At 42.8% G+C, this 230686-nt stretch carries 204 protein-coding genes and 1 pseudogene (1 of these 205 cut by a window edge); 91 read left to right on the top strand and 114 right to left on the bottom strand.

Going from position 1 to position 230686, the window contains the following annotated elements; genetic code table 11:
* Positions 1–218 precede the first annotated feature (218 nt).
* The gene (gene chrA / locus N473_RS03260) at positions 219–1364 is read right to left on the bottom strand and encodes a chromate efflux transporter (protein ID WP_063366911.1); all 1146 of its coding nucleotides are present in this window, start codon (positions 1362–1364) and stop codon (positions 219–221) included.
* Between the two features lie 111 nt (positions 1365–1475).
* On the opposite strand from chrA, the gene N473_RS03265 reads away from it, so the two are divergent.
* A complete protein-coding gene (locus tag N473_RS03265) occupies positions 1476–2396 on the top strand; it encodes a LysR family transcriptional regulator (RefSeq protein ID WP_063366703.1) in 921 nt (306 codons plus the stop codon).
* Between the two features lie 32 nt (positions 2397–2428).
* On the opposite strand, the gene N473_RS03270 is transcribed toward N473_RS03265, so the two are convergent.
* Both N473_RS03270 and N473_RS03275 read right to left on the bottom strand, forming a co-directional pair.
* Positions 2429–3247, bottom strand: a complete 819-nt coding sequence (locus N473_RS03270; RefSeq protein WP_231099512.1) for a spondin domain-containing protein — start codon at positions 3245–3247, stop codon at positions 2429–2431.
* A gap of 65 nt (positions 3248–3312) precedes the next feature.
* The gene (locus N473_RS03275) at positions 3313–4245 is read right to left on the bottom strand and encodes a LysR family transcriptional regulator (RefSeq protein ID WP_063366704.1); all 933 of its coding nucleotides are present in this window, start codon (positions 4243–4245) and stop codon (positions 3313–3315) included.
* A gap of 112 nt (positions 4246–4357) precedes the next feature.
* Between N473_RS03275 and N473_RS03280 the strand changes: the two genes are divergently transcribed.
* The 3 genes from N473_RS03280 to nth all read left to right on the top strand — a co-directional run bounded on the left by N473_RS03280 (position 4358) and on the right by nth (position 6287).
* Positions 4358–4570, top strand: coding sequence for a hypothetical protein (locus N473_RS03280; RefSeq protein WP_063366705.1), 213 nt, complete (start codon positions 4358–4360; stop codon positions 4568–4570).
* A 3-nt stretch (positions 4571–4573) separates the two neighbouring features.
* Entirely contained in the window at positions 4574–5503 is a 930-nt protein-coding gene (locus N473_RS03285; protein ID WP_039611996.1) for a sodium-dependent bicarbonate transport family permease, read from the top strand.
* 115 nt (positions 5504–5618) lie between these two features.
* Positions 5619–6287, top strand: coding sequence for an endonuclease III (gene nth / locus N473_RS03290; protein WP_063366706.1), 669 nt, complete (start codon positions 5619–5621; stop codon positions 6285–6287).
* A gap of 74 nt (positions 6288–6361) precedes the next feature.
* Here the strand turns inward: nth and N473_RS03295 are convergent, their stop codons facing one another.
* Entirely contained in the window at positions 6362–7054 is a 693-nt protein-coding gene (locus tag N473_RS03295; protein ID WP_063366707.1) for a tellurite resistance TerB family protein, read from the bottom strand.
* 90 nt (positions 7055–7144) lie between these two features.
* On the bottom strand, positions 7145–7375 hold the full coding sequence (locus N473_RS03300; RefSeq protein ID WP_063366708.1) for a helix-turn-helix domain-containing protein: 231 nt from the start codon (positions 7373–7375) through the stop codon (positions 7145–7147).
* A 257-nt stretch (positions 7376–7632) separates the two neighbouring features.
* On the opposite strand from N473_RS03300, the gene N473_RS03305 reads away from it, so the two are divergent.
* Positions 7633–8202, top strand: a complete 570-nt coding sequence (locus tag N473_RS03305) for a hypothetical protein (RefSeq protein ID WP_063366709.1) — start codon at positions 7633–7635, stop codon at positions 8200–8202.
* A 59-nt stretch (positions 8203–8261) separates the two neighbouring features.
* On the opposite strand, the gene N473_RS03310 is transcribed toward N473_RS03305, so the two are convergent.
* The gene (locus tag N473_RS03310) at positions 8262–8663 is read right to left on the bottom strand and encodes an ExbD/TolR family protein (protein WP_063366710.1); all 402 of its coding nucleotides are present in this window, start codon (positions 8661–8663) and stop codon (positions 8262–8264) included.
* Between the two features lie 96 nt (positions 8664–8759).
* Positions 8760–9200, bottom strand: a complete 441-nt coding sequence (locus N473_RS03315; RefSeq protein ID WP_063366913.1) for a hypothetical protein — start codon at positions 9198–9200, stop codon at positions 8760–8762.
* A gap of 170 nt (positions 9201–9370) precedes the next feature.
* On the opposite strand from N473_RS03315, the gene N473_RS03320 reads away from it, so the two are divergent.
* On the top strand, positions 9371–10735 hold the full coding sequence (locus tag N473_RS03320) for a serine hydrolase domain-containing protein (RefSeq protein ID WP_063366711.1): 1365 nt from the start codon (positions 9371–9373) through the stop codon (positions 10733–10735).
* 75 nt (positions 10736–10810) lie between these two features.
* On the opposite strand, the gene N473_RS03325 is transcribed toward N473_RS03320, so the two are convergent.
* From N473_RS03325 to N473_RS03335, 3 genes are all read right to left on the bottom strand, one after another.
* Complete coding sequence (locus tag N473_RS03325; RefSeq protein WP_063366712.1) at positions 10811–12994, bottom strand: DUF6359 domain-containing protein; 2184 nt, start codon at positions 12992–12994, stop codon at positions 10811–10813.
* Positions 12995–13105: 111 nt separating this feature from the next.
* Entirely contained in the window at positions 13106–15139 is a 2034-nt protein-coding gene (locus N473_RS03330; protein ID WP_063366713.1) for a bifunctional 2',3'-cyclic-nucleotide 2'-phosphodiesterase/3'-nucleotidase, read from the bottom strand.
* Positions 15140–15541: 402 nt separating this feature from the next.
* The gene (locus tag N473_RS03335) at positions 15542–16237 is read right to left on the bottom strand and encodes a LipL32 family surface lipoprotein (RefSeq protein ID WP_063366714.1); all 696 of its coding nucleotides are present in this window, start codon (positions 16235–16237) and stop codon (positions 15542–15544) included.
* Between the two features lie 244 nt (positions 16238–16481).
* On the opposite strand from N473_RS03335, the gene N473_RS03340 reads away from it, so the two are divergent.
* The 4 genes from N473_RS03340 to N473_RS03355 all read left to right on the top strand — a co-directional run bounded on the left by N473_RS03340 (position 16482) and on the right by N473_RS03355 (position 19557).
* Positions 16482–17603: a saccharopine dehydrogenase family protein gene (locus N473_RS03340; protein WP_081220926.1), complete on the top strand. Its 1122-nt coding sequence runs from the start codon at positions 16482–16484 to the stop codon at positions 17601–17603.
* Positions 17603–18076: a DUF2269 family protein gene (locus tag N473_RS03345; protein WP_063366716.1), complete on the top strand. Its 474-nt coding sequence runs from the start codon at positions 17603–17605 to the stop codon at positions 18074–18076. Before N473_RS03340 ends, N473_RS03345 begins: the two co-directional genes overlap by 1 nt.
* Before the next feature lie 8 nt (positions 18077–18084).
* Complete coding sequence (locus N473_RS03350) at positions 18085–18462, top strand: DoxX-like family protein (RefSeq protein WP_063366914.1); 378 nt, start codon at positions 18085–18087, stop codon at positions 18460–18462.
* 93 nt (positions 18463–18555) lie between these two features.
* Positions 18556–19557 carry a tetratricopeptide repeat protein gene (locus N473_RS03355; RefSeq protein WP_231099513.1) on the top strand — a complete coding sequence of 334 codons (1002 nt, stop codon included), beginning with the start codon at positions 18556–18558 and terminating at the stop codon, positions 19555–19557.
* A gap of 87 nt (positions 19558–19644) precedes the next feature.
* Here N473_RS03355 and N473_RS03360 read toward each other — a convergent pair whose 3' ends face one another.
* Complete coding sequence (locus tag N473_RS03360) at positions 19645–19851, bottom strand: hypothetical protein (RefSeq protein WP_155735522.1); 207 nt, start codon at positions 19849–19851, stop codon at positions 19645–19647.
* Between the two features lie 323 nt (positions 19852–20174).
* Between N473_RS03360 and N473_RS03365 the strand changes: the two genes are divergently transcribed.
* Positions 20175–22232: a S9 family peptidase gene (locus tag N473_RS03365; protein ID WP_063366719.1), complete on the top strand. Its 2058-nt coding sequence runs from the start codon at positions 20175–20177 to the stop codon at positions 22230–22232.
* 33 nt (positions 22233–22265) lie between these two features.
* On the opposite strand, the gene N473_RS03370 is transcribed toward N473_RS03365, so the two are convergent.
* The 5 genes from N473_RS03370 to N473_RS03390 form a co-directional block, all read right to left on the bottom strand.
* A complete protein-coding gene (locus tag N473_RS03370) occupies positions 22266–23051 on the bottom strand; it encodes an ABC transporter permease (RefSeq protein ID WP_063366720.1) in 786 nt (261 codons plus the stop codon).
* A 129-nt stretch (positions 23052–23180) separates the two neighbouring features.
* The gene (locus N473_RS03375; RefSeq protein WP_063366721.1) at positions 23181–23813 is read right to left on the bottom strand and encodes a protocatechuate 3,4-dioxygenase; all 633 of its coding nucleotides are present in this window, start codon (positions 23811–23813) and stop codon (positions 23181–23183) included.
* A 211-nt stretch (positions 23814–24024) separates the two neighbouring features.
* Complete coding sequence (locus tag N473_RS03380; RefSeq protein WP_063366722.1) at positions 24025–24732, bottom strand: hypothetical protein; 708 nt, start codon at positions 24730–24732, stop codon at positions 24025–24027.
* An 82-nt stretch (positions 24733–24814) separates the two neighbouring features.
* Positions 24815–25585, bottom strand: a complete 771-nt coding sequence (locus N473_RS03385; protein ID WP_063366723.1) for a lipoate--protein ligase family protein — start codon at positions 25583–25585, stop codon at positions 24815–24817.
* A gap of 63 nt (positions 25586–25648) precedes the next feature.
* Positions 25649–26560 carry a LysR family transcriptional regulator gene (locus tag N473_RS03390; RefSeq protein WP_063366724.1) on the bottom strand — a complete coding sequence of 304 codons (912 nt, stop codon included), beginning with the start codon at positions 26558–26560 and terminating at the stop codon, positions 25649–25651.
* Between the two features lie 232 nt (positions 26561–26792).
* Here N473_RS03390 and N473_RS03395 point away from each other — a divergent pair, with 232 nt between their 5' ends.
* Positions 26793–27332, top strand: coding sequence for an acyloxyacyl hydrolase (locus N473_RS03395; protein ID WP_063366725.1), 540 nt, complete (start codon positions 26793–26795; stop codon positions 27330–27332).
* 58 nt (positions 27333–27390) lie between these two features.
* On the opposite strand, the gene N473_RS03400 is transcribed toward N473_RS03395, so the two are convergent.
* Positions 27391–28347, bottom strand: a complete 957-nt coding sequence (locus N473_RS03400) for an alpha/beta fold hydrolase (protein ID WP_063366726.1) — start codon at positions 28345–28347, stop codon at positions 27391–27393.
* A gap of 187 nt (positions 28348–28534) precedes the next feature.
* On the opposite strand from N473_RS03400, the gene N473_RS03405 reads away from it, so the two are divergent.
* Together N473_RS03405 and N473_RS03410 are read left to right on the top strand one after the other, a co-directional pair.
* Positions 28535–28717 (top strand): alternative ribosome-rescue factor A, encoded by a 183-nt coding sequence (locus tag N473_RS03405; RefSeq protein WP_063366727.1) that lies wholly within the window; start codon positions 28535–28537, stop codon positions 28715–28717.
* Between the two features lie 70 nt (positions 28718–28787).
* Positions 28788–29219 (top strand): hypothetical protein, encoded by a 432-nt coding sequence (locus N473_RS03410; RefSeq protein WP_063366728.1) that lies wholly within the window; start codon positions 28788–28790, stop codon positions 29217–29219.
* On the opposite strand, the gene N473_RS03415 is transcribed toward N473_RS03410, so the two are convergent.
* Entirely contained in the window at positions 29216–30163 is a 948-nt protein-coding gene (locus N473_RS03415; RefSeq protein WP_063366729.1) for a bile acid:sodium symporter family protein, read from the bottom strand. The two genes, N473_RS03410 and N473_RS03415, sit on opposite strands and share 4 nt — an antisense overlap.
* A gap of 195 nt (positions 30164–30358) precedes the next feature.
* Here N473_RS03415 and N473_RS03420 point away from each other — a divergent pair, with 195 nt between their 5' ends.
* Positions 30359–31765: an alanine/glycine:cation symporter family protein gene (locus N473_RS03420; protein WP_063366730.1), complete on the top strand. Its 1407-nt coding sequence runs from the start codon at positions 30359–30361 to the stop codon at positions 31763–31765.
* A 55-nt stretch (positions 31766–31820) separates the two neighbouring features.
* Here the strand turns inward: N473_RS03420 and N473_RS03425 are convergent, their stop codons facing one another.
* A complete protein-coding gene (locus N473_RS03425) occupies positions 31821–32867 on the bottom strand; it encodes a PLP-dependent cysteine synthase family protein (RefSeq protein ID WP_063366731.1) in 1047 nt (348 codons plus the stop codon).
* Between the two features lie 240 nt (positions 32868–33107).
* Here N473_RS03425 and N473_RS03430 point away from each other — a divergent pair, with 240 nt between their 5' ends.
* Complete coding sequence (locus tag N473_RS03430; RefSeq protein ID WP_081220929.1) at positions 33108–34922, top strand: ABC transporter transmembrane domain-containing protein; 1815 nt, start codon at positions 33108–33110, stop codon at positions 34920–34922.
* Here N473_RS03430 and N473_RS03435 read toward each other — a convergent pair.
* Together N473_RS03435 and N473_RS03440 are read right to left on the bottom strand one after the other, a co-directional pair.
* Positions 34919–35683: a hypothetical protein gene (locus tag N473_RS03435; protein ID WP_063366733.1), complete on the bottom strand. Its 765-nt coding sequence runs from the start codon at positions 35681–35683 to the stop codon at positions 34919–34921. The two genes, N473_RS03430 and N473_RS03435, sit on opposite strands and share 4 nt — an antisense overlap.
* Before the next feature lie 243 nt (positions 35684–35926).
* Complete coding sequence (locus N473_RS03440) at positions 35927–36682, bottom strand: hypothetical protein (protein WP_063366734.1); 756 nt, start codon at positions 36680–36682, stop codon at positions 35927–35929.
* Between the two features lie 193 nt (positions 36683–36875).
* On the opposite strand from N473_RS03440, the gene N473_RS03445 reads away from it, so the two are divergent.
* Positions 36876–37340, top strand: a complete 465-nt coding sequence (locus tag N473_RS03445) for a CreA family protein (RefSeq protein ID WP_063366735.1) — start codon at positions 36876–36878, stop codon at positions 37338–37340.
* A 41-nt stretch (positions 37341–37381) separates the two neighbouring features.
* On the opposite strand, the gene N473_RS03450 is transcribed toward N473_RS03445, so the two are convergent.
* The gene (locus N473_RS03450) at positions 37382–37759 is read right to left on the bottom strand and encodes a YybH family protein (RefSeq protein WP_063366736.1); all 378 of its coding nucleotides are present in this window, start codon (positions 37757–37759) and stop codon (positions 37382–37384) included.
* Between the two features lie 101 nt (positions 37760–37860).
* Between N473_RS03450 and N473_RS03455 the strand changes: the two genes are divergently transcribed.
* Entirely contained in the window at positions 37861–38730 is an 870-nt protein-coding gene (locus N473_RS03455; RefSeq protein WP_063366915.1) for a LysR family transcriptional regulator, read from the top strand.
* A 7-nt stretch (positions 38731–38737) separates the two neighbouring features.
* Here N473_RS03455 and N473_RS03460 read toward each other — a convergent pair whose 3' ends face one another.
* On the bottom strand, positions 38738–40852 hold the full coding sequence (locus N473_RS03460) for an alpha-amylase family glycosyl hydrolase (protein WP_063366737.1): 2115 nt from the start codon (positions 40850–40852) through the stop codon (positions 38738–38740).
* 218 nt (positions 40853–41070) lie between these two features.
* Here N473_RS03460 and N473_RS03465 point away from each other — a divergent pair, with 218 nt between their 5' ends.
* Positions 41071–41769, top strand: coding sequence for a CocE/NonD family hydrolase (locus N473_RS03465; RefSeq protein WP_063366738.1), 699 nt, complete (start codon positions 41071–41073; stop codon positions 41767–41769).
* Between the two features lie 3 nt (positions 41770–41772).
* Positions 41773–42792 carry a CocE/NonD family hydrolase gene (locus N473_RS03470; protein ID WP_063366739.1) on the top strand — a complete coding sequence of 340 codons (1020 nt, stop codon included), beginning with the start codon at positions 41773–41775 and terminating at the stop codon, positions 42790–42792.
* Between the two features lie 4 nt (positions 42793–42796).
* On the opposite strand, the gene N473_RS03475 is transcribed toward N473_RS03470, so the two are convergent.
* Entirely contained in the window at positions 42797–44317 is a 1521-nt protein-coding gene (locus tag N473_RS03475; RefSeq protein WP_063366740.1) for a response regulator, read from the bottom strand.
* Positions 44318–44560: 243 nt separating this feature from the next.
* On the opposite strand from N473_RS03475, the gene N473_RS03480 reads away from it, so the two are divergent.
* Positions 44561–50095, top strand: coding sequence for a response regulator (locus N473_RS03480; RefSeq protein ID WP_063366741.1), 5535 nt, complete (start codon positions 44561–44563; stop codon positions 50093–50095).
* Positions 50096–50830: 735 nt separating this feature from the next.
* On the opposite strand, the gene N473_RS03485 is transcribed toward N473_RS03480, so the two are convergent.
* The gene (locus N473_RS03485; protein WP_063366742.1) at positions 50831–52072 is read right to left on the bottom strand and encodes a right-handed parallel beta-helix repeat-containing protein; all 1242 of its coding nucleotides are present in this window, start codon (positions 52070–52072) and stop codon (positions 50831–50833) included.
* Between the two features lie 177 nt (positions 52073–52249).
* On the opposite strand from N473_RS03485, the gene N473_RS03490 reads away from it, so the two are divergent.
* On the top strand, positions 52250–53356 hold the full coding sequence (locus N473_RS03490; RefSeq protein WP_063366743.1) for a LamG-like jellyroll fold domain-containing protein: 1107 nt from the start codon (positions 52250–52252) through the stop codon (positions 53354–53356).
* A 61-nt stretch (positions 53357–53417) separates the two neighbouring features.
* On the opposite strand, the gene N473_RS03495 is transcribed toward N473_RS03490, so the two are convergent.
* Complete coding sequence (locus tag N473_RS03495; protein WP_063366744.1) at positions 53418–53987, bottom strand: hypothetical protein; 570 nt, start codon at positions 53985–53987, stop codon at positions 53418–53420.
* A 135-nt stretch (positions 53988–54122) separates the two neighbouring features.
* Positions 54123–56162 carry a S9 family peptidase gene (locus N473_RS03500; RefSeq protein ID WP_063366745.1) on the bottom strand — a complete coding sequence of 680 codons (2040 nt, stop codon included), beginning with the start codon at positions 56160–56162 and terminating at the stop codon, positions 54123–54125.
* Positions 56163–56552: 390 nt separating this feature from the next.
* Between N473_RS03500 and N473_RS26085 the strand changes: the two genes are divergently transcribed.
* Positions 56553–56699 (top strand): hypothetical protein, encoded by a 147-nt coding sequence (locus N473_RS26085; protein WP_155735523.1) that lies wholly within the window; start codon positions 56553–56555, stop codon positions 56697–56699.
* 90 nt (positions 56700–56789) lie between these two features.
* On the opposite strand, the gene N473_RS03505 is transcribed toward N473_RS26085, so the two are convergent.
* A complete protein-coding gene (locus tag N473_RS03505; protein WP_063366746.1) occupies positions 56790–57212 on the bottom strand; it encodes a GNAT family N-acetyltransferase in 423 nt (140 codons plus the stop codon).
* Positions 57213–57223: 11 nt separating this feature from the next.
* Positions 57224–57844, bottom strand: a complete 621-nt coding sequence (locus N473_RS03510; protein ID WP_231099514.1) for a LysE family translocator — start codon at positions 57842–57844, stop codon at positions 57224–57226.
* 95 nt (positions 57845–57939) lie between these two features.
* Here N473_RS03510 and N473_RS03515 point away from each other — a divergent pair, with 95 nt between their 5' ends.
* The gene (locus N473_RS03515) at positions 57940–59325 is read left to right on the top strand and encodes a PLP-dependent aminotransferase family protein (protein ID WP_063366747.1); all 1386 of its coding nucleotides are present in this window, start codon (positions 57940–57942) and stop codon (positions 59323–59325) included.
* Positions 59326–59364: 39 nt separating this feature from the next.
* On the opposite strand, the gene N473_RS03520 is transcribed toward N473_RS03515, so the two are convergent.
* The 6 genes from N473_RS03520 to N473_RS03545 form a co-directional block, all read right to left on the bottom strand.
* A complete protein-coding gene (locus N473_RS03520; protein ID WP_039611960.1) occupies positions 59365–59721 on the bottom strand; it encodes a RidA family protein in 357 nt (118 codons plus the stop codon).
* Between the two features lie 253 nt (positions 59722–59974).
* On the bottom strand, positions 59975–60604 hold the full coding sequence (locus N473_RS03525; RefSeq protein WP_063366748.1) for a hypothetical protein: 630 nt from the start codon (positions 60602–60604) through the stop codon (positions 59975–59977).
* 160 nt (positions 60605–60764) lie between these two features.
* Entirely contained in the window at positions 60765–62945 is a 2181-nt protein-coding gene (pbpC, locus tag N473_RS03530) for a penicillin-binding protein 1C (RefSeq protein ID WP_231099515.1), read from the bottom strand.
* 45 nt (positions 62946–62990) lie between these two features.
* Positions 62991–67520 carry an alpha-2-macroglobulin family protein gene (locus tag N473_RS03535; protein ID WP_063366749.1) on the bottom strand — a complete coding sequence of 1510 codons (4530 nt, stop codon included), beginning with the start codon at positions 67518–67520 and terminating at the stop codon, positions 62991–62993.
* Between the two features lie 234 nt (positions 67521–67754).
* Entirely contained in the window at positions 67755–68630 is an 876-nt protein-coding gene (locus N473_RS03540; protein ID WP_063366750.1) for an AraC family transcriptional regulator, read from the bottom strand.
* Positions 68631–68776: 146 nt separating this feature from the next.
* Complete coding sequence (locus N473_RS03545; protein WP_063366751.1) at positions 68777–69829, bottom strand: alpha/beta hydrolase; 1053 nt, start codon at positions 69827–69829, stop codon at positions 68777–68779.
* 103 nt (positions 69830–69932) lie between these two features.
* Between N473_RS03545 and N473_RS03550 the strand changes: the two genes are divergently transcribed.
* The gene (locus N473_RS03550; RefSeq protein ID WP_063366752.1) at positions 69933–70817 is read left to right on the top strand and encodes a LysR family transcriptional regulator; all 885 of its coding nucleotides are present in this window, start codon (positions 69933–69935) and stop codon (positions 70815–70817) included.
* Here N473_RS03550 and yacG read toward each other — a convergent pair.
* The 7 genes from yacG to nadC form a co-directional block, all read right to left on the bottom strand.
* Positions 70810–71049 carry a DNA gyrase inhibitor YacG gene (yacG, locus tag N473_RS03555; RefSeq protein WP_039611955.1) on the bottom strand — a complete coding sequence of 80 codons (240 nt, stop codon included), beginning with the start codon at positions 71047–71049 and terminating at the stop codon, positions 70810–70812. The genes N473_RS03550 and yacG overlap by 8 nt on opposite strands.
* A gap of 76 nt (positions 71050–71125) precedes the next feature.
* Positions 71126–72802 carry a type IV-A pilus assembly ATPase PilB gene (gene pilB, locus N473_RS03560; RefSeq protein WP_039611954.1) on the bottom strand — a complete coding sequence of 559 codons (1677 nt, stop codon included), beginning with the start codon at positions 72800–72802 and terminating at the stop codon, positions 71126–71128.
* Positions 72803–72925: 123 nt separating this feature from the next.
* Positions 72926–73531, bottom strand: coding sequence for a dephospho-CoA kinase (coaE, locus tag N473_RS03565; RefSeq protein ID WP_063366753.1), 606 nt, complete (start codon positions 73529–73531; stop codon positions 72926–72928).
* 1 nt (position 73532) lies between these two features.
* Entirely contained in the window at positions 73533–74423 is an 891-nt protein-coding gene (locus N473_RS03570; RefSeq protein ID WP_063366754.1) for a prepilin peptidase, read from the bottom strand.
* 36 nt (positions 74424–74459) lie between these two features.
* The gene (locus tag N473_RS03575; protein WP_063366755.1) at positions 74460–75695 is read right to left on the bottom strand and encodes a type II secretion system F family protein; all 1236 of its coding nucleotides are present in this window, start codon (positions 75693–75695) and stop codon (positions 74460–74462) included.
* A gap of 58 nt (positions 75696–75753) precedes the next feature.
* Positions 75754–76221: a pilin gene (locus N473_RS03580; protein WP_063366756.1), complete on the bottom strand. Its 468-nt coding sequence runs from the start codon at positions 76219–76221 to the stop codon at positions 75754–75756.
* A gap of 252 nt (positions 76222–76473) precedes the next feature.
* A complete protein-coding gene (gene nadC, locus N473_RS03585; protein ID WP_039611949.1) occupies positions 76474–77313 on the bottom strand; it encodes a carboxylating nicotinate-nucleotide diphosphorylase in 840 nt (279 codons plus the stop codon).
* Between the two features lie 167 nt (positions 77314–77480).
* Here nadC and ampD point away from each other — a divergent pair, with 167 nt between their 5' ends.
* Entirely contained in the window at positions 77481–78044 is a 564-nt protein-coding gene (gene ampD / locus N473_RS03590) for a 1,6-anhydro-N-acetylmuramyl-L-alanine amidase AmpD (RefSeq protein ID WP_063366757.1), read from the top strand.
* Between the two features lie 5 nt (positions 78045–78049).
* The gene (gene ampE, locus N473_RS03595) at positions 78050–78934 is read left to right on the top strand and encodes a beta-lactamase regulator AmpE (protein WP_063366758.1); all 885 of its coding nucleotides are present in this window, start codon (positions 78050–78052) and stop codon (positions 78932–78934) included.
* A gap of 18 nt (positions 78935–78952) precedes the next feature.
* Here ampE and N473_RS03600 read toward each other — a convergent pair whose 3' ends face one another.
* Complete coding sequence (locus N473_RS03600; protein ID WP_063366759.1) at positions 78953–81451, bottom strand: PilZ domain-containing protein; 2499 nt, start codon at positions 81449–81451, stop codon at positions 78953–78955.
* Between the two features lie 139 nt (positions 81452–81590).
* Between N473_RS03600 and radA the strand changes: the two genes are divergently transcribed.
* Positions 81591–82961 carry a DNA repair protein RadA gene (radA, locus tag N473_RS03605; RefSeq protein ID WP_039611945.1) on the top strand — a complete coding sequence of 457 codons (1371 nt, stop codon included), beginning with the start codon at positions 81591–81593 and terminating at the stop codon, positions 82959–82961.
* A 9-nt stretch (positions 82962–82970) separates the two neighbouring features.
* Positions 82971–83894 carry a hypothetical protein gene (locus tag N473_RS03610; protein ID WP_063366760.1) on the top strand — a complete coding sequence of 308 codons (924 nt, stop codon included), beginning with the start codon at positions 82971–82973 and terminating at the stop codon, positions 83892–83894.
* Positions 83895–83942: 48 nt separating this feature from the next.
* On the opposite strand, the gene N473_RS03615 is transcribed toward N473_RS03610, so the two are convergent.
* Positions 83943–85280: a peptidoglycan DD-metalloendopeptidase family protein gene (locus N473_RS03615; RefSeq protein WP_063366761.1), complete on the bottom strand. Its 1338-nt coding sequence runs from the start codon at positions 85278–85280 to the stop codon at positions 83943–83945.
* 151 nt (positions 85281–85431) lie between these two features.
* On the opposite strand from N473_RS03615, the gene tyrS reads away from it, so the two are divergent.
* Entirely contained in the window at positions 85432–86631 is a 1200-nt protein-coding gene (gene tyrS, locus N473_RS03620) for a tyrosine--tRNA ligase (RefSeq protein WP_063366918.1), read from the top strand.
* Positions 86632–86669: 38 nt separating this feature from the next.
* Here the strand turns inward: tyrS and N473_RS03625 are convergent, their stop codons facing one another.
* The 4 genes from N473_RS03625 to folE2 all read right to left on the bottom strand — a co-directional run bounded on the left by N473_RS03625 (position 86670) and on the right by folE2 (position 90047).
* A complete protein-coding gene (locus N473_RS03625) occupies positions 86670–87614 on the bottom strand; it encodes a cobalamin biosynthesis protein CobD/CbiB (protein ID WP_063366762.1) in 945 nt (314 codons plus the stop codon).
* Positions 87615–88322, bottom strand: a complete 708-nt coding sequence (mtnN, locus tag N473_RS03630) for a 5'-methylthioadenosine/S-adenosylhomocysteine nucleosidase (RefSeq protein WP_063366763.1) — start codon at positions 88320–88322, stop codon at positions 87615–87617. It abuts the gene before it with no gap.
* Between the two features lie 120 nt (positions 88323–88442).
* Positions 88443–89021: a DUF2726 domain-containing protein gene (locus N473_RS03635; protein ID WP_039611940.1), complete on the bottom strand. Its 579-nt coding sequence runs from the start codon at positions 89019–89021 to the stop codon at positions 88443–88445.
* Between the two features lie 105 nt (positions 89022–89126).
* On the bottom strand, positions 89127–90047 hold the full coding sequence (gene folE2 / locus N473_RS03640) for a GTP cyclohydrolase FolE2 (RefSeq protein ID WP_063366764.1): 921 nt from the start codon (positions 90045–90047) through the stop codon (positions 89127–89129).
* 262 nt (positions 90048–90309) lie between these two features.
* On the opposite strand from folE2, the gene arcB reads away from it, so the two are divergent.
* On the top strand, positions 90310–92637 hold the full coding sequence (arcB, locus tag N473_RS03645) for an aerobic respiration two-component sensor histidine kinase ArcB (protein WP_063366765.1): 2328 nt from the start codon (positions 90310–90312) through the stop codon (positions 92635–92637).
* Positions 92638–92641: 4 nt separating this feature from the next.
* On the opposite strand, the gene arcA is transcribed toward arcB, so the two are convergent.
* The 5 genes from arcA to trmB (N473_RS03670) all read right to left on the bottom strand — a co-directional run bounded on the left by arcA (position 92642) and on the right by trmB (N473_RS03670) (position 97599).
* On the bottom strand, positions 92642–93367 hold the full coding sequence (arcA, locus tag N473_RS03650) for a two-component system response regulator ArcA (protein ID WP_063366766.1): 726 nt from the start codon (positions 93365–93367) through the stop codon (positions 92642–92644).
* Positions 93368–93474: 107 nt separating this feature from the next.
* Positions 93475–94002, bottom strand: a complete 528-nt coding sequence (locus N473_RS03655; RefSeq protein ID WP_039611936.1) for a YfiR family protein — start codon at positions 94000–94002, stop codon at positions 93475–93477.
* Positions 94002–95621: a sensor histidine kinase gene (locus N473_RS03660; protein WP_063366767.1), complete on the bottom strand. Its 1620-nt coding sequence runs from the start codon at positions 95619–95621 to the stop codon at positions 94002–94004. The genes N473_RS03655 and N473_RS03660 overlap by 1 nt, the downstream gene beginning before the upstream one ends.
* A 146-nt stretch (positions 95622–95767) precedes the next feature.
* Positions 95768–96805, bottom strand: a complete 1038-nt coding sequence (locus N473_RS03665; protein WP_063366768.1) for a methyltransferase — start codon at positions 96803–96805, stop codon at positions 95768–95770.
* A 68-nt stretch (positions 96806–96873) separates the two neighbouring features.
* A complete protein-coding gene (gene trmB / locus N473_RS03670) occupies positions 96874–97599 on the bottom strand; it encodes a tRNA (guanosine(46)-N7)-methyltransferase TrmB (RefSeq protein WP_063366919.1) in 726 nt (241 codons plus the stop codon).
* 125 nt (positions 97600–97724) lie between these two features.
* Between trmB (N473_RS03670) and mutY the strand changes: the two genes are divergently transcribed.
* Together mutY and N473_RS03680 are read left to right on the top strand one after the other, a co-directional pair.
* The gene (mutY, locus tag N473_RS03675) at positions 97725–98783 is read left to right on the top strand and encodes an A/G-specific adenine glycosylase (protein ID WP_063366769.1); all 1059 of its coding nucleotides are present in this window, start codon (positions 97725–97727) and stop codon (positions 98781–98783) included.
* 37 nt (positions 98784–98820) lie between these two features.
* The gene (locus N473_RS03680; RefSeq protein WP_039611933.1) at positions 98821–99093 is read left to right on the top strand and encodes an oxidative damage protection protein; all 273 of its coding nucleotides are present in this window, start codon (positions 98821–98823) and stop codon (positions 99091–99093) included.
* A gap of 30 nt (positions 99094–99123) precedes the next feature.
* On the opposite strand, the gene ispB is transcribed toward N473_RS03680, so the two are convergent.
* Positions 99124–100098 (bottom strand): octaprenyl diphosphate synthase, encoded by a 975-nt coding sequence (gene ispB, locus N473_RS03685; protein ID WP_063366770.1) that lies wholly within the window; start codon positions 100096–100098, stop codon positions 99124–99126.
* 379 nt (positions 100099–100477) lie between these two features.
* Between ispB and rplU the strand changes: the two genes are divergently transcribed.
* The 7 genes from rplU to galU all read left to right on the top strand — a co-directional run bounded on the left by rplU (position 100478) and on the right by galU (position 105021).
* On the top strand, positions 100478–100789 hold the full coding sequence (gene rplU, locus N473_RS03690; protein ID WP_023399739.1) for a 50S ribosomal protein L21: 312 nt from the start codon (positions 100478–100480) through the stop codon (positions 100787–100789).
* Positions 100790–100808: 19 nt separating this feature from the next.
* Positions 100809–101066 (top strand): 50S ribosomal protein L27, encoded by a 258-nt coding sequence (rpmA, locus tag N473_RS03695; RefSeq protein WP_063366771.1) that lies wholly within the window; start codon positions 100809–100811, stop codon positions 101064–101066.
* Between the two features lie 129 nt (positions 101067–101195).
* Positions 101196–102341: an Obg family GTPase CgtA gene (gene cgtA, locus N473_RS03700; RefSeq protein WP_039611931.1), complete on the top strand. Its 1146-nt coding sequence runs from the start codon at positions 101196–101198 to the stop codon at positions 102339–102341.
* Positions 102342–102392: 51 nt separating this feature from the next.
* A complete protein-coding gene (folA, locus tag N473_RS03705) occupies positions 102393–102884 on the top strand; it encodes a type 3 dihydrofolate reductase (protein WP_063366772.1) in 492 nt (163 codons plus the stop codon).
* 78 nt (positions 102885–102962) lie between these two features.
* Positions 102963–103337, top strand: a complete 375-nt coding sequence (locus N473_RS03710; RefSeq protein WP_039611930.1) for a DUF3718 domain-containing protein — start codon at positions 102963–102965, stop codon at positions 103335–103337.
* Positions 103338–103648: 311 nt separating this feature from the next.
* Positions 103649–104005: a ribosome hibernation-promoting factor, HPF/YfiA family gene (gene hpf / locus N473_RS03715; protein WP_063366773.1), complete on the top strand. Its 357-nt coding sequence runs from the start codon at positions 103649–103651 to the stop codon at positions 104003–104005.
* Between the two features lie 140 nt (positions 104006–104145).
* Entirely contained in the window at positions 104146–105021 is an 876-nt protein-coding gene (gene galU / locus N473_RS03720) for a UTP--glucose-1-phosphate uridylyltransferase GalU (RefSeq protein WP_063366774.1), read from the top strand.
* Positions 105022–105076: 55 nt separating this feature from the next.
* Here the strand turns inward: galU and N473_RS03725 are convergent, their stop codons facing one another.
* Together N473_RS03725 and N473_RS03730 are read right to left on the bottom strand one after the other, a co-directional pair.
* Positions 105077–105754 (bottom strand): hypothetical protein, encoded by a 678-nt coding sequence (locus tag N473_RS03725; RefSeq protein ID WP_196766363.1) that lies wholly within the window; start codon positions 105752–105754, stop codon positions 105077–105079.
* Between the two features lie 127 nt (positions 105755–105881).
* Positions 105882–106148: a ribbon-helix-helix domain-containing protein gene (locus tag N473_RS03730; protein WP_039611926.1), complete on the bottom strand. Its 267-nt coding sequence runs from the start codon at positions 106146–106148 to the stop codon at positions 105882–105884.
* A gap of 22 nt (positions 106149–106170) precedes the next feature.
* Between N473_RS03730 and N473_RS03735 the strand changes: the two genes are divergently transcribed.
* Positions 106171–106557, top strand: coding sequence for a VOC family protein (locus N473_RS03735; protein ID WP_231099521.1), 387 nt, complete (start codon positions 106171–106173; stop codon positions 106555–106557).
* Here the strand turns inward: N473_RS03735 and recG are convergent.
* The 3 genes from recG to asnC all read right to left on the bottom strand — a co-directional run bounded on the left by recG (position 106554) and on the right by asnC (position 109895).
* Positions 106554–108638: an ATP-dependent DNA helicase RecG gene (gene recG / locus N473_RS03740; RefSeq protein WP_063366776.1), complete on the bottom strand. Its 2085-nt coding sequence runs from the start codon at positions 108636–108638 to the stop codon at positions 106554–106556. The two genes, N473_RS03735 and recG, sit on opposite strands and share 4 nt — an antisense overlap.
* 8 nt (positions 108639–108646) lie before the next feature.
* Positions 108647–109342, bottom strand: a complete 696-nt coding sequence (trmH, locus tag N473_RS03745) for a tRNA (guanosine(18)-2'-O)-methyltransferase TrmH (protein ID WP_039611924.1) — start codon at positions 109340–109342, stop codon at positions 108647–108649.
* Between the two features lie 94 nt (positions 109343–109436).
* The gene (asnC, locus tag N473_RS03750) at positions 109437–109895 is read right to left on the bottom strand and encodes a transcriptional regulator AsnC (RefSeq protein WP_039611923.1); all 459 of its coding nucleotides are present in this window, start codon (positions 109893–109895) and stop codon (positions 109437–109439) included.
* 178 nt (positions 109896–110073) lie between these two features.
* Between asnC and asnA the strand changes: the two genes are divergently transcribed.
* Complete coding sequence (asnA, locus tag N473_RS03755) at positions 110074–111069, top strand: aspartate--ammonia ligase (RefSeq protein ID WP_063366777.1); 996 nt, start codon at positions 110074–110076, stop codon at positions 111067–111069.
* 29 nt (positions 111070–111098) lie between these two features.
* On the opposite strand, the gene N473_RS03760 is transcribed toward asnA, so the two are convergent.
* The 8 genes from N473_RS03760 to N473_RS26460 all read right to left on the bottom strand — a co-directional run bounded on the left by N473_RS03760 (position 111099) and on the right by N473_RS26460 (position 120293).
* Complete coding sequence (locus tag N473_RS03760; RefSeq protein WP_063366778.1) at positions 111099–112709, bottom strand: DUF342 domain-containing protein; 1611 nt, start codon at positions 112707–112709, stop codon at positions 111099–111101.
* A gap of 362 nt (positions 112710–113071) precedes the next feature.
* Positions 113072–113464: a RidA family protein gene (locus tag N473_RS03765; protein ID WP_063366779.1), complete on the bottom strand. Its 393-nt coding sequence runs from the start codon at positions 113462–113464 to the stop codon at positions 113072–113074.
* Positions 113465–113475: 11 nt separating this feature from the next.
* Entirely contained in the window at positions 113476–115578 is a 2103-nt protein-coding gene (gene spoT, locus N473_RS03770) for a bifunctional GTP diphosphokinase/guanosine-3',5'-bis pyrophosphate 3'-pyrophosphohydrolase (protein WP_063366780.1), read from the bottom strand.
* A 183-nt stretch (positions 115579–115761) separates the two neighbouring features.
* Positions 115762–116037: a DNA-directed RNA polymerase subunit omega gene (gene rpoZ, locus N473_RS03775; protein ID WP_039611918.1), complete on the bottom strand. Its 276-nt coding sequence runs from the start codon at positions 116035–116037 to the stop codon at positions 115762–115764.
* A 120-nt stretch (positions 116038–116157) separates the two neighbouring features.
* Positions 116158–116781, bottom strand: a complete 624-nt coding sequence (gene gmk / locus N473_RS03780; RefSeq protein WP_063366781.1) for a guanylate kinase — start codon at positions 116779–116781, stop codon at positions 116158–116160.
* Between the two features lie 96 nt (positions 116782–116877).
* Positions 116878–118890: a methyl-accepting chemotaxis protein gene (locus N473_RS03785; protein WP_046356841.1), complete on the bottom strand. Its 2013-nt coding sequence runs from the start codon at positions 118888–118890 to the stop codon at positions 116878–116880.
* A 588-nt stretch (positions 118891–119478) separates the two neighbouring features.
* A complete protein-coding gene (locus tag N473_RS03790) occupies positions 119479–120129 on the bottom strand; it encodes a hypothetical protein (RefSeq protein ID WP_063366782.1) in 651 nt (216 codons plus the stop codon).
* Entirely contained in the window at positions 120081–120293 is a 213-nt protein-coding gene (locus N473_RS26460) for a hypothetical protein (RefSeq protein WP_196766364.1), read from the bottom strand. The genes N473_RS03790 and N473_RS26460 overlap by 49 nt, the downstream gene beginning before the upstream one ends.
* Positions 120294–121257: 964 nt before the next feature.
* Here N473_RS26460 and N473_RS03800 point away from each other — a divergent pair.
* The 5 genes from N473_RS03800 to N473_RS03815 all read left to right on the top strand — a co-directional run bounded on the left by N473_RS03800 (position 121258) and on the right by N473_RS03815 (position 124013).
* Entirely contained in the window at positions 121258–121629 is a 372-nt protein-coding gene (locus tag N473_RS03800) for a hypothetical protein (protein WP_063366784.1), read from the top strand.
* A gap of 199 nt (positions 121630–121828) precedes the next feature.
* Complete coding sequence (locus N473_RS26830; RefSeq protein ID WP_269202331.1) at positions 121829–121957, top strand: hypothetical protein; 129 nt, start codon at positions 121829–121831, stop codon at positions 121955–121957.
* Positions 121958–122372: 415 nt separating this feature from the next.
* Positions 122373–122624 carry a hypothetical protein gene (locus N473_RS03805; protein WP_063366785.1) on the top strand — a complete coding sequence of 84 codons (252 nt, stop codon included), beginning with the start codon at positions 122373–122375 and terminating at the stop codon, positions 122622–122624.
* 73 nt (positions 122625–122697) lie between these two features.
* Positions 122698–123006 carry a DUF2958 domain-containing protein gene (locus N473_RS03810; protein ID WP_063366786.1) on the top strand — a complete coding sequence of 103 codons (309 nt, stop codon included), beginning with the start codon at positions 122698–122700 and terminating at the stop codon, positions 123004–123006.
* 539 nt (positions 123007–123545) lie between these two features.
* A complete protein-coding gene (locus N473_RS03815; protein ID WP_063366787.1) occupies positions 123546–124013 on the top strand; it encodes a hypothetical protein in 468 nt (155 codons plus the stop codon).
* Here N473_RS03815 and N473_RS03820 read toward each other — a convergent pair whose 3' ends face one another.
* The 5 genes from N473_RS03820 to N473_RS03840 all read right to left on the bottom strand — a co-directional run bounded on the left by N473_RS03820 (position 124014) and on the right by N473_RS03840 (position 126512).
* Positions 124014–124571: a DUF4879 domain-containing protein gene (locus tag N473_RS03820; protein ID WP_063366788.1), complete on the bottom strand. Its 558-nt coding sequence runs from the start codon at positions 124569–124571 to the stop codon at positions 124014–124016. It lies immediately after the preceding gene.
* A gap of 153 nt (positions 124572–124724) precedes the next feature.
* Positions 124725–125033, bottom strand: a complete 309-nt coding sequence (locus N473_RS26960) for a type II toxin-antitoxin system RelE/ParE family toxin (protein ID WP_063366789.1) — start codon at positions 125031–125033, stop codon at positions 124725–124727.
* Positions 125027–125257, bottom strand: a complete 231-nt coding sequence (locus N473_RS03830; RefSeq protein ID WP_063366790.1) for a hypothetical protein — start codon at positions 125255–125257, stop codon at positions 125027–125029. The genes N473_RS26960 and N473_RS03830 overlap by 7 nt, the downstream gene beginning before the upstream one ends.
* Before the next feature lie 277 nt (positions 125258–125534).
* Positions 125535–126017 carry a hypothetical protein gene (locus tag N473_RS03835; protein ID WP_063366791.1) on the bottom strand — a complete coding sequence of 161 codons (483 nt, stop codon included), beginning with the start codon at positions 126015–126017 and terminating at the stop codon, positions 125535–125537.
* Positions 126018–126020: 3 nt separating this feature from the next.
* A complete protein-coding gene (locus N473_RS03840; RefSeq protein ID WP_063366792.1) occupies positions 126021–126512 on the bottom strand; it encodes a hypothetical protein in 492 nt (163 codons plus the stop codon).
* A 333-nt stretch (positions 126513–126845) separates the two neighbouring features.
* On the opposite strand from N473_RS03840, the gene N473_RS03845 reads away from it, so the two are divergent.
* Positions 126846–127310, top strand: coding sequence for a hypothetical protein (locus N473_RS03845; protein ID WP_063366793.1), 465 nt, complete (start codon positions 126846–126848; stop codon positions 127308–127310).
* 78 nt (positions 127311–127388) lie between these two features.
* Here the strand turns inward: N473_RS03845 and N473_RS03850 are convergent, their stop codons facing one another.
* From N473_RS03850 to N473_RS03865, 5 genes and pseudogenes are all read right to left on the bottom strand, one after another.
* Positions 127389–127817 (bottom strand): hypothetical protein, encoded by a 429-nt coding sequence (locus N473_RS03850; protein ID WP_063366794.1) that lies wholly within the window; start codon positions 127815–127817, stop codon positions 127389–127391.
* A 2-nt stretch (positions 127818–127819) separates the two neighbouring features.
* Positions 127820–128671, bottom strand: coding sequence for a toll/interleukin-1 receptor domain-containing protein (locus N473_RS03855; RefSeq protein WP_063366795.1), 852 nt, complete (start codon positions 128669–128671; stop codon positions 127820–127822).
* Between the two features lie 166 nt (positions 128672–128837).
* Positions 128838–129404, bottom strand: a pseudogene (locus N473_RS26930) (site-specific integrase); the annotation flags it as partial.
* Between the two features lie 27 nt (positions 129405–129431).
* On the bottom strand, positions 129432–130028 hold the full coding sequence (locus tag N473_RS26935; RefSeq protein WP_331247941.1) for a tyrosine-type recombinase/integrase: 597 nt from the start codon (positions 130026–130028) through the stop codon (positions 129432–129434).
* Positions 130029–130224: 196 nt separating this feature from the next.
* Complete coding sequence (locus N473_RS03865; protein WP_039611914.1) at positions 130225–131085, bottom strand: YicC/YloC family endoribonuclease; 861 nt, start codon at positions 131083–131085, stop codon at positions 130225–130227.
* A gap of 153 nt (positions 131086–131238) precedes the next feature.
* Here N473_RS03865 and rph point away from each other — a divergent pair, with 153 nt between their 5' ends.
* From rph to trmB (N473_RS03900), 7 genes are all read left to right on the top strand, one after another.
* A complete protein-coding gene (rph, locus tag N473_RS03870; RefSeq protein WP_023399777.1) occupies positions 131239–131952 on the top strand; it encodes a ribonuclease PH in 714 nt (237 codons plus the stop codon).
* A 14-nt stretch (positions 131953–131966) separates the two neighbouring features.
* Positions 131967–132611 (top strand): orotate phosphoribosyltransferase, encoded by a 645-nt coding sequence (gene pyrE / locus N473_RS03875; RefSeq protein ID WP_046354198.1) that lies wholly within the window; start codon positions 131967–131969, stop codon positions 132609–132611.
* A gap of 146 nt (positions 132612–132757) precedes the next feature.
* On the top strand, positions 132758–134107 hold the full coding sequence (gene mpl / locus N473_RS03880; RefSeq protein WP_063366796.1) for a UDP-N-acetylmuramate:L-alanyl-gamma-D-glutamyl-meso-diaminopimelate ligase: 1350 nt from the start codon (positions 132758–132760) through the stop codon (positions 134105–134107).
* Positions 134108–134111: 4 nt separating this feature from the next.
* Positions 134112–134729: a flavin prenyltransferase UbiX gene (locus N473_RS03885; protein ID WP_063366797.1), complete on the top strand. Its 618-nt coding sequence runs from the start codon at positions 134112–134114 to the stop codon at positions 134727–134729.
* A 42-nt stretch (positions 134730–134771) separates the two neighbouring features.
* Complete coding sequence (locus tag N473_RS03890) at positions 134772–135692, top strand: ABC transporter ATP-binding protein (RefSeq protein WP_063366798.1); 921 nt, start codon at positions 134772–134774, stop codon at positions 135690–135692.
* 2 nt (positions 135693–135694) lie between these two features.
* Positions 135695–136462 carry an ABC transporter permease gene (locus N473_RS03895; RefSeq protein ID WP_063366921.1) on the top strand — a complete coding sequence of 256 codons (768 nt, stop codon included), beginning with the start codon at positions 135695–135697 and terminating at the stop codon, positions 136460–136462.
* A gap of 941 nt (positions 136463–137403) precedes the next feature.
* The gene (gene trmB, locus N473_RS03900) at positions 137404–138078 is read left to right on the top strand and encodes a tRNA (guanine(46)-N(7))-methyltransferase TrmB (protein ID WP_063366922.1); all 675 of its coding nucleotides are present in this window, start codon (positions 137404–137406) and stop codon (positions 138076–138078) included.
* Here the strand turns inward: trmB (N473_RS03900) and N473_RS03905 are convergent.
* The gene (locus tag N473_RS03905; protein WP_063366799.1) at positions 138075–139976 is read right to left on the bottom strand and encodes a GGDEF domain-containing protein; all 1902 of its coding nucleotides are present in this window, start codon (positions 139974–139976) and stop codon (positions 138075–138077) included. The two genes, trmB (N473_RS03900) and N473_RS03905, sit on opposite strands and share 4 nt — an antisense overlap.
* A 297-nt stretch (positions 139977–140273) precedes the next feature.
* Here N473_RS03905 and panP point away from each other — a divergent pair, with 297 nt between their 5' ends.
* Entirely contained in the window at positions 140274–141905 is a 1632-nt protein-coding gene (gene panP / locus N473_RS03910; protein ID WP_063366800.1) for a pyridoxal-dependent aspartate 1-decarboxylase PanP, read from the top strand.
* Between the two features lie 355 nt (positions 141906–142260).
* Positions 142261–143346 carry a sensor domain-containing diguanylate cyclase gene (locus N473_RS03915; RefSeq protein ID WP_231099516.1) on the top strand — a complete coding sequence of 362 codons (1086 nt, stop codon included), beginning with the start codon at positions 142261–142263 and terminating at the stop codon, positions 143344–143346.
* On the opposite strand, the gene N473_RS03920 is transcribed toward N473_RS03915, so the two are convergent.
* Complete coding sequence (locus tag N473_RS03920) at positions 143343–146771, bottom strand: PAS domain-containing hybrid sensor histidine kinase/response regulator (RefSeq protein ID WP_063366801.1); 3429 nt, start codon at positions 146769–146771, stop codon at positions 143343–143345. The genes N473_RS03915 and N473_RS03920 overlap by 4 nt on opposite strands.
* Positions 146772–147171: 400 nt before the next feature.
* Here N473_RS03920 and N473_RS03925 point away from each other — a divergent pair, with 400 nt between their 5' ends.
* The 10 genes from N473_RS03925 (at position 147172) to N473_RS03970 (ending at position 159046) form a co-directional block, all read left to right on the top strand.
* Positions 147172–147435 carry a DUF4212 domain-containing protein gene (locus N473_RS03925; protein ID WP_039611905.1) on the top strand — a complete coding sequence of 88 codons (264 nt, stop codon included), beginning with the start codon at positions 147172–147174 and terminating at the stop codon, positions 147433–147435.
* An 11-nt stretch (positions 147436–147446) separates the two neighbouring features.
* Positions 147447–149171 carry a sodium:solute symporter family protein gene (locus N473_RS03930; protein WP_063366802.1) on the top strand — a complete coding sequence of 575 codons (1725 nt, stop codon included), beginning with the start codon at positions 147447–147449 and terminating at the stop codon, positions 149169–149171.
* Positions 149172–149233: 62 nt separating this feature from the next.
* On the top strand, positions 149234–151081 hold the full coding sequence (locus tag N473_RS03935) for a DUF294 nucleotidyltransferase-like domain-containing protein (RefSeq protein ID WP_063366803.1): 1848 nt from the start codon (positions 149234–149236) through the stop codon (positions 151079–151081).
* A 4-nt stretch (positions 151082–151085) separates the two neighbouring features.
* Positions 151086–151703: a 3'-5' exonuclease gene (locus N473_RS03940; RefSeq protein WP_063366804.1), complete on the top strand. Its 618-nt coding sequence runs from the start codon at positions 151086–151088 to the stop codon at positions 151701–151703.
* A gap of 162 nt (positions 151704–151865) precedes the next feature.
* On the top strand, positions 151866–152879 hold the full coding sequence (epd, locus tag N473_RS03945; protein WP_063366805.1) for an erythrose-4-phosphate dehydrogenase: 1014 nt from the start codon (positions 151866–151868) through the stop codon (positions 152877–152879).
* A 30-nt stretch (positions 152880–152909) separates the two neighbouring features.
* Positions 152910–154088, top strand: coding sequence for a phosphoglycerate kinase (locus N473_RS03950; protein WP_063366806.1), 1179 nt, complete (start codon positions 152910–152912; stop codon positions 154086–154088).
* A 150-nt stretch (positions 154089–154238) separates the two neighbouring features.
* A complete protein-coding gene (gene fba, locus N473_RS03955) occupies positions 154239–155303 on the top strand; it encodes a class II fructose-bisphosphate aldolase (protein WP_063366807.1) in 1065 nt (354 codons plus the stop codon).
* 616 nt (positions 155304–155919) lie between these two features.
* Positions 155920–156609 (top strand): phosphate regulon transcriptional regulator PhoB, encoded by a 690-nt coding sequence (gene phoB / locus N473_RS03960; RefSeq protein WP_023399796.1) that lies wholly within the window; start codon positions 155920–155922, stop codon positions 156607–156609.
* Positions 156610–156670: 61 nt separating this feature from the next.
* The gene (phoR, locus tag N473_RS03965; protein WP_063366808.1) at positions 156671–157999 is read left to right on the top strand and encodes a phosphate regulon sensor histidine kinase PhoR; all 1329 of its coding nucleotides are present in this window, start codon (positions 156671–156673) and stop codon (positions 157997–157999) included.
* Positions 158000–158077: 78 nt separating this feature from the next.
* On the top strand, positions 158078–159046 hold the full coding sequence (locus N473_RS03970) for a PstS family phosphate ABC transporter substrate-binding protein (protein ID WP_039611897.1): 969 nt from the start codon (positions 158078–158080) through the stop codon (positions 159044–159046).
* Positions 159047–159127: 81 nt separating this feature from the next.
* On the opposite strand, the gene N473_RS03975 is transcribed toward N473_RS03970, so the two are convergent.
* The 8 genes from N473_RS03975 to sfsA form a co-directional block, all read right to left on the bottom strand.
* Positions 159128–159364, bottom strand: coding sequence for a hypothetical protein (locus tag N473_RS03975; RefSeq protein WP_039611896.1), 237 nt, complete (start codon positions 159362–159364; stop codon positions 159128–159130).
* A 186-nt stretch (positions 159365–159550) separates the two neighbouring features.
* Positions 159551–160399 carry a pantoate--beta-alanine ligase gene (gene panC / locus N473_RS03980; protein ID WP_063366809.1) on the bottom strand — a complete coding sequence of 283 codons (849 nt, stop codon included), beginning with the start codon at positions 160397–160399 and terminating at the stop codon, positions 159551–159553.
* Entirely contained in the window at positions 160399–161193 is a 795-nt protein-coding gene (gene panB, locus N473_RS03985) for a 3-methyl-2-oxobutanoate hydroxymethyltransferase (RefSeq protein WP_063366810.1), read from the bottom strand. Before panB ends, panC begins: the two co-directional genes overlap by 1 nt.
* Positions 161194–161700, bottom strand: coding sequence for a 2-amino-4-hydroxy-6-hydroxymethyldihydropteridine diphosphokinase (gene folK, locus N473_RS03990; RefSeq protein ID WP_063366811.1), 507 nt, complete (start codon positions 161698–161700; stop codon positions 161194–161196). It abuts the gene before it with no gap.
* Positions 161697–163058: a polynucleotide adenylyltransferase PcnB gene (pcnB, locus tag N473_RS03995; RefSeq protein ID WP_052262817.1), complete on the bottom strand. Its 1362-nt coding sequence runs from the start codon at positions 163056–163058 to the stop codon at positions 161697–161699. Before pcnB ends, folK begins: the two co-directional genes overlap by 4 nt.
* Before the next feature lie 342 nt (positions 163059–163400).
* Positions 163401–164366, bottom strand: a complete 966-nt coding sequence (gene gluQRS / locus N473_RS04000; RefSeq protein WP_063366812.1) for a tRNA glutamyl-Q(34) synthetase GluQRS — start codon at positions 164364–164366, stop codon at positions 163401–163403.
* Positions 164367–164411: 45 nt separating this feature from the next.
* A complete protein-coding gene (dksA, locus tag N473_RS04005; protein WP_039611892.1) occupies positions 164412–164855 on the bottom strand; it encodes an RNA polymerase-binding protein DksA in 444 nt (147 codons plus the stop codon).
* Between the two features lie 164 nt (positions 164856–165019).
* Complete coding sequence (sfsA, locus tag N473_RS04010) at positions 165020–165727, bottom strand: DNA/RNA nuclease SfsA (protein ID WP_063366813.1); 708 nt, start codon at positions 165725–165727, stop codon at positions 165020–165022.
* Between the two features lie 82 nt (positions 165728–165809).
* Between sfsA and pepB the strand changes: the two genes are divergently transcribed.
* Positions 165810–167105 carry an aminopeptidase PepB gene (gene pepB, locus N473_RS04015; protein ID WP_063366814.1) on the top strand — a complete coding sequence of 432 codons (1296 nt, stop codon included), beginning with the start codon at positions 165810–165812 and terminating at the stop codon, positions 167103–167105.
* A 50-nt stretch (positions 167106–167155) separates the two neighbouring features.
* On the opposite strand, the gene N473_RS04020 is transcribed toward pepB, so the two are convergent.
* From N473_RS04020 to gpmM, 5 genes are all read right to left on the bottom strand, one after another.
* Entirely contained in the window at positions 167156–167575 is a 420-nt protein-coding gene (locus N473_RS04020; protein WP_063366815.1) for an HPP family protein, read from the bottom strand.
* 97 nt (positions 167576–167672) lie between these two features.
* Positions 167673–168398: a divergent polysaccharide deacetylase family protein gene (locus N473_RS04025; protein ID WP_063366924.1), complete on the bottom strand. Its 726-nt coding sequence runs from the start codon at positions 168396–168398 to the stop codon at positions 167673–167675.
* A gap of 146 nt (positions 168399–168544) precedes the next feature.
* The gene (locus N473_RS04030) at positions 168545–169768 is read right to left on the bottom strand and encodes a S41 family peptidase (RefSeq protein ID WP_063366816.1); all 1224 of its coding nucleotides are present in this window, start codon (positions 169766–169768) and stop codon (positions 168545–168547) included.
* Positions 169769–169806: 38 nt separating this feature from the next.
* Positions 169807–170952 (bottom strand): murein hydrolase activator EnvC family protein, encoded by a 1146-nt coding sequence (locus N473_RS04035; protein ID WP_063366817.1) that lies wholly within the window; start codon positions 170950–170952, stop codon positions 169807–169809.
* A 2-nt stretch (positions 170953–170954) separates the two neighbouring features.
* Positions 170955–172499, bottom strand: coding sequence for a 2,3-bisphosphoglycerate-independent phosphoglycerate mutase (gene gpmM, locus N473_RS04040; protein ID WP_063366818.1), 1545 nt, complete (start codon positions 172497–172499; stop codon positions 170955–170957).
* Positions 172500–172789: 290 nt separating this feature from the next.
* Between gpmM and N473_RS04045 the strand changes: the two genes are divergently transcribed.
* The 4 genes from N473_RS04045 (at position 172790) to gpsA (ending at position 175060) form a co-directional block, all read left to right on the top strand.
* On the top strand, positions 172790–173221 hold the full coding sequence (locus N473_RS04045; RefSeq protein ID WP_063366819.1) for a rhodanese-like domain-containing protein: 432 nt from the start codon (positions 172790–172792) through the stop codon (positions 173219–173221).
* 12 nt (positions 173222–173233) lie between these two features.
* Complete coding sequence (gene grxC / locus N473_RS04050) at positions 173234–173491, top strand: glutaredoxin 3 (RefSeq protein ID WP_039611886.1); 258 nt, start codon at positions 173234–173236, stop codon at positions 173489–173491.
* 75 nt (positions 173492–173566) lie between these two features.
* A complete protein-coding gene (gene secB, locus N473_RS04055) occupies positions 173567–174049 on the top strand; it encodes a protein-export chaperone SecB (protein WP_039611885.1) in 483 nt (160 codons plus the stop codon).
* 3 nt (positions 174050–174052) lie between these two features.
* Positions 174053–175060, top strand: coding sequence for an NAD(P)H-dependent glycerol-3-phosphate dehydrogenase (gpsA, locus tag N473_RS04060; RefSeq protein WP_063366820.1), 1008 nt, complete (start codon positions 174053–174055; stop codon positions 175058–175060).
* A 54-nt stretch (positions 175061–175114) separates the two neighbouring features.
* On the opposite strand, the gene N473_RS04065 is transcribed toward gpsA, so the two are convergent.
* Entirely contained in the window at positions 175115–176278 is a 1164-nt protein-coding gene (locus N473_RS04065) for a DcaP family trimeric outer membrane transporter (protein WP_063366821.1), read from the bottom strand.
* A gap of 368 nt (positions 176279–176646) precedes the next feature.
* Between N473_RS04065 and acs the strand changes: the two genes are divergently transcribed.
* Both acs and N473_RS04075 read left to right on the top strand, forming a co-directional pair.
* A complete protein-coding gene (gene acs, locus N473_RS04070) occupies positions 176647–178587 on the top strand; it encodes an acetate--CoA ligase (protein WP_063366822.1) in 1941 nt (646 codons plus the stop codon).
* Between the two features lie 92 nt (positions 178588–178679).
* The gene (locus N473_RS04075; protein WP_063366823.1) at positions 178680–179333 is read left to right on the top strand and encodes a response regulator transcription factor; all 654 of its coding nucleotides are present in this window, start codon (positions 178680–178682) and stop codon (positions 179331–179333) included.
* A 36-nt stretch (positions 179334–179369) separates the two neighbouring features.
* On the opposite strand, the gene purU is transcribed toward N473_RS04075, so the two are convergent.
* Entirely contained in the window at positions 179370–180200 is an 831-nt protein-coding gene (gene purU / locus N473_RS04080; protein WP_063366824.1) for a formyltetrahydrofolate deformylase, read from the bottom strand.
* A 288-nt stretch (positions 180201–180488) separates the two neighbouring features.
* Between purU and N473_RS04085 the strand changes: the two genes are divergently transcribed.
* Entirely contained in the window at positions 180489–188222 is a 7734-nt protein-coding gene (locus N473_RS04085; RefSeq protein WP_063366825.1) for an InlB B-repeat-containing protein, read from the top strand.
* A 2-nt stretch (positions 188223–188224) separates the two neighbouring features.
* Positions 188225–188773: a DUF1566 domain-containing protein gene (locus tag N473_RS04090; RefSeq protein ID WP_063366826.1), complete on the top strand. Its 549-nt coding sequence runs from the start codon at positions 188225–188227 to the stop codon at positions 188771–188773.
* A 91-nt stretch (positions 188774–188864) separates the two neighbouring features.
* On the opposite strand, the gene N473_RS04095 is transcribed toward N473_RS04090, so the two are convergent.
* From N473_RS04095 to N473_RS04105, 3 genes are read right to left on the bottom strand one after another with little or no spacing between them, the layout of a single operon-like run.
* Positions 188865–189461: a Crp/Fnr family transcriptional regulator gene (locus N473_RS04095; protein WP_231099517.1), complete on the bottom strand. Its 597-nt coding sequence runs from the start codon at positions 189459–189461 to the stop codon at positions 188865–188867.
* 37 nt (positions 189462–189498) lie between these two features.
* Positions 189499–190365 (bottom strand): DMT family transporter, encoded by an 867-nt coding sequence (locus N473_RS04100; protein ID WP_063366827.1) that lies wholly within the window; start codon positions 190363–190365, stop codon positions 189499–189501.
* A 22-nt stretch (positions 190366–190387) separates the two neighbouring features.
* Complete coding sequence (locus N473_RS04105; protein WP_063366828.1) at positions 190388–191206, bottom strand: arylamine N-acetyltransferase family protein; 819 nt, start codon at positions 191204–191206, stop codon at positions 190388–190390.
* A gap of 185 nt (positions 191207–191391) precedes the next feature.
* Between N473_RS04105 and N473_RS04110 the strand changes: the two genes are divergently transcribed.
* Complete coding sequence (locus N473_RS04110) at positions 191392–192033, top strand: NAD(P)-dependent oxidoreductase (RefSeq protein ID WP_063366829.1); 642 nt, start codon at positions 191392–191394, stop codon at positions 192031–192033.
* Between the two features lie 164 nt (positions 192034–192197).
* Positions 192198–192683, top strand: a complete 486-nt coding sequence (locus N473_RS04115; protein WP_063366830.1) for a MarR family winged helix-turn-helix transcriptional regulator — start codon at positions 192198–192200, stop codon at positions 192681–192683.
* Positions 192684–192688: 5 nt separating this feature from the next.
* Here N473_RS04115 and N473_RS04120 read toward each other — a convergent pair whose 3' ends face one another.
* The 5 genes from N473_RS04120 to N473_RS04140 all read right to left on the bottom strand — a co-directional run bounded on the left by N473_RS04120 (position 192689) and on the right by N473_RS04140 (position 198393).
* Positions 192689–194641 carry a BCCT family transporter gene (locus tag N473_RS04120; protein WP_063366831.1) on the bottom strand — a complete coding sequence of 651 codons (1953 nt, stop codon included), beginning with the start codon at positions 194639–194641 and terminating at the stop codon, positions 192689–192691.
* A 407-nt stretch (positions 194642–195048) separates the two neighbouring features.
* Positions 195049–195897 (bottom strand): transporter substrate-binding domain-containing protein, encoded by an 849-nt coding sequence (locus N473_RS04125; protein WP_063366832.1) that lies wholly within the window; start codon positions 195895–195897, stop codon positions 195049–195051.
* Positions 195898–196185: 288 nt separating this feature from the next.
* On the bottom strand, positions 196186–197328 hold the full coding sequence (locus N473_RS04130) for a fibrinogen-like YCDxxxxGGGW domain-containing protein (protein WP_063366833.1): 1143 nt from the start codon (positions 197326–197328) through the stop codon (positions 196186–196188).
* A gap of 157 nt (positions 197329–197485) precedes the next feature.
* The gene (locus N473_RS04135) at positions 197486–197932 is read right to left on the bottom strand and encodes a GNAT family N-acetyltransferase (protein WP_063366834.1); all 447 of its coding nucleotides are present in this window, start codon (positions 197930–197932) and stop codon (positions 197486–197488) included.
* Positions 197933–197979: 47 nt separating this feature from the next.
* A complete protein-coding gene (locus N473_RS04140) occupies positions 197980–198393 on the bottom strand; it encodes a rhodanese-like domain-containing protein (RefSeq protein ID WP_063366835.1) in 414 nt (137 codons plus the stop codon).
* Positions 198394–198550: 157 nt separating this feature from the next.
* Between N473_RS04140 and N473_RS04145 the strand changes: the two genes are divergently transcribed.
* The 3 genes from N473_RS04145 (at position 198551) to N473_RS26965 (ending at position 200920) form a co-directional block, all read left to right on the top strand.
* Entirely contained in the window at positions 198551–199441 is an 891-nt protein-coding gene (locus N473_RS04145; RefSeq protein WP_063366836.1) for a LysR family transcriptional regulator, read from the top strand.
* Positions 199442–199782: 341 nt separating this feature from the next.
* Complete coding sequence (locus N473_RS04150) at positions 199783–200739, top strand: hypothetical protein (RefSeq protein WP_063366837.1); 957 nt, start codon at positions 199783–199785, stop codon at positions 200737–200739.
* A 1-nt stretch (position 200740) separates the two neighbouring features.
* On the top strand, positions 200741–200920 hold the full coding sequence (locus N473_RS26965) for a DUF6693 family protein (RefSeq protein ID WP_046357001.1): 180 nt from the start codon (positions 200741–200743) through the stop codon (positions 200918–200920).
* 160 nt (positions 200921–201080) lie between these two features.
* Here the strand turns inward: N473_RS26965 and gorA are convergent, their stop codons facing one another.
* On the bottom strand, positions 201081–202439 hold the full coding sequence (gorA, locus tag N473_RS04160; RefSeq protein ID WP_063366838.1) for a glutathione-disulfide reductase: 1359 nt from the start codon (positions 202437–202439) through the stop codon (positions 201081–201083).
* A 152-nt stretch (positions 202440–202591) separates the two neighbouring features.
* On the opposite strand from gorA, the gene prlC reads away from it, so the two are divergent.
* The 4 genes from prlC to N473_RS04180 all read left to right on the top strand — a co-directional run bounded on the left by prlC (position 202592) and on the right by N473_RS04180 (position 208860).
* Complete coding sequence (gene prlC / locus N473_RS04165) at positions 202592–204637, top strand: oligopeptidase A (RefSeq protein ID WP_063366839.1); 2046 nt, start codon at positions 202592–202594, stop codon at positions 204635–204637.
* Between the two features lie 122 nt (positions 204638–204759).
* Positions 204760–205914 carry a response regulator gene (locus N473_RS04170; RefSeq protein ID WP_063366840.1) on the top strand — a complete coding sequence of 385 codons (1155 nt, stop codon included), beginning with the start codon at positions 204760–204762 and terminating at the stop codon, positions 205912–205914.
* 86 nt (positions 205915–206000) lie between these two features.
* Entirely contained in the window at positions 206001–206768 is a 768-nt protein-coding gene (locus tag N473_RS04175) for a class I SAM-dependent methyltransferase (RefSeq protein WP_063366841.1), read from the top strand.
* Positions 206769–206934: 166 nt separating this feature from the next.
* Positions 206935–208860, top strand: a complete 1926-nt coding sequence (locus tag N473_RS04180; protein WP_063366842.1) for a methyl-accepting chemotaxis protein — start codon at positions 206935–206937, stop codon at positions 208858–208860.
* Between the two features lie 136 nt (positions 208861–208996).
* Here the strand turns inward: N473_RS04180 and N473_RS04185 are convergent, their stop codons facing one another.
* Positions 208997–211129 carry a S8 family peptidase gene (locus N473_RS04185; protein ID WP_063366843.1) on the bottom strand — a complete coding sequence of 711 codons (2133 nt, stop codon included), beginning with the start codon at positions 211127–211129 and terminating at the stop codon, positions 208997–208999.
* A 366-nt stretch (positions 211130–211495) separates the two neighbouring features.
* Here N473_RS04185 and N473_RS04190 point away from each other — a divergent pair, with 366 nt between their 5' ends.
* Together N473_RS04190 and N473_RS04195 are read left to right on the top strand one after the other, a co-directional pair.
* A complete protein-coding gene (locus N473_RS04190) occupies positions 211496–212683 on the top strand; it encodes an NAD(P)/FAD-dependent oxidoreductase (protein WP_063366844.1) in 1188 nt (395 codons plus the stop codon).
* A gap of 963 nt (positions 212684–213646) precedes the next feature.
* Complete coding sequence (locus tag N473_RS04195; RefSeq protein ID WP_063366845.1) at positions 213647–214615, top strand: WD40 repeat domain-containing protein; 969 nt, start codon at positions 213647–213649, stop codon at positions 214613–214615.
* A gap of 241 nt (positions 214616–214856) precedes the next feature.
* Here the strand turns inward: N473_RS04195 and N473_RS04200 are convergent, their stop codons facing one another.
* From N473_RS04200 to N473_RS04245, 10 genes are all read right to left on the bottom strand, one after another.
* Positions 214857–216575, bottom strand: a complete 1719-nt coding sequence (locus N473_RS04200; RefSeq protein WP_063366846.1) for an alkaline phosphatase D family protein — start codon at positions 216573–216575, stop codon at positions 214857–214859.
* A gap of 306 nt (positions 216576–216881) precedes the next feature.
* Complete coding sequence (locus tag N473_RS04205; protein WP_063366847.1) at positions 216882–217289, bottom strand: ExbD/TolR family protein; 408 nt, start codon at positions 217287–217289, stop codon at positions 216882–216884.
* A 1-nt stretch (position 217290) separates the two neighbouring features.
* The gene (locus N473_RS04210; RefSeq protein WP_063366848.1) at positions 217291–217977 is read right to left on the bottom strand and encodes a MotA/TolQ/ExbB proton channel family protein; all 687 of its coding nucleotides are present in this window, start codon (positions 217975–217977) and stop codon (positions 217291–217293) included.
* Entirely contained in the window at positions 217977–218588 is a 612-nt protein-coding gene (locus N473_RS04215) for an energy transducer TonB (RefSeq protein WP_063366849.1), read from the bottom strand. Before N473_RS04215 ends, N473_RS04210 begins: the two co-directional genes overlap by 1 nt.
* 115 nt (positions 218589–218703) lie before the next feature.
* Positions 218704–220233 (bottom strand): PepSY-associated TM helix domain-containing protein, encoded by a 1530-nt coding sequence (locus N473_RS04220; RefSeq protein WP_063366850.1) that lies wholly within the window; start codon positions 220231–220233, stop codon positions 218704–218706.
* Between the two features lie 10 nt (positions 220234–220243).
* Positions 220244–220495: a hypothetical protein gene (locus tag N473_RS04225; RefSeq protein ID WP_063366851.1), complete on the bottom strand. Its 252-nt coding sequence runs from the start codon at positions 220493–220495 to the stop codon at positions 220244–220246.
* On the bottom strand, positions 220485–220829 hold the full coding sequence (locus N473_RS04230) for a hypothetical protein (protein WP_155735524.1): 345 nt from the start codon (positions 220827–220829) through the stop codon (positions 220485–220487). The genes N473_RS04225 and N473_RS04230 overlap by 11 nt, the downstream gene beginning before the upstream one ends.
* Positions 220830–220859: 30 nt before the next feature.
* Positions 220860–223301, bottom strand: a complete 2442-nt coding sequence (locus N473_RS04235; protein WP_063366853.1) for a TonB-dependent siderophore receptor — start codon at positions 223299–223301, stop codon at positions 220860–220862.
* Positions 223302–223393: 92 nt separating this feature from the next.
* Entirely contained in the window at positions 223394–224359 is a 966-nt protein-coding gene (locus N473_RS04240) for a DUF4880 domain-containing protein (protein ID WP_063366854.1), read from the bottom strand.
* The gene (locus N473_RS04245) at positions 224331–224828 is read right to left on the bottom strand and encodes a sigma-70 family RNA polymerase sigma factor (protein ID WP_063366855.1); all 498 of its coding nucleotides are present in this window, start codon (positions 224826–224828) and stop codon (positions 224331–224333) included. The genes N473_RS04240 and N473_RS04245 overlap by 29 nt, the downstream gene beginning before the upstream one ends.
* A gap of 458 nt (positions 224829–225286) precedes the next feature.
* Here N473_RS04245 and N473_RS04250 point away from each other — a divergent pair, with 458 nt between their 5' ends.
* The 4 genes from N473_RS04250 to N473_RS04265 form a co-directional block, all read left to right on the top strand.
* Entirely contained in the window at positions 225287–226318 is a 1032-nt protein-coding gene (locus N473_RS04250; protein WP_063366856.1) for a cytochrome-c peroxidase, read from the top strand.
* Entirely contained in the window at positions 226315–228687 is a 2373-nt protein-coding gene (locus tag N473_RS04255) for a hybrid sensor histidine kinase/response regulator (RefSeq protein WP_063366857.1), read from the top strand. Before N473_RS04250 ends, N473_RS04255 begins: the two co-directional genes overlap by 4 nt.
* Before the next feature lie 168 nt (positions 228688–228855).
* Positions 228856–229410 (top strand): hypothetical protein, encoded by a 555-nt coding sequence (locus tag N473_RS04260; protein WP_063366858.1) that lies wholly within the window; start codon positions 228856–228858, stop codon positions 229408–229410.
* A gap of 298 nt (positions 229411–229708) precedes the next feature.
* Positions 229709–230686, top strand: the 5' end (the start) of a protein-coding gene (locus N473_RS04265; protein WP_196766365.1) for an ATP-binding protein. Its footprint extends 1440 nt past the window's final position; 978 of the gene's 2418 nt are visible here — the first part of the coding sequence; its start codon is at positions 229709–229711; its stop codon lies off the right edge, out of view.

Here is a 230686-nt window from a genome sequence, read left to right on the forward strand (position 1 = left end):
TAGCAAAATCTTTAATCATACGCGTAGACTTGAATGATAACAATTATCATTCAAGTCTACGCGTATTGTATCTGAATTAAAACCCCTAACCAGGATATATTTAGTTTTGCTTTCAATCATCATGAGCACATACGCCAAAGCGTAAATAAAGGTTGAGAGGGTAAATCGCTAAAGTAACGTTAATTTGCTGCAAACTTCCCTGTTTGCGGTAGAAGAAATTAGATGAGACTCATTAGCGCGCCCGCCGACATGAAAGTGACGACCAACCAGATAATTGGCAGTTTTATTTGTTTCATTAAGAAAAAGCCAAAAAGTACCAACGCGATATCGATTGGCGTAAATACCGCACTGATAAACACCGGTTGATATAAAGCCGCAGCTAATAGTCCGACAACCGCAGCGTTAACGCCAGTGAGTGCGCCAGCTACTTTTGGTTTTTGTGCCAGTGCCTGCCAGTTTTTTAGCACCGCGAGAAGCAGTAAAAAACCAGGCAAAAAGACCGCGATGGTTGCAATTAAAGCCCCCATAATTGGACTGCTAGGTAGTAGCTCATAGCCAATGTAGGTTGCAAAGGTAAACATGGGGCCAGGCACTGCTTGTGCGGCCGCATACCCAGTTAAAAAGGCATCTTGGCTAAGCTGATCACCAACAATATTTTGCAGTAAAGGGAGGACAACATGGCCTCCACCAAATACCAAGCTACCCGCTTGATAAAAGTCATTGAATAAAGCAATTGACGGCAGAATATGTGCGGCGAGAGGCAATCCAACTAACAGCGCGATAAACAAGCACAGTGGTACATAGCTAGGTTTAAATGTGGCATTGACTTGTTCCGTAGTTGCGCTTTTTAAATAGTAGGCACCAATAATGGCTGCGATGGATAGGACCGCGATTTGCATCAAGATACTGGGGGCGATAAGCAAAGCAATGGCGGTGACTAAGCAGAGGCTAGTGGTGAGGGTGTTTTTACAAAAGTTTTTGTACATACCCCAAGCTGCGTCAGCAACAACGACGACGGCTAATAACTTTAAGCCATGGACGATGCTTTGAAATACATCGTGCTGCGTTACTTGGCTTGCCACAACAGCCAACCCGATCATGATTAATACTGAGGGCAGCGTGAAGCCTAAAAAGGCTGCGAGCGCACCAGGCAGTCCGCCGCGTTTGTAACCGAGAGCAAACCCTACTTGGCTAGAACCGGGACCGGGTAAGAACTGACTCAGAGCGACGATTTGACCATACTCATGATCATCAAGCCATTTAAGTTTTTCAACAAAGGTTTGTCTAAAGTAGCCAATATGTGCAGCGGGCCCGCCGAAGCTAACCCAGCCGAGCATAAAAAAGAGTTTAAATATGGTAAACATGTTTGGCACCGTGTTGGATGCTGCTGTTGAGAATGCCACTAGGTTAGAAAATGCATTATAATTAATCAAATTAATAGTATTGATTGTAAACATGAATAATATGGGATTAGGATGAGTTTTACAGATGTGCCGTGGCGCAATATCGATTTAAACCTACTGGTTGCTTTTGCTTATTTGTATCGATATCAAAGTGTGAGTATTGCCGCTGAAAAAAGCTATGTGAGCCAATCGGCAATGAGCCATAGTTTATCTCGATTACGGACCTTGTTTGCTGATGTATTATTTGAGCGCAAAGGACATAAAATGATGGCCACAGAGCGCGCTCATCAATTAGCCCCCATGGTTAACAAGTTACTCGATTGTGTGAGTAATGATCTTTTGACCAGTGCCCCATTTGATCCTGCTGACTATGATGGCATTTGTCGTATTGGTCTCACTGATTATGCCGAGTTTATATTTGCGCCAGCCATTTTTGATGCTATCAGATTACAGGCGCCAAAAGCGCAGGTAAGCTTTGTGAACGTCAATCGCAGTAATTACCTTGCTTTGGCTGAGCAGGAAAATCTCGATATCGTCATTGGCAGCATTACTGCGCCTGATCCCGCTTTTCAATCCCAGCGTTTATACACAGAAAGACATGTATGTATTGCCGATCCGCATTGCATCGCATTTGAGCAAGGTTTATCAAAATATGACTTTGCCAACATTGAACATGCGCTAGTTAGCCCTGATGGACGCCTAGCAACGGGGGTGGATGATACACTGCAAGCTGAGGGATTAATTCGTAAAGTCACAGTGGCAACACGTAATTTTATGACCATTCAAAGCTTGCTCAAAGGCCGCAAGTTGATCGCCATTGTGCCGAAGAAAATGGCTGATGTCGCTTGCGAGCAGAGCCTGCTGCGTTATTTTGACCCGCCGATAAGGGTGCCGGATTTTGATATTTCGATACTGTGGTTTCAACGTAAAAACAGTGATGATAAAAGCATATGGCTTAGATCATTGTTGATGTCATTGATGGCACAGCAATAACTGGCCGCCATACTGGATGGCGGCTGGTATTTTTATTCCATGCGTTTAATGGTGATAAAACCGATGTTTTCGCCACTGTTAAAATGTACGCCCTCGGTGAAGTCTGTATCGCTTCTTGCACTATTCAGTAAAGTAATTGGGGTCTGTGGATCTGTGGTTGAGTCTGCTGCACTGAACGTAACGCCATTGTCACTGCCTGCATCATACACTTTAAGCTGTATGGTTTGCTCGTCTAGCCATTGGTTGTCATTAAAAAGCAATAGGCTGTCAATCCCGATAAACCAATCCGGACTCGGTGCAACCATAGAGACAATGCTGAGGTGAGGATAAGTTTGGCTTGCCTCAAAGGTCAGCGTCACACTTTTACTGCCATGTGGGATCCCCGCTTCATCAATCAGGTAGCTTGAGTGACCAAGGTTTTGTATATCACTGATCTCGCCTTTAAGTAGTGTTTTAGACCCAGTTTCTGCCATGCTGACAATGCCGGCGCTTGCTGTACTGTCGCGCTGAAAAATACGCCCTTGGTCATTGTGTGTCAGTCCGATCATGGGAGAGAAATGGGTGCCATTAGGATAATTGGTTGGAAAAGTGGTTCGCTCCCAAGTTTGGGTAAATTTCAACTCATAGGTTACTGAGGTCGCAGCAGGTGCCGGAGTTGAGGTATCTGAAGATGAAGTAGTTGAGGACGTCGTTGTCGTTGAGGTATTTTGCGATGCCGAATCATTGGTGGGCGTCGAGGCGGGCGACGAGCTGCTGCTGCCCCCGCATGCGGTTAATCCAAATACCATAAACAAAGATGCTAATTTAAGCGGATGTACCATAGTCAAACCCTCAAGCGGTAAAGTTGTCATCTTTTCAACAGACCTTATAAAATCAGATCCACTTTCAATATTTTGTGTTTTTTTTAAACAAAATATTAAATCCTAATGGCATTTTGCATGATCTCACGTCCTTCGGTCTCTACATATGTTAAAAACACACTGGCGATGGGCGACAGCGTTTTGCGTTTAGTCCATGAAAATGACCATTTAGATCGAATGGGTAAAGACTCGACATTGATCACGTTGACGTCATGGATCTCACCAAAAGCTAGCGTATGAGACGATAAAATAGAAACGCCTAATCGTGATAATACGGAATGAATAATGGCTTCATTACTGGCGATGGTCATTTTTATGTTTGGCGTCACAACTTGGTTTTTGAAAAATGCTTCTGTGGCGTAACGGGTTCCCGAACCTGATTCTCGAATGAGGAAATCCTCTTGGCAAAACTCCTCTAATGACACTGTGTCTTTTTGGCTAAATGGATGAGAAGCGGGCGCTATGGCGACTAAGTCATTGGACATAAATTCAATGACTTCTAAATCTAGCCCTTCAGGCAGGTGGCTGAATACGTAAAAGTCATCTAGTCCTTGTTCAAGGCGTTCAATGACTTGTTGTCTATTGGCCACCGTAAATTGAATATCTATGCCTGGATATCGTTCGCAAAAGGGCCCGAGTAAATGCGGGATAAAGTATTTAGCCGTGGTGACACTGGATAGCCTCAATGTACCTGACTTGAGTCCTCTCAGGTTAGAGAGGTGCATGTCTAACTCTTCGCAACTTTGCAATATTTGCTTTGCCGTCGCAACGGTAGCAAGGCCTGCATCGGTAAATTTTAACTGCTTACCGACTTGCTCATAAAGCGGTAAACCAATTGCCTCGGCCAGTTTTTTTAGCTGCATGGATACCGTTGGCTGGGTTAAAAATAGCTTTTCTGACGCGGCTTTAACGCTACCGCCTTGATGTAAGGCTAAGAGAATTTCAAGTTGTCTGAAAGTCCCTATATGGGCATGTAATCTTGAAGCCATATTGCAACTAAATCCTTAAATTAGAGTTTTATCTATGGTTGCCTTAGTTACTATCTATTTTTATCTATATTTGGACTTTTGTAAAATCCTCAAAAATACAGAGGAGAGAGTTATGACATTTAAAAGTTTGGCATTACCTTTAATAACGTGCTTAAGTCTGTTGGCATTTTCGTATTTGAGCAGTTTACTTGGTCATGGTAGTACGGGGTTTATTCTGCTGGCTCTATCTATTTTCAGTTTTTCAATCGTCAGTTTGATACAATCTTCACGTGATAGCAACGCACCAATGCGCGCCCCGTCTCGCCAGTTAAAAGAGGCAAAGTAGGTCATGATAGATGCGGTCGTCGCTTTTTTTTTACTGGGGATCATTGCACAATTATTAGGTGCAAAAATTCCTTTCCCAGATGGGTTATATAAAACACTCAGTCTTTTTTTGATGGTCGCGATTGGCCTAAAAGGCGGTATCGCATTACAGCAGCATGTCGATCCTGCGCTGTTAACCATGTCTATCGCCGTTGTGGCCTTTGGTTTATTGTTACCACTCGTTGCCTACCCATTATTACGCTATTTTGGTCAGTTAGATAAAATTAATGCAGGCGCCATTGCTGCGCATTATGGCTCGGTCAGTGTGGCCACTTATGCTGTTGCTGTCGCTTTACTTGAAGCGGGCAATATCGCGTATGAAGCTTATTTCCCCTTGTTTGTGGTGTTGCTAGAGATGCCTGCGATCTTGGTGGGTTTAGTGCTTGCTAAAGGTAACTTGAAGGTCATAAACCGTGCCTTTATCAAAAAAGAGCTGGTGGCAAATCAGAGTATTTTACTCATGGTGGGTAGCTTGGTGATTGGCTTTGTTGGCGGCGATAGCGTACAAAAACTCACGCCATTTTTTGTTGAGCTATTCTCAGGCGTATTAGCGCTATTCTTATTAAAAATGGGATTGGTGGCAGGTGAGCAATTAGGCACTTTAAAGAAGAACAGTTTGTTTTTAATCAGTTTTGCGATATTGATGCCAATGTTAGGTGGTTTAGCTGGGACTGGTTTGGGCGTGCTATTGGAGTTAAGCGCGGGAGGTATTGCACTGATGGCCGTATTGGGGGCGAGTGCTTCGTATATTGCGGTACCTGCGGCAATGAAAGAGAGCTTGCCTGAAGCCAACGCTGGTATGTCTATCACGGCGTCACTGGGTATCACTTTTCCATTTAATGTGTTGTTGGGCGTACCATTTTTCATCGCTTTGGGGCAATACCTTGGCACTTAAGCGTTTAGCATTATGATGTCAAAAGGGATTTTTTAACGGTTTTATGCTGACGTCTTTTGGGCGTCAGTGTAAATTAGGCACATAGCAATGAAGAAAGTACATCAGGATAATACTTGTGCCGGAAAAAAACTTACTTAAAGCGGAGCGCGTAGCGTATATCTTGGCAGATTTACAAGCACGTTATCCAAAACCGCCTATTCCTCTAGATCATAAAGACCCTTACACCTTGCTCGTGGCCGTTTTACTCTCTGCGCAATGCACCGATGAGCGTGTGAATCAGGTGACGCCATCGTTATGGGAGTTGGCAGATAACCCCTTTGATATGGCAAAACAATCGGTTGAAGATATTAAGCAGATCATCCGTCCGTGTGGTTTGTCGCCGCAGAAATCAAAAGCTATTAAAAAGCTCTCTGAAATCTTAGTTGCAGACTATGATGGCATTGTACCCGAAGACATGGATGCACTGGAAACGCTGCCTGGGGTTGGGCATAAAACGGCAGGCGTGGTGATGGCGCAGGCATTTGGTGTCCCAGCTTTCCCTGTGGATACTCATATTCATCGCTTAGCTCAGCGCTGGGGATTGACCAATGGTAAAAATGTGGCGCAAACAGAAAAAGATTTAAAGCGACTGTTTCCCAAAGAATGCTGGAATGATCTGCATTTGCAGTTTATTTACTATGGCCGAGAATTTTGCACAGCAAGAGGGTGTGACGGCACAGTTTGCCCCATGTGCACGACTTGCTATCCTAATCGCAAGCGGCCTAAAGTAGTTAAAAAGCCTTAATCGTTTAGATTTGGTGGTTGGCGTGCTTACTCCGAAGCACGCATAACGAAAAGGCCAAACATCACACTGGCAACTTAGAACTCAGCTAGCTGTTGATGGATAGAGTGCACCAACTCTTTTGGGATGCAAAGCTGATCCGCCAGAGTTTGCAAATATTGCTGTGAAATCGTTTGCTGAAGATCGATGGCACTGGCACTAGCAGCGTAAACTTCAATACCTGTTTGTGCATTAGGCACTGCTTGCACCAGCTCAGAAAGGCTCATAGGTTGTCTTAATTCATCAAATAACATGGCTTTTTCTTGCACGCTGAGCGTCATGGTTTCAACTTGGGCAAATATTTTTTGGCGCTCATTATCATCTATATGCCCATCAGCATACGCGGCTGCTATCATGGCTCGCATAAGTAAGAGTTGCCCAGAGCCAGTTTCATCTTCGACGACCTGTTCGAAGCTGTGCTCTTGTATGGTGGCAGGCTTAAAGTCGAAGTGACGCGCTGGTTGTGAGCGTGTTGCCATGGCTTTATCAAAGGCTGCACTGTCTCGCTTTTGTGCGGCTGCTTCATTTTGTTCGCTATATTGCTTGTAAGCTTTCCAAGCGAGTCCGCCTACAGCTGCAAGCGCGCCATATTTTACGGCTTTTTTACCTGTTTTTTTGCCTTTTTTACCGCTGAGCAAGCTGGTGGCTCCACCGCCGGCTATGCCACCTAAAAAGCCGCTGAGTGCGCCTGATTTATTTAAGCCACTGACCAGTTTTTGTAATTCTTTCATCGCGTTCTCCATTTGCTTTACTCAGCCTAGATTAGGGGAAAGCGAGCAGATTGAGAATAAGAATTTTGTTACAAATCGATTCAAATTGAATTAGCCGGTTCGCTCACACAGTATGTCTGTTACGGGGATTTGATAAAAGCGTGCTAACTCTCTGGCGGTGCGGTGGTAGACCTTACAACCGCATTCTGCGCGTTTCAGTGTTGCGATTGAGACACATAGAGCTTGTTCTTGGCAGGCACAAGCCAGTTTCTCTTGACTCAGCCCCATGTTACGTCTCAGTTGCTTAAGGATTTTACAATCCAGCTTTACTCTGCCATCCATTATTTGACTCCTTGAGTAGGGACCTAAAGCCTAGCAATGAGCAATGACTTTCGCCAATTCCCTCACCCTGAATGGGTGTGCGTTTTGGTGTACACACAAGGCGTAAAAGTTGCGTGAAATTTACGCTTTTTATCTGATACCAAAGTGATACTAAACTGATACTAACAAATGGCCTCTAAGCGCCTAGACTAGGTCGCATCTAAAGTCGCTCCACAGACTGGAGCACCCATTCATCTATGACATAAAAGGATAAAACAATGTCTGAAGCAAATCGTATTTTAGGTGGTTTTGGTCCAATCGTTTTGGCACAGGATTTTGATAAAGAGTACATCAATGCATTTGAGCACATCAACAAGCGTGATGGTGTCGAAATAAAACCGTTGGCAGCACAATCTCAAGTGGTTAATGGTAAAAACTTTGCATTTTACTGTTTTGTTTCACCTGTGGTTGCACCAAATGTACCTAAAGTAAACCGCCTAGAGCTGATTGTTGTCAATCAGCAGGGGGAGCACTTTACTCAACTGTCAGATCGTACCTTCAGCGAGCCAGTATTAGTGCCACCGATTGGTTCATTTGACTCAGTAGCCCTGCGTGAAAACTTCACCGAAGCGGAGAAAAACGCTGCTGAGCAAATTGAGTCGCTAGTCGGCGTGAGCTACAAAATTTTAGCGGCGCAGCAGCAAGTTGTGGCGGGCTTAAACTTTGCATTCTATTCAGTCGTTATCCCTGTGACACCAAATGCACAAGCTTTCTTCGCCCGCATTGATGCACATCGTAACTTTGAAGGCAAATTGGTTGATACACAACTGCATCATATTAACCCTTAATTTGCAGGGCCAAAGTGTTAGGTGATGCGGCACTTTGGCCATTCTTTTCCTTATCTATTCTATGAGCTGGCCAGAGACACAGGCGTTGAGGTTTGCGATTTGATCGCATTTAATACACTCACCAAGGTATTGTGCTCACTCTGCTCATGTGCCTTCAAACTAATCGATGTGATCTCTCCTTGTGCCGCAAGTCGAGCAATATTCACTGCGATGGCATCAACTTCAATGCGCTTATGATTTAAATAGATGCGATTTTGCTGGTCAATATGAAACTGTGGTATGACTAATTGGTTTAAGGCCTGATTTGATTTCGCGGGCTTATTAATATCAAGTACATGGGCTTTTTGAAAGCTGGCAGTCACGATAAAAAAGATAAGTAAAATAAACACAATATCGAGCATTGGGTTCATGTCTACATCCGAATTAGCAGGAGCTTTGGGCTGATATTTTTTCTTTATCATTGTCACCTTACGTCATTAAACATGGCTATTCAGTATGGGTAAAACGACACCGCGTCCAAAAAGGGGTGAAATCACCAGCAATTAAAATGCGACACGCTAGCCATTATGTTTTGTCTCATCGAGGCGCTCAAGAATATTAATGGCACTGGCGTGAGCGTTTTTTGATGCCTGTGTGTGGCCTCCGAGGGCGTTTGAGAGCTTGAAGGTGTGCTTCATATCATTGAGCAGGTCATGTTTTTTCAGTGGAGACTCATTCATAGAAGAAGGGGCCATCAATATCATCATTTGTGTGGTATTGATAAAGCCCGCATCAAATAATTCATGAGACATGTTGGCAGACTCGGCGTCTGAAATATTGTGAACATCGTACTGATTGGCAATAGATTGCCACTTTTCTTGGGCATGTTTTGCGTTATCGCTGATTTGCACTTGGGTGGAAGCCGATTGCATGGTGCTTTTTGGTATCTCAACGTCCGAGGGCTTGTTTAATGGGGTATGTGGCGCATAAAAAGTATGGTGTGTGCTGTTTACATTCATGGCTTGCATATCCTTTGCTTTCGTAGAGTGTAAAAATTAAGCAGGGTTGATGCCATGTGTTTACTGACAGTTTTATAAACTTTGTCACAAGAGCGAACGTTTATTAAACAGCTTTGTCATGCACTCGGTGTTTCAATGGCTGTGACTTACAAATCAACAAGGATAGCAAGATGAAACTTTCGATGATCGTTACTGTACTCGCAGCCACTTTTTCTTTAACTGCTGCAGATGTGATAGCGAGTGATGTAGACACACCTAAAAAAGAATACCTTAAAGTCATGCGTAGTGAGTTAAGTAAAAATGAACCTGGTGCTGCAGCACTTGTTAGCCAAGGTGGTGAAGTGCTGTTTAAAAAGGCAATAGGGCGCGCTAATTTAGAGTTAAATGTGCCTTTAAAAGCAAAAAGTGTATTTAAAATTGGTTCTATCACCAAGCAGTTCACTGCTGCGGCCATTATGATTTTACACGAACGCGGCAAGTTATCTGTGCATGATGACATTCACAAATATGTGCCTGATTTCCCAACGGAAGGGCATGTTGTGACCATAGAGCACTTGTTAACCCACACTTCAGGGATAGCGAATTACACTGAAGATCATCAATTAATGCTCAAAGAAGCCACGGCACCTGCGACCTTGGATGAAATCCTTGCTCGGTTTGCACAGCACCCGATGAAGTTTCAACCAGGAGACAACATGGCGTATTCAAATACGGGCTATGTGCTGCTGGGAAAAATAATCGAGGTGGTGAGTGGTCAATCATATGCTGAGTTTATTGGCGAACATATTTTTCAAAAGCTAGGGATGAAAAACAGCCACTATGCAGGAAGACAGATCATCAAGCATCATGTTTCCGGTTATGATATGTCAGCGGATGGCTATGTGAATACCATCCATATTGACACTGCTTGGCCCCATGCTGCAGGTGCGTTGTCATCCAATGTGTTTGATTTGAATACTTGGTATCATGCGCTTGCAAATGAGCAATTGATCTCTAAAGAAAGTTATCAGCAAATGTTGGCGCCCGTGACATTAAATGATGGTCGAATTTCGACATATGGGTATGGGATCGCGGTATCAACATTAGGTGATTACCAAGTGATTACACACAGTGGGGGCATTAATGGCTTTGTATCTGACGCGCTTTATGTTCCCGAGCAATCGGTCTATGTGGCGGTGCTCACTAATAATACGGATATTAATCCACAGTTATTGAGTCAGCGATTAGCGGCAAAAGCCCTTGATATCCACATGCCAAGCTTTAAAGAAGTGACGCTAGAAGATGCACAATTAAAAGTATTTGAAGGGCAATACGCAATGCAAAGTGGCGCAATGTATAGCGTCGTATATTATCAAGGCGACTTGTATTTCCATCGTGGTGATGAAAATTATCAAGAGTTGATAGCGATGTCTTCAGATAGCTTCTTTTTTGAAGATAATAACGTGTATATTAAGTTTACTGACAAAGCCGGGCAATTGGTGCTCAATGAGTACATCAACTTTTCTTCAACACCACATGCAGGTGTTAAACACTAGTCAACGTAACTGATTGCTTGCTTTGTATATAGAATGCAAAAGGCTGAAACCGCCTTTTGCATATTCATCAGATGATTAATTTAACAGTGTTAATTTACTGACACTGCGCACGCCGGGATGACTCATATAGTCATTTTTAATACCCTCAACTCTTAAGCTTTTACCAATAAGCTGTGGGTTTAATAACGGACTAAATGCATCACGCTGAGATGATTCCAGCTTGATGTATAGCTTATTACCTGCATTACTCGGGTCGCTCAGCTCAAGTGCATACTTATTATTAATAGGGGCCGTGATGGTGCCTGAAACGACAACTGGCTGACCATTACTCATTGCAAGCACCTCAGATACTGACAAGTCATTGCCTTGGTCAGGGTTACTGCCATTGTCGCTTGATGCTTGAGTAATACTGGATACCTGACGTACACCCGGTTGGCTCATGTAACTATCGCGTACGCCTTTGATCACAAGCGTTGCATTAAGGATATCTGGGTTGAGCACAGGACTAAACTCTGCACGTTGATTGCTTTCAAGCTTAATATTAATGGTAAAACTTGGGTCGTTCAGATCTTCCAAAATCAGTGCATAGATATTATTTAGACCAGACTTTACGCGCCCTGTCAGTTCAAGCGACTCACCTTGTGCCGTTGCCAAAGCTTGCTCGACGGACATGAAAGACGGTGCAATCTGTAAATCAGTGACATAGCGAATACCCGGCGCACCCATGTAACTATTACGCTTACCTGTCACTATGATGTTTTGATTTAAAATCGCAGGGTTTAGCTGTGGGTTAAAGTCAGCTCTTTGACTGCTTTCCAACTTCACATAAATGTGCGTTGATGGGTTGTTTAGGTCGCTCAACTCTAGGCCATAAATACCGTTGATGGCATTCGTGACTTTACCAATGACAACCAGTGACGTGTTTTGCGCCGCAGCGAGTGCATCACTGACTGAGACTGTATCACCCGGTGTTGGCGTCGGATCTGGGTCTGGATCTGGATTGGTTTGACCATCGCCGTAAGGGGCATTAAATGAGTTGTTTTTGTAAGTATCCGTATCCCAAGGGTTAAAGCCATTGGCTGGGGTGCCCCAAGGTTGCCCGTTATTTGGATCGGACATTTCTTGTGTGTCCATGGGGGTCGGTGTTGCAAAACCACTCGTATGGCCATTTTGCCCATCAAAGTACTGGTAGCTCTCAGGTGTGGCAAGCCAGTTTATGATGTTGACTGCAAGCACTGAGGCGTGACCTGGATCTGTCCATCCAGGGTAGGTTTTTTTGGTACTGCCACTGTCTTGACGGCGATACTTCGGGGTGGCATCTTCGATTGGTGATGAATCGCCAATAAAGGCTGCTTTACCTGCACCAGATTTTGCAATCGCGACATAAGGCCCTTCGGCTTTGCCACCAAAATATAATCCGTCGTCTTTGGCATGTCGCCACTTTACCGGGGTATCTGTTTCTGAAAAATACACTAAGCCTTTGGCTTTTTGTGGGTCGACAATCGCAAGTGTTGCGCCTGCGGCCATCAGAATTGGCTCAACACCTTGAGTGATCCCTTCAGTTTGTGTGCTTGGCTCTACACCACTGACACCTTGCTTGTAGTCTACGCCATTGAAGCGAAAACGGATGCCGAAGTTTTCGACTAACCAACCAGCATCGGCTGATTTTGGATTACGCCAATCACCATATGCGCCACCCATGTTGTATTTGCTTAAATCTGAGCGGTTATAACCGTTGAAGACTTCAGTGGCATCCCATGTATTGAGATTGCGGTCAGCATCATAATGGTCAGCGACGAAAAAGATCCCTTTACCACTGGCAATGTACTGTTCAAGCGCTGCCTGCTCAGCAAGCGTAAAAGGTCTATTGGTTTCAGCCAGTACGAAGACATCCGAATCCTTAATGGCATCATAAGTAATGATGGCTTCGTTGTTTTGGTTACCTGTGCGATCGTCAAAAAAGCGAATGCGGCCATCATTATTCAAATCTACGCCGCGATACTCTTTTACCGTGTAACCTTGCTGAACGAGTGCATCTGCGAAATCTGAAAACGCACCATCGATAACCCAGTCAGCATTGCCTTCAACACCGCCATGAGATACGTCAAAGTATACCGTTTTGCCGTTATTGTTTGCGGCACTCGGTACTTTGACTGGCGCTGTATTATTCCAATCATAGGCTGCGGCCATGGCAAAGCTTGAATGCGCAAGAAGACCTGCACTGAGCAATACCGATAAGGTCAGTTTATTTACAGTCATTTTTCAATTCCCGTTGGTTTGGTTTGTTGTTACAGCCAACTTCCAAATAGCTGTAGAGGAGGAGAGGTATGCTGTTGGGCATACCTCAATTGGGTTTTTTCTGAGTTTTTATTATTGGTTTTGAGATAAGTTCAATTGATACAGTGCAAAGCCATCTTCATTGGTTTTGTCCAGTGGTTGGATATGACCAAACTGCTCACTGTATGTTTTTGCATTATCACTGTTAGAGGTTGTGAATTGGATCTGGACGTTTTCAATCGCAGTAAATGACCAGTTCATATCAGCTGATGGATCAAGACCTTTGCCATCATTTGCCTCACTTTGATGCGTGATATAGTTTGCTACGACTTGACGGTTTTCATCCGGAGAGTCGACAACGATTTTATCTGCGCCAATCTCTGGGAAGTTACCACCGCCGGATGCGCGATAGTTGTTGGTAACCACAAGGAATACTTGCTCATCAGTCACCGGCTTATCTTGATAAGACAGTGCCACAATACGCTCTCCATCGGAGATCTTTTCACCTTTGCTGGTGTATCTTGCAGGCTGAGTGAGATCGATTTGATAAGTCACTCCATCGATAACATCAAAGTTGTAAGACGGGAAGTCAGGATTAATCAAAGACTGCATATCGGCAGAGTCTGGGTTGATTTGGTTAAATTGACCCGCAGACATTTCAAGCCACTCTTTAACTTGCGCACCGTTAAGTTTGAGTACTTTTAAGATATTTGGATAGATATACAGGTCTGCCACGTTACGATATGCAATGTCGCCAGTTGCGATATAGGTATAGTCGTCCGCGCCTCCGCGACCTGCTCTAAATGGCGCGCCCGCTGAGAGGATTGGTAGGCCATCCAGTTCTGTGCCTTGAACTATTTTTTGCGTGTACCAAGCCTGGGCATCGGTGACGATTTGGATTGATGGGTCATCATTGACTAGCGCAAAGAAGCTATTTACTTGGTTGGTCACTTTTGCGAAAGGCTTGTTAACCCAAGTACGGGTTTCCTCGTGTTCATGGTGCACAGCGGCTTCTACATCAGCGTCATTATCAACCAAAGCCGTGATGTTTCTATCGGCATCTTGCTCATAGATGGGCATCAATGAAGACTGTGAGTTGCTGACCTGCCAGTCACCGGCCTGATAGGTCAAGGTGACATCAATCACACCTAAGTGGTTACCCCAAAATCCGGGCATCACTGCAGCCACACCATTAATGGTGCCTTTTTCAAGATCGATACCTTTGTCTTCCATGCCTTCGTAGCGCGAGCTTGGGAAGTTTGCATGAGCGTGACCGAACATAATTGCATCTATGCCTTCCACTTTTGACAGGTGATAACTGGCGTTCTCTTTTTTATCCGTGTGTGCTGAGGTATCAAGCCCTGAATGCGGGATAGCAATAATAATGTCCGCGCCTTTTTCTTTCATTTCTGGGACATATTTATTGGCCATGGCAATGATGTCTTTGGCGATGACTTTGCCTTCAAGGTTCGCTTTATCCCATTGCATGATCTGTGGCGGCACAAATCCAATGTAGCCCACTTTAATCGTGTGTGTGTTGCCATCAGTGTCTACGAACGCTTTATCTTGGATCAGGTAAGGAGAAAATAGCGGTTCGTCGTTACTGTCATCCTCATCGCCATCGTATTTGAAGACATTGGCTGAGATATATGGGAAGTTTGCATCATCGATGGCTTCTTGTAAAAACTCTAAACCAAAATTGAATTCGTGATTACCAATATTAGCAACGTCATAATCCAAGGTATTCATGGCTTTGTAAACTGGGTGGACGTCACCATCCTGAAGGTTTTTAATTTTTGCCATGTAGTCACCCAGTGGGCTACCTTGGATCAAGTCTCCATTGTCAACCAAGACTGAATTTTGTACTTCATTTCTGGCTTTGTGGATTAGCGCAGCGGTTTTCACTAAGCCGACTTTGTCATCTTGACTATCTGAGAAGTAATTAAAGTTCAAAACGTTGGCGTGTAAGTCTGTGGTTTCAAGCAAACGAAGTTCGATAGTTGTGCCTGCAACGACTTCTTGGTTTGGTACTTTTGCCTTCACTTCATTGTCACTTGAGTCAAAGCACCCGGTCAGTAGTGAGCTTGTGCCACATAAAATTGCCAGCGGCAGTAATTTTGTTTTCATATTCCTTTCTCATTTATCGATTTTAGTGCCGCTACTATAGAGAGTGAAAAAGACAAATAAGCTAAGAAAAAATGGCAAGTTGGTTCCAAAATTATGACAAAATAATGAGAGGCCCTTATATTCGGTTAGGTGCAGGAGATGTTTGTTACTTTATTAATTTTTATGACTTTTTTCATATTTTTAATTATCAAAGATCAACTTAATACTCGTGGCGTTACGCTTATCTGATTCAACATACACTAGGCAGAGTAAATTGTTTATTTATACATTGAGGCAGCTATTGAGGCGCTTTGTGAAGTGGATATGACAAGCAAAGTATAGAGGTTTGGCGACTGTGCTTAGGTGTGGAACCTGTTTACGAGATACTGCAAAGGTGCTCTTTAATGAGCACCTTTATGTGTATTATAAATTACCGTCATTCACTAGCTTATGCAGTTCTTCAAGTGATGCCGCAATTTTTACCCCCGGTACATTGGTGCCGATGGTTGCCTCAAATGACCCCTCAACTTGTGAGCGGAATGAGGTGAAAGATATACGATAGACCCCGCGTACTAGAGATTCTGTCGGGTTATTTAGGTTTGTGGTTTGTCTTAACAATGAATTGTAGTGCGCGCCGCTTGGGTTTGCAGGTAACTCTCGAGTATCGTCATTATAACCAAGAGGTTGCAATACCTTGCCGCCCTGTGCAATTTTTTTATTGTCTATGATATTGAGGCGATCAAACACGATATAGGTATCAAAAAATTTAGCTTTGTCTTTTTCCATACCAGATGTAAAGTTGGCATGAACAAAGTCCTGCTCAGTTGGCTTTGACTCAACGGGAGATTGCATGGAAATACCAATTTCATCTACTGCCGCGGGTACCCAAGCATAAAGATAGTAGGTATCTTTGCCTTTATATACACCTTCAGGTTTTACTGTGGCATCCACATAGCCGAAATAATTGACGTAATTAGCATACGGTGCACGTACTTCAAGCGGTCCTACTCCTTCAGAAATAGAGCTTTTTAAATAGGGTGACGATGATGTGCTCATACATGCGGTCAAAGTAGTGAGAGAAAGAACTGCGAAAACCTTTCCTGTTGTTTTAAGCGTCATTAAATAACTCCTTGTCCTGATTAAAATCAAAGCAAGTGTAGTCGTGTTTTAAGGCATTGCAATGTGAATTGAGAGGTTTTTTTCTGACCGTGAGAAAGTGCGGCTTTGACCCATTTAAGCCTTTATCAGAATTGTTAATTTAGGTACATTGGGTATGTGTTCAGAGGGTAAAAATACCGACTGCTTGCGAATTATAAAAAGATAAACTGCTGATATATTTAAAATTGGATTTTGAGGAGTGCCAGTGTCAAACAAGGTTATTATACTCGGTGGCTATGGGAATTTCGGCAGGCGCATTGCTGAATCTTTGAAACATCACGATATCACTTTAGTCATTGCAGGGAGAAGTAAAGCAAAAGCTCAGCAGTGTATTGAACGCTTGATGCCTAATGCTCAGGCCGTCATAGAGCCTTGGCAGATAGATATCCACGCTAATGATTTTGCTAAACAGCTTGCAGATCAAGTCCCATTTATGGTGATCCACACCAGTGGGCCTTATCAAGGTCAAGGTTACACGGTACCAAACGCATGTATTGAGGCTGGTGCGCATTATATTGACTTAGCTGACGATAGGCGGTTTGTGTGCGACATCAGCACACTAGATTGTGCTGCGAGCAAAAAGGGGGTGCTGATTGTCAGCGGTGCCAGCTCAGTACCGGGGCTATCCTCTGCTGTGATTGATCATTACTACGGGACTTTTGAGCGCATTGAGACCATTGATATTGCAATTGCACCGGGCAATCAAGCGCAAAGAGGGGTGGCAACGATTAAAGCTATCCTGACTTATACAGGCCACCCTTTTGAGGTATTTAAAGCAGGAAAGTGGCAGCCAGTCTATGGCTGGATGGATGCGCACAGTCACGACTTTGGCGATATTGCCAAGCGTCGCTTCTTGGCTAATGTCGATGTGCCAGATTTAGCGTTATTTCCCAACCAATACAATGTGACCGAACGAGTGAGCTTTAAAGCTGGTTTGGAACTACCTTTACTGCACTGGGGAATGGTCGGCATGGCGGCACTGGCAAAGTGGCGGGTAGTGAAAAATTGGTCACCACTTGCGAGGCAGTTAGATGCGCTCAGTAATTGCTTTTTGCGCTTTGGCAGTGATATTGGCGCAATGGAGGTCGCGATAGCTGGCATAGGTACCGATGCACAGCCACATAAAGTGATTTGGCGCCTTTATGCGCCCAACGGACAAGGGCCTTATATCCCCACGCTCTCAACCATTATCCTCGCGGAAAAATTACTTGCTGGCACGCTGACGCAAAGCGGTGCACTACCATGTTCTGGCTTGTTACAATTAACTGAATTTGAACCGTATTTTGAATCATTTGAGATATACCAAAAAACGCAGGTGGGCATATAATGGAGCCTTATTTTATTGCTAAGTTTATTCATATTTTGGCGGCGATTGTCGTCATGGGAACTGGGGCAGGCATCGCTTTTTTTATGTTTATGGCGAACCGCTCAAATAACCCCCAAGCGATTTATATTACCACTCGGCATGTGGTATTGGGTGATTGGTTTTTTACAACCCCTGCGGTGATTATACAAATTGTCAGTGGCTTATATTTGATGCACTTACTCGGTTATTCATTTCAATCGCCATGGTTTTTAACGGTTGCTGGGTTATTTACATTTATCGGGCTGTGCTGGCTTCCTGTTTTGAAAATACAATATCGCTTGCGTGCGTTAGCCGCCATAGATCAAGAGCAAGGTGAAGTCTCGGTTGAGTTTAAACATTTGATGCGGCGGTGGACGTTACTGGGTATCCCTGCTTTTGCTGCGATTTTGATTTTGCTTGCTCTTATGGTGTTTAAGCCTTTATCGGTGGTATAGCGATGAAAATGAAAACGCATAAACTTTACTTTTATGCATGTTATAGCTTGGCATTTATCTGGATATTTACAGGTCTTACATCGGTATTTTTTGCACCAGACATTGGTTTTGATATTTTAGCGAGAGCAAACATAGAGGGCACACTTGCGGACGCTGCGGTATATGGCGGTGGTATCTTAGATGTGTGTTTGGGTGTGTGGTTGTTAACGCAGCGATACACTAAATTATGCTGCATGCTACAGTGTAGTGTGATTGTGATATACAGCCTGCTACTCACTTGGATAGATGCGTCTTTTTGGTTACATCCATTTGGCCCAGTGACTAAAAATGTGCCAATTATGGTGCTGATCCTATGGGTTTATGAGGTTCAACATGAATCGCATTAATGGGCTTTTGTTGGTTGTTAGTGCTTGGATGGTTTTGAATATTGTGCGTCAGCTATCTATATTTTATAAATATGAAAATAGTGGAGAGGTGATGTGCGAACAGCTATGCAACTTATTTTGCTTGGATTGCTGTCTGCATCAGTAGTCGCAACACCGCTCGATGACACGCTGAAGGAGGCGGAGGATTACCTGCGTGTCGACCCATCACGGTCATTAACATTACTCAATGCGATACCCAAACTTCACTCTCTGACTGATGTTCAGCAATTAAGGTGGCATATTGCCGCGATGAGGGCGTCAGTCCCTACTGGGGATATGGAGCAACTGATTGATTCTCTTGAAGTGATTTTTCATCATCAAAAACACCCTTATTTTATAGATAAATTAGTCTCAATCACCAGTGCAACGGGGATCTGGTTGCGTAAAAATCATTACATTCACGATGCACAAATTAGTCTTGAATGCTCATATAAACATGCCATTAATGACAGGCAAAAATTGACGATCACCAATAGCCTTGCCTTGCTAGCACGGCAACTTGATGAGTTAGAAAAAGCCAAAGCCCTGTATGCAAAAGCTAAGCAGCTTGCGCGTATCGCAGATAGAAAAAACTTGTTGGCCATCATAGAAAATAATCAAGGTATGATAGCGTTGGAAGAAGGCAATATTGGGCAAGCTGAGCGGCATTTTAGAGCGGCGCTGGCTGGTTATCAAAATATTGATAAACGTTCCGGGCAAATATCAGCTGGAGTGAATTTGTTGTTTGTTTTTGTGATCCAGCAACAGTGGGTTAATTTTCAAAGGTTGTATAGCCCGACCGAAACATTGGCGCTCGCCTTTCCAAATACAGCTAAACAAGCACTCCTTTTATGGCTCAATACACGCTTTAAACACATGCATGGAGAGCCTTTAACGCGAGGTGAAAAAGCGCAGTTAATGGTGGCTTTCGGGCAACTAGATGATGACAGGATTCGGGCATTGGTGTCGACGCATTTAACAGCGGGCATGGATATCTCAATACCGGCCTTGAGTAAGCCAAAAGCGAAAAGATTTAATCGACCTTGGTTTGAAAAAGTGGCGCGCTGTGATTGGTAAGCAGCTGTTGCAGTATAAAACGCGACAGTAAACATCAATGCCGCACAACGCATATCGGCATTTGTTAAAAGGGGAATCTGTTAGAGGTTAGTGACTTTGACACCAACCGTTGCTGTTACAGCCTTTATAAGGGGTTGTGATACATGGGCCATTTGTCCAGCATGGCATTTGTCCAGATTGACACCAATAATCTTTAGATGCAATTGCGCCACCGCCCACTTGTTTAGTGACATCTGAATGAATTCGCTTTTCGCTAAGCTGCTTTATGCCTTTCTTGTTGAGTTTTAATTTCATGTTATATCCTTTTGTTTGTTTTTTGTACTGCTTGATTAGAGTCACAATTTCACCATAAGCAGTCAATTGCAATTTTTTGATAGTCACACTTTAAGCTTATGTGGTACACGGATTGCAATGTTCATCAAAGTTTCATCATGGCATTAAGAGGCCAAGTCATCGAATGTGATGGTAATTAGTCGCAGTTGCTTTGAATCACTTGCCCGTTTAAGGCATCTTAGAGTTGGTGATAAAATTGATATAACATAACAAAGCTTATCGCGTTTGAACGTATATGACCTACATGGTGTTACCGTGATGAGTTAAACATTAAGAGTCTGAACATGAAAAATAAAAATATGCTAACAATGACAATGCTAGGCGTTCAAATGCTTGCTTTGCCTGCGTTAGCGAATGACATTGATGCCGATGATATATGGCAGTATGAAGATGTATTTAATATAGAATACGCAGCAGCGCCAGAAGTTCACCCAGATGGCTACAAGGTTATTTATGAGCGCAGAGCTATGGATATCATGGCTGACAGTACGCGGATAAATTTGTGGGAAGTAGACTTAAAAACGAAAACACACCAACCTGTTCTGTCTGGCATAAATCAGTTTCGCAGTGCAAAATATTCACCAGATGGAAAGCGGTTAGCGTACATTACAAATGTAGAAGGCGATAACCAGTTATATGTGCGTTGGTTAGAGTCAGGGCAAACAGCTCGTGTGACCAATGTGCATCAGAGTGTGGCGAACATTAGTTGGTCACCAGATGGCAAGTGGATTGCATTTACGATGTTTAAACCACAGAGTAAAAGTGGGATTTTTAAAGAAATGCCAAAAATGCCAAAAGGTGCTCAGTGGGCGGGTAATGCGACTTATATCGATGAGATGGTTTATAAGCGCGATGGCGGAGGTTTTGTCAAGCCAGGTTATCACCATGTCTATGTGGTCCCTTCTGAAGGGGGAACACCACGCCAATTAACCCAAGGTGCGTTTCATCATAGATCATCTATCACTTGGAGTGAAGATGGCAAGTCTGTGTATTTTAATGCTAATCGTCATGATGACTGGCAAACTAAACCCCGTCAGTCTGATATTTATCGCGTTGATATTGCTGATAGGCAGATCACCCAAATCACCGATGTGGATGGTCCAGAATATGCTCCAAAAATAAACCATCAAAGGGATAAGATCGCTTATTTAGCCTATGAGAATAAAGGCTTATCAAGTCAAAATTTTGATATCTATATGATGGATTTAGATGGTAAAAATGCCGTCAACTTAACCGCATCCTTAGATCGTCCAATCAGCTCACATCAGTGGGATAAAAAAGGGCGTGGGCTGTATTTTAGCTATGACGATCATGGTCAAAAATATGTGGGTCACGTGACCCTAAAAGGTAAAGTCACCAAAAAGTTGGCTCAATTAGGTGGTCAGTCACTCGGGCGCCCATACACATCAGGACAATTTGCTGTAGCAGGAAGTGGCCGCTTGGTTGTGACAACGGCAAGCACTGAGCGACCTGCAGATCTGGCGCTGGTTGATAAGCGTCAGAAAGTAACGGCGTTAACGGATTTAAATGCAGATTTATTGGGGCATAAAAATATCGCTCAGGTTGAACCAATCACCGTGAAATCATCAGTGGATGGTCGTGATATTCAAGCTTGGTATGCGCTTCCGCCAAATTTTGATGCCTCTAAAAAATACCCAATGATTTTGGAAATTCATGGTGGGCCACACACTGCCTATGGGCCAAATTACAGCACAGAAGTACAGCTTATGGCATCCAAAGGTTATGTTGTGGTTTGGGCGAACCCACGAGGCAGCACATCTTATGGTCAGGAGTTTGCAAATCTAATTCATCATAATTACCCATCGCAAGATTATAATGATCTGATGGATGTTGTAGATGGTATGGTGGCGAAAAAGTTTGTTGATGACGATAACTTATTTGTTACAGGTGGCTCAGGTGGTGGCGTCTTGACCGCTTGGATCGTTGGCAATACAGATCGTTTTAAAGCCGCAGTGGTTGCAAAGCCGGTGATCAACTGGATAAGCTTTGCACTGACAGCAGATGCATATAATTATTATACGAAGTATTGGATGCCAGGCATGCCATGGGAGGCCACCGAGCATTTATGGAAGCATTCGCCATTGTCACTAGTGGGTAATGTAAAAACACCGACCATGCTACTGACAGGCGAAAATGATTACCGCACACCGATGAGCGAAACGGAACAATATTATCAAGCTCTTCAGCTGCGCAATGTAGAAACTGCCATGGTACGTATTCCCAAAGCGGGGCATGGTATTGCTGCAAGACCGAGTAATTTAATCCAAAAAGTGGGTAACATCATTGCTTGGTTTGAAAAATACCGAGAAGCGGACAAATAACTCCACACTAGGGCAGCGCTTTGCTGCCCTGTCTTAAGCTAGGCTCACTTGTGGCTTACCTTCGACTGAAATGCTGCGTTTGGCAACCAACCATAAACTGACAGTAATCGTCATGCTCATCATGACAAAGATGGCCAACATAATCATAAGCTGATATTTAATTGCCACGATAGGGGATGCGCCCCCGAGTATTTGTCCTGTCATCATGCCTGGGATTGTGACCAATCCTGTCGTGGCCATGGTGGCAAGTATTGGTGAAAGTGCTTTATTTAGTGCATCTTGTACGAATGGCTTTGTCGCATCGCTTGGTGAGGCGCCCAGTGCTAAAGCTGCTTGATACTCTGGCCAGCGCTCTTGCAGTGCACTGTAGTAGCTTTGCAAACAAATGATATTACTAGATATGCTATTGCCAAGCAGCATGCCCGCTAGTGGGATCATATAGCGGGCATGATAAAAAGGGTCCGGTTGTATGATGCCAAAAATTAAGATGGCCATTAATGGAATGAGCCCGGCAACTAGGCTAAGTATAATTGGCAACAAGACAATGCGTTTTGGAAATTGTACTTTATTGATGATGGCACTGCCTCCCACCAATACCATAGCAAACATCCATGCTAAATTAATCCAAACACTGTTGAGTTCAAATAGCAGCTCGAGATAAATGCCGATTAGGATCAGCTGCAATGTCATTCTTGTTAGGCTAATAAGGGTTTCTTTTAATAAACCAAGCTGATAGTGCTGATTAATATAATAGGGAATGATCAGAGTGAGACTAAACAGCACCAGTTGCCACCAGTGAATATCTATGACGTTTTGCATACTTCAAACTACTTATACTAAGCCTAAAACGGGATGCTTTTTGGCAATAAGTTAACGCTAACATGACCTTATGACATTTTTATTGACAGCGGTTTAAGGTCACATTAGCTGTACAAGTAAGCGTTGAAATTATACTTTTTGCAACACAATATCGTAGCGGTACTGGTTGGCAGCGGTGGTTTTTTTAGCTGTCATTAAGGTTTGTTCTACAGCGGTTTTACTGTTAAATAAACCATCAGACTGATTGAGTGGATGATCTGGGAAGTACATTTGTGTCAGTAGAGAATGATAACCTTTTTTTGAAATTTTAAGGTGAATATGCGGGGTTCTTTGTTGTGATGCATTGAGCGGGTATGCACCAGGAAAAACCGTTTTGAAGCGAAAGTGTCCCTGTGCTTTTGTTTGTATAATTGCCCAGGCTTGAAAGTGTTCGTCAATGGGAGCATCACTGCGGTCATGGGGGTGATGGTATCTACCAAAGCTATTGGCTTGCCACAGATCGACAGTGACGTCTTCAAGTGCATGACCGTCGTTGTCAAACACTTGGCCAAATATTTCGATGACGGTGCCTTTGGCTTTGCCTATTTTACCTGCCACTTGAGTTAAATCAGCGTCTTTGTCTTTTTGTGGTGTTATTGGGTAATAAGGCCCCTCCATTTCCCTTGGGGTGACCGTGCGGGCTTGTACTTGTGTGCCAAGTAAGCCAGCCAGTGAGCCCAGCGTTAAATTGCGAATAAAGTGACGGCGATTGCGTGTTGTCATTATTAATCCTCATGCAAGATGGTTAATGCACCCTAAAAGCGTTTTTTATCTGCACACAATTGACTCATGATTTCAATCGTTGCATATACATGTCACTCGGGTGCACGGCGTAATTAGAGTATGCGTCGCTGAGAGGATTCGCGTCTTAACATTTACCTATTATTTTAGATGATAGAGTTTTAATAGGTGCTTATAGTTATGAAAATTAAGCTTATTTTTCGTGTTTAGCGAATGGTCGGTATTGGTAGTTATCAAAGGTAACGGTGGAGGTTTCTTCTATATCGATAAAAAAAGAAAAGGTACCCCGCATATCCATTTTAGTTTGTTGTACAAGGATGGTGTCGTTCACCGTTATAAATTTCATAGAAAGTTTAAAATCATGAATGTCTGCTAACGCGACAGGGCTGAACGACGCCGTATTGTGGACAGAAATAGTCTCAATATTATGGCTAGTTTTATTTATTTGGATACGACCTGTTAATTTACCCAATGCATCTTTCCCAAGATCAGCCAATTCGACAGGGTAACTATAAGTGATGCTATGTGGTGTTTCTTTTTCTACTGCCAGTGATTGCGTTTTCACTAGCTCTTTAATGCTGATTGAAAACCCTTCATTGCCACGTTTTTGTGCGAATTCTTTGACTTGTTTTTGGGATGGCGTTTGACCGTTGAGCTCAAGTAGATGCCAGCGCTGCTTGGTATCTTCATGGGGGCGGTGTTTGGCATGTAGTTCGGTTTTGTTACCTTCTTCGACCTCGATACTGTGGATGGTATAAGACCAATGTTGTTTATTGGTTTGAGAAAAGTGCTCAAGTGCGGACTCAACCATACTGACATGTTCGTTGGGTGCAGCCAAAGCCGCCGTTGAAAGTAAAAAATATGCGCAAAGAATAGTAGTGTATCGGATGTGGTGAAACATAAAGCGGCCTCCTTTTTGTTTTACTGTGCAGGCCGAGGTGTGAAATAGACGTGAAGCTTAGCGCCAAGTATGCCTAAGTTATTTATACAGAGGCGGTAAACTCCTCTAATGCGATGAGGATTTCTTTTCTGAGTATTTGAGTAAGGTGCCCTGTGGGGTAGTGGCCAGCAAGGTGTCTATCAACGCTGGTTGAGGCGTGCGGATCGTAACGATTGTCGGCGCCTGCAAGTTGATAAAACTGATTCACGACAGCGGTGGTATCGTGGGGGTCAGCTTCAATCATGATCATGGCCTGTGCTAAAACTGCACGGTAAAGGCCGTGTTCATTACTGGGGGACAGTGCAACTCGCTGTGCAGTACCGGTCACTTTGAGTGAATCAATATTGAGATTAAAGCGACCATCACAATAGGCCCCAGGGGTTTCACCATATTCACTCTGCAAGCCAAGACTACGCAGTGCACTGCGAATGGGCTCACATAGCGCGATATAAATGGCATCGAGGTCCAAAGTTTGTGATTTAGTTTGTGCAAAAATAATCGAAAAATTTAAAATGCCCGGCCCGTGTGGCACGGCTGTCCCTCCACTTTGCCTTACTGAAACTGGCCAGCCTAATTGAGCAAGCGTATCGCAGGCATCATTGAACATAGGTAGTTTGGCTTCTTTACGACTGACGATCAATGACTGCGGACACTCCCAGAGTCGAACCGTCGCAGGTTGTATGCCTTTGGCTACCTGCATTAAGAGTATTGAGTCTTGCTCAAGAGCACGCTCAGTGGATGTCTCTATGGGTTCGTTTAGAACAGACCACGAATATGCGCGATACAGTTGGGTTGCCAATTCTTTTTCATTCATATGTATTTGTCCCTAATTATCATGACACCTTTTCTAGTATAGACGTGGATATCGCGTGGCGATTTACTGTGAGCTAGAGGTCTCTGCAGTTGGCATCATCATGCTTTGATATCGCAATTCGCCTAAAAATGCTCTGGCCGCAGGGCCTAGGCTATCACCATCGACAAAGGTAAGGTGAAGTTGTACTTTTCGTGTCTGCCCCGATTGCAGGTTGAGTGGCACAAGCTCACTACTTTGCAGCTCTTTTTCAATTAAAGGCACTGGTAGCCACGCAAAGCCAAAGCCATTTTTTATCATATCAATAGAGGTGCGCATGTGGCTGACCGTCCAGCGCTGTGAGGCTTGAAGCCAGCCTGAGTCATGATTTTTTGATACCGCAGAGTCCCTCACGACAATCTGGCGATGAGACTTTAAATCTTCTAAGGTCAGTGCTTTTTCAGTTTGATTGAGAGTGTGTTCGGGGCTGGCAACGGCAATAAACTCAATTTGGCACAACTCTTCACTAAATAAACCTTCAAGGGTAAAAGCAGAAACGGCGATATCAACTAAGCCACCTTGCAACTGCTCATTGGCCCCATTGAGTACAGACTCGACAAGCTCGATGCGCAGAAATGGGAATTCCTGTGAGACTTTATCAAGCACCCTATACAGTAAGTGCGATGGGAAAATGGCATCGATGGCGATACGCAGCTTAGTTTCAATGCCTTCTGCGAGATTCTCTGCAATGGTTTCGACTTTTGAAGCTTCCTCTAACAGGTAGTCAACCCGGCGCAGCATTAATTCACCGGCAGGCGTTAAGAGCGTTTTACGGCCTTCGACACGAAATAGCTTTACGCCAAGAGAGGTTTCAATTTTATTCACGGCGTTGTGAATACTTGATTGGCTCTTATGAATTTGAGCCGAAGCTTGGTTAAACCCGCCATGCTCGACGACGGCTTTAAACATACGCCACTGCTCGAGCGTTACTTTAAGCATGTTCCACCCCATTAAGGAATTAGTGTTTAATGATAGATTTAAAAGAATGTTACACGAAAAAAACTCAAATGATCATGCTTACGCCGTGAATAACTAAACGACATATGGCAACCCCAATTGATTGACAATTCAAATGTTCACTTTTTAAGAATGAATTATGGGTTTTTAACTGATTTTAATTCATAATAATCTAATTAAACTGCTCGTATAGAGTTTTATTAGGTATATTAAAATGAAATATTTGATGGCTTTGGTGCTATTGCTCTTAGTCTATACGGGTGAGGTTTACGGTCACAGTGAAGAAGTCAGACACAGCTATTCTGTGGATTATCTTCAAGGGGAAGGCGATGTAAAGGGGGTAAAATTTGCTTATCAGATCCACGTTGACTGGTTATCCCAATACAGTGAGTTACTTGATCTATATTTTGAATCAAGTATCAATTTTTGGGAATATGGCCTTGATAACAATCATGACTCAAACTTTGTATTAGCCTTATCCCCTGTGATCCGTTATCCGATCACAAAACTCAATACTTATCCGCTGTTCTTAGAGTTTGGGATTGGTGTTTCGTTATTGGATGATACTCAATTTGCGGGAAAAAATGTGAGTACACATTATCAGTTTGAAGATCGGCTAGGCATTGTAATGAAGTTCGGGGAAAACTTTTCTCAGTCAGTTGCTCTTCGTTATTTCCATTACTCCAATGCGGGATTCAAAAGCCCCAACCCTGGTTTAGATTTTATATCATTCAGTTACAGTAAATTTTTCTAAATGTAACTTATACCCTCCCAAGCAGTGAGGCTCATTCTTTCATGAATGGGCTTTTTTTCTACAGAGGGGCTGAGCCCCAGTGCGCTTTTTGTTTTTTCTGTGCCTGCTTTTTAGCGCGTTTAAGCTCACTTTTACGGACGTGCTTCGTTATCCATTTGATCATTTTTGGCGACAACTCTGGCGGGATATTGTGGCCCATGCCGGGGACAATTTTGAGTTTTGATTTACGGATCTGCTGTGCGGTTTTAACGCCTTCTTGGCTTGGAATAATGGGGTCGGATTCACCGTGGATCACTAAGGTAGGGGCTTTAACTTTGGTCATGAGATCTTGGCGATCTCCGCTTGCGGCCATCGCGGCGAATTGCCGATGAAATCCATGTGGGTTGTGCGCTCGCTCAACCGTATCAATCGCCTGATTTTTGAGTATGCGTTCATCTTGTGGGTAGGCGGGGCTACCTATCAATTGATTGAGGCGGATATTGTAGCGAATTGCAGCCTCTCTATTGGGTTTATCTGGGCGAATTTTTGCAAGTTGTAAAAATACTTTTAGGTTGGAGTGCGTCAATTTTAAAGCTGATGGTGATGACATAATAGACGTGAGGCTTAGCACTTTCTTTTTTTGTTTAGCGGCAATCAGTTGAGCTATCATTCCCCCCATGGAGGCGCCAACAAGGTGCGCTTTTTTTATTTTTAACGCTTTCATTAAGGCTAATGTATCTTCAGCCATTTCATCTAGCGTATAGGGAGCTTTGGTACGCATAGGCAAACGTGCACTTAACCAAGTTTTAAAGAGGCTAGGTGTACCATATTGCTCTAATTGGGTTGACAGGCCTGCATCGCGATTATCAAACCGAACGACTCTAAACCCTTGATCAACTAAGCCATAAAACAGCGCATCGGGCCAGAGCGTCATCTGTGCACCCAGTCCCATAATTAATACAATGGCAGGATGTTTTTTATCTCCTTCATCCTGGTAACTGATAGAAATATGATTGCTAATTGAGATTGATTTCATAGTGATTTAATGAATGAAGCCCTGTGTGCAGTTTAGGCATAAAAAGACCAATTGCCTATGAACTAATTTGTTTTATAAACGTGTATACTCGTTGTTGATTACAGTGACTAGAAGGAAATGACGTTGATAGAAGACACGTATTATCTTAGGTATCTACTGTATGTATTAACCTTAAAAAGGATCAATGATGAGTAAAAAAATATCTCACAGCCACGAGCATCATCGAGGCGATATCAAAGACAATGCCTTAAAGGCATTGGTAACCAGTCCAGTATTTAAAAGCAAGGTTGAAAAAGCCAAAAAAGGAAAAGGCAGCTTTCGCCGAAAAGCAAAACATCAAGGCCAAGAGCCTTATTTTATGGCAGCGTAAAGCGAGCGGTGAGCCATAAAATAAGTCTTTTTAAGCGGCTATTTTTGTATCAACAGATTGGAATCATATAATGAGAAGGAAGTGCTTACTTACATTGTTGTGTATCGGTATAGCAGGTTGTCAATCAGCACCATTTACCTATAACCCGGAAGGGGCCGAGCACAGCCGCCTAGCCAAAGTTGCCGTAGAGCAAGGCCCACGACAGTTTGCCGATGATTATGTTGCTGTGATTGAATACATTTGGAATGAGCAAGGCGAGGAGTTGAGTGGCCGTTTGCCTTATGTCAGTGCTACATTTGACCGCTTGAACATATCACCAGGTGTTTATCGCATTCAAGCAAAGTGTGCCAACAAGCAGCATCAAGGCAGTGTGGAAGGGATTTTTAACTTTGAATCCGCCAGCAATTACCGATTGTATTGCGAGCTGAGACAAGACCGCCACACGTTGGGGTTTGCGGTCTCGACTCATGTCGCACTGAAGCTTGAAAAAACGACCAATTAATCTGATACCTGCACGGGTGTTGATGATGGCTTAGCTGGTAAAGCTCGTCTGCTCCACATACTCGCCAGTATAGAACCACTGATGTTATGCCATATCGAAAACACAGTGCCCGCAATTGCCGCTGCGGGTGAGAAAAACTTCATTGCTAAAGCCACTGCAAGGCCTGAGTTTTGTAGTCCAACTTCAAAGGCAATGGTCCGACAGACCACTTCTTGAAACCCACACCACCTCGCAGCCCAATATCCACTTAATAAGCCAATCCCATTGTGTAAAATAACGGCACATAATATGACTGGGCCGACAGATGCAATATGGGCGTGATTGAGTGCCACAATGACTGCAATGATAAAAACGATGGCTGTCATGGACACCAGGGGCAAAATGGCCTGTATTTTAGCTATCTGCTTTTGTAAAAAGGTGTTGAGTAATAAGCCAATTAAGACAGGTGCCAGGACGATTTTTAGCAGGTTTAAAATCATGGCTTGAGTAGGAATATCCACCAGTTGTTGGGCATACAATGAGATTAAAAACGGTGTGACTAACACGCCTAATAATGTACTGATGGCGGTCATTGTGATAGACAAAGCAACATCGCCCTTAGCTAAAAAGCACATCACATTGCTGGCAGTCCCGCCAGCGACACAGCCTACCAAGATTATTCCAAGGCTCAGATCATCGTCTAAATTGAATGTATACACAATGGTCAGGGCAACTAAAGGCATCACCAAGTATTGCAGTAACACGCCTAAGGCTATGGCTTTCGGCGTTTGCATGACTTTATTAAAGTCCGACAAGGTGAGTGTTAACCCCATACTAAGCATGATCACGGTTAAGACAGGAATGATGGCAGATTTATACGGCGCAAAAAGTTCAGGACTGTAATAAGCAACGGTACTCAATAACAGAGCCCATAGGGGAAATAATTGGATCACTCTATTTAACATGATGGTCTCAATAGTATGGATTAGTATGATGATTGAATCGCTAAATTGTGGAATGAATATGTTGTCACACAAGTTTATGCGTTTGTATATTTTTCACCCCACTGTTATGTTAACAATCAGTAAACTATAGTCAATTGTGTTCACCTTGACAGCGTAATGGGTGCGCATGGTGTGTCACTACTCATCGGGAAGTCTATGTTCGAGCAGATCATCGCGTTTATTAATCAATTATTATGGGGTGACGGTCAGCTCCTTATCTATATTTTGCTGTTTGCCGGCGCTTGGTTCACATTTAAGCTGCGCGCTATTCAACTGTCAGGCTTTAAGCACATGTTTTCGCTTGCGAGGCACAGTGCTAGTGCTGACTCTAATGGGATCAGTTCATTTCAGGCCTTGTGCACAGGTTTAAGTGCGCGCGTGGGGACGGGAAATTTGGCAGGCGTTGCCATGGCCATTTCTTTGGGCGGCAGTGGGGCTGTATTTTGGATGTGGGTCATCGCGTTACTTGGGATGGCAACCGGTTTCGCAGAAAGCGTGCTTGGTCAGTTATACAAAGTGAAAGATAACCGCAAAGAATTTCGCGGAGGTCCTGCATATTATATTCGAGCAGGGTTGGGTAAAACTTGGCTCGCGGTGTTGTTTTCGCTGTGCTTATTTTTAGGCTATGGTGCAAGCTTTAGTGCAATGCAGGCAAATACCATAGCAGAAGCATTGAACAACACGTTTGCGGTGCCCACTTATTTGAGTGGAGCCGCTATCGCTGTAATTGCAGGTATGATTGTGCTTGGCGGCCTTAAGCGTATAGCCCGTTTTGCTGAATTAATAGTGCCTTGGATGGGGGCCGCTTTTATTCTGACTGCACTTATCATTAGTGCTGTGAACTTTACGCAATTGCCTGGACTTATCAGTGATATTGTTTTGTCCGCATTTGGATTAACCGAGGCGTCTGCGGGGGCGCTAGGTGCGGCAATAAAAAGTGGGATACAGCGAGGCATGTATTCCAATGAAGCTGGTGCGGGGAGTGTGCCACATGCAGCTGCAGGAGCAGCGCCTAATCCTAATCATCCTGTCGTACAAGGATACATCCAGATGCTGGGTGTATTTGTAGATACCATTGTATTGTGCAGCTGCACAGCGGTCATTGTATTGCTTGCAGGTGTGGGAGCCAGTGGCGAAATGGCGGGGATCAGTGTTACACAGCAAGCAATGGCAGTGCACTTTGGCGAGTTTGGAGATGATTTTATTGCTGTGGCCATTACGTTATTTGCATTTACCTCAGTGGTTGCCAATTATGCGTATGCTGAGAGTAATCTGCACTTTTTTAAACTTGACAATAAAGTGGGCAAGTTGAGCTATACCTGCATATATTTGGCGATGGTAGTGTGGGGCGCAAATGCCAGCTTACAACAAGTATGGAACTTGGCAGACATGTCTCTGGGTTTAATGACGTTGGTCAATGTCTATGCGATTGTATTACTCACTCCAACAATAATCAGCTTAACTCATGACTATCTTAATAAAAAGCAACAGGGGGAAAACCTCTCATTTCGCAAAGGAGATGTTGTGATACAAGGCGAAACGGCATCTGATGTTTGGGATTGATGTGTTAGTAACTTAGCCGTTGTTGAGCAGTGGCGATGCCACTGCCAAAAGCCCATTAAGCGTCAAACCAAGCTGCGAGTTGTTGCTGATAGGGCGTAATATCACCGATGTTATTTTTCACCCATTGTGGATTGTAATAAGTGTCTAAGTAACGCTCGCCACTGTCGCAAATTAAAGTGACGATGGCCCCGCCTTTATTTTGATTCTTCATTTTCTCTGCACTCGTTAAAGCCCCCCACAGGTTAGTGCCTGTCGATGGCCCCGCTTTACGGCCTGTGAATTGTTCGAGCCATAACATCGCCGCGATACTGGCCGCATCCGGCACCCGCATCATATGGTCAATGACATCGGGCTGAAAAGACTTCTCTACTTTGGGTCGACCTATCCCTTCGATTCGACTAGAACGGCCAGTGCAAAGTGACTCGTTGCGTGTTTGATAGCCTTCATAAAAAGCGGAAAATTCAGGGTCTACAACCATGAGTTCAGTTTCATAGCCTTTGTAAAGTATGTAGCGGCCGAGTGTGGCAGAAGTCCCGCCGGTTCCCGCGCCCATGACGACAAGGCTAGGGACTGGATAGGGCTCACACTTCATTTGGTTAAAAATACTTTCGGCGATGTTATTATTACCACGCCAGTCCGTTGCACGCTCTGCATACATAAATTGATCCATAAAGTAGCCGTTGCACTGTTGTGCAAGCGCCACTGCGGTGTCATGCATTTGTGTTGCACACTCCACAAAGTGGCATTGTCCGCCATAAAATTGAATTTGATCTATCTTACTTTGCGCCGTTGAAGCAGGCATAACCGCAATAAATGGGACACCTATCATTTGCGCAAAATACGCTTCAGACACAGCTGTACTGCCAGAAGAGGCTTCGATGACGGTGGTGTTTTCTTTGATTTTGCCATTGCATAGTGCATACAAAAACAGTGAACGGGCAAGGCGATGTTTTAAACTACCCGTTGGATGAGTGCTTTCGTCTTTGAGGTATAAATAAATATCATTAAACTGAGGTAGCTGAAATTTAAATAAATGCGTATCAGCAGAGCGATTCTGATCGGCTTCTATTTTTGCAATACTTTGCTTTACCCAGCTTTTCATATTTACCTACTCCTATTGTGTGTGATTTAAAATCGTGAACTTAATATTCTTTTTGGTTATAACTTATTCTATATGTAATTGGGATAGAATTTAAGCTTTATTTTTAGCCACTCTCCGTTGTCAGTATTTGGCTTTGTTACTTTTTGTAGCAATTTGCTTAGCCACAAAGACACGGTGTTCTTTTTAATCATGATATGAATATGGCACACTGAACACATAAAGAGATATCAACCCTATTTAATGGTTAGAAAAGGAAGCAGTTTGAGCAATACAACCCCAGCAAAGCAGCAAAAAGCCATTGCCAGTTTGTTACCCATTGTGGCATTTATTAAACCCTATAAATGGGTTGCCATGTTGGCGTTGTTGGTTTTATTAATTACCGCAGGGCTCAATTTGTCCATTGGTCAAGGTGTGAAATTTGTCATTGATAGCGGCTTTATTGCTGGGTCCAAAGCGCAATTGACACAAGCTATTTCTGGGTTAGTAGTTTTGATCTCTTTAGTGGCTGTTGGGACGTTTTGTCGATTTTATTTGATGAGTTGGCTTGGAGAGCGCGTTAGCGCCGATATTCGTAAAGCGGTATTTAATCAAATCGTACACCTTCATCCGAGTTACTTTGAAGAGAATCGCAGTGGTGAGATGATGTCTCGTTTGACCACGGATACAACTTTGCTGCAATCTATCGTCGGGTCTTCTTTTTCGATGGCACTGCGCAGTGCATTAGTGCTGTTCGGTGGTTTGATCATGCTGCTTGTTACCAATTTTAAGCTGACTTTGCTGGTGGTAGCCTGTGTGCCACTCACCTTAGTCCCCATTATGATTTTTGGCAAACGGGTGCGTAGGTTGTCTGAAAATAACCAAAGTGCTATCGCTGATATCAGCACGTATGCAGGTGAGATCATTCAGCATATTAAAGTAGTGCAAAGTTACACCCATGAAGAAAAAGAAAAACACGCTTTTGGCGGTGAGGTTGAAAAAGCGTTTAACGTGGCTCGGCAAAGCATTAAGCAGCGTTCTTTTTTAATCGCAGCAGTCATATTCCTGACCTTTGGCGCCATCAGCGTGATGCTATGGGTGGGGGGGATGGATGTGTTAGAGGGGCGCATGACGGGCGGTGAGTTAGGCGCTTTCATCTTTTATGCAATTATGGTCGCGATGTCGGTGGCGACCATTGCTGAAGTATACGGAGAGTTACAACGCGCAGCAGGCGCAGCCAGTCGTTTACTTGAATTGTTAAAAATTGATAGTGCCATCAAAGATGTTGATGAGCCCGTTGAAATGCAGCATACCGGCGAAGTGAGTATTGCCTTTAACAATGTGGACTTCTACTACCCATCAAGACCGGACACTCCTGCGCTCAAAGGTATCAATTTATCTATTGCGAAAGGAAAAGTTGTCGCTTTGGTTGGGCCGTCAGGCGCAGGGAAAACGACTTTATTTGAACTCCTTCAACGCTTTTATGATCCTCAACAAGGGGATATAAAATTCAATAATGAAGTACTCACTCAGGTGTCACTTAATGCACTGCGCCACTCGATGGGGATGGTGCCACAGCACCCAGTCTTATTTAGCTCTGACGTTTGGCACAATATTCGTTATGGCAATCCTGATGCCTCAGATGAGCAAGTGATAGAGGCGGCAAAGCGTGCTCATGCTCATGACTTTATAGTGCAACTTCCCGATGGTTATGGCAGCTTTTTGGGGGAGCAGGGAGTGAGATTGTCCGGCGGTCAAAAACAGCGTATCGCAATTGCGCGCGCTATTTTAAAAGATCCTGAGGTTTTGTTGTTGGACGAAGCAACCAGTGCATTGGATGCGCAGAGTGAATTTCACGTGCAAGCGGCACTTAATGAATTAATGCAAAACAGGACGACTCTGATTATTGCACATCGCTTGGCAACCGTGACCCATGCGGATGTGATTGTGGTGATGGATAAAGGTCAAATTGTTGATATGGGGACACATCAGGACTTACTTGAAAGCTCTGTACTGTATCAAAGACTGTGTGAATTACAGTTTGATAAAGCACAGAGTATTGAAGGGGTGACAACTTAAAATTGGTAGATAAAATTACCATTAACAAGTGTGTCATCTTCGTTGCGGTTGAACCAATTTGAGCGACTATGAACGACCTCAAATGAACCTAGAAAGCTTTTTGTGAACGCATACTCAAGGCTCAGGCTAACACCAAATGCAGAGCCATCATCTGAAAAGTGGTTTAGTGTGCATTCAGCTGCGTATTGCTCACCACAGCCATTGTATGTTGTTCGGTAATAAGTGCCATCAATCTCGCCAGTTTGGTAAAATACACTGCCATATAAAAGCGTTTCTTCTGATAAGCGGTAGCCAGTTATCCACGCAATATCAATAAGATCATGATCTAAATCCCAAGCTCTGCTGGTCGCAGGGGAGAGGTTACTCTCCTCTTTACTCTCTACACCAGACTCGTGATCAGATAAATAACCAAGTGTAATAGCATGAGAAACGTTACCGGCCTGCGATGTTTCTGCATGCTGTCCTGAAAACTGATACTTTAAAGTTGCTTTGACAGCCTTACCTGTTTGGTATTTAGCTGAAAAGCCAGCACCAAGAGACATTTCACCGCTAACGAAAAGGCCTGTATCGTTTGACTTCAGTGGCGCATTACCAATTGGAATTGGCTGGCCTTTATCTAGACCGATTGCCAGTTTTACATGGAAAGGTTGACTGTGTACTTCTGGGCTATCTAATCGAACTGATCCGGTGTCAGCTTCCGGGGTTGAAGTACAGCCTGATAGTATGACTAAAGAGGCTAAGGCTGCGGCACATTTTTTCATATTATTCTGATCCTTGGTAAATTTAAAAATGAGAATTATTGCGGTTTTGGATGGTATCGGATTTTCCCATAATAGCAACAAGGTTAATTGGAAATAGACGGTTTTATGAAAAACGCCATCTGTATGGATAAAGGTCATGTTCTTGATATGGGTACGCATTGAGGGGGCTTGACAGCGCTGTACTTTATCAAAGGTTGTGTGAGTTGAACTTGATAAAGCACAGAGTGTTGAGAATATGGCTACTTAAAATTGGTAGGTAATACTTCCATTAACGAGCGTGTCATTTTCGTTGCGATTAAACCAATTAGTGCGACTGTGTGAGACTTCGATTGAATAGAGCAAACTTTGTGTAATTGCATATTCAAAACTGACACTAAGGCCATATGCAGATCCATCATCTGAAAAGTGATTTAGGACACATTCTGGCACTCGCGATTCGATGCAGCCCTTAAGGTTGGTACGATAGTAAGCGCCATCGATTTCACCAAATTGATAAAATGCGCTGCCGTATATAAGTGCCTCTTCTGATAGGCGATAACCTGTTATCCAAGCAATATCAATAAGGTCATGGTCAAGTTCCCAATCTATAGAGTGGGAGTTGTCGTTCTTATCTTGGCTACCTGACTCTTGGTCAGATAAATATCCAAGTGCAATGGCATGAGAGATATTACCAGCTTGTGCTGTTTCTGCATGCTGTCCAGCAAACTGGTATTTTATTGCGCCTTTAACCGCTTTACCTACTTGGTACTTAGCAGAAAAGCCGCCTCCTAGAGACATCTCTATACTGGCGTAATGCCCCACGTCATCTGAACCAAGTGGCGTACCATCGATTGGTATTGCGCGGCCTTTATCTGTGCCCACTGCCAATTTTACATTGAAGGGTTGACTGTGTACTTCCGGACTATCTAAGCGAACTGAACCTGGGTCGGCCTCTGGTGGTGTCGATTGGCAACCGCTTAGGACGATAATGAAGCCTAAAGCTGCAGTACATTTTTTCATATACTTCTGATCCCTATTGAGATTTTAAATGAAATTATTGCGGCTGTGGATAGTATCGACTTTTCCTGTATTAGCAACAGAAAGAAATGAAAATAGGCGATTTAATAAAAAACGTCATCTCGTTTAGTTCAGGTTGAGGTAAGATGGGATCAGAGAGTCAACTTGTTGGTGACTTATCAAAAAAGGAAAGGCAATGAAAAAATACATGGTATTAGCAATGGGGTTATTGCTCACAGGCTGCTCTGACAGTGAGGTCGGCGATGTTTCATTGGGCTTGTTTACACTAAAAGATATTAAATTAGACTCCATGATTGATCCTGTGGTGACAGGAGTGACATGTCATGTTGCCAGCGTTGAAGCAGACTTGAGCTTATCTGATCCCAGTGATAGCGCTATTTCATGCCGCCAAACGGGTGAGATCACACTGTCTATGATTGCCACTATCGATAAATCTAAATCTGGTGAAGTGGTATTTAAAAAGTCCAAGAGTATTTTTTTTAAAAGTATGAAAGTGCGTCGTATTTATGATGCCAAAAGCCAAACACTGATGTATTTATCTTATAGTACTAAAGAAACATCAGGCAGCTTTAAGCATAGTTTATCAACGGTGCCTTTGTGGGGCACTCAGGCTTACGTCGCAATAAAAGGCGAGCAATAAATGACTTTCATGGCCGAATCGTGTTCGGCCATGACGAAGCGTTACTTCTCACCTAACACTTCAAACTCGTCATAAATGAGGCGTGCCTGTCCATCTTTTTCGACGATCCAGTGCTCTTTATGCACAACGCCATAGGCTTTATTCATGGTCCACTTTGACGTCAAAATGTAGCCGCCATTAGGGCTTACTTGCCAATCAACCTCACTGTACTCAACACGGTTAAAACCTTGATTCATGATGTCTTGCCAAAATTGGGCAATTTGCGCGCGACCTGTAAACTCGCCAAAAGGCAAGGCTTTCATCGTTGCGTGTTCAGTATATTGTTGTGCACAGGCCTGCGCATCTTGACGGTTGAATGCGTCTTGCCATGCAGCAATACCGGCTTTACATAGCGCTAGTTGTGTTGTGTTTATGCTCATTTTAATGCTCCGTGAAATTAAACTTGTGTTAGATTAGCGTGCTAATTAAATTAGAAAAACAATCTAAAAAGAACGCATTGTTTAATTGGGGTAAACAATTGATGAGTAAATTGCGCCATATGTCTTTATTTGCACAAATTGTAGAAAGTGGTTCTATCACCGCTGCTGCAGATACATTGGGATTGTCTAAGTCGGTGTTGAGTCAACATTTAAAAGCACTTGAACAAGACCTTGGGGTGATGCTGCTACGGCGTACGACAAGAAAGCAAAGCTTGACGGTGGCAGGGAAAGCTTTTTATGCGCAGTGCAAGTTAATCAACCAAACAGCTCAGCGAGCTTGGTTGGAAGCGACGCAATTCAATGAGATACCTAAAGGTAAAGTCAAGATCACGGCACCGAATGTTTTAATGACGACGTTAATAGCCCCAGCACTGGCCGCTGTTATTGCAGAGTACCCTGAACTTGAATTAGAGCTGGTGGCTGACGATCGGCAATTAGACTTGCAGGCACACTGTATTGATTTGGCAATCCGCGTGGGTCGTTCAGAGAATAGCGATGCGAAACAGCGCTGGATAGGGGAGTTTAAAGATGTGTTGTGTGCAGCGCCAATACTGCTGACTGGAAAGCCTCCTGAGAATTTAAGGTACATTGCCAATGGGTGGCAACCGCGACATATAGAGCATATTCTTACATCTGGAAAAGGACACGAAAAAGTGTTTTCTACCATTGCCAGTTGTAAAGTAAATACCTTTGAAACATGCTTCGCTATGATAGCTCAAGGGGCGGGAATAGGGCTTGTGCCAGAATTTAAGTTATCTGAATATACGACTCAATTATGCGAAGTTTTTCCTGGATATAGCTTGGCGCCAAATCCGGTTTTTGCATTACATACATTTGACCGGCAGGTGCCTTTGAGCCTTCGAGTGTGCTTGCAAGCCATTGAAAATAAACTAGCCCAAAGTATGGGCTAGTGGTGATTTAATGCATAGTGACTGATGAGACAAGTGTATAGGGTTGAAAATCCCGTTGTGGTACGTATATGGTGTAACCTCGGCTAGGGGCGGTGAAATACCCCCTGCCATCCTCATAGATGGTGACTTTGTCACTGGTGTCAAAGGCATTCACGAGGGTTTGTCCCGCCAAATCACTAAACCCAGTAGCGTGGGTACTGACCCAAACGCCTTTTCGCTCAGTGTCGTGGTTGTTTAATACGATAACGGCCCCCTGTTTGTGATGTTTACCAAATCGTCTGGCAACATAGACATGTTGCACGTCTCCATAGGGCGCACCTTGTTGAGAAAGTACAACTAATCCGCCATCCATATAAGTATTTCTGGCAAATATCAATTGCTTGATATCTTGATGCAAGCTGGCAGGTGCCTCTGTCGTGATGTGTGGCCTATGGTAATCGTGCTGTTTGACCCCAAAATAGTGGGAGTAGAAGACGGTCGGCTTACCTTCATGACTTAAAATATAGGCGTAGGGCAGTTTATGGTCTTTGCTTACCCATTTATCATGTTCTTTACCGGTATCATGGTTTTCAACAAAGGTGACTACCGACGTGCCAGGTAATTGATGACCGTGGCCATTTCTTACTAATCCTGCGTTATTGAGTGTGCGCATATCAAAGTTTTGATCTTGATTGCTCATTTGTGTAAGCACAGATTTTAGTGGGAAATCAAACGCATCAATGTCAGCACCAGCACTTTGAACCGTGTCTATCCACGATTTTATACTGCTGTCTCCTCCCCAATACTCAGCGACGACAAATGGCTGTTTACCACTGCTCTTAGGCAGGCTGTTAACCCACTTGGCAGCGAATTCCGGCTGAAACCCGCGTACAAAGTCGAGTCTAAAGCCATCAAAGTGGTGTTCTGTTTTAAGCCACTTCCCCCAATCAATTAATTTCTCTTGGACTCTAGGTGAAAAGGTGTTGGTATCATTACCAAAAAATTTGGTATTGGTGATCACTTCATCATTCCCCAAATCTCCAAGCCAATCGTTACCATCGACAGGATGAAAGTCACTATATCGCCAGCCATCATCGCTGCTCGGGTAGTTACCACCTGGTACTCGCTGAGGTGGTGCGATCCGTGTATTGGTGTAGGCATATAAATGTGAGTTGGTAATGTTGGTACTCACTTGGTTAGGTGCACGCTGTTGCCAAACTTCAACCGGAAAAAAGCCGTTATTTTGCGATGCATTAATCCAAGCTGTCGAACTATTCGGGTCGCCTTTTTTTGCCACGAGCTTAATGTAGAGCGTGGTTTTTTCAGGCACATTCAACCAATACTCGTCTACATCGGTTTGGTCAATAATTTGTCCTCTCAGCGAGGTATTTATACCAGGAAAAGCATTGCTACCGGGGCGTATTGGTGCGTAATGACCGTCATTGGGCTCTTGCTCCACATGGATGGTATCTGGCGTAATAGTGTGGTTAGCGTCTGTGATGCTCAGCGTATATCCTCTGGTACTGATGTGTTGGCTCCAAGGCATGGTTGAGCCATAGCCTTGGATCTTAATAAAGACACGCCCTTGTACATCTTTGAGCTGCCAGCTAATTTCATTGCTGGGATAGGCAACATGTAGGTGTTGATGCGCTTTACCCATTGCATACGCTTTGACGGCTGGGTTGATTTCACTGTCGTGTTCATTGCTATATATATGATTGAGGACTACATCAGCATAGACTTTGATATGGTGAGATTGAAGTGTGTTGATCATGTGTTTTAGTTCACTTTGGCTGCCAAAGCGCGTTTCGATAGTGCCTTTTTGTAAATAGCTACCAAGGTCATAGTGGTCGTATACGCCATAGCCCATATCGATAATACCCCAATTCCCTTTCGAAGGAGGCGGTATCCAAATACTGGCGAACCCAGCTTGAGATAAGCCTGGCGCTTGTTGCTTTAAGTGGTCCCACCAAATCCCATTTTTGTTCTCTTCATCTACAGGGACATCCCAATAAAAGCCTTGTAGCATCACATCATTGGTGGCAATGCATACTGATGAAGTTGAACTAAGTAGTACACTACAGAGGGCATATCGTACGAGCGTATATGGTTTTTCTTTCAGTAACTTAACGAGTGTGTTCATTTAAGCAGATCCTTGCACAAGCAAATTTAGCGTGTTTTTCATCCTATCAAGATAAACCTAGCATGCTTTGTCGGATTATCTCTTGAATACGTATGCATATGCATTGCACTGATATTTGCCTGAGGTATGCGTTATCAGGCTGATAAATCGTTTATATTTGCTGAGGTTTTATGGTTATGTTATACCGTATTAAATTGGTGTTTATTTAGGGACGGACTATGCGTATTGCAATATTACTGATTTTTCTCATATGGTTTCCCGCTAAAGGATTTGCTGTGCAAGAGGTAACCATACCACTTCGAGATACTACCAAGTTGGCGGCTACTGTTTACGTACCTGAACAGGCTCAAAGTCATACTGAAAAATATCCTGTTATTGTGCAATTTACACCGTATGGACGCGCGGAAGCGACGCAAAGAGGGGAGTATTTTAGTACGCATGGCTATATCTTTGTTGCTGTAGACAGTCGCGGTTTAGGCGATTCGCAGGGGCAGTTCACGCCTTTTTTAGATGAGGGGAGAGATGGTTATGATGTCATTGAATATTTGGCTAAACACCCTTTGAGTAATGGTAAAGTGGGTACTTTAGGTGGATCATATCGAGGGTTTACTCAATGGGCGATACAGAAATATCGACCGTCCTCATTACACTCAATGATTGCCATTGCTTCTGTATACCCGGGGTATGATTTTCCCATGCGAAATAATATCTTCTCAGATTATACGATCTCTTGGCTGGACTTTGTTTTATCTAAAGCAGACAGTAAGCGTTATGGCTCGGGAGATGGGTGGGATAATGCATATGTAAAGCAAAAGAATAGCGGCACGGCATTTAAGGATTTAGATGCGCAAAAAAATCATTTATCTGAGGTTTATCAAACTTGGCTAGCACATCCAAATTACGATATATATTGGTAAAATATGGTGCCTAATCGCAATGATTATGCGGCCATATCTACACCGATATTGTCCATCACGGGTCATTATGATGGTGATCAACGCGGCACATTAAAGTATTACAAACTTCATCAACAATGGGGAGATCCTAGCGTATTTGCACATCATTATTTAGTGATGGGACCTTGGGATCACAGTGGGACGAGAAAACCAAAAAGTCGGGTTCATGAAGCGCAATTTTCGTCCCATTCTTTGATTGATATGCCCAAGCTGTATTTAGAGTGGTTTGATTGGACTTTAAAAGGTGAGCGCAAACCAGCGTATTTACACTCACCCGTGATCCAATATGTGCAAAAGGCAGGGTATTGGTTTGGACAAGAACCACTGCAATCTGGCTCAAAAGGAGAGCGGGTCTTATTGCGCAACTTGCTGGTGAACACAGATACCAATCAGCAGGCTAAAAGTCGCTATGTGTATGATCCTAAAGCTGCGGTGACATTACCAATAAAATTGGATATGACAGGCACAGTCAACTTGCCTCAAAAGGGGGGCGATTATGTGGTTTTTGAAACCTCTTCATTGACCAAAACAAGCAGGTTGTTCGGCCAATTTAACGCCTCAATCTGGCTGAAAATGGATGTTGTGGATACAGATATCTACTTAGATGCGTTTGAAGTATGCAAAGATGAGGCTGTGCGTCTATTGAGCCAAGCATATCGGCGCGTTAAATATCGAGAAAGTTTATCTATGCCCGTTTCAACCCCCATCCAAACGCCTTTTGAGCTTAAGTTGGACGATTTTGATTGGGTGGCAAGGGACATCGAAAAAGGCTGCAAATTGAGGTTTATTCTTCGCTCAGCAAAATGGCATCATCAAAAGCATTTTAACAGTGGATTACCCGTGTCATTTCAAACCATGGCGCAAGCGACTGCCGCTACTATTAGCGTGTTGCACGATGAAAATTACCCCAGTTATGTTCACATACCTTGGTTAAAACCTAGCGTTGATGTGACGCAAACGGTGTCATTACCTTTGGTTCAATAGCGCATTAGGCGATGGGTAAACTGACATAAACGGATGTGCCAGATTGCTCATCACTGCGATATTCAATAAAGCCTTTTTGCTGCTCTGTGAGTACTTTAGCGGTATAAGTACCCAAACCTGAACGGCTGCCTTTGCCATGGGAGACAAACTTTTCTAAAAATTGATGCCGTATTTGTTGCGGAATGGGGTCTGAGTTGTGCACTTCAATAATGTGAAATTGGCTCTCAGTTTGGGCGCTGATGGTGACGGCTTTATTTTTTGTAGAGGCCTCCAAAGCGTTTTGTATTAAATGGGTGAATAACGCGAATAGGAGTTGCTGTTCTCCACGGATCTTTAAGTCAGCAGGCACAGAGTTGGTGATGTTGATTTGCTGATTAGAAATGATATGACTTAATCCTAGCAACACCTTATCTAATAGGTTGTGTATGGCCTGTGTAGTGGGCTTCAATTCATATTCATTACGTTCAATTTTTTGTAACGCTTGCATATTATCCAAGTGTAGTTGTAATTGCTGACAATTTTGCTGAATAAAGTCTAAATATTGCTGTGCTTTTTGGGGATCGTTTAAGTGGTTTGACAATGAGTTGCTGGCGGTTTGTATTTCTTTTATGGGCGAGACCACTTCTTGTTGGTTTACGGTATCAAATTGCTCCCTGAGTTTGGCATTTTCCATCATGGTATCTATTTGCGCACGCATCAGGCGATTAGAGTCGATGGCGCGGCAGTGTGCTTTTACCCGTGATCGCACAATGGACGGATTGGCCGGTTTGGTGATGTAGTCCACAGCCCCAAGCTCAAGGCCTTTTACAATATGTTCTGTTTGCTCTAATGCGGATAAAAATATCACCGTAATATGCTGCGTATTCGGATCGGCTTTAAGGCGCTTGCAGACTTCAATACCATCCATGTCTGGCATCATAATATCCAGTAGTACCAAATCAGGTTGTGGTTCCATAGCGCAAATTTGCAGTGCTTTTTTGCCATTGAGTGCCGCTTTAACTTTATAGTCTTTACGTAATATATCGCTGATCACTTTTATGTTGTCGGCAACATCATCGACCACTAATACTTGTGTGACATGTTCTTTTTGTTCTGATTGCTCAGTAGTTACTGCATTCATCGGCCGTACAGGCTTACTCAATGCCCGTTGTAAGCGGGATAATAAGATTTGGCTAGAGAAAGGCTTGACGATGTACTCGGATACTCCACTTTGAATAGCTTGCATTACGTTACTTTGATCTATGGTCGCAGAAGTCATTACAAAGGGGATTTGTGCTGTACGAGGATTGCTGCGCACATATTGTAGCAGTGAAATCCCCTCTAATTTGGGCAACTTCCATTCAGATATGATCAGCTGGATGTCGTTGTAGTTGAGTTTCTCCCTTGCATCTACTCCATTCGAGCTTTGGACCACAGTAACCTCTGGCGCAAGCTTCTTAGCTGTGCTGGCTATCATAGATCGAATGGTTTCGTGGGGTTCAACAATTAAAACCGTAATTGATTGATGATTGTCACTCCAAGACATAGAGTTCTCCGCGCCAAATTTGCTAAATGAAAATTACAGGCTAATTGACTGTCTTTGACACGCGACTACATAACTGAGTGATTGGTAGACAAAAATTAACTCTTCTTATTTTGCACATGTTATCGAAAAGTGTCTAATAATTATGCATACACTTACCCAATTTGAAAAGTACGCACTATGCTAACTGAGCATGAGGAAAGCACATGTTTCGGTTTGTCATTGAGATGAAGCAAGGAGTCAGATATGCGCCTTTGGCGGCTGTATGTAGTTTTACTTAGTTTTTGTGTTTACGCTGACTGTGCCATCGGCACAGATGAGGTAAAAGTAGAGGCTATTTCGGCCTACAATGGATTGGCCAATCCACAAATTTACGCGGTTTCGAAAGATCCTGAAGGGTTTATGTGGTTTGGCAGTGCGGATGGGGTGAAGCGTTATGATGGCTATCAATTTGTCAGCTTTAATCATAATCCGGATGATCCCAATTCTTTGTCAGCAAACAGCGTAGGGACGCTCCTTTTTGACAACCAAGGAAGATTGTGGGCGGGTACTTGGGGAGGTGGATTAAATTTATTTGTCCGAGAAAAGCAGCATTTTGTTCACTTTAAACATGATGAGCAGGATCCCACTTCACTCGGGGCCAATAAAGTGCAGACGTTGTTTGAAAGCCGTGATGGGACTTTATGGGTGGGTACTAATGGCGGAGGACTGAACCGACTAAAAGAAGATCTACAAAGCTTTGAACGCTTTATGCCACAACCAGATAACCCCTATAGCTTAGGCAGTGATCGGGTTTGGAGTATCAGTGAAGGCAGTAAGGGGGATATATGGGTTGGTACATCTAACGGTTTGTATCGACTGGATAGAAATACTGGTCAATTTCAAGGGTATGGGGTAGCGCCACAATCATTGGATCATGCTGAGGTGCGTCAGGTTTCAGTCGATGATCTCGGCAGGGTATGGGTGGCGACGCGTACCAGTTTTGGTTTGTTTAATCCCGAAACCGCAGAGTACCGCATATATAACTTGACGTCAGGCACGCTGCCGAGCGTGACGCGCTTACATCATTTTAATGAGGATATTTTATTAGCGACCTTTGCAGGGGTGTATCGTTTTTCTCCTCGCGAAAATGAATTTGTTCCTGTTGTTGAGGGTGGTGACCTTACATTATTACAAAATCGCGATGTGCGACAAATTTTGATAGATGACAGTGGACTACTCTGGGCCGCTACACGATATTCGGGTGTGCAAAAAGTGTTTCCTAACCCACCCGCATTTATTTCTTGGCAGAATTTTTTAAACGATCAATTGCTGTCAGGGTTATTTAATCAAGTGCTCACGATTGAAGATGCCAAGCATGGCGGTGTGTGGCTGGGGACAGGTCGTGGCTTGGTGCATTTTGATGGTAAGTCAAAGTTTACCCCATTTGCCGATGCACAAACATTACAAGGTAATTATCGATTACGTGTTCATAGCATGGCACGAGATCAAGCAGGTATGCTGTTTGCTGCAACTAGCTTTGGTTTGTATCGGGTCGATGAGGAAGCTAAATCCTTGAGCTTAGTACCATTACCTTGGTTGGAGGACGCGCGTCGCTCGGTAGAGCACATAAGCTTTGATAGGCAAGGTTACATTTGGGTCGTATTGTCAGGGAGAAGTGGTTTGACACGCCTTGATATTGAAACCAATCAAGTAGAACATTTCTTGAATGAACAAGACCTAGAGTTTACTTTCTATGACAGTGAAGGAATGATTTGGGCCGGCACCGATGGAGAGGGGGTGTTTAGACTTGATCCAAGCACTTCACGCTTTGTGCAGTATACAGCGCACGGAGAGCAAGTTGGCCCAAATGGCAATTATGTGACGCATGTGATGCAGCAAGGTGCGCAAATATGGCTGGCAACGAACTTGGGGATCTCGCGGTTCGATATTGCGACACAGCAGTTCAAACAGTATGAGAATACCGCTTCACAAGTGAACTTTGCAGTAAAATCAATCGCGCAAGACCGAGATGGTTTTTTGTGGTTTGCCAGCGCCAGTGGGGTGTTTAAATTTGATCCCACCTACGGTATTTTCCATCAATTTACCACCAATGACGGTTTAATAAATCACCATTTTTTAGCACGTTCTTTTATTTTTAATGATGAGCAAATTCTTTTTGGCAGCATTGATGGCATTACGGGGTTTAACCCCAAAGATGTAAAAGTCAACACCAGTGCCCCGCCTGTCGCATTCACTCGAGCGTTTATTGATGGTAAGCCGATAGAGATAACGAATGGTGAGATCCGCTTAGGTCATCGAGATAAAAACTTATCCATTCATTTCGCAGCGCTTGATTATCAAGCAACGGACGATAACCGCTACCGCACTTGGCTGGTGGGCTATCACGATAAGTGGAGCGCAATTACCCCAGAGCACATCGTTAACTATCGGGAATTACCGCCGGGTGAATATCGTTTCCGTGTCCAAGGCAGCAATAATCATGGTGTTTGGAATCAGGTGGGGATTGAGCTTAAGGTGATCAGTGTCCCTGCGTGGTATCAAACGATGTGGTTTCGTGTCTTAATGCCGGTGCTAGTGGTGCTTATTCTACTATTAGGGTTTTGGCTCAGAGTGAGGCAATTACGTGAAAATAGTATTGAGTTAGAGCGCAAAATTGCTCGCCGGACACGCGATATTGTGGTCTTAGGAGAAGTCGGTAAAGAAGTTGCTGCGACCTATGACATGCACGTGATAAGCGAAACTATCTATGCCCATCTCACTGATATATTGCATTGCGAATTTTTTGCTATAGGGGTGTTTTACCCTGAAAAACACTATATCGATTACATTTATGCGATGCAGCAAGGTGAGTTATATGAAGCTCTGGAAAGTCACACCAAAGTGGTGAGTAGTGCTGATGTCTATTGCGTATCGAGTGGGCAAGAGTTTTATGCGGCGACGGATGACCATTGGCAGAAGGTAGGGCTTAAAGCTTGTAACAATCTCTATGGTGAACAAACCAAGTCGGTATTTTGTGCCCCTCTCATTGTAGATGGCAAAGTTATAGGTGTGTTCACCGTACAATCAAATAAACAACGAGCGTACAAAGAAGTCCATTTAAACGTATTACGTTCAGTGGCTAACCATGTGGCCGTCGCACTGGCAAATTCACTGTCTTATAGTGAGTTAAAAGAGGCCGAGCAACGGCTTGATTTAGCAATGCAAGGGGCAAATGCCGGTACTTGGGAGTGGGATTGCCAAAGTGATCTGCTTGTCACCAATGGTATTTGGTCAACCATGCTGGGGTATCAAGAGGGTGAACTTGAGCTGCGTTATGGCGATACCATTAACCGCTGGCGCGAGCTGATCCATCCTGATGATCTCGCCATAGTCGAAAATGCGCTACAGGCCCATCTTTCAAAACAAACAGAGACATACCGCTGTGAGTTACGTATGAAAACGGCGGACGGGCAATGGAAGTGGATTTTGAGCATGGGGCAAAGTGTGTTTGTGAATCAAGATAGTCGGCGTAAGGAAATGTTTGGTATACATATGGATATATCCGACTCGAAAGGGTTAGAGGCGGCCTTAAAGCAAGCAAAAGAGCGTGCAGAGAGCGCCACGCAAGCCAAGTCTGATTTCTTATCCAACATGTCCCATGAAATCCGCACACCAATGAATGCCATTATTGGTATGAGTTACCTTGCGTTAGAAACCGATTTGAATTTTAAGCAGCGCAATTATGTCGAAAAGATCCATCGCAGTGCAGAATCGTTGTTAGGGATCATTAACGACATATTAGATTTTTCTAAAATTGAAGCGGGTAAGCTTGATATTGAGCAAGTTGAATTTTGTATTGAAGACACATTGCGTAGTGCTTTGGATTTGATTGCGGTTAAAGCAAAGGAGAAAGAGTTAGAGCTCTGTGCTCATATTGATCCTGCCGTGCCCAGCAAGCTAATAGGAGATCCGTTACGTTTATCACAAATTTTACTTAACCTTGGGAGTAATGCCGTTAAATTTACTGAGCAAGGCGGAGAGGTATTGGTAGATGTGCGTGTGGAGCAGCAATTGGCTGGAGAACTGACATTAAAGTTTGCTGTGGTTGACTCTGGCATCGGTATGTCAGAAGAGCAGCAAGCAAAGCTATTTAATTCTTTCTCGCAAGCTGATACTTCGACTACACGCAAATATGGTGGAACAGGCCTCGGATTGGCCATATGTAAAAAGCTGGTTGAATTAATGCATGGCGAGATCCATTGCCAAAGTGCACAGGGGGTAGGAAGCACATTTAGTTTCACACTGGTGCTTGATGATGCTTTGCATGAGCCCGAAGCCATTGACAAACTTGAATTAAGGCACGCGTTGATCATTGATGACAATTTCAGCGCCAGCCGTTATTTATCTTCCTGCCTATCGCGTTTTGATATTGAAGCGCACGCTTTAGCTTCTTCTGATATCGTTGATTTATCTAGTGTGCTGGTAGATAAAGATGTCATTTTCATCGATATGCGGCTTGAGCAAACACGGAATTATGTACAGCAGATACGCCACATAGACCCCCATGTGCCTTGTGTATTAATGCCGTTGTATGAAATGCAAAACGTGGATACCTATTTGCGTGAGTTTGAACGCAGTAGCTATGTAGTGAAACCATTTTTAGCTGAAGATGTGTACTTGGGTCTACAGCGCGCATTGGGTCTAAGTACTCAGCAGCTTGAGCACCATAATGAGCAAGGCGAGCACAAGCTACAACAGTTGGCTGGCGCGCGTTTGTTATTGGTTGAAGATAACGATCTAAACCAAGAGCTTGCGGTTACTCTGTTGACGAGTAAGGGGATTACAGTGGAGGTGGCCGAACATGGTCAGCAAGCCCTTGAGATGTTGGCAAACAGTCGTTTTGATGGTGTATTGATGGATTGCCAAATGCCAGTAATGGATGGATACACCGCGACACGTAAGATCAGGGAGCAAAGTCAATTTGAGTCTTTGCCTGTCATTGCGATGACAGCCAGCGTCATGATGGATAATCAAGAGGCTGCGCTTGCGTGTGGGATGAATGACATTATTAGTAAACCTCTGAATATAGATAAAATGTTTGCGACGCTAAGAAAGTGGATCGCTGTGTCTGAAGCAGCCAAAATTGATATTGTGCAGCCAAACGTGCAATCAGAAGCGGGCTATCCAGACATAGAAGGTATTGATTCGGGGATCGCAAAATCGATATCTCAAGGGGATGTCGCACTCTTTAAGCGTTTATTAATCCGGTTTGTTGATCGCCAGCAGCATTTCCATGCACACTTTGAAGAAGCGCTTGAACAGCAACATACCGATCCTGATGCGCCGATGCGCTGTGCACATACACTTAAAGGTACTGCAGGCAACATCGGTGCTACGTATGTGCAGTCAGCCGCTGGGGAGCTAGAGCAAATATGCGCTGATAAAGGCGAGTATACAGCTGCCTTAAATCAGGTCCATGAAAAGTTAGAGCCATTAATTTTTGCAATACAACAAGTGTTAAGTAGTGAGGGAACTGCGAGCGACTCTGACGCCGCAAAAAATGCGCACCTATCCGATCAGCAAGTCGCGGAAAAGTTAATTCAATTAACAGCATTACTTGAGGACTACGATACTGACGCAATAGATTTGGTGAGTGAGTTACTACCTATGTATGACGGCACACAATTTGTTGATAAATTTAAACGATTAGCGACATTAATTGATGACTATGACTTTGATACTGCCAAGGAATTACTCGCGCAAATTAAACCAGAACTCGAGGCTTCAGAGTCGTTCTAAGTTATTGTGGATAAGCGGGAGTAGGCCTTGAGTAAAGGTGCCAAGCGCGCCGCCAGTCAGGTATGTTGGCAAGGATGATAAGCGGCACGCTCAGCAAGTTTTGTAGATATGTTCATATCTTTTTTAAAAGATGCCGAACGTGCCAGTCAGGTATGTTGGGCAATGGTGACAAGCGGCACGTCCAGCAAATTTTGTAGGCATATTCATGTCTGTTATAGAGATGCCGAGCTTGCCAGTCAGGTATGTTGGCAAGGATGACAAGCGGCAAGCTCAGCAAGTTTTGTAGATATGTTCATATCTTTTTTAAAAGATGCCGAACGTGCCAGTCAGGTATGTTGGGCAATGGTGACAAGCGGCACGTCCAGCAAATTTTGTAGGCATATTCATGTCTGTTATAGAGATGCCGAGCTTGCCAGTCAGGTATGTTGGCAAGGATGACAAGCGGCAAGCTCAGCAAATTTTGTTGATATGTTTATATCTTTTGTAAAAGATGCTGAACGTACCAGTCAGGTTTGTTGGGCAAAGGTGACAAGCGGCACGTTCAGCAAATATTGTAGACATATTCATGTCTGTTATAGAGGTGCCGAGCGCGCCAGTCAGGTATGTTGGCAAGGATGACAAGCGGCACGCTCAGCAAAACTATTGAAGTCCTATCAGCTTCGTAAAAATGCTGAGCGTACCTGTCAAAGAGTATCTGACAAGGTGGTACGCTCAGCGAGACGATTACATTACAACCTACTTTGTATGAGCCCTTTGGTATGCTGACTGGGTCACGTAGTGATGGTTATTGAGTTCGTGGCGAAGTACCGCATCATTTAAGTAAGAAAAAGTCTTCGGTCGGCCAGCGCTATCCAGTGCACCGTCATTTTCTATGCTGTTTTCAATGATAAGGTGTGCAGATTGGGTGTTGATCGCATATAGCTTCAGTGCGTAGCTACCCGGGTGGACAATTAAATTCCCTTTGTAAGCATGTGCCAAACCGTTGCTTATGCTGTTATCTTGCTGAGCCGCATTACGAGCAAAGATGCCGTTTTCACCCGCGTACATAATATGGTTGTTCAGTACTTTAATTCCATCTCCATCAATCATCATACCGTTGCCGCCACTGCGGTAGATCAAATTACTTCTTACCTCGACATTGTCGCCGCCGACTTGAATGCCGGTATTTTGCCAGTGTGGATCAAAGGGACTAACACCTGTGCGATAAATAGTGTTGTTGGTAATGTACGCATTACTTTCTACAGAATTAAGCTGTATGCCATCAGCCGCGATATTCTCTAGTTTATTATCAAAAATATGCACATCTTGGATTTTGTGGGGGTAGACAGTCGTTAAGGCGTTGTCACACATTAGAGTGCGTGATTTACCAGTATAACCAATATACATGCCCTCACCACTTTCGGTGTCGTGAATATAGTTATTGTGAATGCGAAGGCCTGTCATGGTAAAGTTTTCAGCCCATGTACGCGTATCGCAAGTCGGATCTGTTTTTATCAACATACCCGCAAATCTGGCACGATAAATCTCTAAGTGATCAATTTCGACGTGTTCACTTAACCCGCCAACACCTAATGTGCCACCTAGTCTCAAACCATATTCTGACTCCCCTTCAACGGCATTGGATGTGAGCCTGAGCCATTGACTGTTTTCAATTGCAATACTGTATTCGTAAGGTGTGAATGTGACGACACCGTTCTGATTACGAATGATGATGGGGGCTGATGCGGAACCATGCACATTTTTCACTCTGAGTGGGCCTCGCATTCCTGATTCGAGGCACAGTGTATCACCAGGGTTAAGCGACATATTATTGCCATCTATTAAATGTTGTTGACTGCTAATGTAATGATCACATTGTAAGTTAGAGGTCTTATCAATTTTGTTTTTCTGTGTGATGACGGTTGCAAAACTAGGTGCAGCTATGAGTATATTAATCAGCAATACAGCTGTGTTAGTGGTTTTTTTTGTATTCGTCATTGGACACTCCATTATCAAATGTTTGAATTTATTGTTGATTCAAAGTGAATAAGAATTTGCGTTTATATTGGTAACAACAAACAAAAAACACTAGAAAAATAGGGTAAATAAAGAGTAAAATTACTTTTACCGAAATTCGGTAAGTATTACCCTTTGATATATATGGATAAATTTTTTATGGATGAAAAAAAATTAAGTTTAGAAAAATGTAAAGGTTTATGGATTGGCGCTGTTTATGCAGATTTAAACACTAAAACTTTACACAAGGATGATTTGAGTCAGCCGTTGTCGGAGCTTTCTTTTTCGTTGCTTTTAACTTTAGTGGAGCATCAGCATAGTCCTTTGGCAGCAGACCAGCTGCAAAATAAAGTGTGGCAAGGTGTAGTGACAGGCAATGAAAATGTTAAGCAGCGGATCAGCATTCTCAGAAAAGCCTTTTTAGCCTTGGATGAACAAGAACACATTAAGAATATCCGGGGTAAAGGGTACTTACTCGCCCAACCTGTTAAGCTAGACTCTACCGAAAATACATTGAATGTTTGGCCATTTGTTATTAGTGGCTTGTTATTGATAGTGGTTTCAGCGGTGTGGCTGAGCTGGTTGTATTTGTCCACACCAAAAGTTTTGAAAAGTGAGCAATATCAACTGTCTGTGCATGCTGGAGACAGCATAACGTTGGCTAATAAAAAATCGGATTTAGCATTTTGCCTTGACGGTTTTGATGATTATGTTGAGGCGTTTGACTCTGAATTGGATGTCAGTACAGGAGACTTCTCATTGACAACGTGGGTAAAGACCTCATCGATTGGCCAGCACATTATTGTAGATAAGCGCTATGAGGACCAAGTATCTGATGTACAAGGTTACGCGTTTTATGTTGATGATGGATTCTTGGCATTGCAGCTTGCCGATGGAGATGGCAGTTGGTATTGCCAAGAGCCGGACTCCTCGTGCACGTTTTACGATTCTGAAGCCTTTGTTGCTGATGGGCAGTGGCATCATGTTGCTGTCAGTATCGATAGAGATCGCGCTAAAGGGATCCGCTTTTACCTTAATGGGAAACTTAATAGTGCGTTTGATCCAACTGGACGACAAGGCTCGCTCAGTAACGAAATGCCACTGAGGATTGGCAGTCGCTCTTCTTTTAAAACGGGGCTATTTAAAGGGGCAATCGGTGAAATTGCATTATATCATCGGGTACTGACCCCATCCGAAATTCGTCAACAGCATGTCATGGGTAATAGTCGTAGTTGTAGCGGCTCTGGAAGTAAAGGCGGCATTTAAACGAAGGCTTGTGGACAGAGTTGAACATTCCTGTCCATGTAATTCAATGAGGTAGCGTTGGTTATTTAGATTTTTTACGCTCCTCTAAAATGAGATTGATCATCTCTGTGCGGATCTCAGCTTCTTGTCCTTTTAGCTTTTGCAACTGCTGCTCAAGTATTTCTATTTGCTCTTCTTCTTTTGTATTTTTATAGGCTTGACTGCCAACATGTTCAGATAGCTGTTCGTTGTCAGTGAGCTGCTCGGCTGTTGCGGTGGGATCCTGATGGAATGTTAAAGTCCGTTGAAGTGGCGGCTTTTTGAGCTCATTGATTTCTTCTTGTAAGTTACGTATTTTTTCTTGTAGCAATTCAACGACTTTTTCCAAGTTTTCATACTGCTCTTTGAAGACTGGGTTTCGTCTTTTGTACCCTGCGGCCTCTTGGTCTAGCTCTTTGGTAATAATGGGTGGCTTTACTTCTTTTTCGTCGTTATTTTCTCTATATATCGAGGGAGTTTTAGGCGTTGGTTTGAGGATGTTATCAGGTAACGGCGTTGTTATTTTGTGGCGAGCGCCATATGAGGCGACTTGTGTTTCACTCTGATTTTGCTGTGACGTGATATGTGTATGCTGGAGGATTTTCGATAACATGATGATTCCTTATCAGTGTTTGCATGCCTGATCCTCTATATCGGCAAATCCACCTTTTTGTTGAGTCTAATAGGGATATACCTCCCATAGTTAAATTGCCGGGATAACCCGGCAATTTAACGCTATGCTGAGGCGCTACTTTTTATACAGCTCGAACCAAGCCAGTGTATGTTCAATTTTTGAAATCATACGAGAGGGGCGTCCTGCGATACCATGCGGTGCGCCAGGAACGCGTATCAAAACTGTATCCACTTTACGCAGTTTCAATGCTTGGTAAAATTGCTCAGACTCAGACATGGGCGTACGCCTGTCCAGCTCACCTGTCATGATCAATGATGGCGTCGTAACATTACCAACCAGCGATAATGGCGAACGTTGCCAATAATGCGCCAGATTTTCCCAAGGTAGTCCAGGGAATTGATTGCGGATTTGTCCAAGATAGCTATCGGCTGTCAGCACTTTACTGATCCAGTTAATAACAGGCTTAGTAATAGCGGCAGCATTGAATCTATCTGTTAAACCGACCGCATAAGCTGTCGCGATACCGCCTGCTGAACCGCCGGCGATAAAGAGATTGTTCTCATCGATAAAGCCTTTTGCAATGAGGGCATCAACAGCAGAGTTGTGATCTGCAAAGTCTTCTTTGGAGCTATATTTTCCATCTAAAAGCAGTGCAAAACGTTCACCATAGCTGGTCGAACCGCGGTAGTTGACGTAAACTACGACATATCCCTCAGCGGCATAACGTTGCAATTCAGCACTAAAGTGTGGGCCGTATGCTAAATGTGGTCCGCCATGGATCTCCACTAACAGAGGGTATTTTTTGGATTTATCAAAATTCGGAGGCGTGATATACCAGCCTTGGATCTGCTCGCCATCAAACGACGATTTATAGTTAAGCTCGTGTACTTCACCCAGTGTTCTATGTGTCAATAGATCTTGGTTTAATTGTGTTAGCGTGGTCGTTTTACCTTTACGCCAATAAGCAACATCGGCTGGTGCTTTACTGTTACCTTGGGTATAGGCTAATGCACCATTATTTGCCATAGTAAAATTGCCACTCACATAAGGGCGTCCAAGGGTCGTTCCTGAAACATCATTAACGATGGGTTTAACTTTGCCACGAGAGGAAACAGTTGCTAAGACGCGTTTACCTTGGTCATCATATTGAATTACAAAGTCACCTTTACCAGCCCACTGATAATCTGCAACAGAGCGATCTAGCTCATCGGTTAAGGTTTTAAGTTTACTGTCTTTAATCGACATTAAAGTTAACTGGTTATTGATGTAAGGTACAGGTGCATTACCGCGACTAATAAATGCCAGCTTATCCCCTCTGGTAGAGAAGGTTGGGCTGTATTCTGCACCGGGCAGATCAGTCAGTTGCGTGAGCGTTTGGTTAGTGACATTGACCTGATATAAGTCTGTCTCTGTTGTACGATATTCCCACTCAGGGTGTTGATCAGATGAGAAAACGATGTGTTGGTTATTAGGACTCCAAGCGAGTGGGCCTCTATGCTGGAAGTCACCTTTGGTTAATTGTCTTGGTGTGCCTCCATTTGCTGGCAAGACAAAAACATGTTTAAACGTAGGCTCTAAGTAGCCGCGTCCATCCGCTTGATATCTTGCTTTCTCAAAGATCTTAACGGGCTCTGACCACTCTGCGCCTTTTGGTTTGCTTGGTAATTTGACTGATTTTGCAAATTTAGACTTACCTTGAGGCACATTCATTGTAAACGCGAGATGTTCACCATCTGGCGACCACGTGATATCTCCAATGGCTTTTGGAAGCTGTGTTAATACTGCTTGTTTGTCTTGTGCTACCCAATAGACATGTAACTGGCGGGAGCCACTGCTGTTACTAGTGAAGGCAATTTTACTGCTGTCAGGAGACCAGCGAGGTTGACCATAACTATGGTGATCGGCAAATAGAGGATAGTGACTTTTTTTCGCGATGTCATATAACCAGAGTGTGCGCTTAGGCACATCATGCATAATGTCATAGCTACTGCGTTCATAAACGATTTTTTTACCGTCAGGGCTTATCTGTGTGCTCGCAGCGTATTCGAGTGCAAAGATATCATCAGATTTAAATGTTGTAGTACTCGCTGAACTGTCTGTTGAGGCAAGTGCGAGCAACACGCCGCTTAGGGCAAGAGTTGTGATTGGTTTCATAAGTAAAATCTATTATTTTTGATTGCTTCTAACATAAAAGTGAATCCTGTGATACACAAGTGTTATGAGATAGGCTGACCAAGCATGTAGTCGAATGGGACTCGCTTGATCGAAATCAAGTTTAGTCGAATTACCATTGTTGATAAGACTAAAGTAGTAGTTTTATGTCTGAATTGAATAATAAGCGCTGCGGGATAGGCAGCATCTAGATTGGTGATATAAAACCGTTCTTCAGACTGTTTATCATATTGCACTTTTCTGTTTAGTTAATAATCTTTTATTCCGTGAAAAATAAAATTTGGGGTAATTTATTTCTTGAGTTTCCGTTTTAAATGGATATCTTATGCTTACCACTTTGGTGGTATAAGCATTTAATTCAATAAGGAAATAATGATGAAACTTAATCTTAAAACAAAAAAGTTGGCAAATTTATCTCATAAAGTGGTGAGCCACCACCAGACTGACAAAGTGGCTGGTGGTGCCGTGATCACTGGTTGCTATTTTCCATGTAAGCCAGAAACACATACTGGTAAATAACCCCCATTTATGATCAAAGGACGTTGAGTTAGGTGCGAAGCTTCGCACCTATTTATATTGCAAGCCCATACACTTCGTTCATAACAGAGATTACGACTGTGATGAGTAGGCCGACTGTATGTAGCGTTCCATGAGAAATTGGGGAGCTTCAACGTCGTTAAAGCCAAATTGACGATACAAAGTATGTGCATCATGAGTTGCAAGTGTAAACCGTCTTAGCCCTTGCAATTGAGGGTGTGTGACAACTGCATCGATGAGTTGCTTACCATGCCCGACACCTCTATATGGCTCTAAAACAAACACATCGAGTAGATTGGCAAAGGTCGCATAGTCTGTGACGACCCGTGCAAATGCAATGAGTTGTGTGTTTTGTACTAGGGCAAAACAGAGCGAGTTTTCAAATGCGATGTGTAATTTCTCTTGTGATATCCCTTTGCTCCAATAACTTCTTTTAGATAAAAATTGATAGGCATCGTTAAACTGGGATTTTGTGAGTCGATTAACAAGCTGCATAACATGAACTCCTATAAAGTACTGATGTGGATAAGCGGCAAACAAGCGAGTAGTAGGCAAGCCATAACATAGTTAAATCTGCGCATGTGTTTTTGATTTTGTAGCTTTTTACTGAGCACCTTTCCAAAATAAGTCCAACTTAGACCGCTGCCCAAGGCAACCACATTAAAGACCAGTATTCCAAGTAGGGCGGAGTGCCAATAGTAGTCGCCAGGCAGTGTTAAGGCGGTAGTTAAAGACAGCAGGGTGGCCATGGTTTTGGGATTGATCAGCTGAAATAAGGCCCCTTGTATAAATGAAAGTGGTTGGTTTTGCTGTTGCAACTTATGTGAGTTCGTTGGACTAAATGCAATTTTATAAGCCAGATAGACAATATAGCCAGTCGCTAAGAGTTTAAAGGTTAAATGCAATTGTGGGTTTGCCAATACAAGGTGCCCTAGCCCCATTAACATAGCGACATGAATGAGGGTCATGCCTGCACGGATCCCAACAATATGTGGTAGCGTTTTTTTTATACCAAATTGCGATCCTGAGTAGGTTAGTAAAATATTATTTGGCCCAGGCGTGATAGATGCGGCAAAGCTGAATAACACCAATGCAGGAAAAAGGGTAAATAGTTCAACCAGTGGCAAAGTTAACTCCTTAATTGTATCAATACAATTGTTGCTATTTGTTTCATATTTAATTATTGTCATGAGTACAAATAGACATCAATTAATTTATTGTTATGAGTACAATTTGGCAGCCCGATGAGGCATTGTTTTTGCGACTGGCAGCAACCAAACCAAAATACATGGCGTTGGCAGAGTTGATTGAGCAGTCGATAGATAACAAACAGCTGATATTTGAACAGCGTTTACCGGCGCAAAGATCATTGGCCGATGCATTGAAAATCACGCATGGCACGGTGACTAGAGCTTATGTTTTACTTGAGCAGCGAGGCTATGTGCGTGCAAGGTTAGGGGCGGGGACCTATGTATCAAGAAATAATAGCGCTCATCATGAGTTACAAATTAGTGACCTAGCAGCCAGTGTACAGCCTCTAATGGGCCAAGACAGTATTATTGCAAAAGCGATGCAAGCGCTGTCACAAAGTCACTCGGTACTAAGTGAGCTAATGACTTACAAGCTGAATGGCCTTCCAAGACACCAGCGGTTTTTTCGAGATTGGTTATTGCAACGTGGTTTTGCCTGTGAACAGCATGACGTTATTTTTACCCAAGGCGCGCAACAGGGGATCTATAGTTGTTTATCGACTTTGTGCGAACCAGGAGATCTAGTATTACATGAGGCACTCACATACCCTGGTTTTTTCAAAGCATGTAAAAGTTTAACACTGCACTCAAAAGGTGTGCCTGTTAATGCACAAGGGATTGACTTAGCAAGGTTAGAGTCTATTTGCCAGCAGCACTCAGTTAAAGCAATTTATATTACACCAAACTGTCAAAACCCGACTAATGTGCACTACAGTGAAGACACATTGCACGCGTTATTGGCATTGAGCCGTAAGTATCACTTTTTTATCATTGAAGACGATGTGAATTATTGCTTGCCAGAAAAGTGGCGACTGCCACTGTGGCAGCAAGCACCCGACCGGGTTTTTTATTTGGCCAGTTTTTCAAAATATTTTAGCGGCGGGCTGCGCGCGGGCTACATGTTGACCCCTTTGCTCTGGCAACAGGCTGTGATTAATACAGTGCATGCACAGTGCTGGTCGGTATCAATGATGAACTTTGAATTACTGATGCGTACATTACAAAGCAAAGAATATCAGCATGTTCAGAGTAAGTTGGCTGAGGAAATCCGTTATCGACAAGCCGCTTTAGATAGGGGGCTCCGGCAATATGGGTTTGAAGCCATATTTTTTGGCTTGAATGTGTGTTGGTATTTGCCTGAAAATCTAAATATGCATTATGTGGCAGGGCAATTCAAAGCGCAGTTAGTTGAGGTACGTACACTTGATGTCTTTGCCTCTCCTCATGAAGCTTGTGATATAAACGGGATCCGCTTTACGCTTGGTGGGCCGACTACCCGCGAAGCCTTCGATTTTGCCATCACACGCATTGACTCGGTACTACAGGGTATCTTAGTCAACTCGGATGTGGTGATATAACTTTAATTAGCCGATGAAAATCGGCTAATTAATCTGTCATTAGTCTTTTTTTACAGCTGCGATAACAGAGACTTCAACCAGTAATTCTGGTCTTGCCATAGCCGCTTGTACACAGGCTCTCGCTGGCGCATGCCCTTCAGGCACCCATGCGTCCCACACTTCATTCATTTGTGCAAAGTACTGCATGTCACTGATGTAGACTGTTGCGCTTAAGATATGATTTCTATCACTATTTGCTTCTTCAAGTAACGCATCTACTTTGTCGAGCATGGTTTGTGTTTGCTCTTTGATGCCCTGTGTTGCGTCTTTACACACTTGCCCGCACAGATAAATAGTATCATTATGTACTACAATGCGGCTCATACGCTGGTTAGTATGTTTACGAGTGATGCTCATGTTTTTTCCTCGTTAGTCGGCCTGTGTATTTGGCGCTGATTTATTGGTTTGTACTAGGTTATATCGTCAATTTGGCTTCCAAACTGGACGCCTAGCAGTATACATGTCCAATATTATATGGGAAGTTGGTCACTTAATTAAACTTGGGTGATTAATTAAAACGCAGATACCCGTATTTGCTCTAGCAGCATCAGTGGGAGATCATTCGATACGTTTAATTTGGCCAGTGAAGCATAACCGGCCAAATCTGTATTTACACTGATATCATCAGCAAGCCAATGGCACAAATAATGGTGAGGCCAATGAAAATATTGGCGAGATTGCCAGTATCAGCAATAGGTTCAGGCACGATTTCTTGTTGAGGGATCTCTTGTTGTGTCATTCGATAGTAAAAGCCTTCTCCATATCGTGCTTTTAAATCATCACGAGAAGCCCACTCGAGTTGCTCGGTCAGAAAAATAAGGACCTCGCTGGATATCATTTCTTTGTCAACTTGACACGTTTTTTGATGCGTTAACACTTTATCAAATACCAACGCGGCTAAATCATTTCTTAGTGAGACGTTTTCGCAAGCTGGATGATCAACAAGTAGCTGCCATGCAGAAAGCTGAGTATGTCGGTGTGCATTGTTTAAAAGGTCACTCAGCTCATCGTTAAACTCATTAAACAGTGGATCTGCCAAGCTATCAGCGGCTGGAGAAAATGGTTCAGCGAGGCCGGTTAAAATGGCTTGATATGCGGCATGAATTACTTGTTCTTGTTCAGCGCGAGTTTCTTCGGATTCAGTTTTTAAGTCTTCGAGTTTTTGCTGATACGCTGCTTCAATTACTTGTCTATCTGAAGTGGGCGCCAGTGCTAATACATTCCAAGGATCTGTTGACACGGTTTAGTTCACCTTTCTCAATCTGTTAGTTTAGGCTGTCACATTTTATGACATAAAGACGACAGTCATGAGCTGAGTGTAGCAGACTCACCTTACTTTTCTAAACTAAGGGAGATGGATGTGTGTTTATTTTAGGTAAAAAGCAACAGTTTCAATCCGTTCAAGGGTGTATGTAGATAGTTTGCTGGTCGCAGTGTGCGTTGATACAGGCGGAGACGGTAGTTTCACCTAAATATTGACTCAGTTCAATCTGCGGCTTGGTAATGGGTTCATGATTAATAAACCAATTCACTTGCGTAGGGTGCGAAGAGGTTAAAGTAAGGGTACTAAGTTGAGAGCGATAGTAGTGCTGACCACTTCTTAAAGAAGTGATGGCAATTGAATAATCAGGCACCGACAGAGCTGTATTGTGTGATGTGGTAGAACCATAATTGATTTGTTTTCTGTTTAGCCAGTGAGCGAGCTTTTCTGGCCAACTCATGTTTGTCGTAAAGTCGCCGTAAATATCCATACTTGGTGGTGTCATATGGTTGATTGTGAGTGCTTGATGTTGAGATTCACATTGATTGTTTGGGATGTGCTCAAGTGCTAATCCACTTGGCCAGCAAATGAGCGTATTGGTTACCGAGGCAGGTTTCGTTAACAGTTGCTGGTCTGGTGGTAGTAAATCAAAGGCATCGAACATCAAAGGGGCGGCTTGGGTCGCGCCGAGGTAACCTAGCATTGGGCTTGCATCAGGGCGGCCAACCCAGGCAGCGACTGTATAGTCACGGCTGACACCCACAGCCCAAAAATCTCGATAGCCATAGCTTGTGCCTGTTTTCCATGCAATTTGACGTCGTACCGAAGGCACGACGCGATCTGGGGCACTTTGTGCGCTGAGCATTTTAAAGGTGATCCAGCTACTTTGTGGGCTTAATATCTGTACTGATGCTGAACTATTCACAGTGTCTTTGAGCACGTTTAATGGCGCGACATGCCCGTCACTTGCTAACGATCGATAGAGTTTCGCTAGGGTGAGTAATTGGGTACCTGTTCCACCTAGTCCAACAGATAAATTCGCTTGTTTGTGTGTAAGATGAATACCTGCTTGGGCTAAGGTGTGCTCAAACCGCATTGGCGTAATGCGATTGAGCAGCTGAATCGCTGGCACATTAAGGGATTTTTGCAGCGCATGCTGTGCACTGACAGGCCCACTGAAGGTGCCGTTTAAGTTTTGCGGTTTATAGCCATCAAAATCTGCGGGGATATCACTGAGCAAACTTTTACTATGGATGAGCCCTAAATCCAGTGCTTGAGCGTAAATAAAAGGCTTTAAGGTTGAGCCTGGAGAACGCGTTGCTCGCACCATATCTACGTGGGCAAAGCGACTGGCATCGAGAAAGTTAACAGAACCTTGGTAAGCGCGGATCTGTGCACTGGGGTTATGTAAAATAACCAAGGCTGCCGATGCTTTATGTGGCAGGCGTTGACTGGTTCGGTGCAGTAATGTCGACAGACGTTTTTGTAGTGAATAGTCTATTGTGGTTTGGAGCTTATGTCGGTTCGGATAGCGTTGCTTTAAGTAACGTGCAAGCAAAGGGGCTAGCAATGGTTGCTTCCCTATGTGAAGGTTGACGCGCTCTTTAATGAGCAAGTGATATTGCGCTGAGTTGAGTAATGCACCTTGATAGAGGCGCGATAAAACTTTATTGCGCATCGCTTTTGCTTTGGTGGGGTAGCGGTCTGGGCGATAGCGGGAAGGTTTTTGTGGTAGCACAACCAGCAATGCGGCTTCGTTTTTAGTGAGTTGATGTGGCGCTTTAGCGAAGTATCGATGTGAGGCGGCAGCTATGCCTTCGACATTCCCGCCAAAAGGCGCGAGATTAAGGTAAAAAGTGAGTATTTCTTCTTTGCTAAAATACCATTCTAGCTGAATTGCTCTGGCGATTTGATGCAGCTTGCCACCCACTGTTCTGGAGTGTGGGTCGATGAGACGTGCAACTTGCATAGTGATAGTTGAACCACCAGAAATCACACGACCATGTTTTATCCATTGTCCAGCTGCGCGCAGCAAAGAAAAAGGATTCACGCCATAGTGCTGGTAAAACCATCGGTCTTCGTAATGTAACAAGGCTTGTAAATAAAAAGGGTTCACTTCTTTAGGCGTGACGTGATAGCGATGCACGCCCTGTTTATCACCAAATGAACGTAATGTTTTGTTATTACTTGCAGTAATAAGGGTTGCAGGCCCTCCCGGGTACATCGGTGGCAATGGGTTACTGGTGTGCCAAACGATCGCGGTCATCACCATGAATAACGGGGTTGATAAAGCGATAAGTAGGGTTTTTTTTAATGTCATCTGGCCAAGTCACAGTGGTAAGCGCCCCTGTCGGGGCACTTTAAGCTACCTTTCGATAGTGATATTAGAGGGGAATTGTGTATAGAGCACGTGTTTTTGTGGTCTATACATAGATTCTATAAAACTGGGCGGGTTGGCATAGGTACCGGGCACTTCGGCACGCAGTAAATATGCAAATTGTTGCCTTGAATTATCACTGTTATAACGATGACTATATCGACGCGGTTTTAGGTCGGTCACTGCTACATATCTATCGTTACGATACTCTTGGTGTTCGACACGACTTAATACAACTCCCTCTGGAAGCAACTGCTGGATATCTAAATCTTGGAGTAACTCTGGGTTTTCAAGCACAAAACCAGCCGGGATCTTATCAACAATCATTGCATCATGAATGCGCTCTTTTGTTTCGACATTGAGTACCACCAACACACGCTCTCCAACTTTGAGTGATACTTGTTCATCAAGTGGTTGGCCTGAGAGAGTGTACCAACGTCTCAAAAAGTGCTTCATTTTGATGGTATTAAATGGATTAATTTGGTTACTTATAATCGGATTTACTTTCAAGTAACCGGTCTGAAGCTGTTGCACATATAAAGGTGTTTTCGTGGCATTTTTAAGCATTAAACCTGGGAACAACGGCTGTTCTAAGCGCCCTTGAGATGTGACTTCTTTGCCATCAATCAACACCTTGAGAGGTTTTTGGTTTTGCTTATCCAGTGCAACTGCTGAGCGTAGCAGTGCAGCTTGTTCTTGTGTACTTAACCATTGCTTGCTAATAGCAAGGGTAGGAAGATCTTCGGCGAGTGTATTGGCGAGTCGTTGTGCTTTGCTTTTTAAACCTTGCAATTTAGCCATTTCATTTAAGGCGATAACAGCCATGGCACTGTCGCGCACTTGGCTGCCGTAATCATACATATAAGCGCTTACTCGAGATTGTGTATCAAATTGATTAAGTAAGGCTGAAGCCTGTGCAATCGCGCCTGTATTGGCCAGTGCTGCTGCAAATTGTACTAAGCTCAATTGTGACGGATATGCGGTGATTTGAAGCGCCTCGAGATCACTGTAGCTGATCCTGCCTAACTGACTCGATACATATGCGGCATACGTTGTCGCCGCAATGGCTGACTCAGAGCTATATGTTAATGTAGCGACAAAGTCCCCTTTGGCATAACGCAATACGCGATATTGTGCCTCTTGCAGCATATCTGTTGGCACCAGCCCAGGATACTGAGTATTGGCTTGAGTAAGAAAGTCGGTAATGTATACCGTGAGCCAAGGTGATTCTTTGCTGTAACTGCCCCAGGTGCCAAAACCGCCAGATGTCTTTTGCATGGTCTTCAAGCGACTGATAGCGGTACTGATATACGCTTTGTTCGAAGTGAGCTTGGCCTCATTGTTCAAAGCGCGCTGCTGAAACCGAGCGAGATTCGGGTTTTGTAAGATGAAGGGCCAGGCTTTACTGGTTGTTTGCTCGGCACATCCGTAAGGGTAAGCGTGTAGTCCGGTTGCAAATTGGTCAATATTAAGAATAGGTGTGTGGCTAATCAGTAGTTTACCTTCTTTGCCATTTATACGTTTTAGGCCATCCCAGTTGCTTTCATCAAATTGGATAGATTGCTGTGGACTTAATTGGCTGTTTTTGGCTTGAGTAACCCACGGCTCAATATGTTTGACCGGTACTCGCCAACTGCGCTCTATGTCGACATTTTCTCCCTTTGCGCGCAAAGTTAATACCGTGGTCCCTTCACGGGTTTGCTCGGTAGTTTGAAGCGGGATTGTGTAGCTCCAGTGTGCCGCGTGATCTAGGGTCACCGAGTGCTCAGTTTGCCCTGTGAGTGCGATATGGTTATCCGCGCTGAGGCGAATATCCAGTGTTTGCGCTCCACCGCTAAGATTATGTACATCGAGAGTCACAGCAGAGTTGTCCCCTGGGATTAAAAATCGAGGTACAGCCAGCTCTGTAACCAGCGGCATACGAATAACTTGGTCATGTACCAGCTGTCCAACTTGATTGTCATTGAACGCCGTGACAATGAGCTGTGCTTCCCCGTTATAGTCCGGTAATGTCAGCTCTACGATGGCTTTACCATCACGCATTTGGACAGGCATTGACATTAATTGAATGGTTTTACTTTCAACTAAGTCGTCGTTGCGGTTGGTGTTATTCTCAATACTATCACTACCAAAACGGGACTGAGCAAATGGATTTGGACGCGGGTCGTATTGACGAGAGTATAAATCTACAATATCTCCACTATAACGACGCTGAGCGAAAAAATAGTTAAAAGGATTGTTAGGCTTATAGCGACTGAGGTTGATTATCCCTTTGTCCACCATCGAAACCGTGACCCAAGTGGTACTGTCATCATTAAGCTCTGTTGCTGTGATGGGGATCTCTAATGTTTGTAATGGCTCGACGTGACTGGGCAGGTTAACAGCCAGTTTGATCTGACGATCACTTCTGTCAAGTGGTAATGGTATCACGCCTAAATAGCGTTTTGGGGCATTGTGTTGTTGACCAAATACGGTGGCAGTGACATAGAGGTCATGGCGAGCTAATGTGTGATCGAGTGGGATCTCGACGTGATTTTGTCCTTTTTTCACAGCAACTTTGTTAGACCAAAGCACACGATCAGACTCCAGAGTGACCATCAACTCGCCATCAATCGGGGCCGTTAATGTGAGCTTGGCTTGCTGACCTGCTTGGTAAGCCGCTTTATCCAGCGTAATTTGTAAATGCTCAGGCTTTACCGCATATTGGCCATATCCACGATACCAGCCTGCGTAGAATTCGTAACGCGTTTTGTTTCCCGTTTTTAAGTCAGTGGCTTCAAGGCGGTAATTCCCCCAGCTGACAGGTAATTCAACACGCGCGATATCCGCCTTTACATCGACGACACTTTGTTGCTCCTTACGCCACCTGTCTTGCTTTTGGCGCTGCCAACCAATGCCCTCTTCATACATCCAGTAGTAATTACCTTGATCGTAAAATAACTCTAACTTGATACTACCATTGGAGAGTGTTTGCCCATCGGCTGATAATAAAGCAATTTCAAAGCCCGCATCTGAACGGTATTGGACGTCTTTTGCAAGCGGTTTAATCCCCGGGATAGTCTCGTTTTTCCAGCTGGTAAAAGTACTGGTGCGTTGCACTGCAGCGCCGCCCGCCTCTTGAAGCGCAATAAATACTTGTGTTTTTACTGGGCTTCTAAGTCGCGTTGCACTGGGAGTGGCTATCTTAATCTGTGCGCTACCTTGTTCTGAGAGTTGCAGGTTGCCGAGAGATTTATAACGACCGGATAAATAGAAATCCTGACCCACCACAAATGCCTGATAGGGACCAGGGTAGTGCCTGATAGGCTGGTGACTGACATCTGTTTTAAAGGTATTTCCAGCGGCTGGGCTACCAAATAAATACTTACCGTGTAAGGTAAGGTTATTTTTATTGCCAGCGATGACAAATGGTTTCGCTGTATCTATTTTGAGATCCATGCGCTCTGGGACAAACTCTTCTAACTGAAACGTCATTTCTGCGATGGGTCTTCTGGCACTTGGGTCTAGTTTTACAGCCACGGTGTAGCGACCGGTTGGCCAGTCATTAGCCGTTTTGAGAGACTTACTAAAAAAACCTGCCTCTTGTGTTTGTATCGTTTCTTTTATTATCTCTTCTTGTCGAGAGTTTTTTACCGACAAGGTGAGGTTATCTATGTTGGTCTTACGGCCATCAAAATCTCGTAATAATATGTTTATCGGTAAGCTATCCCCAGGTCTAACGAGGTCTCTATTACTGTAGATGAAGGCTTCTGTTTCTTGAAATAAGCGGCCGCCTAATTGATAAGCGGAGAGATCTAGAGGCACTTCTTTTAGAGGCAAAATGGCGAGCTGAGGCGCATTGTCTTTCTTTTCTAACTCAGCAACGACAATATCATTTTGCTCTAACGTCACAGCAAAATCGATATTGCCTTGTGGGTTTGTTTTACCTTGACGAATGAGTTCATGTTCGCGATAAATACTCACTTTTGCATCAGCGACACTCAGACCACTTTGCAAGTAGTTGACACTAAAGTGAGCTGTGTTTTTTTGTACTCTTGCTTGGATCCCAAGCTCTGTAAGCAGCATATGTTTTGCCTGGAGTTCGTTAAACTGTCCAGCGGCTTTGAGCGTGACAATGTACCACCCAGATGGCAAATTTTTTGGTATGGGTAATTTGGCAGAATGAATTGTATCTTTTGTATTGCCTGGTAGCGTATAGCGGTCTGCAAAAACGCTTTCATAGCTGTAACTTAATCTGTCCAGCGAGCTGGGATAAATTTTGTCGTTTAAATAATGTTTTTGCAAAAAGTCATGTGGGCTTGTTAAGCGTAAAATTTCAATATCAACTTCGGTGGTATTTTTATAACTAATGGGGATCGCTTGATGCGCACTTTTTGGTACTAATGGACCAGTGCCTACGATGGCAACTTGCGGTGTTTGGCGCTTTGTAGATTGTGCGAGCGCACTGTGATGCCAACCAATTAAAAGCCATAAAACAGAGATGAGTAACCAGCTGGTTTGCACACTCCTTGCGATCATGATATTCCCCTAATGATACTGATATTAAATAAGTTTACGCAACTTACATGAATTTAGCGTGATTATCTTATTAATCATTATTAAGAGTAAAGGATTAGAGAGAATAATATATAGTTAATTGATTATTTGCTCTAAATTCAAGCTGTATAGCAAAAATACTGGTGCCCGAGGGTATAAATCAGGCCTAAATGAGCATATAGGCCCTCGGCATAGAAGGTCTATATGCATAGGGGACTAACTGGCGACTAAAAAATTAATACGTGTTAGTAAATCTTGTGGCGCGGTATCTTTGAGGTCATTTAAATACTCTTCAAAGGGCGGAAAATCGGCCAGTTCAAATTGGCTTTGTGGTAGCCATTGACCATAAAGCCAGTTATAGGGTTTTTCAAGTTCGGTATAATCGCCTTTGAATAAAATACTGACAGTGTTCCCTGCGGGAATGGTGAGTTGTTTAAACGCATGCTGCGCAGGTAGTTTATTTTTATCCACCGTTATGCAGGCCATTGATTTTAGTTGTGCTTGTGGCACAGACTCTGGATCGTCAAAGTAAATGCCAAAAAAGCGTGTGTTTTGGTCGATAAGGTCTGCTTTTGCGGCCATCAACGAGAGCTTTTCGAATGCTTGGCCAATTTGCATATAATCACCGATGTGATTTAGGCCAATTAACTCAATAGTTTCAATGTTTTGTTGTTCAACAGGATACATAGAGTGATACTCCTTGGAAGATGTTGGGTACAACGCAGTGACATGAGACGCTGAATAAGCACGTTGTTGGCGGTATTGGTTGGGTGTTTCGCCATAGTGTTTAGTAAAGGCACGGTTAAATGCCTCAACGCTGCCATAACAAACTTGCTTTGCAATTTGTTGTTGGCTTAAGTCGCTGCGCACTAAGTAAGTTGCCGCCTTCAACATGCGCATTCTTCTCACTGTGACATTGATTGTTTCACCGGCATATTCTCGATAGATACGATGAAAGTGATACGCTGACATACACGCAATATCAGCCAATGTATTGACATCAAGTTCAGTGCCGGCATGCTCGTAAAGATAATCTATCACGCGCAGCATTCTGGCTTCATAGTAATGTTGTGTGCTTAACTTATGTTTCATTATTGTGCTACTCAATGCTGTTCAGTGTTGTTACACGTTTTGTTGATTGTGACGACAAGGTTAAAGTAGCGCAAGATGGATTGATAATGTTTGCTGATTTATGAGAAATAAAATAGGGGCCCGATATGGATGCCCCTAGGGAAGGACTACAATCGTTCGTTAAAAAACGGCAGCATATGGTGTTCGAGGCGCTCAAGGGCTTTGTCACTATGTCCACCTTGGAACACTTCGAAAGAAATCGAGACTTTATTTGCTTGAGCTTTTTGTTTCAGTGCAAGCACCCCTTCTGTGATCCAGATGTAGTCGTCTTTATCACCGACATCAATTCGAACAGAGCCCAATTGCGCAACTACTGAGGGGGTTGAATACAGCTCAACAAGTTCCCCAAAACCTCTGAACCACAGTGGTTTTTGTGATGGGTCAACATTGTAATGAACGCCAAAGGGCTGGTCTGGTTGTCCGGCAAATGCACCTGCATAGGCCATGAGGTATGCACTGTAGCTATTTGCTTGGCCATTGTTCCAAATTTCACGCCCTTGGAAGGAGGCAAACTCAGCGTCCATGACGGCTTTGGGGTTCTTCGCCGTCGCTAATTTTTGTTTAAAGGTTTGAAAACGTTTGATGGCGTCTTTTGAAGTTAAATATGACTTTGCCATGCCCTTTTCGTCAAACATACCCGGGCTGAGCGCATAAACATGACCGAACAGATTCGGATGCTTTGCAGCAAATCTAAGTGCGCCAGTACCTCCCATCGAAAACCCAGTAATTCCACGGTGTTCAGGCTGTGCTTTGGTGCGATAAGTACGGTCTACCCAGGGCAGGACTTCTTTAATCACATAATCACTAAAGTTGCCATGTACCTGAGAGTTCACATAAAAACTGCCTCGCAGTGGTGTGTTACCTTCCAGCATGACAATGATCATCTCCATGTTTTGACCGTTCTTTTTGTGGTTTTCTAGCATGGGCTCAATACGTTCGCTGTATTTGATAGGCCAGCTGTAGGCTCCGAGCATATACAATACAGGGTAACGTTTGTCGCTCTCATGGTAGCCATCAGGTAAATATATGTGTATATCGCGGGTACTTTTCGTGCCGATCAAACTGTTCTCTAGCGCTTTTGAGTGAAAAGGTATTTTGACAATTTCGGCTTTGAGTGTGCTACATATAAAGATAAGCAGTAAAAATAGTAATGTTTTCATTGTTATGACTCCTGCTGATAAAGCTTGCAGTTAAGTTACAATGTGCCTAAATTAATAACAAATATAAAAACTGATTGATTTATATGTAATGAATATAAATTGGATGGATATAAAAAAATTGCACTATGTGGTAACGGTTGCTCAAGAGCTGAGTTTCAGCCGTGCAGCCTTGAAATTACACATGTCGCAACCCCCATTAAGTCAGCAGATCCGGCAGATTGAAAACCACTTGGGGATGGCGCTTTTTGAGCGCTCAACGCGATCCGTGAGTTTAACTCCGTTTGGTGTTTTATTTGTTGCTAAGGCGCAGCGAGTAATTGCGGCCCACACAGAGTTAGGGGAATGTGTTGAGAGCTTTCAAACTGGCATACAGCAGCCTATAAAGTTGGGCTGCATTGGTCTTGCGTTTGAAGCATTGGTGGCAAAAAAAATGGCGATATTGTCTGGCCATTCACCTAAATTAAATGTGGTCTTAGAAGAGGGGACGAGTGCCGAGTTGGTGGCGCGTTGTCAGTCGGGACAGTTACATGGTGCGATAATTCGTTTGTTTGACCCTGAGTTACCCACCAAAGATATTCATTACCTGTCCAGTGAACACTATGTTTTTGCTTGTCCAAAGCAATGGCAGATAGAAGATAAAAGTACATCGATAAAAACGTTCTGTGGTAAACCATTTATTCATTACCCTAAGGCATTGCAGCCGAAACTGCATGAAAAAATAGAAGCGGTATTCTCGCAAGCAAAAGCGCAAATGAATGTGATCCAAGAGGTGAAGACAAAGTCGACGACGCTGTCTTTAGTTGCTGCGGGCATGGGCTTTGCCATTGTGCCGCAATCGATGATGAACAAATTTGCGTCTGAAGTGGACTTTATTGAAATCACAGAGCACTTACCAAGCGTAGATTATTATCTTTACTGCCAAGACTGGCAAGTGCATGAGCGAATGAACACCCTATATGAGGTGTTTAAATCGCCAGAGTTTACTTAAAAAAGTCATCTTCGTTTTTAGCGAGCATTGCCTCAATATCTTCAATCAGTGCTTGTGGATCTGGTTGGGCTAAGTCAGTACTTTGCACTGGGCTTGAGATTTTGTTGTTTTCTTCCGACCACTCACCTAAATCTATCAGTTGACAACGTTTAGAGCAAAATGGACGGTGTGGGCTTTGGGCCGACCAGATAACCTCTTTTTGGCATGTTGGACATTGGACCGTTGTTGGCATAGTAGATACTCACAGTATTATAGAGTGGTACAGTTTACTGTTTTACAGCAAACTATACCAGAGAGCCTGAGGGGGATTAGTAGTTAGTTACGCGGTTAATTTCGGCCAGTGAAGTGACCCCAGCGGCCGCCTTTTTTAAGCCTGATTTACGTAGATTGTCAAAACCAAGTTTGTCGGCAAGTTCGGCGATCTCTAGAGAGTTCGCACCTGCCATTATTTTATGCGACATTTCAGGAGTAATTTTAACGACCTCGTAAACACCGACGCGGCCTTTATAGCCATCTGTACAGTGGTCACACCCTTTAGGTGAATACAGGGTCATGTCTTTCACTTGCTCTTCAGTGAATCCTTGTTTGAGCAACTCTTCTTTTGGTAACTCTTCCGGTTCTTTGCATTTTGGACACAACCTTCGCGCAAGACGCTGGGCAATAATTAAACTTACCGAGCTTGCGACATTGTATGCGGGCACCCCCATATTTAGGAGTCGTGTCAGTGTTTCTGGCGCAGAATTAGTATGCAAAGTACTCATGACTAAGTGACCAGTTTGAGCTGCTTTGATAGAAATCTCAGCGGTTTCGAGATCCCTGATCTCACCGACCATCACGACATCAGGATCCTGACGTAAAAATGCTTTCAGTGCATTGGCAAACGTCATATCTGCCTTGGCGTTGATCTGAACTTGGTTGATCCCCTCTAGGTTTATTTCAACCGGATCTTCTGCTGTACTGATATTTCGCTCAGGCTTATTCAAAATATTAAGGCCTGTATAGAGCGATACCGTTTTACCAGAACCTGTTGGGCCGGTCACTAAAATCATCCCTTGTGGCTGTTCTAGCGCACTTAAGTATAGTGCTTTTTGTTCAGGCTCATAGCCCAGTACATCAATACCTAACTTGGCAGCAGACGAATCGAGTATCCGCATTACAATTTTTTCACCCCACATGGTCGGGAGTGTACTGACACGAAAATCAATGCTTTTTCGCTCAGATATTTTGAGCTTGATACGCCCATCTTGCGGTTTACGTTTTTCAGCGATGTCTAGGTGAGACATGACTTTAATTCGCGCAGATAGTCGGCTAGCTAGCGTGTTCGGTGGGCTGGCCATCTCATGTAGAATGCCATCAATACGAAAGCGGACACGGTATTTTTTTTCATAGGGTTCAAAGTGTAAATCTGACGCTCCCTTTTTAATGGCGTCCATCAAGATTTTATTGATGTAGACAATGATAGGCGCATCGTCTTTTTCTTCATCTTGCTGTTGCGTTTGAGGTTCATCTTCAACATCAAGGCTGGCAAATTCTTTGAATTCATCTTCACTCAGGGATAAGCCGGAACTTGAGTCAAACAGCTGATCTATTTTTTGTTCGAGCAGTTTGTGATCCACCACCACGATCTCACACTGTAGACCGGTACTAAACTCGAAGTTTTCAAAAGCGCCGTAATCCGTGGGATCTGAAGTCGCTATAAATAGTTTGCGATCTTTTTTAACCAGAGGTAGTAAATAGTGCTGTCGGATCAGTTTTTCTTTGATCAAGTCTTTGGGCACATTTTCAACATCAAAGCCATTCAGATCAAAATAGGGAACACGAAATAAATCAAGGCATTGCTCCGCAAGTTCCTGGCCAGACATGCCACTGCACAGGCATATCAGTTCTGCCGTGGTCGTTGCTTCGGTTTGCTTCGCCTTTATCTGATCTGGCGTAACCCGACCTAAGGTGATGAATTTTCTCAGTAATGGAGAGTGATGTTCCATGATGTCCTTTAATACTTCAACAGCTTACATTAATGTAGCAAATAAACAGCAAATGTGCTCATTGTGATGGAGCCCATCTATAATCATTCTAGAGATTTATATAAAATTCAAGAAATAAAGTGTTTAAGTGGCCTTCGCTGCGTTTAAAAAGTTTTGATGTAATTTATCTAAATCTAATTGGACTTCAGCCAATGGTCTGTCGTTATTGATAATATAGTCGGCTTTTTGGCACTTATTTTCGCGGCTCATTTGCGCAGCAATAATATTTTTCACTTGTTCTTGAGGTACTTTGTCGCGCTCACTGGTGCGCGCAATCTGTACCTCTACAGGCACATCAATTAGCAAGGTTTTATGACAGAAACGCTGTAAGCCGTTTTCAAAGAGCAATGGCGCGCACAATATAGCGTAAGGACTCGTTGCCTGCTCGAGTTGCGTGATAAGTTGCTCTCTGATCAACGGATGTAGCAATGCATTTAACCAATCTTTTTGCGCTTCATTGTCAAAAATAATGCTGCGTAATTTGGCTCTATTGAGCGTGCCTTCTGTGGTCAAAACCTCATCGCCAAAGTGTGCTATGATGCTTTTTAATCCCACTGAGCCCGGCATGACGACTTCGCGTGCAACAATATCGGCATCGACCACGTCAATACCCATGCTTTCAAAATAGCGCGTTGCAGCGGTTTTTCCTGCGCCTATGCCTCCTGTCAGGCCTAAAATCCAGGATGACATGCTATACCCCTAATAAATTTAAATACCAAATCTTTAACGCATCACCATAGAATAGGCATAACCAACCAGCAATCGCCAAATAAGGGCCGAAGGGAATAGGCGTGGCCTTGTCTTTCCCTTGCACTGCAAGTTGAATACTGCCAATGACAGCGCCAACCACACTGGAAAGTAAAATAATCGTGATGAGCGCTTGCCAGCCTAGTAACGCACCAAAAATAGCCAACAGTTTGAAATCACCATACCCCATACCTTCTTTGCCTGTGAGCAATTTAAATAGCCAATAAACACTCCATAAGCTGAGATAGCCTGCAACAGCTCCCCAAATGGCAGCTTCTACAGTGATGGTCAGTCCAAGTACTGCACTAATTATTGCTAGCCACAGCATTGGTTGTGTGAGCTGATCAGGGAGCAGCATCTTGTCTATATCAATAAAAATGAGTGCAATTAAGCCCCATGTCATCACAATGTATAGCAGCGCGGTAAACGTGGCGCCAAAATGCCATGCTACCCATAAAGAAGCTGCGGCAGTCAGCATTTCAATACAAGGGTATCTCACGGAAATCGAGGTACTACAGTATGCGCAGCGACCTTTGAGCAAAAGCCAACTTAATATCGGTATATTATGATGCGCTTTAATTTGTGTATCACAGCTGGGGCACGTTGATCTCGGTGTGATTAAATTAAATGAGCTTGAATGTGAGGCAGTTTGATCAGAGTTTTGATCGTGTTGTCCAAGTATGACCTTACACTCTGACTTCCATTCATTTTCCATCATTTTAGGTAAACGATATATCACAACATTTAAAAAGCTACCGATACAGGCGCTCGTTAATCCCACTGACAATAAGAAAAACCAGGGTTGTTGCTGCATTAAATGCCAGACGTCTTGCATTGCACTACTCTTATTATTGTTAAAAAATGAGGTAGGTTAAATAACGTTACCAAGTTGAAAGATAGGTAAGTACATAGCGACAATTAACCCACCAACTAATACGCCGAGTATCGCCATGATGAGCGGTTCAAGCAGGGTGGATAGACCATCGACAGCATCATCGACTTCTTGTTCATAAATACTGGCAACTTTCGCTAACATACTATCTAGCGCACCAGACTCCTCTCCAATGGCGACCATTTGAACAACCATATCGGGAAATATTTTAGAGTTACGCATAGCCCAGTTCATCTGATTACCTGAGCTTACTTCCCCTTTAATGTCTAAAATGGCATTTTTATAGATTATATTACCTGACGCACCCGCTGCAGAATCTAGTGCATCAACCAAAGGGACGCCGGCAGCAAAGGTTGTGGAAAGTGTTCGCGCATACCGAGCAACAGCGGCTTTTTTTAAAATTTCGCCAACGACAGGTAGCCTTAAAATAAAGCGATCATTGGCGTGCTTTACATTGGCATTGCGGATCAATAACTCTTTATAGACATAACCGCCACCACCGATGAGCAATAACATTATCCACCAGTATTCTTGCATAAATTCTGATATGGAGATAACGAGTCGTGTAAAAGCGGGAAGCTCTGCACCAAAGCCTGCAAAGATATCTTCAAATTGTGGGACAACAAAAATCAGTAGGATAGAAGTGACAATGAGCGCTACGGTGATCACTGCGATAGGGTAAAACATGGCTTTTTTAATTTTTGACTTGAGTGCTTCGGCTTTTTCTTTGTACAAAGCAACACGATCAAAAATTCTGTCTAATGCGCCTGATTGCTCACCCGATTCAATCAGATCGCAATATAAATCGTCGAAGTATCGCGGGTGTGAGCGTAGACTTTTTGCCAAGGGTTGACCGGCCTTCACTTCATCAGCGATTGAACCTATAAGCTTACTTACACTTTTATTTTTTGCACCTGAGGCAATCATATCGAGAGACTGAACTAGAGATACCCCGGCAGTCAACATAGTCGCGATTTGTCGGGTAACGATAGAAATATCTTTGGGCGTAATTTTTTGAACGCTTTTAAAGCCAAAAAGCGGCTTAGGTTTACGTTTAACTTTTGAAGGAGTGATACCTTGCTTGCGCAGTTGCGCTTTGACTAAAGCAACACTGGTGCCGGTCATTTCACCTTCGAGTTTTTTACCTCGAGCGCTCACGCCAACCCAGACAAATGTATCTATTTTTGTTGTATTTTCTTTAGAGGAGAGTGCCATAGAGTTTATTCACGCCAAAAGGAACAGAGCAATGCTCTGTCCCTTCTTTATCAGTATATTATGGTGTACCAGACGACGCTGTACACGTACCAGGTAACCAGTTTGCTTTTGCATTACCCGATATAGTGGCTGTACAAACCCAAGCGGTAATTGAGAAAGCACCGCCTGTGAAGTCTCCAGCTTCAGCAGCAGCGTTATCGGCAGCTGATGGTGTTAATACCATTGAGATACCTGCAATATCGCCAGCACTTGTCATGGTAATAGCACCAGCAGCGCTTACACTTAGTGCACTAACATATTGACTAGCGGCAAAGCCATCACCACAAGTAGTAGGTGCTGTGCCTAGTTGTGCTCTTTCTTCAATACATGCTTTTGGCATGGTTGAAGCTGCAAGCAATTCTGAAGCTTTAGCTCGGTTAACATAATCTGTGTAAGCTGGAAGGGCTACTGCTGCCAAAATACCGATGATTGCAATCACAATCATTAATTCGATAAGGGTAAAACCACCCTGTCGTTGTTGCGTCATGATGTGTCTCCTAAGGGATGTTAGACCCGGTGGCCGTATTCACTTACACCAGGATTTTTTTAAATTAGTGCTTATGGCACTGATCACCGTGTATTTACTGACTCGGTAGATCAACTTTAGTATGCGCTTTTATAACTAAAAAGAATTAACCTAAATCATTAATTTAATTCTTTTTTATTAAAAATGCTTTGTAAATAAATGTCAACATAAAAATGCACATTTAGTTACATTTGAATTACAAGCGCGATTATATTATTCAAAGCGCATCGATAAATCGATGCTCTGTACGTGCTTGGTTAAAGCACCACTTGATATATAATCGACACCAGCTTGTGCATACTGTGCCAAAATATCTAATGTCATATTACCCGAGACCTCTAGCTTTGCTCTACCTGAGGTTAGTCTAACGGCGTTTTGAATGTCTTCAACGGTAAAATTATCTAGCATAATGATGTCGCTGCCCGCATTTAATGCTTGTTCTAGCTCATCAAGATTCTCCACTTCCACCTCTACAGGCTTATCTGGATGCGTGCTTTTTGCCTGTGCAACCGCATTTGCAATGCCACCGCAAGCGGCAATGTGGTTTTCTTTGATTAAAAAGGCATCAAATAAGCCAATGCGGTGGTTTTTACCCCCCCCACACGTGACGGCGTACTTTTGCAACGCTCTCAACCCTGGAATTGTTTTTCTGGTATCGAGTAATTGTGTTTGGCTGCCAGCGAGGGCTTTTACGTAATGTGCTGTTGTGGTGGCCGTGCCTGAGAGAGTTTGCACAAAGTTAAGGGCAGTGCGCTCGGCAGTTAAAATTGCTCTTGCTGAGCCTGTCGCGGTAAAAATACGTGAGTTTGCAGTCAGTTTGTCTCCGTCATTGGCTAAAACGGTGACTTCAACACTAGGATCTACTTGTTTGAATACTTCTAAAATAAGGTCTTTACCACAAAATACGCAGTCTTCTCTGGTAATCACATAAGCGTTGGCTTGCTGGTCTTCTGGGATCAATGCTGCGGTAATATCACCTTGTGCGGCGGATTGATGGTTAAGGTCTTCATCGAGTGCATTTTTAACAAGTTGCGAAATAAGTTCTGATTGCATAGGTAGATCATCATTGTTTTTACTATCTTAAATTCTACTGTGATTAACGCAATGAAACAATTTTCTTTAACAAAAGTATGCGTTCTTTCTCAAAATAAAATTGCAATAGTGCTTCGAGTTAATTCTTGATATGGTAGGCGAGATACAATTTAAAGCTAATTTTTTATATGGAAAATCAACAGCAATGGCTAAGTTTTGCCAAACATAGGCATTCACCTCACTGTGATGAGCGGCCTGATAACCATGAGGTCGATTTACTGGTTATTCATAATATTTCGTTGCCAGCAGGTCAGTTTGGTACTTCCTTTGTTGATGACCTCTTTATGGGGCAGATTGATTGTCACGCCCATGAAAGTTTTGCGTCTTTAGAAGGTGTGCGTGTGTCTGCTCACTGTTTTATTCGCAGAGATGGTGAAGTATTGCAATATGTACCATTTTTAAAGCGGGCATGGCATGCAGGGGTTTCCAGTTTTAATGGTCGACAAAAGTGTAATGATTTTAGTATTGGCATTGAGCTTGAAGGAACCGATCAAACCCCTTATACACAAGCGCAGTACGACTCTTTAGTGACAGTGAGTAAATCCATTATTAAACGGTTTCCAAAAATAACGCCTCAGCGCATTGTGGGTCATTGTGATATTGCGCCAACGCGTAAAACCGACCCCGGTGATGCATTTGATTGGCAGCACTATTTAAGTTTATTACAACGTGAATTAAGAGTAATAGAGTAAAAAACATGATATTAATTTCGATATTAGTGGCATTGATAATTGAGCGTTTAGGTGCCAAATCATCTCGCTGGCAAATTGATTATTATTTGGCGCAATACCAAGCCTTTAGCTATCAAAAAAGTGCAGTAAACTGGCTGTTTAAGACCAGTGTCGGCGCTATGTTGTGGCTTATGTTGCCCGCGCTACTAATTGCATTTCTGTATAACTTTTCTGATTTTGTTCTGTGGCAGTTGGTATTAAATGTTGTTGTTTTGCTCGTTTGTTTTGGCTGTGCCAAATATCGTAAATCGTATAAAGGTTACCTCAATGCTTTGGCCAGAGATGATAATGAGGCGGCAACCTTGTATGCAATGCAAATGGGCCAAACTAAAACTGAGGATGAGCCAAACGGTGAAACGTTTGGGCAAACTTTAGCATGGATCAACTTCACACATTACTGTGCTGTGATGTTTTGGTTTGTTGTGCTTGGGGCACCCGGTGCCATTATGTATGCAGCAACACGCGCGGTTGTTGAAGTCCTTAAAGACGAAGTTAACGGGGAGCCGTCACATGCAGAGCAAAAATGTGCTGAATTAATGGCGCCTCACAGTGCCCGTTTCGACGTATTATTTCACTGTCTAAACTGGTTGCCTGCTCGCCTTGCTGGTTTTGGCTATCTCATCATTGGTAACTTCTCAAAAGGAACTGGCAGCTGGCTTAAGTATTTACTGGATTTTAAAACTTGCAATCGCAAAGTGGTCACGGAGACCGCGTTGTCCGCTGAGCAAATTGAGCAGCAGTACTTCGGCTGTACATATGAAGCTGCCTGCATGATGCGCCTAGTTAAGCGCAATGTACTATTTTATCTGTTTTTAGTGGCTGCACTGACGCTGTTTGCAGGCCTAAACTAAGCCAACTTTAGTGGCTTATTAAAAATGTTTAGTAAGCCACTCTTTTTTACGCTGCTGCATTCTTTCAATTAAATGGGGTTCTAGTCCCAATACAGGCATCATTACATCTGTCACGTCTACAACGTCACATACCCCGTTGACTGACCATAGCGCCTCTTCTAAACCTTTTGCTTTGTGTAAAGCATAGTGACTGACATAGCGCAATTCATTGGCTAAGTGGTCCATATCTGGGCGGCCTGTTTTTGATACATAAAGGTGGCAGATAAATAGGATGCCATTTTTGAGCGCTTTTTTAGCAAATAAAAATAGTGGCTCAATGGGCTCTCCAAAAGGTATACACTGAGATTTCACGCCATGGTTTTGTTCGTTAATTTGTTTTTCGTCAAAATGAACAAAAAGCGTAAACCTAAGCGGTTTATCTTGTCGGGACTTTTCTCTCATCAAGTCGGTTAAAGGCTCAGCAACATAATTAACAGGAAAGAGTTTATCTGGGAACAGTAGCTCTTGGCCATTGTGAGTCGTGAGATGTGGCAACAGGACATTATGCAGTGGAGAGGGATATAGGCCATGACCTACTGCACCAATTTCCATATGTGATGCCTTTTTGTGAAGATAGAGCGGCAGTTGACAAATGCTCTTTGTAACCATATTTCTCAGCGCAGTAGATAGGCCTGGTATTTTAGGGGCTTCTTCGCTCGGCTGAAGTTTGTCTTTATTATTTTCTATGAGTGCGGTAAAAAACTCCATTGCAGTGTGTGTGACACCTGCAACTTGTTTGACTTTTAAATTAATAATGGTCTTTGATTTACTCACCGCCATGATTTCATATCTTAAACCCGATAAAGCATGCTGTTTAGTTATCTTTTGTAGGTCTGGTAAATCAATCGTCACTAAATCGCCTTTAGTGACATCTATGGCGTTTTCAACTTCGATCTGTAGGCCCATCACAGAGAAATCTCGCGTATTGCCATTTATTGATTGATTATCAGAAATATTTAAGGTGACTGCGGTACGGTATAAAAACCGCTTATGCGATCTTAAATTGACATACTCTAAAGCGACTTTTTCCAGTGGGGGCGGGTTTTTCGATTTACCATGCCCAAATTCTTTGAGACGGTTGATACTCTCTTGAGCATAAGACATTTGATTACAGTGCGACTTAAGCTCAGGGGTAGTGATCTCTGTCAACAGCATTAAGTGATGGACTGGTTCAATAAGACCTTGTGCACGAGGAGGAGGGCGCTTATTGAGCTTTTCAACATTTTTTCCTGCACTTTTTGGTAATGACAGCGGGATAAACGCATCTTCATGGTGGCTAGGCATAAGCTGCACTTTGAAGACTCGCCAGCTATCTTTTTCGCTACCAAACCCTAAAAATAAGCTCTTCAGCTCTGGCTGTTGCTCTAGTTCCCAGTCAAATGCAGAGTAAAAATAGATTTTACCACCGTTAGAGTGCGTAAATGTATAGCAATAGGCTTCTTTTACTGGCGCTGATTGCAACAGTAATTTTTGCAGTCGTTTATTATTAAACACGCTATACAAACAGGAGGTTTTTCGCTCATCTTCAAAATAGTAATTGATGAATGCGTTATTCTCGTTAGTGAGTACCATACTGGGGAGAAGCAGGTTATTAACTCGACTGAAAAATACAAAAAGAGAGCTGACTCTAGGAAGGTAATATTGCTCGTATCCTTTGCAAACAACGGCATCCATGGTGTTGTCTAAATTAATTTTATAGCGTCGTTTATTACCGTGGATGAAGCTTTCTAAAAATTCATCAAAGCCTGAGTTATTTTCTACAAAGGTACGCTTTAAGCGGACATAATTATAATCTGAGTTTGACTCTTCTACGGCGACTACTTCGTATTGAATCCCTTCTTTTAAGCCGAGTTCAAAATCTTGCTCTAATCCGACCAATCGAAGTGTGATCACATTCTTGGGGTGGACATGATAGTTTTTTCCAAGCTTGATCTTTGCCCCACTCAATGAGATATCTGAGGTACTCGCGGGGATAGTAGTTCCACTTTTTAACTCAACCGTAATTTTGATTGAGTAGTTCATCCGTTCTTCTATACGGCTCTCATATGAAGCGAATCGAATCAATTGTGCTTCATGCTCAAAAACGACCAAAGGTTCGGTGTCATCTTGATCTTGAGCTTGCTTTTGCATCACCTTGTAGTTATTGTCGGTGTGCATAACGGCCTCGTAAACAGCCATGGTGTAACCGCCATGTTGCGCAACTTCTCGCTCGAAAACACTGATGGCGAGATCATCCATAAAGTGTTGCTTCCCATCATGCTCGTACGGTTTTACATCACCAGAGACCTGCCCTCTTAGATCAATAAAGCGTGCAACAGGTTGAGATAGGCGCGTCATTTCCATCTTTAATAAGAATTGATCAGGTTTTGTGAGATGTGCGGTCTTTTGTTTGAAGATAAAATCAAAATTTGGATCGCCTAAATCTCCTTTTAGGTCATTAATAAGGTCTTGATGTAATTCTAATTTATCTTCACTCATAGCTTTTCGCAGTTTGTCCGCAGACAATGTCTCTTTGTTATTATTTCAGCCTTCGCCAATTTTATGTCAGTATAGCTACATTCTTAACTTGTAGCTTAACTGGGTTTTCCATTTAAGCAATAACTATGCCTTGATATATATGGGAAAAAAGAAAACCGCATTTGTATGTAGTGATTGTGGAGCGGAATTTGCTCGTTGGCAAGGGCAATGTTCTGAATGTAAAGCCTGGAACACCGTAACAGAGTTTCGTGTACCTTCTGTGAAAGCGGCTCCACGCAGTGCAGGCACAACTGGCTATGCAGGTGTTGTCGAAGCAAAAATTCAGACGCTAGATGAAGTAAATCTAGAGTCTTTGCCAAGATTTTCAACAGGATTCAAAGAGTTTGATCGCGTTTTAGGTGGAGGGGTTGTCCCTGGCAGTGCCATTTTAATCGGCGGTGAACCTGGCGCGGGTAAAAGTACTTTGCTATTGCAGACGATGTGTTTGCTCGCGCAATCGATGCCGACGCTATATGTTACGGGTGAGGAATCACTACAGCAAGTCGCTATGCGTGCAAAGCGTTTGGGGTTGCCTACAGATAAACTAAAAACGCTTGCCGAGACCAATGTTGAAACGATTTGTCAGCTGGCGTTGAGGGAGAAGCCAGCAATCATGGTGATTGACTCTATTCAAGTTATGCATATGACGGATGTACAGTCAGCGCCGGGAAGTGTTTCACAAGTGCGAGAAAGTGCTGCTTACCTGACGCGTTTTGCAAAACAGAATCAAGTTGCAATCATCATGGTAGGCCATGTAACTAAAGATGGCACGCTTGCTGGACCTAAGGTATTAGAGCACTGTATTGATTGTTCTATTTTACTTGAAGGGAGTAGTGATAGTCGGTTTAGAACGCTTCGGGGTAATAAAAACCGCTTTGGTGCCGTCAATGAGCTTGGTGTATTTGCCATGACGGGCCAGGGGCTTAAGGAAGTAAATAACCCCTCAGCTATTTTCTTAAACCGAGGGGAAGAGCAAACGCCCGGTTCTCTGGTTATGGTGATTTGGGAAGGCACGAGGCCTCTACTGGTCGAAGTTCAGGCGCTTGTTGATTATTCCCAGTTAGCCAACCCGCGACGTGTGACTGTTGGTTTGGAGCAGAATCGTCTTGCAATGTTATTGGCTGTCTTACATCGTCATGGCGGTTTGCAGGTTGCAGATCAAGATGTCTTTGTTAACGTGGTTGGTGGGGTTAAAGTGAATGAAACCAGTGCCGACTTGGCGTTGATCACCGCTTTAGTATCCAGTTTTAAAAACTACGCGTTGGATAAACAGTTAGTTGTATTTGGTGAAGTAGGTTTAGGAGGGGAGATCCGCCCAGTACCTAGCGGTCAAGAAAGACTGAGAGAAGCTGCCAAACACGGCTTTAAACGTGCTATTGTACCAGTCGCCAATAAACCGAAAGAAGATATCGAAGGGATGGAAGTCATTGGTGTTTCCAGCTTAAACGATGCATTACAAGCGCTATTTTAAGGAATCATTATGAATAAAGCGGCTCTCACAGGCGTTGCACTTGCTGTTGCAGGTGGCGTGGCAGGTGTAAACTGGTATGCAAATAAAACGGCAAACGAAGTTGTAGCACAGCAAATACAGCAGTTTTCTGAGCAAACTGGTCTCGCGGTGAGCTATCAAAACGTAGATTACAGCTTATTAAGTAATACGGTAGTGTTGGAAAATATCTCATTTAAGGAGCAAGATACAGAGCAGGGGTTAGTAGAGATTGAACGCTTTTCTTTGAAAGGGTATGAGGAAGGGAAGATAAGTCCTTTAACAGTACTTCAGGTTCAAGGCTTATCATTGTCGAATGATTTTAAAGCCACCGCTGTAGAAGCGATACCAAGCGCGTTATCTGACGCTAAATATAACCTCAACTCTACCATGCGTTATGATGAGTCCAGTGGTGACAGTCAATTAGAATTTGATATGGCGGCTGAAAAAGTAGTGAGTTTTGGTATGGATATCGCGTTGAGCAACAGCCGAGACTTTATGGAGTTGCAACATGATATTCAGCAAATGCACGATCAAGGCGAAATGACTTTAGAAGCCGAGTTGCAAATGCAGAGCAAAATGATCACCACGATGCAGTCTTTACAGCCAGTTGAGATGTCATTTTCTTTGAAAAATGAGGGTGAGCTCAAATCTCTTGTTGAAGATGAGTTACAAAAAGGCGGGCTTGATCATGAGCAGCTTAAGGCAATGATCGCGATGCAAATGGAGAATGTGCCAGCAAGTGATGAGGCAAAACAGGCTATTCAATCATTTATCGCTGGATTGTCTTCACTTGAGGTAAGTATGCAGTTTCCTGAAAATACGAGCTTCATGCAGCTAGGCTTACAGCTTCAGCCTTTGGCTGCAAACCCACAGGCATTAGAAGAGTTTTTAAAACTTAAAATTGTGGGTCGTTAACAGCAAAAAGGCGAGGAAAACCTCGCCTTTTTTGTGCTTGAATTTTGTCTACTTGTCGTTTAAAGCAAGCATTAACTCACGTTTGCGCTCTAACCTTACTAACATTTGTTCTGCCAGTGGTTTGAACTTCGCAAGTTCTTGTTTTGGCAATGGTAGAGACTTCGGCAATTTAACTGTTCTTGGGTTACGGTGTGTACCGTCGACTAAAAACTCATAGTGTAAGTGTGGTCCAGTAACACGGCCAGTTGCGCCAACAGTACCTATTTTCTGGCCCTGCTTCACTTTTTGTCCTGTTTTTACATGCAACTTATGCAAGTGAAGGTATTTGGTTGTGTATTGGCTGCCATGCTCAATGAATACGTAATTACCATTGAGGCGGTTAAAACCGGCTTTGGTTACTCGGCCATTGCCCGCTGCGACTACTGGGGTGCCTACTTTAGCTGCGTAGTCTATGCCTCTATGTGGTCGTACTTGTTTCGTAACAGGGTGTAATCTACGCGGGTTGAAATTAGAACTAATATATTTGAAGTTTACCGGTGCACGTAGGAAGGCTTTTTTCATGCTACGACCCTCTGGCGTATAAAACTCGCCATTGGTATGCCTAATAGCTGTGTAGCGGTCGCCTTGGTTCATAAATTCTGCGGCAATGATTTTACCATTACCAATTTCTTCACCATCAACATAATGTGATTCGTAAACTAGTGTGAACGTATCGCCTTCACGAATGTCGTTGGCAAAATCTACATCCCAACCAAAAATATTGGCAAAGTTCATGATCTGTCGTTGCGTCAAGCCAGCAGAGATACCCGCAGTCCAAAAGCTTGAACGGATTTTACCGCCAGCGGTTTTTTCACGCGTTTCGATTTCTTTACTGGTTATCTGTGTGGCATAGTTACCATTTTCAGTACGTGTGACATACAGTGTATCTGTTTTGGAAAGCACATATTTCAGTTGTGCGAGATTACCTTGTGTGTCGCTTGCAAAGCTGAGGGTTTCACCTGGGTGGATTTTTGTCAGCTTGCGCGTTTCTTCGTTGGTATTAACTAAATTATGCAACGTTTGAGCTGAGTAGCCAGCACGTTTAAACAACACAGCGAGACTATCACCAGAGCGTACTTTATGATCTACATAGTCATAACTAATTGTATTTTCTTGCTCTTCAGGTTTTTCAACTTCAGCACTTAGTGTCGTTAATTGCTCTGGCTGTTGCTCTTCAACTTTAATTGGAAGCTCATATCGCTTGCCAATTTCTAATGCATCATCTTTATGATCTTTAGATGCAGTGGCTTTTTCAGAGGGCAGCAAGGCTATCCCAACCATTGCAGCCAACAAGCCGACAATAAGCATTTTGTGTTTTTTGGGAAGCTTATTTACTGCAGGTACCATAACGTGCCTTTTTCGCTGTCAAGAAATTTTATGAATAATAGTGCAGCATATACGTAATAAAGCGTTAATACCAGTATTTTGTGCATTTAAACTCCGTGCAATATAGGCTAGAATCGAGCGATAAACTGAATATTGTGTTGGAGTGATAATGGTGGACATTGAAACTGCATTTGCTGAAATTAAGCGCGGTGCAGAAGACATATTAATTGAAGACGAACTGAAAGAGAAATTAAAGTCAGGGAAAAAGCTGCGTATTAAGGCTGGATTTGATCCAACAGCGCCTGATTTGCATTTAGGCCACACAGTACTAATTAATAAATTAAAAACTTTCCAAGATTTAGGTCATGAGGTCATTTTCTTAATTGGTGATTTTACCGGCATGATTGGTGACCCAACTGGTAAAAATGTCACTCGTAAGCCACTTACTCGTGAAGACGTACTTGCTAATGCAGAAACGTATAAAGAGCAGGTATTTAAAATCCTTGACCCAGCAAAAACTACGGTTGCGTTTAATTCTCAGTGGATGGAGAAATTAAGCAGTGCGGACATGATCAAGCTTGCATCACGTCAAACTGTGGCTCGTATGTTAGAGCGTGATGATTTTAAAAAGCGTTATGCTGGCGGCCAAGCAATTGCTATCCATGAATTCTTATATCCACTTGTTCAGGGTTGGGACTCTGTTGCATTGGAAGCAGATGTTGAGCTTGGTGGTACGGATCAACGCTTTAACCTATTGATGGGCCGAGAGTTACAAAAAGAAGAAGGTCAAAAGCCGCAAACAGTTCTGATGATGCCTCTGCTTGAAGGGACTGATGGTGTGCAAAAGATGTCAAAATCTTTAGGCAACTATATTGGTATCACAGATGCACCAACGGAAATGTTTGGTAAAGTCATGTCGATTTCTGATGATCTTATGTGGCGTTACTATGAGCTACTAAGTGCTAAGTCTTTGTCCGAGATTGAAGCATTAAAAGAAGAAGTGACAGCTGGTCGTAACCCTCGTGATATCAAAATTGATTTCGCAAAAGAGATGATTGCTCGCTTCCACAGTGAAGAAGACGCACAAGCTGCACATCAGGACTTCATTAAGCGTTTCCAGAAGAATGCATTGCCAGACGATATTCCTGAGGTATCAATAAACATCGAAGGCGACACCACGTTTATTGCTAATTTATTAAAAGAAGCGGGTCTTGTAGCGAGTACGTCAGAAGCCATGCGTATGATCAAACAAGGCGCAGTCAAGCTTAACGGTGAAGAGAAAATCACTGATACTAAACTAGAAATAGCGAAAGGCAGTACTGAGATTTACCAAGTTGGTAAACGTAAGTTTGCGAGAGTAACAGTAAACTAATTGCTTGATTAGATAGCCAAGTAGTGATGACTACTTGGCTATATCAAATTAATTGCAAACCAAATTAAAGCAGTTAGCCCCAGCCAAAATAACCTCATACTGCTTAACAGCTTTAACATATGCTGAATGTCTTCAACCACCGGTTGTCTATCACTACCAATCCTAATGTTGTCAAAACGCTCGTTGTTGTAAAATCTAGGTCCTGCAAGTTGCACATTCAAGTTAGCAGAAAACAGCGCCATGACCCAGCCTGAGTTTTTATTTACATAATGCTGTGCATAATGTTTAAAGTAGTGTCTTGTTTTAGAGAAGTTTTGTGTGAGGGCCATGATAAAAGCAAACCCTCGTAGTGGAAGCCACTCAAGTAAATATATCGAACGCTGAACTGGTCGCATAAATGGGTGTCTGATGCTTAGCTGCTGTCTCCAGCTTTGGTCGCAAAGTAATAATAACTTATAGGTAAGTGCGATGTAGGGTCCTGCGATAATATAAAAAATGATAATAAGATAAAAATGACGTACTGTGTTGAGGGCTAGTGAGTCTAAACACGCTTTGATGACCCCAACTTCAGATAGCTTATCGGTATCTCTACTTACAATACTTGTTAATAGCTGCTTTGCCGATCCTTTTTGACCATGGGATATCAGTTTTGCAATGCGTCGAGCGCGTGTCTCAAAATGGGTATCTAAGCATAGAAATAAGATTAAACCGCCAAACCACTGAGGATAGAAAGAGATATAAGATAAGGCGTAGAGCAACACAACCACAGTCAGTATTGGTAAAAAGCAAGCCAGGGAGCCTGAAAGGGTATGTTGAGCATCAGAGTTATGTTTTTTTACGACGCGTTTGGCTAAATTGCTAGTGAGTAGCGCAAAGACTGTATTGGGATGATAGAGCTTTGAAAGCTTCAAGCCAAATGCACATATCAGGGCCAAACAAAAGATAAGCAAGCCCTCTTGGGCTTGCAACAAATTGAGTGTCACTTACAGGGTTACCTGTTGCAGGTTTTCAAGTAATGCGACCACTAGCTTTGATGAGTTGACAGAAGCAACTTCTAAATATTCATCAAAAGACTGTGGAGATTCTTTACCTGCGATATCTGATAATGAGCGGATCACAACAAAGGGGGTGTCTAGTACGTGACATGCTTGTGCAATTGCAGCACCTTCCATTTCAACGGCTAACATATTTGGAAAATCCTGACGTGTCTTTTCAATGCGCACAGGATCACACATGAAAGAATCACCAGTGCAAATTTGACCAACCATAGTTTGAATATCACCCACAGCATGAATGCTTGCTTCAGATGCTTTGATAAGAGTTGGGTGAGCTGCAAAGCCGGCTGGCATTTGTGGTACTTGACCTATTTCATAACCAAATGCAGTAACATCTACATCATGGTGACGTACTTCGCTTGAGATCACCACATCACCAACATTCAAAGAAGGCTCAAACCCGCCGGCAGAACCAGTATTAATGACACAATCAGGCTCAAAGTTGTCGATAAGTAATGTTGTTGCCACTGTCGCGGCTACTTTACCTATGCCTGATTGCACAAGTGTTACTTCATGGCCACCAAGCTCACCGGTATAAAATGTGAACCCGCCTTTTGTAAGTGTTTTAGGTGACTGCATTGTGTCACGTAAAATCGTAACTTCCTGCTCCATCGCACCGATAATGCCAATTTTCATAATTCATCTCTTTGTATTTAATTTTTGTTCATTATATACATTCTTATTTTGAAAGCATTAATTCGTCGGTAAAACTGTAGGACTTGCTGCTTAAAAATTTAAGCAGCAAGGGGGATGATGTTAGATTTCAGCAAGCGCCTTTGCTTGTGATGGTGAAAGCACCGCAGGTTTATTGTTGCGATTGCGAATAGGCTTAGTTTTGTCAGGTTTTTGACCCAACTTGAATAAGATTGCGGCACGAACCTCAGGACTCTTATAGCCCGATTTTATCTTCATTCTAATATGAGGGATCCCCGCAGACTCTAGTGCACCACTAACAAACCAATCTTTTTGGGCTTTGTGGCCATTCTTGTTGGCGTTATTAACCAAATCTACCGCGGCGACAATATTGAGTGTACTCTTATCTACTAATACATAGTCGAGCTGCTTATTTTGCGCCTTGGTAATGGCTGAGCGTCTAGCTTTTTTTGATAAGCCTGGCTTGCACTCAATGACGTCGACTAACTTTACGCGGCTTACAATTTTATATCTATCACCTACAGCTCGCTCGAGAAGTTGCAAAAAGGACGCTTCTACAGTCGTAAAAACAGACTCTTTACGGTTAAACGGATAAGGATTGCCACCCACGTCGGTATATTTAGAAATTACGATAGAGGCAATAACTACGAGCGCTAAAATAGCTAAAAGTGTTAATTCCATAAATCACTCCACGACAACAAATTGACTTTGATAATTTACAAGCAAGGAGTGTGCCGGAAGTGATTTTAAGGTAGGCGCTAAAGGTTATTTAACGCCTATAGGCCCTTAGGCCTTATAGCCGCCAGTGATCCCTTTAACCGCATAGGCAACGGCGTCATGAGCGTGGAGAGACTCGTAATGGTTTATCTTAACGAAAAAGTCGGCAAAGTTTTGCTGGTTTAACAGTGCTTTTAATTTTCTTGCCGCATCTTCACAAAACATCAGGTTCTGTCCATTCAGCCTTGCAAACTCTTGCTCATCTTCACGTTTTACAGCCGCTTGAACTGGTGTTTGTAATTCTTGCTCTGCAATGTCGATTAACGCTTTAATATCAAAGTCTGGAGCACCTTGTGGTAGCTGCACCTTGATATTGGCAATAGAGCGCTGGGAGTGAGGGGTTGCCACTATACCTTCAGTAGTGCCAAGCCATGCGTGCACACTTTCATGGTCCAAAGGTTGACCTGCAAATTTTTCTTCAAAGGCATTCTGAATCAGTTGTCTTGCCAGTGCAGCAGAGCACGGGCAGGTTGATGAATAAGTGACATCAACAGCAAGCTCGATACTGAGTTTCTGTTCTTTTAAAGTGGCAGTGATAGTAACTGGGTAGCTTTTCCAGCCTTGCTTACCACTGAGTAGCGATGCGCGACGCAGAGGCAGGTCAAATTTAATAATGACTCTGGCTGAGCCACTCAAACCTTCGTGAGTGGTTATGAATTGGTCTAGCAATGCCGTAAGTGTTTCTGGTGATAAAGACTGTTCACATGATAGTTTGTCTAATGCTAAGTATAGCCTAGACATATGTATGCCTTTAGCATCCGCTTTATCTAGACTGACGAAAGCATCAGCTTTAGCAGTGACAGGAATATCATTTAGTCCTTTACTGGCAAATTGAAATGGTAATTCAATATCTCCCATTCCAACCCAGTCTAACGTTCCGGTTTTCAGCGCAGCAGCACTGTGCGCAATGTCTGGCATTGAAGTTGGCATTTAAACTCTCTTTAATCACGACCTCAGAAATGCTCTTATATTACACTAAATCGAGTTTTTTTTCTGTGGTTATTCTCATATTGAATAAAGAAAAAGTCATATAGTGTGCAATATTTGATACATTATCACATTTTTTATGTGGTTACTTCGGATTGTGATAAATTTAAAAGTTTGAGATTTTTCAACAAAGTTCCAGCGCTTGGCCGCTCGCATATGTGCTCAGCTGAGGTATAATAGCGGCGTTAACAAGGTGACTATTATTATGCTTGATTCTTCATTTGGGTCTTGGGCTCGAATTCTTTCTAATTTGGTTCGAAAATATGGTGAACGCAAGGCCGGAGCAATTGCTTATACATTGGTATTGGTTGCGTCGCTGGTTTTGTCTTGTATGTTTTTTTATGTGGCGCTGGGTTCAGTTACATTAGTCAATGTACTTTCGGTCGTAGTTTTTGCCGCTTTGACTTCACCCTTGCTCATATCGGTTGCCGTATTTGCTATTCGGCAGTTGGAAAGCTCAAAAGAGTATTTAGAATCAGCAACACAGCAGGAAAAACTGCTCAACCAAACACTTAAAGACAATATTAACCGCCTTAATAATGAAATTGATGAACGTAAAATGGCATTGCATGCTAAGCATCGTGCAATAGCTGAATTACGGAACGAAATAACAGAGCGCCGTAAAGCGGAGCAAGAGCTCGCCCAACAGAGCATGTTGTTACGCTCGATAGTTGATTCATCCCCCGATTTATTTTACTACCGTGATGAACATGGTGTATTTGCGGGGTGTAATAAAAAATTCGAGCAGGTCATTGGTATCGACAGCGAAGGATTGATTGGTAAAACCGCAGATGAGATTTTTATCGACCAAGTTGTACCCAAGGTATTGGAGACTGATACGCAAGTTAGTGCAACCCAGCAAACCTTATCTCTCGATGTAGAGTATCCGGTAAAAGACGAAAACCGTTGGTTTGAAATGCGTAAACTCCCCTTTATTAATAACGAAGGCGAGTATATCGGGTTACTTGCTTTTGGTCGTGATATCACGAGTCGAAAAGAAGCTGAACAGGCACTTGAGACGGCCTATAAAGACAAAGGGAAATTTATTGCCACACTAAGCCATGAACTCAGAACGCCGCTTAATGGCATTGTGGGTTTAACTCGGATGCTACTTGATACTGAGCTAACACAGCAACAAAAAAGTTGGTGTAATACAGTCTTTTCCAGTGCTGAGACATTGGGTAATATTTTCAATGATATTATTGATCTGGATAAGATTGATCGAGAGCAACTAGATATTGCGACGGATAGTATTAATGTCTCTGACTTTATCAATGATGTGGTTAATTTTTCAGATTTAATAGCGGGCCAAAAAGGGCTTGAGTTCAAAATTCAACGTTCCGGTGTGCTAGATATATATGCATTACTCGATCCGACTCGTTTGCGTCAGGTACTTTGGAATCTGATCAATAATGCGGTGAAGTTCACGCATAGAGGCAGTGTTACGTTAGAGTGTCGCAGAGAAAATCGTGAAAACGGCCCTTGGCTTTCAATGAGTATCATCGATACAGGTGTTGGGATCTCATCAGAGCAGCAAGATAAGATTTTTGATATGTACTACAAGGCGCCTGATGCTGAAGGTAACAACGCGATTGGCTCTGGTATTGGTCTTGCGGTGACAAAAGCACTTGTGCTGGCAATGAAAGGCAGAATAGCGGTCAGCAGTATGCCAGGCCAAGGCAGTCGCTTTGATGTAGAAATACCACTTGAGTTGTGTACTGCGCCAAGCCAGCAAAGTTATGCGGGCAGGGGGCTGTATATTTTGCTTGTAGAAGATGTACCGCTCAATGCTGAGATTGCAACTAACTTACTTGAACAACGTGGTCACGAAGTAATATGGGCTGAGACTGGCGAAGATGCGCTGTCTCTTGTACAAACAGAAGACGACTTAGATCTGATCTTATTAGATATGCAGTTGCCTGATTTAAATGGTGATGAAGTGGCTAGGCAGATCAGAGATGATAGTCATTTTGACGGCTTGCCTATAGTCGCACTGACGGCAAATGTTCGTAGTGCAGAACAAGAGTTACAGGGGATCAGTATCCAAGGTGCGCTTGCTAAGCCAATCAATACCACCAAGTTAGATAAAATGCTTGCCGAGCTATTTGGTATTGATAGTGTAAAAGAAGAAGTGAACGCCCAGCAACAAAGCACCATTGAAGTACTAGAAATTGAACGTGAGCTACTCGATATTGAGACGATTACGGATTTCGTAGCATCTATGGGAGTAGATACTTTCAAGCGTAGTTGTGAGCTATTTGCTAAGCTAAACCCAACATATTGCGATGAATTAAAAACAGCAAACCTAGCGGATGATGTGGCTGAGTACGGCTCTGTGGCACACAAACTTAAAGGTGCGGCTGGCTCTGTGGGACTTAAATCTGTTCAGCAACATGCGAAAGTGATGGAGACAGAGTGTGCAGAGGTCGATGCACAGAAGCGAAAGGTGTGGGTGGAAGATTTGGAAGAATTAATAAGAGAAGGGCAGTTAGCCCTTCACTCATTAATTGCAAAACTCGCTGAAAACTCTTAGCGAACTATGGTTGAGTGTTATCGATCTTACCAATGAAGCGATAACCTTCACCATGAATCGTGCTGATAAGCTCAGGTGTGTTGTTGTCGGTTTCGAAGTGCTTACGAATACGACGGATCGTCACATCAACAGTACGGTCGTTAGCGCGAAGCTCACGGCCTGTCATGTGCTTAATAAGTTGTTCACGGCTGAAAATACGACCTGGAGAGTCAAGCATCAAGCGTAGCGCTCTGTACTCACCTTTTGGTAGACGCTTAGATTCACCTGTTGGTGATGTTAGACAGCGACTATTTTCGTCTAGTTCCCATCCGTTAAACGTGATAACACCGTTACTGTCAATAGCTGACTCTTCAGGTGTTGACCCTGTACGTGAAATGAGGTTACGTACTCGGATAGTTAGTTCACGAGGGTTGAACGGTTTTGTAACGTAGTCGTCTGCACCGATCTCTAAACCTAAGATTCTATCGACATCGTTATCACGACCTGTTAAGAAAATTAAGCCTACATTTTTTTTCTGGCGTAACTCACGAGCCAAAATTAGGCCGTTTCTACCAGGAAGGTTTATATCCATGATTACACAGTTGACATCGTCGTTTGCTGTCAATTTTTCATGCATATCATCGCCATCAATGGCTTCAATTACCTTATGACCTTCGGCTTCAAATAAACTAACGAGGTTCAGTCGAGTTACGTCTTCATCCTCAACAATTAGAATGACTGGCGTTTGCATTATTAATTAACCTTTTCGGAATGTTTTATTTACAAAAACTTCGGTGTTATATAATAAAACCGAATGTTAACGATTATAGGAGTATATTCAATTGTTAACAAGTAAAATCAGTCAGGATAGAACTTAGAAACTGCGAGTAGCCTGGAGAGCACTTTAAAGTTATGTTGTGCAACTTCTTGTCTGTTAATATATAACCGAATTTTACTCCCTTCTTGGACCAAGGAAGCAATCCCACCCCCTTCCAGAAATTCGATACTTTCGCCTACAGTCACCATATTTAAGGTAATTGTATCGGTCCAAGAGGATAGTATATCATCTTCCATTGTTTCATCAATGTATGTGATATCACAGCGCTTGGAAAGTTCCCTAAAAGGGTCAGAAAGGTTTACTTTTATTATATCTATCGGTTTACCACGTATTTTTAAGTTATTATTTTTATTTAAAATAGCGCCGGGTCCATGATTTAAATCATAAAAACAAAATCTGGTTACTTGTTTATTTTTTTGCTCCGGAAAATCGATTAACTTTGCCATTTGGTATAAAAAAGCGGAACGAATTTCATGAGGTGTTTTTGCGTCAACGTTTAAACTACAAAAAATAAAAATAAATGCAGCTATTAGGTACATTATTTTCATTAAATTACCCCTTTTAGAGGCAAAGTTATAATAAATTCCGTACCTTTTTTATTATCATCAGACAGGGTTATAGTGCCACCCAAAGCTTGAGTGATTAAATTGTAAACAAGGTGCATACCGAGACCGCTGCCACCCTCTCCACGTTTAGTTGTGACGAACGGATCAAAAATACGTTTTTTGACTGCATTTGATACACCAATCCCATTGTCCTGATAGATAATCTCAAGACTTTGATTGTGTTGCTCTACATGAATATGGATTTGATTATCTTTGAGGTCTAAAAAGCCATGGATGAGGGAGTTAGATAAAAGCTGTTCAAATACTTGTTGTAATAAGCCAGCTTTGGTTCTCACCGTCAGTTGCTCTGGACACGAGAGATCCCAAACCACGTTTTTAATGTCAATTTCAGCGCGCATACTGCTGACAATAGCATGGAATAATTTGTTGATATTAACTTCAGAGCTAACTTCAACATCTTGGCTAACTGCCACCTTTTTAAAGCTGGAGATCAGTTCTGCAGCGCGATTTAAATTTCGGTATATTAAGTCTAGGTTTTCAATTCCGTCATGAATAAAGCGTTCTAACTGTTTGGATGTCAGGGTTTTCTGCTCAAATGCAGCATTGATGTCGGCTAATTTGTCCCGGAGCAGCGTAGAACCAGTAACACCTAATCCAATAGGGGTATTTACCTCATGAGCAACACCGGCCACCATTTGTCCCAGCGAAGCCATTTTTTCATTTTCTACAATTTGATTCTGGTACTGGTGCATTCGCTCTAAGGTGTTGAGTAGCTCTTGGTTAGCTTCACGTAATGCGATGGTACGCTGGTTCACCTTTTCCTCTAGGTTTTGGTTTAGCTGCTTGATTTCGAGTTTATCAGCCTGATGGCGAGCCAATTGATTTTGCGTGCGAGCAAGCATGATATTGAGGTTATTGGCCAGCATGTTGACTTCTTCAATGTCGCTTTTTGTCGCTCTCGCAGAATAATTATGATTTTTGGACACATCTTGCAGCATGAGTGATAGAGAGTCGATTGGATTAGCTATTCGTTTTTGAATGGCGCGCGCGACAAACAGTACTAAAACTAATACGATCAACGTGAGCGCAATATCGACCAGTATTTTTTGATTAATGTACTGCGATAGCCGTTCTAAACCACCTCTCACATAGACATACCCCTCAACTTTACCTTCGTATTCAACAGGTATGATCAGCTCGACGTAATCAGCGGACACTTTTGGCTCTTTGAGTGTCTCAATATCATTGACTTTCAGAGGGACTGGGGGCGTTTTACTTGCGTTGTAGCTGGTGAAAAACACGGGCTTATTGGTGACATCATCAATGGCATAGATATGAATATTTTTAACTAATTCAACTTTATTAAACGATTTGAGTCGCTTTTCTTCGGTTTTTCTATCATCAAAAATGAGTGTGATTTGTGCGTTAAATGCGATTATCTCAGCAATCATTTGCAGTTTGTTGACGATTAACTTTTTCTGCTCTTTGACGTCAAGATAAGTAGAAATTGAAATGGATAGAGAGAGCGACAAAGCTGTTACTAGCATAACAGCACTTATCAAAACTTTTCTTATACTTGTTTTTGTTGCGTGTTTTCCCATTGCGCGCTCATAGGTGGACCTCTTAACAGCTAACCTTAGTTTAGCAGCTTAGTTAAGTAAGTTAACAAAAAAGCGGACAATTCCTTTTATCTTATCGTTAGCCAAGCATTTAGTATTACTTTTTGTTTGTGGTAAAGCTCACTGACTTAACTATTTTGTGCATGGTATACAGCAAACTTGGTGTTTTTGGTCTCAGTTTTAAAGTGTTTAAAATGTTGTTCCATAATAGGTGGGTACTTTAAAAAGCTATTTGCGACTATTTGCAAGTTTGCACCTTTTTTCATCATATGCTTGGCATTTGCTAAAAATGTTTCAGCAATGCTGTAATCAGTATCTAAACCGGTATGAAATGGTGGATTACTCACAATTGCGTCAAATTTTTCTGTCACTTGCCCTAAACCATCACTTAATATGAAATGTCCTGTATGGCCATTCATTTTCAGCGTTTGCTCACTGGCGTAAAGAGCAAGTGCACTGACATCTAAGCAGTATAGCGATAAGTTAGGTCGCTCGTTGAGCATGTAAGTTGCTATTAAACCGGCACCGCAACCAAAATCTAGTACATTGCCTTTTTGAGGAATAGAGAGATGGTTGAGCAGCAGCTCTGTCCCGATGTCGAGTTTGCCATGGTTAAATACCCCCGGCACACTGACCGCTGCGAAGTTTTGATCCGCGACTTCAACGCTAAATGTTTGATGATAATCGGCAATGTCAAAGTGTTGTTCTTCAGTGAGTTCATTGAACTCATAGAGTATGCAATGTTTGGCGCTATCTAATTTATAGCTTGCCTGGGCATAGGGCTTGAGTTGTTTTTCAACTGATTTAACACCGCCTTTATTTGCCCCAACAACCAGTAAACGAGTTGCTTTACCTAGGTTCGCTCGAATGTTAGATAACATCATGTTCGCTTCAGGCTTAGATTTGGGATAGTAATAAATGACTAAGTCCAAATCATCGATACTTGGTAAGCTATGACCGACAAAGCTAGTCACGTGCTGGTGCTTGGAAGCTGCAAGGTGATCGGCGAAATTATAACTAAAAGCATAAACCTGAGATGTGGAATTAATTTTTGTTAATTCAGGCAAGAAACCATCATCACTATGATTAATGACAAGTACTTTTTCGCCATGGAGTTCCTCTTCATTGCGAAGTAAAAGTAAGCTAGGATTTGATAGTTTTTGCATTATTGTTCTCAGGTAGTTAGCTGGTGTCACATGAAATTAAAGGGGCTGAGAGCGCCCCTTACTGATAATTAAGCTGTGCGCTCAAACATGAGGTCCCACACGCCGTGGCCTAGTCTGTGCCCACGCTGCTCAAATTTGGTAAGTGGTCTAAAGTCAGGTCTAGGTACGTAGTCATGATTTTCAGATTGATTACTATAGCCTTCTGCTTGTTGCATGACTTCTAGCATATGCTCCGCATAGTTTTCCCAATCAGTTGCCATATGGAAAACACCACCAACCTTTAATTTGGCACGGATCTTTTGTGCAAACTCAGGCTGCACAATACGGCGCTTGTGATGACGCTTTTTATGCCATGGATCTGGGAAAAATAGCTGCAATTTACTTAAGCTGCTATCAGGGATGCAATCGGCCAATACTTCTACTGCGTCGTGTTCAAAAACACGTAGATTTGTTAGGCCATGTTCATCTGCTTCCATAAGGCATGCGCCAACACCTGGGCGGTGAACTTCGATACCGATAAAGTTTTGGTTTGGATTATTTTTGGCCATTTCAACCAGTGATTTCCCCATACCAAAGCCAATTTCTACAACTACGTCGTTGTCGTTGCCAAATATTTCATTGAAGTTGAGTAAGCCTTGGCTGTGCTCAAGTCCAAGAGTTGGCCAGCACTTTTCTAGTGCTGCTGCTTGACCTTTAGTTAGGCGACCTTCACGTTTTACAAAGCTGCGCACTTTTCGGATGTATTTACCTTCTTGCTCAGCCTGCTCTAGTGCTTGTTTACTCGATTCGTTCATTGTCATCATCTGCGGTGTAAAAATTGGGCGCATATTATCCCTGTTCGCGTCGATAAGTACAAGAGCTTGACGTTTTTAAAAACCTTCTTACACTGGCGCCTGTAGCTAGTAGATAGAGAATAAAGATGCCCGTTGACCGTCAAACAGCAGATTGGTTCGCAACACAAGTTGTGGATTGGTACCACCTTCATGGCAGAAAAACACTGCCATGGCAAATAGATAAGACTCCATACAAAGTGTGGGTGTCTGAAGTGATGTTGCAGCAAACGCAAGTCGTCACTGTGATCCCTTATTTTGAGCGTTTTATGTCAAGATTTCCGACAGTCATTGACTTGGCTGATGCGGATGAAGATGAGGTACTGCATCATTGGACTGGGTTAGGCTATTACGCAAGGGCAAGAAACCTTCATAAAACAGCCAAAATTATACGCGATAAATATAGCGGAAAATTCCCAGAAACTTTTGATCAGGTTGTTGATTTACCTGGGATTGGGCGTTCAACAGCGGGTGCTGTACTCTCACTTGCTTTAGGTCAACACCACTCTATTCTAGATGGTAATGTGAAGCGTGTATTGGCACGTTTTTTTATGGTTGAAGGTTGGTATGGCGTTAAAAAAGTGGAGAATCACTTATGGGAGCTGACCAATGCGGTAACGCCATCTGGAGATGTGAGAGAATTTAACCAAGCGATGATGGACTTGGGGGCAAGCTTGTGCTCACGTTCACGGTTTCAATGTGAGGCTTGTCCACTTGTTGAAAAGTGTTTAGCTTACAAAAATAATAGAGTGAAGGAATTCCCAAATTCAAAACCTAAAAAAGAAAAACCTAAAAAGTCTGCTTATCATCTAATGGTAAAAGTGGGCAGTCAAGTACTGATGGAAAAGCGCCCTAACAGTGGTATCTGGGGCGGTTTATTCGGCTTTTTTGAGTTTGCAAACTTAGCTGACTTAGAAGCTTTTTTGGTTCAGCAAGGCATAGAGGTCACAACTCATACGTTAGATCCATTTGTTCATATTTTTACTCACTTTGAACTCACAATTACACCAGTCTGTGTTGAATTACAGCAAATACCTGATTGTGTGCATGATAATCAGCTGCTCTGGTACGATATTAATCACCCATCTGAAGTAGGGCTTGCGGCGCCGACTAAAAAGTTAGTTAAAGTATTAAAGGCAATGGGGTAAACTTGTCATATCAAAAAGACAGAGTATAGGTGAGAAGATGGCACGTACAGTTTTTTGTCAGAAATTAAACAAAGAGGCTGCTGGTTTGGATTTTCAATTGTATCCAGGTGAAGTAGGTGAGCGTATATTCAATAATATTTCGAAAGAAGCTTGGCAACAGTGGCAACATAAGCAAACGATGCTGATCAATGAAAAGCACTTAAATATGATGGATCCTGAACATCGACAGTTATTAGAAGAGCAAATGGTTGGCTTCTTATTTGAAGATAAAGAAGTTGAAATTGAAGGCTATAGGCCACCAGAAAAGTAAAAAAAGCTGCCTAGGCAGCTTTTTTCATTTTTAGTAGTCTCTATCTACTGACAGCTTCGCTAAGGCAATCAGTGCCTTTTTGAATGCTGAGTCGTTTAAGCATGCAAGTTGTGAGATAGCTTTTTCAGATTCTTGCTGAGCCTTTGACATGGTCTTTTGCAGTGCATTTGTTTCTTCAAGTGTTTGCAATATATCAGGTAAATTATCGATGCCGTTACCTGATTCGATGGCCTCTCTAATTTGCGCGACTTGCGTCTCTGTGCCTGACTTCATTGCGTAAATTAAGGGCAGTGTTGGCTTACCCTCTGCTAAGTCATCTCCGATATTTTTGCCCAGTAATTCAGCATTGGCACTGTAATCAAGTACATCGTCAACCAGTTGAAATGCGGTACCCAAATGCATGCCGTATAGTTTTAATGCTTCTTTGATGTTTTCAGGCTGCTCAGAGACAACCGCTGGCAATAAAGTTGCCGCTTCGAATAGTTTTGCAGTCTTGCTGTAGATGACTTGCATATAACTCTGCTCAGTGGTGTCTGGGTCGTTGCAATTCATTAATTGCAGCACTTCACCTTCAGCAATGATATTGGTGGCATCTGCCAATATCTGCATGACTTCCATGTTATTGAGCCCAACCATCAGCTGGAAGGAACGAGTGTAAATAAAATCTCCAACAAGTACACTTGCGGCATTACCAAATTCAGCATTAGCCGTTGGCTCTCCGCGTCTTAGGTTTGACTCATCGACGACATCATCGTGTAGCAAGGTTGCAGTATGAATAAACTCAATGATGGTAGCTAAAGTGATATGTTTATTTTGTTGCTCAGCTTCAAGTGCCTTGGCAACAAGCAGTGTTAGCATTGGTCTAACCCGCTTTCCACCACTATTAACAATATACAGACCCAATTGATTTACCAATGCAACATCAGATTGCATTTGTTCAAAAATAAGTTGATTCACAGAGAGCATGTCTTGCTCAATCAATGATTGGATAGTCTTAATATCCATAGTATACCGTGCTAAAGCCCCAGTTAGAGATAAACGCCGCAGATTGTACATTAAAATTTCAGCCGACTCGAATTTTAAACGTATAGATAGTTAAAAAAATAATGATTGGATTAAATAATGGTCATTTTCGTGTTCGATATCTGTACTGTTATGATCTGTCAAGTATTTAGATGTGAAGTTTTAGCAGTAAAAAATAGTTTAGCAATGCGAACTTTTTAGCTAGAATAGGCAAAAATGAATTAATGCTCTCAAACAAGCCAATTTTTATTCATTATTTTGTCATTAGGGTATTGCGTGTAGTTCGACATTAGCGTAAACTTCGCGCCCTATTGAAGAATATTAAGTTGCGTCGATTTGAGGGCGCACAACGGAGTTAATTATGTACGCGGTTTTCCAAAGTGGTGGTAAACAGCACCGTGTGACTGAAGGTCAAACAATTCGTCTAGAGAAATTAGACGTTGAGACTGGTGCATCAATTGAATTTGATTCAGTACTTCTAGTTGCTGATGGTGAAAAGATCGAGATCGGTGCACCATTCGTAAATGGCGGTAAAGTAACAGCTGAGGTTGTTTCTCACGGTCGTGGCGAGAAAATTAAGATTGTTAAGTTCAGACGTCGTAAGCATTCTCGTAAGCAGATGGGCCACCGTCAGTGGTTCACTGAAGTTAAAATCACTGGCATTAGCGCTTAATTTTTAGAGGTACAGAAAGATGGCACATAAGAAGGCAGCTGGTAGTACTCGTAACGGTCGCGATTCAGAAAGTAAACGCCTAGGTGTTAAGCGTTTCGGTGGCGAATCAGTTCTAGCGGGTAACATCCTTGTTCGTCAACGTGGTACTAAGTTCCACGCTGGTACTAACGCAGGTATCGGTAAAGACCACACTATCTTTGCAAAAGCAGATGGTAAAGTAGTTTTCGAAACTAAAGGTCCTTTAAACCGTAAATACGTTAGCATCGTTGCTGAGTAATCGGTAAAGATTGATAAAAACCCCGCTTAGGCGGGGTTTTTTGTTTTTATAGCTACATATTATTTATCAGCAGCTAAGCGTACCTTGCTATAATAGCTGTTGCTATTCTAATCCAGTAAGAGAGTAACCATGAAGTTTGTCGATGAAGTAGAGATCCGTGCTGAAGCCGGCGATGGGGGAAGCGGTGTTGTTTCGTTCCGTCGAGAGAAGTTTGTCCCAGATGGTGGTCCAGATGGCGGTGATGGTGGCGACGGCGGCAGCGTATTTTTAGAGGCTGATGAAAACCTCAATACTTTAATTGACTATCAGTTTGAACGATTTCATCGAGCTGAGCGTGGTACAAATGGTCAAGGTCGTAATTGCACCGGCAAAAAAGGCGTTGATCTTGTTTTGAAAGTGCCTGTAGGTACTCGTGTTACAGATGTTGATACTCAAGAGAGCTTGGGTGATTTAACTCGTCATGGACAAAAGCTGCTTGTCGCTAAAGGTGGCTACCATGGTTTAGGTAATACACGTTTTAAATCCAGTACTAACCGTGCACCGAGGCAAAAAACACTTGGGACGCCAGGTGAAGTGAGAAACTTAAAGCTTGAGTTGATGCTTTTAGCTGATGTTGGACTGCTTGGCTTGCCTAATGCTGGTAAATCAACCTTTATTCGCAGCGTATCGGCGGCAAAACCAAAAGTGGCTGATTATCCATTTACTACACTGGTCCCGAATCTAGGTGTGGTGAGACCTGAAGCGAATAAGTCATTTGTTATTGCTGATATACCAGGTTTGATTGAAGGCGCATCTGATGGTGCAGGCTTAGGTATCCGATTCCTGAAGCATTTAGAGCGTTGTAGAGTGTTGTTGCATGTTGTGGATGTGATGCCTGTTGATGGTACAGATCCTGTAGATAACGCATTTGCGATTATCAATGAATTACATCAATACAGCCCTAAGCTTGCGGAAAAGCCTCGTTGGTTGGTATTAAACAAAATCGATTTACTTGCAGAAGATGAGCTAGAAGATGTGTGTGAACGTATTGCTCAAGAATTAGATGCAAAAGAAGTGTACCGTATATCTGCGGCGAATAAATTTAATACCCAACAATTATGTTACGATATACAAGGCCTGTTAGATACCTTGCCAAGAGATAAATTTGACGAGGAACAGCAAGAAGAGGTTGAGTTTAAGTGGGATACTTATCATCGTCAGGCAACTCAAGAAAATGATGATTGGGATGACTGGGATGAAGATGACTACGATGTAGAAGTTATCTACGAAAGATAATAAAGGGCCGTTTGGCCCTTTTTTAATACAAAATTATTACTGGAGAGAATTGTGGTTATATCAATGATAGCAGCGATGGCGAAGGATAGAGTGATAGGGGATGATAATAAAATGCCCTGGCACTTGCCTGCCGATCTACAACATTTCAAAAAAATAACGCTAGGCAAGCCAGTTATCATGGGCAGAAAAACATTTGAATCAATTGGTCGTCCGTTACCCGGCAGAAGAAATATTGTAATTACAAGAAATACAGAGTATCAGGCCGAAGGTATTGAGGTTGCAACTTCTACTGAAGAAGCGCTCGCTTTAGTGGATAAAATAGACGAGGTTATGATCATCGGGGGTGGAAATATTTACAATCAGTTTCTACCATTATGTACAAGGTTGTATTTAACATACATTGATCTGGATGTTGAAGGGGACACGCGATTCCCAGACCATACCTCTTCAGGTGATTGGGTAGAAATTGAAAGCGAAGTTCATGAGCCAGATGACAGAAATAAATATCGTTATAAGTTCGTAACTTTGAATAAAGGATTATGACTTTGTTGCTAACAGTTGTGTGTGTTGCTACAATAGTGTTTGTCCTTATGTAATAAAAAAGTGCTAGGTGAATTGGCAATGAAATTTGTACCTGTTTTGTTAAGTGTTTGTATTGGTTTGGGCGCGTTTTCTTTTAGTTCAGAAACTAAAGCAAACGATCAGTTGGCTATCACATTATGCGAGTACATCGCTGTGGATGATAAAGGGCGTGTTCGTAAAGCGCTTAAGAGTTCACGTGTGAAAGTCCGTAATATTTTTGGTTCAATCCAGTGTAATGGTAATAATATTCTTCGCCATGCTATTGCAAGTAATGCCGTTGAAACTGGTAAGTTAATTGTCAAAGGGTTACCAAAAAGTGCGCTATCAGATGGTGCAGATATTGCTTGGGCAGAAAGCAATGGACATGGTGCCTCGCCACTTATTGCAGAGATAAAGAAAAGAGCTGGTTTGTAATTCATTCTTGGCTTTGATGAAAAGCTCCCTAAATGGGGGCTTTTTTAATGCCTGTAAATTACTCTGTGCGGCATTAAACTTTAAAGTTATCGTTTTAAAGACGTTAGCATCCCCCTTTGCTAAATGGGAGGTATTTTCGCGTAAAACCCAATCGCCATCTAGTTAGCATCAGCCCTATTTTTTGTCGCATATTAATATGACCTAAATCAAAATGATAACCACATCATGACAATTTTCTTAAATTTGCCCTTGAGAATTGGAAGGTATGCTCCAATACTTATTTATAGGGTAAATAAAAAAAGGAAGATCCTATGAAGATTAATCTTTCTGGTCATCATGTAGACATTACAGATGCAGTGAAACAGCATGTACAAGAAAAGTTTTCAAAAATTGCCAATCACTTTCCTTCATTGCTATCGCTCGACATTATCATTAGTAAAGAGCATAAAAAATTCTATACGGAAATAAGTACAAACTACGCTGGATCTAGAATATCAGTTAAGGGAGACAATGATGTTATGTATCCCGCTATTGCGAATGCAGCAAAAAAATTAGATGCGTCGTTAAAGCATCGAAAAGGGCAACTCAAAGCAAATAAGCATGAAAAGCCGGTAAGTACAACACCAGAAATTGCGCATGAAATAATACAAGAAATGAATTTAAATTAGTACATTAAGGGGTCATAAGACCCCTTTTTTACAATAGCAATTTGAGCGAATTTTTATTTTACTTTAAACATTTCACACAATTGCTATGTAAGATAGAATTAGACTTTACCTTAAAAAATATAATTCAATAGCGAACACATATGAAAGCAGTTATCCCTGTTGCGGGTTTGGGTACTCGCATGTTGCCAGCAACAAAAGCAATCCCAAAGGAAATGTTACCGGTTGTAGATAAGCCGCTTATTCAATACATTGTAAAGGAGTGTGTATCTGCTGGTGTAAAAGAAATTGTTTTGGTGACTCACTCTTCAAAGAATGCAATTGAAAATCACTTTGACACAAGCTTTGAGTTAGAGGCGACATTAGAAAAGCGAGTGAAGAGAAAATTATTGGATGAAATCCGTTCTATTTGTCCTGAAGACGTCACAATAATGCATGTAAGACAAGGTGAAGCCAAAGGCCTTGGTCATGCAGTTTTGTGTGCAAAGCCAATTGTTGGAGATGATGATTTCATCGTTGTGCTACCTGATGTAATTTTGGATGAATATAGCGCTGATCAGCGAAGCGAAAACTTAGCTGCAATGGTTAAACGTTTCCAAGAAAATGGCAATAGCCAAATCATGCTGGAGCCAGTACCACATGAAGATGTCAGCAAATATGGTATCGCTGATATTAGTGGCATTGAGCTGTCGCCAGGCCAAAGCACGGCTATCAAGTCTATGGTTGAGAAGCCTAATCAAGCAGAAGCGCCATCAAACCTAGCTGTTGTTGGGCGTTATGTCCTATCTAGTAAAATTTGGCCGCTTTTGAAAAGAACACCTGTCGGTGCGGGAAGTGAGATCCAGCTAACAGATGCCATAGATATGTTAATGGAAACAGATACAGTTGAAGCATTCCATATGAGTGGCATATCTCATGACTGTGGTGATAAGCTCGGCTATCTTAAAGCGATTGTTCAGTATGCAATGAAGGATGAAACATTAGGCAACGAGTTTACTCAGTACATCAAGTCGTTATAAAGCGTGAGCGTAGTAAGCGAGCTTGAATAAGTTTGCTTACTACGATTTTTAATGGTCAGTGGCGTTCGATGAACCTTTGCCAGGATATATTGTTATTTATCACTCGCACAGGCTTTACAACTCGAGCTAACAAGTCAATATTCGGCACTTCAACAACATCCCCACCTTCTTTTAAGCCAAGTAAATAACTCATTGCAGATCGATTGCCCAGTTGAATCGCAGAGATATATACTTGCTGTTCAAAGTTTAACCTCAAGCTACTAATTGCAGTTTTAAGACCTTGCTGATCAACATTTGGTAGACCACACTTTTGCAAATAACCTAATCGTTCACCTTCTCCTGAAAACCATATACGTACTTTTTCGCTATAACGGTTTGACTTAGATGGTAGATCAAATAGTAGTCGACTGTGACCTGACTCTTTAACGAATTGTATGTATTGCTCTAAACCGGCATGCCAGAGAGCATTATGGATGGGTACAATTCTATGTTGAATTTTGCCATGAGTATGGAAATTAAATGTGTGAACTGAGCCAACTTTAGTAAGGTCATTTAAGTTTAAACTACCTAATTCATCACTATATGCACCGGTATAATATGCCAGAATAGGCAGCCAAAAGTGCCAGTGTTTGGGTTGTTCTCGCTTTAGCTTTTCGTCACCGTAAATGTAGCCATTAAACAAGCTATATAGTTCCATATGGGTGAAGGCGCGCCTACCAAACTGAGATTTCATAGCTAAAGTGCTTTAACGGTCAAATATTTGGTAGACAAGTCTATAGGCTTTAGTAGTAATGTGAAAGAGTTACAAAAATTTTTTGCAAACCCTTTTGTAGTATTAGGGTACTACCTGTTTTGGTGATTCAGTCAGTACAATGCTGTAGATAAGTAAGGCAAGAGATCCTCAGAAGAGACGCCAAGTTATTAACATGGCCATGTTTTTCAATAGACTCTTGATAAAGGGTAGAGATAAAGTGAGCCACACTGATTTGCTCTCGGTCTGCTATTTCTTCAAGTATTTGCCAAACTTTGTTTTCCAATGCCAAGCTCGTGACGACGCCTTGTACGCGAATCGACTTTTTAGTGACTTGGTATAATTCTGGTGTTTGAGATGCGTAGAGTTCGCACATGAAGGAGGCTCCATTGGCTAAAATGATACATTCTATGGTTCGAGTAAAAGACCTGAAACGTTCTATTAAATTCTACCATGAATTATTTGAGTTAGAGGTAAAAAGGTCTATAGAGTTCGAAAGCTTCTCCTTAACTTATTTAAGTAATCAAGAGAGTGAATTTGAATTAGAGTTAACTCATAATTTAGATAAAACAGATGGTTATCACTTAGGTGATGGTTATGGGCATTTGGCATTTAGCACTGATAATCTCAAAGAGATTTGGGAGAAAGCACAGTCAAGCGGTTATGCTCCGACGGATATTAAGACGCTAAAACAGCTGAATAAACTGGTTGCTAGGTTCTTTTTTGTAACAGATCCCGATGGCTATCAGGTTGAAGTGATAGAGAGCAATGACCTATTTAATTAAGCCATAGCAAACTCACTTCTGTTGCCCATCCAGCGAGTGATCAGAGGGTCCACACACGCTTGGTGTTGATTTAACAATGAAAACGCGATACCTCGTATACTGGGTAGCATGTGCTTATCGCGTGTTAAATCGGCAATTTTTAAATCCACCAATCCAGTTTGTTTAGTACCGAGTACTTCACCGGGTCCTCTGATCTCTAAGTCTTTTTCAGCGATTATAAAACCGTCATTGCTGTCTCTGAGCACGCCAAGTCTTTTTTGCGCCGTATTAGACAGCGGTGCGTGATATAAGAGTAAGCAATGTGATGCAATTGCGCCACGTCCAACACGTCCTCTGAGTTGGTGTAATTGAGCAAGCCCAAGACGTTCAGGGTTTTCGATTATGATTAAGCTGGCATTCGGAACGTCCACGCCGACTTCTATAACGGTTGTGGCAACGAGTACATGGTAATTACCAGACTTAAAATCAGCCATTATCTGCTGCTTCTCTTGGGCTTTCATGCGGCCATGTACGAGAGCGACTTTTAGCTCTGGTAACAGCTTGGTGAGCTGCTGTGCGGTATCTTCCGCTGCTTGGCATTGTAATACTTCAGACTCATCGATCAATGTACACACCCAATATACTTGCCTATTTTGCTCAATACAGGCACTTTTAACCCGTTTAATCACCTCATCTCGGCGAGTATCAGGAACAGCTACCGTGGTAATTGGGGTTCTTCCTGGCGGCAGTTCATCGATCACCGAAGTTTCCAAATCAGCATATGCTGTCATGGCAAGTGTTCGCGGAATAGGGGTGGCCGTCATGACTAATTGATGAGGGTAGCAATCATCAAATTTGCCCTTTTCTCTGAGTGATAGCCGTTGGTGTACGCCAAATCTATGCTGTTCATCGATAATAATGAGTGCGAGATTAGAAAAGTTAACCTGCTCTTGAAAAAGTGCATGGGTGCCGACCACCATTTGGGCTTGTCCTGTGGCTATTTTTTCGAGTGTTTCTTTACGTTCTTTGCCTTTGGTTTTGCCGCCCAGCCAACAGGTCTCTATATTTAACGCTGTAAACCAGTTGGTAAAATTGAGTGCATGTTGCTCTGACAGGATCTCTGTGGGTGCCATTAGTGCAACCTGATAGCCTTGTGATATTGCTGTTAAAGCACTCAGAGCGGCAACCAGAGTTTTACCAGAACCAACATCTCCTTGTACAAGGCGCAACATGGGCTCTGGTTTTTGCAAATCTTGTTTTATCTCACTAACAACTCTGCTTTGTGCATTGGTCGGCTTAAATGGTAATTGTGCTAAAAACTCAGCTTCAATTTGGTTCGTTGGCGGCAATGCGACAGCTTTCACTGCCTGACTTTTTTGTCTGAGCTTTAAAAGGCTTAAGTTTTGTGCGAGCAGCTCTTCAAACGCAAGGCGTTGTTGCGCAGGGTGTTGACCTAACTCTAATTGGCTCAAATCGATATCCTGCGGTGGCGCATGCAGTAGTAAAAGTGCCTCTTTTAGACTTAGTTGATTTGGCCTGAATTGAGCTGGTAGATGATCTTCAATATCATATTTGTGCAGTAACTGAACGGCTTGCTCTGCAATCGCACGTATACTGAGTTGCTTGAGGCCTTCAGTGGTTGAGTAAACAGGGGTGAGTGTGTCTTCTATTGTACTCGTTTCTTGCGTCGCATCTTTGATACTGTATTCAGGGTGCGCCATTTCAAGACCGACGCGACCACGGCGCGCTTCACCAAAACAACGCATAATTTTGCCCGGTTGCATGGCATTTTTTTGGGCCGCAGAGAAATTAAAAAATCGTAAGGTAAGCCTACCAGTACCATCATTGATCTGGCACATGAGCATACGGCGTTTACCAAATGTGATATTGGCTTGCTCTATCTCTCCCTCTACACTGACGTGCATGTGTGGCATTAATGTGGCGATGGAGTATGTCTTCGCTCGGTCTTCATACCTAAGCGGCAAGTGAAAAAGCATATCTTGAACACTTGCTATGCCTAATTTAGCCAATCGTTCGGCGGCTTTAGGGCCAACACCTTTTAAGTCTGTAATTGGGTAATTAGCTAAATTAGGGCTAGACATAGATATCCTTACTTTTTACTAAATTTCAACGTATTCCAGAACGTTTCATCTGCAATGATCTCACCTTCGTCATCTAGTTCAGGGTAAGGGAGGCCTTTTTCATTGCATCGGTTGGCGATAATTGGGTGGCATCCTTCAAATAGCAGCGTGTGTTTTACTTTTGGGTCTAACATATCTTTGCGCTGGTACATGCCTGCTTCTTCTCTTTGCCTCTGTGCCTCATAAAGAATGAGCGCTGCGGCAACCGATACATTCAGAGATTGCACCATGCCTGCCATAGGGATCACAATGTGCTGATCGGCATGTTCAAGTGCTCTATCGGAAATACCCAAGCGCTCTTGGCCAACTATCACCGCTGTTGGCTTGGTATAATCGATTTCTCTAAAGTCGACAGCAGTATCACTCAAATTCGTAGCAAGCAGTTGGATCCCTGGGTTTTGTTCACGAATTTTTGCAACTGCTTGGTCGATATCATCATGCATTTGAGTATCAACCCAGTTTTTACTACCGCCAGAGGTGTTATTAGTTAAGCGTCTTTGATCTTGAGGCCAAACAGCATGAACATAGTGACAGCCCACTGCGTCAGCTGTTCTTACGATTGCGGATAAATTATGGTGTTTGTGCACTTCATCGAGGCACACAGTCAAATCCGTTTGGCGTTGTTCCAATATTCGTTTTACGCGCTGAAAGCGATTTTCTTTCATCGAGGACTGCTCTTAAATACAATATTACGGCGTATTATATCAAAATTATTACTGTATAAGTACACACCTATTTGAGTTGATAGAGTAGGACGTTTTATGGTTGTATTTCTCTCATTATTGGTGCTTGCAGAGAAATCAGCGTCTCAGTTGATTGAATGGCTTCGATAGATTGTATCTTATTGACGAGCACATCATGTAAATGGTCCATTGAACTGCTCAATACTTTAATAAATATGCTGTAATTACCTGTCGTGTAATAAGCCTCTACGACCTCTTCAAAAGTTTCTAATTGGGCAATGGTATCTTGATAATCTCTGGCATGTTTGAGGTTGATACCAATAAAGCAACACACGTCATAGCCAAGCTTTTTAGTATTAATACATACCTTAGTACCTTCTATGATCCCTGCTTGTTTCATCTTTTCTACTCTGACATGAATTGTGCCAGCGCTCACTGAGAAACGCTTGGCTAATTCAGCATAAGGTGTTCTTGCATCATTCATAAGTGCGTGCAAGATGGATTTATCGAGATTATCGATCTGATAATTTTCCATACTTATTTTCATCCAAAATTGTTGTTTCCATAAATATAACCTTAATTTTTTATTGATTTAAGCTGTGTATGTGTATTTTTGTTTTTGAATATTGAATTTTTATCGAAATTTGTTGACGATGGGTATATCAAGTAATTAATACACAAAAAATCATCGACAGTTTGGAATGGGGATCAACATGAAATCACAATACTTAAAAACACAACATCAAATCGCACGCGTTAAAAGCGTTTTCTCAGCGCAGCTAACGGAGCAACTAGGCTTAGTCGAAGTGCAAGCCCCTATACTTGCTAAGGTGGGTGATGGTATTCAAGATAACCTAAGCGGTACAGAAAAAGCGGTATCAGTTAAAGTAAAGACCCTTGCTGACAGTGAATTTGAAGTTGTCCACTCTTTAGCGAAATGGAAGCGCAAAACACTAGGTGATTTTGGCTTTGAAGTCGGGGAAGGGTTATACACGCATATGAAAGCATTGCGCCCAGATGAAGAGCGCTTATCACCAATTCATTCGGTATTTGTCGACCAATGGGATTGGGAGAAAGTGATTTGTGCAGATACGCAAAGAAGTCTTGAAACGCTTAAAGAAACCGTACAAACCTTATATAAATGTATTAAGCACACCGAGCAGGTGATTTCACAAGAATATGATATTGAGACATTCTTACCTGAGGAAATCACTTTTGTTCATGCTGAAGAGCTGCGCGCAATGTATCCAGATTTTACTGCAAAACAGCGTGAAAAGGCCATTGCACAAGAGTACGGGGCTGTATTTTTAATTGGGATTGGTGGTGAATTAGGTGACGGCAAGATTCACGATGTACGTGCTCCAGACTATGATGACTGGTCTACAGCTACCTGTGATAAGTACCAGGGCTTAAATGGGGATATCATAGTTTGGAACCCAGCATTAGAAGATGCCTTTGAGATTTCTTCAATGGGGATCCGCGTATCTCCTGAATCTCTGGCTCATCAACTGCAAATTAGTGATGCACAAGCGCGACTTGAGTTTGATTGGCACAAGGCGTTATTAGCTGGTGACTTACCACAGACTATAGGTGGCGGTATTGGTCAATCACGATTAGTGATGTTACTACTGCAAAAGCAACACATTGCACAAGTTCAGGTAGGCGTATGGCCAGAAGAGCTAAAGCAGTCAATAGAAGGTGTGCTATAAAGCGATCTAAAGGGGGGGGCGACCCCCTTTTAGATCTTAAACTCAATTTCAATTTGCCCATCAATTAACTTCGCAGTACAGGGTGGATAACTGCGATTGGTGGTATAGGTTTTGTCAAAGATATGAAGCTCAACACCTGAGTGCAATGCCGAAGTTGCCTGCAGCTGGGTGCCCCCAAGTAAATCATGTAAAGTATGATCTAATTCGCTGAGTTTATTTTCGAGTGCTTCAGCTTGTTGGCAATAGTGAGTTTGCGTGGCACTGATCTTTGCCATCAGCACTTTTTTTCTTTCAATATCTTTAAGTTGATCTGCTTTTTCTACCGCTTTTTGTAAGTTTTCCAATTGTTCATCTGTCTCCCCCAACTCTCGTATACATTGGTCTGTTTTGTTGGTTATCTCTACCCCCGAGTTGGCTAAGTATACAGACATAGTTGCACCTGACGGGCTACCAATTTCTCCGGCCGTCACAGATTGTGCATCGAAAACCGTTCCTCCAATGAGCTTGCCACGAGGGTTATCTTCTAATCCAACTCTAACTGTTCTTAATGCTTTAATGTCGCAGTGATTCGCCTGTTTTTGAATATAGATATTCCGCGCTTCAAGGTAAGTGTATTGACCATGCACAATGTTAATATCGCCATTGGCAATGAGTTTGCAAGTTAAGCTTTGGTCATTATCACTGTGATCTAGGTGGCCAATTACACCTCCGCGCACTTCGATATTTCCTTCACTGATGATTTCACCGGATTCAACAGTCCCCATTATCGTAATGTCGCCGCTGGCTTTTACTTTCATACCTGGCTCTACATTATGGGTCACAATGACACTGCCGCTAAATTCAATATGACCAGACTTCACATTCACATCTGCGATGGTAAAAATATCATCTACTCTCATGCCGTTTTGAATGTCAGAAGGGCAGCCGGCAATGGTTGAGATAAGTTCGAGTGGATTGGTTGGCGAAATCTCTGTGCCTTCGCCAGCCACTAGCTGAAACGACTCTCCGGGCACGGGTGTTATACTGTCTCCGGTTACAGTAAAGCCTTCTTTTCCTGGAGAGGCTGGGCGCTGAGTGATAAGTAATGTGCCTGGTGAAACACTTGATAACGCACCGAAGTCGCGCATATCTACGGTACCATCTTCTCTTAATTTTGGCTGTTTCAAGCGTTCTTTCAACGTCAATACATGCGATATAAGCTTGGCGGGGAGGCCATTTTCAGGAGGTCGGCCTTGAGCGATAATACCAGTATGTTGGGAGCCAGGTAATTCATCAAATTGCTTTGCTAGGAGCTTTTCTAGTAGCGCTTGTTTATAACCCCTGCACACCCCTGACTTAATGATGATTTTTTTTGCTTGATCAAGGCTTATCAGATTACCACCTTGTGCTGTGGTTAATGTCGCCGTAGCTTGCATTTTATCTTCTGAAATTGAGATCTGTAATTGCGCGTGTTTTTGCTTTGCGACCAAGAGCTGCTGTTCTGCAACTTCACTTTGAAAATAGGCAGCAATAGAGTCATGATCTACTTCGCAATCGGCATAGGGAGAGCACTCAAGCGCCTCGACAATAAACGCCTGACTGGGTGGCGTAGCAGATGCAACGTCCATTAAAACTTGGCCATTTTTTGTGACTTTAAACACAGACTATTCCTTATAGACCGAGCGACTCTGTAATAGAGATCGCATTAAACCTTACCCTTTTTATACGCTTTGACAACAGTGTAGGTTTGCCATCAGCGGTTTCTTTCCTGTTATTAGTATGACAGCCAAAAAACAATTAAATTCCAATACTCACTTTCTGTTGCAGTGTCTAAAGATTGGCTGGCAAAGTGTGTGTCAATTTTTGTTTTGTGATATCAGCTTGCTTAATTAATAGTATGTAGTCAAGCTGTTAAGATCAAAGTTGAAGAGCTAATTTGAAGAGATTTTTATCAAGTTGAGTAAAATGTGCAGTGAAGTAAGTTTAAAAGGCCTAGTGGTTAGGCCTTTTAAACTGGTGTGCATTAATTCATTGACGGCAGTTCCATAATACCATCAATTTCAATTTGTACATTTTTTGGCAGCTCTTTGACGCCAATCGCCGCACGCGCAGGGTACGGGGTTTTGAAATACTGGCTCATGATTTCATTGACCGTGGCAAAATTGCTTAAATCTGTCATGAATATATTTACTTTGACCATATCCTGCAATTGCCCGCCAGCGGCTTCACACACGGCTGTGAGATTTTTAAACACTTGATGTGTTTGTTCAGCAAAATCTTCAGAAATAACTTCCATGGTGTCTGGTACTAATGGGATCTGGCCTGACAGATATACAGCAGTTCCTACTTTGATTGCTTGATTGTAAGTCCCGATTGCGGCTGGCGCTTGATCGGTTGAAATGATCGCTTTGTTCATAATAACTTCCTTTAGCGCTTTCTATATACGCGTTGCACATCTGGCATTACACGTATTTTGCGCATAATATTCGCAACGTGAATTCTATCTTTGACAGTCACGCCTAAATCAATAATATATAAATTACTTTCTTTTTCTTCAGTGGCGATTTCAACAATATTAGCCTGTGCACTGGCAACGACATTGGTGAGCTTAGCGAGTGCACCTTGGTGGTTGATGATTTCAACTCTCAGCGCTGCGATGTACTCTTTTTCAGGGTTGTCTTCCCATTTTACAACACAGTATTTAGCGCGTTCACTTTCCCAGCCTCTAATATTGCGACATTCTTGCCTGTGTACCATCAAGCCTTTACCTTGGCTGACATAAGCTGCAATGGCATCACCTGGTACAGGTCGACAGCACTTAGCATAGGTAACCAGCATACCCTCAGTACCTATGATCGCAGCTTTGGCTTGCTTTGCTAGACTTTCAAGCCCGTCATCAGCTTGGAGTAGTCGTTTAGCAATCAGTACACTCATGATGTTGCCATTGCCTATCTCAACGAGTAGCTCTAACAGAGTATTTAGATTGTGCTCTTCTAAAACACGTTCAATCTGTTCTGTTGGAATTTCGTCAAGTTTCTGCTCTCCAAGAGCTGAATCTAAAAGACGTCTGCCAAGTTGGATGGATTCTTCTTGATGTTGGCTTTTGAGGTAATTTCGTACACCCAATCGTGCTTTACCGGTGACAATGAAGTTTAACCAAGTGGCATTAGGATGCGCGCCAGAGCTGGTGATAACTTCAACGGTTTGTCCTGTATCAAGCGCTTTACTTAACGGGTAAGGTTTGCGGTTTACTCTCGCTCCAACACAGGTATTACCCACATCTGTATGCACTGCATAAGCAAAGTCAACTGCTGTTGCGCCCATTGGAAGTTCTACGATTCGACCATCAGGGGTAAATACATAGATCTCTTCTGGGAAGAGTTCCGTTTTGACGTTTTCTACAAACTCGAAAGAAGAGCCTGCACTTTGTTGCAGCTCCAACAGGCTTTGCATCCATTGACGAGCGCGCTGCTGAGCAGTATGACCGGCACTGTCACCAGATTTTTTGTACATCCAGTGCGCAGCGACCCCTTTATCGGCCATATGATCCATATCATGTGTTCTAATTTGAATTTCGACAGGGATACCGTGTGGACCGACTAATGACGTATGCAACGACTGATAACCATTGGTTTTTGGTACCGCGATGTAGTCTTTAAAGCGGGTTTCAATAGGCTTGTATAGGTTATGTGCAACGCCAAGGACTCGGTAACAGGTATCTATGTTATCGACATTAATGCGGAACGCATAAATATCCATGACTTCATTGAATAGCAGCTCTTTATTAAGCATTTTTTTATAAATGCTATATAGGTGCTTTTCACGACCTTTAACGGAAGCTGTTATACCGCTCTCTTCTAAGCGAGACTCAATCTCGGTCTGAATGTTACTGATCACCTCTTTACGGTTGCCACGCGCTTTGGCAACTTCTGACTTAAGTGCGCGGTGACGCATAGGGTAAAGCGCCTGAAAGCCTAAGTCTTCTAACTCATTTTTGATATCATGGATACCTAAGCGATTCGCAATTGGCGCGAATATCTCGAGTGTCTCTCTGGCAATTCTGCGGCGCTTTTCAGGCCTTAAAAAGCCTAGAGTACGCATGTTATGAGTTCTGTCCGCAAGTTTAATGAGAATGACACGAATGTCTTGCGTCATTGCCATGATCATCTTACGGTAGTTTTCTGCTTGAAACTCTTTTTTATCTTTAAAGTCGAGCTTATCTAATTTACTGACGCCGGCGACAAGTTCGGCAACGGTTTCACCAAATATTTCAGCCAGATCTGCCTGACTAAAATCAGTATCCTCGATGACATCATGCATTAATGCAGCCATGAGCGTTTCATGGTCTAACTTCATGCTGGCCAGTATCTGTGTCACCTCGACAGGGTGAGTGATATAAGGCTCGCCGCTAGAACGCGTTTGACCTTCATGTGCTTCACGCGCGACGACATAGGCTTTTTGTACTAGTTCAACATCTTCAGGTGCTAGGTACTCTGAGATTTTTTTCTTGAGGCCTTCAAATAGATACATTCACACTCCAATGTTCCAGTGAAGTTAATAGATAGTTATTATTGAATATACGATGAATTGGCTCGGAAGCCAACGCAAAGGCACGATGCTTTTGCAATATAATGAAAAAAAACGCCAGCTTTGCGCTGGCGTTATATCAAACTTTCTTTAGATTGAGCTTTTAAAGCCGTCTAGAAGTTTATTTTAGCGGTTACCACCAACAATGGCTGCTACTGCTGCAAGCTCAGCTGCCTCTTGGTTTTGCTGCTCTTCACGGTCGATCATGTCTAGAGAGTCTGTAGTTACAAGACCTTCTTCAATTTCACGTAGCGCGATAACGGTAGGCTTATCATTTTCAGCCTCAACCATAGGATCTTTGCCACCAACAGAAATCTGACGAGCGCGACGCGCTGCAACAAGGATTAAATCGAAACGGTTACCAATTTTATCTACTGCATCTTCTACAGTTACGCGAGCCATCGAAGCACTCCAAAAAATTATACATTTAGCAAAGGGCTAGTTTACTTGAAACAGACTACTTCGCCAAGTGAATGGTTAAAATTTATCGTGATTAAGCAATTATCACTTAATTCAGGGAAATTAATCCGCTAACAACTCTTCAATTAATGCTTTGTGACGAGCTTGCTGAGCTGTCGTTTGAAGTCTCGCTGCAATTACAATATGTTCAAGCTCAGTCAGTGCTGTTTCAAAATCATCATTCACAATGACATAGTCAAACTCATCATAATGGCTGCTTTCTGATTTCGCTTCTGCCATTCTTGCGGCAATGACTTCTTGAGAATCTTGACCACGGTTGTTCAAGCGTTGCTCCAACTCGCTTTGAGAAGGAGGCAAAATGAATATGGTTTTGACTTCAGGCATCAGTGCTCTAACTTGTCTAGCGCCTTGCCAATCAATATCCAAGAATACATCAATACCCTTGTTCAACTGATCTTCAATGGCCTGTTTTGATGTCCCGTAGTAATTTTCAAATACCTGAGCCCACTCAAAGAAATCACCTTTGTCGATCAGCGCCTTAAATTCATCAACCGTAACGAAGTGATAATGTTCGCCGTTGTTTTCGCCAGGGCGAGGAGCGCGTGTTGTGTGTGAGACTGAAACCTTGATATTGGCTTGCTTGTCCAATAGAGCTTTGATCAGGCTTGATTTACCCGCACCTGATGGTGCAGATAAAATAAACAAATTACCGCGAGTCATTGTCATAGTGAAACCTTTGTGTACGCAAAAGGGAGTAATAGAGCCTGTTACTTCCCGTAAAAAGCTCTATTTTAAATCTTTGCGCGCCGAGTTACCAGTTTGCTATCCACGTAGTCTGAATCGACTTACTAAAACAGCTAACTCTTCGGCTTGTTTGTTTAGCTCTTGCGCTGAATGCGCTGCGACTTGTGTATCTTGCAGTGAACTTTGGCTTGATTGTTCTATTTGCGAAATATCTCGCGCCATTTCGCTGGCAACCACGGACTGCTCTTCAGTTGCCGTCGCAATTGATTGGATCATCGAGGCGATTTCACTGGCTCCGGTGACAATACCCTCAAGCTGTGTCCCCGCATCTTCTGCCATAGATACACTGTGGTTTACTTGCGCCACGCTGTTTTCCATTGACTTAACAGCATGCTCTGTCTGGGATTGAATGGATTGCACAGTACTGACGACTTCTTCGGTTGCTTTTGATGTGCGCTCAGCAAGTGTTCTTACTTCATCTGCAACCACAGCAAAACCACGTCCTTGCTCACCTGCACGGGCGGCTTCAATCGCAGCGTTGAGCGCCAGCAAGTTAGTTTGTTCAGCAATACTACCAATAACGCCAATAACATTACCAATTTGGCTACTTAACTCACCCAGATGAGTCACATTCTCAGCGGTATCTTGCACTTCATTTGAAGCCGATTTAATTTTATCTACCGTGGCTGTCACCGTAGAGCCGCCTTCTGATGCGAGATTTCTCGCGCCATCAGCATGGCTCGCTGCAACCTGACTTTGTGAAGCAACTTCCGAAACGGTTGCACTCATTTGTTCAATGGCTGTGGCAACTTGCGTAGATTGGTCGGCAGATGCTTGGCTGCGAGAGGCTATTTGATTATTTGTTTCAGCGATATCATCACTGGAGGTTTTAACGTCATTGACCACGTTGCTGATGGCTTGCAGCAATGAGTTCAGTGAATTAGACATCTTATTGGTGGCCTCAGCTAAGCTGTCAATTTCATCTTTCCCTTGATGTGTGAGCAGTGGTCTTGAGATATCCCCCTCACTGATCCCTTCAGCGATGGTGAGCACTTGACTCAAACGGGTCACAATTGAGCGACTGATCACAAAAGCAACCGCGATGGCTATGATGGCCGCAACGAGTGTAATAAGGATGATGATCACCAAAGTGGTGTTGAGCCCTTCAACTAAGAGGTCAAGCGCTTTAGTGGCGTCATCTTTTTCTTCTTCGCTTGAAACTTCAAGGATTTCAGACAATTCTACCATTTGATTAGAGGTGAGCTCGGCAAGCTTTTGTTGGGCCTTAACGTACGCAGTCGAGTCGTAGGTTCGAAAAATCTCTTTTGCTTCACTTTGAATGGTAGCAAACATCTCTTCGATACGTGCGATATCACGCAATTCGTTAGGCTTTTGTTCAAGTGGCTTTAACAAATTTAGGTAATGTCGAAAGCTCTGTGCATCATCGTTAAAGTCCGCTTCAGCAGCAGGTGCACCCGTTGTGTGGGAGATGATAGCGGCAATCATGTCTCCGCCTTCATCGACCAGTTCTAGGTAGTATCTCACACCGGGTAAATCGTCATTTAACGACTCTTGCAGATCGGACGATTTCAAAGCGTCATTAAATTCCTGTTCCTTTAATGAGTCGAGTAAATCCTCCAGAGGTTGTCCCATCTCTGCATCGAGTTTGTCTACCCGCTTTTTGACTTGTTCGTAGGAGCGAGGGTCATACTTGGCAAAAATTTCGTTATTGACATCTCGGTGAAACTTTTCAGCCAGTTCCATGATACGGGCCATTTTGTCCCTGTCTGATTGCTTCGCTGACTCGTATCCATATAATTCTTTTTGCGTGGACTTGAATCGTTCAAACAGCTGGTTGAATTGCCCAACTTTGCTCACATCACCATTGAGGTATTCAAGTGCTATATTATTGAGCTGATACTCTAAATGAAGCAGTCGGTTGTACAAGATCATACCAGGCAGGTCATCACCTTTGACTTCAAATGCTCTTGCAGTCTCAGTCGAGACTTTAAACCAAACCACTGTACTGGAAAAAACCATCAGTGCAATGAGGCAACCAAAGGATAAATAAAGCTTTTTACTCAAGTTCATATTGTTACCCAAGAAAGTTGTGTACTCCGAATCCTTGGAATATCAAATTTGCCTACTCAAATTATTAATTAAGGATAAGAAAATTGCGAATTTATGAATTAATTTACTGATTGTTTGTTATGTCGACATAAAAAGGTTCATAAAAGTGTAATAAAGGGAAAAGGTGCAATTTGTTAACTTGCTCGCTAAGCACTGTGGCTTTTCTTAGTGAATAGGTGGGTAATGGCGTTTTTCTAAATGCTTGTCGGGCTAGGTTGATCGAACCGTTAAGTCATGTGGGCAGTCTGGCAATGAATATTAGGGGTATGAATTAAAAAACCAAGCCAATAGAGGGCTTGGTTGCACTGTGAACTAGCTCTCGCTATTTGTTACTTTCGGGTGCCTAGAATGAAATATCGCTAAAGCGATATATACACAAGTCGCATAGGTGTTAATAAGAGGCACAATTGCCGTGATAACCGCTAATACTTTGCTATATCGGAATTTGTGTGCGACGAAGTAGTTTATGGCAAGGCAAACAAAAACTTGCACAAAAAAAGCCACTGATATGAGGTGTAATTCACCATTTCTAAGCATTTCTAACATATTTTAAGTCCTGTCAATTGGGGTAATGATTACTCTTCCCCTCACTCCTGTTTGTATAACTCTTAGCCGAATACCATACTCTGCTGCTTTTTGTATATATTGCTCTAGCTTATACTGAGATGAAAACTGATACGTACCTTCAATAGATGACCCTGCATCTGGAATACGATTGCCATCAGAGTCTATCGCACTATGTCTAATGTACGATAAGCGAAGTTTAGTACCCGATCTTAAAGTGGCTGCTTTCATGATCAGTTGTGAGCCATCTTCAAATTCAAATAGTAGCTCAATTCCTGCAACAGGATCATAAAATAAGCCACCAAAAATAGAGATTAGTTGCGCAGACCAATATTTAAGAGAATCATTTTGTGCAGCCCAGTCATCAAACCTGTCTCTACTACTGCTATTCTGTGCTAATTCCCAAGCAGAGCGATAGCCGCTAGAGTTGGGGACGCGCGTCTTTTTGGCTAGGTGCATATAAGATTGTGCGCGCTTTGCTTGGTCTATTAAAGATTGTGGAGTTGTGGACCTACTGGCGGTGACAATGGTTTCCAGTTCGCCAAACCGATCCAATTGAGGTCTAGACGTGACATAGAACGATCCTGCTAATCCATGCGGTATACTGACAAGGTGAATGGTGTAGGCCGAGGACATGCCGTCTCCATTTGTTTGGTCAAAAATATATGTCCTTGCTTTACTCTGCTTGAGGTAATAGATGAACAGCTATGGCAAGTAATATAGTCATCTGCATGTGCGGTTAGGTTGATAAAAAATACCAGCAGAGTGAATAAAACTGAGTTGATGAGTTCTTTTTTCATATTGCTATCTCCTTATTAAATTGCTTTGTAAATGTGGTTTAGGTGAGTGGATTTAGCAATGAAGTGATGTTGAGTAAATATCTGATTCTATTTTGTTTTTATTAAAAATTTTATCAGGAGAGTATTTTTTTACCAAGCTGCATCAAAATATCAATCGGTTTGAACTAATTGATTGTTTTTTATAGAGTATTTTTTTTGGCTGTATTTTAATGTTTTTCAATTTAAATTTTCAAATGAAGTTTTTTATCGAAATGCTGTGGTGTGGTTTAAATTAAACAGAATGCGAGCTTGGTATGTGGCAGCGATCGTCTTTCAATATTTCAACTATTGCTTAATAGGCTAGATAATTTTGTATGAGTTTATAGGCGGGATAGTTTCGATCAGCTAGGGTGTCGACTAGTTTTTGGGCGTATTCTTTTAAAAACTAGAGCTTATGTACAAGCTGTATGTAGAACAATTAGATAATTGCTTGATGATATGAGCCATTTAAATGTACAGATAAAGACCAAAGCTTAAAGGCTCAATTTAAAGGACACGCCAAGCGCATTTCGGGCAATGGTATTTAAAATGCGACCTAATTTTTGGCTAATCTTTTGCCATTAAATAACATGGCTGATGTTATGGGCGGTTCATTACTGGGCTGGATTTGTTGTGCTAAGTACTCCAAAAGTTGAAATCCGAAAAATTCCGTCAGATTTTCGTTAACCTGGATATACTCAATTTTATGCTGCTTCTGTAACTCTGTGAGCGCTTCAATAGTGCAATGCAAGAAAAGAGAGGCTTCAGCTTGAGAAAAACGCTGATAAAGGCATATAACCATGCTATCGGCCATATCACATATTTGTGGAGTAAACGTATGCGCCATATTTAAGCTCTATTCCCTTCTTGCTATACCTGACAAAGTTGAAATTTTAAGATTCAGGGTTCAAACCGTTCATATATCAGTCAATATAGATAGTAATGTATGGAAGCCAAAGAGCAAGATTCAATTTATCGGCCAAAAGATGATGAGCTGGTTTCACGAATTAATGCCTATCACACGGTAATGAAGGAAAAGCGCAATATTGAACTGAGTCTTGACCTATTCAAAGATAAAGAATGGGCTGAGCGGTTGGGGTCGACACAAGAACTTGAACAGGCGCACAAAGTCATTTCAACTAGCCTGGAAAAGGCCATCATGAGTTTTAGTGATAGCGATTTGAAAAAAGTCAGTGAACAAAAACTCTTAGATGATACACAACTCCATGAAATGCGAATTAACCAAGCTAAAGCAAAGCTCGGTACACTTCGTCAATCTCAAGATAGTGACGAGAAAAAACACGGTAAATCAATTTAATAGAGTGCCCGAGTTAAATCGATTATTTCGAGTAACGCGAAATAACAAAGTAAATTTGATTATTTTAAAATATTAGTAAAATCAGTTTGATAGATTTAATTGATAACACAAGTTTATGAAAGTAACAGTCTATACAACAAAGTGAGGGGCGGGAAAATCTACGATTTCAACCAACATAGTACATGACCATGGTTTTGCTTTGGGTACGAATGAGCCTTACCATATCTATGATGAACTCTTACCGGACGATCAGTTCTTGGCCGTTGATCTTAACGAACCGTTTCCAACCATCCCTGAGCATATTGATATAGTGTTTGATCTTGCCTGAGCACTTTCAAATAGCGCGCTAAGTATTAGCACTGCTATCGAGCAATCGGACTGGGTGATTATACCCATCTACGACGAGTACAAATCAATCCTTGCTTGACTGAATACGCTTGCAGAAGTGCTGCATCTGAATCAAAACGTATTGGTGGTTGCAACTAAACTACAAAAGTCGCGACACGACAGAGGGAAAAGCTGGCATGAATGTGAGAGCTTTATTCATATCCAATCGCTAGTGCATGAGAAGTTTGGCTGAGATATTCCAGTACTGCCTCTGAAGTTTTCCAAGGTATTTGATGAGATCTTTAAGTCCAAAAAATCGATCTCACAGCTGCAAGCCGCATCACCACTTGCCAAGTTTCAATATAGGGAAGTGAGTAGGCAATTCGATGCCATTTATTCTTTAATCCTCCCAAAAAATGAGTCAAAAAAATAGCCTGACAAACATCAAGCTGAGCAACAAAAACACACTATCTAATTTGATGCATAAGCCATCACCAGTAAAAACCAACAGCAGAACAGCAAAGCCCGCAGCCGAAAAACAATCGGAATTGGTTGGGCTAAGATTTACCCCTTCAGAGCTTGCAGTAGTAAAACAGAAAGCAGGGCTGGTTCCTGTCGCAACTTTCATAAAAAATGAGTTGATAGAAAAGACGGCCTTACTTGATTAACACCGCCATCAAAAGTTGGGCTTCTTGTGTGTGATAGGCATACGCAAGAGTAACTGAGCTTTTGGAGGCTTAAATGAACAGATTAATAACACCTGAATTCATTGCGGAATGTCAGGCATACCCTTTGGGCTCACAGTCAAAAAGCGACAACCCCGAAGTGGTTGCTAAGTTCTTTGACTCGTATGGTAGTGCGTCCTGGTATGTTATTGAACTAGATCCTGAGCAGGAGATGGCCTTTGGCTATGTGACCGGATTACAACAAGATGAGTTAGGGTATTTTTCTATATCTGAGCTCGCCTCAATCATCCATCCGACTCTGCAAGTGCCGAGAATAGAGCAAGACGCCTATTTCTCGAAATGTCGCTTAAATGAGGTTAAGTAGCCAATAAAAAACCAGATATTAGTCTGGTTTTTTTCATGACTGCTTTCTGACGTAGGTGGAAAAGCTTCTTAAGTCAGCCGAGGTTCCTTATACTGAGAGCCATTCGATTTTGCAGAGCAGATCATTATGGTTAACACCGCTCCACAACATACGGCCCATGCTATATAAATAACCCCTTGAAGTTATCGTAAATCAATGTCCAAGACTGCCACTCAAAATAAGAACAATCTTCATTTAATCTTATCGATACAAAATTATTTGAGTATAAGTCATTTATATATTTCTTTTCGTTAAGTCTGATTTCGTTCGGGTTATTAGGTATTAGAAGTCGTATTGATGCATTGGCAGTTGAGCCTAATAAGTTGTCAAATCATTTGCTTTACTGGCAGTTGGCATCATTATGTTGGGGGTTTCATATCTTCTATAAAGTAGAAGTTTTGAGTAATGAGGACTCTGAAAAAGGGTCTAGCTAATAATACTAGCGATATAGGCATAAATTTTGCCTTGTTTGTACAGTCACTACTAGAAGGAATTGTACAATGAGGGTTCAAAATCAATCGTTTGTATATAGTCAGCAACAAATTCAAGCCCAGCAAGCAGTAGCTGGTGAAAAAGCGGGCAAAACATTGCCGCCACCTCAGGTGGCAAATGCCCATACGGAAAGTGATAAATTTGACTTTACTAATATGACAATGAAAGAGCTGTCCCAAGCTTCAAAAGCTTTGTATGACGAAGGTGTACTAACTTTGGGGCAACACGCATCGCTTTCATTACATTATACAGCAACTGCAACGGGGCTAAACCAGGGAGACGGACAAGTTTCCTTGAGTGCGTTATCTAAAGCAGAAAATGAGAAAGTAGATGTCATTGCAATGCAAAAGGAACGATTAAGAGAGGCCACTGCAAACGGTGCTCCGGCCTCTCAAATAGCATTCTCCAAAGAGCTGCTCCATACATTAGAAGCTTATCAATTTGGAGGGGCAGGGAAATTCCACGCAAGTGCCTAGCTATCGGATATACAGTCGATCATCTTCTTGGTTGTTTGGAAAGTTTATCGAGCGAGCACTTGCTGTTGCAGTTCCTGAAGTGAATGTGCCAACAGAGTACTTCCAAACAACTAAATAGCCAACAACGCTGCTGCCTGAGGTGACTGGCTGTGTGTCAACTACTGATAGTGAAGAACCATTCAGCTTGGCCATACGAGACGAAGGGTTCGCGTAGCCGATCTCGCGCGTTAAAATATATACTTCTCTGCCGCCGTGATCTTGCGTGGTGGAAAATGCACTTGGAGAAATTCCTTCCCATTGCGGGTAATTTGAAGAAATAACCCCTCTGATTTCAAAAGAGCTCAAAGGGGCTGCTGGTGCCATTGTGTGGACAGTACCAGACTCGTTTATCAATGTCTGATAGCTTGCGTGTGTGTCTTTAATTTCCTGAATAAGGGAATTTTTATATTGTTCAAACTCCCAGTTATTCGAGGCATTGTTGAGTAGTTCATTACTTTGCACAGCCATTGATACGCCAAGCATTGAAGTAAATAGTGCAACAGTCTTTAAGTTTTTCATTTTTCATGTCCTTGTGTTTATTTGTTGAACAAAACACTATCTATGATGTAGGTGTGAGTCAATGGATTAAAACAAGAGTGTGTTACTTTTGAGAGAGGGTTATTTTATTTTTATAAATATAATATGTTGCGAAAACTAATTAGAATCACATGATCATTTTTTTGTATTTCTCAACAACATATTCTGAAATACCGAGGCATGAAGTATATGCAGGATATAAACACTGTCTTTTGATGTGTCGTATTGGTAGTACAAATTGTAGTCTCGGTAAACAAAGCGCCTGATATTCTTTTCTTTGTTGTAGAGCGGGTGAGAGAAAGAGAAAGTTGCTAAGTTTTCAACAGCACGATGCAAGAATTCTTCACAAAAATTTCTGGCCCTGGTCGGGTTATCCTCAGAAATAAAATGTTCAATTGTTTCGAGATCGAGCTTAGCTTTTCGAGTTAAGAGTACTTTTACCATTGAGATGCTGACTTAGAGAGTATTTTTGAAATGTTATTGGCATCAAGCTCAACTACATCTCCGCTTTCAACATCTTCAAGTCCTTGCTCTATACCAGAATCAATGCGTTTTTTTACGTACTCAGAAACAGCCTCGAAGATAAGATCTTCAGGCGACTGAAATCCTGAGTTGTTAGCTTCAGCTTGTACAAGCTCGGCAACGTTACCGTGGAGAGTAATAGTCATACTGTCTACTCTTAAAAAATAAGTCTACTTCTATTGTATCAGAAATTGGTCAAAGTCAAATGGTCAGTTAGTAAACAGGCTTAAATCATACGCCGTTTGTTTACTGATCTTGTTGGACTGTGGTAAACGTACTTCAGGCCATTAGTTCCTTGCTGAGTACGGGCAAATTTTGCGCCTATACGTTCTAGGTAATCAGTGATTGTAATTTGTCTTGCGTCATGGGTTCTCATGGTTTGGGTTATTGAAATAATCTTTTCTTGTTGCCAAATAGCATTTTTCACTTCTCTATATTGTAGGCTGTTTTTTCACGATGAAATGTTGCGCTGGAATCGTACTCAAACGCCATAGGTTCTACTTTTACAGACTCATCGGCAATAAAGGCTTTTTCAGTACGTTTTGTTAGTTGGTTGTTTTCAATCATAGTGCTGATAAATTGTTTTGAAGGGTAAATATTGAGGATCGCATCAGCGATTTTTCTGCCTTCGTACTTTTTCTTTATCTCTACTTTACTGATCTCTGGCATGGCTTCGAGTAGTTTTGTGATCTTTTGCAGTGTAATACGCTTTTCTTTGTGCTCGTTGAAGTTAATCTTTTCAATAAGATAGTTAAGTGATGGGTTATAAGTTGCCTTTTCACTGGCATAGCGAAATTTCAGGTTTAGCAATGCTCTTAGCTTAATCAGGTAGTAAGACTTTGAGGCAACAATACTGGCCGAATCTGAGGCTTTCCAGTCGCCACTTTGAATATAATTGGTGATCATATTTCAAAGCTCTATGACGACTTTGTTATCTTCCATGTAAATATCTTTGATACGGCTAAAAATATACAGATTTTCGCCGCTCTCATTACGCACGGCGATATCAGTGCGTTTTAATATCTCTAACGCTTCACGAATGCTTGAAGTGTTGTATGGGCAATCGTTCGGCTTCAGTGTTTTGTTTTCGACTTTGTTGATGGCGTTGATCATTTCTTTTTGGATTTGATAGTAGGTTGTCTTGAGATAAAACACTTTGTTATTTTCGCCGTCAGATTGAATTTGCATCGCTTGTTTTGAAGCCATTGAAATAATCGCATTTTCAATACGTGCTTCTCTTAAATGCGGGAAATGGCTTTGAAATTTTTTACTTTTCTTGTTCTTAAAGTTGGCAGGTGAGATCTCTGCAATAAACCCTTTGCCATCAATGGTAAATGGTCTTTCAACGGACTCTGCCACACCTTCATTGATCCATGTGATCAGCGGATCATTCGGCGACACATCTTTTGGAATTGCTTCGTAGGTTTCAGAAAGGTTGAGTCTCTTGGTTGACTGAAAAAGCTCAAGCTGAATCGCGATGTTTTCTTGTCAAAACTGCACACTTCTAGATTTTGGTCACATAGCGGTAAGTTAAAAAGTATTGGTTGTAGTTATTTTACTCAAAGGTACAGAAATGCAAGTAAGTTTATCAATAGCATATAGCGAACCTATTTTGCTGTATCAGGCGTTGTAATTGAATTTTTTGTAGATTTATTGGAGTGTTTTTGTTAAAGGTAGTTAGTTGTTTAGTTTCATGATTTTTCTATAAATTAATCCTAAAGGATTTCTTGATACATGGGTATATTTATTGAATGGAGTAAAATGAGTATGTTAAAAAAAATGAGCGTAGCTGCATCCTTCGCAACAATAGTTGGTACTTTAATTGCTGGGTATTCCGCTTTTGTATCTTCAGGTGAAGCTAGAGTTAATCAAACTATTAATGGGGAAAAGAATACGGTGATAGGTGAGGTTTCTGGGCAGTTAACTATAAATTATAATGATACTGGTTCTAAATCTCAGGATCTAGTTTTGCGAAATAGAAGTACGGGAGTAAGCTTAATTATATCTGAGCCGAATATTATGGCAGCAACCGATAAGTCAAAGCTCGTATGTAATGCAATAGCTGATACACCTGTTGCTCTTACTGGTCGAGTTGCAGACATGAATGGAATACCAATGTGGAAAGAAGTTTCTATTTTAAAAGGTGATTGTGCAGGGAAGGTTGGTTGGGCTTCAGTTTCTGTATTAGGCTATGACTGATAAATTTTATAGTGTTTAAGGGCAGCTCTTAATATATTTAAGACACTGCCAATCAAAGTTTAATTCTCAATCAGCTTACTATAAGAAGCAGCGTATGATTACCCCACCGAATATTGAAATTAAGATTTGCAGTAAATATAGTGGCCTAACAGCTCGTCGCATCAAGTAATTGAACCGTGTACATATGCAGTTCCTATCTATTTCGGTGACTAGATTAGGATTTAGTTTTAAATCATTTGACTCCATCTCTAGAGCTTTTTCATAAAGCTTTCGGTATACATTTTCAAGCATAAAAAAGTAAGCATCAAGCCACCAAAATAAGAATATTGGAAGTAATGATAAAAGGAAGAAAAGCTCATTTTTTAAAGCACCGCCAACAGCAATTAGTGCTGTCAGAACGGTTATTGACCATCCTTTGATCAAAAAAGAATTATTGGCCATTCGATTGATAACACCTTGAATAAGGGTTAAATGCGCCACTTTCAGTGTAGTTGAGTTTTCATCCATTTTCACCAAGTCCCTGTATCATCGAGTGGTTTCTCTTTAAGATTATATAGGTTTTGGCAACCTTTAGCATGATCCCTATATAGTTGAGTCAAAGCATCATATCCTTTGTCTTCGTTGCAATGGTCAGCCCACTTTTTTAAATTTTCATAATTTAATTTATCCAGGTGTTTAACATTTGCTTTATGGAACATTTGGAAGCTTTTAGCCTTTTCAACAATTCTTTCAAGATCAGCTGTATGTGATTCAGGTGAGTAAAAAGCTCGTTTTGAATTTGGCGACTGTTTCTTTTCAATTAAAGCACTAGTCTGTAATTCGGCCATTATCCACGGAGAAAAAGTGTATTGCTCCCTATCTTCTTCTAGAGAAATATTGCGAATAGCATTTTCAGTGTTTAGAAAGAGTAAGCATTCTGAACGCTCAATCATACTGTTCAAAGCATTTGACAACATCATATGAACATGACTGGTTGTATAGTTTCTTATTTCATAACTATAGTCTTTTGTTTCTTCACGATATGCGTATTTATTATCTATTTTCTTCAGTAATTTATCTGCAAAACCCCAGACAGTAGAGTCAACGAAGGACTCAATTTTAAATTCATGATAAAGCCAGTTGGCTAGCTTCAAAGCGAGTTCTCTGTCTTTGCTTGAATGTGAGATAAAGACATGGCTGCCCTCAATTTCAGGAAACCATTCTTTTTTTAAGGCGTCTCCGTTGAGCAGGCCTTCGTCATTGTAGAAATTTTCTAGTGACTTTTTAACGCTTTCCTCTCTACTTTTTAATATTTGCTCATACTCACTAGGTGAATCGAAATGGCTATCGTTATTGATCTTAAGATTAAAGCCTTGAAACACTTTAACTCCTTGTTTTTAACTTGTTCAGTATCTTGTTGTTTTCCATGTTAATTAAATTTTCTGGGTGAAGGAAATACTATTTTGCATTTTTATTCAGGCTGTCATACGAGTGTTACATGACAGTCTGAATAATGAAACGATTGTAGGAGTTTTTAGCTATCGCTATCTAAATCATATCTGCTAATCTACAATAAATCTGACTTAATGCTTCTCTTCGTTCATCCAAATAATCATACCTGTCATAGATTCCCTCAACGCCTTTTAGCTTATGATTTAAGCATCGCTCGGCGATGTGACCAGCTACACCATTGCTTGCAAGTAGGCTTCGACAGGTGCGGCGTAGGTCATGGACGGTAAAGTGGGGCACGGGCATTTTGTCTTCACGGAATAGCTTTTGAATGGCGGCGTTGAGTGTGTCGGGGCTGATATGTCCAAAACGTTTGCTGGCTCTGCGGTTTGGAAAAACATAGTCAGAGCCAAAGGCGCGTATTTGCAACTCTTTGAGCCATTCAATGACGATGGGGCTTAATGGCACGGTGATGCCTCGGCCAGTTTTGCTGCGCTCCTGTGGGATATGCCAAAGCGTTTCTTTAAGATCAAACTCTGCCCACTTTGCGGCGATCAGTTCGCCTTTTCTGGCACCTAAACATAGTAGCAGCGAAAAGGCTAAATAGTTGTCGCGGGTAAATTGGTCAGAGTTTTCCCGCAGGCATTGATACACTTTCTCTAGTTCTTCAAGTGATAGGGCGCGGCTACGGCTTTACTCTACGCCGCCCGCATCTGACACATTAAATGCTTCAGCTGGGTTTGAGGTGCGTAAATCTAGCTTAATTGCGTGTCTGAATAGCTGCTTGCAGTACATGAGCGCGTCATTTGCAATGCTTGGACGGTCTCTTTGTGCTATGCGCTGTATCGCGCCGCGAATATCTCTAGGGTTTACTTTTTCGATTGCTAACCCACCAAAATAAGGGGCGAGATCTTTGGTATAAATACGTCTAGGGATATTTGGGTGCTTTAAGCGTTTTTCGCATTCTTGCAGCCAGTCTTCGGCAAGATCATTGACTGTTTTTAAGGTTTCGTTATCGAGGCGCTTTCGTTCTTCTAAAGGGTCAACACCATCATTATTAAGATCGACTTTAATTTGTGCGGCTTTGAGTTTGGCATCAACTAAAGAAATGTCTGGGTATTTACCTAAAGTCATTTCTTTGCGTTTACCGTGGCTCATATAACGAACAATGAAAAAAGCACTCCCTTCAGCACTGACGCGAAAGTATAGGCCATTCCCTACTGCATATTTTCCAACAGCTTGATTTTTAATAAGACTTTTGATTTTTTGAACTGTGATTTTTACTGTCATTTCAACCTCTTATGTGAGAAATGGTGACAGATTCCTATAATTTTAGGACGATTTTCAGATTTTGAAAAATCTGTCACCATTCCTGTCACCACTTTTGCTAAACAAAGAGCAATTCGGGGCAACAGGTTGAAACACGTAAAACTCATAACTATTAGATTTTAAAGGCTATTTCAACGCTCAGAAACAGCCTGAAACATTACTCAATGTTTTGGATCTGCTCGCGCATTTGCTCAATCAGTACTTTTAACTCTACTGCGGCATTGGTGATCTCAGCATTGATAGACTTAGAGGCAAGTGTATTCGACTCACGGTTAAACTCTTGCATCATAAAGTCTAGACGACGGCCGCATGCGCCACCTTTTTTCAAGATTTTATGCGTCTCTTTGACGTGAGATTTTAAGCGGTCTAGCTCTTCTGCCACATCTTGCTTTTGTGCAAGGTAAATCAGTTCTTGCTCTAAGCGCGATTCATCGATGTCCGTTTGCAGCTCTTCTAGTTTTTGTGTGAGCTTGTCACGTTGCCATTTAGTCACTTCTGGCATGTGACCTTCAACAACGGCGACTTGTTCAAGAATACTGTCTAGACGTGTGGTGATCATGCTCTCAAGGTTTGCACCTTCAGAGGCTCTTGCTGCTTTAAAGTCTTGTACGACTTCGTCAAAACCGGCAAGTAATGCACTGTTTACTTCATCTAAATCGACTTCTTCAGCTTCCATAACGCCAGGCCAGCGCAAGATTTCAGTCGGGTTAATATCGCCGCCGCTGATAGATTGCACCCATTTAGCGTTTTCTAAGATTTGTTTGGCTAGGGTTTCGTTAATAGACAGCTGACCAACGTGAGCTGGATTTGCTGCAAATTTTAAATAGACTTCTACTTTGCCTCGTTGCAGTTGCTTACGAAGGCGTTCACGTACTACTGGCTCTAATGCCCTGAATTGCTCCGGCGCGCGGATAAATGTTTCGAGATAACGTTGATTGACTGAGCGGATCTCCCAAACCCCAGTGCCCCAATCGCCTTTTACCTCTTTTCGAGCGTAGGCGGTCATACTATGGATCATATAAAGTTCCTATTTAATTAAGTTTGCGACGCCATTATAGCCTAAGAAAAACGCTGCTCGATAGGTAAAGCTAAGATTTCTTTTGGTATTGCGTGGCATAGCGCAAAGGATCCCTTTATAATATTGCGAAACTTTGATGATAGGGGAACGTGGATGCGTCCAAGCGAAAGAACTGCAAATCAGATTAGACCTGTAACATTTACCCGTAACTATACAATGCATGCTGAAGGCTCAGTGCTTGTAGAGTTTGGCAATACAAAAGTGCTGTGTACAGCGACTGTGGAAGCGGGCGTACCGCGTTTTATGAAAGGACAAGGTAAAGGTTGGATCACTGCAGAGTATGGCATGCTTCCTCGCTCTACTCACACTCGTAATGGCCGCGAAGCTGCAAAAGGCAAGCAAGGTGGTCGTACGATGGAAATTCAACGCCTTATCGCACGTGCACTTCGTGCTGCGGTTGACCTATCGGCGCTAGGTGAAAATACCATTACAATTGACTGCGATGTGCTGCAAGCAGACGGTGGTACACGTACAGCATCAATCAGTGGTGCATGTGTGGCTTTGGTTGACGCACTGACGCACATGCGTGCAAAAGGCATGATCAATGCAAACCCACTTAAGTTCATGATTGCCGCGATATCTGTTGGTGTATACAACGGTGAAGCGATCAGCGACTTAGAGTACCTTGAAGATTCAGAAGCTGAGACTGACATGAACGTGATCATGACAGAAACTGGCAAACTGATTGAAGTGCAAGGTACTGCTGAAGGCGAACCTTTTTCATTCGAAGAGCTTGACGAGTTGCTGGCACTAGCCAAGCATTCTATTCGCGAGATCATCGATATCCAAAAACAAGCATTAGCGTAAACAGTAGGTGAGTTATGAAACAGTATCAAAAAGATTTTATTGAATTTGCGCTGGAAAAGCAGGTACTAAAGTTTGGTGAGTTTACGCTTAAATCAGGTCGTACTAGCCCTTACTTCTTTAATGCTGGCTTATTTAACACGGGTCGTGACCTTGCGCGTTTAGGTCGCTTTTATGCTGCGGCACTAGAAGACGCGGGCATTGCTTATGACGTGTTATTTGGCCCTGCCTATAAAGGCATTCCAATTGCGACAACAACTGCTGTTGCACTGGCTGATCACCATGACAAAGACGTACCTTACTGCTTTAATCGTAAAGAGAAAAAGCAGCACGGTGAAGGCGGAAACCTTGTTGGTTCTGAGCTGAAAGGCCGTATTATGTTGGTTGATGATGTGATCACAGCAGGTACTGCAATCCGTGAGTCGATGGAAATTATTAAGGCGAACGAAGCAGACCTAGCTGGTGTGTTGATTGCCCTTGACCGTCAGGAAAAAGGTAAAGGTGAGCTTTCTGCAATTCAAGAAGTTGAGCGTGACTTTGGCACAGAAGTGGTGTCGATTGTTAAGCTTGCTGATCTCATTACTTACCTAGAGCAACAAGGTAGCGCGTCTGAGCATTTAGCGGCAGTTAAAGCGTACCGTGATCAATACGGTGTTGCGTAAGTTGTGACTGAATTAAGTATGGACTAAAAATACCAGCCAACAGGCTGGTATTTTTTTGTCTGTGCAAAAGTGTTTTGCGTACAAAGTCAGCCTAGGCTCATTGGAGTATGTTACTCTAGGGGCAATTTTCATAACTAGCTGAACTTATGCATATTCATATTCTTGGGATCTGCGGCACCTTTATGGGGGGCATTGCAGCCATCGCACAATCTTTGGGCCATAAAGTCACAGGCTCAGACCAAAACGTTTACCCGCCAATGAGTACCCAACTTGAATCTTTGGGGATTGAATTAACGCAAGGTTATGATCCCGCTCAGTTGGAGCCAAGGCCAGACGTGGTTGTGATAGGCAATGCAATGAGTCGCGGTAACCCTTGTGTAGAGTATGTGTTAGAGAAAGGCCTGCCGTATACATCAGGACCTGAGTGGTTAAAACAGCATGTATTGCAAGATGCTTGGGTATTGGCTGTTGCTGGTACCCATGGCAAAACCACCACAGCCAGTATGCTAGCTTGGTTGCTAGAATATGCGGGTCTGAAGCCTGGCTTTTTAATTGGTGGGATTGTGCAAAATTTTGGTTTATCCGCACGGGTGACCGATACGCCATTCTTTGTTATCGAAGCCGATGAATATGACACCGCATTTTTTGATAAGCGCAGCAAGTTTGTTCACTATTTACCACGTACGTTAATTCTGAATAACCTTGAGTTTGATCATGCAGACATTTTTGCTGATTTAAATGCCATCCAGACCCAGTTCCACCATTTGATCAGAACCCTACCTGGGCAGGGGAAAGCGATTTATCCAGCAAAAGATAGTGCAATAAATGAGGTGCTAGAGCGTGGTTTTTGGAGTCAAAAAGAATCGCTTGGTGGGGATTGGTCGTATCAATTAATCGTGCCTGATGGCAGCTGCTTTAACGTGCTGCTGCAGGGCGAAGAAGTTGGTGAGGTAAATTGGTCTGCCATTGGTGAGCACAATGTGAAAAACGCCATTATGGCCATTGCTGCCGCTCGTCATGTCGGGATCCCGGTTGAGGTAAGCATTGAAGCACTGCAAACTTTCAAGTCGCCAAAACGTCGCATGGAACTTAAAGCCGAAATCGGCGGTGTGAGTGTGTATGATGATTTTGCACATCATCCAACTGCGATTGAAACGACACTTGCTGGGCTCCGTGCCAAAGTGGGCAGTGATGAAATCATTGCTATTTTGGAGCCACGTTCAAATACCATGAAAATGGGCGTGCACCAAGATACGTTAATGAATGCGCTTGGTGCCGCTGATGAAGCTTTAGTCTATGAGCCACAAGGCCTTTCATGGTCTTTAAAAGAAGCGGCACAAAAAGCGGGTCGACAATGCTTTGCGAGTACAGATGACATTATTAAGTACGTCACTTCGCAGGCCAAACCAAATCAGCATATTTTAATTATGAGTAACGGTGGTTTTAATGGCATTCATGACGCCCTAACCGCTGAGCTTAAAAAGGTAATGTCATAAACCTATGTCACAATTTAAAGATCCAATTACGTTAGCATTTAGCGGCGCATCGGGTGCGCCATATGGACTACGTTTGTTAGAAGTTTTGGTCGCACTTGATTATAAAGTCTTTGTGCTTATCTCCAGCGCCGCGCGCGTGGTACTGGATACTGAGTCCAACGTTAAACTCTCTGGTAATGAAGCCAAAGCCACTGAACAGCTCAGTGCACTGTGCAAAGCTAAAGAAGGTCAAATTCAAGTCTTTGGGAAAGACAACTGGTTTAGTCCCGTTGCATCCGGTTCGGCCGCACCAAAAAAAATGGTGGTATGTCCCTGCAGTGCTGGCAGTGTCTCAGCGATTGCACTGGGTGCATCAGATAACTTACTTGAGCGTGCAGCGGATGTGGTGATCAAGGAGCGTGGGCAGTTAATACTGGTGCCACGTGAGACGCCATTTAGCCCGATCCATTTGGAAAACATGCTCAAGTTGAGTCAATTAGGCGTCACAATTATGCCTGCTGCGCCGGGCTTTTATCATCAACCACAGTCCATCGAGGATCTGGTTGATTTTATGGTGGCACGGATTTTAGACCATCTAAACATCGAACATAATCTGGCAAAACGCTGGGGATATGGCGACTAAATTGTTTGAAAACACATTATGGGGATTGGGGATCCGAAATACATGACAACTGCATTAAGTATAAAAGGCTTAAAAAAAGTCTATAAAAACGGTGTTGAAGCCGTTAAAGGGATAGATTTAGAGGTGCAAGAAGGGGATTTCTTTGCATTGCTAGGCCCAAATGGGGCGGGCAAGTCGACAACGATTGGGGTTATTGCTTCTTTAGTCAATAAAACCCAAGGTGAGGTCAGTGTATTTGGCCACTCGATTGATACTGCATTAGAAGAGGCGAAATCTGAGCTCGGATTAGTGCCTCAGGAGTTTAACTTTAGCCAGTTCGAAACGCTGAACCAAATTTTGGTGAATCAAGCAGGCTATTACGGTGTGCCTCGCCAAGTTGCGCATCAGCGCGCCGAAAAATATCTGAAGCAACTCGGGCTGTTTGATAAAAAAGATAAGCAAGCACGGACCTTATCTGGTGGTATGAAACGCCGCTTAATGATCGCCCGTGCACTGATGCATGAGCCAAAGCTATTGATATTGGATGAGCCGACTGCGGGTGTGGACATAGAGCTAAGACGCTCTATGTGGGATTTCTTGCGAGAAATTAACAGCCAAGGTGTCACTATTATCTTAACGACTCACTATTTAGAAGAGGCTGAGTTATTGTGTCGTAATATCGCCATTATCGACAAAGGGGTCATTGTTGAGCACACCACGATAAAAGCCTTGTTAGCAAAACTAGATAAAGAAACCTTTATCTTAGATTTGCAAGCTCCCATCAAACCTGTATCACTGTCTGGGTATCAGTTTACCTTGATTGATGATCACACGCTTGAAGTTGAAGTAGAGAAGTCACAAGGGCTTAACGGTGTCTTTGCGCAATTGAGCGAGCAAGGCAATACAGTGTTAAGTATGCGTAATAAAGCGAATCGCTTAGAGGAGCTATTTGTGGGGTTATTAGAGCAGGGGCGTAAGCAATGAGCATATTGAAATACCGTGTTGCACTGAAAAGTATTTGGATTAAAGAGTGCATACGCTTTTTGCGCATTTGGGTGCAAACCTTAGTACCGCCAGCCATTACGATGACACTTTACTTTATTATTTTTGGTAGCTTGATTGGGTCGCGCATTGGTGAAATGGGCGGCTTTGGCTATATGGAGTTTATTGTGCCGGGTCTTATCATGATGTCGGTGATCACTAACTCCTATTCAAATGTAGCGTCCAGCTTTTACTCAACAAAGTTTCAAAAAAGCATTGAAGAGTTACTGGTTGCACCTGTGCCTAACTATGTGATTGTACTCGGTTATATGGGGGGCGGTATGGCCCGAGGCATGCTGGTGGGCTTAATTGTCAGCTTGGTCAGTTTGTTCTTTGTAGATATTCAAATTCATAATATCGCAGTGATTGTGGCCACTGTTGTATTGACCTCAGCTGTGTTTGCACTTGGCGGTTTGATCAACGCCGTGTATGCAAACAGCTTTGATGATATCAGTATTATTCCGACCTTTGTGTTAACGCCGTTGACGTATCTGGGTGGGGTATTCTACTCGATTCAGTTGCTCCCTGAGTTTTGGCAAGGGGTATCGCAAATCAACCCAATCATCTATATGGTTAACGCGTTCAGATATGGCTTCTTAGGTGTATCCGACGTCAATATCTATGTTGCATTTGGCGTACTAATTGGTTTTATTACGGTGCTATTTACGATAGCGCTGACACTGATAAAGCGTGGTGTCGGACTGAGACACTAAGTTATCTCTAGGGCACAGTCCAAAATAGGGCTGTGCTCTACTTTTTCATCTATCACATGCCACTCGTGCATGTGGCTTTCACTCTGCTTTACTGTGCCAATAAGTGCTCTATAACAGCTTTTATGGCTAGGCTATATCATGATATTACTGTGTTTTATTGATTTTAGAATAACGGTTATGCAGTTAAAGTATTGTCGATGATGGCACGGTTACTGGCAAAACGGCTGGTTACCACAGAAGTTTATTCTCTAAGTTGGCTTTTTAACTATCTAAATAATAATGGTATTTATTGCTTTTTTAGATGGACTCCTCACATTGTACCCATAGTTTGGATTGTATATTACTCAGTATTTATGAGTGCTCAAGTTGCGTGCTGGATAATTTTTTAAATTTTTTTAGGGTCAGTGTGTTTTTTTGATATTTTCACGGTTTACCTATTATGTGTACATGTTTGAGTTTTAAAAAGGAAAGTTATGAAACTTAAAATCAATAAAAAACGTGACGTCTGTATCTCTAAATATTAAGAGTATAGCTTTTGAACAGACTGCTCACATTTCTGTTGGTACCCTTGATTTACAGGCAGCGTTCACTGTCAAAACTTAAACGCTGGTCCTTATATTTGTGGCGATCTATGACCGTACACAGATAGACACGAATTGCCATATATTGAGTAGAATCCAATTGGCAATGATGAGATAGCTAGGCTGACGCACAAAGAGCGGATTTACCGGACTTTGTGATGGCTTCCCCACCTAGTTGTATCGAGCCGACAAACGCTGTTTGTCGGCTTTTTTGTGTTAATGACAACACTATGCACCTTTTGCACAGTATCTAAGTCGTATTCAAGGTTGTTCACCTTCCAAGGCTTTTTATCTTTTACTATTTACTTTGCTCTACAAGCTTTTAAAATTGCTTCATTCAAAAGTAATTTGACGAGTAATATGGCCGACGCAAACTCTCGGAGTATCACCACAAACCAGAATGGCTTGCATGAAAAGCTAGATGACATAGTGCTAAAACACCTCAATGCAGAGTTCAAAAAGCCCATTGCTGAACATACATTACGAGCATTTAATGAGGTAAACGAGAAAGTTCAGGCATTCTCAGGCCCAATTGTATTAGACTCTTGCTGCGGCGTGGGGGAAAGTACTGCAAACTTGGCACAGCGTCACCCTGATGCCCTAGTAATTGGTATCGATAAATCATCCCATAGACTTGATAAACATGACGTAGAATATAAGCAAGATGAGCATGGTCAGTATATTTTGGTGCAGGCTGATCTTAATGACTTTTGGCGATTAGCCTATCAAGCGAATTGGCAGCCAAGTCATCATTATTTGCTGTATCCAAATCCATGGCCAAAAGCGAAGCATATTCAAAGGCGCTGGCATGGCGCGGCAGTATTTCCATTTATTGTCAAACTGGGTGGAGTGCTAGAAGTACGAAGTAATTGGTCGACGTACGTTGAAGAGTTTTCTAGGGCTTTACAATTAGCGGGTGTTAAAGCTGATTGTGAGGCCTATGACAGTGAACAGGCTATCACGCCATTTGAACGCAAGTACTGGGCAAGTGGGCAATCCAGTACTCGCTTAGTAGTCACTTTACCGCGCGTTTAAAGTGCCTGCGGTATTTCATTCAGCACGGTACGTGTGGAGCTTTCCTTGATATGTGGCGCTGCGGCGCCAATGTAATCTCCTTCAAATAAAGTGATGTGTGTATCGGCTAACTGCTCTAGCTGCGCTTTGCACTTAATCCCAGAAACAATCAATGCGATTTGACTGTTTTTACACTGCTCACCAATGTGCTTAATAAGCCCTTTAACCTGAGGGTTATCAGCCAGCTGCTCAATGAGTTTTTCATCTAATTTAACTGCGTTAATGGACATTTTTAGCACGCGACTAATAGTAAGCAGACCGCTATTACGTGAATTAACTAAAATGTTAACACCTTTGGCGCGGAGTATACTGATAATTGCGGTCATATCATTAAACTGGCTGATCAGCGCTTGTTCATCTAGCTCGAATGTGATGAGGTTTGGTTGCGGGTAACGATTGATAGCTTGAGTAATACATTCCATCATTTGCGGGTCTCGCAAATCTTGCGGGGTGAGTGCTAGGCTCCAAGCAACATTTGTTTTTCTAAACTGCGCCACACACAGTTCAAGCATTTGTTTTGTCAATTGCGAGTTAAGGCGCGAATGCTTGATTACCTCCCCAAACGCCTGTGATTTTAATATCACACCCTGTTCAGTCAGTACCCTTGGAGCGCAGTGATATTGCACAATCTTTTGTTCCTTAATGCTGGCTCTTGGCGTGAAGTAAGGAATTATCCTATGTTGGTCAAAGGCGCTTTGCACAGTCTTTGCGATGGCTAAATTAGACTCCTGAAGCAGTTTAGTTTTTTGTGTTTGCTGCCCATAAATATACGTTATTTGATGCAGTTGTTGCGCCTGTCGACAAGCGATAAACGCATTTTCAAGTAATAAGCCTTTATTGCCGCGGGCAATACCCGCTTTGAGTTGAATGTACAGCAAGGGGTCATTGAGAATCGGTCTCGAAAAGGGGAACTCAGATATCAAGTTGTTGAGGTAGTGCTCTCCATTGGGCGTGTCACACAATAAAACTAATTTAGAGGTGGCCAATCGATAGACTTTAAAAGGCGTTGTTAAGTTTTGGAAATAGCGCATCACGTTATGAATGACTTTATCGCCAACACCAGCACCATAAAAGCTGATAATTTCTTCTAACTCACAAATTGAAATAATCGCAAGGCTTAAGTGTGCTCTTTTCGCATTGCCTAAGTCTTGCTCCAAGGCTAAGCGATTTGCAAAACCTGTACGTGCATCGGTCGTTAGGGTGCGGCGATAAACGAGTATATAAGTACCCGCAACCAGCAAAGCGATACAAAAGAAAAAGCTCGCTGATAGGGCTGCTTGGGTAACGTTATCCTGTAATTGGCTTTCTATATGAGAAATCGTTATATCAGCGCCTGTTAGGTAAATTTGACCATTAGGTGTAATATGTGGGACGAAAATGGTTTTAAAATGCCCCCATTTATCTGTAGATATTTCAAATACTTCAGTAGTTGAACGAAAAGCCCCCTTATTGCTGGTTGTCGCTTCTTCATATATATCTTTGAATTGAGTTAAATGGCCTTTTGCAACATCTTCAATGGTATAGCTTGAGGCGGTAAAGTGCACATGTGGAGAGTCGTAAATCATTGCATATACGTATTCAACCCCTACTGATTGTGCCAACTTAGTCAGTTGTTCGCTCCGAGCCTTAAATTCTTGTGGAGATAAGTCTGTTAAGCTGTCGTGATAAGCTGGACCGACGAATAAATTTGCGCTGTGCGCAGCGATGCGCAGCTTATTATCAATGTCCTCCATGATGACTGCTTTACTGTTTTGATATGTGTAGTACACATAGCCTGCTAGGGATATCACAAAGGTGAGAAAACCAACGAGCACCCATGTTAAGGACAGGGTGCGGTGAGCAAAATTCCATTTATTCATTATTGCAGTTCCGATTGCTGATTCGTTAAATAATATTACAAATTTTATATCTTTGATGCAGAGTTTACAAAGTTTTTAGTAAACTGCGCGCGTTTTTTGTTCCGAAAAACTTTTATTTCGGCGGTTTATGGAGAAAATAGCGGACCAGCTTATTTTTTTACACCGCATTTAAAGACTTTCTGGCAACTTTAAAGTAGAGTTAGTGATTTCGTAATAAATTAGTAAGGTAGATGTGTCTGTTAGACTAGATGTCAGCGCATCAGCACTTATCTACTCTATTTGTGATTGGGAATAACAATGGGTCCAAAGCGTTGTGCAGTCGCTTCTGAAGAAAGCTTGATGCGAATATTTACCGTACCGGAAGCTCCTGGCTCTACACTCAGTAAAATTGAACAAGAGATCTCTCATAATCTTGCGGGTTTTTTGAACGAAAATATTGCAGCGATTGAAAAACCCCTACATGAGATAGAGAAAGACTTTCAGTCGGCAGCGATCCCTGAAGAGCCTACGTTTGTGTCTGACTATGCTCAGGATATCATGGAGCAATTAGTCGCACATTCAGTTCATACCGCATCGCCAAGCTTTATTGGTCATATGACATCGGCATTACCGCACTTTTTGCTGCCGCTATCAAAGCTTATGGTTGGGCTGAACCAAAACTTGGTAAAAATTGAAACTTCAAAAGCATTTACACCACTTGAACGTCAAGTTTTAGGCATGATGCACCATTTGACATATGGACAGGATGAAAGCTTCTATCAAAAGTGGATGCACAGTGCTAAGAATGCGCTCGGTGCATTTTGTTCTGGTGGTACCATTGCCAATATTACCGCATTGTGGATAGCGCGAAATCGCTTATTGAAACCTGAGGGGGACTTTAAGGGAATTTCTTCTCAGGGCATGTTTGCGGCAATGATGCACTATGGTTATAAAGGGTTAGCCGTACTCGTGTCAGAGCGAGGTCACTATTCTCTAGGCAAAGCAGCCGATGTACTCGGTATTGGGCGTGATAATTTCATCGCAGTTCGCACCAATCAAGATAATAAGGTTGACATGCACGCCATGCGTGAGACCGCGCTTGAGCTTGAGGCCAAGGGGATCAAGGTGATGGCGATTGTGGGTGTTGCAGGTACAACTGAGACCGGTAGTATTGATCCTTTAAATGATATGGCTGACTTGTGTAAAGAACTTGGTTGTCATTTTCATGTTGATGCAGCCTGGGGTGGTGCGACACTGCTGTCCAATACATATAGGCATCTTCTATCTGGGATTGAAAAAGCGGACTCAGTGACCATTGACGCACACAAGCAAATGTATGTGCCAATGGGCGCAGGTATTGTGTTATTTAAAGACCCTGCTGCGACAGATGTGATAGAGCATCATGCTGAATATATATTGCGAAAAGGGTCGAAAGATTTAGGTAGTCATACACTTGAAGGCAGTCGTCCAGGTATGGCGATGTTAGTGCATGCATGCTTACAAGTAATTGGTCGCAAAGGCTATGAAATGCTGATTGACCACAGTATTGAAAAAGCCCATTATTTTGCAAATTTGATTTCGGAACAAGATGATTTTGAGCTCATCTCTCAGCCCGAACTATGTCTACTGACGTATCGTTATGTGCCTAGAGAAGTGAAACAAGCTTTACAAGTTGCAGATGAGCAAGAAAAACTAGATATTTATGCTGCGTTAAACCGTCTCACAGCCAGTATGCAAAAAAGGCAGCGTGAAACAGGTCGTTCTTTTGTATCAAGGACGCGTTTGACACCAAAGCAATATGATAATCAACCGACTGTTGTGTTTCGGGTTGTTTTGGCAAACCCTTTGACGTCTTATCAAATGCTGAATGATATTTTGGAAGAGCAAAGAGAAATGGCCCAGCATGACCCTGTTCTGAAAAAATATTTGAGCAAATATCTATCTAAATAAAAAGGAGCCAACTGGCTCCTTTTTATTTAGATTGGTAATAACCGTCTGAATCTACATAGAAAGGCGATGGTGTATAAGGCATTAACGATTGCCCAACTGCAGCATAATAAATATGCCAGATCAAATTATAATATTTTATCTCTGAATGAGTCCCCTAATTGGGATAAATAGAGAGTGCTTTTTTATCTTATCGGCGTATTATTAGTAGTGAAAGTAGCCAACGGTTATACTGGCATTGAATAGCGAGTGAGTGGTTAACCCAAGTTGGAGTCGATGGAGTCCAGGCTACATATGATGACAAGTGACCTAAAATAGGTTAATGGGTGTATAAACTAGATGTATTTGGGTGATAACATTGGCTGTTGATGTGAAAGAGTATGAAGGGGATATGCCGAATAATAGGCATAATGAACTAACACATGTAACACAGAGACTAAGAAGGGTCTTATCAAAAGAGGTTGACGTTTCTGTTGGCCATCAGCAGTTTTTATCCGACATATTATTTGAAGCCAAGGCGTTGTTAAATGTAAGCCGTGTATCAGTGTGGCTGTTTGACGATGCTTCTACACCTGGCAAGCTTATTAATTTTGCCAATACAGATTGGAGTGGCCTGATCACTGGTCCATTACCTGAGCTAAAAGTACAAGATTACCCAAATTATTTCCGAGCAATCATCAACGGTGAAACGATTTCAGCCAGTGATGCGATGACAGATGCCAGAACCAGCGAATTCACAGAGGGGTATTTAGTCCCCCAGCAGATATGCGCATTATTGGATACCGCGATTTTTCAAAATGGGTTAGCGATTGGCGTTGTATGTTGTGAAGGACGCTTTGAACCGAGAGAGTGGCTGCAATGGGAAGTTGTGGCTGCAGAGCTGATTGCTGATTGTTGCAGTCGACGTCTGCTCGTGCATGAGTTGTGGCAAATGCAGCAAAAACTGACTGAAATGGCATTTCAAGATGTCCTAACTGGACTTAAGAATCGTCGCTATTTGATGGATTACGCAAGAAGCGAGATGAGCCGTCACCAACGAGCGGATAGACCATTAAGTTTATTGATGATTGACTTAGACCGGTTTAAATCCATCAATGATAAATACGGCCATGATGGTGGTGATGAAGTATTGAAGCAATTTGCGGCTTGCTGTCACACATTGGTGCGCACAGAGGATTGCGTGTGCCGTTTAGGTGGGGAAGAGTTTATTATTTTGCTCCCAGAGACTGAGGTGTCGTTAGCCATGAATGTGGCGCAGCGTCTGAAAGAGAAAGCAGCTGCATTAGCGGTAGAGTATGAAGACGAAATCATCCACTTTACCGTGAGTATTGGTGTGGCGAGTGTCAACCTGAATATGCCGTTTAGTCAATCTTTAAAGGCCGCAGATCAAGCCGTTTATCAAGCTAAAGCGGCAGGTCGCGACCAAATTAAGTTGGCACTTTAGTTAACACCTTGAGAGTGATTCAACAAGGCTTTGAGTTTCGCTGGTTTTAAGGGCTTAGTTAGGTAATGAATTTGCTGTGCTTTTACTTGTGACTTTAAAGCGTTTTCTCGTACTGCGGTTATCAAAACTGCCGGAATGTCATGACGCCAGATTGCCCTAAGTTTTTGTATCAACATCACACCATCGCAATCCGTACCTAGCTGATAATCCACCAATAAAATATCCGGCGCTGGATGATTTTGAGCATGTGTGATTACCTCATCGACCTGAGAAAATAGCAAATGTTGAAGCTGCCATTTATTCAATAGGCTAGACATAGCCGCTAAGTTATTTGGATCATCGTCTATTGCAATGACTGATAAATCGCGTTTGCTTCTTGATGGCGTGACACTCTCATCCGTTTGTATTTGCAGTGGTTCACCCAAGGGAACCTCAATAAAAAAACGACTGCCTGCAGAGAGCTGTGAATGCATGTTCAGTGGAATACTCATTAAATCACACAGACGCTTGACTACGCCGAGGCCCAATCCCACGCCGCGGTTATCGCCAGCTTCTATTCGGTAAAAATCATTGAAAATTTTCTCTTGCTCACGAGGGGAGATCCCCGGGCCAGTATCCCATACTTCAATACGCAGACTATGTGCGCGCTTGCGACATGCTATGAGCACCGTGCCTGTGTCAGTATATTTTACGGCATTTGAAACGAGGTTTTGAATGACACGACGAAGGTATGTTATGTCGCTGTGTACTGTGTGATCCGTATTACGCACTTTAAGAGTGAGTCCTTTATCTTGGCAAAGCAGTAAGTATTCATTCACCAACGGTTTGATAATGTCATTTAAATTAAAGTGCTTAGGGGTTGGCTTCATAGCACCTTGTTCTAGTTTTGCAATATCGAGCAAAGAGGACATAAGGTGAACAGTCGAATCCAGACTATCTCCAAGTTTGCTCAGGTTGCTTTGCTCGCTTTCAGGCAGCTTCTGTTCATCGATGGCGCCAAGATAGAGTCTCGCCGCGTTGAGTGGTTGCAATATATCATGGCTTGCAAGCGCTAAAAATCGAGTTTTACTGTCATTCGCACGTTCTGCTTCTTTTTTAGCACTAACCAGATCTTGTTCTATTTTTTCTCGGGTGGCTATTTGCGCTTCTAAATCTTGATTAATTGCACGGATCTCCAAAGTCCTCGCTTCAATGCGGTTTTCCAAGTCCATATTTATTTCTTCTAGGGCATTTTGCGTTGCCATGTGCATGGTGATATCGGAAAAGCTCGTTACAAACCCGCCTCCTGGCAACGGGTTTCCGGTCATTTCAAATACTTGGCCATTCTCTCTATGTCTAATATAGTGGTGAGGCGTACCATTTCGTAGGTGTTGCACGCGCTTCTCAACCAACTTGTCCAGTGTACCTGGACCACACTCTCCACGCTGTGCGTTATATCGAATGATTTCTTCAATATCCTGACCAACTTGAAGGTAGCCTTGAGGGTATTCAAACATTTCATTGTAGCGCTTATTCCATGCGACTAGTTTGAGATCTTTATCAACAACCGATATACCATGACTGAGGTTTTCCAATGAGGTAAATAAAAGGTTTTGGTTGAATTGCAGTGCCTGTGTGGTTTCATCGAAAAAGGTCACCACTTCTTCAAAGGCCATTTGCTTGCCAGAAGAAACAGCATGGATCAGCGCCTGTGCAGATGAGGCTCCGAGTACACCAGTGAGTGCTCGTTCACAAAAGTTAATAAAGTCAGGTGTGGGTGTTGCGTTGTTTTCATCTATATCTTCATTGAGTGCATAGTGGCCAAGCAGTTGCTGACTTCGTTGAATTCCTAAAAAGGTTTGTAACAGGACTTTGAAGTCATAAACAGACGCTTTTACTTCTTTATTTAGCTTTTTTGCCAGTGCAGCTTGCTCTTTGGGCCTGACAAACGCGGTGGCTTGTAATTTATCAATAAGGCGTTCATATGCACCTAATGAAAAGCTTATATAACAGCTAATATTGGCGAGTAATGCCAGCAAGGTTCCGCGTGTCACAATAGATTGTTGGGTCTGATAATCAAGTAGTTCTGGCGCAGACACTATTGGCAGCAATAAAAAGAGGGCCCAACAAATTAACCCAGCAAGCAACCCTGCATAAACGCCATACGCATGACCTTTACGCCAGTACAAACCGCCCACGATGGCTGGCAGTAATTGGGTGACTAAAGAGAACGCGACCAACCCCATACTGGCCAGCGCAGCACCATGTCCGATCCATTGTTGATATAGATAAGCGAGCAGCAAAATAGCGCCGATAATGAAGCGTCGAACTAACAGGATTTGAGATTTATAGTTGCTGGTCAATAAGCTCTTTTTAAATCGCCTTTTAAGCAGCAAAGGCAAGACAATATCATTGGATAGCATGGTGCTGAGTGTAAGTGTCGCGACCACAATCATTGCCGTTGCAGCCGACAGCCCCCCGATAAACACAAACGTAGAAATGACTGGATAGTCAATACTCAATGGTAGCCCTAAAACAAAACTATCTGCTGCAATATCTTGGCCAATATTGGGGTGAATTGCGGCACTGGCGATGGGTATAATCATCAACGCAATCAACATCAAATATAACGGGAAAGCCCATCTAGCGGTATTTAAGTGAGTGCTATTTTGATTGTCCACTACAGTGACATGAAACTGCCTGGGTAAGCAAATAATGGCTGCGCCAGCCATGAGTGTCTGACCGACAAAGTTAAAGTCAGCAAAATTAAAGTTTTGCCAATGAGACCAAATAGATGCTGTATTACTTTGCATAAACAGTGCTTGAACTGAAATATAGGCCACAGCGATTAAAGCGAGTAATTTAATGATGGACTCGAACGCAATGGCTAGCATCAGGCCTGATCGGTACTCGGTGACATCGACTTTTCTTGCACCAAAAAATATTGCAAATAAAGCCATCATTAGGGTACCTGTGAGTGCCAACATCGCACCTGAGATATTATCGTTTTGACGCAGTAACTCGAAGCTATTGGCGAGGGCTTTCAATTGCAATGCAATGTAGGGAATGGTGGCGAGCAAAGCAATTAAAGTCACCATGACGGCAGTCATTTGTCGTTTGCCATATCGAGCACTGATAAAGTCAGAAATAGTGGTGATATTTTGCTTTTTACTCACCAAAATCAGTTTACGTAAAAAACCATGTCCAAACAAAAACAGCAGTGCGGGACCAAGTAAAATGGGGAAAAAATGCCAACTACTGGCAGCCGCTGTTCCAACTGAGCCGTAATACGTCCAGGAAGTACAGTAAATCCCCAGCGCGAGCGCATAGACAAAAGGATGGTGGCTTATTTTTTGTGCCAATGGGGTGTGTTTATCTCCCCAGTTCGCCAGCCAAAATAATAGGCCAATATAGCTAAGGGCAACCAAAATAAGCGCAGCTGTCATCGTCGGTCCTAGTTGATGTGATTGATTCTGTTATTAAAGTCGATGATCTGTTTGAAGGTTAATCTTATCTGGCTTGGTATGAATAAGCCAGAGGACTGATTGATAAATATAATACGCTGAATATTAAGAACAATTGATATTTTATTGTGCTAATTAGACTAATGTCTTATACCGTATGAAGTGTTAATAAAATGCGCTTTCCAAAAAGCAAAATAAAGTTAACTTACTGATTTTAATATCTATTAAATATTTTCATGTTTTTTCAATTAGCAGTTTACGTAAACGTAATGTCGTGTTTACGACTAAGGTCTCAATTCAATCTAGACAAGCCGTTGCTACAGTCAAAAGGTCAATTAATACCAACGCGTATTTACATTATGCGTTAAACGGGGAGTTAATCATGGCCTTTAAAAGTGAAGAACAAGCAAAAGCATATTGGTCAGAAAATCTAGCCTTGATGTTTAAGCTACTAGTAATTTGGTTTGTGGTGTCATTTGGATGTGGCATTTTATTTGTCGACGTACTGAACGAAGTACGTTTTTTTGGGTTTAAATTGGGCTTTTGGTTTTCACAACAAGGTGCAATTTATACATTTGTTGCTTTGATTTTTGTCTACGTATCAAAAATGGATGCGCTCGATAAAAAATACGGCGTAGATGAGTAAGGAGCAGCATAATGGATGTTCAATCGTTTACATTTTTAATCGTAGGGCTGAGCTTTGCGTTATATATCGGTATTGCCATTTGGGCGCGTGCTGGATCAACTAATGAATTCTATGTCGCCGGTGGCGGTGTGCCTCCAGTGGCAAACGGAATGGCAACCGCAGCGGATTGGATGAGTGCTGCGTCGTTTATTTCTATGGCGGGTATTATCTCTTTTGCAGGATATGATGGCGGTGTTTACTTGATGGGGTGGACCGGTGGTTATGTACTACTGGCACTCTGTCTTGCGCCATATTTACGCAAGTTTGGTAAATTTACCGTACCAGACTTCATTGGGGATAGATATTACTCACAGGTCGCGCGGGTTGTGGCTATTTTGTGTGCCATCTTTATTTGCTTCACCTACATTGCAGGGCAGATGCGTGGTGTGGGTGTCGTTTTCTCTCGTTTCTTAGAAGTTGATATTGAAACCGGTGTTTATATCGGTATGGTCATTGTTTTCTTCTACGCTGTGTTAGGTGGTATGAAAGGGATCACATACACACAAGTGGCGCAGTACTGTGTGTTAGTGTTTGCTTACTTAGTGCCGGCTATCTTTATTTCTATGATGATGACAGGTCATTTACTGCCGCAAACCGGATTTGGTGCAACTTTGGCTGATGGCTCAAACACCTATTTACTCGATAAACTCGATGGGCTCAGTACCGAGCTGGGATTTGCCCAGTATACCGAGGGATCCAAGAGTATGATTGATGTGTTTGCCATTACGGCGGCATTGATGGTGGGTACTGCGGGTTTACCGCATGTTATCGTGCGCTTCTTCACTGTGCCAAAAGTAAAAGATACGCGTATTTCTGCGGCGTGGACTTTGGTATTTATCGCCATTGTTTATACAACCGCTCCTGCCGTTGCTTCGTTTGCACGAGTCAACATGATAGATACGATTAACGGTAAAGACGGCAGTGGCACGGCATATGCCGAAGCGCCGCAATGGGTAAAGAACTGGGAAAGGACAGGCCTTATCACGTTCAATGATAAAAACGGTGATGGCAAAATGTTCTACTCTGCAGGAAAAATTGACGACCCTGCAAGTACAAACGAAGTTAAAATTGACCGCGACATCATGGTATTGGCAAACCCAGAAATTGCAGACTTACCTGCTTGGGTCATCGCTCTGGTTGCCGCAGGCGGTATTGCAGCTGCACTGTCGACAACCGCAGGGTTATTGCTGGTTATCTCGACATCGGTGTCGCATGACTTACTCAAGCGCACGCTCAAACCGGATATCAGTGACAAGCAAGAGCTCATGGCAGCGAGGCTCGCGGCGATGGTGGCCATTGGGATCTCAGCCTACTTTGGCATAAACCCACCGGGATTTGTGGCCTCGGTAGTGGCATTTGCCTTTGGCTTAGCAGCAGCGAGTTTCTTCCCCGCCATTATTATGGGAATTTTCTCTAAACGTATGAACAAAGAGGGGGCTATCGCCGGTATGATCTCGGGTATTGGTTTTACCGCGGCGTACATTATTTACTTTAAATTTGTGAGCCCTGAGTTGAACGCTCCTGCAAATTGGTTGTTTGGTATTTCGCCTGAAGGCATCGGGATTATTGGTATGCTGGTTAACTTTGGTGTTGCTGCGGTGGTGATGAAATTAACTGCTGAAACACCTGAAGAGGTCAAGCGCATGGTCGATGGGATCCGTAACCCTAAAGGGTCTGGTGAAGCGCACGCGCACTAATCAATTGAAGATAAACACATAGCCCAGCTTTTGCTGGGCTATTGTCTTTTTGAGGCAACCAAATGACACATTCTCATTCGGCGGTAACGGACGTTTTAAATTTTGTTACTGACCAGCTCCCTTTTAGCGAGCTGCCTGCGTCATGTGCGCATTTTTTCGTTAATCATACAAAGGTGGTGTACATCACGACTTTGAACCAGTCTGAATTGCTCAATTCAGAACAGAAACATTTATACCTTGTGCGCACAGGGGGGTTTGATTTGGTAGACAATACTGGGGAGGTTGTTACGAGACTGGGAGAAGGTGATTATTTTGGTTATCCATCTTTACTGACCGGAGAAGATATTCAAAACCATCTTGAAGTGCAGACAAGTGGGCTTATTTTTTTGTTAGCACACGCTGATTTTGACTATTTACGCCGCGAGTATCCTAAGTTTGAGCAGCATTTTGTTCGTGCTCATAAAAAACGTTTATTATCGAGTCATTACAAAGAGCGTGGCCGAGGGTGGTCTGAGCGAAAAATAGCGACGCTGATGTGTAAAAAAGCGGTGACGATAGAACCGCAAGCCAGTGTTGTCGACGCGGCTAAAGTTATGCAAAAAGCAGGAGTATCATCGGTCATTATCACTGAAAACAGCCAGTTGTCTGGTATTGTCACTGACAGAGATCTACGCAATCGTGTTTTGGCGTCAGAGCTTGATCCTAAAGCGCCTGTGACCAAAGTGATGACACACGACCCTAAATTTATTTTTGAAAATAATCGTGCTTTCGCCGCATTACATTTGATGCTTAAACATAATATCCACCATTTACCTGTACTCAATGAAGCGCGTGAACCTTTAGGCATGGTGACCAGTACTGATTTATTGCGTCAACAAAAACACGACCCTGTACAGTTAATCGGGCAAATATATAAAGCCCATAGTTATCAAGAAGTGGTGCACTTGGCTAAGGAAATTCCAGCTTTGTTAAGAGGGTTCTCAAACACGGTTGAGGACATTTCCTTTATTGGTACGTTGTTAAGTGGTTTAACCGATGCAATGACGAGCCGTTTAACAGAGCTATATATCAAGCTGCAAGGGGAGCCGCCGTGTGGTTTTTGCTGGATATGTTTTGGCTCTCAAGCGCGAGAAGAACAAACTTTGCACTCAGATCAAGATAATGGTTTGATTGTTTCAAATGCCATATTGCCCCATCAAAGAGCGTATTTTGCTGGTTTAGGGGAGTTTGTAACAGGGCACCTAATTAACTGTGGAATTAAAGCCTGCCCAGGCAATATTATGGCGAGCAATGAGTTATGCCGAGGTACGGTTGATGAATGGCTTGCTCGATTTGAAAATTGGACTCAAACGCCAACACCACAGGCAATGCTCAATAGTAAAATTTTCTTTGACCGTCGTTTTATTATGGGGGATCAATCACTTTATCACATGCTCAATAAACAACTAAATAGTATGCAGACACAAGATCTCTTTTTTGCCGCTATGGCGACAGATATCAGTGTCAACAGTGTGCCGATGGGTCTATTTCAACAATTTAAATTACAACGTAATAAAAGAAAGCATGGTTACTTAGATTTAAAAACGCGTGGTGTGTCGATTGTAAATGATCTTGCCCGTATTTATGCCCTTAAATGTGGTGTTACTAAAGCCAATACGCAGTCACGATTAGAAGCACTTAAAGCGTTTTCAGTTTTAAGCAAAGAGGATATTTATAATTTACAAGATTGCTGGCGATTTTTGACACAATTGCGTTTTAAAATACAAATTGAGGATTTAGATTTGCCTCCAAACTGTATTAACCCTGAGCATCTCAGTTCATTAGAGCGGCATCAATTAAAAGAGGCCTTCCATTTAATTAAGCAAGCTCAACAAGCATGTGTGTTTAAGTTTGCACGAGGAAGTTTATAGTACGATGAAATGGCTCATTCCAAACTTTATGAAAACACGAGATGATCCGCTTTGGATAGAGAGTGAACTGGTGGTCGTTGATATAGAACTAACAGGCCTTGATGTCAATTTGCATGAGATAGTGTCTGTTGCTTGGGTTGAGATAAATCAGGGAAAAATAGCGCTTCAAAGCGCGCAATACAAGATAAACAAAGATGTGCAGAAGTTAGCACAAAGCCCTATTTATCATGGCATATCAGAACCGGAAATCGCTCAAAGCGGTGAGCATATTGAAATGATATTATCGACTTTGGCAAAGGTGTTAGATAGGAAAATACTCGTGTGTCATAACGCTTCACTTGATTGGGGGTTTATACAAAAATACTTTGTTCAACATGGTCTATCGGTAAAACCCAAGGTCATTGTAGATACATTAAAATTAGAAAAGAAACGCTTATTACGGGCTCAGGAAGTAATCAGACAGGACCAGTTAACACTGCCAGCTTGTAGAGTTCGTTATGGATTGCCTGCGTATCAAAATCATAATGCATTAAGTGATGCATTAGCCACTGCAGAACTTTTATTGGCTCAAGTGGGCCAATTGGATAGTCAAAAGACCATCAAGCTAAGCAAACTCGTTTAAATTTACGTAGTTCACATTCTTTTTTTGGTACTTTGCCTCATATGAAGAAAAATTTTTGCATATCACTTACACATTTGTTCAAGGTCGATTACAATAGCGCCATCTTTACAAAGGAGTCTGAGTTACTCCTTTATTGCATGTAGAAAATGGGTCTTCTAATTAATGACAATCAAACTGGCAATCAATGGTTTTGGTCGCATAGGTCGCAATATTGTCCGAGCCCTCTTTGAGTCTGGGCGCCACAACGAATTTCAAATAGTCGCTATCAATGAGTTGGCAGATCCTGAAGGGATCGCGCATTTAATGAAGTACGACACCTCCCATGGTCGTTTCGCATTTCCAGTCAACCTGAATAAACCCTATCTAGAAGTCGCCGGACAACAAATTCAAATTTTTAATGAACAAGACCCGAGCCATCTACCATGGCATGCCTTAGACATTGACGTCGTGTTAGAATGCACAGGTGTTTACCACTCTCGGCAACACGCTGCTGCACACATTGCAGCGGGTGCCAAAAAAGTGCTTTTTTCTCACCCTGCAGACGCGGATGTCGATGAAACCATTGTTTATGGTATTAATGACGATAATTTAAAAGCATCACATACCATTGTCTCTAATGGATCGTGTACAACAAACTGTATTGTTCCTGTCATTAAAGTATTAGATGATGCTTTTGGTATTGAGTCAGGTGCGATTACAACTATTCATGCGTCGATGCATGATCAACAAGTGATTGATGCATACCATAAAGACTTAAGGCGTACACGCGCAGCGAGCCAATCGATTATACCGGTTGATACAAAATTAGCGCGTGGTATTGAGCGCATATTACCTAAATTTCATGGTCGCTTTGAGGCAATTGCAGTCAGAGTACCTACAATTAACGTGACAGCAATGGACTTAAGCGTATCGTTGCAAAGCGATGTGACGTTAGAACAAGTTAATCAAGTATTGGGGCAGGCTGCCACAGGCAGGCTACATGGGATATTAGATTACACCGAAGAACCCTTAGTATCGGTGGATTTTAATCATGATCCTCATTCCAGTATTATTGATGGCACCCAGACCCGAGTGAGCCATAAACGTTTGGTAAAGGTGTTAGTGTGGTGTGATAACGAGTGGGGGTTTGCAAACCGTATGCTCGACACCGCAATGGCAATGATGAAAGCCTCTTAATTTTAGTATCGTTCTTTTAAGGAGATGTCCATGTCAGTCATCAAGATGGCGGATTTAGATTTAAACGGCAAACGCGTACTTATACGTGAAGATTTGAACGTGCCAGTGAAAGACGCAAAAGTGACGTCGGATGCACGTATCAAAGCATCTTTGCCTACCATTAAGTTAGCCCTAGAAAAAGGCGCTAAAGTAATGGTGATGTCGCACCTAGGTCGCCCAACGGAAGGGGAATACGATGCTCAGTATTCACTTCAGCCTGTTGTTGATTACCTAAATGATGTACTTGATCAAAACGTAAGACTCGTTACAGATTACCTTGATGGCGTTGAAGTTGCTGATAACGAAGTGGTTGTTTTTGAAAATGTACGCTTTAATAAAGGTGAGAAGAAAAACGACGAAGCACTTTCAAAGCAGCTAGCTGCACTGTGTGATATCTATGTAATGGATGCTTTTGGTACTGCTCACCGAGCACAAGCTTCAACACATGGCGTAGGCCAGTTTGCAGATGTTGCCTGTGCAGGTCCTTTATTGGCAGCTGAATTGGATGCTTTGGGTAAAGCATTAGATAACCCAGCTCGTCCATTGGTTGCAATTGTCGGTGGTTCTAAAGTATCTACTAAATTAACGGTCCTTGATTCACTATCAACAGTGGTTGATCAGTTAGTTACGGGTGGCGGTATTGCCAATACATTTATTGCTGCATCTGGTAATCCAGTCGGTAAATCTTTGTATGAAGAAGAGTTAATTCCAGAAGCACAAAAGCTGAGTGCTGCAGCACAAGCTAATGATGGTGATATTCCAGTACCTACTGATGTTGTTGTGGGCAAAGAGTTCTCAGAAACAGCGGTTGCCGTTATTAAAGATGCTTCTGAAGTTGAAAGCGATGACATGATTTTTGACATTGGTCCTAACACAGCCAATGAGCTAGCTAAAATCATCGAGCAAGCTGGCACTGTTGTTTGGAACGGCCCAGTTGGCGTTTTTGAGTTCGATCAATTTGGCAATGGTACAGAAGCCATTGCACATGCGATTGCCAAGTCTAAAGCGTTTTCGATTGCTGGTGGTGGTGACACACTCGCAGCAATTGATAAGTATGGCGTTGGCGATGAAATATCGTATATCTCAACAGGTGGCGGTGCTTTCCTTGAATTCTTAGAAGGTAAAAAGCTACCGGCAGTTGATATGCTAGAGCAAAGAGCAAAAGCATAAAAATTTAAGGAGGCCTTTTTGGCCTCCAACTATTAACCTAAACACTCTCTCACTCTTTGTTTAGATTAATAGCGGTTGTCATACAACCAAACTAAATCTACCCCGTTCAAATAGATAGCTAAGTGCTATCAAAAATTGGAGAAAAGCAATATGGCTTTAATCAGTATGCGTCAACTTCTCGATCATGCGGCTGAGAATGGATACGGCGTTCCTGCCTTTAATGTGAATAACCAAGAGCAAATGCGTGCGATTATGGAAGCGGCTGATAAAACAAACAGCCCAGTAATTGTACAAGGCTCAGCTGGTGCTAGAAACTATGCTGGTGCCCCTTTTATTCGCCATATGATTTTAGCTGCTGTTGAAGAATGGCCACATATTCCTGTTGTAATGCACCAAGATCACGGCACTTCTCCTGCTGTGTGTCAGCGTTCAATTCAATTAGGCTTTTCATCGGTGATGATGGATGGTTCTTTGCTTGATGATGGTAAAACACCATCGACTTACGAATACAATGTGGATGTTACTCGTCGCACTGTAGAGATGGCGCATGCATGTGGTGTATCGGTAGAAGGTGAGTTAGGTGTACTCGGTTCACTAGAGACTGGTGAAGCAGGTGAAGAAGATGGCATCGGCGCGGTTGGTAAACTGACCCAAGACCAGTTACTGACTGATCCAGAAGAAGCTGCTGACTTTGTTAAGAAAACGGGTGTTGATGCCTTAGCGATTGCCTGTGGTACATCGCACGGTGCATATAAATTCACTCGCCCACCTACAGGTGATATTCTTGCAATTAACCGTATTAAAGAGATCCACGCGCGCATTCCTGATACGCATTTAGTTATGCATGGTTCTTCATCTGTACCTCAAGAGTGGCTTGCTGTAATCAACGAGTTTGGCGGTGAGATCCCTGAAACTTATGGTGTGCCAGTTGAACAAATTGTTGAAGGTATCAAACACGGTGTGCGTAAAGTTAATATCGATACAGACTTACGCCTAGCTGCAACGGGTGCAATTCGTCGCCACTTGGCGCATAACCCAGCGAACTTTGACCCTCGTAAATATCTAGCTGAAGCAACAAAAGCAATGACTGAGATTTGTATTGCGCGTTACGAAGCGTTTGGCACAGCTGGTCAAGCTACTAACATTAAGCCAATCTCTTTAGATGATATGCATGTTAAATACCTTTCTGGTGAACTTGCACCTAAAGTGAAGTAATCCGTGTAATAACACGTAAGAAAAGCCCCATAAGGGGCTTTTTTTTCGTGTTGGATATATGGGGCATGTTAATGGCGTAGTCATTAAACAGATTGATCAGGTGATGGGATCGTTATTTTACTAACTGAGCACGTCTGGATCATTAATTTACTAACGATCTCTTGATGGGATCGATTTTTTACCAACTTGAGCAGTGCTTGATCTCAATTGTGTGTATTATTTAGCGTATTGCGTGTGGGTGCTTTACAAAAGATCAATCACTTAGTATTACCTAATATAAGAACTTATCGTTTCAGTACGTATAGATCTGATCCTCAAAGGATCTACTAGGTAAGAAAGTGATCTTAGAGCGGCGGACTTAGGAAAATAATGATCCCTGCGAAATTACACGATCTTCATAATTTTTTAATCTAAATATTTGTTGCGAAAAAAACACCATTATTCGATGCTAAGTGACGTTAAATGCAGATAAAATAGGAACAAATTGTATCTAACTTATTGAAACTATGTTCCTGATAAATGCATTAACGTTATATTATCAGGTAAACTTTCATAAAACTGTCATACTTAGTCATAATAATGAAACCGACTTCGGTAACGTAAGAGATAAATGGGAATGTCACGTAGAGTACTAGTAGTTGATGACGAAGCACCAATCAGAGAAATGTTGGTGTTTGTGTTAGAACAGAATGGCTTTCAAGCAATTGAAGCGGAAGACTATGATTCAGCGATTGCAGCCATGGTAGAGCCATACCCAGATATGGTGCTCCTAGATTGGATGTTACCTGGCGGTAGCGGTATCCAAATTGCGAAAAAATTTAAGCAAAGTGAGTATACTCGTCAGATCCCCATCATCATGTTAACAGCACGTGGTGAAGAGGAAGACAAAGTTAAAGGATTAGAAGTAGGTGCAGATGACTACGTGACTAAGCCTTTTTCTCCAAAGGAGCTTATGGCGAGAATTAAGGCGGTAATGCGTCGTGTATCTCCTACATCGCTAGAAGAAGCGATAGAGGTACATGGCTTAAGGTTAGATCCGATTTCACATCGTGTTACCTCTGCAGGTAACGAGTTAGAAATGGGTCCGACAGAGTTTAGGCTGTTACACTTCTTTATGACACACCCTGAGCGTGTTTATAGTCGTGAACAGTTGCTAGATCATGTATGGGGCACTAATGTGTATGTTGAAGACCGTACGGTTGATGTACATATTCGTCGTCTAAGAAAAGCGATTGCACCACTTGGTCACGATAGGTTAGTCCAAACCGTTCGTGGTGCGGGTTATCGTTTTTCAAGTAAAGTATAAAGCATTAATTTATGCGCTGTGGTAGCGTTATCCTAGCGCTTAATATTTAGGATCATTTTATATGTATAGAGTGATTGATAAACAGGCGTTATTAAAACGCCTGTTTTTGTATTTTCTGCCATTAACCCTCATCGGAATTTTGCTTGGTGCACCATTTGTATTGTTGTTTTTGGGTGCTTCAGTGCTTTTGTTTTGGCATTTTAAACAACTGTACAAGTTGAGTGATTGGTTGATCAATCAACGTAGTTTTAATCCGCCTGAGGGATCTGGCGCGTGGGAACAAATTTTTGAGGGGATCTATCACCTTCAACATCGCAATCGTAAAAAGCGCAATGAGCTGGCTGCGTTGATCCGTCGTTTCCGTGAAGGCGCAGAAGCGGTGCCTGATGCGGTGATTGTGATGCAGCAGGATCTGAGTATTATCTGGTGTAATCAGTTGGCGCTTAAGATCTTAGGGTTGCAGTGGCCGACAGATCATGGCCAGCGTTTAGATAATTTGATCCGCGATCCCAAGTTTGTGAAGTATATGCAAGATCATGACTTTACGGATCCATTAGAACTAGAAAGCGGGCACAACGATGAGCGGGTATTGGAGTTTCGCGTCATGCCATATGCCGAGCAGCTGATGATGGTTGTGCGTGACATTTCAAGACTTAAAAAGCTTGAGCAAATGCGCAAAGATTTTGTTGCTAATGTGTCCCATGAACTTCGCACACCTTTGACCGTGGTAACGGGCTATCTTGAAATGATGGAAGGCGATAATATGCCGCCGCCCGCTATGTGGCAGAAGGCACATTTAACCATGATCGAGCAGTGTAAACGCATGGACAGTTTGGTCAATCAGTTGCTGTCTTTATCTCGTATTGAAGGGGATAGGGATCAGGGCAACGATAAGGCGGTGAATGTGCCCAATATGTTGCAATTGATCCAAACGGAAGCACTTTCTCTCAACCAAGATAAGCATCATGAAATTGAATTCGATATAGACGACACTTTGGATATCAAAGGATGCATTGATGAGTTGCGCAGTGCTTTTTCAAATTTAGTATTTAATGCCGTCCACTATACTAAACCTAATGGGAAGATTTTAGTTAGGTGGTACTTGGAAGGTGAGAGCCCTGCTTTTGCTGTGACTGATAATGGTGATGGCATTGCGCCAGAGCACATTAACCGTTTAACTGAACGCTTCTATCGTGTAGATAAAGCGAGAAGCCGGAAAACCGGTGGTTCAGGATTGGGTTTGGCGATCACAAAACATGTACTTAGTCGCCATGATTCTCATCTGGAAATTAACAGCACATTGGGTGAGGGGTCGTGTTTTTCATTCTCCTTCCCGAAAGAAAAACGCATTTTTATGACACCGTCGGAAAGTCATAAAAGTGTCATTTAAGAGTAATTTTATTGTCATTAACTGAGCGCACAATGAGCATCAGGTAATCAAATGGGACGAACAATCGGAGTGACCCCAATGAAATTTAAAAGCTTAGTTGCCGCAATGGGTGTGGCTGTAACAACATTGGTATCAACGCAAGTATCAGCGCTTGATAAAAACCTACAAGAGTACAACAAGACCAGCGGTATTTCAGGTAACTTTTCATCTGTGGGTTCAGATACGTTAGCAAACATGATGACGTTTTGGGCAGAAGAATATAAGCGTATTTACCCTAACGTGAATATTCAAATTCAAGCGGCTGGTTCTTCAACTGCGCCGCCAGCTTTAACAGAAGCGACTGCAAACTTCGGCCCAATGAGCCGTAAGATGAAATCGAAAGAAGTTGAAGCATTTGAAAAGCGTTATGGCTACAAGCCGACAGAAGTGCGTGTAGCTATTGATGCGCTGGCTGTTTTTGTCCATAAAGATAACCCGATTAAAGGTCTGCGTATTGACCAAGTAGATTCAATTTTCTCTTCAACACGTAAGTGTGGTGGAGATAAGCAAGTTGATCGTTGGAGTGATGTAGGTCTAAATGGTCCGTGGGCTGCAAAAGATATTCAATTATATGGTCGTAACTCAGTATCTGGTACATATGGCTACTTTAAGAAAAAAGCCTTGTGTAAAGGTGACTTCAGAAATAACGTAAACGAGCAACCTGGTTCTGCTTCTGTTGTACAGTCAATTTCTTCATCTGTAAACGCAATTGGTTACTCAGGTATCGGTTACAAAACGTCTGGTGTTCGTACAGTTCCACTGGCGAAAAAAGGCGATAACTTCGTAGATGCAACGTTAGAAAATGTGGCAACTGGTAAGTACCCACTATCACGTTTCCTTTATGTTTATGTGAACAAACACCCTAATAAACCGCTTTCTCCAATCGAAGCTGAATTCTTGAAAATGGTACTTTCTAAAGAAGGTCAAAAGATTGTAGAAAAAGATGGGTATGTACCATTAACAAGCAAAATGGCAAACCGTGAGCTTAAGAAGCTAGGCCTGCTTTAAGTTTGAAAAATATACGTAAAAAGCCGCTCCTTGAGCGGCTTTTTTTATTGATAATGGCACATCTGATTTGAATCCATTTATTTAATACTGCGCATTACTTATTTTTGTCAGTTCTTCCGCTTGTGCTTTGCAGGCATTGTATTTTTCAACACATTCACCATTACATATCTGCCTTGTCATCGTTTGCTCAGTCGAGCTCATAGAGCAGTTTTGTTCACATTGAAAATTCTGTTGAGCACATTGAGTGAGCTCCGGTGAATTTTGTTGATTACTACAAGCAACTAAACCAAGCAATAAAAGGGGCAGCGCAAATCTCATAGTTGTTCCTATTAGTCAGCAGATAGAGAGTAAGATGTCTTATTTTAATCTTTTATACAGATTAAATTTAGCATATTTTTACAACATGCTATGTGTTAAGTATTCATCATTGAGCTTGATGAAACGTGCAGGGCAGGTGAGAAAGCTGTCAAAAGCGCCCACAATGAGCGCTTTAGCACAATAATGTTATTGACTGACTTGCATATTGTCTATCAGTCTAACACTGCCTAAAAATGCAGCCGCTAAAATGACGAAGTCTTTGTCACTTGGTGTTGGTGGTTGAAGTGTGAACCTGTGTGCAACGGAGAAATAATCCGGCTTAAGGCCTGCCTTTTCAAGTTCTGCTTTTGCCTGTGCTTCAAGAGTTGAAAAGTCTCGTTCACCCGATTCAAGCGCACGCGCCGTTTTGGACAACACTTGATACAGGACTTTTGCAACGTCTTTTTCTTGCTCCGATAAGTATCCGTTACGTGAGCTCATCGCCAGCCCAGAGACTTCTCTTTGCGTGGGCACACCAATAATTTCAATCGGCATAGATAAGTCATGAACCATGGTTTTAATGACTTGGAGCTGTTGGTAGTCTTTTTCTCCAAAGCAAGCAAAATCAGGTTGCACTAAGTTGAATAGTTTAGTGACAACCGTTGCAACACCACGGAAGTGACCAGTGCGACTGCCTCCACAATAGCCTTCAGATACACCAGGTACATCCACAAAGCTCTGTGCTGCTAGACCATTTGGATAAATGGTTTCAACACTTGGCGTAAAGACAATATCGGTACCCAGTTCTGCAAGCCCTTGCTTATCCTGAACAAGTGTACGGGGGTAGCTGTTTAAGTCTTCATTTTTTCCAAATTGCATTGGATTGACGAAGATACTTACAACCACTTTGTCTGCAAGGGTTTTTGCTTTTTCAACCAGCGAAAAATGCCCCTGATGCAAATTGCCCATGGTTGGTACAAATGCAATACTGAGGTCCTGCTGACGCCACGCTTTTATCTGGCTACGTAATGACTTTATTTCAGTGATAGATTGCATTAGTTAAACTCGTGATCTTTGCCTGGGAATGCGCCTGTTTTGACGTCGTCGCAGAATTTTTTAACCGCGCCTGGCATGTTACCCGTTTCGGCTAAGAAGTTTTTAGAAAATTTAGGAATATAGCCCGCTGAAATACCAACTAAATCGTGCATAACTAAGATTTGACCATCGACTTCTTTCCCTGCGCCAATACCAATAACAGGAATGCTTACAGCGTCAGTAATGCGTTTTGCCAGACTGGATGGAATGCATTCAATCACAAGCATTTGCGCACCTGCCGCCTCTAATCCTTGTGCATCTGCAATCATTTGTTGCGCTTGTTCTTCCTCGCGGCCTTGTATTTTAAAGCCACCAAATACATGTACAGATTGCGGTGTGAGACCTAGGTGACCGCAAACAGGAATACCCTGCTGAGTAAGGAGCTTAATCGAGTCAACAAGCCATGCACCGCCTTCTAGCTTGACCATATTTGCGCCGCTGCGCATTAAAGTCGCTGCATTTTCGCAAGCTTGTGTTGGGTTGGAGTAACTCATAAATGGCATATCAGCAATCACAAAGAGTTCTTTGGCGCCTGCTCTGACACTGCGAGTGTGATAGGCAATATCAGCTGTTGTCACTGCTAGTGTGTCATCACCGCCTTGTAATACCATGCCAAGTGAGTCACCAACTAAAACAACATCAACGCCATTGTCGTAAAAAAGCTTCGCAAAGCTGGCATCGTAAGCCGTTAACGCTGTGATTTTTTCACCTTGTTGCTTTTTCTTAGCCAAGGTTGAAACCGAAACTTTAGCCATTTAAAGTGTCTCCTTTGTTTCTTTTTTAGGTATAGTGGTTAGGCCATTTTTTGGTAAATTCTCAGCAATGTGCTTGAGTATTTGACCATTAGGGAGTACCAGTTGAGGGGCTAGCTCTAATAGTGGGAATACAACAAACTCTCTATCGCACAGGCCATAATGTGGCACGGTTAGACGAGGGGTGGAGATAACTTCATTGTTATACAATAAAATATCTAGATCCAAGGTTCTTGGGCCCCAGCGCTCATCTTTACGCACTCTACCTTGACGTAGTTCAATATCCTGTAGTTGATCTAACAATACTTCAGGCTCTAATGCAGTTTCAAATCTCGCAACTGCATTTACATAATCAGGTTGATCTTGCGGGCCCATAGGTTTTGAGCCGTAAAAACTAGACACATCCAGAGCATTAATCGCCGGATGTGTGCTTAAGGCATTTACCGCCTTAACGAGTTGTGCTTGAGGGTCAACTAAGTTTGCCCCAAGCCCGATGTACACTATATTCATGAATCTTGTTTTGGCTTTCTACGTGGTTTATTACGATATCTGCGTTTTGGGCGATCTTTTTGGCCGAGGTTTTTCACCATATCTTTTTGTCCGCTAACATCTTGCTTGAGATATTCAGTCCACCAATCGGCCAATGGTTGTTGATCAGACTCACCACTTTCAACACGCAACAATAAGAAATCATATGATGCTTTGAACTTAGGTTGCAGGCTTAATCGATATGCGCGTTGTCCACTTCGTCTATCTAAGCGTTGCTGTATATGCCAAATATCTCTCGCACCTAAAGTAAAGCGCTTTGGCACCGCGACTCTTTGCGCATTCTCGCTGAGCACCTGACTAATTGCCTGCATGAATGCATCATATTCAGTAACACCTTGTTGCTCTAGTAGCGCAGCACGCTTACGTAATGGGAACCAAAGCAGCGCAGCATAGATGAACGCGGGTGTGACTTTTTTGTTGTTATTAATGCGTGCATCAGTATTAGCAAACATTTGCTGCACAAAGCGTCTTTCAAATTCGCTTTCGTCTTGCTCAAGGATCTCTTCAAGGGTTGGGAAAAGTTGCTTGAATAGTCCCAGCTCTCGGAGCATGAGAAAGTTTGCTTCGGCTTTACCACCTAAAAATAGCTTAAGGGTTTCCTCAAATAGCCTTGCTGGCGGAATATTACCAAGTAACGGCGCTAGCTCAGAAATGGGGTTGAGTGTTGCCGGTGCGATTTCCATATCAAGCTTTGTTGCAAAGCGCACTGCACGAAGCATTCTGACAGGGTCTTCACGATAGCGTGTTTCAGGATCGCCAATCAACTCAATACGTCTGGCTTTAATAGCTTCGATACCACCAGCAAAGTCACGTACGCCAAAATCATTGACTGAGTAGTATAAAGCATTAATTGAGAAGTCACGACGCTGCGCATCTTCTTCTATTGTGCCATAAACATTGTCGCGCAATAATTGACCCTGTTCACTGGCTTTGCTGGTTGGGTCATCGCCTTTGCTGGATTGATGATGGCCACGCATAGTTGCAACTTCGATGACTTCACGACCAAATACAATATGTGCTAGCCTGAATCGACGTCCAATTAGACGGCAATTTCTAAACAGGCGCTTGACTTCCTCTGGTGTTGCGTTTGTCACAACATCAAAATCTTTTGGTTCTATCCCTAACAAAATATCCCGAATACAACCACCGACAAGGTATGCGTCATAACCGCCGTCTTTTAATCGATATAATACTTTGATTGCATTGGGGCTAAATTGTTTACGTGAGATGTTGTGCTCACTGCGTGGAATAATTTGAGGTGTTGACTTGGCCTCAACTGTTCCCGTCGCTTGCTTGGCACCGACAATTTGCCTACACAATTTGAATATTTTAGAAATAATAACCACTCTCCTAACTACTTTGAGTCCCCACCCGTAGCATCATTTATACTGATATTTTCATCTCGCATACTGCTTTATTTTTTCTAAAGTGTAGGCGAATTCATAAGGCTCGCTATCATATACTCAAACGCCTTAAAATTGAAGTTTCAGAGGCGAAATAGCGATTAAATTTTCAACCAAATTGAATGATATGAATTGCCAATGAGCCACAGCTGTTTGTTTTCTTGATAGCAATAACAATCGCAGCGCTCATGATAAGATAAGTTGCTTGAATTGTGGTGAGATTCACCATTTAGTTCATAGAGTATAGTGCGTGAGGCGTTACAAAGGTTGGAACTGGTATTCTAACTCACTGAGTTGATTCACTTGAATTTCTCTATGCTGAGGAAGGTTCGCTCGTTGGTAAACATGGGTTGCCCAGTTGAGCGCATCAGAGACCTCGTCTATGTGACTCAGCTCAATGCTGTTAAAACCTAAAAATGCTAATGCCGCTTTCAGGGCTGGCAAGGGCGCTTTATTGTCAATTGCGGGGGCATGATTTTGTTTAGACAGTTTAAATCCGGGTTCAGCGACGGCCAGTGGTACGTGTAAATAATGAGGGGGCGTATGCCCTAGTTGTTGAAATAAACTTAACTGCCTTGCTGTTGGCTCGAGTAAGTCTGCACCGCGTACAACATGGCTAATTTTTTGTTCTATATCATCGACTACAACAACCAATTGATATGCATAAAGGCCATCACGGCGTTTCACGATATAGTCTTCTTGAGCAATGGGTTCAGGGATAGAAACACTACCTTGCAGAGCATCTTCAAATTGGTATACCGGACAGTTTTGTTTTAACCGTAGCGCATTGTTATCAAATTGATTTTGTGAGGCACGGCAGTGGTTATCATAAAATCCGCCACGTTGTTTAATTTGTTTACGTGTGCAGGTACATGCATACACATCCGAATTGGTGGTTAAGTCACTTAAGACATCATGATAGAGCGAGTGTCTGTGACTTTGATAAACGATTTCTTCATCCCAATACAGTCCATAGGCTTCAAGCGTGGCAAGAATATCATCAGCAGCACCTCTAACAACTCGAGGTGTATCAATATCTTCCATTCTGACTAACCATTGGCCATGGTGTGCCTTTGCATCGATATAACTGGCAAGTGCCGCTATCAAAGAGCCAAAATGAAGTGAACCAGAGGGGGATGGAGCAAAACGTCCACGGTAAACAGAAGATGTACCCAGAGCAGATAATTTGGTTTGCTCTGGGTATAGTGTTTTTGGGGTCTGCATAACTGACGAGTCTAACCTATCGATTGTACAGGTTAAATACTCGGACTAACCTCGACCTTGTTGCTTTTCTTTGATCTCAGCCAGTGTTTTACAGTCCACACACAAGTCTGCAGTTGGACGTGCTTCTAAGCGGCGGATACCAATCTCAATGCCACATGAATTACAAAAACCGAAGTCGTCTTCTTCAATCAATTGTAACGTCTTTTCAATTTTCTTGATCAGCTTACGCTCGCGGTCACGTGTACGCAATTCAAGTGAAAACTCTTCTTCTTGCGCTGCACGGTCGACGGGATCAGGGAAATTTGCCGCTTCATCTTGCATGTGGGTCATGGTGCGATCGACTTCGTTACGAAGGTCGTTGCGCCACGCTTCTAATATTTTTTTAAAATGAGCTAGCTGTGCCTCGCCCATGTATTCTTCGCCCGGCTTTTCTTGGTAAGGTTCTAAACCGGCCTGAGCCAATAACCCTAGTTTTTTCTGGTCTGGCATAGCATTCTCCTAAATCCTTAATAAACAACCCCAGCTAACGCCGGCGGCTATAAATAGCAAAATCTTCAACCCTTAGCAAACACTTTTTGCATTGTCCCTGTTATAAAACAAGCCGTTGGGATGAGGTTTTTAACGGCAGTGATATGAGGGTGAAGTTTTTTTTTTCAAGTATCTAACACAGATACTTGTTCAATTACTTTCACCTCTTCGGGTGTCACTTTTGCTTTATAGGCATATATTTCAACCCCTTCGCTTTTCGCTTGGGCCAACAGTTGAGCATATTTTTTATCAATATGCGCAGCAGCTTGGACTGAGTCAATGCCGTTATGCATAACTATAAATAATAGCACGGCACGCTTACCCTGATGTTTTATATGGATCAATTCTCTTAGATGCTTTTGACCTCGCACAGTTTCAGCATCAGGAAAGTATCCTTTCCCTTCGTGTAGTAGTGTGACTGACTTCACTTCAACATAGCACTCAGGCTTGCCATCACCAGAGAGTAAAATATCAATACGACTATTCTCATTGCCGTACTTTACTTCACTGCTGATGTCTTGGTACTCAGTCAGCTGTTCAATACAATTGTGTTTAATTGCTTCATAGGCCACCTTGTTAGCCATTGCTGTATTGACACAAATAAGGTGGCCTTGGTTATCTTGTGTGAGCTCCAATGAGTGTGGGTATTTTCGCTTTACATTGTCACTAGTTGAGTAATAAGCCTTAAACCCGCGCTCTGCACAGCCAGTCATTTTACCTGTATTAGCACAGTGTACTGTGAACTCTTCACCATCATTACTACGTAAGTCGACTAAAAATCGTTTATAACGCTTTAGTAAGGTGGCACTTTGGAGTTGGGATGAAAATTTCATTGTTTAGTCGCATTCGTTTTGGGGCTAAGAGGCTACTAGTGTAAACTGACTAGCAACTACAAGCGTAAGAGTGAAAACCTATATGTCTGATAAATTTATTGTTCGCTTAAGTGAACAGGCTCCAGCAACTCATTGGGGTAACAATGCATCTTTGTCTTTTGATGAGCAGGGTGCAACGATTCATTTAACTGAACAAGAAACCCTTAAGCATATTCAAAAAGCGGCTCGTAGCCTAGCACAACAGGGGATCCCTGCGGTAGCGTTAAGTGGCGATACATGGTGTACAGAGTCTCAATGGGCCTTTTATCAAGGCTTTGTCAGTCCAAAGCAGCTTGATCCAGTTACTTTTGTTGATAATGCACAATCAGATTTAAATGAACTACAGGCTTTAAAGCAGGCTGCGACGTGGATGCGCCAAATGATTAATGGCACTGCAGAAGATATTTACCCAGAGAGCCTTGCTGGTAAAGCGGCTGAATTTATCCAGTCTTTGGCACCAGAGCATGTGAGCTATCAAATTATCAAAGGCGATGCATTGTTAGAGCATCAATGGATTGGTATTCATGAAGTTGGTCGTGGTAGCGAGCGAGCGCCAGTGCTACTTGAATTAGACTTCAACCCAACGGGTGATGAAGATGCCCCTGTGAGCGCGGCGCTTGTGGGTAAAGGTATTACTTTTGACTCAGGCGGTTACTCAATCAAGCCGAGCGAAGGCATGTTGACGATGAAGTGTGACATGGGCGGCGCTGCAACGGTAACAGCAGGTCTTGCGTTGGCAATAGAGCGTGGTATCGATAAGCGTATCAAGTTGTTCTTGTGTTGCGCAGAAAACTTGATCTCAGGTCATGCATACAAGCTAGGTGATATCTTAACTTATAAAAATGGCACTACGGTTGAGATTGTTAACACAGATGCTGAAGGTCGTTTAGTACTTGCTGACGGTTTAATGGCAGCAGGCGAAACGGGTGCACCATTGATCATCGATGCGGCAACACTAACCGGTGCGGCGTTGATGGCTGTTGGTCAAGAGTACAATGCGTTGTTTGGTTTAGACAAAGAGCTTGTAAGTGAAGTGCAGCAATTTGCCAGCGAAGAATTCGAAGCTGCATGGCCACTACCACTTGAAAAGTGGCACCAAAATAACTGTCCTTCGGCTTATGCTGATACAGCCAATAGCCGTGCGCAAAAAGGCGGTGGCTATGGCGGTGCTTCCAATGCGGCTGGCTTCTTATCTCGCTTTGTACCTAATGAAGGCCAAGGTTGGGTGCATATTGACCTTGCTGCAAGCTTCCAAAACAACGCTGGTGCTCAGTGGGCGTCTGGCGCAACAACGATGGGGATGCGAACAGTGGCTCGCACGTTGATTGCCAAAGCATAATTGCAGTTTAAAAAGCCTCTAATACAGAGGCTTTTTTGTTAGATTTAGCGCTATGAAAGCAGTGCAGCAGCGAGGCGTACAAAATCTGATGATGTTAAAATACCTAACAACTTATTATTGTCGTCGACCACGGGCATGCAGCCATGGCGATTTTCAACAAAGTAATTCACCACTTCATGGAGATTTTGCTGTGGGGTGACACTGGCGAAATCTTCCGCCATGACCTCACTGACCTTTTCCTGTTTTTCTTTTCGCTCTAATGCCAAGTTGCCATAAGTTGATAAAATATTCATGACTTTAGCAATCATAATTTTCTGCGTTAACATGCCAACTAAATGACCATCGTCGTCAATAACGGGAATATGTCGAATGTTTTTTTCTCGCATCAAGTTGTGGGCATCGTGCAAAGTATGTGATGATTTAACAGCCAGTGGATCTGGGGTCATGAGCTGTTCAACAGTATGCAGCATGGTTTTGTCCTATCAGTGAAGCTTATTAATATGTATAACTGATAATGGCGCGGTTTTCCTGCGTCTAGATCAATAAAGTCGCTGTCAATTACTGTGGCTAGTGAGTGTGCAGAGTTGGTTTTTGCAATGCGGCTAGTCGAATATACTTACTCTCAACGAGTGTTGAGAGTGGCACGAGTTCAAATCCTTGATCTTGTAACTCACGCAAAGCATGTGTTAAAAATTGCTGGGTTTGTGGGTATGGATGAGCAATACCTATGGCATAGCCTTGCTCAGTAGCAATGGTTTTGAGCTGTTCTAACTGTATTTCTAACTTAGCATTTTCAAGTTCATTATCTAAAAAGACATGCCTTGCAATATTGTTTACACCATAGAGGTTAGCGATTGTCTGTGCTTGGCTATAAGGCGTGGTACGGCTGTCTAAAAAGTATAGCGAGCGCTTTTTAAGTACTTCCATTGTCCACTTCATCGGTTCATCGTATTGCGTGAGTGCTGAGCCCATGTGATTATTGACCCCTTTTACATGGGGGAGACTAGACAGGGCATGGCCCAGCGTCTTCTGTAGCTGCCATTTTTTCATGTCGAGCGTTAAGCCGCCTGGCCCCAATGCTTTGTTATCCAATGACTGCATAGGGATATGTAATATAAGTTCTTTATTTTTTAAAGCGGCTTGATATGCGAAATGCTGCGAAAAGGGAGTGTGGGGGAGAAGCGCATACGTAATTTCGCCCGGTAAGTTAAGTAACTCCAGGTCTCTTTGGTGGTTTCCAATATCGTCAATGACAATGGCAATTTGCTTGGCATCACAAGCAAAAGTCATCATCAATATGAGTGACAAAGCAAATTGTTTTAAGCGCACAAGTTAAATCACAGTTTAGTATTATATTTGGGACGACACAGTTATGGCCGACGCTTTTACCAACTAAGTTAGCATGTTTTTTATACGGTTAAAAGCGTCTTTAATATTTTTTAATTTACTGTAGGTTGTTGTTTTACAACTAATTGGCGTGCCGCATGCCAGTGTTTTTCAAGCCGAGTATACAAGTCTTTATTGGCTTTATCATTGCTCATTATAGCTGTCTTATTGAGGCTTGTGAGCGTGTTTTTACTATACTCAATGTCGGGCTGTATGCCTGTCCCCTCGATGGATTGCCCAGATGGGGTATAGTAACGTGCCGTCGTCAGTTTTAGCGCGCTGGTCCCATTTCCTATGGGGATCAAAGACTGTACTGAGCCTTTACCAAATGATCCTTGTCCTAAGATTAGTGCTCGTTTATTGTCTTGTAATGCACCAGCTAGAATTTCGGCGGCAGATGCCGACTGCTTATTGATCAAGACTAATATTGGCGCGCCATTTAAAATATCACCTTGCACCGCGTAAAACTTTTGGTTGGCATCAAAAAAGCGCCCTTTGGTGGTCACGATGACCCCACTTTGTAAAAATAAATCTGAAATGGCCACAGCGCTATTCAGCGTACCTCCTGGGTTATCTCTCAGATCGATCACTAAACCATTGAGAGACAGTCCTGTGTGCGCAAACAGCATATTAATGTGTCTGGCGACGTCATGATAACTGTGGTTATTAAAGGATGAGATAGAAATATACCCGATATCCCCTTTGAGTAATTTACTTGTGACGCTCTCAAGGGTAATTTCTTGACGCCTAAGTGCCAGAGTTACATTAGCCTCTTCACGCTCCACTGTAATATGAATTATAGATAACTTTGCCTCGCGCAGTAATTTAGACACTTCGGAGATGCTTTTATTGGTGACATCATGGGTGTTAACGGCGACAAGTTTGTCACCGCCTTCAATACCTGCTTGTTCAGCAGGGGAGCCGGGGAGTGTATCTACAATGACGATGCGGTTTTCGACTTCCTCAACTTCAATGCCAATACCTGTATAACGGCCATTTGTAGCGCTGAATAAAGTTTCCAACTCATGCTCATTTAAATATTTTGAGTAGGGGTCTAATTGTTCAAAGAGTTCATTGAAGTTATGTTGTCTAATATGTGAAGTTGGTACTTCTTCGACATAGTATGTTTGAATATGGTAAAGAATTTCTTCCATATGTGCGTGGCTAATTTGCTTAGCTTGAACACTGGAGAACACCAGCGAAATTATTAACACGCATAGAAACGTCAGCGCGCGTTTTAGGTTGTCGGGCGGGGAAATAGAGACACAATATTTCATATGCTGCTCCTAGTGACGGGGCAGCATAGGTTATTCATTTAACTTGATCTGCACCATTTAACTGGATTCACAGCGCTTCCTTTATGCCGTATTTCGAAGTATAGCCCAGGATTTTGTTGTCCGCCGCTTTGTCCCACTAATGCGATTGCGTCACCGGGATTGACATGGTCACCCACGTCTTTAAGTAAGGTTTGTGCGTGTCCATATAAGCTCATAAACCCTTTTCCATGATCCAGTACAATGACCCAGCCAAAACCGTTGAGCCAGTCAGCATATACAACATGACCAGGGGCAACACTGTTTACTTCAGTGCCTGTTTGGCCTTTTATGATGACGCCTTTCCAGCTCATGCCAGCATGTTTACTTTGGCCGAAACGTTTGCTTATTCTTCCTTTGAGTGGCCATGCCAACTTGCCTTTAAGCCGCTGCAAACCGTCAAGCTGAGCAATAAAAACCTTTTCAGAGGGAGCTTGAACTTCAGCTAAAGACTCTAATGTGGTCTTTAACGTGGTCTCATTCTCTTCTAGGTAGGCGATGGCTGATTGTGTTTCAGTTAGTTTATCGTTGAGCTTATTCAAATGCGCTTGGCGCTGCTTTTGAGCAAGTTGTAAGTCATTTTGTCGGATCTGCTGTTGCTCAAGTAGTGCAATCAGTTGTTGTTGAGTCTTGGTCAGCGCTTGCTGGTTTTTCTCCAGTTCAACAAAGACTAACTTAAGTTCTTCGAGTTGTGCGATCCGCGCTTTGTTGAAATAGTCATAGTAACTAATTGTACGTTCTAGCGCAGCGGTTTTTTGTTGATTTAGCAGCATCTTAGAGTAGTCATGGCTACCTGTGACATAAGCACTTTTTAGTTGTGCAGCCAATAATTTTTGCAACCTTTGCTTACGGCGATTGAGCTGATTTCTTTCTTGCTCCAATGCATACTGCTGCTGTTTATTTTCACTTATTCCCTGCTGGGTGAGTGTCAAAGCCTTAGCACTGCGGGCAATTTCGAGCTCAAAAGACTGCAAGCGCTGCTTCAATGCACTAAATGATGCTTGTTGTTTTTGATATGCAGCTTGGCTTTTTTTTAATTCGGCCTGAACGGCGACGAGATCTGCTTTGGTTTGCGATTCATTGGCCTCGGCAAAAGCCGAGAACAATGAAATCACACACACTAAGCGGGTAAGTATGCCCCTTACCATATTTATTTTAAACGCATTATTGGCGAACCAGTCATTTCAGCTGGTTGCTCTAAGCCCATCAAATGCAGCATAGTTGGCGCGACATCGCTAAGCGTTTTATTGGTTTGTGGCTCTGCATCACGACCCACGTAAATAAATGGTACAGGCTCGCTCGTATGCGCGGTATGTGCTTGACCAGTGCTGGGATCTTGCATTTGTTCAGCATTACCATGGTCTGCTGTGATCAGGGCTTCACCACCATGTTCTTTCAATGCCGCGACGACACGACCGATGCAATTGTCAACGGCTTCACAAGCTTTAACAGCGGCGTCAAATACGCCAGAGTGGCCTACCATGTCACCATTTGGATAGTTACAAATAATGGCATCATACTCACCGCCTTTAATCGCTTCGATAAGCTTATCGGTCAGCATTTCAGAGTTCATTTCAGGCTGTAAGTCATATGTGGCGACTTGAGGTGACGGAATGAGCTCGCGCTTTTCACCTTCAAATAAGTCTTCGCGGCCGCCACTGAAAAAGAACGTAACGTGCGCGTACTTTTCTGTTTCTGAAATACGAAGCTGTGTTTTGTTATGTTTGGCAAGCCATTCGCCCAGCACATTATTTAACTTTTCTGGGGCAAACGCGATAGGTGCATCGATGTCTGCTGCGTATTCCGTCATCATTACAAAACTGCTAAGTACGGGGGCTTTTTTCTTCTCAAAACCAGTAAAATCCGTATCCACAAATGCACGGGTCATCTGTCTGGCGCGGTCTGCTCTAAAGTTTAAAAATAACACTGCATCACCATCGTTGATTTGTGCAGCATGTTGACCTTCAGGTGTGATGGTCGTCGCTTGGACAAACTCATCATTTTCATCGCGTTGATATGCCGCTTCTAGTGCTGCTACACCATCGGTAAAATCAAACTTGGCTTCACCGCAAACCATGAGGTTGTAAGCTTGCTCAACACGTTCCCAGCGATTATCACGGTCCATTGCATAATAGCGACCAACAATGGTGGCTAATCGGCCTGTACCCAGTGTTTTGAATAGAGATTGAATTCGCTCAATAGAGGCTTGTGCACTGCGAGGTGGCGTATCACGACCATCTAAAAAAGCATGGAAGTAAATGTCTTTTGCACCGCGCTGCGAGGCAAGTTCTATGCTTGCCACGATGTGATCTTCATGACTATGCACGCCACCTGGGCTAAGTAAGCCCATCAAGTGGACTGCTTTGCCTTGTGCGACGGCGTCATCAATACTTTTTACTAGAGTCGGATTATGGGCAAATTCACCGTCATCAATCGCTTTAGTAATGCGAGTGAAGTCTTGGTATACAATTCGACCGGCTCCCAAATTTACATGACCTACTTCAGAGTTACCCATTTGGCCGTCAGGCAAACCGACATCTAGACCTGACCCTGAAATTAGCGTCGTTGGTTGTGATTGCCAAAGCTCATCAAGTACAGGTGTGTTAGCTGCTAGGATAGCGTTGCTTTGTGTTTCTTCTCTGTATCCCCAGCCATCTAAAATGATAAGTACCAGTGGTTTTTTCTTCGTAGTCATTTGGGCTCCTGAAAAATGCACGATAGATGGCGCATAGAATACCCTGTTTAGCACGAAAATTCAGCCCTATGCTGGTGATTTATGTTCAAGATTGATTAATCTAATGGTAACACCTTTGATATAAAGCGCTCAGTTCAATAGGGTGCAAACTTCAGTGTGTTACCTGCTCAAAGCAAGCGCAGTCCACTTATGATGCTGTTGAGCTAAGACAATAGGTTTGTACCAAGAGACGTAAAAACGTATACTCGCTGCACTGTAAGTTTTATCTGCTAATTTAAGTGGCAAGGTTCATGGAACAATATATAACTTTTTTCACCAATCACCCTGTATTAAGTATTGTCTGGGTCGTCCTAGCAATCATGCTAATGCATAGCTGGTACAAAAGCCGTTTTTCAGCAATTCGCCAGGTTAATCCACAACAATTAACGCTGTTGATTAATCGTGACGACGCTCAAGTCTTAGATATGCGCGGTAAAAAAGACTTCACAGCGAGTCGAATTGCCGGTGCTGAGATGATGAATGTCGACAAAGCAAAACAAAATGACTTTGGTGGACTTGAAAAGTACAAAACAAAGCCCATTATACTTGTGTGTAATACAGGTATGACTGCGAATAACATTGCTGAAAGAATGCACCAACAAGGTTACGAGAAAATTCACGTACTTTCTGGTGGCATGAGCTCATGGCAAAGTGCAGGCCTACCAACGACAACGGGTAAATAATTGGAGCAATAAATGAGTAACGACGTAATCATCTATACCAAAGATTATTGTCCTTTTTGTCATCGTGCAAAAGCACTGCTTGATAGCAAAGGCGTCACATATACAGAATATGATATTGCTGTACAGCCTGAACTTCGCGACGAGATGATCGAAAAAGCAAATGGCGGACATACCGTGCCACAAATTTTTATCAATGGGCAGCACATTGGTGGCTGTGATGATATGATGGCGCTTGAAGCTCAAGGCAAACTAACTCAACTATTGGGTTAGTCGAGCGAAATTAAAAATTTCCAGTACTTAGTACATTATCCAAGTACTGTTTAACAAAAATTTATAGGAATAATAATGACTGAACAAAATCAAAACGTGGCAGCAGAACAACAAGAAGGCCCACAATTCAACATCCAGCGTATCTACACTAAAGACGTTTCTTTTGAGACGCCAAACTCTCCTGCGATTTTCCAAAAAGAATGGGCGCCTGAAGTGAAGCTAGATATGGACACGCGTTCAGCTAAGCTAGACGAGGGTGTATTTGAGGTTGTTCTTGCATTGACAGTAACTGCGACTATCGGCGAAGAAACTGCGTTCCTATGTGAGATTCAGCAAGCGGGTATTTTCTCAGTAGGTGAATTAGAAGAGCTACAACTTGCACATATGCTAGGTGCTTTCTGCCCTAACATTCTTTTCCCATATGCTCGAGAAGCAGTTGCAAGCCTAGTTAACCGTGGTACTTTCCCACAACTTAACTTAGCACCTGTCAACTTTGATGCTCTATTTGCGCAGTACATGCAGCAACGTGCAGCACAAGAGCAAACAGCAGACGCATAATCTATGAATACATCACAGTCAGCTGTGACCGTATTGGGGGCGGGGTCTTATGGCACCGCCCTTGCTATTTGTTTCGCTCGAAACGGTCACCGAGTTACTTTATGGGGACGTACGAAAGCTGATATTGAACAGTTAGCTGCTGATCGTCAAAACCAACGCTATCTTCCTGATATTGAATTTCCGGCGTCTTTGACGTTAGAAACCGATCTTGCTCGCGCAGTGCAAGCAAGCCAAATTATTTTGGTTGTGGTACCAAGTCATGCTTTTGCAGACACCTTAAAGCAAATTCAGCCGCATTTACAAAGTGGTGCTCAAATTGCTTGGGCAACAAAAGGGCTAGAGCCTGATACTGGCAGATTATTGGAAGAAGTAGCCAAGGAAGTACTTGGTGAGACAGTACCTTTGGCGGTGTTGTCAGGACCCACTTTTGCAAAAGAAATGGCGGCCGGTTTACCCACTGCAATTTCTGTTTCTGCAAGAGATGAGGCACTTCGTGAAGAGCTTGCAAGATTATTGCATTGTAGCCGCTCATTTAGAGTGTACAGTAATGATGATTTTATCGGTATCCAACTCGGTGGTGCTGTCAAAAATGTGATTGCCATCGGTGCTGGTATGTCCGATGGGTTTGGCTTTGGTGCTAATACGCGTACCATGTTAATTACTCGAGGATTAGCCGAATTATGTCGGTTAGGCTGTGCGCTCGGGGCGAAAACTGAAACTTTTATGGGTATGGCAGGACTCGGAGACTTGATCTTAACATGCACCGACAACCAGTCTAGAAACAGACGCTTTGGTTTGGCATTGGGGCAAGGCAAGAATGTCAATGATGCGATGAGTAGTATTGGTCAAGTAGTTGAGGGCTATCGCAATACCAAAGAGGTTTTTTTACTGGCAAAGCGCAGTGGCATTGAAATGCCGATCACAGAGCAGATCTATCAAGTTTTGTATGAGAACAAAGATGTGAAAGAGGCTGCAATGGCGCTGTTAGGCCGAGAGCAAAAATCAGAGTAAGATATAAAAAAACCACCTAATGGTGGTTTTTTTGTTTTGTCTTCTAGGGAGAAATTAGAAGACGTATTTAACTGAAAACTGTAGTCTGTCTAAATCACCTTCAGCCCCGCTTTGTACTTCTCTATTTGCCACTTTATATTCAGCACCAAAAGTCAGTTTTTTCACTGGTGAGTAAAGAATATTGGCACTGTAGCTGCTGGTCATATCCGTAGGGTCGCCAGTCACATTAAGTAAGCTGGTATCATTATCGGCGCTAAAATAAGAATATAAGAAAGTAGAACGCCACTGTGAATTCCAGTAGTGCTGATAAGCAATAAACCCGGATGTGGAGTCAATTGCGTGTAAGTCAGTGCCGTTATAAACCGCACCATGCGCGACATTTAAACCAACATAACGACCTAAACCTTGGCCATGGGTAAGCATAAACTTGAGGTTATTTTTGCCAAAGTTCACACGACCTGAGGCGCTCACACCAAAGGAGCTCTCAGTTTCATCAGCTGCGCCTGTTTTATAGGTAAGCTGCCTAGCAAGTGCTGCAACAGTAAAATGCCCCCAGTCTGCTTTATAGTTATAGCGCGCGGTCAAGTCTGGCATTTGCGCATCATCCGTCACTTCTCGCACACCACCTGCGGTTGTAACGGTGCTTTCAGGGTTTTCCGCTGAAAAGGACCAGTTACCAACAGTATACTTTGCCATGGCTTGACGGACGAATACGGTGCCTTCTGCTGGGCCGACAAAATCGAGCGTCTCAGGCAGTGCACTGACGTTTTGGAAGTTTGACCAAGCTTGGCCGAATAGCCAGCCTTTATAAGTCACAAAAGCTTGTCGAATACGCGGAGAATATGAATTGCTGACACGTTCATTACCACCTACTGACGCGATAAAGTCCAATTCAATCTTGGTTTTTATGGTGCTGCCGTCATCTAGTTTTGTCGCGGTGCCGAAGTTAAACCGAGATTGCCTCGCATGCATATCAAAAACGGCGTCTTCACCAGTACTCGGTGTGACTGGTGTTGTACTTGGTACATAAAAATCTCGTCCAATATGCTGAGATCCCAGTGTGCCATCAGAAAAATCACTCCAAATAGCATCCAGTTTGATATATCCGCCATAATTGACATCGGTATTACTTAGGGTCGCGGCCATGGTTTGGCCAGAAAGTAAGCTAGACACTGCAACCGCAGCAAGTTTCTTCTTCATATTAGTTTTAGTTGTCATAAGGTTGTTCCTATAATACTGCCTATTCGTTGCAATGCAGAGAATTATTTCGTCATCCACTGTTTATGAAGGATGTAATTTACTCAATTACCCATTGGTCTATGAGACTAAGGTTTAATGACTGTGCATTTCCCTGAAAACTCCTTTGGCAATAATTAATTACACTTCGATTGTAACTGTTGTTGTTTGCTCTCTGGTTTTAAGTGAAGAGAGTCAGTATGCTAGTGCTCGTTAATGTATAGTTAATTTTCCTTGATTTGGATAAACTTAAAGCAACAATTACAACTAAGGTCTAATACTTAAACGTTTGGTTGTAAGTGATCCTTGAGTGAAGCCGTAATAGGCAAGTAATTAATATGGAGATGAGTATGTCACAGAGCATTTATCCGGTACCTGAAGCGATCAAGCAGGCTGCACTTGTAGATAATGAACAATATCAAGCACTGTATCAGCAGTCTATTGACAACCCTGAGGCGTTTTGGGCAGAGCATGGTAAACGCCTAGACTGGTTCACACCTTATAATAAAGTAAAAAATACGTCTTTTGAAAAAGGCCATATCAGCATTAAATGGTTTGAAGATGGTGTGCTAAATGCATCTTATAACTGTATTGACCGTCACTTAGAGAGAAATGCAAATAAAGTGGCGATGATTTGGGAAGGTGACAACCCAGAACAAAGCGAGCACATTACTTTTCAAACCCTACATGATGAAGTGGCAAAATTAGCAAATGGCTTGAAAAAGCTTGGTGTGCAAAAGGGTGACAGAGTGGCGATTTATATGCCTATGACACCGCAAGCCATTTATGCAATGCAAGCATGTGCGCGTATTGGTGCAGTTCATTCTGTGGTATTTGGCGGTTTCTCGCCTTCTGCAATTGCCGATCGTATTCAAAACTCCGGTGCCAAAGTCGTGATCACTTCTGATGAAGGGCGTCGTGGTGGTAACGCTGTGCCGTTGAAAGCCAATGTTGATGAAGCGGTTTCACAAGATTCAGTGACGACGATAGAACACGTTATTGTACATCAATTAACTGGTGGCGAGGTTGAGTGGAATACACATGATGTTTGGTGGCATGAGCTGGTAGCGGATGTGCCTGCGCAGTGTGAGCCTGAGCCAATGAATGCCGAAGATCCACTTTTCATTTTGTATACGTCAGGCTCTACAGGGCAGCCAAAAGGGGTTGTACATACTACCGGCGGTTATCTAGTTTATGCATCGATGACACATGAGTATGTGTTTGACTTAAAAGAAGATGATGTTTTTTGGTGTACTGCTGATGTGGGGTGGATCACAGGTCACAGCTACATGGCGTATGGACCGCTAGTGAATGGCTGTACACAAGTTATTTTTGAAGGCGTACCAACATACCCAAGCTCTGGCCGTATTGGTGAAATTGTTGATAAGCATCAGGTTACTATTCTTTATACTGCACCGACAGCCATTCGTGCACTTATGGCAAAAGGCGATGAGCCGACAGCAAGTTCTGAGCGCACGAGTTTAAGAGTGATGGGCTCTGTAGGTGAGCCAATCAACCCAGAGGCGTGGGCTTGGTATTACGAGCAAATTGGTAACAGTGCGTGTCCTATTGTGGATACTTGGTGGCAAACAGAAACGGGTGGCATCATGATCACGCCACTACCAGGTGCGACAGATATGAAGCCGGGGTCGGCGACACGTCCATTCTTTGGTATTGCACCTGCGTTATTTGACGCAGAAGGCAATACACTAGAAGGGGCAACAGAAGGTAACTTAGTCATTCTAGATAGTTGGCCTTCTCAAGCGCGCACAGTGTATGGAGATCATGAACGCTTCGAGCAAACTTATTTCTCAGCATACCCTAATGTATATTTCACAGGAGACGGTTGTCGCCGCGATGAAGATGGTTACTACTGGATCACAGGTCGTGTAGATGATGTGTTGAATGTATCAGGTCATAGATTAGGCACCGCTGAAATTGAAAGTGCACTGGTCGCTCATGAAGCCGTCGCTGAGGCTGCTGTGGTTGGTTATCCACACGACATTAAAGGTCAGGGTATTTATGTATATGTCACACCAAATGAAGGTGTGGTTGTAACAGATGATTTGACTAAAGAAGTGAGAAGCTGGGTACGTAAAGAGCTGAGCCCAATTGCTTCGCCGGATATGATCCAGTGGTCACCAGATCTGCCAAAAACGCGCTCTGGAAAAATTATGCGTCGTATTTTACGTAAAATTGCGGCCAATGAGTATCAACAACTTGGCGATACGTCGACACTTGCAGACCCAAGTGTGGTTGATGAATTAATTGAAAATCGTTTAAACCGTTAATTGAGCGTTAAAAACTTGAAATTTAGCGAATTCTAAACGTACTATATCGGCTGTCTTTATACTAAAGACAGCCGATTTTTTAGGAGCTATGCATGAATCAGTTTTTAATTGCGGATGATCACCCCTTATTCAGAGAAGCGTTGAAAGGGGCTTTGCAAAATCAGTTTGAAGGTCTTGAAGTTATTGAATCAGAAAACTTTGAGCAAACACTAGAGCGGTTGTCTCAGCATGATGACTTAGACTTATTACTGCTCGATCTACACATGCCGGGCAATGGTGATTTATATGGTCTTATTCGGATCCGTGAAGATTACCCTGCGCTACCCATTGTGGTGGTATCTGGTAGCGAAGATTTGAATGTGATTTCTAAGGTGATGGGTTATGGCGCAATGGGCTTCATTCCTAAGGCATCTTCCTCACAAGACATTGTAAATGCGTTGCAGCAGGTGTTAGAGGGAGAGAATTGGCTTCCTGCTGATATCAAGGAAAAAATACAAGACCTTGACGGTGAAGATCGCCAACTAGCACAACAAATTGCGTCGCTGACACCACAACAGTACAAAGTGCTGCAGTATTTACACGAAGGGCTACTAAATAAACAAATTGCCTACGAACTTAATATTTCAGAAGCGACGGTAAAAGCGCACATTACGGCTATATTTCGTAAACTAGGTGTATACAACCGAACCCAGGCCGTATTGATCGCCTCTAAACTACAATTAGAACCCATTGAGGCAGCAAAGTAGCTTAAGCTACTTTTGCACCTTATTTACTTGCGCGCATTATTTAAATACCACGGTTTTATTTCCATTGATAAACAGTTTGTGTTCTGAAGCCAGCTGCAGCGCTTTGCAAAAGACGGTTTTTTCAATATCCCTGCCTATTTTGGCCATCGCATCCGCAGTATCAGCATGCGTCACTTGCGTGACATCTTGCACAATGATGGGCCCTTCATCTAATTCGTTATTGACGAAGTGCGCTGTTGCCCCAATGATTTTCACGCCGCGCTCAAATGCTTGGTGGTAAGGCTTAGCGCCGATGAATGCGGGCAAAAATGAATGGTGAATATTGATGATCTTATCTTCAAATCGAGCAACAAATTCAGGGCTCAAGATACGCATGTATTTTGCCAGCCCAACTAAATCTGGGTTGTAACTTTCAATTAAGTCACCCACTTGTTTATCATGCTCTGAGCGGCTTAAACCCTCATGAGATAAGCAGTGAAAAGGTACATCAAATGCGTTTGCTAGAGGCTTCAAAGTCGGGTAATTCGCAATCACGGCTTGTACTTCAATATTGAGCGCATTTTCAAATTGTTTGAGTAATACACCACCTAAGCAATGTGCCTCTTTTGTGGCGAGCAATACCACTTTTACCTTTTTAGGGCTGTGTAATTTTACCTGCGCATCATCTGGTAAATTAGCCCGTAACTGAGCAATAAATTGCTCGGTTGGTGTACCGGTTAATTCGGTTCGCATAAAAAAGCGATTACCTTCTCTATCTACAAACTCATTGTTACGGACGATATTTAATTGATGTTCGTGACATAAGCTGGTCACTTTGGCGATCAATCCAATTTCATCACAACAGTGTGTTGTTAATATATAACTCATGGTCCTCATTCCATTTGTTTAGCGGTTGTTCAGGCTAACCCATTAAGTTCAAGTTGCAAAGTAATCAATTAGTCGCTTTTTTTGACTTTATCAGTGGAATTTAAACACTCAAATTTGGTAGATAATTTGAGTTTAAATTCTAGAATTGAGAGCTTTACTACTCATTTTTTGTCAAGTTTATGTTTTTTAATTGTTTTGTGAATGTTTATTCAGTTTTTTCCATTAACTTTTGTGTCCAAATAAGGTAAATTTCTCAGGGAGGAGCATGTTACTCAATGGATGAACATTATGAACAATCATATCAAGCGAATATCTTTGCCTCTGGTGACAGGGGTCCTCTTATCGGCCTGTGGAGGCGGTGGTGGTGACGAAGCGAGCACCAATTCAGCTACTGAGCCTGTATCAGCAAAAGCCAGTTATACGGTCAATGTGAGTAGCAATGGACAGGGGCAGATCTTGCCAACGACGAACACCGTTCAACAAGGTAATTCGTTACGACTAAATATTACTGCAAGTTTAGGGCATGAGCTCACGGATATATTTGGTTGTGGTGGTAGCCTCGATGGCAGTGTATATGTGATCCCTTCGATTACAGAGGATTGTGAGGTCACGGGTGAATTTCAAATCCAATCATTTGTTATTTCGACTAAGCAAAATGGAGAAGGGGAGATATACCCTAACTCACCGATCTTAGACTGGGGTACTGAACAAACTTTCAATTTGAATCCAGCAGATGGTTTTCAACTAGGAAAAGTTAGCGGCTGTAGCGGAACATTAGAAAATAATAAATATATCATTCCAGCTGTTTCAGCTGACTGTACCGTAAAAGTTGATTTTAACCCATTGAAAGTACAGCTTAAAAATGATGCTTTAGATCAAAAAGTTGAGCTCAACGTAAAAGGCAATGCCGGCATATCACCGACAAGCAAAGGTATTTTGAAGCCAGGTGATGAAGGTGCGCCTCCAATCCCAAGTGATATTGAGTTGCCGTTTTTAGTTAATGACGTTGATTTAACGACTGAGCAAGGTGCAACGGTAGAGCTTGATATTGTTTATGAAAAACCACTTCCAGAGGTTATCCGTTATTATAAGTTTGGTCCTTCAGAGCCGGGAGCAGAAGACTCTTGGTATGAACTCCCTCGTGACTTATATACAGTCTCTGCTGATAGGAAAGTACTGACGCTTAAATTAACTGACGGTCAAATTGGTGATGCTGATTGGGAAGTCAATGGATTAATCCAAGATCCAGGTGGCCCAGGTGTACCCAACCAATATGAAGTTACGCTGTCAGCCTCTGAGGGCGGTACCAGCGATAGTTTAAATCAGCTGGTTTATCATGGAGAGGTGGGCACGTTTAACTTAATCCCAAATACAGGGTTTCATGTTAGTGGGGTTGAAGGGTGTGAGGGTACATTGGCTGGTAACACCTATACAACTGCTGTGATCACTACGCCGTGTGAAATAATGGCGTCATTTTCACTTAATCAATACCAGTTATCAACGACATCAACAGAAGGCGGATCTTTAGAAGCTGTCGACTCTATTATTGGGCATGGCCAACCTGCGCAGGTAAACATTATACCTGAACCGGGTTTTACCTTGAGCAATATTGCCGGATGTGATGGCAATCAACAAAATGATGTTTTTGTTATTCCTGCGATGACAAGCAACTGTGAGGTAGCGGCCTCTTTTGAATTGATCCAGTTTCAGATTAATGCGCGAGCATCAGTAGGCGGTTTAGTTTCACCGACCACGCAAAGTGTTCAATATGGTGATTCTGCAACTTATACGTTGACACCAGATACAGGCTACAGCATTGGAAATATTAATGGGTGCAGTGGCACTTTATCTGGCAATACTTTTGTAACGGATGTAATCACCGAGACGTGTAATCTCAATGTTACTTTTGATTTGAACCACTATACGGTGAGAGGCAGTGCAGGCCCTGGGGGAAGTATTTCTTCTGAGTCACAAAGTATTGGGTATGGCCAATCAGCGACATTGACCGTTACACCTGAAACTGGGTATAGCATTAATGTGGTTGAGGGATGTGCAGGCACCTTGTCAGGTAATACTTTTACAACGGCTGCAGTGACGCAAGCATGTCATGTGAGTGCAACGTTTAGTCTTGACCATTTTGATATAACAACCAGCGCAGAAGAAGGGGGGGCTATAACACCACAAACACAGAGCGTAGCTTATGGCGAGGTCGGCACACTAACCGTAACTCCAGAAGTTGGCTACGGCATAGATGTTGTTAGTGGGTGTGGGGGTACGCTTACTGGAAACACGTTTGTCACAGGCACCATGACAGAGGCATGCCATGTTAACGCTACTTTTAGTTTGAATCATTTTGATATAACAAGTTCGGTCTCTGAAGGCGGAAGCATTACACCACAGTCTCAAAGCATTGGCTATGGTCAGTCTGCAAGCTTCATTGTCACACCAGATACTGGCTACAATATTGATTCTGTGCAAGGTTGTAGTGGCACGTTAACTGGGAATACGTTTTTAATTAATGACGTACAAACAGCATGTCATGTTGAAGCAACATTTAGCTTAAAGCGTTTTGAAGTAACAGGCGGTGCAGCCACAGGCGGTGCCATCACGCCTGAGACACAAACTGCCAACTATGGTCAAACGACAACTCTGACTGTCACACCTAATGTGGGTTACAGTATTGATGCTGTGGAAGGGTGTAATGGCACATTGGTTGGCAATACTTATACAACAGGTATCATTTCAAAGTCTTGTCATGTTAACGCTACTTTTAGTTTGAATCATTTTGATGTTACAGGCACCGCGAGTAAAGGCGGAGCAATCATACCAAGCAATCAAAGCATAGGTTATGGGAGCACGGCTACATTCACTTTGATCCCCGAAGAAGGTTATAGCATTGATAGTGTTGAAGGGTGTAATGGTGCACTTTCTGGCAATATATTTATAACTGAGTCGATTACAGAGTCATGTGCTGTTTACGCAACATTTAGTTTAGCTCATTTTTCAGTGACTTCGAGTGCAGGAGAAGGCGGGGGTGTTACACCGCAAGAACAAAGCATTGCTTACGGTCAGACGGCACAAGTTGCGGTAACCCCAGATGTTGGCTATAGCATTGACTTAGTTGAAGGTTGTAATGGCGCTCTCGATGGAAGTATATTCACGACAGGTGCTATTAACGATGCATGTCATATAAATGCGGATTTTAGCCTTAATCATTATGCAGTTTCTGTCTCTGCTACTAATGGTGGTCAAATCTCAGGGTCTACAAACAGCATTCCTCATGGTCAATCAGCAACATTTACCCTTACGCCAGAAACTGGGTATAGCATAGCTGACGTGGAAGGGTGTAATGGTGTACTTTCAGGAAATACGTATGTGACAGGCGCGCTGTCGAGTGCATGTCATATTAATGCCTCATTTAGTCTAAATAACTACCCTGTATCAACTGCGATCTCTCCCGGAGGTTCTATCTCTCCTCAAATAGAGTCTGTTGCGCATGGCAGTACAACTAAATTTACACTGGCCGCAGATGAAGGGTATAGCATAGTTTCTGTAGTAGGGTGTGAGGGAACACTCAATGGCAATGTATTTACTACATCAGCAGTAACCAGTGTGTGTGAAGTAACGGCAAACTTTGAATTGAACAAGCACGTTATTTCCACCCAAAATAACAACGGAGGGCAAATATCTCCGTTGAGCAGCACGGTAGATTATGGGACTGATTCGCTGTTTACCATTACGCCAGAAGCTGGCTATAGCATTGCAAGTGTTACTGGATGTGGTGGTACGCTTATTGATGACAAATATCGTACAGGCAAAGTGACATCTGACTGTGAAATTACGGCAAGCTTTAGTTTGAATCACTTAACTGTGACCAGCAGTGCTAACAAAGGCGGTAATATTACGCCATCGATGCAAAGCATTGGCTATGGTCAATCGGCGACCTTAACTGTGACACCAGATACTGGCTATAGCATAGAATCAGTGCAAGGGTGCGGTGGTACGCTCAGTGGCAATACTTTTGCGATTGGTGAGCTGACAGAAGCATGTCATGTCACGGCGACATTTAGCCTTGACCATTACATGGTCTCTGGTTTAGCAGGAGCAGGTGGTGCAATCACACCGACGACACAACGTATCGGCCATGGTCAAACAACGACACTGACCGTGACGCCAGAGATGGGTTATAGCATTGATTCAGTGCAAGGGTGTGGAGGTCGGCTTTCAGGTAATAGCTTTACCACAGGCGCAGTGACTGAAGCGTGTACAGTGACTGCAAGCTTTAGCTTGAATCACTTTGCAGTGACCAGCAGTGCTAACGAAGGCGGTAATATTACGCCATCTACACAAAGCATCGGTTATGGCCAGTCGGCAACATTAACGGTGACACCAGATACCGGCTATAGCATAGAGTCTGTGCAGGGCTGTAATGGCACGCTTAGTGGTAATACTTTTGCGATTGGTGAGGTGACAGAAGCATGTCATGTCACGGCGACATTTAGCCTTAACTATTACATGGTCTCTGGTTTAGCAGGAGCAGGTGGTGCAATCACACCGACGACACAACGTATCGGCCATGGTCAAACAACGACACTGACCGTGACGCCAGAGACGGGCTATAGCATTGATTCAGTACAAGGGTGTGGTGGTGATTCGCTTTCTGGTAATACCTTTACCACAGGTTCAGTGACTGAAGCGTGTACAGTGACGGCAAGCTTTAGCTTGAATCACTTTGCAGTGACCAGCAGTGCTAACGAAGGCGGTCATCTTACGCCATCGACGCAAAGCATTGGCTATGGACAATCGGCAACATTAACGGTGACACCAGATACAGGCTATAGCATAGAATCAGTGCAAGGGTGCGGTGGTACGCTCAATGGCAATACTTTTGTGATTGGTGAGGTGACAGAAGCATGTCATGTCACGGCGGCATTTAGTCTTAAACAATACATGGTCTCTGGTTTAGCAGGAGCAGGTGGTGCAATCACACCGACGACGCAACGTATCGGCCATGGTCAAACAACGACACTGACCGTGACGCCAGAGACTGGCTATAGCATTGATTCAGTAAAAGGGTGTGGTGGTTCGCTTTCTGGTAATACCTTTACCACAGGTTCAGTGACTGAGGCGTGTACAGTGACGGCAAGCTTTAGCGTGAGTCAATTTGCAGTGACAAGCAGTGCTAACGAAGGTGGTAATATTTCTCCCGAAATTCAGAGCATTAATTATGGCCAAAGAGGGACATTTACGATTACTCCTAATGCAGGGTATAAGCTTAATGCGATTCAAGGATGTAATGGGCGGTTGATCGCAGAAGGTGGTATTACATTGTTTGAAACCGACATAATAACTCAAGCATGTCATGTTTATGCTGACTTTAGCGCCGAACACTATACTTTGACCACGTCGAGTTCAGCTGGTGGTAGCATCAGTCCAGTCAGTCAGTTAATGACCTATGGTCAGTCTATTGATTTGAATATCATGAAATATGAAGGCTATAGCATTGACTCTATCACAAGCACCTGTGCAGAGAGTGAGCGTGTGGGTGATTCTTTTTCAGTTTATCGGATGGTTGCCTCATGCAATGTTCATGTGGAGTTTAAAATTGAACAGCGCATAGTCTCTACCAGATACACGGAGGGAGGAGTTCTTACACCCTCGAGTAAAGTACTTAATTATGGTGAGTCAGCGAGCTTTAATATTATTCCACAAGAAAGCTATGAATTAAGCTCAATATCAGGCTGTGGAGGGCGTAGAGAAGGCAATATTTATCATACAGGTAGAGTGCAGGAAAGCTGTCAGGTTACTGCAAACTTTAGGTTAAAAAATCATATCATCAATATTTTGCCTGTGTTGGGCGGAAGCATAAGTTATGGTTCCAATGTGAACTTAGATGTAGTAACTGTCGAACATGGTAGAATGTTAAGTTTTGACCTAATTCCAAATGAAGGCTATGAGGTAGAAGAAGTCACTGGGTGTAATGGAGAACTTGTACCAGTTACTAATGAATATCACATTGCAGCAATCACTGGCTCTTGCTCTATATCTGCGCGTTTTAAGAAAAAAACATTTACCATTGCAGCGACAGTTGATGAAGCGGGAGAAATCTTTGGAGAGAGCTCCCAGCAAGTGAATTTTGGTGAGCAGGCTGTATTTACTTTTAACGCCGAAGAAGGCTATGAAATTAGGAGTGTTGAGGGTTGTAATGGTGTGTTATTGGGGTGGGAATATCTGACGGCACCAATATACACTGCCTGTACAGTAAAGGCGCATTTTCAACTTAAGCAATACGACGTTACCGTAGAAAAGCATCTATCAAGTGGTGAGATCATAAAGGAGATTCACTCTGCTATTGAGCACGGTTCTAGGCTGCCGATCAACATTCAGCCTGGCAATGGGGAAGTGTTTGTTTCAGTACAAGGTTGCAATGGAGCTTTGCAGGAAGATACTTACAATACAGGCCCGATAACCCAAGCGTGCAAAGTGGAAGTAATCTATGAACCAGAGACTTATTTAGTATCGATAACCACAGATGGTCATGGTGAGGTAACTCCGAAAGAACAGGAAGTGGCGTATAAAAAAGTGGGGGCTTTTACAGTTAAGCCAAACTCTGGGTTTGAGCTTATGGGTGTAACAGGCTGTGAGGAGCCATCTATTGGCAGTAACTACTTGTCTCTTTTTGCCAGTGAGAATTGTACAGCTCATGTTGAATTTGGTTATAGAATCTCGGCGACCATTACAGGTGGTTTCGGTAAGTTTGATGGATATTGGGATGAGCTGAATTTTCAAAAGGTGGTTAAGCCAAATACTTTGTTTGAATTACCGTATATACGTCCAACTTGGCGCGCTGAAATAAAGTCAGTGACTGGATGTGGTGCAACTTTAAACCGTAATGGTAATGTGTCCATTGAGGAAGTCACTGAGTCATGTGATCTGACTATAAAAACAGGCCCAGTTCTAAAAGCGCCACATTTATCTATTCAAATGGCACATTTAACTAAGAAAGATTTAAATACACTTTCGTTTTTACCTAGAACCATTGGGGATACTCGTTTAAGTTATGATCTCTATATCAGTAAAGTGGCTGGGGTTACACCAGATAATTATAAGGAGTTAGGGGCAGTTAAAATTACACAAGTACCTTATGTTGAAAGAACTCCGCCGCTAAGTACTTATATTGCATTTGAAACTCTTCAAAAGCGTGGTATCACCGGTGGTACCTATGTGTCGATAGTGGAAACTTATGGTGATGATGTATCGGAGCCGAGTAATGAAGTTGAAATCTATATTCCAAGCACCTTGAACGACACTGGTGTGGTTTCATGTATAGATACGACCCAAGTGTCTCCACAGGGGTTCCCTTTACTAGATTGTGGTTTGGCGCAAGAAGCCAATGGAGATCCTGCTTTGAGAGGGCAGGACGCTCACCTTGGTAGAGACGCTCAAGCTGTAGCTAACACGTTGACAAAACAGGGGGCAGGTAAAGCAGGATTTGACTTTACAAAGCTTGATAGTAATGGGGAGGAGCTTCCTAGTGATGCTGCACAATGGTCTTGTGTAAAGGATAATCAGACAGGCCTAATTTGGGAATCTAAAACAGAATCTTCAGGCATTCATAATCGTCGTAACACCTTTTTTAGGGCGACTTTCTGGCATGGTGAATTTGTGCTAGATGGTGATTGCGTTGAGTCTAGCTGTAATGTTTTGGGTCTCGTGCATGCCTTAAATGTTAAGAAACTATGCGGATATGATGATTGGAGACTGCCACTAGTACCGGAATTACAGGGATTAGTGGATTACGGGATGAAAGCTGATGGTGCGATGATGATTGATGAGAGCTTTTTTCCGAATACGGTTATTGATGGTGGGTATAGTGGTACATATTTAGCTGACGCACTAGAGATCAGCCGCTATGTGGACTCTATATATTACTTAATCGTGGACTTTAGCACGGGTGAAGTGAGATCCCAGTCATCCAAAATTGCCCGTGCTCGATTAGTCAGGTCGGCAAAAAGGAGATAAATATGAGGTTATTGTGTACACTTGGGCTAAATTTCATTGTGCTTAATGCATATGCTTTTTCTCCTTGTGATGGTGGAGATAAGCGGTTTGTGTCAATAGATATGTACCAATATTATGATAGAGGTACCGATTTGGTTTGGCATGGCTGCCCACATAATATGAGTACAGGTATTGACCAATGCTTTCTATATGATAGTAGTGGCGAACAGCTCAAGATGAGTTATTCAGAAGCCGCAAAAGTTGCTCAGTTTCATGCCTCAGAGCGTGAGCAGTGGCGATTGCCCAATATCAAGGAATTTGTGTCTTTATGGGATATAAAATGTGGGTATGGAAAAGTCCCTACCCCAGATTTTTTTCGCTTATCTTCATATGCTTGGACATCAACACCAAATTATCATAGTGGTACCACTCCGATGTGGATATACGATTTATCGAGGGGCCACGCTTTAAAAAAGGCTCAGATCTCCAATGTAGATGGTGTAATAAGCGAAGTTGACCAAGCTTTGGTATTCCTTGTCAGAGAACCAATCGACGACTCTGAGCGCAGATAAAGAAGTCGAGTACAGAGAGCCAGCCTAATTAGGTTGGCTTTTTTGCGAAATCTGTTTTTTGTGTCGACATGGAGAGCATATCGACGAGAGATCATGACAATGCTAACTTCCTACGAATACGGCTCAGCGCAATGGGGGTAATTCCAATATGAGAAGCGACCATTTTTAGTGGTACGCGTTCACTGAGCTCAGGGTTTCGGTCAATAAAGTTTAAATACCTTTGCTCTGCACTGTGATGAACAAAAGCATATTCTCGCTCTTCTTTTTTAATAAAGAGGTTTTCCAACAGTTGCGTATAAGCCTCTAAAAACCCCGGATGCGCTTTCATGGTATGAAAGAAAGTGTGCCATTCAAATTCAAGACAGATCACATCATCTAAAGCTTCAATACTAAATAATGCGGGCGTATTTTGTGTCATGGCACGGGTAGAGCCAGCGATACAAGGCGCGCTGGCAAAAGCTTGAGTAAACTCTTTCCCCTCTGCAGAGACGTTAAAGTAGCGTACGTCCCCTTGAGTGATAAAAAATAAGTTGGGTGCGGGACTGCCTTGGCTCATTAGTAAAGCATTTTTAGGATAGTGTTTGAACTTGCCTTGTAAGCCATACTTTTGAAAGTCTTCGGTGCAAAGAGGCTTTCCGTCGGTACTGAAAAAAGAGACAAAATCCGCGAGCTTATGTTGTATGTTCAAACGACATTCCTTGATGATACGACTTTATAGGAACATGTTAGGGCGCACGCGTTATCAAGTAAAGTGCAAAAAATGCAACTAATACAGCGGGTATGCTAAGTAAAAATTGGGACAATCCGGCTTGAAAAAAGAGCACAAATGCGGGCACTAAATAGGTCATGGCTAAAAAAGCATTTGGGCTTACCTTTTTTAATAAGTGTTGCTGCAAAAAGAAAGTGCCCAGTGTCGTAAACAAAGTTAAGTAGATGAGCCATATCCAAAAAGTGTGGCTCTGCCAAACTAAATGTGTAAGGTCACCATAAAACAGCATAATAGGTAAAAGCAGCAGGCTACCAAGGAGTGCAATATAAAATGTGCTGGTCAGGGCTGACTGTTTGGTCATCCACTTTTTGACCAAAAGTACATGTATTGCGAGACAAAAACAAGCAACTAAAAACACAGCATCACCATATTGCCAATGACTTAGAGCCTGCAGGGTATTCTGCCCATTTATGAGCATCCAGAGAGCGCTGGCGGTGCCAATCAAAAAACCGAGTAATTGGCTAATACGGGTTTTAATGCCCATAAATATAAAGCTCAAAAACACACTAATGAGTGGCAGCAAGGTATAGATGACCGCCGTTTTTTCTGCGGTAATGGTTTTTAAAGATTCAAACAAGCCGACAAAAAACAGCACTAAAAACCCACTGATCAAAACATACTGTCCGATTTGCTTTGTGGTTAGTTTGACGTTGTTAGAGCGCCAAACAAGCGGTGCGAGGCAAAGGCTTGTCAGGATAAAGCGCAAGCAAGTCGCTGCAATTGGGCTTGCGTAAGGCAGTACTTTGCCAGACACCACAAACGATGAGGAGAGTAAGCCGACCCATACAAGCAGGAGTATGGGCTGGGCGAGCGCGTGATTCATAATTTTCACCTCGGTAAAGAGATCAGCTTTGTTGTGCAGGTTTTGCAAACTTGCTAAACAAATAGGCGGAGATTGCCTCATCAATATTGAGCGAAAACACGCCTGTAAGTAGCTGGTGGAGTTGCTCGATGTTATCAATCTCAGTGATGTCGGTGTGGCTGGCGGTACTATGGTGATATTCCCCATTTCTCAGCGAATGTGTTTCATCAAGCGTTTTTTTACTGACAACCAAGTTGTTTACAAAAGCAGCATTGGGATGCTTGTGAGAGTAAAAGTGACTGAGTTCACAGTCTGCTTCGCTATAGTGGTTTAGATCAAAAGTGTAGAGTGTGAAATATTCCCCATTTTTTAATACATCAAAGCAGTACTCTTGGGCTTTATTTTGACTTATACGATAGGTCATGTGCCCCTGTTGCTGTGGTACATCTAGCACCAGCTTAACGGGGAATATTGCGCCTTGTGGACCAAAGCCAACATCGAGTAAGTACTGTGTACCTTGGTATGTGACGAGCGTTGCTCTGTGAGTTCTGGGTACTTCTACATCCCGGTTGTATACCACCTTGGCGAGCAACAATTTTACCTCAAAACCTAAATTTTTCAGGACATGAAAAATCAGCTTGTTATGCTCAAAACAATATCCACCAAATTGCTTTTGGATGAGTTTATTGAAAAGGTGTTCGATATCTAAAGGCAAGGGGTGTTTTAACACCGCTGATACACTGTTGAATGTATGTTTGGCCACATGTCGGCTTTGCAACTGCGCTAAAAAATCCGCGTCAAGTGGATGCTCAGTAAGTGCTAAATCAGCCAAATAGTCGTTTACGATTTGCATGTCTGTCATGGTGTTTACTCCTTGTTTTCATTGAGTACCTAGCTTAACTGTGAACGGACAGCTTGTAATGAACCAAGGTTTATTCCTTTTAAATTTTTATTTTTTACAGAAATAAACCTAGGTTAATTCCAGCGATTGAAAATTCTCTTAAAGTGGAGGTGTTTCTTAAGCACACAGATTGAAAGGAGAAGTACATGCGTATCACCGTATTTGGCGCAACAGGTAATATAGGTCAGGCCGTCGTAAATGAGGCAATTTCACGCGGACATCAAGTGACGGCAGTAACGCGAGATGTGCGAAAAGTGTCACAGCTACCGGCTCAAGCTTATGCGCAAGTGGGTGATGTGAATGATATTCAAGATGTGATCCGCTTGAGTAAAGAGCAAGATTTGGTGATCAGTGCAACCAGGCCAACGGCCGGGCAGGAAAAGCAACTTGTCGATATTGCTGAGTCTTTACTGACAGGCTTACGTGAGACACGCACACGTTTATTACTCGTTGGTGGCGCGGCTTGCTTGACGGTTCCCAACTCGAACGGTGGTCTGGTTTTAAACGATACTTCGCTGGTACCTCCAGCATGGAAAGGCATCGCTCAAGCCTGCTTTGAGCAATACCAACATTGTGAAGCACATGAAAATCAGAATTGGAGCTATGCGAGCCCTTCGGCATTGATTGGTGAGGGCGACCGTACCGAGCAGTTCAGAGTCAGTGAGGGCGAGTTATTGGTTGATGAGGCGGGTAAGTCGCATATTTCATGGCAAGACTTTGCAATCGCGCTAATTAATGAGGCAGAGTCGGCGACGTATGTGGGGAAAGTATTTACGGCGGGTTATTAATTTAACCATTATCGCCAAGTGCAGTTGTTTAATACTAACTTGGCTTAATATCTGTCGCGCGTTTGTTGCCGTTGGGCTGTTGAGACTGATTGTGATTTCTAGTGGTTCAGCGCCACTGAAGCGATTATACTGGCGATATTGGTATTGTTAGGTAGCGCTAATAAATGGAAAAGTACGAAGAACTATTAGTCTCAATTAGAAAGGTGATCCGCGCCATTGACTTGCATTCAAAGCAACTTAATAAGTCATCGGGTTTGACTGGTCCACAGCTGTTGATTATGCAAGAGATTGCGCGTGTAAAAGGCGTCACGGCGAGCCAAATCGCGAAGCATGTTAATTTAAGTGCTGCGACGGTGACCAACATACTTGATCGTTTGGAGAGCCGAGGTTTGGTAGAGCGGGTGCGCAGCGCACAAGATAAACGTCGTGTGAGTCTGTTTTTGTCTCCACAAGGGAAGAATTTATTAATTGATGCACCGCAGCCATTGCAAGAACACTTTATACAAAACTTTTGTGAGTTAGAGCAATGGGAGCAATCTTTGCTACTCTCGTCTATGCAGCGGATCGCCACCATGATGGATGCAAATGAACTCGATGCGGCACCGGTGCTGGAGATAGCACCGATGAACCAAACCGAATCGGGAAAGTAACCGTGCTACTCGCGCAGCACATTTAAGAAGTGAAGGTGCTTTTGATATTGCGCTAATACATCGCTGATGATGGCGCTTTCAGACCACCCCATGATGTCATAGTTTTGACCGCCTTCACTGAGGTACACCTCGGCGCGATAATACGAGTCACTATCTGTGACATCACTTTGCGTAAAATCTGGTTGTAATGCTTCACTTTTATACACACCATAAATGAAGTCTTGCTCGTCACCGTGATGAACGGTAAGAATAACCGCAGCGTTATTTACTTTGACTTCAGCCTCGACTTGATTGCTTTCAAATTCATCTCTGATTTTTTTCAGCGCAGGTTTCACCTCTTTTAAGATAAATTTATCAACCTTGCCTTTAGCAGGCGTTGCGATAAGCAGCGCAAGGCTCTCTTGCCACGTTTGCTCATCATTGACTTGGTTGTCAAACGTCATCGGTATGGTGTGTGTGCTACGCTTGGCATCGTCAATACGCAGTGCGCGAATGAGCCCATAACAGGCGACGAGCAATACCACTGAGAATGGTAGCGCACTGACGATGGTCAGTGTTTGCAGTGCATCAAGTCCACCCGCTAAGCTCAGCGCAGCAGCGACAACCCCGACCCCAATCGACCAAAATAATCGTTGCCAAAGTGGGGTGTTATTGCTGCCGTTTGAGCACAGCATGTCGATAACCATGGCACCTGAATCACAAGAGGTGACAAAAAACACCACAATCATGATGATAGATAGGCCGATTAAAAACTCAGACAGAGGGAAGTTTTCTAGAAATACAAATAGGGCAACGGCAGAGTTGTTGCTGACCATATCTGAGATCCCTGTCATGCCTTGATCAAAAATCATCGCCAGTGCCGAGTTACCAAAAATGGTCATCCATAATAAAGTGAATGCGGTCGGAATACAGGTGACGCCAATGACAAACTCTCGAATAGTACGGCCCTTTGATATACGGGCAATAAAGAGGCCTACAAAAGGTGCCCAAGCAAGCCACCAACCCCAATAAAAAATAGTCCAGCCGCCAATCCAATCTTTTTTCTCATACGCGAATAAGTTGAACGTGGTAGACACAATATCCGATAAATAATCACCGACATTCTGCACATACGCTTGCAGTAAAAACACGCTTGGACCAATAAAGAAGATCAGAGCCAACAGCACTACAGCGAGTATCATATTGGTCTGCGATAAAATTTTAATGCCTTTGTCTAACCCCGTCGCCACGGAGATAGATGCCAATGCTGTAATCGTGATCATAATGACGACTTGATTCTGCACCGAGACATCAAAAGAGAACAAATAGGCAAGCCCAGAGTTGACCTGCGCTGCGCCTAACCCTAACGAGGTCGCAACACCAAATACAGTACCGACAACGGCAAAAACATCCACAGCATGGCCTATCCAACCATGGATTTTGTCGCCAATAATTGGGTAAAGGGCTGAACGCAATGTCAGAGGCAGTTTATGCCGGTAACTAAAATAAGCCAAAATCATCGCCACAATGGCGTAGATAGCCCATGCGTGAAACCCCCAGTGGAAGAAAGTGATCCGCATGGCTTCTTTGATGGCTTCAACCGAACCTGTATCCGCAGAAGGCGGTGAGACAAAATGCATCACCGGCTCTGCCACGCCAAAAAACATCAAACCTATTCCCATGCCAGCGGCAAATAACATAGCGAGCCAAGTAGAGAAACTGTAATCGGGATCTGAATGATCGGGCCCTAATTTAATTTCACCAAAACGAGACATACTCAAGTACACCACAAGGCCCAAAATGATGGCGACGGTTAATACATAAAACCAACTGCCATTTTGGGTAATGGCCGATTGAGTAACAGAAAATAATGATGATGCGGTTGAAGGGCTGATCACGGCAAAAATCACCAGCGCCAATACAATCGCAGAAGCGTTGTAAAAAACGGGGAGATTAAGCGATGTGTTGTCTTTTTTCATAGTGAAACTCTATTTATTAGACTACAAATGATTTTGCTTGACTAAAATGTGAAAAGAAATCGGTAACGCCTAGGCCTTGTGAAGCCTATGATTTGCGTTGTGTTAGCAGGCAATACCAGCTTAGCTTTGCAGGTTTTCATATCTCTCTCATTGCCTTGATGTATTGATATAAGCTCATTTATTAGAGCTCTAATAGTTAGTATTGTAACTTTTTGATACTGATATTTAAAGTCGTGTTACAAGTTGTGGTGTGGTGTCATTATAAAAAACATTATTTTTCATTGGTTTGTATTTTATTTTGAATATTTTTATATCAATCTAATCTGTGTTGGTATTTTTTATTTTTCGTAGTGGTGTGCATTTTATTTTAATTGTAATTAATTTTGGACTATTTGAAGATAGACATGTCAGTGGCTGTGATTATCCACTGCATCACGTAACATCAATTCGAGCTCTTCTGTGTAAAAAGGGACGTATTGTTGAATATAGGTGAGTCGAAGACCTTGTGAGTCCAATGCATCAAGTGCGGATTGCCATTTTGTGACGATTGCATCCGGTGTCTCAGCGGAAAAGGCCATATACACGGCGTGTGGAGATAACTGAATAGACATGGGGGCCAAGGCGTCGAGAGCATAGCCAGCAGAAGCGAGTATTTCTCGGGTATTCATAAGTGAAATAATGGTGCAATCAAAGCGGCTTTTGGGCTGAAGTAGTAACTGGATGGCTTCAAGCTGGCTGTCCGTTTCATGAAATGGGATCTGATATTTTTTGTATATTTCGGTGTCTGCAACTTTACGCTGTGATACACAAGTTGCTTGATGGCGGCGAATATCACCAAACTGGTTAAACGCTCTTTTATCGTTTGAGCGTTTGTATAAAACAGCGCCATCAAATAATAAGGGGCCCACCCATTTAAAGGCGGGGATCCGTTCAGGGGTTTTAGCGACGATAAGGTGTGCTCTGTGGTATAAAGTTACGTTACCTGAAGGTGACATGACCCTTTTTGGGGGCTGTTTTAATATGTTTAATCCACGCGCAAAAGAACTGACTTGTACAGGCTGGTAATGAGAGAGGCGGCTTGCAATTTGGTTGTAAATATCAACGATAAATCCTGAAGTGACGTTGCCATGTTCAATATAGACAAAAGGCTCAAGAGGGTGCATCGATACGATCAACTTGTGCTCCACTGTGGCACCATACAGGGCGTGGCTGGTGATGACAGAGAGTAAAAAAAATAATGACCGAGCTTGCTTCATAGTCGCTTATATCACTTTGATAACAACTTAAGTATTGCGGTCAGTCTTCTATTTGTCTATTTAACCTCAGTTGTTCAGTGCGGATTTTTTCGCTCAGTGACATAAGGGGTCAAGCACACCGTGACCCCGAGCGTGCCGAGCGGAATTTGCTTGTGATTTGCCCATGTTGATGTGTTTTTATTCTGATACTCGGGCAGAGAATACCCCGTGAATGAACAGGATATAAATTGCACCTGATGCAAGGGAAGTAGTGGGGTAGTCAGGCGTTTAGCCTGACCCCATAGATATTTATTTGATATAAAATGCCCCTTGTACTGTCGGCGCACTTGTGGCCCCTGCATCAATAGCATGAAGTGCAGGGAAACGCTCACTTTCAAAGGTTATCCCATTACCACACTGTGTCACTTGGTCACTCTTACCCACATAAGTTAGGTTTGTCGTCCAAGTTGTTAAACGCGTTGGATATTGTACTAGGCCATCAATTGAATAGTTGTGCCAGTTGGATTTAGCAATGTCGCGACAGGCAAACTTGTCACCAACCGTGACAGTGGCAAATGGGTCACCGCCATCGACTCTTTTTATCACAGTGTCATCAAAGGTGCTTTTTGCTCTGAAAAGCGCATCACTGCGTCCATCGACCAGTGCGATAATGGCATTGTGATTTAACTTTGCGCTTTGGCTTAACCCAGCATGTGACATACCTTCTAGGTTGCAGGCATTAAAGTCTGGATAGTGACATTGACCACCAATACCAGAATATTTAGAGATCAAGGTCCAGCCGCCGCCTTCCGTAGCCATGTCACAGTACACATCAAAGTGCGCTTCACCGCTTGTTCCATCTGGATCTATGGTATACGTGCCACTTTTACTGGCAGGTGCATTTTGCTTTATTTCTAAACAAGACTTTGGATATTTACCATTGTCCTCACGGGTGCTTACAAATTCTAATGCAATCCAGCTTTCACCTGGGTTAGAGAGTGCTTCATTGAGGTTTTCTGAAGACGCTGAGTGGATAAGCTCAATGTAGTCACCAGCGTTGAGTTCAAGTAAAAAGTTACCTTGGTTGGTGGCATTTTCAGCGTAATTCTCAATTCGTGCATACTCATAGGAGGTTGCAGAAATATCAGTACCATTGGTTAAAATATACGTTTTGATTTGGCGTCTAGCGGATGCGCCAACGCCTGATGTACGCCAGCTCAGTGAGTAGTTCACTCGATAAATACCGGCATCTTCAACAAAAAATTTGCTGCCTTGTTGAGTGATTTTGACAGAATCAATATCAACTTGGTTAAACACATAAGGTGTTGGAGCTGGTGTATTGATGTTTGCATTACCTTGGCTGTCAATAAACTGCGCGATATTGGTTGCTGCAACACTGCCCATTGAGATAAAAGTACAGGCCAACGCGGCTGCGAGTGGTTTTATGGTCATGAGAGTTCCTTTGAGATTATAGGGTATTGATTTTTCGTAATTTTAAAGCTTGAGAATACAAGTTTAGTGTGCCATAAAATATCGGAAGTTGGTTGTATGTTTGGGTTCATTGCGTAATTTATGAAAAAGTTAATGCTCGGCGCATCGGTATGCTGATTCACTCATTTATGGCGTAAAAAAAGCGCTGTTTTGCCTTGGGTTTTGCCCCTTGCGCGATATAAAATTTTATCGCACTTTGATTTGTGTGTGGCGTTTGCCACTGGACTTGTTGATATCCTCGCCTTTTTGCTAAATCGAAAATATAGCCCATCACAGCTTGCCCAATCCCCATACCGCGATAGGCTTGCTGTATAAATAAACAATCTAAATATAGGTACTCTTTCATATCCCATGTAGAAAATTGAGGGATGACACTGAAATAACCGATGGTGGTGTGTTTAAGTTCAATGATAAATAGCTCGACTGGGAGCGTATCTAGCGCGCCCATGGTTTGTAGTTGGTCATCAATATGAAGTGTATGCTGTTCATGGTGTGCATGTGCAACGAACATGCTGAGCAGTTGCGGGTGATGTGTTTCGGTTGCTGGTATGATACTGACTGTCATTATACTTCCTATTGTTAGGGCTTGTGATCATCACAAGCCCCAAGTGGTTATTGTTGTGGATCACCTAAATGTCGATTGACAGGATACCGCTCAAAGTCTTCCCAATAGTGGATCCCGCCTATCATTTCTTTGACTTTATAGCCTAGCTGCGCCAGTTTATATCCCGCCTTTGTGGCGCCGTTACAGCCTGGTCCCCAGCAATACACGACAAACAGGGTGTCGGGTGCAAAGGGTGCCATACGTTCGGCGGTGATTTCATTATTGGGTATATTTATAGCGGTGATCGCATGACTCTTGGCATAAGCGTGTGCAGATCGAGTATCTACGAGTACAAAGTTCTGTATGCCTTGCTTGATGTCGGCATAAACATCGCTGCAATCCGTTTCACAGTGTAATTTTGCGCTAAAATGCGCCAGAGCCTCACTTGGTTCTGCGGTATTGTTTACATGTACATTGGTCATCTATCTTTCTCCTGTTTCGTTGGTGTAGCTAAAGCCTACTAGGCGGTATTGAGTGGGTAAATTCATCATTTCTGAACACCGTATTCGCATTTTGTGAATAGGCCTCAAAGCCAGCATGTTGTATATTGGTGGTACAGCATCAAATTAGGTTGAGCGCATGGAGTTTTATCATTTAAGGTCATTTGTGGTGGTCGCTGAAACGGGCAATTTAACCAAAGCCGCAAAACAGTTATTTACTACACCGCCTGCTGTCAGTGCACATATTCGAGCATTAGAAGATGAACTTAAAACGAACTTGTTTGAGCGTACCAGCAAAGGCATGCGTTTGACGCCAAAAGGCGAGCAGCTTCGTCTGCAAGCGCAAAAAACCTTAGATAGCGCGAGAGACATGGTGAACCTTGCGGTAGCAAACGCAGAACAAATAATCGGCACCTTTAAACTGGGCTTAAACCGAGAAGCGAGTACATTACGTGTTGCTGAGCTGGTTAATGCCCTGATTAACCACTGCCCAGGTATTGAACTGGAATTGCATGCCCTGAACACAGGACAAATTCTTGAAAAAGTGACCAAAGGTGAGTTGGATGGTGGATTTGTTTATGGTGATGGTGTCCCAGCACTATGTCATATCGAGTTAGCGCAACAGGCGATTACCACGATAGTGCCTACCTCATTTGATGTCTCGACGGTTCATAGCGTATACGATCTTGCAGAGTTACCTTGGATAAGCGTCGGTGAGCATTGTCCGTTTGATGCTGCACTGAAAAAGAAGGTAAATCAGCCCGTGAAATCACAGGTGCAAAGCACAGATAACGCTTCCCGTGCAAGCTTGGTTGCAAATGGTGTTGGTGTCAGTTTTATTGAGTTGGATGTGGCGCAAGTTATGGTTGCAGCCAAACAAGCACAGCGGCTCACTTTGTTGGATTTTGAGTTACCTTTAAATTTAGTGGCGAAATCGTCAGCGCTAAATAACCCAGTGGTAAAAGCCGTATTAAAAGAGTTAGGTGCTGTGTGGCAGGTAGTGATATCGAAGCATAAAGAAGCCAACTGAGCAGGTCAGTTGGCTTTTAATTTCGTAATCTCATAGTGTTCTTGAAATGTTAACATCCAGAGCTGGAAGTAATCTGGAGACCTACATCCCACCGAGTCTAGAGGACTTTTCCAAAGAGGGAAAAAATCGCAAAGAAATTTGGACTTTTTTGAGGTCTGGAAAGTGGTTCTCCAGACTTTATATTTATAGTATTTAGTACCGCACTAAAGCTGGGGAAGTTACAGGTTACGATATATTTTTTCGATAAAGCAAAGGCTTGAAGTTCAATTATTTAGGAAACAAAGCCTTTACATTATCTTTTTTATATATATGATGTTCCCGATTTTATTACAGGAGGTAATATGAAAAAATCTACTTTAATAGCATTTATCTTAATTCTATTTTCTAACTCATCTTTCTCAGCTACTTACATTAAAACCTGTAACAATTGCTCAATAAATAGTGTAAAGCAAAAAGCACAAAGTGCGCCTGTCAAGCGAAATTCGAGCACAGATGTTTATGTATTTGATGAGCACAATTTAAAGTCATATAAATACGTCCTTTACGAACGTCTAATTGACGACAATATTCCAATTACAGATTCTTTTAAGTCTGATGTCCCTCGAGATGTACATACTGCATTTCTAAACTATGTAAAAGCCAAAAATAAAGCAGAAACTTTTTACAAGAATTCAACTTTGTTACTCGATAAAAGTGGGAGAGTTAGTAAAAAGTTGAACGTGTCAGCAAAGAGAAGTAGAAGTTCATTTGCTAGTAATAATCAATGTGTGGCTAAAGAAATACCTGAAAATTATAAAACGGCACACAATTATGTTAATAACTCTAGAGAGCGCAGAGTTCTATTTCATAACTTGAGAAGAGAAATAAGTGCTGACCCATATGGGCATATTGCGGTAGCAATGGTCAAATATACTCAGTTTACTTCTGTTATGGAAAGTTCATCAAACTCTTTTGTATCAATGGCAGGGAGCACTTTAAATATACTATCACCTAATAATTTTAGATTGCAAACTGCTGATGGTGGGTTTATGAAGGGGTACATGGATTTTGACAAAGAAACATTTGTTGTGACGACAGCAACCGACGGTGACTGTAATGATATCCCACTATCAAAACCGAAATCATCTACTAGAACAGAGCACTCTAACTCTGGCTCAGCAAACAGAATGCTCAAAGTATTTGAAGGATATGGTGGGAAGCCCGATGTACCAGTATGTAATAATTATGGACATACTTGTACCAGAGTAAGAGGTCAAACCGGGTGGCATTGCAATTATGTTTGTTTCCAGTGGCAATAAAATGTATAAATTCAATATTAATTTAAAATTTACTGACGTACTTATTCCAATTCTTCTTTGGCAGATATTAGTAGTTCTAACTTTCGGAGTTGCTTTACCTTTTTTTATTCTTTATTTGATAAAGTTGGTATTGAATAATTTAACGGTTAAGAAATACTCTATCTCTGATAGGTTAAACTAAAATTGAACTTTTTATTGAGCTCTGTATTTTAGATAGATTACCTCTATTTTTTTATAAAGTATCAGGCTTGAAATATAAGGTTAATTTGAGTGAACTCAGTGTTAATTTCGTCACTCTAAAATAAAGCTGGCCGAACTCGGTCAGCTTTATTACTTCAGATTTATCGCATAGTAACAAACTCTTCTGAGCCCGTTGGGTGAATAGCGACAACAGAATCAAAGTCTGCTTTGGTTGCGCCCATCTTCATTGCTACACCAAAGCCTTGGATCATTTCATCAACGGCAAAGCCAATGCCGTGTAAGCCGACGATTTTCTCTTCAGGGCCTGCACAGACTAACTTCATGCGACATGGTTGACGGTGTTGTGTCACCGCTGTGTACATGGCTGCAAAGGTAGAGTTATAGACCTTGATGTTGTCTTCACCATATTGCGCTTTCGCTTCTGGTTCTGTTAAACCTATGGTGCCGATCGGTGGGTGACTGAACACCACAGTCGGGACTAGGTTGTAATCCATTTTGGCGTTAGGCAGTTCTGGGTTGAATAGGCGCTCAGCCAGCATACGGCCCGCTTTCACTGCAACAGGTGTCAACTCGATGCCGCCTTCCATGATATCGCCAAGTGCGTAAATACCTGGTACTGAGGTATTTTGCCACTCATCAACCTTCACAAAACCTTTTTCCGTGATGTCGACATCAGTCGCAGCAAGGTTGATTTTATCAGTCACAGGCTCGCGACCAATCGCCCAAATCACTTGGTCAACCGTGTGTGACTCACCATTTTCAAGGTGCAGCGTCACAGAGCCGTCAGCTTCTTTCACGAGCTCTTTTGGCGTTGAATTAGTGTGTAATGTTGGGCCTTCTTTTTCCATGACTTCCGTGAGCGTCTCAACAATCATAGGGTCAAAGTTACGCAGTGGGGCATGTTTACGGACAAATAAGTGGGTTTCTGTGCCTAGGCTATGTAATACGCCAGCAAGCTCCACCGCAATGTAACCCGCGCCAATGACGGCAACACGGCGAGGTTGTTCATTTAACTCAAAAAAGCCATTTGAGTCTATGCCGTGCTCGGCACCTGGAATGTTTGGAATGCTAGGACGACCGCCCACTGCAATACAGATGTGGTCTGCCGTATATTGCTCGCCATTGACTTCAATGGTTTTGTTATCGATAAACTTGGCAAAGCCATTGATCACCGTAACGCCATTGCTGGCAAGGTATTTATTGTAACCTTGGTGAATACGACCAATGTAAGCCTCACGGCTTTCAATTAGCTTGGCCCAGTTAAAGTTTTTTAGCTCAACGTCAAAGCCGTAATCTGGTGCATACAGTTTAATGGCTTCAGCAACTTGTGCGCCATGCCACATTACTTTTTTAGGTACGCACCCGACATTCACACAGGTGCCCCCCATGTGTTTTGCTTCGACAAGGGCGACCTTTGCGCCACGCATTGCCGCTCGGTTTGCTGATGCGATACCACCGCTACCACCGCCAATAGCAATGTAGTCAAAATGTTGAGCCATAATGTTTCCTCTTCTGAATTCGCTGAACTAGTCTTAGTATGACAGCTTTTATACGCCATAACTTTCAACTAGATTAGTAAGTTTTACTTGTATTTGCGCTATTAGCCCTTATTTCAAGTTTATTCAGGAAATAAAAAATTAAGAGAGACACTATGAGCAACCCATTAATTGGCCAAGAAGGATTACCGCCATTTTCAAAAATAAAGCCTGAGCATGTTGTACCTGCACTCAAATCAGCCATTGAACACTGTCGTAAAACCATTGATACAGTGCTTGAGCAGACGCAATTTAATTGGCAAAACTTTGTTCAACCTCTTGAAGAAGCAGATGATAAGTTATCTAAAATGTGGTCCCCAGTGTCTCACATGCACTCAGTTGTTAATAACGAAGAATTAAGAAAAGCATACGATGAGTGCCTACCACTGATTTCAGAATACTCAACGTATGTTGGCCAGCACCAAGGTTTATACCAGGCGTACTTATCGATTGAACAAAGCGACGAATTTGAAAGCTTAAGCACAGCACAGCAAAAAACCATTAAAAATGCGCTAAGAGATTTTAAACTGTCGGGTATTGCTTTGGATGAAGCCGGACAAAAACGTTACGGTGAGATAAGCGCTAGACTGTCAGAGCTGGGTGCAAAATTTGGCAACAATGTGATGGATGCCACTCAGGCATGGCATTTACACGTCACTGAAGAGGCTGATTTAGGCGGTTTACCAGAGTCAGCACTGGCTTTGGCCGCGCATACGGCACAAGCAAAAGAGCTTGAAGGCTGGGTATTTACGCTCGATATTCCGTCTTATCTACCTATTATGACCTATGCTGACAATCGCGATTTGCGTGAGCAAATGTATCGGGCATTTGTAACACGCGCTTCAGATCAAGGACCAAATGGTGGTGAGTTTGATAACTCAACGATCATGACTGAAGAGTTAGCATTGCGTCACGAATTGGCGCTGCTATTAGGTTTTGATAGTTTTGCGGATAAGTCGCTGGCAACCAAAATGGCTGAAACACCAGCACAAGTTTTTGACTTTTTGAATGATTTGGCGAAAAAGTCTAAGCCTCAAGCGCAACAAGAGGTTGATGAATTGAGAGCATTCGCCAAAGATGAGCATCAAGTTGAGCAGTTAGAAGCGTGGGATTATGGCTATTACGGTGAAAAACTAAAGCAAGCTAAATATGCCATCTCAGATGAATTATTACGTCCTTACTTCCCAGCAGATCGCGTGTTAAATGGGTTATTTGAAACCGTTAATCGCCTGTTTGGCATTAAAGTTACTGAAGTAACTGAGTTTGATAGTTACCACGAAGATGTGCGCTTTTTTGCGATTCACGACAACAATGATGTGCTGCGTGGTCACTTTTATTTAGATCTATATGCGCGTGAACACAAACGTGGCGGCGCTTGGATGGATGACTGTATGGGTCGCCGTACATTGTCAGATGGCACATTGCAGACACCGGTCGCATACTTGGTATGTAATTTTAACAAAGCGGTTGGCGATAAGCCTGCGTTATTTACACACAACGAAGTCACGACGTTATTCCATGAGTTTGGTCACGGTATTCATCACATGCTAACGCAAATTGATGCACCTGCTGTTGCGGGCATTAATGGTGTCGCATGGGATGCGGTTGAACTACCGAGCCAATTTTTGGAAAACTGGTGTTATGAAGAAGAGGCGCTGAGCTTTATATCAGGACACTACGAAAGTGGCGAGCCATTACCAAAAGAGCTATTAGACAAGTTGTTGGCGGCTAAAAATTATCAATCAGCCATGCAAATGCTCAGACAAATTGAGTTTTCATTGTTTGATTTCCATATTCATGCCGATTATCAGCAAGGTGAAGCGTGCCAAATTCAAGCGAGACTTAACCAAGTCAGAGAGCAAGTTGCCATTATTAAGGCGCCAGAGTTTAACCGCTTCCAGCATAGCTTTAGCCATATTTTTGCCGGGGGGTATAGCGCAGGCTACTACTCGTATAAATGGGCTGAGGTACTGTCAGCAGATGCCTATTCTCGCTTCGAAGAAGAAGGCATCTTTAATGCGCAAACCGGTAAAGACTTTATGGAAAACATCCTAGAAATGGGCGGTTCAGAAGAGCCTATGGTGTTATTCCAACGCTTTAGAGGCCGTACGCCACAAGTGGATGCATTGTTGCGTCACAGTGGTATAGGCAAAGCTGCATAAGCGCATATTGTAATTTGCACATGATCAAAGCGTCCGAAAGGGCGCTTTGTTGTTTTTGCACTCGCAAAATAAACAGTTCCGTCTATGCTATGGTAAAGACCTGATCTTGTAGGGAAAGCCATATGACAAATTTAGTGCTTGCCATTGACGATGACAAGCTCATTCACCATGTTATAGAGCAGTCACTGTCTCAACATTGCAAATTGATCCACGCTAAAAATGGCGAGCAAGGCTTAAGATTGGCAATAAAATATCAGCCAGATATTATTTTATTGGATGTTGAGATGCCAGGCATGTCTGGGTTTGAAGTCTGCGAGCGCTTAAAAACCGGTGAGCATACCGCTGATATTCCCGTGATGTTCTTATCTTCTAAATCGGATATCAGCGAGCGTATGAGAGGGTATAATGCAGGGGCGGCTGACTACATTGTAAAACCGTTTGAAGGGTCTGAATTATTGGCGCGGATCAAAGTATTAGATGATTACCGCCGTCAGTCAGTGGCACTTAAGCAAGACATGCAACGAGCACAAATCACGGCTGAAATTGCCATGACAGACTCGGGCGATATGGGTCGTATCATGCGCTATGTCGGTCAGTCTTATCATGCTCATGATCTGACGACATTATCTGAGTACTTTTTAGAATTTTTTACCCCACTTAATTTAGAAGTCGCATTGGCTTTTTGGTATCACAATCAAGCGGTGTTTTTCTCTCAAGAGGGGGCAATACAGCCGATAGAGCAAGAATTACTGGAAACCAATAAAGAAGGCAGTCGATTTGTCGATTTTGGGCGACGCACCATCATTAATTATCCCAAAGTATCCCTCCTTATTAAAAATATGCCAACGGATGACCCTGCGCTTTATGGTCGTTTTAAAGATTTGCTACCGCATATTTTAGAAGCCACCAATGCCAAAATAAAAGACATGGAAGTGAGCGAGGTGGCCTTAAACAAAGTTGAGGAAATTGGTTTAGCATTTGCGCAGTTGAGTGAGCAACTTGGCGGCATTGGTGAAGTGTATGGCACTAAGGTGACAGAGTTTGAGCAGTTTGTAAAAGATGAAACCGTCACATCCACCTTGGCAGAAGAGCACAGAGTGTCACTGGCGAGATTGAGTGAGCATTTTTTATTTGTGAATGATGAGTTTTCTATCATTCGATATAAGCTGGGCGAGATCACACAAGTACGCCAAGAGCTTATTCAAAGTCTCAATCAAATGGCCAAGCCTTGGGGTGAAGATGAGGTACCAGCGCAAACCGACATAGAATTGTTTTAACAGATGATACCGCAGCCTTTTTATTGCATTCTTTTTTTATCAATTAAACGATATAATCTGCAGGCTTAACCGACAGGAGCCTGCAGTTGTATATTCACACGCCATTTGAAGAAAACCGTTCTTATTTAGATGAGTTAACAAAACGCTTTGAGCTAGATAAACACCAAGCACTTGATGAGGAGTTTCGTTTGGTTTATGACGAAGCGGGGTTGGCGCTATTCAAAAAAGATGAGCCAAAGCTTGGGGCTATTCGTGTCGATTTTGTCACGGGGGCCAGCGCCCATCGGCGCAAGTTTGGTGGCGGCAAAGGTCAAGCTATTGCTAAAGCGGTTGGGCTGAATAAAGGGGTCACACCTGTGGTGCTCGATGCAACCGCAGGTCTTGGTCGCGATGCATTTGTATTGGCATCATTGGGGTGTAAAGTATTGATGCATGAAAGACACCCTGTGGTCGCAGCGCTTTTATATGATGGTTTACAGCGCGCATACCAAGACGCAGAAATCGGTAGCTGGATGCAAGAGAATATGCATATCGCTTTTGGCTCAAGCCATGCGCTGCTAGAGCAAGCAATGCAAGATGAGTCGAGTCGTCCAGATGTCGTGTATCTCGACCCTATGTTTCCACACCGAGAAAAGTCCGCGCAGGTCAAAAAAGAAATGCGTGTATTTCAATCCTTGGTCGGCGCGGATAACGACGCTGATGCCTTACTGCCTTTTGCGACTCAACTGGCTACCAAACGGGTTGTGGTTAAACGTCCGGACTACGCACCGTTTTTAAACACACAGACACCGAGCATGCAAATTACCACCAAAAAGAATCGTTTTGATGTCTATGTGAATGCGGCGATGAAATAAGCACCAGCACGTTAGCCTATATGTTGTCGAGAATTTGTACACAAAAAGAATACTAAAAAAGTATGCTTTTCTGTGAGATTGGTTGTTTGGTGAACAACTTACATCAAAATGTCATAAAAGGTTAATACTCTGAGCCCGAAATTCACTTTTTGGGATTGTAGTACATATGCGTGTTTCATCTTTTACCCGGCTGCTGGCGGTGTTGTTAGCCATTGCCAGTCTTATTCTTGCGGCGACTTTATTGTGGGCAAGCCAAGTCTTTAGTAAATTAGATCAGCAAGATAGCGCATATACACAGCTTAAAAATACGGTTTTGATTGATTTGGCTGGTACGGTGGAAGATTACTTGAGCTCAGGTGATAGTCAGTACTTAAATCAGGCCAGTGAGCAGATCAATACCATTAAAAACCAGCACTTAGCAACCATGTCCAGTGATGTTATGACGGATATGGAAAAGCAGCTTGATGTCATTAATAGTGATATTCAGGGTAAGTATCGAGCGCTTGGTAAATTATCAGGGAATGAATTAGCGCTGCTCGACAATGCATTGCGTCAAATGGCGGGTTCTGCGTCGTCATTAATGAACTATGTTGCGCAGGCGCAAGGTCATGCACTGAGTGAGGAGTATTACTCCTTAGCCTCTGATTATTATTTTGAAACCACGAATTTAAGTATATATACCTACCAGTTAGTCCTGCACTACGACCAAGCAACACAGCAAAGCCTACACACATCGCTGAGCCGACTACAAACTTTAGCGTCGCAAATCGATCGACTAGATGATTTGGGTGTGATGACAGAGGTAGATGAGGATGAACTCTTTTTAGGTGAAGAGCCTGAAGACTTAGCGCAAGAAATTAAATCTGAATTAAACAGCTGGCCAAATCGTTTTAGCCGTGACTTAGAAAATACATTACGTCAGGCACAGCAGCGACAGCAGGGGATCACGGCATTACGTGATGATATTAAGCAACTATCGGCACTGATGTTAGATGCAGGCGAGCAATTAAAGCGCCGTCAAACAGAACTTAAATCTCAGGTATTTACTATTTTTGGTGCTGCCATTGGCTTACTTGTATTGTTGGCTGTCGGCGTGTACTGGGTGCAATTTAGTCAAGTGCTTACGCCGCTGCGCAACTTACGAGATGGCTTTGCTTTTTTAATTGAAAGCAATGAACTGAAACAGATTCAATGTAAGCGTGCCAATACTGAAGTCGGTGAAATCGCGCAGTACTTTAATCAACTGATTGAAAGGCAGCGCATTGAAGCCCAAGAACGTGAGCAAATGCTGCAAGTGATCAACGACTTTATGCAGGATATGAATCAAAACCTCGCCAGTATTAGTCAGCAGTCAGAGCACACCTCTGAGCAGGTAGCGCATAACCAGCATCAGTTGGATGAGATCAAATCAATCGGCTTTGAAGCCAGTAATATCAATCAGCAAGTGGCTGATAACGCCAGTGATACATTTAATGCGATGACGCAAAGTGTCGGCTTTGCAGAGTCTATGCTCAAGGCCAGCTCAAGTACTCAAAGCCGTGTGGATCAAGGACTGGTGAGTCTCAATGAATTGCTCGTTGGGGTTGAAGATGTCGGCAAGGTGATAGAGATGATCCACACCATTGCTGAGCAAACTAACTTATTGGCACTGAATGCGGCCATTGAGTCTGCACGTGCCGGTGAGCACGGCCGAGGGTTTGCGGTGGTGGCAGATGAAGTGAGAAAGCTGGCCCGTCAAACGCAGGACTCGCTCACAGACATCAATGCGCAGCTTAATATTTTAAGTGATAATTCTAGCAAGGTGTCGAATCAAATCAGTGCACTGGCGCAAGAGGCGCAGCAGCAAACTGAACATGCGCAAGAGTTAAAGCGTAACTCAGAAGGCGTTGCGGAGCGTGCACAAGGTGCCAGCCAAGTCGCCGCTGATGCGATGGCACTGAGTAATCAACAAACTGAATTGGTAGACAGTTTTAGTAGTTCTATGGCCACAATGAAAGCGCAGGTGAATGGGTCAAACCAACAGATCAGCGAGATCCAACATCGTTTGGAGCAGCAGATGGCACAGATCAGAGCCAGCTTAGGGCTGTCGTAATGTGTCTTGATTAACGTGAGAGTAAGCAAAAAGCCAAACGTATGTTTGGCTTTTTTATTGTCTTAATGTCGTTGACGCGGGATTTAAAAAAGCCGGAATCACTCCGGCTTTGTGTTGTTACATTAAGAACTAGGGATTATTTGTACTGTGCGTCTAGTGTTACACCAGAGAAAGTACGGTATGCGCGCAGACCAATATGCCAAACGCCAGCAGCTGGGTTGGTGATGGTACAGGTCTCAGCGTTACCACCTTCATATGGACGACACTGGTAAGTAGACGTCGAAGGTGCACTACCTGGGTTTACATAAAGGTCAGCATCACCTGAACCACCAGAGATTTTAACCGTTAGGCTCGACATGCCAGCTGGAACAGTGACTTGGTGACGGCTCCAGTTACCTGTTGATGCAGATAGGTTAGTCTCAGTAATACCACCTGGTTGTGTACCTGTGCTTTCTGCATTCGCAACAAGGCTCACACCGCTATAAGCCGAATAACCGCGCATCATCACGTGATATGTGCCAGATGCGTTATCGATAGTACACACTTCGTTGTTACCACCTTCATACGGACGGCAGTCATAAGTTGCTGTGGTTGGCTTTGCACCCGCTCTGACATAAAGGTCAGCATCACCTGTACCACCGCTCATTGTGAAAGTCACTTTGCTTGCGCCAGCTGGTGTTTCGAAGGTAAAGAAAGCTTCAGCATCTTTTGCACCACTTAGGCCCGTTTTCGCTTCACCGTCAACTAATACGTTGTCACCAGGGTTTGTGTTGTCGTTGCCAAGTGCCATATCAACTGCCGCGCTCGCATCAACAATACCAGTACCACAATTAGTACATGTTGCTGGGAAGCTACGCGTCGTATTTTTTAGGATGGATTCGATTTCGTCTGGTGTCGCTGTTGGTTTTGCTTGTTTGATAAGTGCCGCGATACCTGCAACATGCGGTGCTGCCATTGATGTACCTTGAGAGTAGCTATAGCTATCGCTCACAGGTGTGTTGCTACCTGAGTTGTAAGTAGAAAGGATACCTTCAGGGTCATTAGCAAAGCTCTGTGCGCCACCCGGTGCGGCAACATCAATTGAAGTACCGTAGTTCGAGTAGTATGCACGACCACCGTTACGACCAACAGATGCAACGTTAACTACGCCAGAACAGTTACCTGGGTTGTAGTTGTTTGCGTTGTCGTTGTCGTTACCTGCCGCGATAACAACCACAGTGCCGTTCGCACGTGCTTGGTTAATCGCATTTTGTGTTGTTGAGCTACATGCACCGCTGCCACCTAAACTCATGTTGATAACATCTGCTGGGTTTGCGTTTGCTGGTACACCTGATACTGAACCACCCGATGCCCAGATGATGCCATCTGCGATATCAGACGTTAAACCACCACATTTACCAAGTACACGTACAGGTACAACTTTAGAGTCATAAGCAACACCGGCAACACCTTCACCGTTATTCGTTACTGCAGCAACAGTACCTGCTACGTGAGTACCGTGCCAGCTTGAGCTACGTGCGCTGTGAGTGTAACCACATTCGTTTGCTGTGACTGCATCACCCGGGTCACGTGCATCGCTATCGCGGCCACCGCCATCGTTCGCGACCGAAAGGTTAGAGATCATGTCATAACCTTGCAGGATATTTGGGTTTAAGTCAGCGTGCGGACGGTAACCTGTATCTAGCACAGCGACTACTACACCACTACCTGTTGCTTTGTCCCATGCTGCAGGTGCGTTAATACCGCCCGCCGCTTCAAAGTAGTGCCACTGTGAGCTGTAGCTAGGATCATTTGGTGTCGCAAATGGTTGTAGCATTTGGTCAACTTCAATGTGCTCAACGTTGCCTGATGCCAGCATGTCCTGCATGAATCTTTGTGTTTCTGCAGCGCTAAGCTTTTTATCAGCACGCATTACGTGGTGGTTTGAAAGCGCCATCGGACGAACGTACTGCGCTTTAGCTGCTGCACGTTTGCTGTTGAAGCCTTTTACGAAACTGCGAGCACGTGTATTCATCATCGTTGGAGACATATCTGCACTTGCAAGTGACATGATGTCATTGTTGTTATTTTTATATTTGATGATGAACTGAGTACCAAAACCGCTTTGTGATTCTAGTTTTTGAGCAAGTTGTGCTTGGCTTGGTACTGCTTGAGCAAATGCTTCAGCTTGTACGTTAACATTTTGTGGCATTGCCATTGCTGCGTTAGCTGAAAGTAATCCTGTAACAGCCATTGATATTGCTGCGAATTTAAAATTTCCTGTTGTCATTTTTTTACCCTTGTTTTACTTGTTGTTTTTCTTGGCAACCTCTCTGCGCCAAGTGGTTAACAAACGTAAACTTGTTGTGATTGGTGTGAAAGTATTGTTTTGTTATTTACACTATTCATTTGGTTATAAGGGGATGGATAAAAGTCTTTATTATTTCATTATCATTATGTTTTTATTAAAGTTTATCAAAATATTCTTGCTCAAAGAATAAACTATTTGACTTTGTAAAAGATTGTAAATGATTTATCTCATATTCTAAAAAGTGATAGAAATATGCTTTTTTGGTTGTGTTTTGAACTATAAACTCCCACTTAAGCTTAAAAAAAGTTATAATTACGGCATAAGTTTTTCGTTTCAGAGTATACAATGTTGCAATTTGACGTGGTGATTATCGGCGCAGGTGCTGCCGGATTAATGTGTGCGGCACAATCTGGTTACAGAGGCAGAAAGGTCGCTATTGTTGATATGGGTAAAAAAGTGGGAAGAAAAATTCTCATTAGTGGTGGTGGCCGTTGCAATTTTACCAATGAAAATGCCAGCCCAGAAAACTATCTGTGTGCTAATCCTCACTTTGTAAAATCCAGTTTAAGCCGTTATAGCCAGCATGATTTCATAGAGCTGGTGGACCGTCATGGCTTAAATTATCACCACAAAACACTTGGGCAACTATTCTGTGATAACAGTGCGCAAGACATTGTTGATATTTTGATGACGGAATGCGAGTGGGCCGGCGTTGAAATCTTTTTACGCAATGAAGTACTCAATGTGGAACGTGACGAACAGGGCTTATATATAGTCACCACATCAGAGCAGACATTTAGTTGTACTTCTTTGGTGGTCGCGTCTGGCGGTCTAACCATGCCAAAGCTGGGGGCAACACCAATCGGTTACAAAATTGCAGAGCAGTTTGGTTTAAAGTTATTGCCAACAACCGCTGCGCTAGTACCTTTTACCTTGCACGACCATGATAAAGCGCGTTTTGAAGGCTTGTCAGGGATCAGTGTCGATAGCTTAGTGACCAGTGATGATGGCACCCAATTTAGAGAAAATATTCTCTTTACTCACCGCGGCTTATCGGGCCCGGCCATTTTACAAATATCTTCTTTTTGGCGAGCGGGTCAGGCGGTCAGTATTAACTTATTACCTGATTCAAACGTTGCTGATCTGCTGCACGACTGGCGTCAAAACCAAGGCCAAAAGTCAGTTAAAAACCTGCTTGGTCAACTGCTACCAAAGCGCTTTGTTGATGCATTAATTAACGACAACAGCGTACCTGATAAACCCGCTAATCAACTAACCCATGGCGAGATTGATACCATCGCTGCCACATTAACTGCTTGGCAAATAAAACCCAATGGTACAGAAGGTTACCGCACCGCAGAGGTGACTTTAGGGGGGGTTGACAGTGACGAGCTGAGCTCTAAAACTTTTGAAGCGAAAAAAGCCAAAGGCCTGTACTTTATCGGTGAAGTCACCGAAGTCACCGGCTGGCTAGGCGGCTATAATTTCCAATACGCATGGTCTAGCGGCTGGGCGTGCGGGCAGGTGTGCTAGTTTTTGTTTTGGAACAATAAAGTTTGCAACCTTGGGGTGATTGCTTCACCCCTTTATTGTATCTGCACATAGGTGCAAAATATACGTTGCGAAGCAAGGTTAGTTTTGCGCAATGCAAAATGAGCAGTTCACACACATATTAACAAGTCCTGATTAGAACATTCGTGTACCTGCATGCTGTGGCCCGCATCAATGCCAGTACACGACTCATCAATTGCTTATTTTCAGGCGTCATAGAAAGGGAAGTGGTGTTGCCTGAAGCCTTTATATCAAAGAGCCTGCCCTCGTTATTCTGACTAAGGACAGGTGCCATTTGGCTGAGGCGCTAGGTTTATGTGCACTCTACCCCTCGTCATTCTGACGAAAGTCAGAAACCATTTTATCGCGCTGTCAGTTTGAACAATGACTTTTGCGCAAAGTAAAATGAGCAGTTCACACACATATTAAAAAGTACTGATTAGCACATTTATGTATCAGCATGGTTTGGCCCGAATCAATGCCAGTACATGACCCATCAACTGCTTATTTTCAGACGCCATATCAGGGGAAGTGGCGTTGCCTGAAGCCTTCATATCAAAGAATCGGACTTCTTTTACTTGGTGTTATAAATTCAGCCATAATCTGACCCTCGTCATTCTGACGAAAGTCAGAAACCATGTTACAGAGCTGTCAGTTTGAACAATGACTCTGACCCTTTTGATTTCTGAACAACAGAAATGAGAAAATATCTGCCGTTGAAAAATGTAATATCACCATGCAAAATGCGGGGGCTGACTCCATTTGTTTCTAATTTGGAGTCTTGATTTGACCACTTTATGGGCGTGGACTTCGACGACGATTTAAAGCAAATTGTCCCATCAGATAATTTGTTGAATTATGCCAAGAGTAATATCGGCTGTTGTGAACGTTTATTCGGAAACAAGATTATTGGCCTTAGCGCCTAATATTGAAAGGAATATAAAAATGAAAAAAATATCCACTATGGCCTTCTCGTTACTATTAACGGGCTGTTTTTGGGGCTCTCACTTTGAAGCGCCAGCAAGCTCTCAAAAGCAACATGGCTCAGGGTTAGTGCAGTCATCTGATCTCTCTGATGACGGTGCTTTGTCTATTATTGCAAGGCAAAATGAAGTTTGCCTATGGAGTAACCTCTCAGACAAAAAAGTATTTCCCTGCATCGCTGAGGGCAATATTGAGTTGTCAGGAATAGCTGAAAACGCCAGCGTGTTTTATATATCCAACAGGCTGTCTGTCAGCCTATTTTCTACAAAATCTGGCAAGCCGTTGGGCGCATGGTCAAGTGGTGAAAATATTATTAGAGATATTGCGATATCTAATGACGGTGAAACTTTACTGTTAGGGTATAGAAGCGGCAAAACGGAAGTAATCAATATCAGACGCAATAGCCGAGCGTTATACAAGTTACACGACTTAGATGTAAACACCGTGGCGCTTTCTGCTGATGGGCGCACCGCGATGACAGGCTCCAGTGACAAATTCGCCAAACTGTGGGATGTTCAAACAGGTAAAGAATTACAGTCTTATAAATTCTCTACCAGAGTCAACCATGTTTCTCTTAACGCAGACGCGACTAAAGCATTTGTACTGGACTCTGTAGATGCTCGTCAATTTATTGATTTAAAAGCACAAGAGTTAAGCTCGTCCTTATCTACATTTGGCAACTTCATAGAATTTAATCAATCGGCATTTATTAACAATGATCAGTGGTTACTCACCGCTTCTCCAAACCAAAAAGTGCAGATCTGGCGTGTTGCAGATGGGGATTTAATTGCAAAGTTTATGGCGAATAAAGTCGATGGCCGCAATCGAGCTTCGGTATTAAGCATCGCGGTGAATGAGTCTAAGCAAGTTGTCATCAGTGAAACAAATGATGGCGTTGTAGAAACTTGGCCAATAAACACGCTGCTTTAAGTTCAAATAAGGCAGTTACAACAGCATCGTACTGTAACTGCTTCGATTTATTAGAGTTCTGTTCATACAAAACTATACGCTAAAATAGCCTTCGTTCTACTGAGTTTTTTTGCTCAAAGTAGCCCTTATTGCACATGGTATTATCTGGCTACTTGAGCTTCGTATAGGTTATGAGAGTGCAGTTTAATACAGGCACTTTCGACAATGCGATTGCTCAGCAACACATGCAGAAAAGCCACCATTACATAATCTTTATCTCTTCCCTCAGCAACTCATCATCATTGGGTTTGCCATGATAGACGTTGGCGATAATCGACAAGCCATTGCTTTGCTCAGAGATATCGACCACTAAAAAGTTATTTTTACCTGCCATTTCAAATATGTTTTCTATCTCGATATGGGTTGAGCGATACATCTTTTTGCTGCTATCGATGGCAACAGCAGCCATTTTCGGTGGCGGTTTGCGAGAGATGGCACTGGAGGTGATGTTCATCACCTTGGCGTTGGGGAAGGTCGAAGATGAGATCTTGAAGGCAGATGCGCAGTGCACATCACCGCTTAAAAAGGTGATGGGGACTTGATTGGCATGGGATAGCTCAAACACATGATCTAACATGATATTTCGTTCTTTGATATTGGTGTCATTGCCCCATTCATCAATGGCATCGTCCATGGCGCCAAAAATCTTTAACAGTAGATCCATGTTATTCATTACGGCGTCATTCCAATGCACGACGGGGACGGCGGTGACAATAAAGATGGCTTTCACACCGCTGGTTGCCGTGTCGCTAAGCCACTGTGCAAAGCGTATCATTTGCTCAGGGCCTAATAAACGCGCGCCATCTGCTTGGTTTTCCACATCATGGTGCGAGCGAGTATCAAGTACATAAACACCGATAGGGCCTTTTATAAAGCCGTAGTCCCATTGCTGCTGGTTATCTTCGATATCATAGTGTCTGGTCGACACATTTGTATCTGGGTTATGCAAATGCTGATAATCCAAATAAGCTCTCTTAGCGGCTTGGTAGGCCAATCGTGCAATGGTCGCGTTGATATGGTCGTCATCGTCTTGCCAGAAGTGACTGAGTTTGTCTATTCGCTGCGCTTTGGTGAGCGATCCCCAGCCGTCCATGATTTCGTGGTCGTCCCACATCATGTATTGAGGGTAAGCGCGATATACCGACTGCTGCGAGCCGAAGTTCCAATAAATACGGTAATAGATGCGATAAAGCTTGGCTAAGTAATTTATGACCCCTTCTTTGTTGAGTACGCCTTGCTCTGTGTAAGCGTCATACAATGCGTTTTTGTGACGACTGAGCCAATCCCATAAATCTTCAATGTCAGGTTGAGATTGTTTGCGCTTTGATTTGGTCCGTTTGCCATGGGTATCACAGTAGACTTGATCGCCGCCGCCTATCACAAAGCGGGTGTTTCTTTCTGTGAGTGCTTCGCATAGATCTGGCCATAAACCATCGGTAATTGATTTCTGTCCAAAGGGGTCGTGACAGCTGTAAAACCCAAAACTAAAGTCACGCCAATTGGCCCCTGGCTGATCTGTGCAGAAGGAGTGCTCAATAAGGTAGCCTTTTTCAATTTTTCTCGGTAGTGCCTGATGGGTATCACCATAGGCAAATAAAAAGTAATGATAACAAGTATCTGGACTTAAGTTTTCTAGCGTGACATAGGCACAATTATCATATTTTTCTGCTGTATCAACTGGGCACTTTATGATACCTGCAACATTGAAGCAGACATCATCAGGATGAGAGCTAAATTCGTTGAGGTGGGTTTTGAGCGTGTCTATGTGGGCTGCTTCAACTAGGACGATACACCATTGCCCAGGCGTGAAGGTGCGTAGCCAAATTTTGGCTGTGGAGTCTGTGGTATGTCCAACAATACACATGGAGTTGAGTTTGGGTAGAGCAGACTCATAGTGATTGGGGTCGGGTAATCTTGTCATGTCTACTCCTTAGGACGACAGGTTTATCAAAGCGGACGGTAGGGTTTAACGTCTGTGATAGTTAAAATTATAGTGCGCTTTTAAACAGGCATTGAGATTTCTGAAGTGAAAACAATGTTGATTAGCTGCGCTTGGCATAACGTATTTATCGAAGATGTGTTTTGGCAGTAATAGGCCGTAATATCTTTTTGGTTTGGCTCTGGGGTAGAGTGGATGCATACCGATGTGTGACATCGAGATGTGATTTAGAGCAGGTTTACAGTTTTCTTGAGAAGCCAATAGGCAAGCAGTGTGGTTGCTGCCTGCCTATTTTTTTTGCTCATCTTGCTTTGCAAAACTGACTTTATCGATATTTAACTCGTTTAACAGCGACATTAAACTATGCACGTCCTGATATTGGGTTTTACTGCCCACATTTAAATGCACACTTAAATCGGCTTGCTCCGCTTGTTCAGTTAAATAATGTCTGACTTGAGTTTGGTTAAGCGCTTGGCCGTTTAATAGCCATGTGCCATTGTCGTTAATTGATAGAGTGAGCTGTGCAGATTGCACGACTTGAGCTTGTCCATTGCTGACATCAACATTAAGGGTTTTGGTTAGCAAAGGGGAAGTGATCAAAACAATCACCAATAATACCAGCATGACATCAATCAAAGGCAGCATATTGGGCTCTTTAATGTTGGGTGTCTGTGCATCTTGCTGATTAAAATCCATATTAAGACCCTGACAAATGTGCAGGCGAGTGGCCAGTTAATAGGTAGTTATGCCACTGCTGGGCAAAATAATTGAGGTCAGTTTGTAGCTGTTCATATTGCTTGGCAAAAAAGTTATAAAACAGCACCGCTGGAATGGCAACAGCGATACCCACCCCTGTGATGATCAGTGCCTCAGCAATGGCTGGAGCGAGGGCTGTCAGTGTTGCCGTTTTTTGCTCGCCAATGACGTTCAGAGATAAGTGAATGCCCCAAACTGTGCCTAATAAACCGATAAAGGGCGCGCAGGCGGCGGTGGTAGCAAGTAAATTCATGCCATGTTTAGGTAAGGCGCGCTTACTGTATAGCGTTAATTGACTGGCGAGAAAGTCAGACAATGAAAGTTGTTCACTGGGGGCGTCTAGATATTGCTGCTTTGCCAAGTTGCCAACTTTTGCAATGTGGTAATACAGACCAAAGCGTTTGAAAAGTTTAGGGCTTGGCGATGCATGGGCTTGTCGAAAAGCGACTAATGTTTCTTGCTGATGCCAAAGTTGTTTTGCGTGACTTTGCTGGCGCTTGATATATAGCAAAGACCAACACAAATGAAGTGCTCGGCTCCAAGTCAAACATGACATGGCTAAAAGCAGTAAAAAAATGGCAAGAATGATTGGGTCAAACTGGCTGAGATATATAAATATATTTGTCATTATGAGGCGGGCTCGATGGTTTTATTGGCATGTATGTGGATTTTTTCAATTTCAAAAATAATACGTTGCTGGTACCAGTGTGAAATCGTCTCGTTATTAAGTAATGTGGGATAAAAAGACCAGTCTAAAATGGCACTTTTCGCGGCCATATCTAGGGTATTAAAACCACTGCTTTTAACAATACGTGGAGACTCTACACCACCTTGGGCATTGACCAAAAACTTGACGGTGACGACTCCTTGTTGGCCTGCGGCTTTTGCATCTTCTGGGTAGACTGGCTGCGGCGTGTTAATTGGCCTAGCAAGCTGCTTCTGCTGTGCAGGTGCAGACCTTGCACTGACACCATTTTGTTTTGGTAACTTTTGATTGTGAGTGCTTACTATTGGTTTGGGTTTCGCATTTTCATTCTGTGTGGCGAGCTGTTGCGTGTTTGTGTGTGCAAAGTCACTTTGTTGCGGTGTATTTGCAGCGGGAGGTGGTAATTCTGCCAGCGTCATTGTAAGGTGATTAGGCGCCATAGAGGTTGCTTCTTTTTTATCATCAGTCAAAAACCCCAGTACTAGCATGTGCAGGGCCGCAACCAATATTAGCAAAACAACAAATCGCATCATCCAATCACAGTTATTTGGTTTAAATCATGCTTATGGTATTGAATTGTTTAATACTAATCAATAATTAGCCCGCCGAGCAACATGCTACATTGACGGCGAGCTAGGCATTAAGATGTTACTCGGTGGTGCCTTTGTGGTAGCGCCTTGCTATTAATAAGCACAGTATTGCCATGGTAATAAGCGCGCCATTGACCCACCATATCGCTTTATCGGCCAGCAATAGTGGCTGTATGGCTAGCATGCCGTTGAATAAATCATAGGCGGGCGCCAATAAAAAGAGTAAAGCGGCCACCATTAACTGCTGGACCATAACTTTTCTTGGCGCGTTCATAATAAAAGCATGGAGCATGGCAAAAAACCAACTGAGATGAAACACAGGCACTAGTATAGTTTGCATCGCAAAATACTCAGACAAAAAGCGTGTTATGACAAAGCACATGGCGACTGAGATGAGTACGCCGCTTGAAAGGGCTAGGGTCATTGCACTGACAAAGCGCAAACCTATTTTGCTTTGCTGACGCTTTTTTACCCGCTTTTCTAACCAGATCAGGTTACCGGTTAAAATCAAATAACAGCACGCAAGACCCATTAAAAACATTAAAAAACGCATGAGATCTCCGCCAAACGTCCCGTAATGTAGCGCTTCAATCGTTGCCGCGCTTGCCTGCGCCGGATTACGCTTGGTGATGTCGCCGCTCAGTTGCGTAAAGTCATCTAATGCAAAGCGCAGTCGATGATATTCATGCAATGAACCGCCTTGGCGCAAAATCACTTCAACATGAGCGGCTTTATCTGCCATACCATATGAAAATAGATAGGTGAGCTGATGCGCTGGGTAGCGCGTTTTAATGTGTGATAACAAGGCATCGTATTGTTGCGTTGGCAGGGTTAGGCCACTGGCTGTCTGTTGCACTGCATCCGGTTTACCAAGCGCTTTATCCAGTTCACTAAAGTCGCCATTAAATGCTGCAAACCCAAAGCTGGCTTGAAATAGTAAAGCGAGATTGAAATAGACGCCAGTCAGTGCATACATAAAGGTATAGGGAAATGCGGTCACCCCAATCAAGATATGGCCATCAAGGTATTTATCTTTGGCTTTGTCAGTCCGATATTGATAGTAATGACTGATAATTTTTTTTAAGTGGATGAGCAGCCCTGTCAGCAGCACCACAAAAAAGATTAAAGTGATTACCCCGACCAGTTCAAATCCAATGTTTGGAATATACAGGTGGTAGTGCATGCGATACAGCATGTCGGCAAGAAAAAACTGATTGCGATCGAGATCGAGTAAACGTCCATCATCGGCGGCAAAACTGTAGTTTAAGTATTGTCGTTTACCGTCTTGTGTAGCGAGAAAAAACACCGTGTAAAACGGTTTATTTTCGCTGGGTAAATCAATACTGACTCGGTCATTGAAGCGAATGTCATAGCCAAGCCCTTGCAACTTATCAATGATGTGACTGACAGGGATTTGCTCTGTGGGCAAGGCTTTATGAAAGTTATGAAATCGGTCCCATTGATGAATCTCAGCGCGATAAAAAGAGAGGCTACCACAGACAAAAATAATCATGAGTGCGCCTGAAATGATTAAGCCAAGCCAAGTGTGCGCATGAGTAAGATTTTTTAAAGTATCTTTAGAAAACATGGAGAAACCATTAAGTGAAAAAGGCTATCAGATAAATTAACACTGCGGGCGCAGCGCAATATAGGCCGCGAAGCCAAGCTGCTTTGGCACTGCTTGCGCCATAGCAATATGTCATGATGCATGCCCAACCGGTTAGACCAACAGTCATGAGAAAAGCAGCGGAGATGGCGCTTAAGTCACTATAAAAATGGATTAAACTACTAGGAAGCAACGTGATGGTGATTAAACCGCAGATGAAGCCTGCAAACGTTTTATGCCACATAAAGGCCTCCAAAAACAAAATGCAAAGCAGTGGCAATCAGCACAAACATAATCACACTTGGCCAAACTGCGTGATTAAAGTGGTGAATTAAAAAAACCGGTGCCGCGAGGGCAAACATACTTAGTAGTAGGGTATAAGTAAGTGCGGCACCGATTGTCATACCTATTTGCACAAAGCCCCACACTGCAAGCAGGCATAAGATCAGTGCAAATAGGTGTAACAATAGGCGTCCAGATAAGGGACGGGATAGCCATCGCTGCCGTGTGCTGGTTGCATAGTACAGCACGCCGCATAGCCATAAACTGGGCAGTAAATAATACATTATGATAGTCACGTATTGGCGGCTTTCGCCGCCTTATTTTTATTAGAATTTATAGTTGGCGTTGATGGCCCAAGTACGTGGAGAACCCGCTTTTTTAGGTACAAATCCGTATGTATCGTAGTAAGACTCATCCAGTAGGTTGCGTACATGCACTTTCACATCCAGTTGCTCAGTGACTTGATAACCAAGATGAGCTGAAATCAGGATTTCACCTTGCTTGGTATCGGCCAGTGAACCTCGTCGAGTACCCGCTGGTAGCCCTAGGTCAACGCCACGAGGTGCCAATACGTTTACTGTAGTGTCATCGTTCCACTGCAAGCCAAGGCCTGCTCGCCAATCATGGTATTGATAGCTTGAGTTTAACTTAAGCAGCTTGCGTGGCGCTTCTTTGTTAACGTCTTCACCTTGCTGATCTTCTAATGAGAACTCGCTATAACTGGCGTTAAGTTGCCAGTTTTCAGTGATATCGCCCGCTATTTCAAGCTCAAAACCGGTTGAGTTTGCACCGTCGACTTGGCGGTACCGAATGGGGGTTACATTGGCATACTCTGGAATGGCTTCAGCGACGTTTTTCAGCAAAGTATCAAATGCAGCAAAGTTGATATTAAATTTATCGTCAAATAGCGCCAGCTTGAGTCCAAGCTCAATATTTTGGCCGGTAATGGCTTCAATCGGTGCTAGGTTAACATCAACCAAGCCGGGTTGAGGCTTGTATGTATCCGTGTAACTTGCATAGATGTTTAAAGTGTCGAGTGGGCTGTATACCAAACCTAAGTACTTACTGTCACCATCATCAGACGACGAAGAAGCCGAGTGGCCTTGCCAAGACGTATAGTTTTTATTGTTTTGTTTGAATTTATAAAACTTGATACCCGCGATCACATTGAGCTGCTCATGGACATCGATATTGGTGCTCAGTGCTAACGTTTCTTCGTCGACGGCTTCTAATCTGTCTATGATTTTTTGATTAATGTTTGGCGCTTTTATCCCTCGAGCTGGATTGGCATCGAACAGGCTTGCCATAGGGTAAAAAGCACGACGTCCCTCAGGAGTCTCTTCTTCGTAAGTACGGTTTGTGTACTCAGTGTCGTTTTTTAGGTAGGTGATATTGATTTGATGTTCACGGTCAAACAGTTCAACTCGGCCGATTGCACTGGCTGTCATGGTGGTTACTTCACCTTCATCAGCAAAAAGTGAATCAATACCGAATACGCCTAGGCCTGTTTTAGGATCTGCGGATGATGAGAAGTAGGTGAAAATAGACTCTAAATCATTGGTTCCGTGATAAATTGCACCATTGAGCTGCCAATCAAGGTTTAACTGGTGAGAGATTTTAAATGTATAACCAGTATGCTCTCTATTTTGAAATGCATTTGGCGAGGCGAGGTTAGTTGATGCTGGTAAATCTGTACGGCTGCCATCGTTATAAAAAATAGGCACTCCCCAATGTACACCGTTGTGGTCTAGCTTCTGGTGGTGAAGTGTTAGGCTCGCTTCAGTTTGCTCTTGTGCGCCAAAATAGCCATGAAGTTGGGTGTAGAACACCTGCTTTTGGGTGTCTTCTCGATCAATATAGGTATCAGCATCTTCAAACACCAAGACGACGCGTGCCGCATATTTACCATCTTCGGTCAATGCACTGCTGGCGTCGAGCTCGGCGCGTTTATGGTTGAAGCTACCAAGCTCGGCAGAGACATTCAGTAAACGTTCGCGTGTTGGTTTTTTAGAGATAAGGTTTACGGTTGCTGAGGGCTCACCTGCACCTGCCATTAAACCAGCTGCACCGCGAAGTACTTCGACTGAGTCATAAACGGCACTGTCTAAGCGAAATTCTTGGCCGCGAGAAAAACCAGCTGGCATGCCGTCTTTGACATATTCATTGACGTAAAAGCCTCTAGAAGAGAAAAGCGTATCGTCTGATGTACCATATTTATAGCGATAAACACCTGCGCTATTATTGAGCACATCTTCCACGTCATCTAGCCCATAATATTCAATAAAATTAGCATCTAAGACTGAGATTGACTGAGGGGTTTCCTTAACAGATAAATCAAGTCCTGTCGGAGAGGAACTACGCTCAATTGGTTGACCCAGTATTTCTATGGTTTCAACGGTTTTGACATGCATATCGGGTAGTTGCGCGACAGGCGCGTCAGTATTGGCGTCATAGATGACGTAGCCAGTATCTGTTTTTGCAAAACTGAGCCCAGTGCCTGCCAATAATTGGGTGATGGCTTGGTGAACGTTTAAATTGCCTAAAATCTGGTTGCTTCTGAGATCTTTACTTAGCTTACTGTTGACTGAAATAGAAGTTCCCGTTTGTTCTCCTAACTCTGAAATTGCTTGATCAAGCGTGCTCACAGGTAAATTTAACGCGTGGACTTGATCCTCAGCTAGGGTATCCATGGGAGAAGCAAGTAGTACACCCGAGAGACTCGCTGCCAGTAGGCTAAGTTTGAATGATTTAGTGGGCTGAGCAACCATGATTTTCCTTAGTTTTAAGTAATGTGTCACTCTCTATGCCCCGCGAGCAGCCAAAATCTGCCAAGTTTTTTAATTTATTTTTTAAAATAATCTTACTGTACTGAAATATAAGGTTTTTTATTGATTACTTGCCAAACATTTGGGACCCCATTGAGTGTCAGTTCAGGGAAGGTGCTGAGTATTTGCGATAAGATTTGCTTGGGATCGGCGAGCGAAAAAGTGCCGCTAATATGTAATTGCGCAGCAGCGGGTGCCACTCTGATGCTGCCACTTAAATAGCGAGACAGTTCTGCAATAAATTGTTTAAGCGGCATTTGAGACACACTGAGCATGCCTTTGGTCCAGCTTGTCATATGTCTTGGTGTTTCAATAATTCGAGTACCACTGCGCTCGGCAATAAGCGTATGGTTTTTGTCTACGGTGAACTTTTGTCCATTAGCAACAATATTAAGACGCGTGTTCAGGGCGCTAAAGCGCACTTGCTCAGAGTCATCAAAGAGAATAAATTCATCGCCGGATTCAGCATTGAAGTGACAATGAGGGCTAGAGATGGTCATGGCTTTTTGGCACACAATATACGCTTCACCGTATTTGAGCCAAAGTGTGTGCGCGCCTAAGTTTATGGCGCTGTGAGTATTGAGGGTAATGCTGGCTTGCGCTAAATGCGTTAATTGAAGTTGCTCGCCAACTTGCGCATGGTGGTCGGCTAATTTGGCACTGATCCCCAGCTCTTTTTGATAACGCCAGGTGAACCAACTTGATATTGATAGAGCAGCAATTGATTTTAAGATATGACGGCGGCTTTGATCTGCTTTAGATAGCGTGTTGAGTGATTGTTGACCCGATAGTGGTAGGTCTGAAAACATTTGTTGTGAGTGATTGACTTGCTGCCATGCTTTCTGATGCGCGGGATCCGCTTCCAGCCACTGGGTGAAAGCGTGTTTTTGAGCCAGTGACAGTGACTGTGCTTCTTGTTGCACATACCAGTCAACGGCTTGCTCTATTGCTGACTGCGTTAATGGCATGGTGTTAAGTTGACTCACTTTGTACTTCAACACACGCCAAGATTGCCTTGCACATGGCCTTTTGAACCATATTGACGCTGATATCTAATTTTTTAGCAATGTCTTTATAGGCCAAACCATCGATTCGGGCCATGATAAAAACTTGTCTGACCCGTTGTGGTAATTTTTCCAACACTAAGGAGAGCTGCTCTAATGTGTGGATTATCATTTGCTGTGCCTCGGGACTCGGGGCCATATGTTCGGGCTGTTGAGCCAGGGTTTCGAGGTAAGCTTGCTCAATTGATTGTCTGCGCCAATGATTATTAACCAGGCCTGTAGCCAATGTCGTCAAGTAAGCTCTAGGGGAGTGGATAGGCTCCAATTTATTTGAAGCTTGTTTATTCAGCAACCGAAGAAAAGTGTCTTGTGCAATATCAGCTGCTTGGGCTTGACAGTTGAGCTTGCTATACAAAAATTGACGTAACCAAGAGTGATGATCTTGGTACAAAGACGCGATTTGCAAAGTATTTCCTTTTCTTCGTTTTTATTCGTAATAAAAATTGTTCGCAATTATAAGGTTTGTTGCTATTTAAGCAAGTGATAGAGGTGATGGGTTAAAGTAAATGCTATATATATACATGTTTTTTAATATATTTGTGGACTTGAATGTCGTTAATAAGGGGTAATTTGTTGCGCTAGTGCACGATTTATTGGGTGCTCAGTGAGACATTCTTCAATGGCTCCCCCCTCATGTCATTCAAAAGTATTTCTATCTAAAAATGATGACGCCTGTACCGGATGATTTTAAGAATTGGCTTCAAGTCATGGTGGTTATGGAAGGTATTTTATGTCACTTGAAAAGGTGTTACGCGTCTCTTAGAAGCCAATTTATGGTGGTCGAAAATTTTCAGTGACTTTATTTTTGACTGTCTATACTTGGATGAATAGTCAACCAGTCTAAGGTGTTTCAAGGATGCTGAAATGAGTAGTAAATACATTGTGCTCGTTGCCATCATGTTAGCTGCGATAATACTGGTACTGGCATTTCAGTTTAAAACGGCTCAGCAACGCCATCATTGGCAACAAGATGTCGTTGAAGTGCACTCAACTGAGGTCGTCTATCAAGAGCGAAAAGTAGATGCGCCTATCCAGCCTTTGCCCATAGTTAAGCAATACGATGTTGCATGGGCGCAATTAGGTAAAGCCTTATTTAAAAGTCCATTATTGTCGTCGGATAATACGGTATCTTGCGCATCATGCCATGATTTGTATAACGGTGGGGATGATGGATTTTCTGTGTCTGTCGGTATTAAACAGCAACTGGGTGAGCGTAATTCTCCAACGGTGATTAATTCAGTCCTTAATTTTCGTCAATTTTGGGATGGTCGTAGCCCTAACTTAGAGTCTCAAACTCCAGAGCCTATTCACAACCCAATGGAAATGGGCACCAATTGGCAAGCGGTGATCGAAAAATTAAATGCGCAGCCAGGCTTTGTAAAAAGTTTTAATGCGGTTTCAAATGATGGCATTACCGTAGAAAATATCATAAAAGCGATTGTGGCTTTCGAAGCGTCGCTCATTTCTCAAAATACGCCAATTGATGACTTCTTATTGGGAAAAGCCGATGCACTCACCTCACAACAGCAGCGCGGGTATGAAAAGTTTGTGTCTTATGGCTGTGTGACGTGTCACCAAGGCCGCAATATTGGTGGCAATTTATATCAAAAAGTGGGCCGCTTAGATCAAGTGCCTGAGCAATTGTTAGATGATGTGGGTCGTTTTGAAGTGACACAAAACCCACAGGATAAATTTGTATTTAAAGTACCTAGTTTACGAAATGTTGCTTTGACTGCACCCTATTTTCACAATGGTTCAGTGGACAACTTGTCTGATGCGATCCGGATCATGGCCAGAGGTCAGCTGGGTTTAGATTTAAGCGATGAGGACGTTGCAGACATAGAGGCATTACTGCAATCATTCTCTGGTGACTTGCCGAGGTCTTTAGCGGAGTGAAATATTTAATAGAAGGGTGTTTACTGCTGTTAATTTGGTTTTTTGGTTCGCAAGCCATTGATGGGTATTTTCTTGTGCAGCATCAGCAGCAGGAGTTACACATTAAGCGGCAGCTGCAAGGGGTCGCTACTGAATTATCGTTAGAAACCTTTTCTGCGATGGACCGTAATGTTTACCATTTTGACAGGCATGCACAAAAGCAACTTGAATTTGAACGTTTGATTAATGAGTTGGAGCGTAATGAACGGTTAAATGCAGAGCTCTCGAGTGCATTAGGGTCGTTCAAAAATACCATCGACACGTATATGCAATTGGCTTCGATGTTGAAAACGTCCTATCGTTATATCGCCAAGTTGGCACTGGATAAAGCCGAGTTTGATACAGATGTGCAAGTTTTGTTAAGTCGCGGCATCGCATTGATCTCAAACCTACATGTAACCAATTCATTACCTGTAATCGATCAAGTCAATAGCGAGCTGTCAATATTAGTGCCGCAAATCAAAAAGCTAGAGTCCAATGTGCCGCGCCTCAGAGTACTGCGTTTACATATCGAATTTGTGTTAGATAATGCACTCAAAGCCTCAAATCTACTGGTGCCTATTCAGCAAAGTAATATATCAACCGTGATTTTGCGAGACATTAACGCGCTAGTGCACTTAATGGATGAAACAAGGTGGAAAATGATGCAGGCTGTGTTGATGCTGCTTTGTGTTATTTTTTTATTGATTATTCTTGCACTAGCAAGGCTATTAATTGACCTTAAACAAGCCAATATGATGGCGAATCAAGCTGCCGAAACGAAGTCTCTGTTTGTATCAAACATGTCTCATGAAATACGTACCCCAATGAATGGTATTTTGGGACTGACAGATATTCTCTTGACCACTGAGCTGACCGGAGTACAGCGAAATTACCTAGAAAAAGTGCGATTTTCAGCGAATGCACTGACGACCATCATCAATGATATTTTAGACTTTTCAAAGATTGAGTCGAAAAAATTGCACATTGAACGTGTACCTTTTCAATTTGAAGACTTATTAGACAATTTGCGTTCTTTAATCACACCACTTGCAAATACTAAAGGGGTTAAATTGGTTTTCGATTTAGCCCCCACGTTGAGTAAACAGTATGTCGGAGATCCAGTTAGAATTAATCAAATCATGCTGAACTTTGCATCGAATGCGGTCAAGTTTACTGAAGATGGTTCGATTACTTTGAGTGTTCAGCAAGAAAAACAGCAAGGAGACACGTGTTGGGTAGCCATTTCTATCACAGATACTGGCATTGGTATTGCGCCCGATAAAGTCGATATGTTGTTCGAGCGATTTACTCAAGCTGAGTCCTCCACAACCCGTAAATATGGTGGGACGGGGTTGGGACTGACAATTTGTAAACTGCTAACAGAGCTTATGGGTGGAGTGTTAGAGGTAGAGAGTGAGCTTGGCAAGGGATCAAAGTTTACTGTTAAATTACCGCTGCGTGCGATAACTGAAGAGGTTGAAGAGCCTGAGCAAATCCACTTGTCTGGCTCGATATTAATTGTTGAAGATGATCCTATTTATTTGGAGATCAGCCAAAATATTGCTCGTTCAATAGGGCTACAAGTTAGCGGAGTAAGTAGTGGTGAGGAGGCACAAGCGGCATTACGTGGTCAGGCGTTTGATATACTGCTGGTGGACTGGATTCTACCGGACTGCCATGCCAATGAGTTACTTGCAAAATTGAGTGACAGTGGCAGCTTACCTGAGCGTGTTGTGGTATACACCGCGCACACACGGGAGAGTATCCAAACAGAGTCTGATTTTCCTATTTTATATAAGCCATTACTTAAAAGAGATTTAATCGACGCGCTGAGTGAGCTTAAAAAAACCGGTCAACCTGAAATAGCGACTCATAGACCTGTAGAGGTCACCACTCAAGCTGTAGGTCAGTCAGGTGGCAGTACGAAACCTGATACACCCAATTCGGATATATTACAGGGCGGCTGTATGCGAGTCTTATTAGTGGAGGACAACGAAATTAATCGCATTGTCGCGCTAAAATTACTCAGCCGCATTTCAGGTGTGTCGGTGGAAGTGGCGGAAGATGGCCAAGCAGCTGTTGACATAATTACTCATCAAAACGCGGATTTTGATATTGTGTTTATGGATATTCAAATGCCTGTAATGGATGGCGTTGAAGCGACAAAACGAATTCGAGCAGTGTACTCTGCTGAGCAGTTGAAAATTGTCGCGCTGACAGCCAATGTCATGCAGTCTGAGGTGGACAAGTATTTGGAGATTGGCATGAATGGTCACCTTGGTAAACCATTTAAAATGGATGAACTGGAAGCGGTGTTTAAGCAACATATGACAGAGTTAAATTTATAATGTCACTAAGCTCATCTTGCAATTCAGTAAGGCTTGAAAGCTTAGCTTTTTATTAAACGGTATTGTCAGTGCGTTATTGAACGGCGTGACATTGGGAATAGCCGCAATTTTCTGTTAAAAAAAACTGTTTGAATTATCATCAGCGCGTCAATTCATAAGGAGAGCATAATGCGCGCTATTTCTTTTTTCAGTGGTTTATTACTTGTGGGGTGTAGCAGTGTGCAAACGCTCCCTTCATTCGATGCAAAAAACTGGCGTTATGCCACTGATCCACATGGCAGTCAGGTCATTTTAAATGAACCGCTTGTACAAGAAAAATGTGTCAAAATAGGGTTTGACCGTGTCCCTAGAGTCGATAAGCAAAATAATTCATGGGTAGAGCTGATTTATGATATTCCCCAAGGCAGCTTAAACGGTGTATCACACATTGAAGTGACTTATCAAAGTGATAAGCCGCTTGTGATCAAGTTGTCGCAAAAAGAGTATGGCGGTGATGGTGATAAGAGTTATGCACATTACCAAGTAATCTTACCGCAAGCGACGCAGCCGATTACACGAGAAGTCACTTTATCTGATTTTGCTCGACCCGATTGGACCCCAAATTGGTCGAAAGACCAAGGTATTGTGAGTGCTTCCATATCTGCGTTGTACTTTGTCCCTGATTTAACGGATAAAGAAGGGGGCAACGCGACCATCACCATTCATCACCTTGCATTAAGATAAGGCGACAAACATAAAAAGTTGTCTTATATTTTTCCATTGAATGACGCCATACTCCAGAAAGGCTAGATATGGCGTTCACTTTGCTAAGTTTACATATTCTTATATTTGATTATGCCCCTAAAGAGCCTCGCTAAAGTGTCTCTCTAATCTGACATGCCCATCACTGCACTACATGATTAATTTGAAAATTTAGCATTTTTGTCAATGATTAAATAAATGCATAAGTGGTTTGATGGGTTATGAGTCGTTGCCAGTTGAGTGGGGTCGCTATGTTTATCATTGGTATCAAAGAGTCCCCATGCGAGTAAAGTATCGTACTACTCCTTGGTTTGTTCCTGCCATTTCTGCAGTACTGGTTTTAGGTGTTTTACTCTACTTCAGCATGTTAGAGCAGTCCAAATTGATAGAAAATGAACTGTTTGAAATAAAGGAGCAGCGTGCGTGGCAGGCTGAGGTGATTGCTGAGCAAATAGAACAAAGACTGCAATATGCGTCAGACTCATCGGGTCGGCTGGGCAAAGCGCTGCAAGCTCGCCTTGAGCAAGGTGACTTTAAGACAAAAACACAGCTATCTGAATTAATTCACCCTCATCCTGATGGATCATTACGAACACGACCTAGTGGTTTTGACGGTCGATATCAGGCGGGTATTTACTTGCCACCAGATTCAGAGTTTTCAAGGTCGCAAGCAGAGCACTTGTTGGCAGCTAAGCAAACGGTAGAAACATTTGGTCAAGGTGCTCTATCTAATCAGTTTTCGGATACTTGGTTCATGGAACCATCCGGTGGCATTGTGATTTATTGGCCTGAAGAGCCTGATTTTGTATTTAAAGCACAGGGGGGATTTAGTTATAAAAATACCCCATGGCTGGTTCCTGATACAGCACCAGGTACCTATTGGACGCCCTTAATTGAAGATCCGATCCCTCAGCTATTGATGCTCTCTGCGGTAACTCCTGTTTACCTGAACGGTGTATGGCAAGGCAACGTGGGTCATGACATCACTTTGCAAAGCTTATTGGACAATACCAAGCTGTTAAAAGGTGCGCCTCAAAGTGCATTTATTTTATTGAATGAAACAAGTGACATTGTTGCCACTGACATCACAAGTTTGCTCAATGTTGATGAGTCAGTTCATTTGAAAACTATAGAGCAAGGTATTTGGTATGAGGCATATCAAAAACTTTGGTCACATGATGAATCATATTTGGCCTATCAGTCGCGGCTCTTCACTATTTCAGTTATAGAGTCTCAGGGGTGGGTTTTAATGACATCA

Source organism: Pseudoalteromonas luteoviolacea CPMOR-1, assembly GCF_001625685.1.
In the GTDB taxonomy this organism is placed as follows: domain Bacteria; phylum Pseudomonadota; class Gammaproteobacteria; order Enterobacterales; family Alteromonadaceae; genus Pseudoalteromonas; species Pseudoalteromonas luteoviolacea_K.

Excerpts from the sequence above, each read along its gene's own strand:
- N473_RS03385 (WP_063366723.1), bottom strand. The coding sequence starts at position 25,585 with ATGAATGAAAAAGAATTGGCAACCCAACTGTATCGCGCATATTCGTGG.
- N473_RS03315 (WP_063366913.1), bottom strand. The coding sequence starts at position 9,200 with ATGAATGTAAACAGCACACACCATACTTTTTATGCGCCACATACCCCA.
- N473_RS03270 (WP_231099512.1), bottom strand. The coding sequence starts at position 3,247 with ATGACAACTTTACCGCTTGAGGGTTTGACTATGGTACATCCGCTTAAA.
- N473_RS03550 (WP_063366752.1), top strand. The coding sequence starts at position 69,933 with ATGGATATAAAAAAATTGCACTATGTGGTAACGGTTGCTCAAGAGCTG.
- N473_RS03495 (WP_063366744.1), bottom strand. The coding sequence starts at position 53,987 with ATGTTATCGAAAATCCTCCAGCATACACATATCACGTCACAGCAAAAT.
- N473_RS04260 (WP_063366858.1), top strand. The coding sequence starts at position 228,856 with ATGCGCGCTATTTCTTTTTTCAGTGGTTTATTACTTGTGGGGTGTAGC.
- N473_RS04130 (WP_063366833.1), bottom strand. The coding sequence starts at position 197,328 with ATGACCATAAAACCACTCGCAGCCGCGTTGGCCTGTACTTTTATCTCA.
- N473_RS04200 (WP_063366846.1), bottom strand. The coding sequence starts at position 216,575 with ATGACAAGATTACCCGACCCCAATCACTATGAGTCTGCTCTACCCAAA.
- N473_RS03725 (WP_196766363.1), bottom strand. The coding sequence starts at position 105,754 with ATGAAATCTCAGTTTGGTAGGCGCGCCTTCACCCATATGGAACTATAT.
- N473_RS03680 (WP_039611933.1), top strand. The coding sequence starts at position 98,821 with ATGGCACGTACAGTTTTTTGTCAGAAATTAAACAAAGAGGCTGCTGGT.
- N473_RS03305 (WP_063366709.1), top strand. The coding sequence starts at position 7,633 with ATGTCTGAAGCAAATCGTATTTTAGGTGGTTTTGGTCCAATCGTTTTG.
- N473_RS03850 (WP_063366794.1), bottom strand. The coding sequence starts at position 127,817 with ATGGATGAAAACTCAACTACACTGAAAGTGGCGCATTTAACCCTTATT.
- N473_RS03935 (WP_063366803.1), top strand. The coding sequence starts at position 149,234 with ATGACACATTCTCATTCGGCGGTAACGGACGTTTTAAATTTTGTTACT.
- N473_RS03490 (WP_063366743.1), top strand. The coding sequence starts at position 52,250 with ATGGATGAAAAAAAATTAAGTTTAGAAAAATGTAAAGGTTTATGGATT.
- N473_RS03940 (WP_063366804.1), top strand. The coding sequence starts at position 151,086 with ATGAAATGGCTCATTCCAAACTTTATGAAAACACGAGATGATCCGCTT.
- N473_RS03885 (WP_063366797.1), top strand. The coding sequence starts at position 134,112 with ATGTCACAATTTAAAGATCCAATTACGTTAGCATTTAGCGGCGCATCG.
- sfsA (WP_063366813.1), bottom strand. The coding sequence starts at position 165,727 with ATGAAATTTTCATCCCAACTCCAAAGTGCCACCTTACTAAAGCGTTAT.
- N473_RS03335 (WP_063366714.1), bottom strand. The coding sequence starts at position 16,237 with ATGACGCTTAAAACAACAGGAAAGGTTTTCGCAGTTCTTTCTCTCACT.
- asnC (WP_039611923.1), bottom strand. The coding sequence starts at position 109,895 with ATGGAAAATTATCAGATCGATAATCTCGATAAATCCATCTTGCACGCA.
- N473_RS03485 (WP_063366742.1), bottom strand. The coding sequence starts at position 52,072 with ATGACGAATACAAAAAAAACCACTAACACAGCTGTATTGCTGATTAAT.
- chrA (WP_063366911.1), bottom strand. The coding sequence starts at position 1,364 with ATGTTTACCATATTTAAACTCTTTTTTATGCTCGGCTGGGTTAGCTTC.
- N473_RS03405 (WP_063366727.1), top strand. The coding sequence starts at position 28,535 with ATGAGTAAAAAAATATCTCACAGCCACGAGCATCATCGAGGCGATATC.
- grxC (WP_039611886.1), top strand. The coding sequence starts at position 173,234 with ATGAGTAACGACGTAATCATCTATACCAAAGATTATTGTCCTTTTTGT.
- N473_RS03360 (WP_155735522.1), bottom strand. The coding sequence starts at position 19,851 with ATGAAATTAAAACTCAACAAGAAAGGCATAAAGCAGCTTAGCGAAAAG.
- arcB (WP_063366765.1), top strand. The coding sequence starts at position 90,310 with ATGCTTGATTCTTCATTTGGGTCTTGGGCTCGAATTCTTTCTAATTTG.
- N473_RS04190 (WP_063366844.1), top strand. The coding sequence starts at position 211,496 with ATGTTGCAATTTGACGTGGTGATTATCGGCGCAGGTGCTGCCGGATTA.
- N473_RS03920 (WP_063366801.1), bottom strand. The coding sequence starts at position 146,771 with ATGACAGCTGCGCTTATTTTGGTTGCCCTTAGCTATATTGGCCTATTA.
- asnA (WP_063366777.1), top strand. The coding sequence starts at position 110,074 with ATGAAATCACAATACTTAAAAACACAACATCAAATCGCACGCGTTAAA.
- N473_RS03330 (WP_063366713.1), bottom strand. The coding sequence starts at position 15,139 with ATGAAAACAAAATTACTGCCGCTGGCAATTTTATGTGGCACAAGCTCA.
- N473_RS03425 (WP_063366731.1), bottom strand. The coding sequence starts at position 32,867 with ATGAAAAGCTGGGTAAAGCAAAGTATTGCAAAAATAGAAGCCGATCAG.
- N473_RS04215 (WP_063366849.1), bottom strand. The coding sequence starts at position 218,588 with ATGATGCGATTTGTTGTTTTGCTAATATTGGTTGCGGCCCTGCACATG.
- N473_RS03810 (WP_063366786.1), top strand. The coding sequence starts at position 122,698 with ATGAACAGATTAATAACACCTGAATTCATTGCGGAATGTCAGGCATAC.
- N473_RS04185 (WP_063366843.1), bottom strand. The coding sequence starts at position 211,129 with ATGACAACAGGAAATTTTAAATTCGCAGCAATATCAATGGCTGTTACA.
- N473_RS03580 (WP_063366756.1), bottom strand. The coding sequence starts at position 76,221 with ATGACGCAACAACGACAGGGTGGTTTTACCCTTATCGAATTAATGATT.
- panP (WP_063366800.1), top strand. The coding sequence starts at position 140,274 with ATGGGTCCAAAGCGTTGTGCAGTCGCTTCTGAAGAAAGCTTGATGCGA.
- ispB (WP_063366770.1), bottom strand. The coding sequence starts at position 100,098 with ATGGATATTAAGACTATCCAATCATTGATTGAGCAAGACATGCTCTCT.
- N473_RS04205 (WP_063366847.1), bottom strand. The coding sequence starts at position 217,289 with ATGGATTTTAATCAGCAAGATGCACAGACACCCAACATTAAAGAGCCC.
- N473_RS26965 (WP_046357001.1), top strand. The coding sequence starts at position 200,741 with ATGTATAAATTCAATATTAATTTAAAATTTACTGACGTACTTATTCCA.
- N473_RS03280 (WP_063366705.1), top strand. The coding sequence starts at position 4,358 with ATGACATTTAAAAGTTTGGCATTACCTTTAATAACGTGCTTAAGTCTG.
- hpf (WP_063366773.1), top strand. The coding sequence starts at position 103,649 with ATGAAGATTAATCTTTCTGGTCATCATGTAGACATTACAGATGCAGTG.
- N473_RS03575 (WP_063366755.1), bottom strand. The coding sequence starts at position 75,695 with ATGGCACTCTCCTCTAAAGAAAATACAACAAAAATAGATACATTTGTC.
- N473_RS03320 (WP_063366711.1), top strand. The coding sequence starts at position 9,371 with ATGAAACTTTCGATGATCGTTACTGTACTCGCAGCCACTTTTTCTTTA.
- pbpC (WP_231099515.1), bottom strand. The coding sequence starts at position 62,945 with ATGACATTAAAAAAAACCCTACTTATCGCTTTATCAACCCCGTTATTC.
- rplU (WP_023399739.1), top strand. The coding sequence starts at position 100,478 with ATGTACGCGGTTTTCCAAAGTGGTGGTAAACAGCACCGTGTGACTGAA.
- phoR (WP_063366808.1), top strand. The coding sequence starts at position 156,671 with ATGTATAGAGTGATTGATAAACAGGCGTTATTAAAACGCCTGTTTTTG.
- N473_RS03835 (WP_063366791.1), bottom strand. The coding sequence starts at position 126,017 with ATGATCACCAATTATATTCAAAGTGGCGACTGGAAAGCCTCAGATTCG.
- N473_RS03800 (WP_063366784.1), top strand. The coding sequence starts at position 121,258 with ATGGAAGCCAAAGAGCAAGATTCAATTTATCGGCCAAAAGATGATGAG.
- N473_RS03610 (WP_063366760.1), top strand. The coding sequence starts at position 82,971 with ATGAATAAAGCGGCTCTCACAGGCGTTGCACTTGCTGTTGCAGGTGGC.
- purU (WP_063366824.1), bottom strand. The coding sequence starts at position 180,200 with ATGAGTTATATATTAACAACACACTGTTGTGATGAAATTGGATTGATC.
- N473_RS03975 (WP_039611896.1), bottom strand. The coding sequence starts at position 159,364 with ATGAGATTTGCGCTGCCCCTTTTATTGCTTGGTTTAGTTGCTTGTAGT.
- N473_RS04170 (WP_063366840.1), top strand. The coding sequence starts at position 204,760 with ATGACAAATTTAGTGCTTGCCATTGACGATGACAAGCTCATTCACCAT.
- N473_RS03925 (WP_039611905.1), top strand. The coding sequence starts at position 147,172 with ATGGCCTTTAAAAGTGAAGAACAAGCAAAAGCATATTGGTCAGAAAAT.
- N473_RS26085 (WP_155735523.1), top strand. The coding sequence starts at position 56,553 with ATGATGAAACTTAATCTTAAAACAAAAAAGTTGGCAAATTTATCTCAT.
- fba (WP_063366807.1), top strand. The coding sequence starts at position 154,239 with ATGGCTTTAATCAGTATGCGTCAACTTCTCGATCATGCGGCTGAGAAT.
- N473_RS03930 (WP_063366802.1), top strand. The coding sequence starts at position 147,447 with ATGGATGTTCAATCGTTTACATTTTTAATCGTAGGGCTGAGCTTTGCG.
- N473_RS03275 (WP_063366704.1), bottom strand. The coding sequence starts at position 4,245 with ATGGCTTCAAGATTACATGCCCATATAGGGACTTTCAGACAACTTGAA.
- N473_RS04140 (WP_063366835.1), bottom strand. The coding sequence starts at position 198,393 with ATGACCAATGTACATGTAAACAATACCGCAGAACCAAGTGAGGCTCTG.
- yacG (WP_039611955.1), bottom strand. The coding sequence starts at position 71,049 with ATGCCAACAACGGTCCAATGTCCAACATGCCAAAAAGAGGTTATCTGG.
- N473_RS03420 (WP_063366730.1), top strand. The coding sequence starts at position 30,359 with ATGTTCGAGCAGATCATCGCGTTTATTAATCAATTATTATGGGGTGAC.
- N473_RS03295 (WP_063366707.1), bottom strand. The coding sequence starts at position 7,054 with ATGAAAGAATTACAAAAACTGGTCAGTGGCTTAAATAAATCAGGCGCA.
- N473_RS03450 (WP_063366736.1), bottom strand. The coding sequence starts at position 37,759 with ATGAGCATAAACACAACACAACTAGCGCTATGTAAAGCCGGTATTGCT.
- acs (WP_063366822.1), top strand. The coding sequence starts at position 176,647 with ATGTCACAGAGCATTTATCCGGTACCTGAAGCGATCAAGCAGGCTGCA.
- trmB (WP_063366922.1), top strand. The coding sequence starts at position 137,404 with ATGGCCGACGCAAACTCTCGGAGTATCACCACAAACCAGAATGGCTTG.
- N473_RS04225 (WP_063366851.1), bottom strand. The coding sequence starts at position 220,495 with ATGTGGCATAAAACGTTTGCAGGCTTCATCTGCGGTTTAATCACCATC.
- N473_RS03600 (WP_063366759.1), bottom strand. The coding sequence starts at position 81,451 with ATGAGTGAAGATAAATTAGAATTACATCAAGACCTTATTAATGACCTA.
- trmH (WP_039611924.1), bottom strand. The coding sequence starts at position 109,342 with ATGAAAGAAAATCGCTTTCAGCGCGTAAAACGAATATTGGAACAACGC.
- ampE (WP_063366758.1), top strand. The coding sequence starts at position 78,050 with ATGATATTAATTTCGATATTAGTGGCATTGATAATTGAGCGTTTAGGT.
- N473_RS04195 (WP_063366845.1), top strand. The coding sequence starts at position 213,647 with ATGAAAAAAATATCCACTATGGCCTTCTCGTTACTATTAACGGGCTGT.
- N473_RS03735 (WP_231099521.1), top strand. The coding sequence starts at position 106,171 with ATGATACATTCTATGGTTCGAGTAAAAGACCTGAAACGTTCTATTAAA.
- N473_RS03545 (WP_063366751.1), bottom strand. The coding sequence starts at position 69,829 with ATGAAAACATTACTATTTTTACTGCTTATCTTTATATGTAGCACACTC.
- N473_RS03435 (WP_063366733.1), bottom strand. The coding sequence starts at position 35,683 with ATGAAAAAATGTGCCGCAGCCTTAGCCTCTTTAGTCATACTATCAGGC.
- N473_RS04085 (WP_063366825.1), top strand. The coding sequence starts at position 180,489 with ATGAACAATCATATCAAGCGAATATCTTTGCCTCTGGTGACAGGGGTC.
- N473_RS03380 (WP_063366722.1), bottom strand. The coding sequence starts at position 24,732 with ATGTTTCACCACATCCGATACACTACTATTCTTTGCGCATATTTTTTA.
- prlC (WP_063366839.1), top strand. The coding sequence starts at position 202,592 with ATGAGCAACCCATTAATTGGCCAAGAAGGATTACCGCCATTTTCAAAA.
- N473_RS04145 (WP_063366836.1), top strand. The coding sequence starts at position 198,551 with ATGGAGTTTTATCATTTAAGGTCATTTGTGGTGGTCGCTGAAACGGGC.
- rpmA (WP_063366771.1), top strand. The coding sequence starts at position 100,809 with ATGGCACATAAGAAGGCAGCTGGTAGTACTCGTAACGGTCGCGATTCA.
- N473_RS03665 (WP_063366768.1), bottom strand. The coding sequence starts at position 96,805 with ATGCAAAAACTATCAAATCCTAGCTTACTTTTACTTCGCAATGAAGAG.
- N473_RS04180 (WP_063366842.1), top strand. The coding sequence starts at position 206,935 with ATGCGTGTTTCATCTTTTACCCGGCTGCTGGCGGTGTTGTTAGCCATT.
- N473_RS04110 (WP_063366829.1), top strand. The coding sequence starts at position 191,392 with ATGCGTATCACCGTATTTGGCGCAACAGGTAATATAGGTCAGGCCGTC.
- nadC (WP_039611949.1), bottom strand. The coding sequence starts at position 77,313 with ATGCAATCAGAACTTATTTCGCAACTTGTTAAAAATGCACTCGATGAA.
- N473_RS03310 (WP_063366710.1), bottom strand. The coding sequence starts at position 8,663 with ATGATAAAGAAAAAATATCAGCCCAAAGCTCCTGCTAATTCGGATGTA.
- N473_RS04075 (WP_063366823.1), top strand. The coding sequence starts at position 178,680 with ATGAATCAGTTTTTAATTGCGGATGATCACCCCTTATTCAGAGAAGCG.
- phoB (WP_023399796.1), top strand. The coding sequence starts at position 155,920 with ATGTCACGTAGAGTACTAGTAGTTGATGACGAAGCACCAATCAGAGAA.
- N473_RS03350 (WP_063366914.1), top strand. The coding sequence starts at position 18,085 with ATGAAAACGCATAAACTTTACTTTTATGCATGTTATAGCTTGGCATTT.
- gorA (WP_063366838.1), bottom strand. The coding sequence starts at position 202,439 with ATGGCTCAACATTTTGACTACATTGCTATTGGCGGTGGTAGCGGTGGT.
- N473_RS03370 (WP_063366720.1), bottom strand. The coding sequence starts at position 23,051 with ATGCAAAACGTCATAGATATTCACTGGTGGCAACTGGTGCTGTTTAGT.
- N473_RS03475 (WP_063366740.1), bottom strand. The coding sequence starts at position 44,317 with ATGTCTTGGAGTGACAATCATCAATCAATTACGGTTTTAATTGTTGAA.
- N473_RS03345 (WP_063366716.1), top strand. The coding sequence starts at position 17,603 with ATGGAGCCTTATTTTATTGCTAAGTTTATTCATATTTTGGCGGCGATT.
- ampD (WP_063366757.1), top strand. The coding sequence starts at position 77,481 with ATGGAAAATCAACAGCAATGGCTAAGTTTTGCCAAACATAGGCATTCA.
- N473_RS03445 (WP_063366735.1), top strand. The coding sequence starts at position 36,876 with ATGAAAAAATACATGGTATTAGCAATGGGGTTATTGCTCACAGGCTGC.
- N473_RS03410 (WP_063366728.1), top strand. The coding sequence starts at position 28,788 with ATGAGAAGGAAGTGCTTACTTACATTGTTGTGTATCGGTATAGCAGGT.
- N473_RS03950 (WP_063366806.1), top strand. The coding sequence starts at position 152,910 with ATGTCAGTCATCAAGATGGCGGATTTAGATTTAAACGGCAAACGCGTA.
- gmk (WP_063366781.1), bottom strand. The coding sequence starts at position 116,781 with ATGACAATGACTCGCGGTAATTTGTTTATTTTATCTGCACCATCAGGT.
- N473_RS04210 (WP_063366848.1), bottom strand. The coding sequence starts at position 217,977 with ATGACAAATATATTTATATATCTCAGCCAGTTTGACCCAATCATTCTT.
- secB (WP_039611885.1), top strand. The coding sequence starts at position 173,567 with ATGACTGAACAAAATCAAAACGTGGCAGCAGAACAACAAGAAGGCCCA.
- N473_RS03905 (WP_063366799.1), bottom strand. The coding sequence starts at position 139,976 with ATGAATAAATGGAATTTTGCTCACCGCACCCTGTCCTTAACATGGGTG.
- N473_RS03535 (WP_063366749.1), bottom strand. The coding sequence starts at position 67,520 with ATGATCGCAAGGAGTGTGCAAACCAGCTGGTTACTCATCTCTGTTTTA.
- N473_RS03390 (WP_063366724.1), bottom strand. The coding sequence starts at position 26,560 with ATGCTTAAAGTAACGCTCGAGCAGTGGCGTATGTTTAAAGCCGTCGTC.
- N473_RS03765 (WP_063366779.1), bottom strand. The coding sequence starts at position 113,464 with ATGAACAAAGCGATCATTTCAACCGATCAAGCGCCAGCCGCAATCGGG.
- N473_RS03970 (WP_039611897.1), top strand. The coding sequence starts at position 158,078 with ATGAAATTTAAAAGCTTAGTTGCCGCAATGGGTGTGGCTGTAACAACA.
- coaE (WP_063366753.1), bottom strand. The coding sequence starts at position 73,531 with ATGTCATCCTGGATTTTAGGCCTGACAGGAGGCATAGGCGCAGGAAAA.
- N473_RS03395 (WP_063366725.1), top strand. The coding sequence starts at position 26,793 with ATGAAATATTTGATGGCTTTGGTGCTATTGCTCTTAGTCTATACGGGT.
- N473_RS26460 (WP_196766364.1), bottom strand. The coding sequence starts at position 120,293 with ATGAAAAAAGAACTCATCAACTCAGTTTTATTCACTCTGCTGGTATTT.
- N473_RS03570 (WP_063366754.1), bottom strand. The coding sequence starts at position 74,423 with ATGCAAGACGTCTGGCATTTAATGCAGCAACAACCCTGGTTTTTCTTA.
- gpmM (WP_063366818.1), bottom strand. The coding sequence starts at position 172,499 with ATGACTACGAAGAAAAAACCACTGGTACTTATCATTTTAGATGGCTGG.
- mpl (WP_063366796.1), top strand. The coding sequence starts at position 132,758 with ATGCATATTCATATTCTTGGGATCTGCGGCACCTTTATGGGGGGCATT.
- N473_RS26960 (WP_063366789.1), bottom strand. The coding sequence starts at position 125,033 with ATGGTAAAAGTACTCTTAACTCGAAAAGCTAAGCTCGATCTCGAAACA.
- N473_RS04120 (WP_063366831.1), bottom strand. The coding sequence starts at position 194,641 with ATGAAAAAAGACAACACATCGCTTAATCTCCCCGTTTTTTACAACGCT.
- N473_RS03820 (WP_063366788.1), bottom strand. The coding sequence starts at position 124,571 with ATGAAAAACTTAAAGACTGTTGCACTATTTACTTCAATGCTTGGCGTA.
- rph (WP_023399777.1), top strand. The coding sequence starts at position 131,239 with ATGCGTCCAAGCGAAAGAACTGCAAATCAGATTAGACCTGTAACATTT.
- folK (WP_063366811.1), bottom strand. The coding sequence starts at position 161,700 with ATGAATATAGTGTACATCGGGCTTGGGGCAAACTTAGTTGACCCTCAA.
- N473_RS04065 (WP_063366821.1), bottom strand. The coding sequence starts at position 176,278 with ATGACAACTAAAACTAATATGAAGAAGAAACTTGCTGCGGTTGCAGTG.
- N473_RS03285 (WP_039611996.1), top strand. The coding sequence starts at position 4,574 with ATGATAGATGCGGTCGTCGCTTTTTTTTTACTGGGGATCATTGCACAA.
- N473_RS03460 (WP_063366737.1), bottom strand. The coding sequence starts at position 40,852 with ATGAACACACTCGTTAAGTTACTGAAAGAAAAACCATATACGCTCGTA.
- N473_RS04115 (WP_063366830.1), top strand. The coding sequence starts at position 192,198 with ATGGAAAAGTACGAAGAACTATTAGTCTCAATTAGAAAGGTGATCCGC.
- mtnN (WP_063366763.1), bottom strand. The coding sequence starts at position 88,322 with ATGAAAATTGGCATTATCGGTGCGATGGAGCAGGAAGTTACGATTTTA.
- N473_RS04135 (WP_063366834.1), bottom strand. The coding sequence starts at position 197,932 with ATGACAGTCAGTATCATACCAGCAACCGAAACACATCACCCGCAACTG.
- pilB (WP_039611954.1), bottom strand. The coding sequence starts at position 72,802 with ATGGAACATCACTCTCCATTACTGAGAAAATTCATCACCTTAGGTCGG.
- N473_RS03730 (WP_039611926.1), bottom strand. The coding sequence starts at position 106,148 with ATGTGCGAACTCTACGCATCTCAAACACCAGAATTATACCAAGTCACT.
- pepB (WP_063366814.1), top strand. The coding sequence starts at position 165,810 with ATGTCTGATAAATTTATTGTTCGCTTAAGTGAACAGGCTCCAGCAACT.
- N473_RS03440 (WP_063366734.1), bottom strand. The coding sequence starts at position 36,682 with ATGAAAAAATGTACTGCAGCTTTAGGCTTCATTATCGTCCTAAGCGGT.
- trmB (WP_063366919.1), bottom strand. The coding sequence starts at position 97,599 with ATGAACGAATCGAGTAAACAAGCACTAGAGCAGGCTGAGCAAGAAGGT.
- N473_RS03515 (WP_063366747.1), top strand. The coding sequence starts at position 57,940 with ATGAGTACAATTTGGCAGCCCGATGAGGCATTGTTTTTGCGACTGGCA.
- N473_RS03785 (WP_046356841.1), bottom strand. The coding sequence starts at position 118,890 with ATGAACTTGAGTAAAAAGCTTTATTTATCCTTTGGTTGCCTCATTGCA.
- N473_RS04250 (WP_063366856.1), top strand. The coding sequence starts at position 225,287 with ATGAGTAGTAAATACATTGTGCTCGTTGCCATCATGTTAGCTGCGATA.
- N473_RS03635 (WP_039611940.1), bottom strand. The coding sequence starts at position 89,021 with ATGGAATTAACACTTTTAGCTATTTTAGCGCTCGTAGTTATTGCCTCT.
- N473_RS03615 (WP_063366761.1), bottom strand. The coding sequence starts at position 85,280 with ATGGTACCTGCAGTAAATAAGCTTCCCAAAAAACACAAAATGCTTATT.
- radA (WP_039611945.1), top strand. The coding sequence starts at position 81,591 with ATGGGAAAAAAGAAAACCGCATTTGTATGTAGTGATTGTGGAGCGGAA.
- dksA (WP_039611892.1), bottom strand. The coding sequence starts at position 164,855 with ATGCCAGACCAGAAAAAACTAGGGTTATTGGCTCAGGCCGGTTTAGAA.
- N473_RS03710 (WP_039611930.1), top strand. The coding sequence starts at position 102,963 with ATGAAATTTGTACCTGTTTTGTTAAGTGTTTGTATTGGTTTGGGCGCG.
- N473_RS03790 (WP_063366782.1), bottom strand. The coding sequence starts at position 120,129 with ATGTCCTCGGCCTACACCATTCACCTTGTCAGTATACCGCATGGATTA.
- N473_RS03415 (WP_063366729.1), bottom strand. The coding sequence starts at position 30,163 with ATGTTAAATAGAGTGATCCAATTATTTCCCCTATGGGCTCTGTTATTG.
- N473_RS03865 (WP_039611914.1), bottom strand. The coding sequence starts at position 131,085 with ATGATCCATAGTATGACCGCCTACGCTCGAAAAGAGGTAAAAGGCGAT.
- N473_RS03815 (WP_063366787.1), top strand. The coding sequence starts at position 123,546 with ATGAGGGTTCAAAATCAATCGTTTGTATATAGTCAGCAACAAATTCAA.
- N473_RS04090 (WP_063366826.1), top strand. The coding sequence starts at position 188,225 with ATGAGGTTATTGTGTACACTTGGGCTAAATTTCATTGTGCTTAATGCA.
- N473_RS03265 (WP_063366703.1), top strand. The coding sequence starts at position 1,476 with ATGAGTTTTACAGATGTGCCGTGGCGCAATATCGATTTAAACCTACTG.
- N473_RS03325 (WP_063366712.1), bottom strand. The coding sequence starts at position 12,994 with ATGACTGTAAATAAACTGACCTTATCGGTATTGCTCAGTGCAGGTCTT.
- N473_RS04125 (WP_063366832.1), bottom strand. The coding sequence starts at position 195,897 with ATGAAGCAAGCTCGGTCATTATTTTTTTTACTCTCTGTCATCACCAGC.
- folE2 (WP_063366764.1), bottom strand. The coding sequence starts at position 90,047 with ATGCCAACTTCAATGCCAGACATTGCGCACAGTGCTGCTGCGCTGAAA.
- N473_RS04235 (WP_063366853.1), bottom strand. The coding sequence starts at position 223,301 with ATGGTTGCTCAGCCCACTAAATCATTCAAACTTAGCCTACTGGCAGCG.
- N473_RS04105 (WP_063366828.1), bottom strand. The coding sequence starts at position 191,206 with ATGACAGACATGCAAATCGTAAACGACTATTTGGCTGATTTAGCACTT.
- N473_RS04035 (WP_063366817.1), bottom strand. The coding sequence starts at position 170,952 with ATGGTAAGGGGCATACTTACCCGCTTAGTGTGTGTGATTTCATTGTTC.
- cgtA (WP_039611931.1), top strand. The coding sequence starts at position 101,196 with ATGAAGTTTGTCGATGAAGTAGAGATCCGTGCTGAAGCCGGCGATGGG.
- arcA (WP_063366766.1), bottom strand. The coding sequence starts at position 93,367 with ATGCAAACGCCAGTCATTCTAATTGTTGAGGATGAAGACGTAACTCGA.
- N473_RS26935 (WP_331247941.1), bottom strand. The coding sequence starts at position 130,028 with ATGACAGTAAAAATCACAGTTCAAAAAATCAAAAGTCTTATTAAAAAT.
- mutY (WP_063366769.1), top strand. The coding sequence starts at position 97,725 with ATGCCCGTTGACCGTCAAACAGCAGATTGGTTCGCAACACAAGTTGTG.
- N473_RS03660 (WP_063366767.1), bottom strand. The coding sequence starts at position 95,621 with ATGGGAAAACACGCAACAAAAACAAGTATAAGAAAAGTTTTGATAAGT.
- spoT (WP_063366780.1), bottom strand. The coding sequence starts at position 115,578 with ATGTATCTATTTGAAGGCCTCAAGAAAAAAATCTCAGAGTACCTAGCA.
- N473_RS03890 (WP_063366798.1), top strand. The coding sequence starts at position 134,772 with ATGACAACTGCATTAAGTATAAAAGGCTTAAAAAAAGTCTATAAAAAC.
- recG (WP_063366776.1), bottom strand. The coding sequence starts at position 108,638 with ATGTCTAGCCCTAATTTAGCTAATTACCCAATTACAGACTTAAAAGGT.
- N473_RS03805 (WP_063366785.1), top strand. The coding sequence starts at position 122,373 with ATGAGTCAAAAAAATAGCCTGACAAACATCAAGCTGAGCAACAAAAAC.
- N473_RS04150 (WP_063366837.1), top strand. The coding sequence starts at position 199,783 with ATGAAAAAATCTACTTTAATAGCATTTATCTTAATTCTATTTTCTAAC.
- N473_RS04030 (WP_063366816.1), bottom strand. The coding sequence starts at position 169,768 with ATGAAATATTGTGTCTCTATTTCCCCGCCCGACAACCTAAAACGCGCG.
- panB (WP_063366810.1), bottom strand. The coding sequence starts at position 161,193 with ATGGCTAAAGTTTCGGTTTCAACCTTGGCTAAGAAAAAGCAACAAGGT.
- N473_RS03430 (WP_081220929.1), top strand. The coding sequence starts at position 33,108 with ATGGTTAGAAAAGGAAGCAGTTTGAGCAATACAACCCCAGCAAAGCAG.
- N473_RS03400 (WP_063366726.1), bottom strand. The coding sequence starts at position 28,347 with ATGAAATCAATCTCAATTAGCAATCATATTTCTATCAGTTACCAGGAT.
- N473_RS03300 (WP_063366708.1), bottom strand. The coding sequence starts at position 7,375 with ATGGATGGCAGAGTAAAGCTGGATTGTAAAATCCTTAAGCAACTGAGA.
- panC (WP_063366809.1), bottom strand. The coding sequence starts at position 160,399 with ATGCAATCTATCACTGAAATAAAGTCATTACGTAGCCAGATAAAAGCG.
- N473_RS03500 (WP_063366745.1), bottom strand. The coding sequence starts at position 56,162 with ATGAAACCAATCACAACTCTTGCCCTAAGCGGCGTGTTGCTCGCACTT.
- N473_RS04020 (WP_063366815.1), bottom strand. The coding sequence starts at position 167,575 with ATGCTGCATACTGTTGAACAGCTCATGACCCCAGATCCACTGGCTGTT.
- N473_RS03470 (WP_063366739.1), top strand. The coding sequence starts at position 41,773 with ATGGTGCCTAATCGCAATGATTATGCGGCCATATCTACACCGATATTG.
- N473_RS03520 (WP_039611960.1), bottom strand. The coding sequence starts at position 59,721 with ATGAGCATCACTCGTAAACATACTAACCAGCGTATGAGCCGCATTGTA.
- N473_RS03365 (WP_063366719.1), top strand. The coding sequence starts at position 20,175 with ATGAAAAATAAAAATATGCTAACAATGACAATGCTAGGCGTTCAAATG.
- N473_RS03465 (WP_063366738.1), top strand. The coding sequence starts at position 41,071 with ATGCGTATTGCAATATTACTGATTTTTCTCATATGGTTTCCCGCTAAA.
- pyrE (WP_046354198.1), top strand. The coding sequence starts at position 131,967 with ATGAAACAGTATCAAAAAGATTTTATTGAATTTGCGCTGGAAAAGCAG.
- N473_RS03505 (WP_063366746.1), bottom strand. The coding sequence starts at position 57,212 with ATGCAGCTTGTTAATCGACTCACAAAATCCCAGTTTAACGATGCCTAT.
- galU (WP_063366774.1), top strand. The coding sequence starts at position 104,146 with ATGAAAGCAGTTATCCCTGTTGCGGGTTTGGGTACTCGCATGTTGCCA.
- gluQRS (WP_063366812.1), bottom strand. The coding sequence starts at position 164,366 with ATGCAGACCCCAAAAACACTATACCCAGAGCAAACCAAATTATCTGCT.
- N473_RS03375 (WP_063366721.1), bottom strand. The coding sequence starts at position 23,813 with ATGACAACACGCAATCGCCGTCACTTTATTCGCAATTTAACGCTGGGC.
- gpsA (WP_063366820.1), top strand. The coding sequence starts at position 174,053 with ATGAATACATCACAGTCAGCTGTGACCGTATTGGGGGCGGGGTCTTAT.
- N473_RS04045 (WP_063366819.1), top strand. The coding sequence starts at position 172,790 with ATGGAACAATATATAACTTTTTTCACCAATCACCCTGTATTAAGTATT.
- N473_RS03830 (WP_063366790.1), bottom strand. The coding sequence starts at position 125,257 with ATGACTATTACTCTCCACGGTAACGTTGCCGAGCTTGTACAAGCTGAA.
- rpoZ (WP_039611918.1), bottom strand. The coding sequence starts at position 116,037 with ATGGCTCGCGTAACTGTAGAAGATGCAGTAGATAAAATTGGTAACCGT.
- N473_RS03540 (WP_063366750.1), bottom strand. The coding sequence starts at position 68,630 with ATGAAACATAAGTTAAGCACACAACATTACTATGAAGCCAGAATGCTG.
- N473_RS04025 (WP_063366924.1), bottom strand. The coding sequence starts at position 168,398 with ATGATGACTTTTGCTTGTGATGCCAAGCAAATTGCCATTGTCATTGAC.
- N473_RS03845 (WP_063366793.1), top strand. The coding sequence starts at position 126,846 with ATGGGTATATTTATTGAATGGAGTAAAATGAGTATGTTAAAAAAAATG.
- N473_RS03480 (WP_063366741.1), top strand. The coding sequence starts at position 44,561 with ATGCGCCTTTGGCGGCTGTATGTAGTTTTACTTAGTTTTTGTGTTTAC.
- N473_RS04100 (WP_063366827.1), bottom strand. The coding sequence starts at position 190,365 with ATGAATCACGCGCTCGCCCAGCCCATACTCCTGCTTGTATGGGTCGGC.
- N473_RS03655 (WP_039611936.1), bottom strand. The coding sequence starts at position 94,002 with ATGAAAATAATGTACCTAATAGCTGCATTTATTTTTATTTTTTGTAGT.
- N473_RS03455 (WP_063366915.1), top strand. The coding sequence starts at position 37,861 with ATGAGTAAATTGCGCCATATGTCTTTATTTGCACAAATTGTAGAAAGT.
- epd (WP_063366805.1), top strand. The coding sequence starts at position 151,866 with ATGACAATCAAACTGGCAATCAATGGTTTTGGTCGCATAGGTCGCAAT.
- N473_RS04220 (WP_063366850.1), bottom strand. The coding sequence starts at position 220,233 with ATGTTTTCTAAAGATACTTTAAAAAATCTTACTCATGCGCACACTTGG.